This window comes from Pseudomonas viridiflava (assembly GCF_900602065.1).
Classification (GTDB): domain Bacteria; phylum Pseudomonadota; class Gammaproteobacteria; order Pseudomonadales; family Pseudomonadaceae; genus Aquipseudomonas.
The window spans coordinates 114417-345102 of sequence record NZ_UWFN01000285.1 but is presented as its reverse complement, the minus strand read 5'-3'; the positions used below and the strand labels follow the sequence as shown (position 1 = coordinate 345102).

Annotated in this window: 200 protein-coding genes, 8 tRNA genes, 3 pseudogenes and 1 riboswitch (2 of these 212 only partly in view); of the genes and pseudogenes, 135 read left to right on the top strand and 76 right to left on the bottom strand. The window is 56.4% G+C overall.

From position 1 onward, the window contains the following. Positions 1-116: the 5' portion of a hypothetical protein gene (locus EE949_RS19935; protein WP_122665857.1), read on the bottom strand. 109 nt of this gene lie to the left of the window's left edge; the window shows 116 of its 225 coding nt (coding positions 1-116); it begins with the start codon at positions 114-116; the stop codon falls past the left edge of the window. 919 nt (positions 117-1035) lie between these two features. Between EE949_RS19935 and EE949_RS19920 the strand changes: the two genes are divergently transcribed. From EE949_RS19920 to EE949_RS30050, 3 genes are all read left to right on the top strand, one after another. Continuing rightward, the gene (locus tag EE949_RS19920; protein WP_122665854.1) at positions 1036-1461 is read left to right on the top strand and encodes a tetratricopeptide repeat protein; all 426 of its coding nucleotides are present in this window, start codon (positions 1036-1038) and stop codon (positions 1459-1461) included. Positions 1462-1664: 203 nt separating this feature from the next. Then, positions 1665-3029: a DNA recombination protein RmuC gene (gene rmuC, locus EE949_RS19915; protein ID WP_162874743.1), complete on the top strand. Its 1365-nt coding sequence runs from the start codon at positions 1665-1667 to the stop codon at positions 3027-3029. Between the two features lie 286 nt (positions 3030-3315). Beyond that, entirely contained in the window at positions 3316-3444 is a 129-nt protein-coding gene (locus EE949_RS30050) for a PA1414 family protein (RefSeq protein WP_264760712.1), read from the top strand. 115 nt (positions 3445-3559) lie between these two features. On the opposite strand, the gene EE949_RS19910 is transcribed toward EE949_RS30050, so the two are convergent. Then, on the bottom strand, positions 3560-3814 hold the full coding sequence (locus EE949_RS19910) for a hypothetical protein (RefSeq protein WP_122665852.1): 255 nt from the start codon (positions 3812-3814) through the stop codon (positions 3560-3562). Positions 3815-4060: 246 nt separating this feature from the next. Further along, positions 4061-5011 carry an agmatinase gene (gene speB / locus EE949_RS19905; RefSeq protein ID WP_087272316.1) on the bottom strand — a complete coding sequence of 317 codons (951 nt, stop codon included), beginning with the start codon at positions 5009-5011 and terminating at the stop codon, positions 4061-4063. A gap of 273 nt (positions 5012-5284) precedes the next feature. Here speB and EE949_RS19900 point away from each other — a divergent pair, with 273 nt between their 5' ends. From EE949_RS19900 to EE949_RS19890, 3 genes are all read left to right on the top strand, one after another. After that, entirely contained in the window at positions 5285-6178 is an 894-nt protein-coding gene (locus tag EE949_RS19900; RefSeq protein WP_122665851.1) for a LysR family transcriptional regulator, read from the top strand. A 9-nt stretch (positions 6179-6187) separates the two neighbouring features. Continuing rightward, a complete protein-coding gene (locus EE949_RS19895; protein ID WP_122665850.1) occupies positions 6188-6799 on the top strand; it encodes a tRNA-uridine aminocarboxypropyltransferase in 612 nt (203 codons plus the stop codon). 96 nt (positions 6800-6895) lie between these two features. Continuing rightward, entirely contained in the window at positions 6896-7858 is a 963-nt protein-coding gene (locus EE949_RS19890; RefSeq protein WP_122665849.1) for a DMT family transporter, read from the top strand. On the opposite strand, the gene EE949_RS19885 is transcribed toward EE949_RS19890, so the two are convergent. Then, positions 7855-8469 (bottom strand): NAD(P)H-dependent oxidoreductase, encoded by a 615-nt coding sequence (locus EE949_RS19885; protein WP_122665848.1) that lies wholly within the window; start codon positions 8467-8469, stop codon positions 7855-7857. The two genes, EE949_RS19890 and EE949_RS19885, sit on opposite strands and share 4 nt — an antisense overlap. After that, positions 8462-9856, bottom strand: coding sequence for a class II fumarate hydratase (locus tag EE949_RS19880; protein WP_122665847.1), 1395 nt, complete (start codon positions 9854-9856; stop codon positions 8462-8464). The genes EE949_RS19885 and EE949_RS19880 overlap by 8 nt, the downstream gene beginning before the upstream one ends. Positions 9857-10026: 170 nt before the next feature. Between EE949_RS19880 and EE949_RS19875 the strand changes: the two genes are divergently transcribed. The 7 genes from EE949_RS19875 to EE949_RS19835 all read left to right on the top strand — a co-directional run bounded on the left by EE949_RS19875 (position 10027) and on the right by EE949_RS19835 (position 19158). Next, complete coding sequence (locus EE949_RS19875) at positions 10027-10554, top strand: DUF2059 domain-containing protein (RefSeq protein ID WP_087272298.1); 528 nt, start codon at positions 10027-10029, stop codon at positions 10552-10554. 15 nt (positions 10555-10569) lie between these two features. Beyond that, positions 10570-10863 carry a BolA family protein gene (locus tag EE949_RS19870; protein WP_122665846.1) on the top strand — a complete coding sequence of 98 codons (294 nt, stop codon included), beginning with the start codon at positions 10570-10572 and terminating at the stop codon, positions 10861-10863. Between the two features lie 1324 nt (positions 10864-12187). Further along, a complete protein-coding gene (locus tag EE949_RS19855) occupies positions 12188-13153 on the top strand; it encodes a rhodanese-related sulfurtransferase (protein WP_122665845.1) in 966 nt (321 codons plus the stop codon). Positions 13154-13189: 36 nt separating this feature from the next. Further along, complete coding sequence (locus EE949_RS19850) at positions 13190-13792, top strand: DsbA family protein (protein ID WP_162874741.1); 603 nt, start codon at positions 13190-13192, stop codon at positions 13790-13792. After that, on the top strand, positions 13785-15614 hold the full coding sequence (locus tag EE949_RS19845; protein ID WP_122666130.1) for an ABC transporter ATP-binding protein: 1830 nt from the start codon (positions 13785-13787) through the stop codon (positions 15612-15614). Before EE949_RS19850 ends, EE949_RS19845 begins: the two co-directional genes overlap by 8 nt. Positions 15615-15876: 262 nt before the next feature. Then, complete coding sequence (locus EE949_RS19840) at positions 15877-18342, top strand: EAL domain-containing protein (RefSeq protein ID WP_122665843.1); 2466 nt, start codon at positions 15877-15879, stop codon at positions 18340-18342. Positions 18343-18405: 63 nt separating this feature from the next. After that, positions 18406-19158 carry a TenA family transcriptional regulator gene (locus EE949_RS19835; protein ID WP_430735984.1) on the top strand — a complete coding sequence of 251 codons (753 nt, stop codon included), beginning with the start codon at positions 18406-18408 and terminating at the stop codon, positions 19156-19158. Between the two features lie 2 nt (positions 19159-19160). On the opposite strand, the gene EE949_RS19830 is transcribed toward EE949_RS19835, so the two are convergent. The 5 genes from EE949_RS19830 to EE949_RS19810 all read right to left on the bottom strand — a co-directional run bounded on the left by EE949_RS19830 (position 19161) and on the right by EE949_RS19810 (position 23979). After that, a complete protein-coding gene (locus EE949_RS19830; protein WP_122665841.1) occupies positions 19161-20093 on the bottom strand; it encodes a GGDEF domain-containing protein in 933 nt (310 codons plus the stop codon). Positions 20094-20306: 213 nt separating this feature from the next. Further along, a complete protein-coding gene (locus EE949_RS19825) occupies positions 20307-21047 on the bottom strand; it encodes a YciK family oxidoreductase (protein ID WP_122665840.1) in 741 nt (246 codons plus the stop codon). A gap of 164 nt (positions 21048-21211) precedes the next feature. Next, positions 21212-21883 (bottom strand): N-acetylmuramic acid 6-phosphate phosphatase MupP, encoded by a 672-nt coding sequence (gene mupP / locus EE949_RS19820; protein ID WP_122665839.1) that lies wholly within the window; start codon positions 21881-21883, stop codon positions 21212-21214. Between the two features lie 2 nt (positions 21884-21885). After that, the gene (gene ubiG, locus EE949_RS19815) at positions 21886-22584 is read right to left on the bottom strand and encodes a bifunctional 2-polyprenyl-6-hydroxyphenol methylase/3-demethylubiquinol 3-O-methyltransferase UbiG (RefSeq protein WP_122665838.1); all 699 of its coding nucleotides are present in this window, start codon (positions 22582-22584) and stop codon (positions 21886-21888) included. Positions 22585-22647: 63 nt separating this feature from the next. After that, positions 22648-23979 carry a TRZ/ATZ family hydrolase gene (locus EE949_RS19810; protein WP_122665837.1) on the bottom strand — a complete coding sequence of 444 codons (1332 nt, stop codon included), beginning with the start codon at positions 23977-23979 and terminating at the stop codon, positions 22648-22650. A 121-nt stretch (positions 23980-24100) separates the two neighbouring features. On the opposite strand from EE949_RS19810, the gene mtnA reads away from it, so the two are divergent. From mtnA to fabF, 38 genes are all read left to right on the top strand, one after another. Then, positions 24101-25177 carry an S-methyl-5-thioribose-1-phosphate isomerase gene (mtnA, locus tag EE949_RS19805; protein WP_122665836.1) on the top strand — a complete coding sequence of 359 codons (1077 nt, stop codon included), beginning with the start codon at positions 24101-24103 and terminating at the stop codon, positions 25175-25177. Positions 25178-25483: 306 nt separating this feature from the next. After that, the gene (gyrA, locus tag EE949_RS19800) at positions 25484-28276 is read left to right on the top strand and encodes a DNA gyrase subunit A (RefSeq protein WP_122665835.1); all 2793 of its coding nucleotides are present in this window, start codon (positions 25484-25486) and stop codon (positions 28274-28276) included. 260 nt (positions 28277-28536) lie between these two features. Next, entirely contained in the window at positions 28537-29622 is a 1086-nt protein-coding gene (gene serC, locus EE949_RS19795; RefSeq protein WP_122665834.1) for a 3-phosphoserine/phosphohydroxythreonine transaminase, read from the top strand. Then, on the top strand, positions 29622-30716 hold the full coding sequence (pheA, locus tag EE949_RS19790) for a prephenate dehydratase (protein WP_122665833.1): 1095 nt from the start codon (positions 29622-29624) through the stop codon (positions 30714-30716). Before serC ends, pheA begins: the two co-directional genes overlap by 1 nt. A gap of 323 nt (positions 30717-31039) precedes the next feature. Beyond that, positions 31040-32152 (top strand): histidinol-phosphate transaminase, encoded by a 1113-nt coding sequence (gene hisC / locus EE949_RS19785; RefSeq protein WP_122665832.1) that lies wholly within the window; start codon positions 31040-31042, stop codon positions 32150-32152. A gap of 28 nt (positions 32153-32180) precedes the next feature. Continuing rightward, complete coding sequence (locus tag EE949_RS19780) at positions 32181-34388, top strand: bifunctional prephenate dehydrogenase/3-phosphoshikimate 1-carboxyvinyltransferase (protein WP_162874740.1); 2208 nt, start codon at positions 32181-32183, stop codon at positions 34386-34388. Then, positions 34385-35074 (top strand): (d)CMP kinase, encoded by a 690-nt coding sequence (cmk, locus tag EE949_RS19775; protein ID WP_122665830.1) that lies wholly within the window; start codon positions 34385-34387, stop codon positions 35072-35074. The genes EE949_RS19780 and cmk overlap by 4 nt, the downstream gene beginning before the upstream one ends. Before the next feature lie 121 nt (positions 35075-35195). Next, entirely contained in the window at positions 35196-36887 is a 1692-nt protein-coding gene (rpsA, locus tag EE949_RS19770; protein ID WP_122665829.1) for a 30S ribosomal protein S1, read from the top strand. A gap of 511 nt (positions 36888-37398) precedes the next feature. Then, positions 37399-37707 (top strand): integration host factor subunit beta, encoded by a 309-nt coding sequence (ihfB, locus tag EE949_RS19765; protein WP_122665828.1) that lies wholly within the window; start codon positions 37399-37401, stop codon positions 37705-37707. A gap of 17 nt (positions 37708-37724) precedes the next feature. Then, positions 37725-37967 (top strand): lipopolysaccharide assembly protein LapA domain-containing protein, encoded by a 243-nt coding sequence (locus EE949_RS19760; RefSeq protein WP_122665827.1) that lies wholly within the window; start codon positions 37725-37727, stop codon positions 37965-37967. Positions 37968-38429: 462 nt separating this feature from the next. Then, positions 38430-39881 carry an MBL fold metallo-hydrolase RNA specificity domain-containing protein gene (locus EE949_RS19755; RefSeq protein ID WP_122665826.1) on the top strand — a complete coding sequence of 484 codons (1452 nt, stop codon included), beginning with the start codon at positions 38430-38432 and terminating at the stop codon, positions 39879-39881. Between the two features lie 54 nt (positions 39882-39935). After that, on the top strand, positions 39936-41186 hold the full coding sequence (locus tag EE949_RS19750; protein WP_122665825.1) for a hypothetical protein: 1251 nt from the start codon (positions 39936-39938) through the stop codon (positions 41184-41186). Positions 41187-41194: 8 nt separating this feature from the next. Continuing rightward, complete coding sequence (locus tag EE949_RS19745; RefSeq protein ID WP_122665824.1) at positions 41195-42436, top strand: oligosaccharide flippase family protein; 1242 nt, start codon at positions 41195-41197, stop codon at positions 42434-42436. A gap of 18 nt (positions 42437-42454) precedes the next feature. Continuing rightward, positions 42455-43249: a glycosyltransferase family 2 protein gene (locus EE949_RS19740; RefSeq protein WP_122665823.1), complete on the top strand. Its 795-nt coding sequence runs from the start codon at positions 42455-42457 to the stop codon at positions 43247-43249. Then, entirely contained in the window at positions 43237-44349 is a 1113-nt protein-coding gene (locus EE949_RS19735) for a glycosyltransferase (RefSeq protein WP_240350674.1), read from the top strand. Before EE949_RS19740 ends, EE949_RS19735 begins: the two co-directional genes overlap by 13 nt. A 71-nt stretch (positions 44350-44420) precedes the next feature. After that, positions 44421-45542 carry a glycosyltransferase family 4 protein gene (locus tag EE949_RS19730; RefSeq protein WP_122665822.1) on the top strand — a complete coding sequence of 374 codons (1122 nt, stop codon included), beginning with the start codon at positions 44421-44423 and terminating at the stop codon, positions 45540-45542. Positions 45543-45795: 253 nt separating this feature from the next. Then, complete coding sequence (locus EE949_RS19725; protein WP_122665821.1) at positions 45796-46899, top strand: glycosyltransferase; 1104 nt, start codon at positions 45796-45798, stop codon at positions 46897-46899. A 294-nt stretch (positions 46900-47193) separates the two neighbouring features. Further along, positions 47194-48474 carry a Vi polysaccharide biosynthesis UDP-N-acetylglucosamine C-6 dehydrogenase TviB gene (gene tviB, locus EE949_RS19720; RefSeq protein ID WP_122665820.1) on the top strand — a complete coding sequence of 427 codons (1281 nt, stop codon included), beginning with the start codon at positions 47194-47196 and terminating at the stop codon, positions 48472-48474. An 82-nt stretch (positions 48475-48556) separates the two neighbouring features. Then, positions 48557-49576 carry an NAD-dependent epimerase/dehydratase family protein gene (locus EE949_RS19715; protein ID WP_122665819.1) on the top strand — a complete coding sequence of 340 codons (1020 nt, stop codon included), beginning with the start codon at positions 48557-48559 and terminating at the stop codon, positions 49574-49576. Positions 49577-49623: 47 nt separating this feature from the next. Beyond that, positions 49624-51435: an ABC transporter ATP-binding protein gene (locus EE949_RS19710; RefSeq protein WP_122665818.1), complete on the top strand. Its 1812-nt coding sequence runs from the start codon at positions 49624-49626 to the stop codon at positions 51433-51435. 20 nt (positions 51436-51455) lie between these two features. Further along, on the top strand, positions 51456-52457 hold the full coding sequence (pseB, locus tag EE949_RS19705) for a UDP-N-acetylglucosamine 4,6-dehydratase (inverting) (RefSeq protein WP_122665817.1): 1002 nt from the start codon (positions 51456-51458) through the stop codon (positions 52455-52457). 2 nt (positions 52458-52459) lie between these two features. After that, a complete protein-coding gene (gene pseC / locus EE949_RS19700) occupies positions 52460-53620 on the top strand; it encodes a UDP-4-amino-4,6-dideoxy-N-acetyl-beta-L-altrosamine transaminase (RefSeq protein ID WP_122665816.1) in 1161 nt (386 codons plus the stop codon). Continuing rightward, the gene (gene pseF / locus EE949_RS19695) at positions 53617-54318 is read left to right on the top strand and encodes a pseudaminic acid cytidylyltransferase (protein WP_122665815.1); all 702 of its coding nucleotides are present in this window, start codon (positions 53617-53619) and stop codon (positions 54316-54318) included. The genes pseC and pseF overlap by 4 nt, the downstream gene beginning before the upstream one ends. A gap of 5 nt (positions 54319-54323) precedes the next feature. After that, a complete protein-coding gene (pseG, locus tag EE949_RS19690; protein WP_122666128.1) occupies positions 54324-55442 on the top strand; it encodes a UDP-2,4-diacetamido-2,4,6-trideoxy-beta-L-altropyranose hydrolase in 1119 nt (372 codons plus the stop codon). Beyond that, positions 55439-56086, top strand: a complete 648-nt coding sequence (locus tag EE949_RS19685) for a UDP-glucuronic acid dehydrogenase (RefSeq protein WP_122665814.1) — start codon at positions 55439-55441, stop codon at positions 56084-56086. The genes pseG and EE949_RS19685 overlap by 4 nt, the downstream gene beginning before the upstream one ends. Continuing rightward, positions 56079-57134, top strand: a complete 1056-nt coding sequence (gene pseI / locus EE949_RS19680; RefSeq protein WP_122665813.1) for a pseudaminic acid synthase — start codon at positions 56079-56081, stop codon at positions 57132-57134. Before EE949_RS19685 ends, pseI begins: the two co-directional genes overlap by 8 nt. Before the next feature lie 30 nt (positions 57135-57164). After that, entirely contained in the window at positions 57165-58112 is a 948-nt protein-coding gene (locus tag EE949_RS19675) for a hypothetical protein (protein WP_122665812.1), read from the top strand. Further along, positions 58109-59368 (top strand): TolB family protein, encoded by a 1260-nt coding sequence (locus EE949_RS19670; protein ID WP_122665811.1) that lies wholly within the window; start codon positions 58109-58111, stop codon positions 59366-59368. Before EE949_RS19675 ends, EE949_RS19670 begins: the two co-directional genes overlap by 4 nt. A gap of 58 nt (positions 59369-59426) precedes the next feature. Beyond that, complete coding sequence (locus EE949_RS29985) at positions 59427-60062, top strand: CatB-related O-acetyltransferase (protein WP_205505166.1); 636 nt, start codon at positions 59427-59429, stop codon at positions 60060-60062. A 167-nt stretch (positions 60063-60229) separates the two neighbouring features. Then, positions 60230-61408 (top strand): glycosyltransferase, encoded by a 1179-nt coding sequence (locus EE949_RS19660; protein ID WP_122665810.1) that lies wholly within the window; start codon positions 60230-60232, stop codon positions 61406-61408. Between the two features lie 3 nt (positions 61409-61411). After that, the gene (locus EE949_RS19655) at positions 61412-62227 is read left to right on the top strand and encodes a glycosyltransferase family 2 protein (protein WP_122665809.1); all 816 of its coding nucleotides are present in this window, start codon (positions 61412-61414) and stop codon (positions 62225-62227) included. Positions 62228-62264: 37 nt separating this feature from the next. Continuing rightward, positions 62265-63605, top strand: coding sequence for a UDP-glucose dehydrogenase family protein (locus EE949_RS19650; protein WP_122665808.1), 1341 nt, complete (start codon positions 62265-62267; stop codon positions 63603-63605). Positions 63606-63620: 15 nt separating this feature from the next. Then, entirely contained in the window at positions 63621-64628 is a 1008-nt protein-coding gene (locus tag EE949_RS19645) for an NAD-dependent epimerase (protein WP_122665807.1), read from the top strand. Then, a complete protein-coding gene (locus tag EE949_RS19640) occupies positions 64618-65586 on the top strand; it encodes an NAD-dependent epimerase/dehydratase family protein (RefSeq protein ID WP_346010057.1) in 969 nt (322 codons plus the stop codon). The genes EE949_RS19645 and EE949_RS19640 overlap by 11 nt, the downstream gene beginning before the upstream one ends. 48 nt (positions 65587-65634) lie before the next feature. After that, positions 65635-66642, top strand: coding sequence for an MraY family glycosyltransferase (locus EE949_RS19635; RefSeq protein ID WP_122666125.1), 1008 nt, complete (start codon positions 65635-65637; stop codon positions 66640-66642). A gap of 108 nt (positions 66643-66750) precedes the next feature. Next, the gene (locus tag EE949_RS19630; protein WP_122665806.1) at positions 66751-68745 is read left to right on the top strand and encodes a polysaccharide biosynthesis protein; all 1995 of its coding nucleotides are present in this window, start codon (positions 66751-66753) and stop codon (positions 68743-68745) included. Positions 68746-69203: 458 nt separating this feature from the next. Further along, a complete protein-coding gene (locus tag EE949_RS19625; protein WP_122665805.1) occupies positions 69204-69533 on the top strand; it encodes a ComEA family DNA-binding protein in 330 nt (109 codons plus the stop codon). A 256-nt stretch (positions 69534-69789) separates the two neighbouring features. Next, positions 69790-71064 carry a beta-ketoacyl-ACP synthase II gene (gene fabF / locus EE949_RS19620; protein ID WP_122665804.1) on the top strand — a complete coding sequence of 425 codons (1275 nt, stop codon included), beginning with the start codon at positions 69790-69792 and terminating at the stop codon, positions 71062-71064. On the opposite strand, the gene EE949_RS19615 is transcribed toward fabF, so the two are convergent. Further along, positions 71065-71628, bottom strand: coding sequence for a TetR/AcrR family transcriptional regulator (locus EE949_RS19615; protein ID WP_122665803.1), 564 nt, complete (start codon positions 71626-71628; stop codon positions 71065-71067). Positions 71629-71977: 349 nt separating this feature from the next. On the opposite strand from EE949_RS19615, the pseudogene EE949_RS19610 reads away from it, so the two are divergent. Continuing rightward, positions 71978-72562, top strand: a pseudogene (locus EE949_RS19610) (GNAT family N-acetyltransferase); the annotation flags it as partial. A gap of 95 nt (positions 72563-72657) precedes the next feature. Here EE949_RS19610 and EE949_RS19605 read toward each other — a convergent pair. Continuing rightward, entirely contained in the window at positions 72658-73203 is a 546-nt protein-coding gene (locus tag EE949_RS19605) for an RNA polymerase factor sigma-70 (RefSeq protein WP_122665801.1), read from the bottom strand. Positions 73204-73469: 266 nt separating this feature from the next. On the opposite strand from EE949_RS19605, the pseudogene EE949_RS30305 reads away from it, so the two are divergent. Next, positions 73470-73668, top strand: a pseudogene (locus tag EE949_RS30305) (AMP-binding protein); the annotation flags it as partial. A gap of 195 nt (positions 73669-73863) precedes the next feature. Here the strand turns inward: EE949_RS30305 and EE949_RS19595 are convergent. After that, positions 73864-77337, bottom strand: coding sequence for a PAS domain-containing hybrid sensor histidine kinase/response regulator (locus tag EE949_RS19595; protein ID WP_122666124.1), 3474 nt, complete (start codon positions 77335-77337; stop codon positions 73864-73866). A 437-nt stretch (positions 77338-77774) separates the two neighbouring features. Between EE949_RS19595 and EE949_RS19590 the strand changes: the two genes are divergently transcribed. Next, positions 77775-79649, top strand: coding sequence for an MFS transporter (locus EE949_RS19590; protein ID WP_122665799.1), 1875 nt, complete (start codon positions 77775-77777; stop codon positions 79647-79649). A gap of 310 nt (positions 79650-79959) precedes the next feature. After that, entirely contained in the window at positions 79960-81294 is a 1335-nt protein-coding gene (locus EE949_RS19585; RefSeq protein WP_122665798.1) for a lysine N(6)-hydroxylase/L-ornithine N(5)-oxygenase family protein, read from the top strand. Positions 81295-81439: 145 nt separating this feature from the next. Here EE949_RS19585 and dkgB read toward each other — a convergent pair whose 3' ends face one another. The 6 genes from dkgB to EE949_RS19555 all read right to left on the bottom strand — a co-directional run bounded on the left by dkgB (position 81440) and on the right by EE949_RS19555 (position 85266). Further along, positions 81440-82243, bottom strand: a complete 804-nt coding sequence (gene dkgB, locus EE949_RS19580; RefSeq protein ID WP_122665797.1) for a 2,5-didehydrogluconate reductase DkgB — start codon at positions 82241-82243, stop codon at positions 81440-81442. A gap of 330 nt (positions 82244-82573) precedes the next feature. Further along, positions 82574-83110 carry a PaaI family thioesterase gene (locus EE949_RS19575; protein ID WP_122665796.1) on the bottom strand — a complete coding sequence of 179 codons (537 nt, stop codon included), beginning with the start codon at positions 83108-83110 and terminating at the stop codon, positions 82574-82576. A gap of 182 nt (positions 83111-83292) precedes the next feature. Continuing rightward, complete coding sequence (locus EE949_RS19570; protein ID WP_122665795.1) at positions 83293-83838, bottom strand: DUF1003 domain-containing protein; 546 nt, start codon at positions 83836-83838, stop codon at positions 83293-83295. A 222-nt stretch (positions 83839-84060) separates the two neighbouring features. Next, on the bottom strand, positions 84061-84258 hold the full coding sequence (locus EE949_RS19565; RefSeq protein ID WP_122665794.1) for a hypothetical protein: 198 nt from the start codon (positions 84256-84258) through the stop codon (positions 84061-84063). A 123-nt stretch (positions 84259-84381) separates the two neighbouring features. Further along, positions 84382-84864, bottom strand: coding sequence for a GreA/GreB family elongation factor (locus EE949_RS19560; RefSeq protein ID WP_122665793.1), 483 nt, complete (start codon positions 84862-84864; stop codon positions 84382-84384). Between the two features lie 3 nt (positions 84865-84867). Then, entirely contained in the window at positions 84868-85266 is a 399-nt protein-coding gene (locus tag EE949_RS19555; protein WP_122665792.1) for a hypothetical protein, read from the bottom strand. 118 nt (positions 85267-85384) lie between these two features. Between EE949_RS19555 and earP the strand changes: the two genes are divergently transcribed. Both earP and EE949_RS19545 read left to right on the top strand, forming a co-directional pair. After that, on the top strand, positions 85385-86530 hold the full coding sequence (gene earP / locus EE949_RS19550; protein ID WP_122665791.1) for an elongation factor P maturation arginine rhamnosyltransferase EarP: 1146 nt from the start codon (positions 85385-85387) through the stop codon (positions 86528-86530). Positions 86531-86627: 97 nt separating this feature from the next. Next, a complete protein-coding gene (locus tag EE949_RS19545; protein ID WP_027900557.1) occupies positions 86628-87197 on the top strand; it encodes an elongation factor P in 570 nt (189 codons plus the stop codon). A gap of 163 nt (positions 87198-87360) precedes the next feature. Here EE949_RS19545 and EE949_RS19540 read toward each other — a convergent pair whose 3' ends face one another. From EE949_RS19540 to EE949_RS19530, 3 genes are all read right to left on the bottom strand, one after another. Beyond that, positions 87361-88374, bottom strand: coding sequence for an alpha/beta hydrolase (locus tag EE949_RS19540; protein WP_122665789.1), 1014 nt, complete (start codon positions 88372-88374; stop codon positions 87361-87363). A gap of 27 nt (positions 88375-88401) precedes the next feature. Beyond that, entirely contained in the window at positions 88402-88821 is a 420-nt protein-coding gene (locus EE949_RS19535; RefSeq protein ID WP_122665787.1) for an organic hydroperoxide resistance protein, read from the bottom strand. Positions 88822-89179: 358 nt separating this feature from the next. Continuing rightward, positions 89180-89647 (bottom strand): MarR family winged helix-turn-helix transcriptional regulator, encoded by a 468-nt coding sequence (locus EE949_RS19530; RefSeq protein WP_122665786.1) that lies wholly within the window; start codon positions 89645-89647, stop codon positions 89180-89182. Positions 89648-89852: 205 nt separating this feature from the next. Between EE949_RS19530 and EE949_RS19525 the strand changes: the two genes are divergently transcribed. After that, positions 89853-90599 (top strand): sulfite exporter TauE/SafE family protein, encoded by a 747-nt coding sequence (locus EE949_RS19525; RefSeq protein ID WP_162874717.1) that lies wholly within the window; start codon positions 89853-89855, stop codon positions 90597-90599. Positions 90600-90603: 4 nt separating this feature from the next. On the opposite strand, the gene EE949_RS19520 is transcribed toward EE949_RS19525, so the two are convergent. Then, positions 90604-91485, bottom strand: coding sequence for a LysR family transcriptional regulator (locus EE949_RS19520; RefSeq protein ID WP_430735981.1), 882 nt, complete (start codon positions 91483-91485; stop codon positions 90604-90606). Positions 91486-91552: 67 nt separating this feature from the next. On the opposite strand from EE949_RS19520, the gene EE949_RS19515 reads away from it, so the two are divergent. Together EE949_RS19515 and EE949_RS19510 are read left to right on the top strand one after the other, a co-directional pair. Then, complete coding sequence (locus tag EE949_RS19515) at positions 91553-91789, top strand: DUF1127 domain-containing protein (protein ID WP_205505165.1); 237 nt, start codon at positions 91553-91555, stop codon at positions 91787-91789. Between the two features lie 48 nt (positions 91790-91837). Beyond that, positions 91838-93070, top strand: coding sequence for a winged helix-turn-helix domain-containing protein (locus EE949_RS19510; protein ID WP_122665782.1), 1233 nt, complete (start codon positions 91838-91840; stop codon positions 93068-93070). Here the strand turns inward: EE949_RS19510 and EE949_RS19505 are convergent. Both EE949_RS19505 and EE949_RS19500 read right to left on the bottom strand, forming a co-directional pair. After that, entirely contained in the window at positions 93049-93609 is a 561-nt protein-coding gene (locus EE949_RS19505) for a hypothetical protein (RefSeq protein ID WP_122665780.1), read from the bottom strand. The genes EE949_RS19510 and EE949_RS19505 overlap by 22 nt on opposite strands. Positions 93610-94050: 441 nt before the next feature. After that, on the bottom strand, positions 94051-95397 hold the full coding sequence (locus EE949_RS19500) for a class II 3-deoxy-7-phosphoheptulonate synthase (protein WP_122665779.1): 1347 nt from the start codon (positions 95395-95397) through the stop codon (positions 94051-94053). Between the two features lie 207 nt (positions 95398-95604). On the opposite strand from EE949_RS19500, the gene EE949_RS19495 reads away from it, so the two are divergent. Then, positions 95605-96360: a spermidine synthase gene (locus EE949_RS19495; RefSeq protein WP_122665778.1), complete on the top strand. Its 756-nt coding sequence runs from the start codon at positions 95605-95607 to the stop codon at positions 96358-96360. A gap of 184 nt (positions 96361-96544) precedes the next feature. Here EE949_RS19495 and EE949_RS19490 read toward each other — a convergent pair whose 3' ends face one another. After that, positions 96545-97336, bottom strand: a complete 792-nt coding sequence (locus tag EE949_RS19490; RefSeq protein ID WP_122665776.1) for a crotonase/enoyl-CoA hydratase family protein — start codon at positions 97334-97336, stop codon at positions 96545-96547. A gap of 386 nt (positions 97337-97722) precedes the next feature. Here EE949_RS19490 and EE949_RS19480 point away from each other — a divergent pair, with 386 nt between their 5' ends. After that, positions 97723-99432: a DEAD/DEAH box helicase gene (locus tag EE949_RS19480; RefSeq protein WP_205505164.1), complete on the top strand. Its 1710-nt coding sequence runs from the start codon at positions 97723-97725 to the stop codon at positions 99430-99432. Between the two features lie 171 nt (positions 99433-99603). Here EE949_RS19480 and EE949_RS19475 read toward each other — a convergent pair whose 3' ends face one another. Continuing rightward, positions 99604-100371 carry a DODA-type extradiol aromatic ring-opening family dioxygenase gene (locus EE949_RS19475; protein ID WP_122665774.1) on the bottom strand — a complete coding sequence of 256 codons (768 nt, stop codon included), beginning with the start codon at positions 100369-100371 and terminating at the stop codon, positions 99604-99606. Between the two features lie 103 nt (positions 100372-100474). On the opposite strand from EE949_RS19475, the gene EE949_RS19470 reads away from it, so the two are divergent. Further along, on the top strand, positions 100475-101167 hold the full coding sequence (locus EE949_RS19470; RefSeq protein WP_122665773.1) for a thiopurine S-methyltransferase: 693 nt from the start codon (positions 100475-100477) through the stop codon (positions 101165-101167). Positions 101168-101290: 123 nt separating this feature from the next. On the opposite strand, the gene htpX is transcribed toward EE949_RS19470, so the two are convergent. Both htpX and EE949_RS19460 read right to left on the bottom strand, forming a co-directional pair. Continuing rightward, positions 101291-102178 carry a protease HtpX gene (htpX, locus tag EE949_RS19465; RefSeq protein WP_027902444.1) on the bottom strand — a complete coding sequence of 296 codons (888 nt, stop codon included), beginning with the start codon at positions 102176-102178 and terminating at the stop codon, positions 101291-101293. Positions 102179-102502: 324 nt separating this feature from the next. After that, positions 102503-103714 (bottom strand): pyridoxal phosphate-dependent aminotransferase, encoded by a 1212-nt coding sequence (locus EE949_RS19460; protein ID WP_122665772.1) that lies wholly within the window; start codon positions 103712-103714, stop codon positions 102503-102505. Between the two features lie 192 nt (positions 103715-103906). On the opposite strand from EE949_RS19460, the gene msrB reads away from it, so the two are divergent. Then, positions 103907-104305, top strand: coding sequence for a peptide-methionine (R)-S-oxide reductase MsrB (msrB, locus tag EE949_RS19455; protein ID WP_122665771.1), 399 nt, complete (start codon positions 103907-103909; stop codon positions 104303-104305). Positions 104306-104507: 202 nt separating this feature from the next. Then, positions 104508-104993: a glutathione peroxidase gene (locus EE949_RS19450; RefSeq protein WP_122665770.1), complete on the top strand. Its 486-nt coding sequence runs from the start codon at positions 104508-104510 to the stop codon at positions 104991-104993. Here the strand turns inward: EE949_RS19450 and EE949_RS19445 are convergent, their stop codons facing one another. Then, complete coding sequence (locus EE949_RS19445) at positions 104994-107336, bottom strand: hybrid sensor histidine kinase/response regulator (RefSeq protein ID WP_122665769.1); 2343 nt, start codon at positions 107334-107336, stop codon at positions 104994-104996. It abuts the gene before it with no gap. Between the two features lie 222 nt (positions 107337-107558). Between EE949_RS19445 and EE949_RS19440 the strand changes: the two genes are divergently transcribed. Next, entirely contained in the window at positions 107559-108449 is an 891-nt protein-coding gene (locus EE949_RS19440) for an ATP-binding protein (protein ID WP_122665768.1), read from the top strand. Further along, positions 108446-108928 (top strand): GAF domain-containing protein, encoded by a 483-nt coding sequence (locus EE949_RS19435; protein ID WP_122665767.1) that lies wholly within the window; start codon positions 108446-108448, stop codon positions 108926-108928. The genes EE949_RS19440 and EE949_RS19435 overlap by 4 nt, the downstream gene beginning before the upstream one ends. Before the next feature lie 48 nt (positions 108929-108976). On the opposite strand, the gene EE949_RS19430 is transcribed toward EE949_RS19435, so the two are convergent. Further along, positions 108977-109735: a hypothetical protein gene (locus tag EE949_RS19430; RefSeq protein WP_122665766.1), complete on the bottom strand. Its 759-nt coding sequence runs from the start codon at positions 109733-109735 to the stop codon at positions 108977-108979. A gap of 286 nt (positions 109736-110021) precedes the next feature. Between EE949_RS19430 and EE949_RS19425 the strand changes: the two genes are divergently transcribed. From EE949_RS19425 to EE949_RS19410, 4 genes are all read left to right on the top strand, one after another. Then, positions 110022-110097: transfer RNA gene (locus EE949_RS19425), tRNA-Glu, on the top strand. A 4-nt stretch (positions 110098-110101) separates the two neighbouring features. Continuing rightward, positions 110102-110177: transfer RNA gene (locus EE949_RS19420), tRNA-Gly, on the top strand. A gap of 103 nt (positions 110178-110280) precedes the next feature. Next, positions 110281-110356 (top strand) — tRNA-Glu (locus EE949_RS19415). Between the two features lie 2 nt (positions 110357-110358). Then, a tRNA-Gly gene (locus tag EE949_RS19410) sits at positions 110359-110434 on the top strand. Between the two features lie 523 nt (positions 110435-110957). On the opposite strand, the gene yegQ is transcribed toward EE949_RS19410, so the two are convergent. After that, positions 110958-112313, bottom strand: a complete 1356-nt coding sequence (gene yegQ / locus EE949_RS19405; protein WP_122665765.1) for a tRNA 5-hydroxyuridine modification protein YegQ — start codon at positions 112311-112313, stop codon at positions 110958-110960. A gap of 464 nt (positions 112314-112777) precedes the next feature. Here yegQ and nirB point away from each other — a divergent pair, with 464 nt between their 5' ends. From nirB to EE949_RS19385, 4 genes are all read left to right on the top strand, one after another. Continuing rightward, positions 112778-115339 carry a nitrite reductase large subunit NirB gene (nirB, locus tag EE949_RS19400; RefSeq protein ID WP_122665764.1) on the top strand — a complete coding sequence of 854 codons (2562 nt, stop codon included), beginning with the start codon at positions 112778-112780 and terminating at the stop codon, positions 115337-115339. Continuing rightward, the gene (gene nirD, locus EE949_RS19395) at positions 115339-115725 is read left to right on the top strand and encodes a nitrite reductase small subunit NirD (RefSeq protein WP_122665763.1); all 387 of its coding nucleotides are present in this window, start codon (positions 115339-115341) and stop codon (positions 115723-115725) included. Before nirB ends, nirD begins: the two co-directional genes overlap by 1 nt. Positions 115726-115780: 55 nt before the next feature. Beyond that, entirely contained in the window at positions 115781-117409 is a 1629-nt protein-coding gene (locus EE949_RS19390) for a methyl-accepting chemotaxis protein (RefSeq protein WP_122665762.1), read from the top strand. Positions 117410-117655: 246 nt separating this feature from the next. After that, positions 117656-119929: a molybdopterin guanine dinucleotide-containing S/N-oxide reductase gene (locus tag EE949_RS19385; RefSeq protein WP_122665761.1), complete on the top strand. Its 2274-nt coding sequence runs from the start codon at positions 117656-117658 to the stop codon at positions 119927-119929. Between the two features lie 139 nt (positions 119930-120068). Here the strand turns inward: EE949_RS19385 and EE949_RS19380 are convergent, their stop codons facing one another. Continuing rightward, complete coding sequence (locus EE949_RS19380) at positions 120069-120791, bottom strand: FadR/GntR family transcriptional regulator (protein WP_430735980.1); 723 nt, start codon at positions 120789-120791, stop codon at positions 120069-120071. A 98-nt stretch (positions 120792-120889) separates the two neighbouring features. On the opposite strand from EE949_RS19380, the gene EE949_RS19375 reads away from it, so the two are divergent. Then, positions 120890-121633 carry a FadR/GntR family transcriptional regulator gene (locus EE949_RS19375; RefSeq protein ID WP_122665760.1) on the top strand — a complete coding sequence of 248 codons (744 nt, stop codon included), beginning with the start codon at positions 120890-120892 and terminating at the stop codon, positions 121631-121633. Between the two features lie 21 nt (positions 121634-121654). Here EE949_RS19375 and EE949_RS19370 read toward each other — a convergent pair whose 3' ends face one another. The 12 genes from EE949_RS19370 to EE949_RS19315 all read right to left on the bottom strand — a co-directional run bounded on the left by EE949_RS19370 (position 121655) and on the right by EE949_RS19315 (position 135501). After that, positions 121655-122380 (bottom strand): oligogalacturonate-specific porin KdgM family protein, encoded by a 726-nt coding sequence (locus EE949_RS19370; RefSeq protein WP_122665759.1) that lies wholly within the window; start codon positions 122378-122380, stop codon positions 121655-121657. A 113-nt stretch (positions 122381-122493) separates the two neighbouring features. Next, positions 122494-123282, bottom strand: coding sequence for an ABC transporter ATP-binding protein (locus tag EE949_RS19365; protein ID WP_122665758.1), 789 nt, complete (start codon positions 123280-123282; stop codon positions 122494-122496). A gap of 10 nt (positions 123283-123292) precedes the next feature. After that, positions 123293-124147, bottom strand: coding sequence for an ABC transporter ATP-binding protein (locus tag EE949_RS19360; protein ID WP_122665757.1), 855 nt, complete (start codon positions 124145-124147; stop codon positions 123293-123295). A 160-nt stretch (positions 124148-124307) separates the two neighbouring features. Then, a complete protein-coding gene (locus tag EE949_RS19355) occupies positions 124308-125207 on the bottom strand; it encodes an ABC transporter permease (RefSeq protein ID WP_122665756.1) in 900 nt (299 codons plus the stop codon). Beyond that, positions 125207-126244: an ABC transporter permease gene (locus tag EE949_RS19350; RefSeq protein WP_122665755.1), complete on the bottom strand. Its 1038-nt coding sequence runs from the start codon at positions 126242-126244 to the stop codon at positions 125207-125209. The genes EE949_RS19355 and EE949_RS19350 overlap by 1 nt, the downstream gene beginning before the upstream one ends. A 38-nt stretch (positions 126245-126282) precedes the next feature. Next, positions 126283-127905, bottom strand: coding sequence for an ABC transporter substrate-binding protein (locus EE949_RS19345; RefSeq protein WP_122665754.1), 1623 nt, complete (start codon positions 127903-127905; stop codon positions 126283-126285). 75 nt (positions 127906-127980) lie between these two features. Further along, on the bottom strand, positions 127981-129135 hold the full coding sequence (locus EE949_RS19340; RefSeq protein WP_122665753.1) for a mandelate racemase family protein: 1155 nt from the start codon (positions 129133-129135) through the stop codon (positions 127981-127983). 388 nt (positions 129136-129523) lie between these two features. After that, complete coding sequence (locus EE949_RS19335) at positions 129524-130711, bottom strand: acyl-CoA dehydrogenase family protein (protein ID WP_122665752.1); 1188 nt, start codon at positions 130709-130711, stop codon at positions 129524-129526. Between the two features lie 129 nt (positions 130712-130840). Further along, positions 130841-132193, bottom strand: a complete 1353-nt coding sequence (locus EE949_RS19330) for an LLM class flavin-dependent oxidoreductase (protein ID WP_122665751.1) — start codon at positions 132191-132193, stop codon at positions 130841-130843. A 39-nt stretch (positions 132194-132232) separates the two neighbouring features. Beyond that, the gene (locus EE949_RS19325) at positions 132233-133213 is read right to left on the bottom strand and encodes an ABC transporter substrate-binding protein (RefSeq protein ID WP_122665750.1); all 981 of its coding nucleotides are present in this window, start codon (positions 133211-133213) and stop codon (positions 132233-132235) included. 84 nt (positions 133214-133297) lie between these two features. Beyond that, positions 133298-134881 (bottom strand): rhodanese homology domain-containing protein, encoded by a 1584-nt coding sequence (locus EE949_RS19320; RefSeq protein WP_122665749.1) that lies wholly within the window; start codon positions 134879-134881, stop codon positions 133298-133300. Beyond that, on the bottom strand, positions 134878-135501 hold the full coding sequence (locus EE949_RS19315) for a cysteine dioxygenase (protein WP_122665748.1): 624 nt from the start codon (positions 135499-135501) through the stop codon (positions 134878-134880). Before EE949_RS19315 ends, EE949_RS19320 begins: the two co-directional genes overlap by 4 nt. Before the next feature lie 327 nt (positions 135502-135828). Between EE949_RS19315 and EE949_RS19310 the strand changes: the two genes are divergently transcribed. Continuing rightward, entirely contained in the window at positions 135829-136734 is a 906-nt protein-coding gene (locus EE949_RS19310; RefSeq protein ID WP_122665747.1) for a LysR family transcriptional regulator, read from the top strand. 64 nt (positions 136735-136798) lie between these two features. Here the strand turns inward: EE949_RS19310 and EE949_RS19305 are convergent, their stop codons facing one another. After that, positions 136799-137209, bottom strand: coding sequence for a PA2817 family protein (locus EE949_RS19305; RefSeq protein ID WP_122665746.1), 411 nt, complete (start codon positions 137207-137209; stop codon positions 136799-136801). A gap of 98 nt (positions 137210-137307) precedes the next feature. Then, the gene (locus tag EE949_RS19300; protein ID WP_122665745.1) at positions 137308-139755 is read right to left on the bottom strand and encodes an acyl-CoA dehydrogenase; all 2448 of its coding nucleotides are present in this window, start codon (positions 139753-139755) and stop codon (positions 137308-137310) included. A gap of 344 nt (positions 139756-140099) precedes the next feature. Between EE949_RS19300 and EE949_RS19295 the strand changes: the two genes are divergently transcribed. From EE949_RS19295 to arfB, 4 genes are all read left to right on the top strand, one after another. Next, positions 140100-140723: a glutathione S-transferase family protein gene (locus EE949_RS19295; RefSeq protein WP_122665744.1), complete on the top strand. Its 624-nt coding sequence runs from the start codon at positions 140100-140102 to the stop codon at positions 140721-140723. Positions 140724-140878: 155 nt separating this feature from the next. Continuing rightward, the gene (locus EE949_RS19290; RefSeq protein WP_122666120.1) at positions 140879-141811 is read left to right on the top strand and encodes an ABC transporter ATP-binding protein; all 933 of its coding nucleotides are present in this window, start codon (positions 140879-140881) and stop codon (positions 141809-141811) included. Continuing rightward, positions 141808-142599: an ABC transporter permease gene (locus EE949_RS19285; RefSeq protein ID WP_122396616.1), complete on the top strand. Its 792-nt coding sequence runs from the start codon at positions 141808-141810 to the stop codon at positions 142597-142599. The genes EE949_RS19290 and EE949_RS19285 overlap by 4 nt, the downstream gene beginning before the upstream one ends. Positions 142600-142748: 149 nt before the next feature. Next, positions 142749-143162, top strand: coding sequence for an alternative ribosome rescue aminoacyl-tRNA hydrolase ArfB (gene arfB, locus EE949_RS19280; RefSeq protein ID WP_027898123.1), 414 nt, complete (start codon positions 142749-142751; stop codon positions 143160-143162). Here the strand turns inward: arfB and EE949_RS19275 are convergent, their stop codons facing one another. The 6 genes from EE949_RS19275 to phhA form a co-directional block, all read right to left on the bottom strand. Beyond that, positions 143163-144371 carry an MFS transporter gene (locus tag EE949_RS19275; protein WP_122665743.1) on the bottom strand — a complete coding sequence of 403 codons (1209 nt, stop codon included), beginning with the start codon at positions 144369-144371 and terminating at the stop codon, positions 143163-143165. A gap of 168 nt (positions 144372-144539) precedes the next feature. Then, a complete protein-coding gene (locus EE949_RS19270; protein ID WP_027898125.1) occupies positions 144540-144722 on the bottom strand; it encodes a hypothetical protein in 183 nt (60 codons plus the stop codon). 80 nt (positions 144723-144802) lie between these two features. Continuing rightward, entirely contained in the window at positions 144803-144943 is a 141-nt protein-coding gene (locus EE949_RS29515) for a hypothetical protein (RefSeq protein WP_162874715.1), read from the bottom strand. A 25-nt stretch (positions 144944-144968) separates the two neighbouring features. Beyond that, entirely contained in the window at positions 144969-145280 is a 312-nt protein-coding gene (locus tag EE949_RS29510) for a hypothetical protein (protein ID WP_164666803.1), read from the bottom strand. A 54-nt stretch (positions 145281-145334) separates the two neighbouring features. After that, on the bottom strand, positions 145335-145691 hold the full coding sequence (locus EE949_RS19265) for a 4a-hydroxytetrahydrobiopterin dehydratase (RefSeq protein WP_122665742.1): 357 nt from the start codon (positions 145689-145691) through the stop codon (positions 145335-145337). 14 nt (positions 145692-145705) lie between these two features. Continuing rightward, on the bottom strand, positions 145706-146509 hold the full coding sequence (gene phhA, locus EE949_RS19260; protein ID WP_122665741.1) for a phenylalanine 4-monooxygenase: 804 nt from the start codon (positions 146507-146509) through the stop codon (positions 145706-145708). A gap of 265 nt (positions 146510-146774) precedes the next feature. On the opposite strand from phhA, the gene EE949_RS19255 reads away from it, so the two are divergent. Further along, entirely contained in the window at positions 146775-148352 is a 1578-nt protein-coding gene (locus EE949_RS19255) for a sigma-54-dependent transcriptional regulator (protein ID WP_122665740.1), read from the top strand. Between the two features lie 105 nt (positions 148353-148457). Here EE949_RS19255 and EE949_RS19250 read toward each other — a convergent pair whose 3' ends face one another. Beyond that, positions 148458-148724: a DUF2790 domain-containing protein gene (locus EE949_RS19250; RefSeq protein WP_122665739.1), complete on the bottom strand. Its 267-nt coding sequence runs from the start codon at positions 148722-148724 to the stop codon at positions 148458-148460. Positions 148725-149097: 373 nt separating this feature from the next. Here EE949_RS19250 and acs point away from each other — a divergent pair, with 373 nt between their 5' ends. From acs to astE, 14 genes are all read left to right on the top strand, one after another. After that, complete coding sequence (acs, locus tag EE949_RS19240; protein ID WP_122665737.1) at positions 149098-151053, top strand: acetate--CoA ligase; 1956 nt, start codon at positions 149098-149100, stop codon at positions 151051-151053. Between the two features lie 641 nt (positions 151054-151694). Further along, a complete protein-coding gene (locus EE949_RS19235; protein ID WP_122665736.1) occupies positions 151695-152471 on the top strand; it encodes an ABC transporter substrate-binding protein in 777 nt (258 codons plus the stop codon). An 85-nt stretch (positions 152472-152556) separates the two neighbouring features. Continuing rightward, entirely contained in the window at positions 152557-153246 is a 690-nt protein-coding gene (locus EE949_RS19230; protein WP_122665735.1) for an ABC transporter permease, read from the top strand. Then, positions 153243-153941 (top strand): ABC transporter permease, encoded by a 699-nt coding sequence (locus tag EE949_RS19225; protein WP_122665734.1) that lies wholly within the window; start codon positions 153243-153245, stop codon positions 153939-153941. The genes EE949_RS19230 and EE949_RS19225 overlap by 4 nt, the downstream gene beginning before the upstream one ends. 1 nt (position 153942) lies before the next feature. Then, the gene (locus EE949_RS19220; RefSeq protein ID WP_122665733.1) at positions 153943-155055 is read left to right on the top strand and encodes a succinylglutamate desuccinylase/aspartoacylase family protein; all 1113 of its coding nucleotides are present in this window, start codon (positions 153943-153945) and stop codon (positions 155053-155055) included. A 22-nt stretch (positions 155056-155077) separates the two neighbouring features. Then, complete coding sequence (locus tag EE949_RS19215; RefSeq protein ID WP_122665732.1) at positions 155078-155842, top strand: ABC transporter ATP-binding protein; 765 nt, start codon at positions 155078-155080, stop codon at positions 155840-155842. Positions 155843-156005: 163 nt separating this feature from the next. Further along, on the top strand, positions 156006-156986 hold the full coding sequence (argR, locus tag EE949_RS19210) for a transcriptional regulator ArgR (RefSeq protein ID WP_122665731.1): 981 nt from the start codon (positions 156006-156008) through the stop codon (positions 156984-156986). A 509-nt stretch (positions 156987-157495) separates the two neighbouring features. Beyond that, entirely contained in the window at positions 157496-158716 is a 1221-nt protein-coding gene (locus tag EE949_RS19200; protein ID WP_122665730.1) for an aspartate aminotransferase family protein, read from the top strand. Between the two features lie 146 nt (positions 158717-158862). Beyond that, positions 158863-159894, top strand: coding sequence for an arginine/ornithine succinyltransferase subunit alpha (gene aruF / locus EE949_RS19195; RefSeq protein ID WP_122665729.1), 1032 nt, complete (start codon positions 158863-158865; stop codon positions 159892-159894). A 75-nt stretch (positions 159895-159969) separates the two neighbouring features. Further along, positions 159970-160995 (top strand): arginine N-succinyltransferase, encoded by a 1026-nt coding sequence (gene astA, locus EE949_RS19190; protein ID WP_122665728.1) that lies wholly within the window; start codon positions 159970-159972, stop codon positions 160993-160995. Then, on the top strand, positions 160992-162461 hold the full coding sequence (astD, locus tag EE949_RS19185) for a succinylglutamate-semialdehyde dehydrogenase (protein WP_205505170.1): 1470 nt from the start codon (positions 160992-160994) through the stop codon (positions 162459-162461). Before astA ends, astD begins: the two co-directional genes overlap by 4 nt. A 207-nt stretch (positions 162462-162668) precedes the next feature. Beyond that, a complete protein-coding gene (gene astB, locus EE949_RS19180; protein WP_122665726.1) occupies positions 162669-164015 on the top strand; it encodes an N-succinylarginine dihydrolase in 1347 nt (448 codons plus the stop codon). 62 nt (positions 164016-164077) lie between these two features. Beyond that, a complete protein-coding gene (locus tag EE949_RS19175; protein ID WP_027900080.1) occupies positions 164078-164362 on the top strand; it encodes a hypothetical protein in 285 nt (94 codons plus the stop codon). A 32-nt stretch (positions 164363-164394) separates the two neighbouring features. Next, positions 164395-165402: a succinylglutamate desuccinylase gene (gene astE / locus EE949_RS19170; protein ID WP_122665725.1), complete on the top strand. Its 1008-nt coding sequence runs from the start codon at positions 164395-164397 to the stop codon at positions 165400-165402. A gap of 155 nt (positions 165403-165557) precedes the next feature. Here astE and EE949_RS19165 read toward each other — a convergent pair whose 3' ends face one another. Further along, positions 165558-166067, bottom strand: a complete 510-nt coding sequence (locus tag EE949_RS19165) for a 6,7-dimethyl-8-ribityllumazine synthase (RefSeq protein ID WP_122665724.1) — start codon at positions 166065-166067, stop codon at positions 165558-165560. A 126-nt stretch (positions 166068-166193) separates the two neighbouring features. Next, positions 166194-166339: riboswitch (FMN riboswitch) on the bottom strand. 181 nt (positions 166340-166520) lie between these two features. On the opposite strand from EE949_RS19165, the gene ltaE reads away from it, so the two are divergent. The 7 genes from ltaE (at position 166521) to EE949_RS19130 (ending at position 172468) form a co-directional block, all read left to right on the top strand. Further along, positions 166521-167525, top strand: coding sequence for a low-specificity L-threonine aldolase (gene ltaE / locus EE949_RS19160; protein ID WP_122665723.1), 1005 nt, complete (start codon positions 166521-166523; stop codon positions 167523-167525). Positions 167526-167669: 144 nt separating this feature from the next. Continuing rightward, positions 167670-170294, top strand: coding sequence for an alanine--tRNA ligase (gene alaS / locus EE949_RS19155; RefSeq protein ID WP_122665722.1), 2625 nt, complete (start codon positions 167670-167672; stop codon positions 170292-170294). Positions 170295-170390: 96 nt separating this feature from the next. Beyond that, positions 170391-171623, top strand: a complete 1233-nt coding sequence (locus EE949_RS19150) for an aspartate kinase (protein WP_122665721.1) — start codon at positions 170391-170393, stop codon at positions 171621-171623. Between the two features lie 169 nt (positions 171624-171792). Then, positions 171793-171981: a carbon storage regulator CsrA gene (gene csrA, locus EE949_RS19145; protein WP_002554426.1), complete on the top strand. Its 189-nt coding sequence runs from the start codon at positions 171793-171795 to the stop codon at positions 171979-171981. A gap of 62 nt (positions 171982-172043) precedes the next feature. Next, positions 172044-172134: transfer RNA gene (locus EE949_RS19140), tRNA-Ser, on the top strand. 108 nt (positions 172135-172242) lie between these two features. Then, positions 172243-172319 (top strand) — tRNA-Arg (locus EE949_RS19135). 72 nt (positions 172320-172391) lie between these two features. Beyond that, positions 172392-172468, top strand: a tRNA-Arg gene (locus EE949_RS19130). Between the two features lie 43 nt (positions 172469-172511). On the opposite strand, the gene bamE is transcribed toward EE949_RS19130, so the two are convergent. Then, positions 172512-173015 carry an outer membrane protein assembly factor BamE domain-containing protein gene (gene bamE, locus EE949_RS19125; RefSeq protein ID WP_122665720.1) on the bottom strand — a complete coding sequence of 168 codons (504 nt, stop codon included), beginning with the start codon at positions 173013-173015 and terminating at the stop codon, positions 172512-172514. 319 nt (positions 173016-173334) lie between these two features. Here bamE and mgtE point away from each other — a divergent pair, with 319 nt between their 5' ends. Then, positions 173335-174777, top strand: coding sequence for a magnesium transporter (gene mgtE / locus EE949_RS19120; RefSeq protein WP_122665719.1), 1443 nt, complete (start codon positions 173335-173337; stop codon positions 174775-174777). Positions 174778-174932: 155 nt separating this feature from the next. Here mgtE and EE949_RS19115 read toward each other — a convergent pair whose 3' ends face one another. The 4 genes from EE949_RS19115 to EE949_RS29505 form a co-directional block, all read right to left on the bottom strand. Then, complete coding sequence (locus EE949_RS19115) at positions 174933-175262, bottom strand: Arc family DNA-binding protein (protein ID WP_027900088.1); 330 nt, start codon at positions 175260-175262, stop codon at positions 174933-174935. Positions 175263-175682: 420 nt separating this feature from the next. After that, entirely contained in the window at positions 175683-175868 is a 186-nt protein-coding gene (locus EE949_RS19110) for a PA3371 family protein (protein ID WP_122665718.1), read from the bottom strand. Positions 175869-175922: 54 nt separating this feature from the next. Then, on the bottom strand, positions 175923-176174 hold the full coding sequence (locus tag EE949_RS19105; protein WP_122666119.1) for a hypothetical protein: 252 nt from the start codon (positions 176172-176174) through the stop codon (positions 175923-175925). An 87-nt stretch (positions 176175-176261) separates the two neighbouring features. Beyond that, a complete protein-coding gene (locus tag EE949_RS29505) occupies positions 176262-176516 on the bottom strand; it encodes a hypothetical protein (RefSeq protein ID WP_162874713.1) in 255 nt (84 codons plus the stop codon). On the opposite strand from EE949_RS29505, the gene EE949_RS19100 reads away from it, so the two are divergent. Then, positions 176489-176565 (top strand) — tRNA-Arg (locus tag EE949_RS19100). The two genes, EE949_RS29505 and EE949_RS19100, sit on opposite strands and share 28 nt — an antisense overlap. Before the next feature lie 321 nt (positions 176566-176886). Further along, positions 176887-177071 (top strand): annotated as a pseudogene (locus EE949_RS29870) (transposase domain-containing protein); the annotation flags it as partial. Here the strand turns inward: EE949_RS29870 and EE949_RS19090 are convergent. Beyond that, on the bottom strand, positions 177049-177510 hold the full coding sequence (locus EE949_RS19090; protein WP_122665717.1) for a PACE efflux transporter: 462 nt from the start codon (positions 177508-177510) through the stop codon (positions 177049-177051). The pseudogene EE949_RS29870 and the gene EE949_RS19090 sit on opposite strands and share 23 nt — an antisense overlap. A 114-nt stretch (positions 177511-177624) precedes the next feature. Between EE949_RS19090 and EE949_RS19085 the strand changes: the two genes are divergently transcribed. Next, the gene (locus tag EE949_RS19085) at positions 177625-178515 is read left to right on the top strand and encodes a LysR substrate-binding domain-containing protein (protein ID WP_122665716.1); all 891 of its coding nucleotides are present in this window, start codon (positions 177625-177627) and stop codon (positions 178513-178515) included. A gap of 112 nt (positions 178516-178627) precedes the next feature. Here EE949_RS19085 and EE949_RS19080 read toward each other — a convergent pair whose 3' ends face one another. Next, the gene (locus tag EE949_RS19080) at positions 178628-179554 is read right to left on the bottom strand and encodes an alpha/beta hydrolase (protein ID WP_162874712.1); all 927 of its coding nucleotides are present in this window, start codon (positions 179552-179554) and stop codon (positions 178628-178630) included. A 119-nt stretch (positions 179555-179673) separates the two neighbouring features. Between EE949_RS19080 and EE949_RS19075 the strand changes: the two genes are divergently transcribed. Next, positions 179674-180624, top strand: coding sequence for a LysR family transcriptional regulator (locus tag EE949_RS19075; protein ID WP_122665715.1), 951 nt, complete (start codon positions 179674-179676; stop codon positions 180622-180624). Between the two features lie 118 nt (positions 180625-180742). Here EE949_RS19075 and EE949_RS19070 read toward each other — a convergent pair whose 3' ends face one another. From EE949_RS19070 to EE949_RS19050, 4 genes are all read right to left on the bottom strand, one after another. After that, on the bottom strand, positions 180743-181480 hold the full coding sequence (locus EE949_RS19070) for an NADPH-dependent F420 reductase (protein WP_122665714.1): 738 nt from the start codon (positions 181478-181480) through the stop codon (positions 180743-180745). A 265-nt stretch (positions 181481-181745) separates the two neighbouring features. Next, positions 181746-182150, bottom strand: coding sequence for a MarR family winged helix-turn-helix transcriptional regulator (locus EE949_RS19060; protein ID WP_240350673.1), 405 nt, complete (start codon positions 182148-182150; stop codon positions 181746-181748). 419 nt (positions 182151-182569) lie between these two features. Then, positions 182570-183649 (bottom strand): alkene reductase, encoded by a 1080-nt coding sequence (locus tag EE949_RS19055; RefSeq protein WP_122665713.1) that lies wholly within the window; start codon positions 183647-183649, stop codon positions 182570-182572. A 73-nt stretch (positions 183650-183722) separates the two neighbouring features. Next, positions 183723-184562 (bottom strand): pirin family protein, encoded by an 840-nt coding sequence (locus tag EE949_RS19050; protein WP_122665712.1) that lies wholly within the window; start codon positions 184560-184562, stop codon positions 183723-183725. Positions 184563-184810: 248 nt separating this feature from the next. Between EE949_RS19050 and EE949_RS19045 the strand changes: the two genes are divergently transcribed. Beyond that, entirely contained in the window at positions 184811-185728 is a 918-nt protein-coding gene (locus EE949_RS19045) for a LysR family transcriptional regulator (protein WP_122665711.1), read from the top strand. Positions 185729-185817: 89 nt separating this feature from the next. Here EE949_RS19045 and EE949_RS19040 read toward each other — a convergent pair whose 3' ends face one another. Then, the gene (locus tag EE949_RS19040; protein ID WP_122665710.1) at positions 185818-186984 is read right to left on the bottom strand and encodes an MFS transporter; all 1167 of its coding nucleotides are present in this window, start codon (positions 186982-186984) and stop codon (positions 185818-185820) included. 94 nt (positions 186985-187078) lie between these two features. Here EE949_RS19040 and EE949_RS19035 point away from each other — a divergent pair, with 94 nt between their 5' ends. Next, positions 187079-187972, top strand: a complete 894-nt coding sequence (locus tag EE949_RS19035) for a LysR family transcriptional regulator (protein ID WP_122665709.1) — start codon at positions 187079-187081, stop codon at positions 187970-187972. A gap of 66 nt (positions 187973-188038) precedes the next feature. Here the strand turns inward: EE949_RS19035 and EE949_RS19030 are convergent, their stop codons facing one another. Continuing rightward, the gene (locus EE949_RS19030; RefSeq protein WP_122665708.1) at positions 188039-190441 is read right to left on the bottom strand and encodes a TonB-dependent receptor; all 2403 of its coding nucleotides are present in this window, start codon (positions 190439-190441) and stop codon (positions 188039-188041) included. 432 nt (positions 190442-190873) lie between these two features. On the opposite strand from EE949_RS19030, the gene EE949_RS19025 reads away from it, so the two are divergent. The 7 genes from EE949_RS19025 to EE949_RS18995 all read left to right on the top strand — a co-directional run bounded on the left by EE949_RS19025 (position 190874) and on the right by EE949_RS18995 (position 197197). Continuing rightward, positions 190874-192478 (top strand): response regulator, encoded by a 1605-nt coding sequence (locus tag EE949_RS19025; RefSeq protein WP_122665707.1) that lies wholly within the window; start codon positions 190874-190876, stop codon positions 192476-192478. Further along, the gene (locus EE949_RS19020; RefSeq protein WP_122665706.1) at positions 192475-193167 is read left to right on the top strand and encodes a sensor histidine kinase; all 693 of its coding nucleotides are present in this window, start codon (positions 192475-192477) and stop codon (positions 193165-193167) included. Before EE949_RS19025 ends, EE949_RS19020 begins: the two co-directional genes overlap by 4 nt. 236 nt (positions 193168-193403) lie before the next feature. Next, complete coding sequence (locus tag EE949_RS19015) at positions 193404-193613, top strand: acyl carrier protein (RefSeq protein WP_122665705.1); 210 nt, start codon at positions 193404-193406, stop codon at positions 193611-193613. Positions 193614-193674: 61 nt separating this feature from the next. Beyond that, a complete protein-coding gene (locus EE949_RS19010; protein WP_122665704.1) occupies positions 193675-194766 on the top strand; it encodes a 3-oxoacyl-ACP synthase III family protein in 1092 nt (363 codons plus the stop codon). Then, the gene (locus tag EE949_RS19005; RefSeq protein ID WP_162874710.1) at positions 194767-195531 is read left to right on the top strand and encodes an SDR family NAD(P)-dependent oxidoreductase; all 765 of its coding nucleotides are present in this window, start codon (positions 194767-194769) and stop codon (positions 195529-195531) included. Further along, positions 195528-196169 (top strand): acetyltransferase, encoded by a 642-nt coding sequence (locus tag EE949_RS19000; protein ID WP_122665702.1) that lies wholly within the window; start codon positions 195528-195530, stop codon positions 196167-196169. Before EE949_RS19005 ends, EE949_RS19000 begins: the two co-directional genes overlap by 4 nt. A 5-nt stretch (positions 196170-196174) precedes the next feature. Then, complete coding sequence (locus EE949_RS18995; RefSeq protein ID WP_122665701.1) at positions 196175-197197, top strand: ketoacyl-ACP synthase III; 1023 nt, start codon at positions 196175-196177, stop codon at positions 197195-197197. 66 nt (positions 197198-197263) lie between these two features. Here the strand turns inward: EE949_RS18995 and EE949_RS18990 are convergent, their stop codons facing one another. From EE949_RS18990 to vioA, 3 genes are all read right to left on the bottom strand, one after another. Beyond that, positions 197264-200782: a glycosyltransferase gene (locus EE949_RS18990; protein WP_122665700.1), complete on the bottom strand. Its 3519-nt coding sequence runs from the start codon at positions 200780-200782 to the stop codon at positions 197264-197266. A gap of 78 nt (positions 200783-200860) precedes the next feature. After that, a complete protein-coding gene (locus EE949_RS18985) occupies positions 200861-201583 on the bottom strand; it encodes a class I SAM-dependent methyltransferase (protein WP_122665699.1) in 723 nt (240 codons plus the stop codon). After that, a complete protein-coding gene (gene vioA / locus EE949_RS18980; protein ID WP_122665698.1) occupies positions 201583-202701 on the bottom strand; it encodes a dTDP-4-amino-4,6-dideoxy-D-glucose aminotransferase VioA in 1119 nt (372 codons plus the stop codon). Before vioA ends, EE949_RS18985 begins: the two co-directional genes overlap by 1 nt. A 373-nt stretch (positions 202702-203074) precedes the next feature. Between vioA and EE949_RS18975 the strand changes: the two genes are divergently transcribed. Both EE949_RS18975 and EE949_RS18970 read left to right on the top strand, forming a co-directional pair. Next, the gene (locus tag EE949_RS18975; protein WP_162874738.1) at positions 203075-204316 is read left to right on the top strand and encodes a glutamine synthetase family protein; all 1242 of its coding nucleotides are present in this window, start codon (positions 203075-203077) and stop codon (positions 204314-204316) included. A gap of 54 nt (positions 204317-204370) precedes the next feature. Then, complete coding sequence (locus tag EE949_RS18970; protein WP_122665696.1) at positions 204371-205741, top strand: MFS transporter; 1371 nt, start codon at positions 204371-204373, stop codon at positions 205739-205741. 233 nt (positions 205742-205974) lie between these two features. Here EE949_RS18970 and EE949_RS18965 read toward each other — a convergent pair whose 3' ends face one another. The 4 genes from EE949_RS18965 to flgA all read right to left on the bottom strand — a co-directional run bounded on the left by EE949_RS18965 (position 205975) and on the right by flgA (position 208566). Then, positions 205975-206721, bottom strand: coding sequence for a flagellar brake protein (locus EE949_RS18965; protein ID WP_122666116.1), 747 nt, complete (start codon positions 206719-206721; stop codon positions 205975-205977). 82 nt (positions 206722-206803) lie between these two features. Continuing rightward, entirely contained in the window at positions 206804-207268 is a 465-nt protein-coding gene (locus EE949_RS18960) for a flagella synthesis protein FlgN (protein ID WP_122665695.1), read from the bottom strand. A gap of 49 nt (positions 207269-207317) precedes the next feature. After that, positions 207318-207635 carry a flagellar biosynthesis anti-sigma factor FlgM gene (flgM, locus tag EE949_RS18955; RefSeq protein ID WP_122665694.1) on the bottom strand — a complete coding sequence of 106 codons (318 nt, stop codon included), beginning with the start codon at positions 207633-207635 and terminating at the stop codon, positions 207318-207320. Positions 207636-207807: 172 nt separating this feature from the next. Then, a complete protein-coding gene (gene flgA / locus EE949_RS18950) occupies positions 207808-208566 on the bottom strand; it encodes a flagellar basal body P-ring formation chaperone FlgA (protein WP_122665693.1) in 759 nt (252 codons plus the stop codon). Between the two features lie 79 nt (positions 208567-208645). Between flgA and EE949_RS18945 the strand changes: the two genes are divergently transcribed. The 7 genes from EE949_RS18945 (at position 208646) to EE949_RS18915 (ending at position 215886) form a co-directional block, all read left to right on the top strand. Continuing rightward, a complete protein-coding gene (locus tag EE949_RS18945; protein ID WP_122665692.1) occupies positions 208646-209578 on the top strand; it encodes a chemotaxis protein CheV in 933 nt (310 codons plus the stop codon). Between the two features lie 44 nt (positions 209579-209622). After that, positions 209623-210450 carry a protein-glutamate O-methyltransferase CheR gene (gene cheR / locus EE949_RS18940; RefSeq protein WP_162874708.1) on the top strand — a complete coding sequence of 276 codons (828 nt, stop codon included), beginning with the start codon at positions 209623-209625 and terminating at the stop codon, positions 210448-210450. 556 nt (positions 210451-211006) lie between these two features. After that, positions 211007-211414 (top strand): flagellar basal body rod protein FlgB, encoded by a 408-nt coding sequence (flgB, locus tag EE949_RS18935; protein ID WP_122665691.1) that lies wholly within the window; start codon positions 211007-211009, stop codon positions 211412-211414. A gap of 3 nt (positions 211415-211417) precedes the next feature. Continuing rightward, positions 211418-211858: a flagellar basal body rod protein FlgC gene (gene flgC, locus EE949_RS18930; protein ID WP_087273143.1), complete on the top strand. Its 441-nt coding sequence runs from the start codon at positions 211418-211420 to the stop codon at positions 211856-211858. 15 nt (positions 211859-211873) lie between these two features. After that, the gene (locus tag EE949_RS18925; RefSeq protein WP_122665690.1) at positions 211874-212554 is read left to right on the top strand and encodes a flagellar hook assembly protein FlgD; all 681 of its coding nucleotides are present in this window, start codon (positions 211874-211876) and stop codon (positions 212552-212554) included. Between the two features lie 28 nt (positions 212555-212582). Next, complete coding sequence (gene flgE / locus EE949_RS18920) at positions 212583-213938, top strand: flagellar hook protein FlgE (protein ID WP_122665689.1); 1356 nt, start codon at positions 212583-212585, stop codon at positions 213936-213938. Between the two features lie 199 nt (positions 213939-214137). After that, positions 214138-215886, top strand: coding sequence for a flagellar hook-basal body complex protein (locus EE949_RS18915; RefSeq protein ID WP_122665688.1), 1749 nt, complete (start codon positions 214138-214140; stop codon positions 215884-215886). On the opposite strand, the gene EE949_RS18910 is transcribed toward EE949_RS18915, so the two are convergent. Further along, the gene (locus EE949_RS18910; protein WP_122665687.1) at positions 215887-216078 is read right to left on the bottom strand and encodes a hypothetical protein; all 192 of its coding nucleotides are present in this window, start codon (positions 216076-216078) and stop codon (positions 215887-215889) included. A 308-nt stretch (positions 216079-216386) separates the two neighbouring features. Between EE949_RS18910 and EE949_RS18905 the strand changes: the two genes are divergently transcribed. The 9 genes from EE949_RS18905 to EE949_RS18865 all read left to right on the top strand — a co-directional run. After that, positions 216387-217124, top strand: a complete 738-nt coding sequence (locus EE949_RS18905; protein ID WP_122665686.1) for a flagellar basal body rod protein FlgF — start codon at positions 216387-216389, stop codon at positions 217122-217124. Positions 217125-217171: 47 nt separating this feature from the next. Then, the gene (flgG, locus tag EE949_RS18900) at positions 217172-217960 is read left to right on the top strand and encodes a flagellar basal-body rod protein FlgG (RefSeq protein ID WP_122665685.1); all 789 of its coding nucleotides are present in this window, start codon (positions 217172-217174) and stop codon (positions 217958-217960) included. Between the two features lie 123 nt (positions 217961-218083). Beyond that, positions 218084-218767 (top strand): flagellar basal body L-ring protein FlgH, encoded by a 684-nt coding sequence (flgH, locus tag EE949_RS18895; RefSeq protein ID WP_205505169.1) that lies wholly within the window; start codon positions 218084-218086, stop codon positions 218765-218767. A 13-nt stretch (positions 218768-218780) separates the two neighbouring features. Beyond that, positions 218781-219890, top strand: coding sequence for a flagellar basal body P-ring protein FlgI (locus EE949_RS18890; RefSeq protein WP_122665683.1), 1110 nt, complete (start codon positions 218781-218783; stop codon positions 219888-219890). Positions 219891-219901: 11 nt separating this feature from the next. Further along, positions 219902-221116 (top strand): flagellar assembly peptidoglycan hydrolase FlgJ, encoded by a 1215-nt coding sequence (flgJ, locus tag EE949_RS18885; RefSeq protein ID WP_122665682.1) that lies wholly within the window; start codon positions 219902-219904, stop codon positions 221114-221116. A gap of 10 nt (positions 221117-221126) precedes the next feature. Next, entirely contained in the window at positions 221127-223190 is a 2064-nt protein-coding gene (gene flgK / locus EE949_RS18880; protein WP_122665681.1) for a flagellar hook-associated protein FlgK, read from the top strand. Between the two features lie 13 nt (positions 223191-223203). Continuing rightward, positions 223204-224796 carry a flagellar hook-associated protein 3 gene (locus tag EE949_RS18875; RefSeq protein WP_122665680.1) on the top strand — a complete coding sequence of 531 codons (1593 nt, stop codon included), beginning with the start codon at positions 223204-223206 and terminating at the stop codon, positions 224794-224796. An 86-nt stretch (positions 224797-224882) separates the two neighbouring features. Next, positions 224883-228470, top strand: a complete 3588-nt coding sequence (locus tag EE949_RS18870) for a glycosyltransferase (RefSeq protein ID WP_122665679.1) — start codon at positions 224883-224885, stop codon at positions 228468-228470. Positions 228471-228590: 120 nt separating this feature from the next. Then, positions 228591-230686: the 5' portion of a TIGR00180 family glycosyltransferase gene (locus tag EE949_RS18865; RefSeq protein ID WP_122665678.1), read on the top strand. Its footprint extends 793 nt past the window's final position; only the first 2096 of its 2889 coding nucleotides appear in the window; it begins with the start codon at positions 228591-228593; the stop codon falls past the right edge of the window.

Below are 230686 nucleotides of genomic sequence, written 5' to 3'. Positions count from 1 at the left end.
TTAACGATGGTGAAACTGAAGCAGCCTTTACGAGCGGCCATGATCAGGCAGTTCATTGGTGCAAAAGCGTTAGTCAGTGTATGGATTGCGTGCTGGGTCTGATGATGAGTAGTCATGATTATGGGTGTTTCCTAAAACGACACGGAACATTGCCGTGCAAAAATAAAACGTTCCAGTAAACGCGGGCGATCCTGATCTGCAGGATGCGGCTGGGCGAAGAACCTGTCTGGAACAAAAGCAGCCAGTTGAAGCGCGCTTTATCGTATGGCGCTTGGGCTGACCGGTAGGTACTTAGGAGGGCAGGCAACACAACAAGAGCAAAGGTTCGACGCTCTGGGTGCAGATCCTGATCAATTGCAGGCTGGTTCTGACAGGCCATGGAGATTTGCACTGCCACTCCCGTCTGCGGGTAGTCGGCATGCAGTCCATGTCTGGAAACCATCGAGGTGGTCGATCCCTTGTTGTCGGCAGGTTCCTCGTATCAGGAGGAGCAGTTACCGGGGGACTTTTTCGACCGTAAATTGACTTTCAGCTTGGTACTAACGGCGATGATGATAACGGAGTCGCTCACCCATTGGAAGCCCGCTGGTGAAAAAATGTACAGGGCGGACGCCCGTTCGTCGATGTTTGTACTTTTCCTGTGGCGCCGGTTGAGATCAGCTTTCAATTGCAAGCCCTTTATAGAGCGTTTTTTGAGCGCTGATCGAGGTCCGGAACTGACTTGTGCACATTGGCGCAACTTGCTGCCACATCACTGTCACATACGCGCCTAAGGGCTTGATTTACCGTGGTGAATTATTAAGTCAATGAAAAACATCAAATTTTTTTACTGGTGAAAAAATCGTCAGTTTGAGCGCAAGCCCCATTCTGTATGCGTTTGCGAGGCGTGAAGGGGGGTTGTCCACTGAGTTATCCACAGCTTCTGTGGATTGTCCCAAGCGCTTGCTCTATTACGCGGCTTTGACTGCTTGCCTCTTTACCTCAGCGAGAAAAAGTGTAGAGTTGCGCGCCTCCTGATTTGCCCCCGTTGTGTTTATGAAGTTTCGCCCTGAACAACCGCACGAATCTCAACACGCCGTTACCAGTGAACCTGTACGCCTGTCTTTGCGTGTGGCGTTATGGTTGCTCGATAACCCGCGCCTGAGCCAGAAGCCCAGCATCAAACATTTTGCCGGCAGGTTGCTCAAACAACCCGCTCGCAGTGGCGTGGTGGTTGCGCAAAGCCGGCTGGGCCAGATCCTCTGCAAGGATTGTGGCAACACGCGTGACCGCCGCATCGGGCACGAGCTTTTGCGGCAGGCCGCCCGTGCCGGTGACTGCAGCGCTCAATTCGAATACGGTCGACTGTGTGCCCAGGCACCGATCAACGAGCCGCAACAGGCGCGTCACTGGCTGGAGCTGGCTTCTGCCAAGGGGTCGCAGGATGCCCGGCACTTGCTTAGGCAACTCGACCGGCGTTAGTCCGCGAGCCGCACGCCCGTAATCTGCTGCCGACACCACCCCCGCATCGCGCATAATGCCGCAGCACGAATTCGGCATCTGGAGTCCCTATGGCATTGGATTTGAACAGCCTGCTCCTGGGCCTTGGCGCAGCAGCACTGCCGCTGTTGGCCCTGGCCTGGCAGTTGCAGCGCAAAATCACTCGGCAACAAGCCGACACCGCGTTGCTTGATGAGCGCCTGAGCACAGCCCAGATGGCTCAGGACGGATTGAATGCGCAGCTGGATGCCAGCCGTGATGAAATCAGTGATTTGAGTCAGGCCAATTCCGTCAAGCAAGCCGACCTGGCGGCAACCCGTCGCGAAGTTGAGCTCCTGCGCCGTGAGCGTGATAGCGCCCAGGTTGCTGCTCAGGACTGGAATCACGAACGTGCCGATAAAGAAGCAGAGTTGCGCCGCCTGGATGTGCAGTGCGCGGCGTTGAGCGCCGAGTTGCGTGAACAGCAGGAAAACCACCAGCAGCGCCTGAATGATCTGCAGAGCTCCCGGGATGAACTGCGTGCTCAGTTCGCGGAAATGGCCAGCAAGATTTTCGATGAGCGCGAGCAGCGCTTCGCCGAAACGAGCCAGCAGCAACTGGGCCAGTTACTCGATCCTCTTAAAGAGCGCATTCAATCCTTTGAAAAGCGCGTGGAGGAGAGTTATCAGGCTGAAGCCCGCGAGCGTTTTTCCCTGAGTAAAGAGTTGGAACGCCTGCAACAACTCAACCTGCGGCTCAGCGACGAAGCGACCAACCTTACACGCGCCCTTAAAGGACAGAAAACGCAGGGTAACTGGGGAGAACTGATTCTGGAGCGGGTTCTGGAGCACGCTGGCCTTGAAAAAGGCCGTGAATACCAGACTCAGGTCAGCCTGAAAGGGCCGGATGGGGAGCGTTTTCAGCCGGATGTGCTGATCATGTTGCCCGGTGACAAACAGGTGGTGGTCGATGCCAAGGTCAGTCTTACGGCTTATCAGCAGTACATCAGTGCCGATGACGATGTGATCGGTCAGGCCGCCCTGAAGCAGCACGTGCTCTCGTTGCGCAATCATGTCAAGGGTTTGTCCGGCAAGGACTACAAGCGTCTGGAGGGGCTGCACAGCCTTGATTTCGTTTTACTGTTTGTGCCGATCGAAGCCGCTTTTTCTGCGGCCTTGCAGGCAGAGCCCAATCTTTTTCAAGAAGCCTTTGATCGAAACATCGTAATTGTCAGCCCGACCACCTTGCTTGCCACGTTGCGGGTTATCGACAGCCTGTGGAAGCAAGAGCGGCAAAGCCAGAACGCCCGGGAAATTGCCGAGCGAGCGGGCTGGCTGTACGACAAATTCGTACTGTTCATTCAGGATCTGGATGAAGTTGGTAGCCGGTTGCAGCAACTGGACAAAGCCTACAGCGCCGCCCGCAACAAGCTGACGGATGGCCGAGGCAACCTTGTCAGCCGTAGCGAACAGCTCAAGCTGCTGGGTGCCCGGGCCAGCAAGAACCTGCCAGCCGACTTGCTGGAAAAGGCGATGACGGATGAAGAAGGGCTGCTGAGGTTGCCGGAATAGTTTGCCGTGGTGGGACCGGCTTCAGCCGGGAAGAGATCTGAGCATTTCACTGCATCTTATCGCTGGAAATACTGCCTTCCCGGCTAAAGCCGGTCCCACGACAGCAGAACCAACACCGTCTGTCGCATAACCACGCGAGAGCGACACAAGAAATGTCACATTGAACACATCGTGAAAGATGTTTTTCCGCAAGACTGCGTTCGCAGGCGTAAAGTGTGAGTTGGCACTATTATCTGTAACAAGCGGCTTGAAAATCAGTCGTCGAGTATTTCCCTAAGGGGGCTTTATGGACACTAAGTTGCAAGATTGGCTTCATGATCTCGGGGTTGCTTTAGGCTTGATCGAGCGCCCTAAATTACAACCTGTACCCGTGCGCACCGACGATAAGCGGCGTCGCCAACCTCAGCGTCGTTGATCGATAGACGCGCCATCCCTCCCGGGACGCTTTCGCGTCCCGCAGTAGTATCAGGCTTTGATCTCCTGTAGTCCCTCGTACCTGTCGAGTAGCGTTGGCCCCTCGGGAGCACCAGCTATTTGTGCTGACTGATGAATATGTGATCAATCAGCGCCATCACCGTGGTGGTTTCCGGGTGCTTCAAGGCTTCTTCTTTCTCCCGTTTCTTGAAATTGATCCCGGAGCTGTGGAGCTTTTTGAAGAGTTCGTCGATGTCTTCTTCATCAAGGACCAGGTCCTCAAGGGTCTGATTTTCCCGGATGACTGATTTGTCGACGAGAATCACCCCGAGCGCGTCCACAACGTGTTGTCGAATTTCATTACGATCCATGAAAGCACCCTGTTTTGTCGTTGGAGGATCAGCCCTAACTTCCATAAAACAGAGGGTGTTTCCGTTCGGTTATGCATCGGTGATATCAAGCATTACGGGGGTTGGCACTCTGTCGGCCCAAGCGCGTCCATGCTCCTGCACCAGTTAAGGCTAGCTCATAACTGCCACTATCTCGGTCATCTGTCGTGTTCGCCGACAAATAAAAAAAGGATGCCGAGGCATCCTTTATGAAGCAGTTGGTATTGCTCAGCGATGAGCCACGCCTGGCAAGACACAGAGCATCTCGTAAAGCAGATTTGCGCCCAGTAGAGATGTGTTACCTGTGGTGTCGTAGGGCGGCGAAACTTCCACCAGGTCGCAGCCAATCAGATCCAGACCCTGACAGCCACGAATAATCTCGATTGCCTGAATAGTCGTCAGCCCGCCGATTTCCGGAGTGCCAGTGCCCGGTGCCCAGGCAGGGTCAATGCCATCAATGTCGAAGCTGAGGTAAACCGGACCGTCGCCTACTTTCTCCCTGACTTCAGCCATCAACGGTGCGAGGGATTTGTGCCAGCACTCCTCAGCCTGAACGACACGGAAACCCTGTTTGCGGCTCCAGTTGAAGTCTTCAGCGGTGTAGCCCTGAGCGCGCAAACCAATCTGGACAACGCGATCGCAATCCAGCAGACCTTCTTCAACGGCACGGCGGAACGTGGTGCCGTGGGCAATCTTTTCGCCAAACATGTGGTCATTGACGTCTGCGTGGGCGTCGATATGGACCAAACCTACCTTGCCGTGTTTCTTGTGGATGGCACGCAGAATCGGCAGCGTGATGGTGTGATCGCCACCCAGTGTCAGTGGGATCACGTCGTGGCTGAGGATTTCGTCATAAGCCTCTTCGATGATGCGTACGGCGTCCAGCAGGTTGAAGGTGTTGATGGCCACGTCGCCAATGTCCGCGACTGACAGCGAATCGAACGGCGCAGCTCCTGTAGCCATGTTGTAAGGGCGAATCATCACCGACTCGGCGCGAATTTCGCGCGGACCAAAGCGGGTTCCTGCGCGCAGCGAAGTACCAATGTCCAGCGGTACCCCGACGAATGCCGCATCCAGACCCGCTGCAGTTTGCAGATGCGGCAGGCGCATCATGGTGGCGATACCGGCGAAGCGCGGCATTTCGTTGCCGCCCAGTGGCTGGTGAAAAATCTTGTCCACGAGATTGCCTCAGCGTTGATTTCAATGAGATGGATTTTGCGAAGCCCGTGCCGCAGGAACAATCGCTGAGGCAAAATACTTAGTTCAGGAATTTCAGAACTAAAGGGGTTTTGGGCTAAGATTCAAGACGTTCCGGGTGGTTGTTGGAGCGAGGCTTGCCCGCGAATTGGCGATCACATGCACCGAATTTCGGTGGTCAGCATGATTCATTCGCGGGCAAGCCTCGCTCCAACAGATCCGGTATCACCTCTAGATATATATTCCGGACCCTCCATGCCCAGCGCTCTACCTGACCTCAAACTCCTGCGGATTTTCGCCAGCGTGGTCCGTCATCAAGGCTTCGCCAGTGCCCAACAGGAACTGAATCTGTCGACGTCGGCGATCAGTACTTACATGAGCCAGCTCGAAGCTGCGCTGGGTATCGTCTTGTGTCATCGGGGGCGGGGTGGGTTCAGCCTGACCAGCAAAGGCGAGCTGTTTCATCAGGAAACCCTGCGCCTGCTCGGCGAACTGGAAGGGTTCGAACTCTATGCCGCAGCGCTCAAGGGTGAGCTGCGTGGCACCTTGAATCTCGGCGTGCTGGACTCGACCGTCAGTGACCGGGCTTTGCCGTTTGCCGAGGTGATTGGTGCATACAGTGCAGAACATCCCGCCGTGCATTTGCATTTGTCGGTGATGAGTCCCTACGAGTTGCAACTGGGTGTGCTGGATAACCGCCTGGATTTGGCCATAGGCTCGTTTTCCACGCGTATGAACGGCTTGCTGTATCAACCGCTGTATCGCGAACAACACTGGCTTTATTGCAGTAATCGCCACGCGTTGTTTACTGAGAGGCGGATTCCTGAGCCGGTCATCGCTCAACAGCGGATGGTCGGGCGGGGTTACTGGAGTCAGGCGGAGTTGGCCCGGCACGGTTTCAAACACAGTGCGGCAACCGTGGAAAGTATGGAGGCGCAGCTGATTCTGGTGCTCTCCGGCGCTTACATCGGCTATTTGCCCGAGCACTACGCCCAGTCCTGGGTTGATTCAGGTCACCTGCGGGTATTGTTGCCAGCGACCTTCGGTTATCAGGCGCCGTTCTCCATGATCGTGCGGCGCGGACGTAGCCGTGAGCCGTTGATCCAGACCTTCCGCGACTTGCTTAAAGCGCAACTGAATCCCGTCTGAGGAACCCTGATGTCCCGCCTTCGTTGCGAACGTTGTCTGCGCCCTGAAAGCCATTGTCTGTGCCCGTTGATCCCGCAACTGGATAGCCGCACCCGGGTGCTCATCCTGCAGCACCCCAGTGAGGCGAATCATGCGCTGAATACCGGGCGACTGGCCGCGCTGGGGCTGACCAATGCGCAGTTGGTCGTGGGCGAAGTGTTCGAGCAGCAGGCGTTGTTCAATCCGCCGGGTTATCGGGCCTGCCTGCTGTTTCCAGGGGAGGGCGCGCAGACGTTGGAGGCGCAATCAGTGGACAGTCTGCCACTGCTGTTGGTGGTTCCTGATGGCACTTGGCGCAAGGCGCGCAAACTGTTGCATCTCAATCCACAGCTCGCAGCGTTGCCCAGAGTGACGCTGGGCTCCGTCCCGTTATCTCGTTATCGCTTGCGTAAAGCGCCAGGTCCGGATGCATTATCAACTCTGGAAGCGATCACCCATGCTCTGCAGATCATTGAGGCGCCCCGTTCATTCGCACCTCTGCTGGTGCCGTTCGAATCGCTGATCGACGCGCAGATTGCAGCCATGGGCGAGGAAACCTATCACCGCAATCACGTTGAACCGCGTGACGCCGGGGCTGACTAAAAAACACTTGTCGGCTTTCTCGCTACCCAACTGTAACTGTGTCGTCGGGCTTGTAACGCCTAGACTGTCTTTTTGCTTTAGTCCGGGAAATTTTTCATGCATGTTTCTTCTGGTCGCTGGGTCTATGGCCTTTGTCTGGCGCTGCTGACAGCTTTTTTATGGGGCATTTTGCCGGTCAAGCTCAAGCAAGTGCTGCAGGTGATGGATCCGGTGACGGTGACCTGGTTCAGGCTGCTGGTCTCCGGGGCTTTACTGTTCATCTGGCTTGCAGCCAAGCGCCAGCTGCCCAGTTTTAAAGTGCTGGGTAACCGAGGCAAGGTGCTTGTAGGTCTGGCGGTGTTCGGTCTGGTCGGCAACTACATCCTTTACTTGCTGGGATTGCAGATTCTCAGCCCCGGCACTGCGCAGTTGATCATTCAGGTCGGCCCGATCCTGTTGTTGATTGGGAGCGTCTTCCTGTTCAAGGAGCGTTTTACGATCGCTCAGGGGTTTGGTCTGGCGGTGCTGCTGGTCGGCTTTGCGCTGTTCTTCAATCAGCGGCTCGAAGAGCTGCTGACCTCCATGAGCCAATACACCACGGGTGTATTGATTGCCTTCCTGGCCGCCACGGTCTGGACGTTCTACGGCCTCAGCCAGAAGCAATTGCTGACCGTGTGGAATTCGTTCCAGGTAATGATGGTGATCTACCTGTTCTGTGCCTTGGTGATCACCCCGTGGGCGCACCCGATGGAGGCGCTGCAACTGAGCCCGGTACAAGGCTGGATCTTGCTCGCGTGCTGCCTGAACACGCTGGTGGCCTATGGCGCGTTTGCTGAAGCGCTGGCCCATTGGGAGGCTTCCCGGGTCAGTGCAACACTGGCTTTGACGCCCTTGGTGACCTTCGCATCAGTGGCTGTCGCCGCATGGCTGTGGCCGGATTACGTCAAGAATGAAGAGATTAATGCGTTGGGGTACGGTGGGGCGGTACTGGTAGTCGCCGGGTCGGCCGTGGTTGCTTTGGGGCCTTCGTTGCTGGCTGGCCTGCGCGCGCGCAAAGCCAGGCTGGCCAGTCAGACTTAACGTTTGCCGAGCTCTTCGGCCTGCTTCAGCCATTGCTGGCGTTGCTCTTCACCGGATGTGTGCACGGGAGCAAACTCGGTGAGGCGTTTGGTTTTGATGCCGCAGAAGGCCAGGACAGTGCGGACCATTTGCCGATGCGCCGGAGCGCCATAAATCCAGCGAAAGTAGCGCGGCGGCGTGTCCATAGTGACCAGCAACTCTGCTGTACGGCCTTTGAGCAACTCATTGGCCGGGCTTTTGCGGCCGTGGCTCTTGAAAGCAAAACCCGGCATTAATACCCGATCCAGAAAACCGGTGAGCAAGCTCGGCAGGCCTCCCCACCAGACCGGGTAAACGAACACCAGATGCTCGGCCCAATGGATCTCCCGCTGGGCTTCAAGCAAGTCATGTTCGAGCACCTGGCTTTGCTGATAGCCGTTGTGCAGTACGGGGTCAAAATCCAGCTCGCTCAGTTTCAGCATGCGCACCACATGACCGCCGCTTCGCGCGCCCTGGGCATACGCTTCACCCAGCGCATGCCCGAAACTGGCAGCTTTCGGGGTGCCGAAAATCATCAGGATACGCTTGCCGTCCCCTTCCAGTCGGGTCGCCCCATGCCTGCCCTCAACCATTGCTGCCTGCCTCAAGCATGTTTTCCGGTCGTACCCACGCGTCGAACTGCTCGTCGGTGAGATAGCCCAACGCCAATGCCGCCTCGCGCAGCGTAAGGCCTTCGCTGTAGGCCTTTTTGGCAATTTGTGCGGATTTGTCGTAACCGATATGCGGATTCAGCGCCGTCACCAGCATCAGGCCACGTTCGAGGTGTTCCGCCATCTTCTCGGCATCAGGTTCCATGCCTGCGATACAGTGCTCATTGAAGTTGCGGCAACCATCGCCCAGCAGTCGGATCGACTGCAGCAGGTTGTGGATGATGACCGGTTTGAACACGTTCAGTTGCAGGTGGCCCTGACTCGCGGCGAAGCCAATAGTGACGTCGTTGCCCATCACCTGACACGCCAGCATCGACAGCGCTTCACATTGGGTCGGGTTGACCTTGCCGGGCATGATCGAGCTGCCAGGCTCGTTGGCTGGCAGTTTCACTTCAGCAAAGCCTGCTCGCGGTCCTGAACCCAGCAAGCGCAGATCGTTGGCGATTTTCATCAACGTCCCGGCCAGGGTTTTCAGCGCGCCAGACAAGGCCAGCAGCGGTTCGTGACCGGCCAGTGCGGCAAACTTGTTGGGTGCGGTGACGAATGGCAGGCCGGAAAGGGCAGCCAACTCAGCCGCCACGGCTTCAGCGAAACCGTGGGGTGAATTCAAACCGGTACCGACTGCGGTGCCCCCCTGCGCCAGTTCGCACACGGCGGGGAGGGTGGCACGGATGGCTTTCTCGGCGTAATCCAGTTGTGCCACGTAGGCCGACAGCTCCTGACCGAAGGTGATCGGCGTCGCGTCCATCATGTGCGTGCGCCCGGTTTTCACCAGTTTCATGTGGCGTGCAGACTGCTCGGCGAGGCCCGAGGACAGCTCCGCAATAGCGGGCAGAAGCTGTTCTTTGACGGCCTGTGCGGCGGCAATGTGCATGGCCGTCGGGAAGCAATCGTTTGAGCTTTGTGAGCGGTTGACGTGGTCGTTGGGATGAACTGGCGACTTGCCGCCGCGGCCCTGGCCAGCCAGCTCGTTGGCGCGCCCGGCAATGACTTCGTTGACGTTCATGTTGCTCTGGGTGCCGCTGCCGGTTTGCCAGACCACGAGAGGAAATTGAGTATCCAGATCGCCAGCGAGCACTTCATCGGCGGACTGTTCGATCAGTCGGGCAATGTCTGCGGGCAGGTCACCATTGCGATCATTGACGCGTGCAGCAGCTTTCTTGATCAGGGCCAGCGCATGCAGCACGGGCAGCGGCATGTGCTCATCGCCGATGGCGAAATTGATCAGTGAACGTTGAGTCTGAGCTCCCCAGTAAGCGTCATCCGGAACGTCGATCGGGCCAATGCTATCGGTTTCTGTGCGGCTCACTGGACTCACTCCTTAAGTATTGAATGCGCAGTTTAGGCCCTGTGATCCGATCTGGGTTCCCCCAATCGCGTTTTTAACCGCTCGGACAGTCAGGGGTTGAGCCAAAAGCAAACATGGGCGCAGAATGGTCGGCCTTGGGGTTCTGCCTCGCCTGCTAGAAAGGAAACTTGATGACCCGTCTTCGCGCCATCTGTACTGCGGCTGTTCTGGTATGTGCCAGCGGCCAGGTTCTTGCCGATACCGCCAGCCACAACGCCAGTGCTGAAACCTTCTTGAAGCTGGCCAACGCCGACAAGCTGGGCACCCCGGTGTACATGCAAGTGCAGCAGATGTTTGCTCAGCGTTTCGCCGAAACCAAAGCGCCAGAAGCCAAGAAGGCCGTGCTGGAAACCTACCAGGCCAAGGCCAACGCCGCGTTGGATCAAGCCATTGGCTGGAACAAGCTGAAGCCGGACATGGTCAAGCTTTACACCGCCAACTTCACCGAGAGCGAGCTCAAGGATCTGGTTGCGTTTTATCAGTCGCCACTGGGCAAGAAAGTGCTGACCAAGATGCCTGAGTTGACTCAGCAGTCTGCACAACTGACTCAGGGCAAGCTGGAAAGCGCTGTTCCGGTGGTTAACAAATTGCTGGCCGACATGACCACTGAACTGGAACCGGCCAAGAAGGCCGCTCCTGCTCCTGCCAAAAAGCCCTGATAAGCGAAGCCCGTCATGACTATGCAAACGCGAATCGAGTCAGCGCTGGCTGTGTTTCAACCACTGCATCTGCAGGTACTCGATGAGAGCCACATGCATAGCCGTGGCGAGCAGACTCATTACAAGGCTGTGATCGTCAGTGAGCAATTTGAAGGGCTTAACGCCGTCAAGCGGCACCAGAAGGTCTACGGCATTCTGGGCGGCTTGATGAGCGAGTTTCACGCCCTGGCTTTGCACACTTACACGCCGATCGAGTGGGCGAAAACTGGCGCTGCGCCGGTTTCGCCTGTTTGTGCGGGTGGGGAATGACGTTCTGACAGCGGTTTTGTGTACATATCCGATGTTGGGTAACGGCTGATATTGGTTGCGCTTTTACAGCGCGTCACTTTTGAAAAGCCGGAAGCCGGCCCAGCCAAAAGTAACCAAAAGGCTCTTGCCCCATCACTCGGCACCTCGCTGTCGCTCGGTGTACCCGCCCGCAGATCCTGAACCGTGGGCCGCCGCAACGGGCCATCCATGGCCCAATGCGGCTAACCCGGCGTCCTGCCGGGTTGCCCACGGTTCAGAATCCGCGTTCGGCCATCGTGATTTAACGGGGCGCCTCAGATCAAAATCAAAAGCGCGGCGGCCTGACAGCCGACCCGATTGTTTTCGCTCGCCGGGCTTCCGTAGGAGCTGCCGAAGGCTGCGAAGCGGTGTGTCGGGCATACCGCAATCTGCGTCGTCGTAACCTCAGACGACTCTTCAAACAGCACTTCATTATCTGAATCTACGCAGAACCTGTGGGACCGGATTTATCCGGGAAGGCTGCATTCCAGGCGACGATGAAGTAGCGGATGTGCTGGCCTCTTCCCGGATGAATCCGGTCCTACAGGTCCAATGTTTGCCACGAGGCAACGCGGTGCCATGGACACCGGTGCACAATCTGCGTCGTCGTAACCTCCGACGATTCTCCTAACAGCACTTCATTATCTGAATCTACGCAGAACCTGTGGGACCGGATTTATCCGGGAAGGCTGCATTCCAGGCGACGATGAAGTAGCCGATGTGCTGGCTTCTTCTCGGATGAATCCGGTCCTACAGGTCCAATGTTTGCCGCGAGACAGCGTGGAGCCATGGACATCGGGGCAGCGCTTACAGGGCCGAGGCAATCCTGAAATCGATTTTGATCCGCCTTTGATCTGCTTTTGATTTTGATCTTAGGCGCCCCGTTAAACCACGCTGGCCGAACGCAGATTCTGAACCGTGGGCAACCCGGCAGGACGCCGGGTTAGCCGCATTGGGCCATGGATGGCCCGTTGCGGCGGCCCACGGTTCAGGATCTGCGGGCGGGTACACCGAGCGACAGCGAGGTGCCGAGTGGCGGGGCAAGAGCCTTTTGCTTACTTTTGGCTGGGCCGGCTTCCGGAATCAAAAGTGAGGCGCCGTAAGGGCGCAACCAATATCAGCCGTTACCCAACTAACGGATATTCATACAAGTCCAAGCCGCTGCGCTGTTTGATTCACTCCCCCCAATCCCACCCATCCCCCCATCTTTGCTAGAATCCGCCCCGCGCTGCACACCCTGCGCGTTTTTATTGAATTAATTTCTATCCGGTAGGCCCTTTGCGAGGGTCGCCACCTGGAGATACACATGACCCAACAGCCGATGAATCAGCCGATCGTCGTAGCGGCGCTATACAAATTCGTCACCCTCAGCGACTACGTCGAACTGCGCGAGCCGCTGCTGCAGGCGATGGTCGACAACGGCATCAAAGGCACCTTGCTGATCGCCGAAGAAGGCATCAACGGCACCGTTTCCGGCAGCCGCGAAGGCATCGACGGGCTGCTCGCCTGGCTCAAGAACGACCCGCGCATGATCGACATCGATCACAAGGAATCGTACTGCGACGAACAGCCGTTCTACCGCACCAAAGTCAAACTGAAGAAAGAAATCGTCACCCTGGGCGTTGAAGGTGTAGACCCCAATAAAGCCGTCGGCACCTACGTCGAACCCAAAGACTGGAACGCCATCATCAGCGATCCGGAAGTGCTGGTCATCGACACCCGTAACGACTACGAAGTGTCCATCGGCACCTTCGAAGGGGCCATTGACCCCAAGACCACAACCTTTCGCGAGTTTCCCGAATACGTCAAAGAGCACTTCAACCCCGAGGTGCACAAAAAAGTCGCGATGTTCTGCACCGGCGGCATTCGATGCGAAAAAGCGTCCAGTTACATGCTTGGCGAAGGTTACGGCGAGGTGTTTCACCTCAAAGGCGGCATTCTCAAATACCTCGAAGAAGTCCCGCAGGATGAAAGCCTGTGGCGTGGCGAGTGTTTTGTGTTCGACAATCGCGTCACCGTCCGCCATGACCTGACCGAGGGCGACTACGATCAATGCCATGCGTGCCGCACGCCGATCAGCGCTGAAGACCGTGCAAGTGAACATTACTCGGCGGGCATCAGTTGCCCGTATTGCTGGGACAGCCTGAGCGAGAAAACCCGCCGCAGTGCCATCGACCGCCAGAAGCAGATCGAACTGGCCAAAGCACGTAATCAGCCGCACCCGATCGGTCGCAATTATCGTTTAGAAGACCGCCAGCCAGACGAGGCCTGATCCATGACCACCCGCCTGCTTTATGTGATGGACCCGATGTGCTCCTGGTGCTGGGGTTTTGCCCCTGTGGCGCAAGCGCTGGTTCAACAGGCGCAGGCGAGTGGTGTGACCTTGCATCTGGTGATGGGTGGTTTGCGCACCGGCAGCGGGGCGGCGCTCGATCCGACCACCCGCCGTTACATCCTTGAGCATTGGCAGGCGGTTGAGAAAAGCACCGGGCAAACGTTTCGTTTTGAAGACGCGCTGCCCGATGGCTTCGTCTATGACACCGAGCCCGCATGCCGGGCTATCGTCGCGGCGCGGCATCTTGAGCCGGAGTTTGCCTGGACGCTGGTCGGGTTGATCCAGAAGGCGTTCTACGTCGAAGGGCGTGACGTCACGCGAGCGGCGGTGCTGACTGAGCTTGCCGAACAGGCAGGCTTGCCGCGTATCGAGTTCGCCGCAGCGTTCGACAGCGCCGAGCAACTGGCTGCAACTCAGGCAGACTTCGCTTGGGTACAGGACTTGGGCATCGCCGGTTTCCCGACCTTGCTGGCTGAACGCAATGGCCAGTTGGCGTTGTTGACCAATGGCTATCAGCCGCTGGAGGTATTAGCCCCTTTGCTGGGTCGCTGGCTGGAGCGTGCTGCCAGTGCCTGAGTCTCTCAAGAGCAGCGCTGATCAGGACGACTCCTGTACAACGTTTAACCGTTTGAGCTGGGCGCAGATCCGTCGTCTGGCTTCGCGGCATAAAAAAGCGTTGTGGATTGCCAACGGCGTAGCGGTGCTGGCTACGTTGTGTACCGTGCCGATTCCGTTGCTGTTGCCCTTGCTGGTGGACGAAGTGTTGCTGGGCCACGGCGACAGCGCCTTGAAGTTCATGAATAACTTCCTGCCCGGCAGCCTGCAAAAACCTGTCGGTTACATTGGCTTGATGCTGCTGTTCACCTTCGGTCTGCGCATTGGCGCGTTGGTGTTCAACGTGGTGCAGGCGAAGCTGTTTGCCCGGCTTTCCAAAGATATTGTCTATCGCGTACGGGTTCGTCTGATCGAGCGCCTCAAGCGAATCTCTCTGGGGGAGTACGAAAGCCTGGGAGGCGGTACGGTCACCGCGCACCTGGTGACCGATCTGGATACGCTGGATAAATTCATCGGCGATACCCTGAGTCGGTTTTTGGTCGCGATGCTGACGCTGACCGGTACCGCGTCGATTCTGATGTGGATGCACTGGAAACTGGCCCTGCTGATCCTGCTGTTTAACCCATTGGTGATCTACGCCACGGTGCAGTTGGGCAAGCGGGTCAAGCACCTGAAAAAACAGGAAAACGACAGCACTTCGCGTTTCACTCAAGCGTTGACCGAAACTCTGGACTCGATTCAGGAAGTTCGTGCGGGTAATCGGCAAGGGTATTTCCTCGGCCGACTTGGCGTACGCGCTCGTGAAGTCCGTGATTATGCGACGTCTTCACAATGGAAAAGTGATGCGTCCAATCGCGCCAGTGGGCTGTTGTTCCAGTTCGGCATCGATGTGTTCCGCGCTGCGGCCATGCTGACGGTGCTGTTTTCCGATCTTTCGATTGGCCATATGTTGGCGGTGTTCAGCTACCTGTGGTTCATGATCGGCCCGGTGGAGCAGTTGCTGAACCTGCAATACGCTTATTACGCGGCGGGTGGGGCGCTGACCCGGATCAACGAACTGCTGGCACGTGCTGACGAGCCGCAGTATCCAGGCGGTATCGATCCGTTCGCGGGGCAGAAAACCGTGGGGATTGAAGTCCGTGGTTTGAGCTTCGGTTATGGCGAGGAGAACATTCTCGATCAATTGAACCTGACGATTGCCCCGGGGGAAAAAATTGCCATCGTTGGCGCCAGTGGCGGCGGCAAAAGTACGTTGGTGCAGTTATTGTTGGGGCTGTACACGCCTCAATCCGGGACGATCAGCTTCGGTGGTGCGAGCCAGCAGGAAATTGGTCTGGAGACTATTCGGGAGAACGTTGCGGTGGTGCTTCAGCACCCGGCGTTGTTCAACGATACCGTTCGCGCCAATCTGACCATGGGCCGCGAGCGCAGTGATGACGCGTGCTGGCGAGCGCTCGAAATCGCCCAGCTGGAACAAACCATTCGCGCGTTGCCGCAAGGGCTCGACAGTGTGGTGGGGCGTTCGGGTGTGCGTTTGTCGGGGGGGCAGCGCCAACGGCTGGCCATTGCTCGAATGGTCCTGGCTGATCCGCGGGTCGTTATTCTCGACGAAGCCACTTCGGCACTCGATGCGGCGACCGAGTACAACCTGCATCAGGCGCTGGCACGATTCCTTAGTGGGCGCACGACGTTGATTATTGCCCACCGTCTATCTGCGGTTAAGCAGGCAGACAGGGTGCTGGTGTTCGACGGCGGGCGTATAGCCGAGCAGGGCGATCACCAGCAATTGATCGCTGAAGGCGGGCTCTACGCAAAACTCTACGGGCACCTGCAGCACATTTAATGTTCATGGCCGCTTGCCAATAGCGCGTTTAGGGTCTTTCTTAATAGTAAGTTCTCACTGCAGTAACAGCGCTCGCTCATCTGATTCACACTCGCTTATCCATCTGTATGTGCACTGCCTCGCGATTTCACAATGCGGGGCGGTAGCGTGTTTCAAATTTGATAATTTGCATGACCGGTTTTTTGGATTTGGCCTAGGCTCTGCTCAGGACGAAATAAACGCAGCTTGTTGAGCATCTGGCACCGCTTATGAAAGGGAACCCATGAAGCAAACGCGGATCCTCGAAAAGCCCCGCCTGCTGGGCATCGTATGGCCATTTATCGCCGTTGCGCTGTTTCAGGCCCTGTTGGGCTGCGTCAGCCTTTACATGCTCTCGGCCGTACGCAGTTATGTCGGCGGCGAAAGCCTCTGGTCCAAGGGGCAGAAAGACGCCATCTATTATTTGAATCTCTATGCCAACGGGCACGACGAGATCAATTACCTGCGCTACGAACAGGCCATTTCCATCCCTAAAGGTGGACATACGCTGCGTATCGCGTTGGATAAACCCGTGCCGGATATCGAGACAGCGACAGACGGTATTCTGCAGGGCGGTAATCATCCTGACGATGTGACCGGGATTATCTGGCTGTACGTAAATTTTCGCGAATTTGGCTACATGAAAAAGGCTATCGACCAGTGGCGTCTGGGTGATGAGTACCTGATGCAGCTGGACGATGTCGCGCAGCGGATGCACGAGCAGATTTCATCGGGCGAAGCCACCGATGCCGACATCATTAACTGGCGGGGGCAGATCACTGCAATCAACGAGAGCGTCACGCCGGTAGCGCGTGCATTCAGTGATGCGCTGGGCGAAGGCTCCCGAGGCATTTTGCGGCTGTTGCTGGTGATCAACCTGGCGACGGCGGTGGTGCTGATTATTCTCGCCTTGCTCAGGACTCACAAATTGCTCGCTCAGCGCCATGCCTTTGCCGACGCTCTGCAGGTGGAGAGAGAGCGCGCTCAAGTGACGCTGGAATCCATCGGTGACGGGGTGATTACCACCGATGTTCAAGGTGCCATTGTTTACATGAACCCCGCTGCCGAAAATCTGACCCACTGGAAAAACTCGCAGGCCAGCGGGTTGCCACTCGCCGCGTTGTTCAATCTGCTGGACGAAAATGATCAGAAGGACAGCTCAACCCTCATTGAGCATATTCTGAGCGGCCAGCTCAGTGGTGGCAGTGAGCATTCCAAGTTGATCCAGCGTCTGGACGGTAGCACCGTGTCGGTGGCGCTCGTCGGCTCTCCGATTTTCACCGACGATAAAGTCAGCGGCACGGTGCTGGTGCTGCACGACATGACGCAGGAGCGGCAATACATTGCCAATCTGTCCTGGCAGGCGACACACGATGCGCTCACCGGGTTGGCCAATCGGCGAGAGTTCGAATATCGCCTGGAACAAGCGCTCAATGATCTGGCGCGGCAACCCAGTCAGCACTCTGTGATGTATCTGGATCTCGACCAATTCAAGCTGGTCAATGACACAAGCGGTCATGCGGCAGGTGATGAGTTGTTGCGGCACATCTGCACGATATTGCAACAGGGCTTGCGGGAAGGTGACACCTTGGCCCGGTTAGGTGGGGATGAGTTCGGGATTTTGCTGGAACATTGCCCTCCGGACACCGCGCAAGCCATCGCAGAAACCCTGCGTCAGACGGTTCAGAGCCTGAACTTTGTCTGGAAGGGCAGGCCATTTCAAAGCACCGTCAGCGTCGGGGTGGTGCATATTTCTCATGTTCCCACCACGCTTGAGGCATCGCTGCGCGCTGCAGACATGGCGTGTTATATGGCCAAGGAAAAAGGCCGTAACCGTGTGCAGGTCTACCACGCTGACGATTCTGAAGTGTCGCTGCGTTTTGGTGAGATGGCTTGGGTTCAGCGTTTGCACATGGCGCTGGAGGAGAACCGGTTTTGTCTGTTTTCGCAGCAGATTGCTGCCATTGGTCACCATGGCGCAAATGACAGCGGGCACATAGAAATTTTGCTGCGTTTGCGTGATGAGACAGGCCGCATGATCCTTCCAGAGAATTTCATTCCCGCAGCCGAGCGCTACGGCCTGATGACTTCGCTGGATCGCTGGGTTGTGCACAATGTCTTCAAAATCATTGCGCAATGTCAGGATGATGAAGGCTACAACGGCCCGATGGTGGTCACTGCGATCAATCTTTCAGGGGCGAGTATTGGCGATGAGGCCTTTCTCGGCTATCTGAAACAGCAATTCAAGACCTTCGGTATCTCTCCCTCGCTGATTTGCTTCGAGATCACCGAGACCATTGCGATTGCCAATCTGGGCAGTGCGATTCACTTCATCAACGAGCTCAAGGCTTTGGGCTGCCAGTTTTCCCTTGATGATTTCTGTGCAGGCATGTCTTCGTTTGCCTATCTCAAACATCTGCCGGTGGACTACCTGAAAATCGATGGCAGTTTCGTCAAGGACATGCTCGATAACCCTATCAACCGCGCGATGGTGGAGGTGATCAACCACATCGGGCATGTCATGGGCAAGCGCACGATCGCTGAATTTGTCGAGACACCACAGATCGAAATAGCACTACGTGAGATTGGCGTTGACTTCGCTCAGGGGTATCTGATTGAACGTCCTCAGCTGTTTACGTGTGAAAGCCTTCACGCTCGCCCTTCAAGGGCAGTCCCACTTTTGTTCAGCACGCCAGGAACATTCCGCTAAGCCATTAACTTACTAAAAAGGAGTAACACAGTGATCGATACGTTCAGCAGGACCGGTCCGCTCATGGAAGCCAGCAGTTATCCGGCATGGGCACAGCAGTTGATCAAAGATTGCAGTTTCGCCAAATCCAGAGTCGTCGAGCATGAGCTGTATCAGCGCATGCGAGACGGGCGGTTGAGTCCAAAAATCATGCGCCAGTACTTGATTGGCGGTTGGCCGGTGGTTGAGCAGTTCGCCATTTATATGGCCAATAATCTGGCTAAAACCCGTTTTGCCCGTCATCCGGGTGAAGACATGGCGCGGCGGTGGCTGATGCGCAATATTCGCGTAGAACTCAACCATGCCGACTACTGGGTTCATTGGGCGGAGGCGCACGGTGTCAGCCTTGATGATCTCAAGGCACAGCACGTGTCACCCGAATTGCATGCGCTGAGCCACTGGTGCTGGCACACCAGTTCGTCTGATTCACTGGTTGTAGGTATGGCGGCCACCAATTACGCCATTGAAGGAGCAACGGGTGAGTGGGCAGCGGTGGTTTGCTCGTCCGACGTGTACGCCGACGGCTTTCCTCAGGAGTCACGCAAGCGCGCAATGAAGTGGCTCAAGATGCACGCTCAGTACGACGACGCGCATCCGTGGGAAGCTCTGGAAATCATCTGCACCCTGGCGGGCAATAACCCCAGCGTGCAGCTTCAGACCGAGTTGCGGCAGGCCGTCACCAAGAGCTACGACTACATGTATCTGTTCCTTGAGCATTGCATGCAGCTGGAAAAAGCCAAATCGGTTCGCGCTCGCGTAGCTGAGCTGGAGACCTGATTTTACCCGGCCATTGCCAGGCGGTTGCGCCCTTGTCGTTTGGCGACATACAGCGCGATATCGGCACGCCGCATGAGGCTGTCCGCAGACTCTGCTGGCAACAGCGTCGAACAGCCAAGGCTGATGGTCAGCTCCAGCGAACTGTCCAGGCCTGGATGCCGCAGGCCGTGAGTCGATCGACGCAAGCGCTCACCCATCAAGCCCGCAGCGTCACGATCAGTGTTGGAAAGCACGATCAAAAACTCTTCGCCACCGTAGCGAAAAATCCGGTCGATGTTTCTCAGCTCGCTCTTGATCGCATGGGCGACGGATTTGAGGACGTCGTCGCCTGCTGCGTGACCGTAGGTATCGTTGACGCGTTTGAAGTGATCAATGTCGAGCATCAGTATCGATAGCGGGTGTGAGTGACGCCGGGCAAGCTCGATTTCACGTGTCAGCGTCTGATCCATCGCAATGCGGTTGCCGGTGTCTGTCAGCGGGTCGCGTAACGCACTTTGCATCGCGGCCCGGTAGAGCAGCGCGTTGCGCAGCGGGAACAGCATGCACGTCATGAGAGACTCCAGCGCTGCAAATTCCTGCTCGTTGAAGCGTTTACTCCGTTCGAAAGTAAACAGGCCTACCGACTCGCCTTCATTGCTCAGGTTGTAGCTGACGCTGTGTGGCGCATGTTCACCCAGCTGTAAGTGCAGGTCACTGTCAGCGTATTGGTAGGTCAAGCCATTGACGGGGATCAGGCGTTGAACACCCTGAAAGAACAGGGTCAGGATCCGTTCGGCTTCCAGGCTGGTCTGCAACTGCAGGTTCAGTTGCTGCATCAGCTGTTCCAGATCGACGGGCGGCTGAACGGTCTCCTGAACCTGTCGCTGGTACATGCCCAGGCGTTTCAATTTAGCAGCGTCAAAATCGATGGCGTTAGACGGGGTAGGAGAAATCATGGCTTCATTCCTCAGCGTGCAGTGCTGGATTAGCTGAGTCAGAGCGAAAGTCGTGCCAGTCCTGAAATTTAAATATTATCCTTTAGATTCAAAGGATTGGAGATTCTTGGCGGGGAGATCTGGACTCCTGGTGACATTACCTTGACTTATAGAACTCATTGGTCACCCATCAGCGACGGTTTTCTGTCGTGACGGGTGATGAGGCAGGTGGAATCACTGCGCGTTAAAGGCCTGGCCGTTGACGTCGCTGCTGTCCGGTCCCATCAGGTACAGATAGACGGGCATGATTTCTTCCGGAGTCGGATTGTTCAGCGGGTTCTCTGCAGGGTAAGCCTGTGCACGCATGCTGGTGCGCGTGCCGCCAGGGTTGATGCTGTTGGAGCGTACCGGAGCGACGGTGTCGAGTTCGTCGGCAAGGGTTTGCATCAGGCCTTCGGTTGCGAATTTCGAGATCCCGTAAGCACCCCAGTAAGCCCGGCCCTTACGGCCAACGCTGCTGGAGGTGAACACGACCGAGGCATCCTGAGACAGTTTGAGCAGCGGAAGCAGCGTACTGGTCAGCATGAACATCGCATTGACGTTGACGTGCATGACCCGCATGAAGTTTTCACCGGACAACTGCTCCAGTGGCGTGCGGGGGCCGATGATCGAGGCATTGTGCAGCAGGCCGTCAAGCCAGCCGAACTCGTTTTCGATCATGGCTGCCAGCTCGTCGTATTGATGGGGCAGGGCCGTTTCCAGATTGAAGGGGATAACGGCCGGCTTGGCATGACCAGCGGCTTCGATGTCGTCGTACACCTGAGTCAGGTTGGCTTCGGTTTTGCCCAGAAGCAGCACTGTCGCGCCATGTGCTGCGTAGGTTTTCGCAGCGGCAGCACCAATGCCGCGTCCTGCGCCGGTGACCAGAATGATGCGCCCGGTGAGCAGGTCTGGGCGGGGGGAGTAATCGAACATGGGTTACCTCTTGAAACCGGGTTGTCGGTTTGCGCAAATCCCTGTGGGAGTAGGGCTTGCCCGCGATAAGAGCGCCGCAGACATGAAGTCAATTGCGTCCAGCTTTTTCGCGGGCAAGCCCGGCTCCCACAGGTCCGCGCTTTGCATGCAGTTCTGAAGCGCCTTCAGCAGCTACAAAGCGCGTTATCCAGCACCTTGCGCAGTTCCAGCGGGTGATCCACTACCACGTCTGCGCCCCAATGATCGGGGTTGTCGTTGGGGTGAATGTAACCGTAGCGAACCGCCGCCGTTTTAGTGCCTGCGTCTCGGCCTGATTCGATGTCGCGCAGATCATCCCCTACAAACAGTACGCTTGCCGGATCCAGATCAAGCATCTTGCAGGCAAGGGTCAATGGTTCAGGGTCTGGTTTGCTTTTGGTGACATGATCAGGGCAGATCAGTAAGGCCGAGCGTTGCGAGAGCCCGAGCTGATCCATGATTGGCTGAGCAAAACGTACCGGTTTATTGGTGACGACGCCCCAGATCAGGTTGGCCTTTTCAATATCGGCCAACAGTTCTGCCATGCCGTCGAACAGTTTGCTGTGTACGGCGCAGTCGCGCTGATAGCGCTCCAGAAACTCCAGGCGCAACGCCTCGAACCCTTCAGCGTCAGGCGACATGGCGAATGTCGCGGCAACCATCGCTTTGGCACCGCCGGAAATCTCGTCCCGGATCAGTTTGTCTTCCACTGCCGGGAAACCGCGCTCCGCCAGCATCGCCTGGCAAATGGCGATGAAATCCGGGGCGGTGTCGAGCAGGGTGCCGTCCATGTCGAATAGAACTGCTCTCAAACGCATGTTTACGCCTCCCGGAGCGTCTGGATCATGTAGTTGACGTCTACGTCCGAAGCCAGTTTGTAGTGCTTGGTCAGCGGGTTGTAGGTCAGGCCGATGATGTCTTTGACTTGCAGGCCGGCGGCGCGGCTCCATGCGCCGAGCTCGGACGGGCGGATGAATTTCTTGAAGTCGTGGGTGCCGCGCGGTAGCAGGCCCATGATGTATTCGGCGCCGACGATGGCGAACAGATACGCCTTCGGATTGCGGTTGATGGTCGAGAAAAATACCTGGCCACCGGGTTTAACCATGCGATAGCAGGCGCGAATCACCGACGACGGATCTGGCACGTGCTCAAGCATTTCCAGGCACGTTACAACATCGAACTGCTCGGGCATCTCTTCGGCCAGGTCTTCAGCCGTGATCTGGCGGTACTCGACCTGAACCCCCGATTCCAACTGATGCAATTGGGCGACAGCCAGCGGCGCTTCGCCCATGTCGATGCCGGTTACTGTCGCGCCGCGCAGTGCCATGGCTTCACTGAGAATTCCGCCGCCGCAACCGACGTCCAGAACCTTCTTGCCCGCCAGATTGACGCGCTCGTCGATCCAGTTGACCCGCAACGGGTTGATATCGTGCAGCGGCTTGAATTCGCTGTTGCGGTCCCACCAGCGATGGGCCAGTGCCTCGAATTTGGCGATTTCTGCGTGATCGACGTTGCTCATGGAATGTCCTCTTGAACTCAAAATACGTGCAGCGGGCTGGCGATTGAAAGCGTCAGCCCGGTCTTATTCGGTGTGCCCGGAAATACGCTTGCCCCAGGCCTTGGCGGTGTCGCAGAGCGCCTGCTCATCCATACGTGTCAGGCGGCGATCATCGAGCAGTTGCTTGCCAGCGACCCACACATGGCTGACGCAGTCGCGACCGGTGGCATATATAAGCTGTGAAACCGGATCATAAATCGGTTGGCGAGCCAGGCCGGACAGGTCGAAGGCGACGATGTCGGCAGCCTTGCCGATCTCCAGCGAGCCCACTTCGTCCTGGATACCCAGCGCCCGAGCGCCATTGAGGGTTGCCATACGCAATGCGCGGTGGGCGTCCAGTGCGGCAGCCGAGCCTGCAACGGCTTTGGCCAGCAGTGCGGCGGTTCGGGTTTCTCCGAGCAGGTCCAGATCGTTGTTACTGGCTGCACCGTCAGTGCCTATCGCAACATTGACGCCTGCCTGCCACAGTCGTTCGACCGGGCAAAAGCCGCTGGCCAGTTTCAGGTTCGATTCCGGGCAATGAACGATGCTGGAGTTGCTTTCTACCAGCAACGCCAGGTCGTCATCGTTGATTTGCGTCATGTGGACCGCTTGAAAGCGCGGGCCGAGCATGCCCAGGCGGTTCAGGCGCGCCAAGGGGCGCTCGCCTGTCTGGGCTACAGCTTGCTCGACTTCAAAGGCAGTCTCGTGAACGTGCATCTGGATCATGGCGTCCAGTTCGTCGGCGATGACCCGGATCCTCTCCAGATTCTCGTCGCCGACGGTGTAGGGCGCATGAGGGCCGAACGCGATCTTGATCCGTGGATGGTGAGCCAGATCATTGAACAGTTGCACGCCGATGTGCAGCGCTTCTTCGGTATTGCGTGCGCCGGGAATCTGGAAATCCAGGACCGGCACCGTAATTTGCGCACGGATCCCGCTGTTGTGAACGCGATCAGCCGCCACAGAGGGGTAAAAGTACATGTCTGAAAAGCAGGTGATGCCGCCTTTCAATTGCTCGGCGATCGCCAGGTCGGTGCCATCGCGGATGAAGTCCTCGTCGACCCATTTGCTCTCGGCGGGCCAGATATGGTCCTGCAGCCAGGTCATGAGCGGCAAATCGTCGGCCAGACCACGGAACAAGGTCATTGCGGCATGGCCGTGAGCATTGATCAGCCCTGGGCTGAGCAGCATCTCGGGCAGCTCCAGGGTTTGCAGCGCCGGCTGTTTCAGTGCTTCGGCGCGAGGGCCGATGTACGCGATGCAACCGTCGCGGATGCCCAGCCCATGATCCTTCAGTACCACGCCAGCAGGTTCGACCGGCACCAGCCAGGCGGGCAGGAGCAAGAGGTCGAGCGGGGCAGCGGCGTTAGGCATGACTGGGCTTCCAGGGCTTATTATGGGGACGGAGCAGTATACCCGAGCGTCTTCGTCGACGGCTCGCTATAATCGGCCGCTTTTGATATCCGGCTTGGGTTTTTTGAGTATGGGGTGTGCTATGCGCGATCGATTGTTGGCTGCTGAAAAGGTGAAAGCCATCGATTGGCGGGATGACGCTCTGTATCTGCTGGATCAGCGTATCTTGCCGTTCGAAGAAACATGGCTCGCTTACGACAGCGCGGCCGGGGTTGCCGAGGCAATTCGTTCAATGGTTGTACGGGGTGCACCGGCGATCGGTATCAGCGCCGCTTACGGTGTGGTGCTGGGCGCTCGTGCCCGGATCGCCGCGGGAGGTGACTGGATCGCCACTCTGGAGGAGGATTTCCGGCTGCTGGCGGATTCGCGTCCGACGGCCGTCAACCTGTTCTGGGCGTTGAACCGGATGCGCGATCGGCTGCAGCGCCTCAAAGAGGGAGAGAATCCTCTGGCGACACTGGAAGCCGAAGCTGTCTCGATCCATCTCAGTGACCGTGAAGCCAATCTGACCATGGCTCAACTGGGTGCGGACATGATTCGCAAACATCAGGGCAACCTGCAGGCGGTGCTGACCCACTGCAATACCGGTGCATTGGCCACCGGCGGTTTCGGTACCGCGCTGGGCGTGATTCGCGCCGCGCATCTGGAAGGCATGATCGAGCGCGTCTACGCCGACGAGACCCGCCCCTGGCTGCAAGGCTCCCGTTTGACTGCCTGGGAACTGGCTAACGAAGGTATCCCGGTGACCCTTAATGCCGATTCGGCAGCTGCCCACTTGATGCGCACCAAAGGCATTACCTGGGTCATCGTGGGCGCCGACCGGATCACCGCCAATGGCGACGTTGCCAACAAGATCGGGACCTATCAGCTGGCCGTTGCCGCCATGCATCATGGTGTGCGTTTCATGGTTGTGGCGCCGAGTTCGACGATTGACATGGAGATGGCCAGTGGTGAAGACATTGTCATCGAAGAGCGTGATGGCCGTGAGTTGCTAGAAGTTGGCGGTCAGCGTGTCGGCGCCGATGTCGACGCATTCAACCCGGTGTTCGACGTTACGCCTGCTGACCTGATTGATGTAATCGTTACCGAGAAGGGCATTGTCGAGCGTCCGGACACTGCAAAAATGGCTCAATTGATGTGCCGCAAACGTCTGCATTAATCGTTCGGATGCCCCGTGGAAATTTCGTCGCAGGGGCGCTAAGCGGGCCTGTAAGCGTTTCTCAGCCGTCTTGCGACGGACAAGCTCTTTTTCAGGGCTTTCAAAGGATAGGTGCTTAGCGGCGATTGTGGTAACATCCGGCGGTTTCCAGGGACGCTTGCGGTAGTCGTCCCTACTGCGCAGATCCAGGGCATAACTCGTTGATTTGTCGTAAGTCGTTGCCAGGCAAACGTGCCGGTAACGGCGAGCTTCGTTCCTCCCGAATGGATGTACGAAGTTTCACCAGAAAAAGGAATCGAGCTTCTCATGGGCGAACTGGCCAAAGAAATCCTCCCGGTCAATATCGAAGACGAGCTGAAGCAGTCCTACCTCGACTACGCAATGAGCGTAATCGTCGGGCGGGCACTGCCCGATGCACGCGATGGCTTGAAGCCCGTGCACCGGCGTGTGCTGTTCGCGATGAGCGAACTGGGTAACGACTGGAACAAGCCGTACAAGAAATCCGCCCGTGTGGTCGGTGACGTTATCGGTAAGTATCACCCGCACGGCGACACTGCCGTCTACGACACTATCGTTCGTATGGCGCAGCCATTCTCGCTGCGCTATTTGCTGGTAGATGGTCAGGGTAACTTCGGTTCGGTGGACGGCGACAACGCTGCGGCCATGCGATACACCGAAGTGCGCATGACCAAGCTGGCTCACGAGCTGCTGGCTGACCTGCACAAAGAAACCGTGGACTGGGTGCCGAACTACGACGGCACTGAAATGATCCCTGCGGTCATGCCGACCCGTATTCCCAACCTGTTGGTCAACGGCTCCAGCGGTATCGCCGTGGGCATGGCGACCAACATTCCGCCGCACAACCTGGGTGAAGTCATCGACGGTTGTCTGGCGCTGATCGACAACCCGGAAATTTCCATCGATGAGTTGATGCAGTTCATCCCGGGCCCGGACTTCCCGACTGCCGCGATCATCAATGGTCGTGCCGGTATCGTCGAAGCCTATCGCACCGGTCGTGGCCGCATCTACATGCGTGCCCGCTCGATGGTTGAAGACATCGACAAGGTCGGTGGTCGTCAGCAGATCGTCATCACCGAGCTGCCTTATCAATTGAACAAGGCCCGTCTGATCGAAAAGATCGCCGAGCTGGTTAAAGAGAAGAAGCTCGAAGGTATTACAGAGCTGCGCGACGAGTCCGACAAGGACGGTATGCGCGTCGTGATCGAGCTGCGTCGTGGTGAAGTGCCTGAGGTCATCCTCAACAACCTTTATGCCCAGACCCAGCTGCAAAGCGTTTTCGGTATCAACATCGTTGCGCTGATCGATGGCCGTCCGCGAATCCTCAATCTCAAGGATCTGCTGGAAGCCTTCGTTCGTCACCGTCGCGAAGTGGTTACCCGCCGTACTGTTTTCGAGCTGCGTAAGGCCCGCGAGCGTGGTCATTTGCTCGAAGGTCAAGCGGTAGCCCTGTCGAACATCGATCCGGTTATCGCCCTTATCAAAGCCTCGCCGACACCTGCGGAAGCCAAGATCGGGTTGATTTCGACCCCTTGGGAGTCCAGCGCAGTCGTGGAAATGGTCGAGCGCGCTGGTGCGGATTCATGCCGTCCGGAAAACCTTGATCCACAGTACGGGCTGCGTGACGGCAAGTACTTCCTGTCGCCGGAACAGGCCCAGGCCATTCTCGAATTGCGTCTGCACCGCCTGACCGGTCTTGAGCATGAAAAACTGCTCACCGAGTATCAGGAAATCCTCAGCCAGATCGGGGAACTGTTGCGCATCCTCAACAGCGCCGTGCGTCTGATGGAAGTGATCCGCGAAGAGCTGGAACTGATCCGCGTCGAGTACGGCGATGTTCGTCGCACTGAGATTCTTGATGCGCGTCTGGACCTGACCCTGGGTGACATGATCCCGGAAGAAGAGCGCGTCGTTACGATTTCCCACGGCGGCTATGCCAAGACTCAGCCTCTGGCGGTCTATCAGGCGCAACGTCGCGGCGGTAAAGGCAAGTCGGCTACCGGCATCAAGGATGAGGACTACATTGCTCACCTGCTGGTTGCCAACAGCCACACCACGCTGTTGATGTTCTCCAGCAAGGGCAAGGTTTACTGGCTCAAGACCTACGAGATCCCGGAAGCGTCCCGCGCTGCCCGTGGCCGTCCGTTGGTCAACCTGTTGCCATTGAGCGACGGCGAGTACATCACCACCATGCTGCCGGTCGACCTGGAAGCCATGCGCAAGCGGGCTGACGAGGAGGAAGAGGCTGGCATCGAAGGTGAGCTCGACGACGCAGAGAACAGCAACGAGACCGAAGAAGAGCGTAAAGCACGCATCAAGGCTGCAGACAAGAAGAAGGCTCCATTCATCTTCATGTCTACTGCCAACGGTACCGTGAAGAAAACCCCGCTGGTGGCCTTCAGCCGTCAGCGTAGCGTGGGTCTGATCGCGCTTGAGCTGGACGAAGGCGACATCCTGATTTCGGCAGCCATCACCGATGGTGAGCAGGAAATCATGCTGTTCTCCGACGGCGGAAAGGTAACGCGCTTCAAGGAATCTGACGTTCGCGCCATGGGTCGTACTGCTCGCGGTGTTCGCGGCATGCGTCTGCCAGAAGGGCAGAAGCTGATTTCGATGTTGATCCCGGAAGAAGGCAGCCAGATCCTGACTGCTTCCGAGCGTGGTTACGGTAAGCGTACGGCGATCACCGAGTTCCCTGAGTACAAGCGTGGCGGTCAGGGCGTCATCGCCATGGTCAGCAACGAGCGTAACGGTCGACTGGTCGGCGCGGTGCAGGTGCTCGATGGTGAGGAGATCATGCTGATTTCCGATCAGGGCACACTGGTTCGTACTCGTGTCGATGAAGTTTCCAGTCTGGGTCGTAATACTCAGGGCGTCACGCTGATCAAGTTGGCCAGTGACGAAAAACTGGTCGGCCTGGAACGCGTACAAGAGCCATCGGAAATCGAAGGCGAAGAGCTGGTGATCGGTGAAGACGGTGAAATCATTGAAGGCGAAGCGTTGAGCATTGCTGACGAAGACGTATCTGCCGACGAGCTGCAAGCCGACGCTGCTCCGGACGAAGAAGAACCGCAGGAGTAACGCACAGTCTGCGGGAACGCCGTTTTTTCTGTAGGAGTGAGCTTGCTCGCGATAGCGTCAAGGTAGTCGATGAGTATTTACCGGAATGACGCTATCGCGAGCAAGCTCACTCCTACAGGGATCATGTACATCAAGCAACCTCGTGTTGTTTGACAGAAGTAGCCAAAGGCTGCGAACGGTTCTGAACTGTGTCGCGGCCTTTGCCATCTTCGACTCCAAATGACCAAGCCTGAGAAAATCAGAGCGTAGTGAGAGTGGATATGAGCAAGCGAGCCTTTAACTTCTGCGCAGGTCCTGCTGCGCTTCCTGAAGCTGTTCTGCTGCGTGCCCAGGCGGAACTACTGGACTGGCATGGCAAAGGCCTGTCCGTCATGGAAATGAGCCATCGCAGTGATGAGTTCACCTCCATCGCCAACAAGGCTGAGCAGGATCTGCGAGACCTGCTGACGATTCCCTCGAACTACAAAGTGCTGTTTCTGCAGGGTGGTGCGAGCCAGCAGTTCGCCCAGATTGCTTTGAATCTTCTGCCGGAAAACGGCTCTGCCGACTATATCGACACCGGTATCTGGTCGCAGAAGGCTATCGAAGAAGCTTCGCGTTACGGTCATGTGAATGTGGCTGCTAGCGCCAAGCCCTACGATTACTTCGCTATCCCGGGTCAGAACGAGTGGAAGCTGTCCAAGGATGCTGCCTACGTTCATTACGCCCCGAACGAAACCATCGGTGGCCTGGAATTCGACTGGATTCCAGAAACCGGTGATGTACCCCTCGTAGCTGACATGTCTTCGGACATTCTCTCTCGTCCGGTGGACGTTTCGCGCTTCGGCATGATCTACGCAGGTGCCCAGAAAAACATCGGGCCAAGCGGTATCGTCGTCGTGATCATTCGCGAAGACCTGTTGGGCCGCGCTCGTTCGCTATGCCCGACCATGCTTAATTACAAGGTCGCAGCCGATAACGGCTCGATGTACAACACGCCGCCGACCCTGGCCTGGTACCTCTCCGGTCTGGTCTTCGAATGGCTGAAAGAGCAGGGTGGCGTTGAGGCCATCGGCAAGCTCAACGAAGTCAAAAAGCGCACGCTTTACGATTTCATCGACGGCAGTGGTTTGTACAGCAACCCGATCAACAAGTCTGATCGCTCGTGGATGAACGTGCCGTTCCGTCTTGCTGATGATCGGCTGGACAAGCCGTTTTTGGCGGGCGCTGACGATCGCGGGCTGCTCAACCTCAAAGGTCACCGTTCGGTCGGTGGCATGCGTGCCTCTATCTATAATGCCGTGGACATCAACGCGATCAATGCGCTGGTGGCTTACATGGCAGAGTTCGAGAAGGAACACGGCTAATGTCCGAGCAAGAACTCAAGGCGCTGCGCGTCCGCATCGACAGCCTGGACGAAAAGGTCCTGGAGCTGATCAGTGAGCGCGCACGCTGCGCCCAGGAAGTGGCGCGGGTCAAAATGGCCAATCTGGCTGAAGGCGAAGTGCCGGTGTTTTACCGTCCTGAGCGTGAAGCCCAGGTGCTCAAACGTGTTATGGAGCGCAATCGCGGGCCGTTGAGCAACGAAGAAATGGCGCGCCTGTTTCGCGAAATAATGTCTTCGTGCCTGGCACTGGAGCAACCGCTGAAGGTTGCTTACCTTGGGCCTGAAGGCACTTTCACCCAGGCTGCCGCCATCAAGCATTTCGGCAACGCAGTCATCAGCCTGCCGATGGCCGCTATCGATGAAGTATTTCGCGAGGTTGCGGCGGGTGCGGTGAACTTTGGTGTCGTCCCGGTAGAAAACTCCACCGAAGGTGCGGTCAACCACACGCTGGACAGCTTCCTTGAGCATGACATGGTGATCTGTGGCGAAGTCGAGCTGCGCATCCACCATCATCTGCTGATCGGCGAAAACACCAAGACTGAAAGCATCAGCCGTATCTATTCCCACGCCCAGTCGTTGGCCCAGTGCCGCAAATGGCTGGATGCGCATTACCCGAATGTCGAGCGGATCGCGGTCGCCAGCAATGCCGAAGCTGCCAAGCGGGTCAAAAGTGAGTGGAACTCTGCGGCCATTGCCGGTGATATGAGCGCGAGCCTTTATGGCCTGACACGTATCGCAGAGAAAATTGAAGATCGTCCGGACAACTCTACCCGGTTCCTGATCATCGGCAGTCAGGAAGTCCCGCCGACGGGTGACGACAAAACTTCGATCATTGTCTCGATGAGCAACAAACCGGGCGCTCTGCACGAGCTGCTGGTGCCTTTCCATGAGAACGGCCTGGATCTGACGCGTATCGAGACCCGACCTTCGCGCAGTGGCAAGTGGACCTATGTGTTCTTCATCGACTTTGTGGGGCACCACCGGGATCCATTGGTCAAAGCGGTGCTGGAGCGGATCAGTCAGGAAGCGGTGGCGCTCAAGGTGCTGGGTTCCTACCCGAAAGCGGTTCTCTGAGGATTGAGCCGATACCTGCAGGAGCTCACGAGCAACGCGAGGCATCGATAGCGGTTCCCTCGGTGAGCTCCTACAGGGTTTGGGTCAACTCAGAAGATTGCATTTTGTTAACAGCAGCGGCCCTTTATCTCTGACATTGCGCTGTCGCGCGGCGAATAATGGACCTGTAGGAGCGACCGGGGTGGCGCTCCACCGAGCAACGCGAGTCTGCGATAGCGGTGTATCAGACAGGACGCCATCGCTGCCTCGCGGTGCTCGTGAGCTCCTACAGATAATTGTTCCAATTCAGTAGATTGCATTTGTTGATAAGAGGTTAGCGACACATGACTGGCGACTTCCTCGCACTGGCTCAGCCGGGTGTGCAAAAACTTTCGCCTTATGTTCCAGGCAAGCCTGTGAGCGAACTGGCACGCGAGTTGGGCATCGATCCGGCAAAGATCATCAAGCTGGCCAGTAACGAAAATCCATTGGGTCCCAGTCCGAAGGCGCTGGCTGCGATTCGTGACGAGTTGGCAGAACTGACCCGTTACCCGGACGGCAATGGCTTCGAGCTGAAAAAGCGCCTTGCAGAACGTTGTGGTGTGCAGATCGAGCAAGTGACATTGGGTAACGGCTCCAATGACATCCTTGAGTTGGTCGCTCGCGCATACCTGGCGCCGGGCCTGAATGCGGTATTCAGCGAATTCGCTTTCGCGGTTTATCCGATTGTCACCCAGGCCATTGGCGCGACGGCTCGCGTCACGCCAGCCAGGGATTGGGGGCATGATTTGCCCGCGATGCTGGCGGCTATCGATGCCGATACCCGCGTGGTATTCATTGCCAATCCGAACAACCCGACCGGTACCTGGTTTGGTTCGCAGGCATTGAGTGAGTTCCTAGCTGCCGTGCCGGAGCATGTGCTGGTGGTGCTGGACGAGGCTTACATCGAATATGCCCACGGTGCCGACTTGCCCGATGGTCTCGATTACCTGGCTGACTATCCGAATCTGCTGGTCTCTCGCACGTTTTCCAAAGCCTACGGGCTCGCCTCGTTGCGAGTCGGTTACGCCTTGTCGTCCCTGGTAGTCGCGGACGTGCTTAATCGGGTTCGACAACCGTTCAACGTCAACAGCTTTGCGCTGGCCGCAGCATGCGCTGCGCTGGACGACGTCGAGTACGTGACCAAGAGTCGCCAGTTGAACGAAGTCGGTATGGAGCAGATTGAGGGTGGCTTGCGTTTGCTCGGGTTGAACTGGATTCCATCCAAAGGCAATTTCATTGCCGTCGATCTTGGGCGTGAAAGCGCTCCGGTTTATCAGGGTCTGCTGCGCGAGGGGGTGATTGTTCGCCCGGTCGCCGGTTATGGCATGCCTAATCATTTGCGTGTGAGTATCGGTTTGTTGGAAGAAAACACTCGTTTCCTCGAGGCGCTGGCCAAGGTTCTGGCGCGTGATTGATGTCATCTCAGTGAAACCAAACCAGCCTATTATCCGGCGCTTGGTGGTCGTGGGGCTTGGCCTGATTGGCGGATCTTTTGCCAAGGGCATCCGTGAGAGTGGCCTGTGTGGCGAAGTGGTCGGGGTAGATCTCGATCCTCAGTCCCGCAAGTTAGCCGTGGAGTTGGGTGTCGTCGATCGTTGCGAAGACGATTTGGCCATTGCCTGCCATGGCGCTGACGTTATTCAGCTTGCTGTCCCTATTCTGGCGATGGAAAAAGTGCTGGCCTTGCTCTCGACCTTTGATCTGGGCGATGCGGTACTGACCGATGTCGGTAGCGCGAAGGGTAATGTGGTCAATGCTGCGCGTCTGGCCTTCGGTGGCATGCCGTCGCGGTTTGTACCGGGGCATCCGATTGCCGGCTCTGAGCAGAGTGGTGTCGAGGCTTCCAACGCTCAGTTGTTCAAGCGGCACAAGGTAATACTTACGCCACTGCCCGAGACTGATCCCGAAGCCTTGGCGGTGGTCGATCGACTCTGGTCTGAACTGGGTGCAGATGTGGAACACATGGAGGTCGAGCGTCACGATGAGGTGCTGGCAGCAACCAGTCATCTCCCTCATCTGTTGGCGTTCGGGCTGGTGGACTCATTAGCCAAGCGTAACGAAAACCTCGACATCTTCCGTTATGCGGCCGGTGGTTTTCGTGATTTCACGCGCATTGCCGGCAGTGATCCCGTGATGTGGCATGACATCTTCCTGGCTAACCGTGAGGCGGTTCTGCGCACACTCGATACCTTTCGAACCGACCTGGACGCGCTGCGCGATGCAATGGTCGCGGGCGACGGTCGTCAGTTGCTCGGAGTGTTTACTCGGGCAAGGGTAGCTCGCGAACATTTCGGCAAAATCCTTGCCCGGCGAGCATACGTAGAGCCAGCGGCGACGGAGGATATGGTGTTTCTGGCCAGCCCTGGCGGTAGCGTTTCAGGACGGCTGCGCGTGCCGGGTGACAAGTCCATCTCTCATCGCTCGATCATGCTGGGTTCGCTGGCCGAAGGCGTTACGGAAGTTGAAGGCTTTCTTGAGGGCGAGGATGCACTGGCGACGCTGCAGGCGTTTCGAGATATGGGCGTGGTTATTGAAGGTCCGCACCATGGTCGCCTGACGATTCACGGTGTCGGTTTGCATGGGCTCAAGTCTGCACCCGGTCCTATCTATTTAGGCAACTCCGGTACGTCGATGCGCTTGCTGGCGGGGCTACTGGCTGCGCAAAGTTTCGACAGTACCCTGACCGGTGACGCTTCGCTGTCACGGCGTCCGATGGGGCGGGTAGCTGAGCCATTGCGGGCTATGGGCGCAGTGATTGAAACCGCCGCAGAAGGGCGTCCGCCTTTGAAGATCAAGGGCGGGCAAACCCTCAACGGTCTGACCTACGACATGCCAATCGCCAGCGCTCAGGTCAAATCTTCACTGCTGTTGGCGGGGCTTTATGCCCACGGTACAACTACAGTGACCGAGCCAGCCCCGACGCGTGATCATACTGAGCGTATGCTGCGTGGCTTCGGTCATCCGGTGGACGTTGACGGGCCGAAAGTCTCGTTGTCTTCAGGCTCCGGATTGACGGCTGCGCGTATTGAAGTGCCTGCCGATATTTCCTCCGCCGCGTTCTTTATGGTGGCAGCTTCCATTGCCGAGGGCTCCGACCTTCTGCTTGAGCATGTCGGTATCAACCCGACACGCACCGGTGTTATCGAGATTTTGCGTCTGATGGGCGCTGATATTACGCTGCAAAATCAGCGTGAGGCGGGGGGCGAACCGGTGGCTGATGTGCGTGTACGGTCTGCGCCGCTCAAGGGTATCGAGATTCCCGAGGCGTTGGTGCCGTTGGCGATTGATGAGTTTCCGGTGCTCTTTGTGGCGGCTGCCTGTGCCCAGGGGCGCACAGTGCTGCGTGGTGCGCAGGAGCTGAGAGTCAAGGAGTCAGATCGTATTCAGGCCATGGCCGACGGTCTGCTGGCGCTCGGCGTCAGTGTCGAGCCCACGCCGGACGGTATTATTATTGATGGCGGTGAAATCGCAGGTGGTGTCGTACACGCCCATGGCGATCACCGTATTGCGATGGCATTCAGTGTTGCGGCGTTGCGTGCCAGCGCGCCGATTCAGATCCATGATTGTGCGAACGTCGCTACGTCGTTCCCAAATTTTCTCGCGCTTAGCGCTCAAGTCGGCATGCGTGTAGCGCAAGAGGGGCAGTTGTGAAAACTCAAGCACCGGTTATTACCATTGATGGACCTAGCGGTTCGGGGAAGGGCACAGTTGCAGGGTTGCTGGCAAAGCGCCTTGGCTGGTGTCTGCTCGATTCCGGCGCGCTGTATCGTTTGCTGGCGTTTGCTGCCCGTAACCACGGCGTGGACCTGACGAATGAAGAAGCCTTGAAGCTGCTGGCTGCGCATCTGGATGTGCAGTTCGAAACCGGCACCGAAGGCCAGGAGCAGCGGATCATTCTCGAGGGTGAGGATGTTACTCACTCGATTCGTAACGAGCAGATTGGCAGCGGCGCTTCTCAGGTTGCTTCATTGCCTGCTGTGCGTGACGCATTACTGCAGCGTCAGCGTGCTTTTCAGGAGGAGCCGGGCCTTGTCGCAGACGGTCGCGACATGGGAACCGTGGTTTTTCCGGATGCTCCGCTGAAGATATTCCTGACCGCCAGCGCCGAAGAACGTGCCCGTCGACGTTACTTGCAGTTGAAGGCCAAGGGTGATGATGTTAGTCTGTCGAGTCTGCTAGATGAGATAAGTGCCCGCGACGAGCGTGACACCCAGCGAGCGGTAGCCCCGCTCAAGCCAGCGCAAGACGCTATTCAGCTGGATTCAACCGAATTATCCATCGAGCAGGTGCTTGAACGCATTCTGAGTGAAATCGCGCTTCGCGATATCACCGGGTGACAAAGAAGCGTGTGGGAGACCAGAAATAGTCCCGCAGGCTTTCTTTTACTTGAACGAAACCCACGTTGTCTGGAGCGTGGCAGATGGGCGTATCCTTCGCCCTTGATCAACAGGAATTAAAATGAGCGAAAGCTTTGCAGAACTTTTTGAAGAAAGCCTAAAGACCCTCAACCTTCAGGCCGGTTCGATCATCACCGCTATCATCGTTGATATCGATTACCAGGCAGGCTGGGTGACGGTTCACGCCGGTCTGAAATCTGAAGGCCTGATCCCGCTGGAACAGTTCCACAACGACGCTGGCGATCTGACCATCAAGATCGGCGACGAAGTTCACGTTGCTCTGGACGCGGTAGAAGACGGCTTTGGCGAAACCAAGCTGTCCCGCGAAAAAGCCAAGCGTGCCGAGTGCTGGATTGTTCTGGAAGCGGCTTTCGCAGCTGAAGAAGTGGTCAAGGGCGTTATCAACGGTAAGGTTAAAGGCGGCTTCACTGTCGACGTTAACGGCATCCGTGCGTTCCTGCCTGGTTCTTTGGTCGACGTCCGCCCTGTGCGCGACACGACTCACCTGGAAGGCAAAGAGCTCGAGTTCAAGGTCATCAAGCTGGACCAGAAGCGCAACAACGTTGTTGTTTCGCGTCGCAGCGTGCTGGAAGCCGAGAACAGTGCCGAGCGCGAAGCTCTGCTCGAGTCCCTGCAGGAAGGTCAGCAAGTCAAAGGTATCGTCAAGAACCTCACCGATTACGGCGCATTCGTCGATCTGGGTGGCGTCGATGGCCTGCTGCACATCACCGACATGGCCTGGAAGCGCATCAAGCATCCATCGGAAATCGTCAATGTTGGCGATGAGATCGATGTAAAAGTGCTGAAGTACGATCGCGAGCGCAATCGTGTTTCCCTGGGTCTGAAGCAACTGGGCGAAGACCCATGGGTTGCTATCAAGGCTCGTTACCCAGAAAGCACTCGCGTAACTGCGCGTGTTACCAACCTGACCGACTACGGCTGCTTCGCAGAGCTGGAAGAAGGCGTGGAAGGCTTGGTACACGTTTCCGAAATGGACTGGACCAACAAAAACATCCATCCTTCGAAAGTCGTACAAGTCGGCGACGAAGTGGAAGTTATGGTTCTGGACATCGACGAAGAGCGTCGTCGTATCTCCCTCGGCATCAAGCAGTGCAAATCTAACCCATGGGAAGATTTCTCTGGCCAGTTCAACAAGGGCGATAAAATCTCCGGCACCATCAAGTCGATCACCGATTTCGGTATCTTCATTGGTCTGGATGGCGGCATCGACGGTCTGGTTCATCTGTCCGACATCTCCTGGAACGAAGTAGGCGAAGAAGCCGTACGTCGCTTCAAGAAGGGCGACGAGCTCGACACCGTGATCCTGTCTGTTGATCCAGAGCGTGAGCGTATCTCGCTGGGCATCAAGCAGCTGGAAAGCGATCCGTTCTCCGAGTACGTCACTGTCAATGACAAAGGCGCAATCGTTCGCGGTATCGTTAAAGAAGTTGACGCCAAAGGCGCCATCATCACTCTGGCCGACGACATCGAAGCTTCCCTGAAAGCCTCCGAAATCAGCCGTGACCGCGTTGAAGACGCGCGTAACGTTCTGAAAGAAGGCGAAGAGATCGAAGCCAAGATCATCAGCGTTGACCGCAAGAGCCGCGTGATCAGCTTGTCCATCAAGTCGAAAGACGTTGAAGACGAGAAAGAAGCGATCCAGAGCCTGCGTAGCAAGCCAGAAGCCGCTGAAAACACTGGTCCTACCACTCTTGGTGACCTGTTGCGTGCACAAATGGAAAAGCAGAACTAAGTTCTGACTGACCATTAGAAAAAGGGCGACTTCGGTCGCCCTTTTTTGTGGGCGCGATTTGACAGGGAGGCTCCCCATCTTGGTTTGCGTGGTCTATGTTGGCTCGCAAATTCATTCCTGGTGGGAGCGAATTCATACGCGAAGAGGCAGGTAGATCCGCAACTGATGTATTGCTGGAATACCGCCTTCCCGATAAATTTGGTCCCACTGGGGCTCGGTGAGCTTAAGGTCATGACCAGCCCTGTGGTAGCGAGTGGGCGGCATTCCGACTTGTCCGCGATGGCTGCGCATCGGTTTCAGGACGTGCTGTAATTCGGGTTACGGCGACCACACAAAGCTCGAAGGCAAATCCGGGCCGTATCACTTGTATTTCGCGGCCTGGCGCTCGCTGGCTAATATCCCTCGTTTGTGACCAACTCACATAAGTCAATACTTGGGCTGTTCAAATTCATCTGGTCATGCTAAAACCTTCGGAGCGCTTATCTAGCTGCTTGAAAAAGAAGGGAAAAATATGACGAAGTCGGAGTTGATCGAACGAATTGTCACCCATCAAGGGCTGCTCTCATCCAAGGATGTCGAGCTGGCCATCAAGACCATGCTTGAGCAAATGTCCCAGTGCTTGGCGACTGGCGATCGCATTGAGATTCGTGGGTTTGGCAGTTTCTCTCTGCATTACCGCGCTCCACGGGTTGGCCGTAATCCCAAGACCGGCCAATCAGTTAGCCTTGACGGCAAGTTTGTACCGCACTTCAAGCCGGGTAAGGAGTTGCGGGATCGTGTGAACGAAGAGGAAGAAGAGGCTCTTCAGGCCTCCCGATAGGAGTATAGGAGTAAAGCATGCGCATATTCACACGAGTAATCGCGACCGTGGTTGCGCTGGCGCTTATCGTGCTAACGATCGTCTTCATCCTTGAGAATCGGCAGAAGGTATCGCTGGTTTTCCTTGGGAAATCTTCGCCGGAAACGTTCCTGGCCATTCCGGTCATCGCCGCGTTGTTGATAGGGATGCTTATAGGTCCTTTTCTGGGGTGGGCTGCCGGTTTGCGAAAAAAGCGCAGGCTCGTTAACCGTTCTGTCTGAGTTTGCCGCCCCTCTCCGTCACTTCCTTGTCACTCCTCTCCAAAATTCACTTTAGCGCGATTCGCCTAAAGTGATTTTTTTTATGTTCAGTTCTAGTGTTTAGTTACATATTTTTCCCGAACAATAATTGCTGGAGTTTGCAATCTTCAGTCTTTCCTTGTTGGGTGTCAGATGTTTCATGTAATGATGTAGGAGAAGGCTACAAGTATTGTGAGATTAGTAATAAAGCATTGTAGTTCGAAGGTTTAAATGTTTTCCATAACCGGAAATATATCAATCATTACAGGGGGTTGCTGTCTCAAGCTGTTTCGTTAATATTATTTGGTGGTATTTGTCAATGCTTGCGAATTATTTTGTTGGGCTCAGAATACGCCGGTGTAGTTAAGTCTATCAAAGGTATGCTCGCTTCAATAGTTCATCCTTTGGAAGGGTTTTAGTAATAATCCGGCGAGAGAGTATTCATTGAATTATCCAGAAATTATCCATCATGGTGGCGTCAGCAGTATTACCGGCTCATGTCACCAACTACTCGCCGATGAATACAGCAGTGTGCTTATAGATTGCGGGTTACGTCTGGACGGCGAAGCGGAGGGAGACGATTCAGAGAGTTTGACTGATTTCAGTCTGAAAAGCATAAAGGCTCTTATTCTTACTCATGTCCACGTTGACCACGTGGGACGTATTCCTGATCTTTTGGCGGCTGGCTACATCGGGCCCATCATCTGTAGCGAACCTTCAGCCCAAATGTTGCCAATCACGCTTGAGGACGTCTGCAAACATCAGTTCGGCCACGACACAAAGCGGATTGAGCGCTGTCTTGCCCAAGTCAAAGCGCAGACAATAGGCGTACCTTTTGATGCTTGGTATTCGCTCGTCGATACGCCACTGCTTGTTGTCAGGATTCAGTTAAGGCGCGCAGGCCACATTCTCGGCTCTGCCTATGTAGAGTGCGATATCCAATATCCGACTCAACAGCGCGAAAAGCGGATCGTTTTTTCCGGCGATCTAGGCTCCAGCCACAACCCGCTTCTTCGTAAACCAGAATCGCCAACACGAGCCGATGTACTGGTGCTTGAGAGCACCTATGGTGATCGCATTCACGAAAACCGCGAGAGTCGTCAGGCTCGCCTGGAGCAGGTCATCGACAGGGCGTTGGCCGATCATGGGACTATTCTGATCCCGGCTTTCAGCATCGGTCGTACTCAGGAACTGCTGTTTGAAATCGAAGATATTCTGCGCCGCAAAGCACTTGTCGAAGACCATAACAGTGAGTTGGCAAGCGATGCCGCTAGCGGTCTGCCCATCAATTGGCCGCAGTTGCCGATAGTCCTCGACTCTCCGTTGGCAAGTCGCTTCACCGCGGTGTATCAGCAGTTCGCCGACTATTGGAACAGCGAGGCTCAGGAGCGTTTGAGTCAGGGTAGAAGGCCGTTGGGTTTCGGGCAGCTCATCACGGTAGACAGCCACGACAAGCACTTGCAAGTGGTCAATTATCTCTCCAGCACGGGGCGCCCGGCGATCGTTATTGCTGGCAGTGGTATGTGCTCTGGTGGCCGAATAGTCAATTACCTCAAGGCCATGCTAGGCGATCCGCGTCATAACGTTGTGTTTGTCGGGTATCAGGCCAAAGACACCCCTGGCGCCGCGATCCAGAAATATGGCCCTGTCGGCGGTTATGTCGAGCTTGATAAGGATCGCTTCGAGATAAAGGCAGGCATTACAACGGTGGGAGGTTATTCGGCTCACGCGGACCAGCAGGAGCTATTGGGCTTCGTGACAGGCATGGCCGCCTGGCCAGCAGAGATCAGGCTGGTGCACGGTGAGCGGCGCGCCAAAGACGTCTTGGCAACCCTGTTGAAGCGTAAGTATTCGCTGGAAAACAAATCTCTAAAACTGGACATCCCCAAACGCTGAAACTTCGCAGTTATCGGTTTCATATTGGTTTATCAGTTTAGAGGTGTCGGAGGAATGTGGGCTTTAAAAGAATCATGGGCAACGCGAGAATGGTCTGCATCGTTTTTTATCTTTCTTGCAGCCTGTATTTTGATTGCCCTCGGCAGCCTGCGCGAAGTGGTCAGCGCAACGGGCTATTGGTTGTTGTGGGCAGGTGTCGGTTTTTCAGGTGTGATTAATATTGTGCAAAGAAAATGCACGATCAAGCGAGATAAACGATTGCTCTTGTGTTGCGGTGCATTCGTGATAACTCTGTCGGGTTTTGCTCTCGCTGCGGCGGTAAATGCGCACGGGTATACCTTGTATCAAGGTTTTAAGTTGCTGGTGATCTTTTTTATTTTTGGTGTGCTGTATCTCAATGCCGACAAGCTATCCGCCCAGCATCTCTTTGATATAAGCAGAATCGTCATAGTTCTGGGGTTTACGATCTTCATACTGTGTAAATACCTGTTGACCGAATACTACGTGTCCTTCGGGGGACGGCAGGGTAGCCAGTTTGCGTATCCCGGAGTCATGTGGAAAACGGCAAGCTTTTTTTCAGGAATAGTGCTCGTAAAAATTTTGTATGTCCCTCGGAAGAATCTGTTCGATTTTGCAGTGCTAGCGATGGCTGCATACCTGCTGTTGGTTGATGCAAGCAGGACAGGGCTGTTGCTGGAGGCACTTGTTTATGCGTGTTTGCTTTTTTCGAGGTTCCGACTGGTTGCGTTAAAAGCTCTAATTATTGTGATACTGGTGATGGCTGCGTGTTACGTGCTGCTACTCGTCAATGATGGCATCGGCATCGGCAACGGCTTGAATGGTAAATATCCCTTCGTGTTCGATCGCCTGCTAATCGTCGATAAAACCCGCTATCGGCTCTTGTCTGCCGGGCTGGAGCATGCGAGCGAGTGTTATCTCCTTGGCTGCGGATTCGGGAGTGCTGTTGCGGTTAAGGCGGGCGTATCACTCGTCGTTCACAACGCCTATTTGTCTGCTATTGGCGAGTTAGGAGTTGTTGGTTGCGTTGGTTTCACATTGCTTATGTTGATGCCTGTCATATTTTTGTTTGGTCGCCGAGACGCAAGGGTCAGCGATAACGCTCTTCGGGAGGGCTTGGGATTGGCCGCGGCAGTTGGTGGGTTGGCTTATGCGCTTTCAATGATGCTTCATCCCATGAGCTCAGAACTATCAGAGTGGGGTATCTGGATAATCATGATTGCCTGGCAATCAGCAGCGTATTCGTCGAGTGACGCAGAAGTTACTTCTTTTAAGGGCATACGTTGAAGAAGGTAATGAATAACGTAACTTTGCTGTTTGTCGCGCAAGCAGTGGGTTACCTCATTCCTGTGTTTGAAATACCTGTTTTAGCTCGTGCTCTGGGTCCTGAGTCGTATGGGAAGCTAGTATTAGTGCAGGCTTTGGCGCTTCTGGCTTCGCTCTGCGTAGAGTATGGATTTGGTATTAGTGCTGCCAGGCAGGTGGCTTTGGTTTCTGATAACAAAAGCAAAATCTCCACCATTTTTGGAGACGTGCTATCCGCGAAGCTTATGGTATCCGGAGTGGTTGCGTTATTCGTTCTGCCGTGGCTGATGCTAAGTGAGCACGCATGGCTGGAGCCCAATTTAATCGCGTTTGGCGTCCTGTACTTTTTGGCTTTTGGCCTGAGTCCGGTCTGGCTGTTTCAGGGGCTGGAGCGCTTGCGGCTGATCACCTTGGCTGATGTGGTGCTCAGGTGCATTGGGCTGTTATTGCTATTGGGGTTTGTTCGAGACCAGGGTGATTATCATCTGGCGTTAACCTTGTTGGCATCAGTGAGTGTCCTGAACACCCTGGCAGGCTATTGTTTGTGTGCTAAATGGGTGAGCGGTGTTTCCCTTACGTTCAGCGGTGGATTTGAGCAAGTCAAAGCTGGGTTTCATGTCTTTGTGTACAAGGGGGCGGGCAATGTATTAACGAACGCAGGTGCGCCTCTGGTTTCATTGTTCTCAGGTTTACAGGTTCTGGGTTACTACGCCCCGGTCGAGAAAGTTGTAAGGAGCTTCGCTGGGTTAGCAACACCCATTCTGACAGGGATGTTTCCACACCTGAGCAGGCTCGGGATGCATAACGAACGGTCTGCGGTTTGGTCATGCCTGGTAACGACTGGAGCTTTTTTCATCGCCGGACTACTGCTGGCTTTGATGGTCGTTGTCTTTGGTCGTGAAGGTCTGGCTCTGTTGCTGGGTGGAGAGTTTCAGGGCGCGGCTGAACTCTTGGTCATCTTTATCTGGATAGTGCGTTTCAGGCTGGCAAACCAGGCTATGGGGGTGGCGGGATTGATTGTCATGGGCAGGCAAAAGCTACTGGCCCGGCTTACCTTGATAAGTTCGGTCTGTGCGGTCGTCTGCTCGGCCCTGCTGGCCAGTAAGTTCGCTGCGACCGGCGTGATTATTGGATTTATCGGCGCAGAAGTGGTGCTGTTCATTGGTTTGATGGCTGTCTTTTTTAAACTATGGTCCCAGCAGTCTGAAGTGAATAATTGTTCGCGTTGTTAATGGTTAACGGGCTTTTATATGATAACTGTGCTGACATGCACCTATAATCGCGCTCATACATTGGGGCGTTTGTTTGATAGCTTGTGCGCTCAACATAATCAGCATTTTGAATGGGTGGTTGTGGATGACGGCAGCAGCGACGGCACGGAGCAATTATTATGCGACTTCGCCAAGAGTGCCGTCATTGAAGTGGTTGTAGTGAAGCAGCCTAATACCGGGAAGCAATCTGCAATTAATGCTGGCGTACGCGCAGCGTCAGGTAATTGGATATTAATCGTCGACAGTGATGACTTGTTAACGCCCCGAGCCATATGCAAAACCTATGACAGTCTGGACAAGGCACAAGATAAAGCCTTGTTGGGGATGTGTTTTCGCAGGGGGCGTCTCGATGGTCGATTGATTGGTGTGGAGGTAGCTGAGGATGAACCTGGGTTTTGCTATATGCACGCTACTGCCGCGGCGCGTTATTATCAGGGCGATCTTGCTTATGTATTCAAAAAGCAAGCGTTGCTGGACCATCCGTTTCCCGTATTTAAGGGCGAAAAATTCGTCCCTGAGCTGTTGATATGGAATGAAATAGCGGACGCTGGAAAGATAGCCTGTTTCCATCGAGACATCATTTATCTCGGTGAATATCTTGAGGACGGCTATACGAAAAACTTTAAATTTCATCTCAAGCGAAATCCTCAAGGATTCGGGATGTTTTATAAACGGCAGTTTTTTCGCGAACACACTGTGATTCGTAGGTTAAAAAATGGCGTGCGGTTTTTACAGTGCATCTATTACTCAAGGACGCGGGCATGGAACGATTGAAAGTCTTGTACGTAATTACAAGCCTTGGTGTTGGCGGGGCCGAGCGTCAGGTCATGGATATTGCCCGGCACATGACGCTGAGCCATGAGGTGTGCATATGCTTTCTAACCGGTGATCAAGCGCTTTCCGCGGATGGCTTATCGATCCGCGTGGTAGGCCTCGGTATGCGTAAAGGCGTAAGGGGTTTTATCAATGGCTATTCAAAACTGCGTTCACTGGTTTGCGAGTTCAAACCGGACGTGGTCCATAGCCACATGGTGCACGCTAATATTCTTTCTCGTCTGCTACGCCTTGCGGTGCGTTTCCCTGTTCTTGTCTGCAGTGCTCACAATACCTACGAAGGTGGCTGGCTCAGGATGTTGGCCTATCGCCTCACTAACGGCTTGGCTGATCTCACGACCAATGTCAGCCATGAGGCTGTTGAGGCCTTTGAAGTCAAAGGCGCTGTACGCAAGGGGGAAATGCGCGTGGTGCCAAACGGTATCGATACCGATTTATTCAGGCCCGATCCAGAGGCGCGTATACAGATCAGGCAAGCCAACAGTATCGCTGATAGTGATACTGTGATTCTAGCAGTAGGTCGACTGGTCGAAGCCAAAGACTATCCAACACTGCTGCGCGCGTATGCTCAACTGAAAAATGACGGGGCTACCGCCAGATTATGGGTGGTCGGGGAGGGGAGCGAACAGCATAGTTTAGAAAAACTGACGAACATGCTTGGCCTGCATGATGATGTGTTGTTCATGGGTGTAAGGCATGATGTTGCTTCACTTTACAATGCTGCGGATATATATGTTCTGTCTTCCGCATGGGAAGGTTTTGGTCTGGTCGTTGCGGAAGCAATGGCAACCGAACGAGTGGTAGTTGCGACAGATTGTGGTGGCATTAAAGAAGTTGTTGGCTCGAATGGCTTTCTTGTGCAGCCGGGGTCCCCGATATTATTGGCACAGGTTATACACAAGGCGCTTGAACTGTCAGACGCCGATAAAGCTGACTTGGGCGCAAGGGCGCGAGCCAGAATCAAGGAACGCTTTTCTCTGAGTAGCACGGTACTCATGTGGCAGGGCATCTACGCTACGTTGCTCGGCAGGCGTTTGTGAGTGAGTAATTAACAGGCCGTTGTTATCAAAGTCTTTTTCACTGCCTCAGCAGAAAAGACCAGGAAGTTTCTATGAAAGTTGCAATGATCGGCACCTCCGCCGCTTATGTTTTAAATTTCCGTTCCTCACTTATTACGGATCTAGTGGCTGAAAATCATGCCGTTTATGTATTTGCGGTTGATTACTGCACCCGCACGCGAGAGGAAGTGTCACGCTTGGGTGGCGTGCCAATAGATTATTCCTTCAGTCGATCGGGTTTGAATCCCTTATCCGATTTCGTAAATACGCTAAAGCTGTCAGGGCAAATAAAAAAAATCGCCCCGGATGTCGTATTTGCCTACTGCACCAAACCTGTCATATTCGGCGCATTTGCTGCCACCTTGGCTGGTGTAAAAAAACGCATAGGGATGCTTGAGGGGCTCGGGTATGCCTTCACGTATGATCCCCGGGGCAGGGGGCTCAGGAAGGCACTGGTGCGGCAAACCCAGCTGCTGCTCTATCGGCTGTCACTTCCGCTACTGGGCCGTGTCGTATTTCTCAACGCAGATGACCCGAAGGATCTTCTGCAGAAGCACAACTTGAGGGTTAGAAATCTTTCCGTTCTGGGCGCTATCGGCCTGGATCTGAAAGCGTACGGCTACTCAAAACCACCAACCGAGCCGGTTGGCTTTATCTTCATTGGCCGCCTTCTTGCGGAAAAGGGTGTACATGAATATGTAGAAGCCGCGCGTCTGGTCAAGCTGCGATATCCGCTTGCCAATTTCGTCATGTTGGGAGGGCTGGACGAAGGTAATCCGAGTGGGCTTTCTGCCGAAAGACTCGCCGATTTAGTGGCCAAGGGGGTGGTCGTTTATCCAGGCCATGTTGAAAACGTAAGTGAGTGGCTTGGTCGGTCAAGCGTGTTCGTCTTGCCTTCCTACAGAGAAGGTTTCCCGAGGAGCACCCAAGAAGCGATGGCCATAGGACGTCCCGTGATCACCACGGATACACCTGGGTGTAGAGAGACGGTGGTAGAAGGCAAGAACGGTTTCTTGATCCCGCCTTGGTGCGCGTCAGTCCTGGCGGAGAAAATGATCTACTTCATCGAGCACCCCGAACAGATCGAGGTCATGGGGCTGGAGAGCTACGCAATGGCTCGGGAAAGATTCGATATGCATAAGGTGAATGGGAGGTTGATTGAATATTTGGTTTGAGCTCAGCCAGGACCGTTTGCAATCTTCTCAGCAGCTCGCGGCAGTCGTTAGGCGCCAAGTGGAGGTGTCAGTCTAATCGTGCTGTAGGGGTTAATCCGAACGACCTATGCCCAAACAAGGCTTTGGATCTGGTCATCTGTAATCAGTTATCATAGTGAATCGATTTTTTAACCTTGCTTTGATTGAATCCTGAGCCAGGCCTGCAAGTGGATCTAGCGATAGATTCTCTCAATATTTTGCTCTGAGCAGCCGTATGCGCCTTTCCTACCTATCCAACAGCCCCTTGTCTGCATCAGTCGCCAATGCTGTTCACGTCATGAATATCTGCGCTTGTTTTGCTGAGAGCGGGCACGAGGTGGTCTTGCATGCCAAATGCGAGCCTGAGAAGGTTGCCGACCTTTATCAGCAGTATGGGGTGCCAGCAACGTTCCGAATTAGCGGTGTCCCCCCATCCCGGTTCCGGCGTTTGGGCGTTATTGCTTATGGTGCCAAGCAAGCGCTGCATGCTCGGTTTGTTGTTAAACCTGATATTGCTTACGCGCGCTGTCTCCTGTCAGCGGCTTTCGCTGTCGCGCTGCAGATGGAAGTGATTCTAGAGTTACATGAAATTCCCCAAGGGCGGTTATTGTCAGCCCTCTTGCGACGACTACTGGCTAGCCGCCGTGTCCGGCGGGTAGTTGTGATTTCCGGTGGATTGATGGAAGACCTAAAAGCGGCTTTTCCCGAATCACTTGGAAAGGACTGTCTGGTAGCTCACGACGGTGCGAGCGTTCCATCTACTTTCGTGTCAAAAGAACTCCCCCCTACCGATGGATGCCACATCGGATATGCAGGCGGGCTAAGATCGGGTAATGGGGTGGAGCTCATACTGGAGCTGGCCAGCCGCTTTACAGAACACTCTTTCCACATCGTCGGGGGAAGTGATGATGAAATAGGGCTTTGGAAGCAGCGTCAGAGTAGTCCAAATGTGTACTGGCATGGAAGGCTGCCACCCGCCCACGTTCACGGTTTTCTTACAGCTTGCGACATCTTGTTGGCGCCTTATCAGCATGGCCCGAAAACTGCGAGCGGGCGAGATACCAGTCGCTGGATGTCACCCTTGAAAATTTTCGAATATATGGCCTCCGGCGTGCCGATGCTTGTATCGGACTTCCCGGTTCTCAGAGAGGTCCTTGACCAGAAAACAGCGATGCTTTTATCGCCTGAAGATACTTCAGCCTGGGAGCAGGGGATTGCTCAGCTTGCTCAGTCTCCCCAGCGTCGAGCGCAAATGGGGGCGGCGGCCTTCGGGGTCTATCAGGAAAACTATACTTGGCTTGCCAGGTCGCGTTTGGTGTTGCAAGGACTTCAGGTTTGATGTGTTGACGGTGCTTCTTTAGAGGAAGTAGCTCGCAAGCCGGAGGTGGGCGGGTTGGTTGATGTCAAATAGTATCTGTTAGTAGTCAGTCCAGATACGTTGAGTTTAAAATGACCGCCCAGTCGTAGGCTCTACTGTGTAGAGCCTGTCTCGCGTCGGGATCTGACGATCTCGTCGTATTGGTGTACCCTTGCTCCCCCTTGCTTATGTGTCTTCGCGATGACACCGCACCTGTGACAGACAGTGCGTGTTCAGGGCATGTTTTTATCGCTGATATGGAATTTCGACCTGCTCATGACGTTCAATTTGAATGAAGTTCGCCTTGGTATAATCGGCCTTGGCTATGTCGGGCTGCCTTTGGCGGTCGAGTTCGGCAAACAGTTTCCGGTGATCGGCTTCGATATCAGCCAAGCCCGAATCCAGGCTCTTCGGGCTGGACACGACAGTACTCTTGAAGTTGAAGATGTCGAGTTGGAGCAGGCGCATCAGTTGAGCTTTAGCAGCGATACGCAGGCTCTAAGGGCTTGTAATGTATACGTCGTGACCGTCCCCACGCCTATTGACGATCACAAGAAGCCAGACCTGACTCCATTGATTCGTGCCTCCGAAACCATTGGCAAGGTTCTGAAGCAGGGTGATGTCGTCATTTACGAATCGACGGTCTACCCCGGGGCTACCGAGGAAGATTGCGTGCCTGTTCTGGAGCGGATATCGGGCCTGAAATTCAATGTGGATTTCTATGCAGGCTACAGCCCCGAGCGGATTAACCCGGGCGATAAAGAGCATCGTCTTCCTACGATCAAAAAGGTGACCTCTGGCTCTACCGCAGAAGTCGCGGAGTTCGTCGATTCACTTTATCGACGCATCATCACCGCAGGCACGCACAAGGCCTCTAGCATTCGCGTCGCCGAAGCTGCCAAAGTGATTGAGAATACCCAGCGTGATCTCAATATTGCGCTGATCAATGAACTGGCGCTAATTTTCAACAAGCTGGGTATCGACACGCAGGCAGTACTCGAAGCCGCAGGAACAAAATGGAATTTCCTGCCGTTCCGTCCCGGGTTGGTAGGTGGGCATTGCATAGGTGTTGATCCCTATTACCTGACTCATAAAGCCCAGTCTATCGGCTACCACCCAGAGGTCATCCTTGCGGGTCGTCGTCTGAACGACAGTATGGGGGCTTACGTTGTATCGCAGTTGGTCAAGGCTATGCTCAAGCGCCGGTTGCACGTCGAGGGTTCTCGCGTACTGGTGATGGGTTTGACCTTCAAGGAAAACTGCCCTGACCTGCGTAACACTCGGGTCATAGATATCATCCGTGAATTGGCTGAATACAACGTGTCTGTTGACGTCTACGACCCTTGGGTTGAAAGCGCCGCAGCGGAGCACGAGTACGGCGTTTCAACCATCGAAACGCCCCAGAACGGAGTTTATGACGGCATCATCCTGGCGGTGGCGCATGATCAGTTCAAGGCGATGGGTGTTGAGCATCTTCGCTCGCTCGGCAAGCCAAGTCATGTGCTGTACGATCTTAAATATCTTCTTCCGGCTGACCAGACTGATCTGCGCCTTTAGCCCCTTCCATCAATTGATAACTACTCGACCAGGTCAATCGTTTTGCTTCAGGCCGGGATGCGGGTAGTAGCTCAGGTATTTCATGACTAGATTTGAACGCTTGCGTACGGAGCTGGAGCTGGCTCCACGCAGTTGGCTAATCACCGGCGTAGCCGGCTTCATAGGCTCTAATCTGCTTGAGACGCTCCTCAAGCTCGGTCAGAAAGTCGTAGGGCTGGATAATTTTGCTACTGGGCACCAGCGCAATCTGGACGAAGTCAAAGCTCTGGTTGCTCCTGAGCAGTGGGCAGCTTTCCAGTTTCAGGAAGGCGATATTCGCAAGCTTGACGACTGCAAGCGTGCCTGTGAAAGCGTAGATTATGTGCTGCATCAGGCTGCCTTGGGGTCTGTTCCGCGCTCTATAGATGATCCTGTGACAACCAATGCGACCAACATTGACGGGTTCCTGAATATGCTGGTTGCTGCTCGTGATGCGAAGGTGAAAAGCTTTACCTACGCAGCATCCAGTTCGACGTATGGCGACCATCCAGGCCTTCCGAAAGTTGAAGACCTTATCGGCAAGCCTCTGTCGCCCTATGCGGTTACTAAATACGTTAACGAGCTTTATGCCGACGTGTTTGCCCGCACTTATGGTTTCAACACCATTGGGCTCCGTTATTTCAATGTATTTGGTGAGCGGCAGGATCCCGCAGGCGCCTACGCCGCAGTTATTCCTAAGTGGGCGGCGGCGCTTATCAAAGGCGAGGATGTGTTTATCAATGGCGGTGGCGATACAAGCCGCGACTTCTGCTTTGTTGACAACGCAGTGCAAGCCAATTTGTTGGCCGCGACGGCGGACCATGAAGCACGCAATCAGGTCTATAACGTTGCGTTGGGCGATCGAACCGATCTCAATGAGTTATTTCAAGCGCTAAAAATAGCGCTGGCGGAGAATGGCGTAAATTATCAGCGAGAACCCGTTTACCGTGATTATCGCACCGGAGATGTTCGCCATTCCCAAGCCGATATCAGCAAAGCTGCCAGTCTGCTGGGCTACGCCCCGCAATTCAAAATTCAGGCAGGTATTGCTAGGGCAATGCCTTGGTATATCCGTAATGTTTAGGGGCAAGCGGCTTAATAGCCTTCTTGGCCTCCAGGCTGGTTGACGTAATGTTCAAGTTGATCAAAGAACTGATTTCACTGTTGACTCCTCAGCAGCGACGCAGACTGCTGCGGCTGCAGTTTCTGGTGGTGATCATGTCGTTTGCCGAGATTGCAGGCATCGCTTCGATCGCGCCGTTCATGGCCATCGTCAGCGACATGTCACGCCTGGAAGGAACCGGTAAGCTAGCTCAGATCTATGCTGCCAGCGGCTTCAGCACCCCTGCAGATTTCCTGTTCTGGCTTGGTTTGGCGGTGCTGCTTGTGCTCGTGTGTGGCGGCGTTTTTTCGATGTTGACCACATGGCGGTTACTGGTCTACGGGCAGGCGGTGGGTGAGCAAATAAGCAGTCGACTCTTTCGATACTATTTGGGGCAGCCTTGGCTATTCCACGCTACAAATTCGAGTAGTTTGCTTAACAAGCAGATCACTCAGGAAGCATCGCGGGTAACTTTGGGCATTATTCAACCGCTCATGCAGCTGAATGCGAAGATGGTCCTCGCATCGCTCATGAGTTTGGCGATCTTTGTCTATAACCCGATTATCGCTATTGCCGGGTTGTTGATATTTGGGCTCGCTTATGCAGCGCTGTATCGATTTGTACGTCTAAGGCTGGTGCGTAACGGTAAAGAGATATCGGTAGTTCAATCCGAGCGCTTCAAGCTTATCGGGGAGGGATTCGGGGGGATCAAAGACGTGTTGCTGCTCGGTCGGCAAGCCCTTTATCAGGATCGATTCGAGAAAGCGAACCGACGCTACACACGAAGCATGGCCGGTAATCAGGCGATGAGTCAGGTCCCACGTTATGCGATGGAGCTTGTCGCCTTCGGTTCAGTAATCATGCTTGTGCTGTATCTGCTAAAGGTTAATGCCGGTAATTTCGCAGATGTCGTGCCAGTATTGGCGGTTTATGCTCTGGCAGGCATGAAGTTACTTCCGGCTTTTCAGCAGATGTACAGTAGCCTTTCGCAAATCAAAGGCAGCATGGCCTCATTTGAATCGATCAAAAAACCGCTGCGAGAAAGCTATGCCCAAGCTGCCGCAGCAGAATCCGGGCAAGTGACTGAGGTTCATTCGTCGAGGCTGATCCTGAAGGATGGTATTCGGATTCAGGATGTGACTTTCAGCTATCCCGAGAAGTCTTCGCCGGCGCTTAACCAACTGCGTATGGAAATTCCAGCTCGCAAAGTCATAGGATTGGTCGGTTCCTCCGGGTCCGGAAAATCCACTGCCATTGATCTAATTCTGGGTTTGATCGCACCGGATCAAGGTGCCCTTGTCGTAGACGGTATCGAGATCGGTTCAGCAAACCTGCGTACCTGGCAAAACAGTGTGGGCTTTGTGCCGCAAAGTATTTTCCTGACAGACAGCAGTATTCGGGAGAATATCGCTTTTGGCCTCGCTCCTGAGCAGATCGATGAAAGCAAGGTGCAGCGCGCTGTGAGTCTCGCGCACCTGGAAGAGCTTATAGCAAGCCTTCCTGAAGGGTTGTCGACGTGTGTTGGTGAGCGTGGTGTCCAGCTGTCTGGCGGCCAACGTCAGCGTATTGGTATCGCCCGTGCATTGTACGAGGACGCCGATATACTAGTTCTCGACGAGGCAACCAGCGCTTTGGATGGTATAACCGAGAAACTGATAATGGATGCGATCCATGATTTCTCCGGACAGAAAACCATTATCATGATTGCGCACCGACTGACAACGGTAAGGCAATGTGATGTGATCTATTTCATGTCTGAAGGGAAGGTGTCCGATCAGGGTACCTACGACGATTTGATCGAGCGTAACGAAGCCTTCAGACGTATGGCCGTACATGCATGACTTCTTCTCAGGATTTACAGATGTTTAACGATAAAACTATTCTCATTACCGGCGGCACGGGCTCGTTTGGTAAAAAATATGTTCAGACTATTTTGAGCCGTTACACGCCAAAGAAGTTGATCATCTTTTCCCGCGATGAGCTTAAGCAGTACGAAATGCAGCAAACGTTCAATGCCCCGTGCATGCGCTATTTCATCGGGGACGTGCGTGATAAGGAACGTATGGTGCAGGCGATGCGTGGCGTTGATTTCGTCATTCATGCCGCAGCCCTGAAGCAGGTACCTGCTGCAGAATATAACCCGATGGAATGCATCAAGACCAACATTCATGGGGCCGAAAACGTAATATACGCTGCGTTGGAAAACAACGTTGAGCGCGTAATTGCGCTGTCTACCGATAAGGCCGCTAATCCGATCAATCTCTACGGCGCAACCAAACTAGCCTCCGACAAGCTGTTTGTGGCAGCCAACAATATTTCCGGTGGGCATAGCTGCCAGTTCTCCGTGGTCCGCTATGGCAATGTGGTCGGTTCGCGGGGTTCAGTTGTGCCGTTCTTCGAGAAGCTCATTGCTTCCGGCGCTGACTCCTTGCCGATCACTGATGACCGCATGACGCGCTTCTGGATCACCTTGCAGCAGGGTGTGGATTTCGTCCTGAAGAACTTCGAGCGCATGTACGGCGGTGAGATTTTCGTACCCAAGATCCCGTCGGTACGGATCACTGATCTGGCTGAAGCCATGGCGCCGGGTATGCCACAGAAGATCATCGGCATCCGTCCAGGAGAAAAGCTCCACGAAATCATGTGCCCTTCCGACGATTCGCACCTGACTCTCGAGTTCGAAGATCATTACGTGTTACGTCCGACAATTACCTTCAACAGCCGCACGAATGATTTCACCGTGAATAAACTGGGTGAAAAAGGCGTGCCTGTGGAGCAGGGTTTCGAATACAACTCCGGGACTAATCCGCAGTTTCTGGATGTCGCTCAGGTCGCTGAATTCAACAAGTTCGCCGAGGCCTGAACATGATCCCGTATGGTCGTCAGGATATTACCCAAGCCGATATCGACGCAGTCGTTGGTGTTCTGCAGTCAGACTTCCTGACCCAGGGGCCTATGGTCCCACGGTTCGAATCGCTGATCGCTGATTACTGTCGTGTAGAGCATGCGCTCGCAGTCAATAGCGCCACCTCTGCGCTGCATATTGCCTGCCTGGCGTTAGGCCTTGGGGCTGGCGACCTGTTGTGGACTACGCCCGTTACATTCGTGGCGTCAGCCAACTGTGGATTGTACTGCGGGGCGCAGGTTGATTTTGTTGATATCGATCCGCGCACTTATAACCTGGATATGGCGGCGCTTGAGCAAAAGCTATTGGCGGCCGAACGTCTAGGTAAGTTGCCCAAGGTGTTGGTTGCGGTGCATCTATGCGGCCAACCCTGTGACATGGCGCGCATCTATGCTTTGTCTCAGCGCTACGGTTTCAGAGTCATCGAAGACGCATCTCATGCTATCGGTGGCAAGTACCAAGACAAGCCCATCGGTAATTGCGAATACAGCGACATCACGGTTTTCAGCTTTCACCCAGTGAAGATCATTACCACCGCTGAAGGGGGTATGGTTACCACTAACGACTCGCAGCTCGCGCAAAAATTGGGGTTGCTGCGCAGTCACGGGATCACTCGTGACCCGGCACTGATGACCCACGAGACCGATGGTCCCTGGTACTACCAGCAGATTGATCTCGGTTTCAATTATCGGATGACCGAGTTACAAGCGGCGTTGGGTGTAAGTCAGATGGACCGCCTGGACGACTATGTTGCCCGGCGGCATCAGCTGGCAGCACGTTATTGTGAGTTGCTGGGTCACTTGCCAGTCACCCTTCCATGGCAGGCCTCGGAAGGCTATTCAGGCTTGCACCTGTTTGTCATCCGCTTGCAGCTCGACAAGCTGACCGTCACTCATCGTCAAGTCTTTGAATCGTTGCGTGCTCAGGGTATTGGCGTAAACCTTCACTACATTCCGGTGCATACCCAGCCGTACTTCGCGCAGATGGGCTTTGCTCCTGAGGCTTTCCCGGAAAGTCAGAAGTACTATCGTGAAGCTATCAGCATTCCGATGTTCCAGACCATGACCTTTGAACAGCAGGACGAGGTAGTTGCAGCGCTGGGCCGGGCGCTTCAGCGATGAAACTGGCCGTGATCCCCGCCCGCGGTGGCAGTAAGCGTATTGCCCGCAAGAACATCAAAATGTTCTGCGGCAAGCCGATGATTGCCTGGTCCATCGAGGCAGCACTTCAGAGTGGCTGTTTTGACCGCGTGGTAGTTTCCACTGATGACGCAGAGATCGCCGAGGTAGCACGAAAGTACGGAGCTACTACGCCGTTCGTTCGCCCAGCCGCGTTATCGGATGACTATACGGGTACCATTCCGGTCATTGCCCATGCCGTACAGTGGCACTTGGATGTTGGCATGACGGTGACACATGTGTGCTGCGTCTATGCGACCGCACCTTTCGTGAGGGCTGAGGATCTGCTGGCCGGTCTGAGCGTGCTGGACCAAGTAGGCAGTGATTACGCGTTTTCGGTCACTAGTTATCCTTTTCCCATTCAGCGAGCAATACGCCTGAATGAAGCTAGTCGGGTGAGCATGTTCAACCCGGAGCATTTCAATACACGGTCTCAAGATTTGGAAGAGGCTTTCCATGATGCAGGTCAGTTCTATTGGGGCAAGGCGAGTGCCTGGCTACAAGGCAAAATCATTTTCAGTCAGGACTCGGCGGCCGTAAAGCTGGCTCGTCACCGCGTACAGGATATCGATACCCTTGAGGATTGGGTGCGAGCGGAATGGATGTTCAATGCGATGAATGCTGAGGATGCGGCTAAGTGAAGACTATGACTATCGCATTCCGGGTTGATGCTTCCCTTCAAATGGGGAGCGGTCACGTGATGAGGTGTCTAACACTTGCTATCGCATTGCGCCAAGAGGGTGCGGTTTGTTACTTTCTATGCCGGGACTTTTCTGGGAGCCTAATAGATCATGTCGAGCAAAATGGATTTCGAGTTTTTGTGGTCGGCCCTCCCATTTCTCAGAGTGGAGAGCTGAATGAGGCTCCAGGCCCCATTCTTGATCACGCTGATTGGCTCGGCGGTAGTCAAATGTCTGATGCAGAGACCTGTCGAATCATTCTCAAGAATCTAAATTGTGATTGGTTGGTGGTTGATCACTATGCATTGGATTTTCGTTGGGAAGGAAGGCTTCGTCGGGAATGTAAGCGTTTATTCGTGATTGATGATCTTGCAGACCGTCAACATCTATGCGACGTGCTCCTTGACCAAAATCTAGGTACAAGTGATTCTGACTATTCGAGCCTCACTGAACCTGGTACGACTTTATTAATTGGTCCTCATTATTCCTTGTTAAGACCTGACTTCTTTTCCTTCCGAGAGTTGAGTCTGACGAGGCGCGCGATTGGGCAGGTGAAGCCAAAACACATCGTAGTCAGCATGGGCGGTGTAGATGTCCATAACGCAACAGGTCGTATTCTTGAAGGAGTAGGGCAGCTCCGGTTTGATCCGAGACTAAAATTCACAGTGATCCTAGGGCGTTTGTCTCCATGGATTGATCAGGTTCGCGTGGCCGCCGAGTTATGTCCTTCGCTCATTGAGGTCGCTGTAGGCGTGGCGAATATGGCAGAACTCCTGTCGAGCGCTGATTTTGTTATAGGCGCAGCTGGTAGTTCCTCTTGGGAACGTTGTTGTCTTGGGGTCCCTACACTGCTAGTCATCTTGGCTGAAAACCAGCGGCCCATTGCTGAGGCATTAGATGCGGCTGGCGTGGCGCTGAGTCTAGGCAGTCCGGATGACGAGGGTTTCGTTGGGAAGATGACAGCGGCTTTAGAGGAGTGGCTCTCGGACCCAAGACTACTAGATGGATTTAGTCAATCTGCTTCAAGGATAACCGATGGGTCGGGCACAAATAGAGTGGTAAGTGAGCTGATGGTGGATGTATGAAAATTTCTATTCTTTGCAGTTCAAAAAACCATCCAGTTAACGATATGTTGGACCGTTGGAGTGCGAAGCACAGCGCAACGCACACGATCGAGTCAGTGTCGAATCTGAGCGAGTTATCAGGGGGGGATATTCTTTTTTTGATCTCTTGTTCAGAAATTGTTGGCTCTGCGGATCGATGCCGCTATGGAAAGGTTTTGGTTATCCACGCTAGTGATCTACCTCGGGGTCGTGGATGGAGTCCGCACGTGTGGGAGATAATTGGAGGGGCTGATGCTCTAACCATAAGTTTGCTTGAGGCAGAAGACATTGTAGACTCTGGTGCGGTGTGGGCTCGTAAGGTTTTGAACGTTCCAAAACATGCGCTTTACGATGAGATAAATGCCGCGTTGTTTTTAGCCGAAAGCGAGTTGATGGATTTTGCAGTCGAACAGTTTAAGGTTGTAGAAGCCCTGCCCCAAGATCCTAATCTTCCTTCAACTTATTATCGCCGGCGTACGCCGGAAGATAGTGAGATTGATCCTGAAAAAACTTTAGCGAGTCAATTTGATCTAATCCGGGTGTCGGATGCGGATCGATTCCCTGCGTTCTTCAAACTACATGGCCATACTTATAAGCTGACGCTTGAGAAAATGAATCATGACTAGTCCTTTTTCCATTGCCGGGCGTCTAATAGGTCCTGACTATCCTCCATATATCATTGCCGAAATGTCTGCGAATCATAATGGCAGCATTGAGACAGCCTTCCGTATTCTCGACGAGGCTAAAAAAAATGGAGCAGACGCCCTAAAAATTCAGACATATCGCCCTGATACTATTACGCTCGACTCTAATCTCCCTGATTTTCAAATTCACGGTGGTTTGTGGAATGGTAAAACCTTGTATGAGCTCTATGAGTGGGCCCATACTCCATGGGAGTGGCATCGACCTATTTTCGATCACGGAAGGAAATTAGGTATTACGGTATTCAGTTCGCCATTCGACAATACCGCCGTAGACCTGCTTGAGGATCTCAACGCACCGGCTTACAAAATTGCCTCGTTCGAAGCTATCGATCATGCCCTGATCAAATATGTCGCAAGCACAGGTAAACCCATGATCATCTCGACCGGCATGGCTGATGAGCAGGAGATTGCCGAAGCTGTCGACGCGGCGCGTACCGGTGGCTGTAAAGAACTCGCTATTCTACACTGTGTCAGTGGTTATCCTGCTCCCGCAGAAGATTACAATCTACGCACCATTCCGGACATGATGAAGCGCCACGGTCTTGTAACTGGGCTGTCTGATCATACCCTCGACAATACTACCGCTATTACCAGCGTAGCTCTGGGCGCTTCAATCATCGAGAAGCATTTCACGCTTGATCGCAGCGGTGGCGGCCCGGATGATAGTTTTTCACTGGAACCCCAAGAGTTGTCAGCTCTATGCCGAGATAGCAAAACTGCTTGGGCTGCGTTAGGACGTGTGGATTATGGTCGTAAATCTAGTGAGCAAGGGAACGTCAAGTTTCGTCGGTCGCTGTATTTCGTGAAAGATATCAAGGCTGGCGAGGTAATTGGGGCAGACGCTGTGCGCAGTATCAGACCTGGCTTTGGTATGCCACCGAAACATTTGGAGCGGGTAATAGGTTCTGTCGCAGCAATTGATGCTGCGATGAATACTCCTGTGCGCCCTGAGAGTGTCAAATTCAAATAGTGTGTTACTTCTTTTGTTTGGAACCACCGAATGAGCATTGCAGAGCTGGATCATCTCGCTGTAGATAAACACGGGCTTTCAAAAGGAGGCGAGCGTGCTCCGTTATCCCGATTTGATAAAGCTATGCGGCTACTGTTTGGTGCGGAAATCACAAATTATGGATTTGACCGGTTGGTGAAACAGCACCTTTCGTGGCCGACATGGTTACCTTTAGCCGTGGAGATCCACCATGGCTGGTATCTCAGAAATGCGCCACGCCCTGGCGACCTCAAGAAAAACGTACCAGCGATATTGGTATTCAACGCCCGACAGGCAGATGCCTGGAAAACTCAGAGTAGTAAGCCGGTACATATTCTCGGCGCTCCCTTTATCCACTATCGTCGGGCGATGGGCTTGGAAGTGAGTGAAACTGCTCGGGGAACGGTGGTTTTTCCAGTTCACTCGGGAACTGTGGTCGAGGCACAATTCGATATCCTGGCCTACTGTGCTGAGCTAAAAAACCTCCCAGCCGACCGTCATCCGATCAGCATCTGCCTTCACGAGGATGATATAAAAAAAGGAAGGCAGAATGCTTATCTTGAGCAGGGCTTCAACGTCTACTGTTCGGGTGCGCGCCGAGGTGAAGACTTTGCTCAAAACTTCTACGAAATACTCCGCCGCCACAAGTATTCAAGCTCTAATGGGTTGGGGTCATACGTACTCTATAGCGTCGAAATGGGGATTCCGTTTTCCTTGCTAGGGCCGGAAGCCACATTTAATAGTGTTGATTTTGACCACTACGCGAAGGAGCCTGTGGTTTTGAGAGCTAACGAGCTTTTTCAGGAATTCAGTCCGACGATCTCTCAAGAACAACGCGATTTTGTAATCGCCGAGGCCGGGATAGATACTTGCGTACCACCACCTATTCTGAAAAAAAATATTTTGATGTCTGTCTGTTTTAATCCGATGGGTCGCTTGATGCGTAAGGTCCTTAAATGATGCTGTCCCGGCTTAAACTCAAGCTCAAGCGGTATGCTAAACAGGCTTTGTATGTGTGCGGAATTCTGTATGAGCGTGCACTGCACATCGTCAGTCCAAGAGACGCTAAAGATGTCATCCTTGGCGTCGCGGGATATCATGTTTTTTTTGGGTATTATGACGTCACTCCGTTTTCCAAGGATGGCAAAACAGTGCTGGCCTGCAGAACTGATTTAGAATTGATCAGCCCTGGCTCAAATCGTGAAATTGAGTTTGGTTATTACGATCTTGCCAACGGAGGTGGCGAGATTTTCCATTGTTTTGCTAAAAGCGTCGCATGGTGCTGGCAGCAGGGTGCTCGGCTGCAATGGATGCCGGGGCACGATGAAAGACTAGTTTTTTTCAATAGCCGATCTGATAGTGGGCAATACGAGGGAGTGATTTTCGACATTGCTCGGAAACAGACCGTCACGACTCTTATTCGTCCGCTATATGATATTTCTAAAGACGGGAGGTGGGGCTTGTCTCTCGATTTTTCCCGTCTACAGCGCCTACGCCCGGGCTATGGCTATGATGCCTCTGCCGACGTTACGAGCAATAACCCTGTTCCTCCGGGCGCTTGTTTGGAATTGGTTGATATCAAGGAAAATCAAATCGTTTTCAGCTTGGCATACGAAGAGCTTCTTGCCTTCGAGCCTGTAGCAGATATGCAGGGCGCCGAGCATTACATCAATCACCTGAGTTTCAGCCCGTCGGGTAATCGCTTCATTTTTTTTCACATGTGGGTATCAAACGCCAAACGTTCAAGCCGACTTCTTCTGGTCGAGCGGTCATCAGGCTCTGTCACTCTTTTGAACAACTCAGGAAAATGTTCTCACTATGCCTGGAATAGTGATCAAGCGTTGCTTGTTTACTGCGCACCCACGCGCGGAGAGCCGATAGGCTACAACCTTTACGATCTGGACCATCCGACTCAATCTCCGACAAGAGTCGGTCAGGGTGTTCTGATGGAGGATGGGCATCCTTCATTTTTGCCTGAGGGGCGAAGGTTTCTGACGGATACCTATCCAAACCGCTTTGGCCGGCAGACGTTAATGCTTTTTGATATGCCTTCAAGTCAATTGATATGGACCCGATCACTTTTTCGTAGCCGTAAATACAATGGGGAGGTCCGATGTGATCTTCACCCCCGGCTGGATTACACCGCAAAGCAGGTGTGTGTGGATGACGAATACAAAGGTGAAAGAGTGATGAGGATTATCAAGATTGACGTGTGAGTTATGTTGACGTTTCAGCCCGCTTATTAATTGAATTTTAAAGTTTATGGGAGTGCCTATGGTTCAGCAGGCTTACGCGAAATTCTCATGGAGGAGCAGCCTGCGTCGCCTTCTAGCGCCAATTCTCTCTGAACGCGCTATCTACCAGGCAGCCCGCCGAAATATTCGTATTGAACCGGGCGTAATTTGCCCGGATTTCAAGCGAATAGGACCTTTTACGTTTCTCGGGCGGGACGTGACGGTCGGTCCTAATGTTCAGTCTATGGGAGCCTTTTGCTCGGTGGGCGAGGGTGCGTTGATCGGGCCCAATATTCACCCACTTGATAAGCTTACGACGTCGGCGGCTTTCATCGGTGGGGCGTACCGCAGCCAGCTAAAGACGCAACTCAATAATAGGCCCGTACGCGTTGGCAACGATGTATGGATCGGAGCGCACGCCATTATCCTTCCTGGCGTCACGATTGGCGATGGATCAATCATAGGTGCTGGTAGCGTTCTAACAAAAGATGCTCCCCCTTACTCGATATGGGTCGGCAATCCTGCCAGGTTGCTAAGGTACCGGCTCGCGGATGCTACCATCGCTCGTATCCAACAGATGGATATCTACGCAGCGCCTGCCGATGTGCTTTTTACCTGGTTCGAGAAGTCATACGGCCTGGACATCGACGAAGCACTGGATCTGTTCCCCCGTTGAGGCTTCTTTTTGAAAATCAGTTTTTTAGTTTTGTCATTGATTTCCCTTTTTGCCGGGAATGGTATTTTGAGTAAAAGCTCTGAGCTGTCTGGCAGTGGTAAGGTGATACGGAGACGGCGTATTGGTTTTAATCTTCCTGAGCGTAGAGCGCGTATGGCTTTGAGCTCATGATTACCTCTCCCACCGATAGCAAACTTACCATCAGCATGGTTTTGATGACCTATCCGGTCGCTTCTGAAACCTTTGCTGTGCGTGATGTCACCGCGTTGCAGCGTGCAGGTCACGTTGTGGATATCCATCAGCTCTACGCGAGAGGCGAACGCTCGTCACGCCTGAGTTCGCTAATCAAGACACTCAAGGCGTTCGCTAACTTTCCTGCGAAGGCGAACATCATCGCGCTAGTGGCGAAGGTCTTGTTCAGGGGCTCGTGGGGTCTGGCCGATCGCGTTAAATGTCTGCTGTTACTCGGGGCTGCGGTACGAATTGCCGAAAAATTAATTCAGAGAAAACCGGATGTCGTTCACTTGTTCTGGGGGCATTACCCCTCATTAGTGTTGCCTTTACTCGCAGGTCAACTTCCGCATACCCGGCGATCGATGTTTCTGGGGGCCTACGACCTCGAGAAAAAACTACCTCTGTCGCGATGGGCTTACGCTGAGGCTGATGTGTTATTCACTCATGCCAGGGCGAATGTTGAGGATATTCGAGGCTTTCTGGGGCACAACACAACGCCCGTAGTTGTCCATCGTGGTATCGACTTGCAAGCCTATCCGGTCGTTGAGGTTTCTGCGTTTGTAGCCCGTCCGCTACGAATATTTACAGCAGGACGCTTGATTGCCGATAAAGGCTTCGATCGCGTGATTCGGGCCTTTGCTTTGGTGCGCCAATCATCCGCGCAGGCGACTCTCGCTATAGCGGGTTCAGGGCCTGAGTTAGGGGCGTTGCAACGGTTGGCCGAGGGGTTGGGTGTGGCTAATGCCGTAGATTTTGTCGGGTGGTTGAGCGAGGATCAGGTTCGCGAGCAGCTATTCAAAACGCGGGTATTCTTGCTGTTGTCTACCAAGGCTGGCGAACGCCTGCCTAACGCAGTTAAAGAGGGGATGGCCGCAGGTTGTGTTTGTATCAGCAGTCGCTCGCCCGGGATTGAAGAGCTGCTTGATCATGGAAGCAGCGGCTATATTTTTGATGCCGATGATGAGAGCGAGGTCGTTCGTGCCGTACTCTGTGGGCTGAGTGATGACTCTGCTTCCATGGGCTGTCTGGCGGCTGCGACGGTCAGGGAAAATTTTGACGTAAACGTTTCTGCCCGTAGATATGTGCAGCAATGGTGTGCCGAGGGCGTTTGAGTAATGAGTAATCCAGCAGTATCGATTGTCATGCCGTCCTATAACGCGGCGGGGTTTATCCTGCCTTCTATTGCGAGCGTGATCGCCCAGTCTTACTCAGACTGGGAGTTGCTGATCGTGGACGATGCCTCCCACGATGATACCGTCGCCTGCGTGAACGCCCATTATGGCACCGAGCCCCGCGTACGTATTATTACCCTGCCTACTAACCAAGGAGCAGCGGTTGCTCGTAATACCGCCATTGATGCAGCTCGTGGACGGTATATCGCGTTTCTTGACTGCGACGATCAATGGTTGCCACACAAGCTTGAGTATCAGCTGCAATTTATGGCCCGTGAAGGCTGCGCGTTCAGCTTTACAGCCTATGAAAAAGTAAAGGGCAACAACGAAGTTGTTTCTGCTGTGGGAGTGCCAGCTCGCACTACATACCATTCCATGCTCAAGACTTCAGTAGTTGGATGCTCGACCGCGATGTACGATACCCAACACTTTGGCAAGGTGCTGATGCCCTTGGTTAGAATGCGCCAGGATTTTGGCCTGTGGCTTGCGTTGCTGAAACGCGTTCCCCACGGTTGCGGAATCCAGGAAGTGTTGGTGCGCTATAACGTGCGCTCGGACTCTATTTCTTCCAATAAGCGTAGAGCGGCGCTATACACGTGGCGGGTTTATCGCCAGGTCGAAAAGCTTCCGCTGCCTACCGCCTTGTGGTGTTTCGGCAATTACGCCTTTCGGGGTTTTCTTCGCCATCGCTACCCCCGGGTAGCTCAAGCACTGGGCTTCATGCACCTGCCGCACAATTATCGAAGCTCACCTCGATAAGGCTGACTCTTTTCCGTTTTGCTCCAAGGATTCGTAGATGAAAATTACCGTTTTTGGCACGGGCTATGTTGGCCTCGTGACAGGTGCCTGTCTTGCTGACGTCGGTCATCAGGTGATGTGTGTCGATGTCGACCACGCCAAAATCGAAGGGCTCAAGCAGGGCGTTATGCCGATTTTCGAATCTGGCCTTGAAGCGCTGGTCAAACAGAATTACGCCAATGGCACATTGCAGTTCACCACCGATGCGGTTGAGGGCGTCACGTTTGGCGAGTTGCAGTTCATTGCGGTAGGCACTCCGCCGGATGAGGACGGCTCCGCTGACCTTCGATATGTGCTTGCCGTGGCTAAGACGATTGCGACGCACATGACTGATCGCAAAATTGTCGTCGACAAGTCCACCGTGCCCGTGGGTACTGCAGATAAAGTGCATGCCACAATTGCTGGCGTGCTGGCTGAACGAGGTATGGAGCTGCCGTTCGATGTGTGTTCCAACCCTGAGTTTCTCAAAGAAGGCGCCGCTATCGAGGATTTCACAAAGGGCGCGCGTATTGTCGTAGGCACCGATTCTGCTCATGTTCGTGAGCGACTGGCTGAGTGTTATGGGCCGTATACCCGTAACCACGACAAGATGATTTTTATGGATGTACGTTCGGCTGAGCTGACCAAATACGCCGCCAACGCGATTCTTGCGACCAAGATCAGCTTTATGAACGAAATTTCCCACATAGCAGAGCGGCTAGGAGCTGACATCGAACAGGTCCGTCTTGGTATAGGATCCGACCCCCGTATCGGTTTCCACTTTATTTACCCAGGGTGCGGCTATGGCGGTTCCTGCTTTCCGAAGGATGTCCAGGCGTTGGCTCATACGGCAGCACAATTTGGTTATGACGCTGAATTGTTAAAGGCCGTTGAGTCAGTGAACAACCGCCAGAAAGACGTGCTCTTCGACAAGCTGGAGCGAGCTTTTGATGGTCAGTTGGCAGGTAAAACCATTGCTGTGTGGGGGCTGGCGTTTAAACCCAATACCGACGATATGCGTGCTGCGCCTAGTCGTACGTTGATGGAGGCTCTGTGGCGTTCAGGTGCCAAAGTACAGGCGTTTGACCCAGAGGCTCAAGAGGAAACCAGGCGTATCTACGGTGAACGTGCAGATCTGGTACTGGGCGATAGCCGCGAGGATGTGCTGCAGGGAGCAGATGCGTTAGTGATTTGCACGGAGTGGAAGCAATTCCGAACCGTGGATTTCGACTGGCTGAGAGAGAAACTGGCCAGCCCTGTGGTCGTCGATGGTCGCAATATGTATAACCCCAAAGCTGTTAAGGCCGCGGGCTTGATGTACTACGCAGTCGGCCGTGCCGACTCGATCCAGACGGTATAACGGATTTAGCATTTTATGAAAGTGTTGGTGACGGGCAGCGCGGGTTTTATCGGATTTCATGTGTGCCGCCATCTATTGGCGCGCGGTGATGAGGTCGTGGGTGTTGATAACCTGAATGACTACTACGATGTTTCGCTGAAACAGGCGCGGCTCGACCAACTGCTGGGCCATGAGCGATTTGTGTTCCATAAACAGGACATCGCGGACCGTGATGCCATGAAGGCATTGTTCGAGAGCGGTGGATTCAATCGTGTAGTCCATCTCGCCGCGCAGGCAGGGGTCCGGTACTCTCTGGAAAACCCGCACGCCTACGTTGACAGCAATCTTGTAGGCTTTGTGAATGTGCTTGAAGGTTGTCGCCAGCAGAAGATCGAGCACTTGGTGTATGCGTCCTCGAGTTCTGTCTATGGCGCAAACGAAACCATACCTTTCAAAGAGTGCGATAACGTCGACCATCCGGTCTCGCTCTATGCCGCCACAAAAAAAGCCAATGAATTGATGGCACACACTTACAGCCATCTGTATTCGCTACCGACGACCGGACTGCGGTTTTTCACCGTATATGGACCATGGGGCAGGCCAGATATGTCGCCTATCCTGTTCACCAAGGCGATTCTGGCGGGCGAGCCGCTCAAGATTTTCAACCACGGCAAACATCGTAGGGATTTCACCTACATCGACGATATCGTTGAAGGCGTGGTTCGGGTTCTGGACCACGTCTCGATTGGCAATCCCGATTGGTCAGGTTTGTCTCCTGACCCAGCCACTAGCCGTGCTCCCTGGAAGCTATACAACATCGGTAACAGTCAGCCGGTAGAGCTGCTGGATTACGTCGAGCTTATTGAGCAGGCACTTGGCAAGAAGACCGTCAAAGAGTTGTTGCCTCTGCAACCGGGCGACGTAGAGCATACTTATGCGGACGTCAGTGGCCTAAAGGCTGATATTGGCTACCAGCCTTCGGTTTCAGTACAGGAAGGTATACTGCGGTTCGTTAAGTGGTACCGGGATTATTATGACGTCTGATGAAGCGATGGGCCGGTGCCTGATAACAGGTGCATCGGGTTTCATTGGTCGAGCCTTGTTTGATCGCTTGACAGATCAAGGGGTGGCCGTTCGTGGCACCTCTCGTAATCCCTCGCTGGTATCGGGCGATTGGGTCCAGGTGGGTGAGATGCATCGTGCCACTGACTGGTCTGAAGCGTTACGAGGCTGTGATGTCGTTGTCCATGCCGCAGGCAGGGCACATGTGTTACATGAGCAAGGAGCTGACCCCCTTACCGCGTTTCGCCAGGTCAACGTCGATGGAACTCTTGCGCTGGCCCGTCAAGCACTCGAAATGGGGGTCCGGCGTTTTGTGCTCATCAGTTCGATAGGTGCCAATGGCGCTGAAACGATATCAGGACAACCCTTTAGCGAACTCTCCACGCCGCAACCGCAGCAGGCTTATGCACGCTCGAAACTAGAAGCGGAGCAGGGCTTGCGTGAGTTGCTGGCCGGGCAGCCTATGGAGTGGGTCGTCGTCAGGCCTCCTTTGGTGTACGCCGGTGATGCGCCGGGTAACTTCGGCCGTCTTCTAGGTTTGGTATCAAGGCGAGTGCCGTTGCCGCTCGGCAGAGTCAACAATGTGAGAAGCATGATTGCTCTACAGAATCTGGTGAGTTTTCTGGAGCTGTGTATGAGGCACCCTGCGGCTGCCAATGAAACTTTTGTTATCGCCGATGGCGAAGACGTTTCCACCGCGCAGTTGGTTGGGCTGTTGGCGCAAGGCATGGATCATAAAGCGAGGCTTTTGCCTGTGCCTGCAAAAGCGTTGCGCTGGTTGCTGAGTGCTCTGGGCAGAGACGCTTTGGGTCAGCAACTCGTTGGCTCGCTTCAGGTTGACGCTGGGAAGGCCCGTGCGTTGCTTGGCTGGCAGCCTGAGGTCTCAACCAGAGAAGCATTGCGTGACAGTGCTCGACAGTGGCTCAGCAATCGTTCCTGAACAAGGAACCTTACGAATGGCTTCAAAAGGTATTTAGGCTTGATGGATATGAACGTGTGGTGGGTACCTGCCATTTTGGTGTTGGCATTTGTGCTCACCTGGGTGCTGCGTCGTTATGCGCTGGCGCGCAGTCTAATGGACATTCCCAACGCCCGCAGCTCGCATAGCTTGCCAACCCCGAGGGGAGGCGGCGTGGCCATCGTACTCAGTTTCTTGTTTGCGCTGGCAATAGTCGCAGTTGATAACCCGCAGCTCGGGTCAGTGTTTCTTGCGTTAGGGGGGGCGGGGCTGGTCGTTGCGATTCTAGGTTTTCTTGATGACCACGGACATATTGCCGCACGTTGGCGTTTGCTCGGTCACTTCGGCGCGGCAATCTGGGGTTTGTATTGGCTGGGCGGGTTGCCGCCATTCGTATTGTTCGGCGGCACGTTCGATCCAGGCTGGGCAGTACAGATTCTCACCCTTTTTTATCTGGTCTGGATGCTCAACCTCTACAACTTCATGGACGGTATCGACGGTATTGCCAGTGTAGAAGCGATCAGCGTGTGCCTCGGCGCATGCCTGGTTTATTTGCTCTCTGGCCACACCGGGTTGATCGCTCTGCCGTTGCTGCTGGCGGCAGCGGTCGCAGGATTTCTGGTCTGGAATTTTCCGCCTGCGCGTATTTTCATGGGCGATGCAGGCAGCGGTTTTCTGGGAGTCATTCTGGCTTTGCTTTCATTGGTAGCCGCCTGGACAGACCCTTCACTGCTTTGGAGTTGGCTGATTCTGCTGGGTGTGTTTATTGTCGATGCTACCGTCACGTTGATGCGTCGATTGATCCGTCGTGAAAAGGTCTATGAGGCACATCGTTCCCACGCGTATCAATTTGCCTCCCGTCGCTTCGGTCGCCACTTGCCAGTCACCCGTGCCGTCGGGTTAATCAACCTGTTGTGGCTACTGCCTTTGGCATTGGTTGCAGGTGTGTGGAAGCTCGACGGAGCAACTGTGTTGATCATCGCCTATGCCCCACTGGTTATCCTGGCATTCAAGTACAAGGCGGGCACTGCCGAATAATTCAACTCGCAGTTGTAACAAAATTGCGAGACAGGTCGTTTTTCAAACAAGCTTAGCGCCATGAAGTCCGTACAATGCGACATGGAGTCAGATGGGAAGTAGAAGGAAATGATGAATTTACGATCGCTGATGCTGGGGCTGTCACGCAAGAACAAGCGAATAGTGCAAGTCGGTGCGGACATCGTACTGATCTGGCTCGCGCTGGCGTTGGCTTTCGTTGTCAGGCTTGGCTTCGATGCTGCTTATAAGCCCATTACTACGCATTTGTGGCTGTTCGCGACTGCACCCATACTGACGATTCCGATCTTCATCCGTTTCGGCATGTACCGCGCCGTCATGCGCTTCTTCGGCAATGATGCACTCATCGCTATCGGCAAAGCTGTCAGCCTTTCAGCGCTCTTGTTGGCATTGGTGGTGTACTGGTACAGCAACCACAAGGTTGTTGTTCCTCGCTCCATTGTTTTCAATTATTGGTGGCTGTGCATGGTCATGATTGGTGGCCTGCGGCTGCTCATGCGCCAATACTTTCTGGGGGATTGGTTTACGGCTTCCCAGCATGTGCCCTTCACTTCGCGCAGTGACGGGTTGCCTAAAGTTGCGATTTACGGCGCGGGCTCCGCGGGCAATCAACTGGTTGCGGCCCTGCGACTTGGTCGCTTGATGCGGCCGGTTGCTTTTATAGATGACGATGACACCATCAACAAGCGCACAATTGCAGGCCTGCAGGTATACAAGCCTAAGCATATCCAGCAAATGATCGATGTCACTGGCGCGGAAGAAATACTCTTGGCTGTGCCCTCGGCAACTCGTGCGCGTCGTCGGGAAATTCTTGAGTATCTTGAAGGTTATCCACTGCACGTGCGCAGCGTGCCAGGGTTCATGGACCTTGCGAGCGGTCGCGTCAAAGTCGATGACATTCAGGAGGTCGACATCGCCGACTTGCTCGGGCGAGACTCGGTTCCCGCACAGGACGATTTACTGGAGCGCTGCATTACCGGTAAAACGGTTATGGTTACAGGGGCCGGCGGTTCAATCGGTTCCGAATTGTGTCGGCAGATCCTGCTGCTTAAACCTGCAAGGCTGCTGTTGTTTGAGCACAGTGAATTCAACCTCTACAACATACTTGGTGAACTCGAGCAGCAAATCCAGCACAGTTCATTAAAAGTTCAGTTGCTTCCGATACTGGGCTCGGTGCGCTATTTCGAAAAAATGGTCGATGTGATGCGAACCTGGAACGTCGATACGGTGTACCACGCTGCCGCTTATAAACATGTGCCGATGGTTGAGCACAACAGCGCAGAAGGCGTCCTTAACAATGTAATGGGTACTTTGCACACTGCACAGGCAGCCCTGCAGGTGGGTGTCGCTAACTTTGTCCTGATTTCGACGGACAAGGCTGTTCGCCCTACCAATATCATGGGGAGCACCAAGCGCCTGGCCGAGATGGTTCTGCAAGCCTTGAGCCGTGAAGTGGCCCCTGTATTGTTTAGGGGCAGCAGCAATGTCTCTCAGGTAAACAAAACCCGATTCACGATGGTCCGCTTTGGCAATGTGCTGGGTTCGTCGGGCTCCGTTATCCCTTTGTTTCACAAACAGATCAAGAGTGGCGGCCCACTAACCGTGACTCACCCCAATATCACCCGTTACTTCATGACCATCCCTGAAGCTGCCCAGCTGGTTATTCAGGCGGGTTCAATGGGGCAAGGCGGCGATGTTTTTGTTCTTGATATGGGCGCTCCGGTAAAGATCATTGAACTGGCAGAGCGGATGATCAATTTGTCCGGCCTGAGTATCCGCTCCGAGCGCAATCCTCAGGGAGACATTGCTATCGAGTTCACCGGATTGCGTCCCGGTGAAAAGTTATATGAGGAGTTGCTGATAGGCGACAACGTGGTTCCCACCCGTCATCCGATGATCATGAGCGCCCACGAGGATTACCTGTCCTGGGACAGCCTGAAGAACAAGCTCGAGGCTCTGCTGGATGCCGTCGGCGACGACGATTACCACCGTGTGCGGCAAGTGCTGACGGATTTGGTGGTCGGCTATACGCCAGAGGGTGAAATCGTTGACTGGATTCATTTGGAGAAAATGGCCGATCAGTGAGTGGATGCGTTGCTGGCTAGATAAATGCTGGCATGAATGGCAGCGGATAGTTGTTGGCCAATGGCATTAAAAGCCAAGCTCCACTGTCATTCTTTGTGACGCTATAATGCCGAGCATTGTCCTTGATAGTTGTTGCAATTACCTGATTTCTGCGAGCTCGTTAACCAGGGTTACCTTGATTCGCAGAGTTTTAACCTGCCAAAGATGGATTCGTAGAGTTTGTCGGTAATAAAAGCGCTTATTGTGGGGTGAGAAGTTTCAGAAGGATTGTTAACGGTACTCTGTTTGTCGTATAAATTTGAAATAATTATCTTCGCTCGGAAGATGTTGTGATCGCTCGCTCCGTTAAAGTAATAGCAAGATACGCTTAAGCTGTTTGACAGCTCTTCACTCTGAACTAAGTTTTAATGGTGACACACGGAATGTCGCATTCAATCAAACGTTACGGAGTATTCCAGATGCGCAAAACTTTACTTTCCTCACTGCTGTTTGGTTTGTTAGCAAGTACTTCGGTTGCTGTAATTGCTGCCCCTGTCACGCCCGCCGCCAATGCCCCAGTGGGGGCGGTGGTTATGCAGGAGCAGATGACGAATAAGGTCAACATCAACACCGCCGATGTCGATACTTTGCAGAAACAGCTGAATGGAATAGGAAAAGGTAAGGCGGAGGCAATTGTTGCTTATCGAGAAGCCAGTGGCGAGTTCACCTCGGTGGATGAGTTGATTGAAGTCAAAGGGATTGGCAAAGCCCTCTTGGATAAAAACCGGGACAGACTCGCAGTCGAGTAACGTTCGCTAATCCCTCCTGATCAGGCCGGTCCATGACCGGCCTTTCTTTTTCTGCGATTTCAACCTCTTCCCCTTGCGTTCCTGCTGCAGCTAGCCCAAAGCCCATCACGCTTGACATTTAGAATGTCGACCGACATACAATGATTTAAATTATGGCTGTAATATACGATCATCGGCCTTGATAACGGCAGCGCAGCTGCCTTGCGGGCCTGGATTTCTGCACATTGATCAGCATCAAGACAGAGGCACAAAACCTATGAGTGGTCCACGAATCGTCGTGACGGGAATGGGGCTGGTGACGCCCTTGGGTACTGGCGTCGAAGCGGTCTGGAAGCGTTTGCTGGCCGGGCGCTCGGGTATTGTCCGGTTGGGCGAGGATACGGTCGCTGACTTGCCCGGCAAAGTGGGCGGTCGGGTGCCGTTGTTGGTTGATGATTCCGAGGCGGGCTTTGATGCCGACAGTGCAGTGCCCGCGAAGGAGCAAAAGAAGATGGACCGCTTCATCCTGTTCGCGCTTGCTGCTGCGAAAGAAGCGATTGAACAGGCAGGTTGGGTAGCCAAGAGTGAAGAGGCCCAGGAGCGTACCGCGACGATTATTGGTTCGGGTATCGGTGGCTTCGGGGCGATTGCCGATGCGGTACGCACCACTGACAGCCGTGGACCACGGCGGTTGTCGCCATTCACGATTCCTTCGTTTCTGGTCAACCTGGCGGCCGGGCATGTGTCTATCCAGCATGGCTTCAAGGGGCCGCTGGGCGCACCGGTGACGGCCTGCGCTGCTGGTGTGCAAGCGATTGGCGATGCTGCAAGGCTGATTCGTTGTGGTGAGGCGGACATTGCCATCTGCGGTGGCGCGGAGGCGGCTATCGACCGGGTCAGCCTGGGAGGCTTTGCGGCGGCACGGGCTTTGTCCAGTGGCTTCAATGAAACGCCCGAGCGAGCTTCTCGGCCCTTCGACCGGGATCGCGACGGTTTTGTGATGGGCGAGGGCGCTGGAATACTGGTGATTGAGTCTCTGGACCATGCATTGGCTCGGGGAGCGAAGCCGATTGTCGAGCTCGTCGGGTATGGCACCAGCGCGGATGCGTATCACCTGACGGCAGGGCCCGAGGACGGTAGCGGGGCTCAGCGAGCCATGGGCGCGGCGATTCGCCAGGCAGGCATTGAGCCTGGGCAAATCCAGCACCTTAACGCCCATGCCACTTCCACACCGGTCGGTGACAAAGGGGAGATGGCTGCGATCAAGGCGCTGTTTGGTGATCAAAAATCCATCGCGGTGACGTCGACCAAATCGGCGACCGGGCATTTGTTGGGGGCTGCGGGCGGGATAGAGGCCATCTTCACCGCTTTGGCTATTCGCGATCAGATGGCCCCGGCGACCCTCAACTTCGACAATCCCGATGACGCGGCTGCGGGTATTGATATTGTCCATGGCGCAGCGCGCGCCATGAATATCGAGTATGCCTTGTCGAACGGCTTTGGCTTCGGCGGAGTCAACGCCAGTGTAGTGTTCAGACGCTGGCAGGACTGATCAGGATTCGCTCGCCTGCCGCGTTAGCCAGTCTCGGGTAGTGTGCAGGATCCGCTGCGATAGCGCCGGATCCTGTGTGCTGCGTGACAGCATCAGCGCACCGACCAAGGTCGACAGCATCACCACGCTTTGCGCGTCGGCATCCGGTCCGCCCAGAAAGCTTTGCAAGGACGCCAGGCGCGACTCGATCAGCTCATCGGTGATCGGACTGGCTTCCCCGCGCTGGCCCAGCTCTGAGCTCATGGTCGGGATCGGGCAGCCTTTTTCGGGAGCATTGCGATGCGTTTCCGAGAGGTACATTTTGATGAAGGCAGCCAGGCCGTTATCTTCTGCAAATGCCTTGCTGGTGTGGTCGTTGGCTTCGTCTGCCGCGCAGCGCAGCGCCTTTTCCACCAAATCATCCTTGGATTTGAAGTGCGCATAAAAGCCGCCATGGGTCAGGCCCAGGGCTTTCATCAGTGGCTGCAGACCTGTCGCGCCGATGCCGTCACGTCGAAAGCGTGCCGATGCTTCATGAAGGATGCGTTCGTGGGTCTGGGCCTTGTGATCTTGCGCGTACCGCATGCAACTCTCCTCACGCTGTGACCTTTAAATGTTGGTCGACATTTTCACATGGATGAAGGCAAGGCGGAGCGTAAATTTCCTCGGCGGTCGCGCGGCAAACACAGTGCGTGGGATCGGCTTCAGCCGGGAAGGCGGCATTTCAGGCGAGAAAGATGTAGCGAATGTACCGGCCTCTTGCCGGATAAATCCGGTCTCACAAGTCAGGGGTGAACTCGGATGGTTGCGCGTTGCTTGATTGAACCCCGCCTTAAATTTTCCCGCCCTGAGCACGTTTTCTCATTGAATCAGCCCTTTTTCGTGAGCCCAAAACATGCCTCAGTCATTACCCGCGACGGCTATGCCGTTGATTCGCCCGGCCAAGCCATCAGGCGAAGTCTATCGACGTTTCGATGCCCGCCTCGGCGCCTCGATTTCCCTGCGCGCGCTGAATGTTGATCAGGACCTTGAGCGTTTCAATCGTTGGCAAAACAATCCACGTGTTCTGCAGTTTTGGCAGGAGGGCGGAACACTGGAACAACATCGAGAGTATCTGCAGAAGCAGGCCACCGATCCCCATACGCTGACGTTGATCGGGTCCTTCGATGACGAGCCATTTGCCTACTTTGAGGCCTATTGGGCGCTCGAAGACCGGATTGCACCGTTCTGCAATCCAGGAGATTACGACCGTGGCATCCACATGTTGGTGGGCGAAGAACAGCACCGTGGTCCGCACAAGGTCGCCAGCTGGTTATCAGCGCTGGTGCATTACCTTTTTCTCGATGATGAGCGCACTCAACGGCTGGTTTCAGAGCCGCGCGCCGACAACGCGAAGATGATTGCTTACATGCAAAAACAGGGCTTTGAGAAAGAAAAGGAATTCGATTTTCCGCACAAGCGGGCGGCGTTGATGACCCTGGACCGACAGGTTTTTTTTGAACGGTGCGAGTGGCTTTAACAGGCAGGATTCTGTAGGAGCTGCCGAAGGCTGCGATTGGGGCAAAAAAGCTTCGCAGCCTTCGGCAGCTCCTACAGGCGCAGTGTCGATCACGTTCAGCGACGTACGGCGCGCGCTTCCTGGAGAGAGACCTTGCGGCAATGCACCAAGGCATCGCGAATCATGAAGTTCACCAGTGTCGGCGAGACACCTAGCTCCTTGGCAATGTCTTTCTGCGGGACGCCGTGCAGGCGATACATTTCGAATGCGTAGCGCGTGCGGCTAGGCAATTCGGTCAGGGCATCGGCGATGGTTTCCAGCGTCGTGAAATTGATGTGCGAGGTTTCAGGGGACGCGCCGTGGACAACCACATTGAGTCCCTCTTCCTCAGTGCCCGAGTACTTCTGCTCAAGCGCCTGTTTGCGGTAGTGATCGATCGCCAGGTTGCGCACGATCTGGAACAGGTAACTGAGCTGGGCTTTGATTGACGACGTAATTTGTGGCGCGGACTGCAATCGAAAAAAAGCGTCCTGTACGACATCTTCGGCCCGTGATCGGCAACCGGTGATTCGGGCTGCAATCTTGACCAGAATCAGGCGGTTCTCGACGAACGCCTGAAGAAGCGGTGAATCGCACGTACTTGTGGATAGTTGTTCCGGCATGGAAATCACCTTGCAGCAGTTGGGCAGATGAAGCTTTCGTAGGGAAGCCCCCTACACACCGGGCAACAAATTAGGCTTGATGATAATGATTGTCAAATGAGAAGTATATCTGTCGGTATGCTTTTCTCAGCAGTCGGCGTCGCAGGTCTTGTCCTGCCTGACGATCAGCGTCCCTCGTGTTACAAATTATTTTTCACGCCCATCCGTTCTCATTGATGACAGTCCCGGCTACCGGCCAGGCACCCATGCAGCGGGAGGATGACATAGTCGATCTGGCCTTTGAGCGTTCTCACGAAATGGTCATCGGTTTGCAGGCGATTCTCAAGGCGGGCGGCGCTTATGTGGCGCTGGATCCGGAGTATCCGCAGGACCGTTTGCATTACATGATCGAAGACAGCGGCATCTGCTTGCTGCTGGCTGATGCGCATTTGTTTGAAGCGTTGGGTGAGTTGCCGGAGGGAGTCGTGAACTTCACCCTGACCAGTAGGAGCGAATTTATTCGCGAAGAGGCCAGTGCACCCACCGAATCTCTGTCGTCATGAATATCGTCTTCGCGAATGAATTGGCTACAGGTCGCTCGTTTGCTGCGCTACAGCGCTGTGTCAGTGACACTGGACGCCCACCAATATTGGAGGTCGCCTCGCTTCAGCAAACGCCTGTTTAGCCCAACATTACATGCCGACTCAACAGTGCCCGCAACGCCGCGGGCTTGACGGGTTTGGGCAGGTAGTCCAGCCCGGCTGCGTGCACTTGAGCAATCAGTTCCGGGCGGCCGTCGGCGCTGATCACGACACCCGGGACCGGCTTGCCGAGACGGGTGCGCAGCCAGGCCATCAGCTCGGTGCCGGTTTCGCCGTCATCCAGGTGGTAATCCACCAACGCCAGTTGCGGGCGTACGCCTTCATCCAGCAGCGCCTGACATTCCTCGCGGCTGCGAGCGGTCCATACCTGGCAACCCCAACGAGTCAGCAGGCTGTTCATGCCGATCAGAATGCTGTCTTCATTGTCGATACACAGCACCTGCGTACCGGTCAGCGCCGTGCGGTTAGCGTCCGCAGCCACGCTGACGGGGACCGTCTGATGCTGGGCCAATGGCACGCAGACACTGAACACGCTGCCTTTGCCTGCCCATGAACGTACTTGCAAGGTGTGGCCCAGCACACGACACAACCCGTCAGCGATGGCGAGGCCCAGACCCAGACCTTTTTCGGCGCGGGTCTGGTGGCTGTCCAGGCGTTTGAATTCCTCGAAAATCACCCGCTGTTTATCTTCAGGAATACCGGGGCCACGGTCCCATACTTCAAGGCTAAGATAGGTGCCCCGGCGGCGCACCCCCAGTAATACCGGGCCCTTGCCATACCGGAAAGCATTGGTCAGGAAGTTCTGCAGGATGCGCCGCAGCAACTTGGCATCGCTGTCGACCCGCAGTGCGGTGCCGCGTACCCGAAACGTCAGGCCTTGTTCTTGCGCCAGTGCCTTGAACTCCGCGCCCAGGGTGTCGAACAGCGTATTGAGGGCGAACGGTTGGCGATCCGGCGTGATCTTGCCGTTTTCCAGGCGGGAAATATCCAGCAGGTCGCTGATCAAGTCTTCGGCCGAACGTAGCGAACTGTCCAGGTGTTGCACCAGTTGCCGAGCGTCAGCCGACATGCCGTCGTCTTGATGTGAAAGCGCTGCAGAAAACAATCGTGCGGCATTCAGCGGCTGCATCAAGTCATGGCTGACCGCTGCAAGGAAGCGGGTTTTCGACTGGTTGGCGGTTTCTGCGGTGCCCTTGGCTTCGGTCAGTGCCAGGTTTAATTGCGACAGTTCGTGGGTCCGCTCGGCAACCCGCTGCTCAAGGCTTTCGTTGGCACCCTTGAGCGCATATTCGGCATCGCGGAAGGCGGTAATGTCAGTGAAGCTCATGACAAAGCCGCCACCTGGCATCGGGTTGCCGATCAGCTCGATGACCCGGCCATTGGGGAACATGCGCTCTGAGGTGTGGGCGCGGCCTTGACGCATCCAGTGCAGGCGTCGGGCCACGTGGACTTCCGCCTCACCGGGGCCAAGCAAGCCACGTTCAGCGTTGTAGCGAATGATGTCGGCAATCGGCCGGCCAATGCTGATCAGCCCCTCGGGGTAGTTGAACAGCTCCAGATAGCGGTGGTTCCACGCCACCAGTTTCAGAGACTGGTCGACCACGCTGATGCCTTGCGTGATGTTCTCGATGGCGCCTTGCAACAGAGCACGGTTGAACTGCAGTACTTCGGAGGCTTCGTCGGCGATGCGCACCACGTCTTCGAGCTGCATGTCGCGGCCTTCGATGGCTGCTTTCACCACGGCCCGGGTCGATGACGCGCCCAGCACACCGGCCAGCAAGCGTTCGGTATGGGCAATCCAGTCGCCATTGGCGTTCTGGTTGGGGTTGAAGCCTTTGCCTTGTCGGTAGGCAAAGCGAATGAAGCTCTGGCGGGCGCGTTCCTCACCGACAAACCGGGCGGAGAGGTTCAGCAAGTCTTCGACCTGTACAGCCAGCAGCGGCCGGTTGCCGCTGCTGACGCTGGCGTCCTGACCGATGAAGCGGCCAGCCTGCCAGTGCTCCGAAACCCGTGTTTTTGAGATCACCGAGACCCAGCCGAACAGAATGAAGTTACCCGCCAGCGAGAGCACCACGCCTTGAGTCAGGGGCGTAATCGGCAGCCCCAACGGATTGCCGTGCAGCCAGGCCAGCAGCGGGAAGCTTTCCAGCGACCAGCCGAGGCTTTCAGCGGAGATCGGCAAGACCAGTGTGTAGAACCAAAGGAAAATCCCTGCGCCCAGCCCGGCGAAAACCCCGCGGCGGTTGGCTTGTTTCCACCACAGTGCGCCGAACATGGCGGGCGAAAGCTGAGTAATGGCTGCGAAGGCTATCTGGCCAATAGTCGCCAGACTGGCTGTCGAGCCGAGCAGCCGATAGCAGACATACGCCAGTAACAGAATGACCACGATGCTGACCCGGCGTACCGACAGCATCCAGTGGCGGAAGGCTTCGAATGGACGCTCGGCGGTTTTGCGGCTCAGCAGCCAAGGCAGCAACATGTCGTTGGAGATCATCGTCGACAGCGCCACGCTGGCGACAATCACCATGCCGGTGGCCGCCGAGGCGCCGCCGATAAAGGCCAGCAAGGCCAGCGACGGATGTGTGGTCGCCAATGGCAGGCTGATCACGAATGAGTCAGGCAGTACCGAGTCAGGCAGGAGCATTTGCCCGGCGAGTGCGATTGGCACCACGAACAACGCTGCCAGCACCAGATAGGCCGGGAACACCCACTTGGCCAGACGCAAATCCTGCGGGTCGATATTTTCCACGACAGTGACGTGAAACTGTCGCGGCAGGCAGACAATCGCCATCATCGCCACGCCGGTCTGAACCACCATGGACGGCCAGTTGATGGTTTCTTTCCAGTATTCTTCAAGCCGTGGCGCAATCAGGGCTTGATTGAACAGATCATCGAAGCCGTCGTACAGGCCGTACGTCACGAACGCGCCCACCGCCATGAACGCGAACAGTTTGACCAGCGCCTCAAAGGCTATGGCCATGACCATGCCGCGGTGGTGCTCGGTGACGTCCAGATTACGCGTGCCAAAGACGATCGTGAACAGCGCGAGCACCAGCGATACGATCAGTGCGGTGTCCTGCGCGCGGGTGCCGGTGGCATCGGCAACTGCGCCAATCAGGATGTTCACGCCGAGCACAATGCCTTTGAGCTGCAAGGCGATATAGGGCAGCACGCCAACCAGGCAGATCAGCGCAACGACCACCGCCAGGGACTGCGACTTTCCGTAGCGGGCGGCGATGAAGTCGGCAATAGAAGTAATGTTCTCCTGCTTGCTGATCAGGACCATCTTCTGCAACACCCAGGGTGCCAGCAGCATCAGCACCACAGGGCCGAGGTAGATCGGCAGGAACGACCACAACTGCTCTGCGGCCTGGCCTACCGCACCAAAGAACGTCCAGCTGGTGCAGTAAACCGCCAGCGACAGGCTGTACACCCACGCCCGCAACCGGGGAGGCAGCGAGGTGCTGCGCCGGTCGCCGTAAAAGGCGATGGCAAACATGATGGCCATATAAGCCAGGGCGACGGCTGCAATCAGCCCGCTGGACAGCGACATAGACATTCAGAGCCTCAATGACAAGCTGACTAGTCTCGCATGAAGGTTCGGGGGAGTAGGAGCGACTTTAGTCGTGAAGCGGCATAGGGTCGCAGCCTCTGGAGGAACCAGCGCGCAACTACCTGGATTGAAATGGAATTCCATGTGGGAGCGAATTCATTCGCGAAGGGCCAAACCTGAAAAATATCGGTGTCTGGCACACCGCTTTCGCGAATAAATTCGCTCCCACAGGATTTAAGCAATCGGTAGGGCTGGCGTTAGCCGGGAAGAGGCCGGGACACTCGCTAAATATCCTTCGCCACACATACTGCCCTCCCGGCTAAAGCCGGTCCTACCGGCTTCTGTGCGCACCAAATCCCTTACATTCGGAAACGTCCTATCGACATTCCGTCATCTAACGTCTTCAATGTGGCCCAAGTCATTCAGGATCGCGGACGATGAGCCATCAGTCACAATTCTCCCTGCTTGGAAAGCGCCGTTTCCTGCCGTTTTTCATCACCCAGTCCCTCGGGGCGTTCAACGACAACATCCTCAAGCAATCGCTGATTCTGGCCATTCTTTACAAGTTGAACATCGACGGTGACCGTTCGATCTGGGTCAACCTGTGCGCCTTGCTGTTTATCCTGCCGTTCTTTCTGTTCTCGGCGCTGGCCGGTCAGTTTGGTGAAAAGTACGCCAAGGACGCCCTGATTCGCCTGATCAAGCTGGCCGAGATCGGCATCATGCTCGTCGGAGCGGTGGGGTTTCTGTTCGGGCACCTGTGGCTGATGTTACTGGCGTTGTTTGCCATGGGCACGCACTCGGCACTGTTCGGGCCGGTGAAGTATTCGATCCTGCCGCAACACCTGCGCGAAGAGGAGTTGGTGGGTGGCAACGGACTGGTGGAAATGGGCACTTTTCTGGCGATTCTGGCCGGGACCATTTGCGCCGGTGTGATGATGTCCACCGCCCATTACGAGATGATCGTCGCCAGCGTCATGGTCCTGACCGCGTGTCTGGGGTACCTCGCCAGCCACGGCATCCCTCGGGCTGCCGCCGTTGCGCCACAGATGAAGCTGGAATGGAACATCTTCACTCAGACCTGGGCCACGTTACGCCTGGGGCTCGGGCAAACACCGGCGGTGTCACGCTCCATCGTTGGTAACTCGTGGTTTTGGTTTGTCGGCGCGATCTACCTCACGCAGATCCCGTCCTACGCCAAAGAGTGGCTCTACGGTGACGAAACCGTTGTCACCCTGATTCTCACCGTCTTCTCGATCGGTATCGCGCTGGGGTCGATGCTCTGCGAGCGCCTCTCCGGACGTAAGGTGGAGATTGGCCTCGTGCCCTTCGGCTCAATGGGGCTGACCGTGTTTGGTCTTTTGTTGTGGTGGCACTCCGGAGAGATGCCGCAGAACGTCATGGCCAATGACTGGTTAGGCGTGCTCGGTTTCAGTCAGGCGTGGTGGGTGCTGCTGGATATTCTCGGGATCGGGATTTTCGGCGGTTTCTACATCGTGCCGCTGTACGCGCTGATTCAGTCGCGCACCCTGGAAAGCGAGCGTTCGCGGGTCATTGCCGCTAATAACATCCTCAATGCGCTGTTCATGGTGGTATCGGCCATCGTCTCGATCCTGCTACTCAGCGTCGCGAAGTTGTCGATTCCGGAGTTGTTCCTCGTCATCTCGTTGATGAACATTGCCGTCAATGTGTACATCTTCAAGGTGGTGCCTGAGTTCACCATGCGCTTCATGATCTGGCTGCTGAGCCATTCCATGTACCGGGTCAAACACCAGAACCTTGAATCGATTCCGGATGACGGACCGGCATTGTTGATCTGCAACCACGTGTCATTTGTAGATGCATTGCTGATCGGCGGAGCGGTTCGTCGGCCGATTCGTTTTGTCATGTACTACAAGATCTACAACCTGCCGGTGCTCAACTTCATCTTCCGCACCGCCGGGACCATTCCCATTGCCGGGCGCAACGAGGACCTGCAGATCTACGATCAGGCTTTCAAAAAGGTTGCCCAGTACCTGAGCGAAGGCGAGCTGGTGTGCATCTTCCCGGAGGGCAAGTTGACCAGCGACGGCGAAGTCGACGAGTTCAAAAGCGGCATGACGCGCATTCTTGAGCAGACGGCCGTGCCGGTGATACCGCTGGCGCTGCAAGGCCTGTGGGGCAGCTTTTTCAGCCGCGCTCCGGGCAAAGGCTTGTTCCGGCGGCTATGGTCGCGGGTCACCGTTGTCGCCGGTCCAGCGCTGAGCGGTGATGCATCGGCCCCGGCAGCCGCTCGCGAGCAGGTGGTGTTGTTGCGTGGGGAGCTGCGTTAACCCGCGGCTTATCAAATACCGCGCGATCCTTGATTTGGAACGTACCCCCTGTAGGAGCTGCCGAAGGCTGCGATGCATCAGACCTGACACACCGCGATCGCAGCCTGCGGCAGCTCCTACAGATATTCCTTAGCGGTGTCGCACCCCTCGTAGACCACATAACCGTCGCGTCGGCTGTTCCGCCCCCGGCGTCGATGCCAGTTCTCGGCCATTCGTTAAATTTTGTTTCCTTGCCCTCGTTTCCTACTCAACAGGCCACCTTGCTGGCCATTCGATTGACGAGTACGAAACATCCCCCGAGGACACTGGAATGACACAGGCTCTTGTATCTGCCGTGGTTCACGATTTGATCGGGATCGGTTTTGGTCCATCCAATCTGGCACTGGCGATTGCCCTGCAGGAGCGGGGCGAGCGGGAGGGTGCGCTGGATGCGTTGTTCCTCGACAAACAGGCCGATTATCGCTGGCACGGCAATACGCTGGTTACGCAGAGTGAGTTGCAGATTTCTTTCCTGAAGGATCTGGTTACCTTGCGCAATCCCACCAGCCCGTTTTCTTTCGTCAACTACTTGAAGCAGCACGGTCGTCTGGTGGACTTCATCAACCTGGGCACTTTTTACCCGTGCCGGATGGAGTACAACGACTACCTGCGCTGGGTGGCTGCGCAGTTCAACGACCAAAGCCGTTATGGCGAAGAGGTCACCGCAATCGAACCTGTGCTGCACAAACAGCAAGTCGAAGCATTGCGGGTGATTTCCCGTGATACCCAGGGGCAAAGTCACGTGCGGACCACCCGTTCGGTGGTCGTCAGCCCTGGCGGCACCCCGCGTATTCCCGAGGCCTTCTCAAGCCTGAAAAACGACGCGCGGGTGTTCCACCATTCCAGGTATCTGCAGTCCATGGCCCAGCAAACCTGCGCCAATGGCAAGCCAATGCGCATTGCGATCATCGGCGGGGGGCAGAGCGCGGCAGAGGCGTTCATTGACCTCAACGACAGCTATCCGTCTGTTCAGGTCGACTTGATCTTGCGCGGGTCGGCACTGAAACCAGCCGATGACAGCCCTTTCGTCAACGAAGTGTTTTCGCCGGAGTTCACTGACCTGATGTTCAGCCAGAACGGTGCCCAGCGCGAACAGATGATTCGCGAGTATCACAGCACTAACTATTCGGTGGTCGACATCGATCTGATCGAGCGCATTTACGGTGTGTTCTATCGCCAGAAAGTATCCGGCATCGCCCGCCACACGTTCCGCAGCCTGACCTCGGTGCAGAACGCGACGGCCACCGCCAACGGCATTGAGGTGGCGCTGGGTAACCTGGCCAATGGCGAAAGCAGCGTGCAAACCTATGACGCAGTGGTGCTGGCCACCGGTTACGAGCGCCAGTTGCACCGGCACCTGCTGGAACCGCTGAGTGAGTATGTAGGGGATTTCGAAGTAGACCGCGATTACCGGATCAAGACCGACAGCCGCTGCAAGGCTTCGATCTACATGCAGGGTTTCTGCGAGTCCAGCCATGGCCTGAGCGACACGTTGTTGTCGGTGTTGCCGATCCGTGCCGATGAAATTGCCGAATCGCTGTACGCCAACGTTGTGCACACGGGCCGTGATCAATCGGTGCTGGAGCGGTTGTTGGCGGTGGGGTAAATACATCTCAATGAAGTGAAATGGAATCTCTTGTGGGAGCCGGGCTTGCCCGCGATAAGGTCGACGCGATCTAACAGAGATTCGCGGTGTCCTTATCGCGGGCAAGCCCGGCTCCCACAGGTATCGCATTTCAATCAGACGCTGATCAATCCCACTGCGGCGCAAGGCTCGCAGGGCTGGTCAGTCGGTGACCACGATCCAGTGCGGCGATCTGTGCCATGTCCTCGTCGCTCAACTTAAGCTCGCAAGCCTTGAGGTTGCTTTCCAGATTGCTGCGCTTGGTCGAGGACGGGATCACGGCGTAGCCCAGTTGCATCGCCCACGCCAGAGTGACCTGCGCGGTTGAAGCATTCTGGCGTTTGGCGATCTGCTCGATGACCGGGTCCTTGAGTACTTCGCCATAGGCCAGGGTCATGTATGACGTTATCTGGATACCGTGTTGTTTGGCGAAGTCAGCGACCTTGCGGTTTTGCAGGTACGGATGCAGCTCAATCTGGTTGGTCGCGATGTTCTCGGCGCCGACTACATCGATGGCTTCCTTCATCAGGGCAATGGTGAAGTTGGAAATGCCGATCTGTTTGGTCAGCCCCTGCTTTTTGGCCTCCAGCAACGCAGTCATGAATTCTTTGACCGAGACTTTGCCTTCAGGCGAAGGCCAGTGGATCAGGGTCAGATCAACGTGATCGGTCTGCAGTTTCGCCAGGCTTTCCTTCAGGCTCGGAATCAGCTTGTCGGCGGCAAAATTGTCGGTCCAGATTTTGGTAGTAATGAACAACTCATCGCGAGGCACGCTGCTGGCGGCGATGGCTTTGCCAACCTCTGCTTCGTTGCCGTAGATCTGCGCGGTATCAATCACCCGATAGCCGACTTCAAGGCCGTTGGTCACCGAGTCAATGACAACCTGATCCTTGAGGCGAAATGTGCCGAGGCCGAATGCTGGAACGGTCATGTGCGGTGCTCCTTCAATTGATTCAATAAACAAGACGTGAGCGCAGTATCCCGGCTCGAACCGCAGAGAAAAACAGTGGAACGGGTAAGGGATATTTGCCTGTGCGTCACGAATGGGCTTGTGAGGTTGGTCAGTACCAGGCGCGCAGGGTTCAAGATTTAGCTCATCTACCCGCGCATCTCTGTCGCGCAGTACACCCTTGAACTGTAGGAGCTGCCGAAGGCTGCGATCGCTGTGAGTCAGGATAAACGCTTCGCAGCCTGCGGCAGCTCCTACAGGAAATGCTCTTCAACTCGGTAGTTTTTTATGTTTTTGATAAATGCTACGGGGTTAGTCCAGGTTGAGAATCATGCAGGTCGTACTGCCAATGGCGTAGAGCCGGTCGTCCACGTCATACAGCCGGCCTTCAGCCAATGCAGTCGAGCGGCCGACGTGAATTACCTTGCCCTCGGCGCGTACGGGGCCTACGGCAAGGTTCAGTGCCCGGACGTAGCTGATGCGCAGGTCCAGGGTGGTGTAGCCCTGGCCTTTCTTGAGTCGGGTATGAATCGCGCAACCCATGCATGAGTCCAGCAACGTTGCCGCATAGCCGCCGTGGACGCTGCCCAAGGGGTTGTAGTGCCGCTCATCTGGCGTGCCCTGAAAAACAAACTCGCCGGGCGACCAGTGCAGTGGCACGAAATCCATCAGTTCACCAATGGGTGGGCAGGGTAGCTCGCCACGGCCGATACCTTCGAAGAATTCATAGGGCTCAAGTGCGGCCACGTCGGCCATACGCAGGGTGCCCGTTGCGCCCAGGCGATCACGGACGGCTTGTTCTTCTTGCAACCAGAAACTTAGTTTTTCTTCGCGAGACAAGGTTGGCATGGCACGCACTCCACGAGGCTGTTGCGATTTGGATTATGGTCATAATCCTGTGGTTTTATGATGAGCGCAATATGAAGAGGCAACTGCTCGTGAAGGTGTTTGCCGCCAGAGACGGCTCAGGCCATGGTTCGCCGGGCCTCTAAACTGGGGCAGGGGGTGTAGCGCTGTATAAACGCGGCCAATCAGCCCGGCTTTTTGTCGCAATCAGCGGGCTCGCGTTTTACGAAATGCTTGTGCATGTCAGAGGTGAGCGTCTCGATACGCTCGGTCAGCGACTTGGTCAGTTCGGTGAGGCGGGTGTTCTGCTCCAGCAGTGAGAGCATTTGCGCTGCCAAGTCTTCGCGGTGTTGGGCGTCGGCGTCGGCATTGGCTTTGTCCCGCGCTGACTGGCGGGTCTGAGCCAGCAGGATCAGCGGCGCTGCGTAGGCCGACTGGAGGCTGAAGGCAAGATTCAGCAAGATAAACGGGTATAGATCAAACTGAGTCAGGCCGGTGACATTGCACACGACCCAAAGCAGGACGATGACAGTCTGGGCTCCGAGGAAGGCCGGTGTACCAAAGAAGCGGGCAAAGGCCTCGGCCTTGAGTGCAAACCCGTCGTTGCCGAAAGTACTGGCAAGGTGTGCGTGGTGCTTGTGGAAACGCAGATGATCGACAATGTTCTTGCCGCTCGATTCTGATGTTGTGCGCTGTTCAGAGAGGTCGTGTTCAGATCCTGCGGGGTTCATGACGGATACCAGATTGCCGGGGCGTGCGGCCACTATAGGCGCTTGTACCCGCATGCGGAGTCATGAGCTGAACATGAGCTGAATAGGCAGCGCAAATCGGTAGGAGCGAATTTATTCGCGAAGGCGGCCTTGCATGCGCTAGACAGGTATCGACTGTACCAGCCTCTTCGCGAATAAATTCGCTCCCACAGGATTCTCATCAAATTTAGAGACCGTGAGTACTCAATCCGGATGTAACGGCTTGGACAGATGCATGATGCTCGCGTAGTCATAGACGTACTGGCGTCCTGCATGGCTGGTCAGACGTAACTGGTCGATCAGCAGTCGCTCTTTCTTGTTCAGGTATCTCAGCCCAGGGTGGTCACTTGACTTGAGGCGATCACGTTCATGGGCGTCAGGGAAAGCAATGACGTTCGTCATGAAATATCTCCTACTTTTGTGAGTCCTTGCTTCCGGTTATGTAGTCCCGGTCACTTTTTGTGGCGACAAAGCCACCTTACCCAGAAAAAGTTGGAGCGATCAACCCTGCAAATGGATAGCCGGTCACACTATCTGCGTGACCTCGAAGCTTTGTCGGCTGCCGTTGACGTTGATTTCAACTTCATCGCCAGGCTGTTTGCCCAGTAACATCTGGCCCAACGGGGCGCGTGACGTAATAACGGTGAGTGTCTGTTCGCCGTATTGAATCTTCAGACCAGCGGCATCCGGCCCCAGAAACAAGTGCTGTTCAGCGCCAAGGTGGTTTTCCAGCGTGATCAGGTCCCCGGACTGAATGCCCCTGGCCTCGCTGAATGGCAACAGGCTCAGCTTCTGATAGAGGCCTAGTGACAGGCGAATTTCCTCTACACGCCGTGCCTGGCCGGCTGCGAGGTACGAAGCCTCCAGCCCGAGCGTGTCGTATTTGTTTTCAGCAATGTTTTCTTCGTGGGTTGCGGTTTCATAGGCCGTCTGGGCGGCGCGCTGGGCAATATTCAGATCAACCTGCAATTTATCGATGATCAGTTGCAACACGTCTTGCTTGTTCATGATTTATCCGCAGAACTGGAGAACATTGGCACGGCTTTTCTCGCTGGGCGCAGTGCGGTCCTGTTGCAGCCAGAAGTTGCATTTGGGGGCGCTGAAGTTTTTCTGCTGCTGTTCCTGCGCTTGCTCCCATGCCTGGCGAGCCTCACTTTCGCGAATGCTTTGCTCATATTTTTCGAACATGGTTTTTTCCGCAGCGGGCGCAGGGTTGGCGACGGGCGGTGCGCTCAATTGCGCGGCGGCGTTATTGATCACTTGGGTCTCAGCCGCAGGCAGGGCCTTGTAGAACAGCATGCCGGTCAATACCACCGCGATAAAACCGAGCCAGATACCGATGGCGATACAGGCGATCAGTTTCAGTGGTTGAACAGACACATTCAGCTCGCGGCGATTGTGAGTAGGCATGGCAAGTTCTCGGCGTGGACTGCAGATGCTGTGATTGTGCCATGAGCAGAGGCTGGTGAATGCCGGTTGTCTGAAGGACAATCGACGTTTTTTATCATCCAGCCTCAGGGAGCCGGAAATGAAAGCCTCTTGGGATATTTTTTGCAGCGTCGTCGACAACTACGGCGACATTGGCGTGACCTGGCGTCTGGCCCGGCAGCTAGTGGCTGAGCACGGCCTGGAAGTGAGGCTATGGGTCGATGATTTGAGCGCCTTCGTGCGCGTGTGCCCCGGCGCCCAAGCCTCGGCTACGCAACAGTGGCGTGAAGGCGTTAGCGTCCATCAATGGCCGAAAGAGTGGCAAGCCACTGAAATCCCGGATGTGGTTGTCGAGGCATTCGCGTGCCGTCTGCCACCCGCTTATGAAGAGGCCATTGTCCAGTGTTCACCAAGGCCGGTGTGGATCAATCTGGAATACCTCAGCGCTGAAGAGTGGGTGAGCGGTTGCCATGGTCTGCCTTCGGTGCAATCGAACGGGCTGCGTAAATCCTTCTTCTTTCCAGGCTTTCTCCCGACCACCGGTGGTCTGTTGCGTGAGCGCGATTTGATCGCCACACGGCAGGGGTTCCAGCAAAACATGCAGGAGCGCTCGCGATTCTTGCAAGCACTGGGCGTGACGCCTGAAGACGATGCACGATTGATCTCGGTATTTGCCTATGAGAACCCTGGCATCGGGGCCTGGCTGGACGCGTTGGCAGACGATAGCTGGGCGACCCGTCTGCTGGTGCCGGAGGGGCGCATTCTCGGTGATCTGCAGGGCTGGCTGGGTGTTGAACCGCTTCGGGCTGGAATGCAGGAAACGCGCGGAGCACTGACGGTGCAGGTACTGCCGTTCGTCAGGCAGGAAGATTACGACCGCCTGTTGTGGTGCTGTGATTTCAACGTGGTGCGCGGCGAAGACTCATTTGTCAGGGCGCAATGGGCAGGGCAGCCCTTGCTCTGGCACATCTACGAACAGGACGATGATGCCCATTGGGTCAAGCTCGATGCGTTTCTGGAACACTACCTTGCAGGGCTCTCGCCCGATGCTGGCAGGGCATTGACCGGTTTCTGGCACACCTGGAACGCCGGGACGGCCGGCGCTGAAAGCTGGCATGCGCTGCTTGAACACTGGCCCGAGATCACCAACCATGCCGAGCGCTGGTGTCTGCAGCAAGCTTCCCATGTTGATCTTGCGACGGCGCTGGTACTGTTTTGTGGAGTTTCGTATGATACGCGGCCTTGAGATTAGGCTCTGTACGAAAAAGACCTTCGTGTGACACGCGCGAAGCGGTTTCTCGTACAGAGCCTCGGCAAATTCCATCCAAATTCGGATATACGCAATGAAAACTGGTAAAGAACTCAAACCCGGTACCGTGATTCGTCTCGAAAACGACCCTTGGCTGGTTCAGAAAGCTGAATTCACCAAGTCCGGTCGTAACAGCGCCATCATGAAAACCAAGCTGAAAAACCTGCTGACCGGTTACAAGACCGAGATCGTTTACAGCGCTGACGACAAACTGGACGACGTGATCCTTGACCGCAAAGAAGCGACTCTGTCCTTCATCAGCGGCGACACTTACACGTTCATGGACACCACTGACTACACCATGTACGAGCTGAACGCTGAAGACATCGAAGCCGTTCTGCCATTCGTGGAAGAAGGCATGACCGACGTTTGCGAAGCGATCTTCTTCGAAGAGCGTCTGGTTTCGGTTGAACTGCCGACCACTATCGTTCGCGTAGTTGACTACACCGAAGGCTCGGCTCGTGGCGACACTTCCGGCAAGGTGATGAAGCCTGCCAAGCTGGCCAACGGTACCGAACTGCAAGTGGCTGATTTCATCGAAATCGGCGACCGCATCGAGATCGATACTCGCGAAGGCGGTTCCTACAAAGGCCGTGCTAAATAAGCACAGCTTTACCGCAGTCACAAAAAAGCCCGCAGCGATGCGGGCTTTTTTGTGGGCGCTGAATTTATCCTGATACCTCAAAACCTGTGGGAGCCAACTTGTTGGCGAAGCGGCATATCTGACACCGTCTCGCCAACAAGTTGGCTCCTGCAAGAGATTGCGATTACTTCAGATGCACCTTCAGCTCTTGGGACGCCTGCGACAGCGCCGACTGTACTGCCGGAACCTGGCTCACGACGTTGAGCAAACCGTAGTCGTGAATCATGCCGTTGTAGCGTACGGACGTGACGGGTACACCGGCTTGATCCAGCTTGCGAGCGTACGCTTCGCCTTCGTCACGCAACACATCGTTCTCGGCGGTCTGCACCAATGCTGGCGGCAGGCCCTTGAGCTGCTCTGTAGTCGCGCGCAGTGGCGACGCATAAATCTCGTTACGCTGTTTGGCGTCAGTGGTGTAGTTATCCCAGAACCACTTCATCATGTTTCGCGTCAGGAAGTGACCTTCGGCGAACTGGTTATACGAACCGGTATCGAAATTCGCGTCAGTCACCGGCCACAACAGCACCTGGTATTTGATTGCCGGAGTGCCTTTGTCTTTGGCCATCAGGGCAACGACTGCCGCCATGTTGCCGCCGACGCTGTTACCCGCAACAGCCAGACGCTTGCCGTCGACATTGATTTCCTTGCCATGCTCAGCGACCCACTTGGTCGCTGCATAGGCCTGATTGATCGCTGTCGGGTAGTGCGCTTCCGGCGACGGCGTGTAGTTGACGAACACCGCCACTGCACCTGAACCCGCTACCAGATCACGCACCAGACGTTCGTGAGTCGGGAAATCTCCCAGTACCCAACCGCCACCGTGGAAGAACATGAAAACCGGGAGCGTGCCCTTGACGCCAGCCGGGCGCACGATAGTCAGGCTGATGTCCTGGCCGTCGGCCTTGATGGTTTTCTCGCTCACATCTGCTTTCGGCAAGGTCAGTTTGACCCCGGCCTGAGCACCCGTCAGCACTGCACGGGCATCCTTGGGCGACAACTGCTCAAGAGGCTTGCCGCCGCCGGAGTTCAGCGCATCGAGAAATGCCTGAGTGTTGTGTTCCACGGTGCCTGCTGCAAATGCACTGTTGATGGACAGGGCGAGAAGAGCGCCGGTCAAGACTTTGTTCACGGTTTTCATGTTCGAATCCTGAGTATGGGCGGGTGGTTACACAGTTACGTGCAGACGCACATCAACGTTGCCACGGGTGGCGTTCGAGTACGGGCACACCTGGTGAGCGGCTTCAACCAGTTGCTCAGCGTCAGCTTGTTCCAGACCTGGCAGGTTGATGTTCAGGTCGATGTCCAGACCGAAACCGCCAGGGATCTGGCCGATGCCGACATGGGCAGTGATCGATGCGTCAGCCGGGATAGTGCGTTTGCTTTGACCAGCAACGAATTTCAGCGCGCCGATGAAGCAGGCTGAGTAGCCGGCAGCGAACAGTTGCTCAGGGTTGGTGGCTGCACCGCCAGCACCGCCGAGTTCTTTTGGTGTCGCGAGTTTCACGTCGAGGATGTTGTCGCTGGAAACAGCACGACCGTCACGGCCGCCGGTTGCAGTTGCGATTGCGGTGTAAAGAGTATCCATGGTGTCACCTCATTTATGGTCGAAAGATCGTAGTGATCGGAGTGGTCTAAAAGTTGTCTGTTTGCGCTAAATGTTTGCGCGCTAACTGAGTGCGAATTAAATGTATCGCGCAAATATATTGCGCGCAAGCTAATTTTTTAAAATGTTGTGTTTGAGTGCTTCGTGACGCGAGGAGGGGGCGAGAAATTTGGCGGCGGTCATGGTCCTGTGGGAGCGAATTCATTCGCGAAGACGGTATTCCTGTCTATCAATCTATGTCGGAGGTGCCGGCCTCTTCGCGAATGAATTCGCTCCCACGAGATTGCATTTCAGTCCTGCTTTATCAATAGCAGCTCCTGGTTGACGAGAAAAAGCCCCCTCAAGCACTGCCCTGCAAATTCCCGCGCAGCTTGAGCAGTTCGCCTTGCAATGCTTGCAGTTGCTCAATCTTCAGGCCACTGGCTGTCAGAATGCAGCCGGGCACGGTCAGGGCTTTTTGTTGCAGGGCGCGGCCTTGCTCGGTGAGGCGTAGCAGCACAACCCGTTCATCTTCCTTGCTGCGTGTACGGCTGATCAGCCCTTCGCCTTCCAGGCGCTTTAGCAGCGGAGTCAAAGACCCCGGGTCAGTCAGCAGGCGAGTGCTCACTTCACCAACGGTAAGACCGTCCTGTTCCCAGAGCACCATCATCGCCAGGTACTGTGGATACGTCAGGCCCAAGGCCTGGAGCAGTGGTTTGTAGACCTTGGTCATCATCAGTGAAGTTGAATACAGGGCGAAACACAGTTGGTTGTCGAGCTGCAACGCTTGGCAGTTACTGTCGGCAGTGGGGCTGGCGTCAGCGCTCATGGGGTGGTCCTCTCTAGGGTGTGTCATGGCGACAATTTAGTGCTGTGATCTTTATTGCGCCAGATAAATTCCATCCGGTGCTTGCAGGTTGCTGGTTGTGGGCGCCGGATACACGCATGAAACCTGCGCAATTGCGCACATCGGTTATTTGCCTGAGCAGTCAGACTGCGTAGCATGCGCGCATCGTTTGAGTGGGGATCGTGGCGTGATTGAAGTGCTGATGTTTGTAGTGTTGGGTGCCGCGATGGGCACGCTGGGCGGGTTGTTCGGCATTGGTGGTGGCCTGGTTGCGATTCCTGCTTTAGGTGTGCTTTTCGGGCTTGATCAGCAACTGGCGCAAGGCACTGCTTTGCTGATGGTGTTGCCTAACGTGTTGTTGGCGCTGTGGCGCTATAACCAGCGCAATCGTATTTCCCCGCGTAACGCCATGATGCTGATCATCCCCAGTTTCTGCTTCGCATGGCTGACCTCGCTGTGGGCGGTGCGCCTGGATCCGCAACACATGCGTCTGGCCTTCGTCGTATTTCTGATTCTGCTGACGGCTTTCAATCTGGCACAGATGTTCTGGCGCAAAGGTCAGGCCAGTACGGAGTTGCGCCATGTCGACCGCCTCTGGATGTTGGGGATTGGCTCGGGTGTTACCGGTGGTTTGTTCGGTGTGGGCGGTGGCGTCATTGCAACCCCCATTCTGACCAGCTTTTTCGGTGCGACTCAGGTGGTTGCGCAAGGCCTCGCACTGGCATTGGCCGCACCCAGCACGGCAATCACGCTGTTCACTTATGCGCTGCACGACCACGTCAATTGGAGCATGGGCATTCCACTGGCTGTCGGCGGGCTGGCCAGCATCAGTTGGGGCGTGAAGCTGGCGTTTTCGATGCCTGAGCGTCTGCTGCGTTCGTTGTTCTGCGGCTTTCTGGTGATCTGCGCGGTAATTCTGGCGTTTAAGGCCTGAACGCTCAGAGCTTGAAACCTTCGGCGATGTGTTCGGCCAGGCATTCAGTGATGGGCGACACGCTTTTCGGGTTTCGTAGCAGGACGATGCTCGCTGATGGCAGGGGGGGTAACCCTTCGGCTTCACCTAGAATACGCAAGTCCGGTGTCATCAGGCTTTGCATCTGCGCCGTGACCGCCAGCCCTGCGCTGACCACCGCCATCAGTGCTGACAAGCTGGCGCTGGTGTAAGCGACGCGGTAGTCACGCTGCGCCGCGTCCAGTGCGGTGCATGCCCATTCACGGCAGAAGCAGTCACTGTTGAACATCGCAATGGGCATCGGGGTTTGTTCGTGTGGACAGAAACCCACAGCCTCAGCCCAGACAAAATGTTCCTGACGCAGAATCTGTCCGGTTTCCGTGCCAGGGCGACAGGTGACAATACTCAGGTCCATGTCCTGACGTTGCAGCAGCGCCGACGAGGATTCGCAGTGTACTTCAATCTGAATCAGCGGATACGCCTGCGCGAAACGCGACAGAATGCCGGGTAGAAAGCGCATGACGTAATCGTCAGGCGTGCCGATTTTCACCCGGCCCACCATGTGCGGTTCACGCAGGGTATTGAAGACTTCGCTGTGCAATTTCAGGATGCGCCGTGCATAACCGAGCAACACCTGACCTTCTGCGGTAAAGCTGACAGTCCGGCCATCGCGCTGGAACAGCGAGCGCTGCAGGATGTCATCCTCCAGTCGCTTCATCTGCATGCTGACTGCGGATTGCGTGCGGTTGACCGCTTCGCCTGCGCGGGTAAACCCGCCGTGATCGGCGATGGCTACAAAGGTCCGCAAAAGCTCCGTATCAATACTCGGGTAGTTGGCCAATACATCAATCTCCCAGATGCAGCCCATAAGAAACATTCGTTGGATTGATCTTAGCGCTGGCGCGAGACTCTAGCCATCCCACATGGAGGACTAGATGATGAAAGGTCAAAAAGGTTATGTGCTGGTACTGAAAACCTTGTCTCAGGATTCATGGATCGAGCGTTTGCTCAAATCTGTCAAAAAACACGCTTCCCGCTGGTACGAACTGCATCGCCAGCGTCGGCAGTTGGCGGCCTTGAGCGACGCTGCATTGAAAGACCTGGGGTTGAGCCGTGCCGATGCTTATCAGGAAGCCGAGCAGCATTTCTGGAACGACCCGATGAAACGCTGACATCAGCGTGCTGTATCGGTTAGCGTTGGGGCTCTTCAGGAGCCCCTTATGCTTTTAGAATTGTCGCTCAAGCAAGCACGTCGATTGGCACTGGCTGCCCAAGGTTTCAACGGGCGACAGCCGTCTGTCACGATCAAGGCAGCACATGTCACACAGTTGGTCGAGCGGCTCGGTTTGCTGCAGATCGACTCAGTGAATGCGCTGGTGAGGTCTCACTACCTGCCGCTGTTTTCCCGACTCGGTAACTACTCCCGGACATTGCTGGATCAGGCCGCGTGGAGTCAGGGGCGGCAGCGTAAATTGTTTGAGTACTGGGGGCATGAGGCCTCGCTATTGCCTGTGAGCCTCTATCCGCTGATGCGCTGGCGCATGCGTCGCGCCGCTCAAGGAGAGGGTATCTACCGCCAACTGGCGACATTTGGTCGAGAGCAACAGCCGACTGTCGCTCGTGTCCTGCAGGCTGTGCGTGAGCAAGGTGCGCTGGGGGCGGGAAGCTTGAGTACCCGTCAGGAGCGCGCCGGTCCATGGTGGGACTGGAGTGCTGAAAAGCTGGCGCTGGAATGGTTATTTGCGGCTGGAGAACTGACAGTCGCAGGGCGTCGTGGTTTTGAACGGCTCTATGACTTACCAGAGCGAGTGCTGCCTGGTGCCGTACTTGATCACCCCGAGATCAGCGAGGATCAGGCTCAGCGTGCCCTGTTGCTGCATGCAACGACCGCGTTGGGAGTCGGCACGGAAAAGGACCTGCGTGATTACTTCCGGCAGGATCCGCTGCCGAGCCGACGTGCTCTGGCAGAACTGGTGGAAGCGGGTGATCTACAGGCGGTTCGGGTTCAAGACTGGCGGCAACCCGCATTCTGTCTCCCGGACAGCAAAGCACCGCGCAAGGTGTCCGCCAGTGCGCTGCTGTCGCCGTTCGATTCATTGATCTGGGAGCGTGCCCGTACTCAACGGCTGTTCGATTTCCGCTATCGGCTGGAGATCTACACACCACAGGCCAAAAGGGTTTACGGCTACTACGTGCTGCCGTTTCTGCATAACGAGCGCATTGCTGCGCGAGTCGATCTGCGCGCCGAACGTGCAGCGGGGCGCCTCGCTGTACACGCGGTGCACGAAGAACAGCCGGGTCTGGACGAAGAGGGCATGCAGGCGCTGGCGCGGAATCTGCGGCAGATGGCCGATTGGTTGGGGTTGGCTGAGGTGCAGGTTAATTGTGCACGGGCGAGTGGCGTGAGGTTGAGGGGCGAGATCGATAGCAATCAGCGGCTTTTGACTTTGTAGTGTCTTTGGGTGAGATACGTTACTAGTACGACAAGGACCAAATATAAAATACCGCCCAAGGCTCTACGGGTGTTCATGTCGAGCGATGTTTCCAAGGGTATCTGGATCAAAAGGTAGCCAATCATGACAGTGTAAACTGCAGAGGTTATCAAAATGATCAATCCCCATTTCGTCCAGAAAAGAACCCGGTCCATGTACAGATCGAATAAATAAATGCTACGCAGGTCAGTCGTACTCAATGCATCTGTTTTTCCGTAAGTCCCGGGGCTCAACGCTGCGTTGCTACGCAGGTGAAAAATTGAAAATACGAGGCCCAGGAATACAATGTATGAACTATCAAGAGTACCCAGGAAAAGAAACTCTCCTTTCATGAAGAAATTTACCTGCGCCAGCGCCATTCCGCAGTTGTAAACAAACCCCACTTTGAATGCCGGCCTGCGGTGCCCTGGTTTAGACAGGTGCTGACCCAGTAAGGCTGACGGCACAAGTAATATTACGCTAAGGCATACATAGCTGATGTGCTGAAGAACTGGATTCATTTTTCTTTTCGCCACTCATCTAGCAGGCTTTTAGTGGTGACTGTGCCTCATGGCTAACGTGCAAGCATGATTGTTCAGCGCAACAGCGGCCTGTTTAAGTCGCTTGCTCTCTGGTGTATCCGCCGCTGTCTTCGGATCGCGCATCAGAACTGGCCCCAGTGGCTATAGCCACTGACGTCGGTTGCACGGTGGGGTCTGCTGATTTCCCCGTGACGAGTTCTGAGTTCTACCGAGAGGTTGAGATGCGCCACAGGTGATCGTCCTGAAATAAGTGGGCGATCAGTTTAGGGAGGGGAGTTCTGGGGTTATGTAGGGCGTTTCTGCGATTGCTGAAGGGCGTTACGCTATTATCACGCCGTGATTTTATTTAGGCGCAGCCGAAGGATGCTATGTACTTGCGTTGTGAAGTCCATTCGCAGCCTTCGGCAGCTCCTGTAAAAACTATCGTCTGACCTGCTTCAACGTCTCGGCAATCAGAAACGCCAGTTCCAGCGACTGGTCCGCGTTCATCCGTGGGTCGCAGTGGGTGTGATAGCGATCTGACAAGCCATCTTCAGTGATCGGTCGGGCACCACCAATACATTCAGTGACGTTCTGGCCGGTCATTTCGATATGGATGCCGCCCGCATACGTGCCTTCCGCCTGATGCACCTGGAAGAACTGCTTCACCTCGCCGAGGATCTGCGCGAAGTCGCGGGTCTTGTAGCCGCTGCTGGCTTTGATTGTGTTGCCGTGCATCGGGTCGGAACTCCACAACACCTTGCGGCCCTCCCGCTCAACTGCGCGAATCAGCTGTGGCAAGTGGTCGCCGACCTTGTTTGCGCCCATGCGGGCGATCAGGTTGAGGCGGCCCGGATCGTTATCCGGATTAAGGATGTCGATCAGTCTGATCAGGTCATCGGTGTTCATGCTGGGCCCGACTTTGACGCCGATCGGGTTGTTCACCCCGCGCAGGAACTCTACATGAGCGCCATCCAGTTGCCGGGTGCGATCGCCGATCCAGAGCATGTGCGCGGAGCAATCGTAGTAATCGTTGGTCAGGCTGTCGCGGCGTACAAACGCTTCTTCATAGTTCAGCAGCAGGGCTTCGTGGGCGGTGAAGAAGCTGGTTTCGCGCAATTGCGGCGAGCTGTCCATGCCACAGGCGCGCATGAACGCCAGGGTTTCATCAATGCGGTCAGCCAGTTGGCTGTACTTTTCGGCCAAAGCCGAGTTAGCGATGAAGTCCAGGTTCCACTTGTGCACTTGATGCAGGTCGGCAAAGCCGCCTTGGGCGAAAGCGCGCAACAGGTTCAGGGTCGCAGTGGACTGGTTGTAAGCCTGAATCAACCGGTCCGGATCGGGAACGCGGCTTTTCTCATCGAAACCGATGGCATTGACGATGTCGCCGCGATACGCCGGGAAGGTCACGCCGTCGATGGTTTCATCGTTGGCCGAGCGCGGCTTGGCGAATTGGCCAGCCATGCGACCGACTTTGACCACCGGGCAGCCAGCGGCGAAGGTCATGACGATTGCCATCTGCAACAGCACTTTGAAGGTGTCGCGGATCTTGGCGGCGGAAAACTCGACGAAGCTTTCCGCGCAGTCTCCACCCTGTAGCAGGAAGGCGCGACCCTGAGTCACCTCGGCGAACTGTCGACGCAACTCTCTGGCCTCACCCGCGAACACCAGAGGCGGATAGCTTGCCAACGTCTGCTCGACCTTTAACAAGTGCGCAGCATCGGGGTATTGAGGTTGCTGCTGAATGGGCAGTGCCCGCCAGCTGTCGGGGCTCCAGGGTTGGCTCATCATGAACTCAAGGTCAGTGCGATCGGACCGGCATGTTAGCAGTTCGCCGAGCCGTCGCCAGTGAACAAGGGATGATCGGAGCCCCGGTGCGGCAATTAAAGAGAAAGAGCGTGACCTTGTTGCTGTGCTTGATCGACAATTCGCTTTTTTGCGCGGTCCGGTGACCGCCTCAACAGGCCAGACTTGGGCTCGCCGTTAGGAGAAGCAATGACTGAGGAGCGGGTGGAGCGGATTCTGGCCGAGGTACACGACGATTTCGGCATGATTCGCGTACTGGAAGTCGACGACTACCGCTTTCTGGAATTCGGCGATGCCATTGAGCAAAGCTGCACCTTCACGGCCGATCCCAGTTGGCTTGAGTACGACTACACCCGGGCGATGCTGATTGGCGCGTTGTGCCACGAAGCCCCTGAGAGCGCGCTGTTTCTGGGCCTTGGGGCAGGGACTCTGACTCAGGCGTGCCTCAAGTTCCTGCCGCTGGAAGATGTCGAAGCCATCGAATTGCGCCCTGACGTGCCGCGTCTGGCTATTGAGTTCATGGGCCTGGATGATGATCCGCGGTTGTACATTCGCATCGGGGATGCGCTGGAACTGCTGGAAACCGCTGAGCCTGCGGACCTGATTTTCGTCGACCTCTATACTGATGTCGGTCCTGGCGTCGGGCATCTGGCCTGGAAATTCCTCGAGAACTGTCAAAAGCGTCTGAATTCAGGCGGCTGGCTGGTGATCAATCAATGGGCAGCGGATGACGGCAAGCCCTTGGGCGCGGCGCTGTTACGTGGCCTCTATCACCGGCACTACTGGGAGCTGCCAGTGAAGGAGGGCAACGTTATCCTGATCGTTCCTGCCGATCTTGATCAGGAGCTGGACATAGCGGCGCTCAACGCCCGTGCTGAAGAACTGGCGCCACGCCTCGGTTACTCGCTGGCGTCATTGATCAAGGATGTTCGTCCGGCAACCTGAAGACAGAGCCTTCAGGCGTTGCCCATGTCCGGACACGGCGAACGACCTTTGGGGCGCATTTCTGTAGGAGCTGCCGAAGGCTGCGATGCTTTTATCCTGACACACCGCCATCACAGCCTCCGGCAGCTCAGGTCCAATGCCTGCTGCGCGACAGTGCTGTGTCACGGATACTGTGGGACTCAGATCACACGCCTTTAAAGACACCAGGCCTGCGCTCCTGCATGGAAAGCAGGCCTTCTTTGGCGTCTTCGGTGTGCATTATCTGGTTGACCATGCCCGGCAGCGCCTGAGCTGCGGCTGTTTCACCTTCGAGCACAGCCTGACGGGCAGACGCAATCGTTGCGCGAATCGCCAAGGGTGCCTGCTCGGCGATGCGCCCGGCCAGAAGCAATGCATAAGGAAGCAGGTCTTCAGGCGCGGTTACTTCCTGAACCAGTCCCATGCGGCAGGCTTCCTGAGCATCGAACTCATCTCCGGTCAGCAGCCAGCGCATGGCGTTGCCCCATCCGGCGATCTGATGCAGGCGCAGCGTGGCACCACCAAACGCAAAAATCCCGCGATGGACTTCCAATTGTGCAAAGCGCGTGGTGCTTGCACACAGGTTGATATCCGACGCGAGCATCAACTCGATGCCCAGCGTCAGGCAATAGCCTTGCGCGGCGACGATGACCGGCTTGGTGACCCTTGGGCCTGCGAACACCCCCCACGGATCACAGCCACCCTCGGGGACTTGCCAGCCGTTGATCAGGGCCGGACCCGCCTCGGCCAGATCCAGCCCGGCAGTAAAGTGTTCGCCGTGAGCAAATACCACCAGTACCCGGGCCTGATCGTCTCGTTCGTATTCTCCGTAAGCCAGGCTTAACTGGTTGAGAAGCTCCAGGTCGAATGCGTTTCGCTTGGCAACACGGTCCAGGCCAATGAGCATGACGTGGTCGTGTAGTTCACGGCTGACGCGGCCTTTCGTAGAGGAAGTCATGTAGGAAGTCCCTGCGCGTGGAGTAGGATCGGAGGCGGACTGTCTGACTGATCGGGTGAACCGTTTAAGCAGGTTCTCCCGTAATACCGGGCCTGTTGCAAAATAGACACTGTTGCTGGTTTGCGCAAAGCCTGTAGGTCTTGGACATCAGCCATGATTAGTGGTGAAAAAAATCCTCCTTTTTTTGCGTAATTCCGGTATAGTGCGCGCCGGTCTTTAACAGGACCCTCGTCAAGGTATTGCAATTCCCCGAAGCCAGCTTCGGCTGCTTGTTCGCTCTGCGGACTATCCTAGGCGATCCATTCATCAAACGTTTTCGCAAATCCCCGCCGACAAAGCAGCCAGGGTGACTTTAGGGTCGTACACGGCACGCGCAGCTTTGGAGCATGGGTCTTTGCGGATGCACTAGAGGCAGACCCATGACCCAGGAAATCGGCGGCTTCGCCGCTCTTGAACTTCACCCTAATATTGTTGCAGCAGTCGTCGCGACTGGCTACGAAGAGCCTTCGGCCATTCAGCAGCAATCGATCCCTATTATTCTTGCCGGCCACGACATGATCGGTCAGGCGCAAACCGGTACCGGTAAAACCGCCGCGTTCGCACTGCCTATCCTGCACCGTATCGACCCGAGCAAGCGCGAGCCGCAAGCACTGATCCTGGCGCCGACCCGCGAACTGGCCCTGCAAGTGGCCACCGCTTTCGAAACCTACGCCAAGCAAATGCCGGGCGTTACCGTTGTGGCTGTCTACGGCGGTGCGCCGATGGGCCCGCAACTGAAAGCAATCCGCAATGGCGCGCAAATCGTTGTCGCTACCCCGGGCCGTCTGTGCGATCACCTGCGTCGTGACGAGAAAGTTCTCGCCACCGTGAACCACCTGGTTCTCGACGAAGCAGACGAAATGCTCAAACTGGGCTTCATGGACGACCTGGAAGTTATCTTCAAGGCCATGCCGGAAACCCGTCAGACCGTTTTGTTCTCGGCTACCCTGCCGCAGTCGATCCGTGCCATCGCCGAGCGCCATCTGCGCGATCCGAAGCACGTGAAGATCCAGACCAAGACCCAGACTGTTACCGCGATCGAACAGGCTCACCTGTTGGTTCACGCTGACCAGAAAACTTCTGCTGTTCTGAGCCTGCTGGAAGTCGAAGATTTCGACGCCCTGATCATGTTCGTACGCACCAAGCAGGCAACTCTGGATCTGGCCAGCGCCCTTGAAGCCAAAGGCTACAAGGCTGCTGCACTGAACGGCGACATCGCACAGAACCAGCGTGAGCGCGTTATCGACTCCCTCAAGGATGGCCGACTGGACATCGTGGTAGCGACTGACGTTGCTGCTCGTGGTCTGGACGTTCCGCGCATCACTCACGTTTTCAACGTTGACATGCCGTACGACCCAGAGTCCTACGTTCACCGTATCGGTCGTACCGGCCGTGCCGGTCGCGAAGGTCGTGCGCTGTTGCTGGTGACTCCGCGTGAGCGCCGCATGTTGCAAGTGATCGAGCGTGTAACCGGTCAGAAAGTCGCGGAAGTGCGCCTGCCGGATGCTCAGGCTGTTCTGGATGCCCGCATCAAGAAACTGACCAACAGCCTGTCGCCGCTGGTTGGCGATGCCGAGTCGACTCACGGCGAACTGCTTGATCGTCTGACTGCTGACATCGGTTGCAGCCCGCGTGCCCTGGCCGCAGCTCTGCTGCGCAAAGCTACCAACGGTCAGGCTCTGACCCTGGCAGCCATCGAGCGCGAGCGCCCACTGGTGCCGAACAACGCACCGCGTGAGCGTAGCGATCGTTCCTCGAGTGACCGTCCAGAGCGCAGTGGTGATCGTGAGCGTCGTGCTCCGGTTCCATTGGCCGAAGGTCGTGCTCGTTGCCGTACCGCGCTGGGTGCGCGTGATGGTATCGCTGCCAAGAACCTGCTGGGTGCAATCCTCAACGAAGGCGGCCTGGCCCGCGAAGCAATCGGCCGCATCCAGGTGCGCGACAGCTTCAGCCTGGTTGAATTGCCGGAAGATGGCCTTGAGCGTCTGCTGACCAAACTCAAGGACACCCGCGTTGCAGGCAAGCAGTTGAAGCTGCGTCGCTATCGCGAAGATTGATCAGCGCTTGAGTTGATCGTCTGAATAAAAAATCCCCGACTGGTTCGGGGATTTTTTTTGTCTGGATTTCCTGTTTCTGTAGGAGCTGCCGAAGGCTGCGATGGCGGTGCATCAGGAATATTGTCTCGCAGCCTTCGGCAGCTCCTACAGATTGACGTCAGGTCTGTGGCCTCACCCAAACCTGTAAATATCCATCCCCAGCGCCCCCATCGTGAAGCCCTTGTGCGCCACGCTGAACTCACCACCGGCACCCCGTGCGAAGTACAGCGGCAGTAAATGCTCGTCACTCGGATGGTTGCGCACCGCATTTGGCGCCTGCGCACGGTAGTCATGCAAGGCGACCTCGTCATTGCTGGCCAGCTTCTCGATCATCCAGTCACGAAACGCCTTGGCCCATGGCTCCACGCTTTCCGGCCCGGCATGCCAGTCCAGTTCACGCAAATTGTGGGTGATGCTACCCGAGCCGATGATCAATACACCCTGATCACGCAGGCTTGCCAGCGCCTGGCCAACCCTTGTTTGCAGGGCAGGACCTTCACGGCTGGGCAGGGAGACCTGGACGACCGGGATATCAGCGTTTGGGTACATCAACGAAAGTGGCACCCATACACCATGATCAAAAGGGCGTTGGCTGTTAGCCCTCGCTGGCAGCCCGGCGGCATTCAGCAGCGCGACGACTTCAATACTCAGCTCTGGAAGACCTGACGCCGGGTACTGAACCGCAAACAGGGCGGCAGGGAAACCGCCGAAGTCATGCCAGGTTTCCGGCTGAGGGTTGGCGTTGACCAGCAACTCCTGACTTTCCCAGTGAGCTGAAACAATAACAATAGCCCTGGGCCTGGGCATCTCTGCTGCAAGACGTGCCAGGGCCGGACCGCTTTCGCCGGGTTCCAGCGCAAGCATCGGCGAGCCGTGAGAGATAAACAGGCTAGGGAACATGTCGAGTGTCCTGAAGGTTAAAGTGGCACCATATTCAGTCAGATCATTGATCTAAATCTAATATAAGTTCTTGGGCATTTTGATCGAACAATCGGGAGTGTGTATGCAGGCCGAATTTTGGCACCAGCGTTGGGCTGCGAACCAGATTGGTTTTCACCAGCGGCAAGCCAATCCCTATCTCAAGACGTTCTGGCCTGATCTGGCTGTCGGGCAGGGCGCTAGCGTCCTGGTGCCGTTGTGCGGCAAGAGCCTGGATCTGCTCTGGCTCGCCGAGCAGGGGCATCGGGTGCTGGGCGTCGAACTGTCGGAAAAAGCGGTTCAGGAGTTTTTCAGCGAACAGCAGTTGGAGCCCGTCATCAGTCAGCGCGGTGCTTTCAGGGTCTATAGCGGCAGAGGAGTTGAGCTGTGGTGCGGTGATTTCTTTGCATTGCGCGCCGACGATGTCGCTGATTGCAGCGCACTTTACGATCGCGCCGCATTGATTGCTTTGCCGCCTGAGATGCGTGAGCGATATGCCGCGCACCTTGCTTTGGTGTTGCCCGCCGAATGCCGAGGGCTGCTAATCACGCTGGATTACGATCAGGCAAAGATTGACGGGCCTCCATTCTCTGTTCCGGACCAGGAGGTGCAGCGATTGCTGGCCGAGGGCTGGGAGCTGGACATATTGCAGACCAGTGATGTCCTCAAGGGCAGCGTGAAATTTGAACAGCGCGGTGTGGAGCGTTTGGAGGAGCAGGCTTATAGGTTAGTTCGACGCTCAAAAAACGCTGATGCGCGGCAAACGATTGACCTGTAGAACTGCCGAAGGCTGCGATGGCGATGTGTCAGGATAAATGCTTCGCAGCCTTCGGCAGGCCCTACAGATTATGTACTCGTATAAAAAACCCGGCACCAAGGCCGGGTTTTTTGTACGTATGGATCAACCGCGGCGGCGCAGCGCCTCGATACGATCTTCCAGAGCCGGGTGGCTCATGAAAAGCGCAGCCAGGCCGCTCTTCAGGCCACCGTTGATGCCGAAAGCTGTCAGGCTGTCAGGCATCTGCACCGGCACGCCCTGTTCGGAGCGCAGGCGTTGCAGAGCGCCGATCATGGCGCTGGTGCCAGCCAGGCGGGCACCGGCTTCGTCAGCACGGTATTCACGTTTGCGCGAGAACCACATGACGATGGCGCTGGCCAGGAAGCCCAGGACCAGTTCGGCAAAGATCGTGGTCACGTAGTAGGCGATGCCCTGACCGTTTTCGGTCTTGAAGATCACCTTGTCGACGAAGTTGCCGATGATCCGGGCGAAGAACATCACAAAGGTGTTCACTACGCCCTGCACCAGCGCCAGGGTCACCATGTCGCCGTTGGCAACGTGGCCGATTTCGTGTGCAAGGACCGCTTTTACCTCATCAGGTGAGAAGCGCTCCAGCAGGCCCTGGCTAACGGCAACCAGTGCGTCGTTCTTGTTCCAGCCGGTAGCGAAGGCGTTGGCTTCGTAGGCAGGGAAGATCCCGACTTCCGGCATCTTGATGCCAGCGTCGCGGGACAGTTGCTCAACGGTTTGCACCAGCCATTGTTCATGACGGGTACGCGGCTGGGTGATGATCTGGGTGCCGGTGCTCATTTTCGCCATCCACTTGGAGATGAACAGCGAGAACAGCGAGCCAGCGAAACCAAAAACAGCGCAGAAGATCAGCAGCTGATTGAGGTTCAGATCAACCCCATTGGCCGCCATGAACCCGTTGAAGCCAAAAAGGCTCAGGGTGATGCTGGCAATCAGCACGACCGCCAGGTTAGTGGCCAAAAACAGCAAAATGCGCATCATGGTTTGGATGTTCTCCTCGTGACGAATATGTAACGCGTTGCGGGGTATATAAGGTGATGTCAGCGCCTATTCAACCCGGCGACTATTTCAAACTGTGTCGCTTTGTGCGAACCAGTAGCATTCGCTTTGGGCAAACAGGTCCCGCCCCAGAGCGGCTGGCCTCTGTCGGGTTTTGCGCGGTTTGATTTTTTTGTGTCACAGCACAGGTGCTGCCGACCAATAGCGATCCCTTTACCCGGCTATCGCTATGACCGCAGAGAGAGAGGGGGGAGTTGCGCCGGGCGTCGTTTTCAGAATCGACGCCTCAGCGCAAACCTCTCAATGTTATTGGCGATACGTCTTGAGGAAGTTACCGATGCGTCCGATGGCCTGATCGAGGTCGTCAAGTCGGGGCAGGGTGACCACTCGGAAGTGGTCTGGCCATGGCCAGTTGAAGGCGGTGCCTTGAACGATCAGCAGCTTTTCCGAGAGTAGCAGGTCGAGGGCGAACTTCTCGTCGTTGTGAATCGGGCAGATCTTGGGATCTATGCGCGGGAACGCATACAGCGCGCCCATCGGCTTCACGCAACTGACGCCGGGGATATCGTTAAGCAATTCCCAGGTGCGGTTGCGCTGCTCCAGCAGGCGGCCGGCAGGCAGCACCAGATCGTTGATGCTCTGGTAGCCGCCCAACGCCGTTTGAATGGCGTGCTGGCTGGGCACGTTGGCACACAGGCGCATGTTGGCCAGGATGTCGATGCCTTCGATGTAGCTCTGCGCGTTGTGTTTGGGACCCGAGATGGCCACCCAGCCGGAGCGGAAACCCGCAACACGATAGGATTTGGACAGGCCGTTGAACGTCAGGCAAAGCACGTCAGGCGCCAGGGAGGCGGTACAGATGTGCACGGCGTCGTCGTACAGGATCTTGTCGTAGATTTCGTCGGAGAAGACCACGAGATTATGCTGACGCGCCAGTTCCAGCATGCCTTCCAGTACTTCTTTGGAGTACACGGCACCGGTAGGGTTGTTCGGGTTGATGATCACCATGGCTTTGGTGTTCGGGGTGATCTTGGCCTTGATGTCGGCCAGATCCGGCCACCAGTTGGCTTGCTCGTCGCACAGGTAATGCACCGGGTTACCGCCAGCCAGGCTGACGGCAGCGGTCCATAGCGGATAGTCCGGGGCGGGGATCAGTACTTCATCGCCATTATTGAGCAGGGCCTGCATCGACATCACGATCAGCTCGGATACGCCGTTGCCCAGATAGATGTCTTCGATGCCGACACCTTCGACCTGCTTCTGCTGGTAATACTGCATGACGGCCTTGCGTGCGCTGAACAGGCCTTTGGAGTCACTGTAACCCTGAGCCGTTGGCAAATTGCGAATCACGTCCTGCAGGATTTCGTCCGGCGCTTCGAAACCAAATGGCGCAGGGTTGCCGATGTTCAGCTTGAGGATGCGATGACCTTCCTCTTCCAGGCGTTTGGCGTGCTTGAGCACTGGGCCGCGAATGTCGTAGCAGACGTTGGCGAGCTTGTTCGATTTGCTGAACTGCATGGTGATTGATCCCGAAAATGGACGAGCCGTAGCGAGTTGTAAACCTGGTTCGCCGGGTATGACGCCGTAAAAATGAGTTTGTATGGGAGAAACGTGAGTGACAGACTGGCGCCTAACGAGGCGCAATGATACGTGCCACCTGATCTGTGGAGAAGATACAGATCAGGCTTTTTCGACTGCGGAGGTGTACCTGTGGAAAAGTTGGATAAAACGCTGGAGGAATGGCGGGCCATGCTTGACCCGGAGCAGTACAACGTTTGCCGTCTCAAAGGCACCGAACGTCCGTTCTCCGGTAAATACAACAGCACCAAAACCGATGGCGTCTACCATTGCATCTGTTGCAATGAGCCGCTGTTCGATTCCACCACCAAGTTTGATTCCGGCTGCGGCTGGCCAAGCTTCTATGCGCCTCTTGAGGGCAGCGCGGTGGTTGAGGTACGAGATGTCAGCCACGGCATGATTCGCACTGAAGTGGTCTGTGCCAAATGTGACGCGCATCTGGGCCATGTATTCCCGGACGGCCCGCCGCCCACTGGCCTGCGCTACTGCATCAACTCGGTGTGCCTGGACCTGGTGCCGCGGGAAGCTTAAAAGGATGTGCCACCCTGCATGCTTAACTTGTGGGAGCCGAGCAAGCTCAGCTCCCACATTGGTTTGCAGTTCAAATCGCGGTCGCATAAGCAGTGCCGCAGCCCAGAACCGCTTATAAGCCCCTATCACTCCCGGAAATTGAGATGCGCGCCAGACAACGGCGCGCTAATTTCATGACCCGCTTTCAACAAGGATCACTGCCATGAGCGCCAATTTGCTGAGCATTCCGGTTACGACGATCAAGGGCGAATCGAAAACCCTGGCGGATTTCTCCGGCAAGGCTGTGCTGGTGGTCAACACGGCCAGTAAGTGTGGTTTCACCCCGCAGTACAAAGGGCTTGAGAAGCTTTGGCAGGATTACAAGGATCAGGGGCTGGTCGTATTGGGCTTCCCCTGCAACCAGTTCGGCAAGCAGGAGCCCGGTAACGAAGGCGCGATTTCCGAGTTCTGCGAGATGAATTTCGGGGTGAGTTTCCCGCTGTTCAAGAAAATCGACGTCAATGGCAGCGATGCACATCCGTTGTTCGTTGAATTGAAAAAGCAGGCGCCTGGTCTGCTGGGTTCAGAGCGCATCAAGTGGAATTTCACCAAATTCCTGATTGGCAAGGACGGGCAACTGATCAAGCGTTTCGCACCGCTGACCAAGCCTGAGGACCTCACCCGCGAAATTGAAGCGCTGCTCAAGTAATCAGTCTGCGGGTAACCATTGGTCCAGCAGGCTGATCAGCTCGGCGCGGCGAAACGGTTTGGCCAGATAGTCACTCATGCCGGCAGCCCGGCATCGTTCACGCTCTTCGGGCATGGCGTTGGCGGTCAGTGCAATGATGGGCAGTTGTGGCCAGCGTCCGCTGTGGCGGATCTGGCGACTGGCTTCGTAGCCATCCATGACGGGCATGTTGCAGTCCATCAGGATCAGGTCAAAGGTGTTGTTCTCAAGTTGATCCAGCGCTTCGCCTCCGTGGCTGCTGACCGTCACCTCGCAGCCCAGTTTGCTTAACATGCCTTTGGCCACCAGTTGGTTCACCGGGTTGTCTTCCACCAGAAGAATTTTGGCCGGGCGCAAACCCTTGCTGTCGGTCGCCTCTGTATTCATGTCTGGCGCCTGGTCCGGCTGCAGGGCCCTGGTCAGGCTTTGATAGAGCACATTGCGCGCCAGTGGTCGGGCATGCTGCTGCAAGGGCGCCAGGGCGCTCACCTGATCGCTGGGCATGAAGTTGCCGTAGGCGGTGACCAGAAGGATAGGGACATCAATAGCCGGGCGCATGCCGAACAGGCACTCCGGGCAATCGGTGATGACCAGATCGGGCCGGGTCTCGGCGCTCATGTCCAGCATCTGCTCATCCATGTTCCAGCGCCGGAAGTCGATGCCCCATTCGGGAAGCAGATTGCCCAGCAGTTCCAGCAGGCCGCTGCTGGCCTTGCTGACGACCACGACGTGGCCCTTGAGCGGCGGCGGGATGACCGCCGCATGATGGATGGGCAAGGGCAGGTCGGCGCAGAACTGGCTGCCGAAACCGGACTGCGACTGAATGCTCAGCCGTCCGGACATGGCCTCACACAGATTATGAGTCAGGGCCAGGCCCAGCCCTGTGCCCCCGAACTGTCGGGTAATTGCCGCTTCAGCTTGAGTAAAGGGCTGGAAGATCCTCGCCTGTGCTTCCTGAGCGATACCGATGCCGGTATCACTGATTTCAATGCGAACACTGTTTTCCTGGGTGTCGGGGTCCAGGTCATTGCTTAATCGCACATCTACACGGCCAAAGCGGGTGAACTTCAGTGCGTTGGAGAGCAGATTGCTGACGATCTGCCGGACACGGGTGGGATCACCCAGAACCAGCGACGGGAATTGCGTATCGATGAAACACGTCAGCTCGACGCCGGGTGCGGCGTTCTGGGACAACAGGTTTGCCGTGTCTTCGACCAGCATGCCCAGATCGAAGGGGATGCGCTCCATCTGCAATTGGCCTGCGTTGAATTTGGACATGTCGAGAATGTCGTTGAGCAGTTCGACCAACACCTTGCCGGAGTCATGGGCAATCGACAGTTGCTGGCGCTGCTCGGCATTCAGCGAACTGTCCAGCGCCAGAGCGAGCATCCCCAGCAGGCCGTTGAGCGGCGTGCGGATTTCATGGCTCATGTTGGCCAGGAACGCGGTGCGGGCCTGAGCCATCTCCAGTGCGGTACTGCGGGCTATCTTCAGCTCTTCATTGGACTTGCTAAGTCGCGCGTTACTGGCCTTCAGCTCAGTGGTGCGGGCAGAGACGATGTCTTCCAGTTCATTGCGATGCGCCGTCAGACGGTCTTCGGCTTCTACTCGTCGCGCCAGTTCCGAGGCGATGCTGGCGAACTGGCGGTTGGCGACATCTACCAGCACGCCGATTTCATCGTTTTCGTGTTTCGGCGGGCAATGTAGCGGGGTAGGTGTCGGGTTGCTTGAGTCTCGCTTGGCCAGGGCGCGGATCACGCCCACCAAGGGTTTGGTCAGCGTCATGTAGAAGAGCAGGGTTAACACACCCGCCAGTATCAGGCTGCGCATGAAACCATTGAGCAGCGTGATGCCGGAGCGCTGCAGGAAGTGGTTGCCGAAGGCAAAGGTGTCGACGTTCAGGCGCAGGGTGCCAATCGATTCATTGGGTAAATGGGCCAGATTCAAGGTGTCTTCGAACTGGCGGCTTTCGCCGAACAGGAAGTCACTGACGATCCGGTAGCGACTCTGCGAGAACGGGCGCTCTACACTGGAAAGCACCACATTGTTGTTATCGGTCAGTCTGGCACCGACTACCGCAGGTGATTGCAGCAGACCCAGCGTCAGTTCCTGAGCCAGTTCGGCGTCGATGTTGTAGGCAATACGCGAAGCGGTGTTGTGGCTGATTTCCAGCAGAGAGCGAATTTCACGATCGATGGAGGCATCTTCGCTGGCATAATCGATGGCAATTTGAAACACGCTTAGCAGCGTTCCCAGAATGAAGCCGAGCAGCACTGTCAGGCGAGCCTGTTTATACGAGAGCCGGTTAGTAAACGCTATGTCCATAAGGGTATTGCCACTTCTCGTTTCCTTCGCGGGGGCAAGCATAGCCGATCGGGGCTGGCTCTCATCAAGCAACTTATAGTTAACTGAATTGAAATGAATGTGGGACCGGCTTTAGCCGGGAAGGCGTCGGCACATTTTTATTTGTACGTGTGACCCGAACTGCTTTCCTTATTTGGCTCCAGCCGTTCTTGCCGTTTACTGCGTGTTAATCAAGGAGCCATTGTGGATTCTCGTTTGAATGCTTTTCTCGAACGCGCCGACGCCGTTTTGGCGCGGCTGGAGCCCTTGCTACCTGCGCCCCGTGAAGCGGTCGACTGGTCCCACGCCATGGCGGCACGTTGGGTTCGCGAAGGCCGTAGCGGTTATCTGTTGCCGCTTGAGGTCAGCCTCGACATGCGCTTGTCTGATTTGATCGGGGTGGATCTTCAGCGTGAGCAGTTGGGGCGCAATACGCGTCAGTTCATTGATGGCCTGCCCGCTAACCACGCGCTGCTCTGGGGTTCGCGCGGGACGGGTAAATCATCGCTGATTCGCGCGCTGCTCGCCGAGTATGCGCAGGCAGGCTTGCGGCTGATCGAGATTGAACGCGACCACTTGGGTGACTTGCCGCGTGTTGTCGAGCAACTGCAAAAGCTGCCGCAGCGTTTTGTGCTGTTCTGCGATGACCTGTCCTTTGAGGCAGGGGAGAGCGACTACCGGGTTCTGAAAAGTGTGCTTGATGGTTCTCTGGAGCAGGCTCCGGATAACGTGCTGCTCTACGCCACCTCCAACCGTCGTCATCTGGTACCGGAAAAGGAGAGTGACAATCTTAACTGGCAGCAGGTTGATGGTGAGCTGCACCCTAGCGAGGCAGTAGAAGACAAGATTGCCCTGTCGGACCGTTTTGGTCTGTGGCTGTCGTTCTATCCCTTCACTCAGGAGCATTACCTGAATGTGGTCGAGCACTGGATCACGCAACTCGCTCTGGCTGCCGGTCTTGCCTGGCAGCGCGATGAGGAGCTGGACAAACACGCGATCCGCTGGGCGACCGGGCGGGGCAACCGTAATGGCCGGTGTGCCTATCAATTCGCACGTTACTGGGTAGGTTTGAAATTGTTGGAGCAACAACCATGATTGATTTGCAAAGTGCTGGCACCGGGCTGGACGGTTACAGCCTGTTGGCCGCTCAACTGGAGTCCCTGCTGGCGGACGAGAAAGACTTCATCGCGAATGCTGCGCAGTTCTCGGCCTTTTTGTACAGCCAGATCGATGACCTGAACTGGGCGGGCTTTTACCTGAATCGTAATGAAGAACTGGTGCTGGGGCCGTTTCAGGGCCAGATCGCCTGTGTCCGTATCCCGTTCGGGCGTGGTGTGTGCGGCGCCGCTGCGCAGAGTCGGCAAACCCAGCGCGTAGAGGATGTGCACGAGTTCCCGGGCCATATCGCCTGCGACAGCGCATCGAACAGCGAGCTGGTCGTGCCGTTGGTGAAAGACGGGCGTCTGATTGGGGTGTTGGATCTGGACAGTCCGAAGGTAGGCCGCTTCTCGGAGCTGGATCAGGCAGGCATTGAGCAGTTGGCAGCGATATTTCTGAAAGCAACTGATTGCTGAAGCCTGATTGGCGCATCGCCTTGGGCGTATGCGCCAATCAACGTTGTATCAGTCGTAGATGACCTTTTTCTTCCATTCCGATTCGGTGTCGTCAGCCTTCAGGCCTTCGGTCAGGGCGTTGTCGTCGTCTGCGGTCGGTGCGATGTTGGTCAGTACCATGGAGTTGGCTCGAGCCAGTTGTTTCTCCATCGCCAGCAAGGCGGCCTGATACGTTACAGGATCAGGCTGGTTTTTCAGGTACTGTACGCCGCGCTCGAAGGCCAGGCGCGCCTGGCCGGGCTGGTCCTGTTGCAGTGCAGCCTGGCCCAGGTTGTTGAAGAACTCGATATGCAGCATCACCAGAATGTTGCGGATCTCGCGAATCCAGTGTTTGGCTTCGCTGGTCTGCAGGAAACCGTCGTGAGCGGCGCGAGTGACCTGACCATGCAGCGCTTCTAATAGAAAGCGTACGTCTTTGGCCTTGGCTTCAGTCAGGATCGGGCTCGCAGGATTGGTCACTGCAATGGCATCGCCCTGGCCGACCAGTGTGTTCAGTTCATCAATGCGGGTTTTGAGCTGTGCGTTGGTCTTGTCCAGTGCCAGCATGCGTTGCGTGACATTGAGCTCAAGGCGGGTCATCAACAGCTTCAAAGCAGGGGTGACCAACTGGCCCGGGAACGTTTCGGAAATTTCAGTGCAGCGACGCAGGCGGTCGCTGAGCTCGATCTTCGTTCGCGCTTTATCCAGCTTGGAGTTTTCTGCCACATGGTTGAGATAGCCGATCGCGATCAGGAGCGCAATGCCGGCTACTACCATCAGGGTAATCATCAGTGGAGTCACCGCGCGAACCTCTATATAGCTGTAGTCGAAAAATTGAAGTGAGTGTAGTGGCTAAGCACTATTGCGCATAGATGCACTGCTTGTAGTTTGTCGGCCAATCCATAAATAGCTGAAGCATACGGCGCCAAGCGGTCGGTTAAAGAAGGCGAAGTCATTGATTTAGATAAATTTTCACATTGGGGTTGACGACCCCTCAATCCATCCATAGAATGCGCGCCACTTACAGCGTAAAGCACCTAGCCAAGCGCAAGTTAAGCAGTGAAGTTGTACGTGTGTCCCCTTCGTCTAGTGGCCTAGGACACCGCCCTTTCACGGCGGTAACAGGGGTTCGAGTCCCCTAGGGGACGCCATATTGCGGGAATAGCTCAGTTGGTAGAGCACGACCTTGCCAAGGTCGGGGTCGCGAGTTCGAGTCTCGTTTCCCGCTCCAGTTTATGCAGTCTTGCTTTAGGGCGAGGCTGAGTGAAACCAGAACCCGGTCTTCGGACTTGGATTTGGGCACTGAAATACACACCATGTGTTTCAGTTAGCGTGTCCCCTTCGTCTAGTGGCCTAGGACACCGCCCTTTCACGGCGGTAACAGGGGTTCGAGTCCCCTAGGGGACGCCATTGCGGGAATAGCTCAGTTGGTAGAGCACGACCTTGCCAAGGTCGGGGTCGCGAGTTCGAGTCTCGTTTCCCGCTCCATATTTAACGAAAACGCCGCTCAATAGAGCGGCGTTTTTGTTTGTGCGTTTTTTGATCTTTGGTTTTCGGCTTATTGGAAGTGCATTTCTGTAGCGCGCTTGCTCGCGATCAACGATAACGCGGTCTGCCTGAATAACCGCAGCGCCTGAATCGTCGGAATGCCGCCCAGACCAGGCCCGGCTTCCACAGATGTCGGTGATCCCTGTAGGAGCCGAGCTTGCTCGCGATCAACGATAACGCGGTCTGTCTGAATAACCTCAGCGCCTGAATCGTCGGAATGCCGCCCAGACCAGGCCCGGCTCCCACAGATGTCGGTGATCCCTGTAGGAGCCGAGCTTGCTCGCGATGAACGATAACGCGGTCTGCCTGAATAACCGCAGCGCCTGAATCGTCGGAATGCCGCCCAGACCAGGCCCGGCTCCCACAGATGTCGGTGATCCCTGTAGCTGCCGAAGGTCACCTATTTGCTGTTGTGAGCTTCATAGGGTTCTTTTTAAGGCGCAGAGGGCATCACCAATACGTCTCACCCCTCCCGCACATCCCGCATCAACAACCCAAACCTCAAATCCACCCCCTCAGGCATCGGTATGTAAACCGTATGGCCATCCCCCGGTGCAACACCGATCGCTTCGCCTGCGACGTTCTGCAAGTACTCCAGATCGAAGTGGATGTTGCCACCGGGCGTCATCAGTTCAAGGTTGTCGTCCAGATTGAAGCGGTTTTTGACCCGGACTTCGGCCAGCCCGTTACGTCGTTCGCCGGTCATTTCGCCGACGAACTGCTGCTTCTCCGAAACCGAGTTACCGTTCTGGTAGTTCTGATATTCATCATGCACATGCCTGCGCAGGAAGCCTTCGGTGTAGCCGCGCTGGGCCAGGGATTCCAGATCGCCCATCAGGCTGCGGTCGAATTCACGACCGGCTACCGCGTCGTCGATGGCGCGGCGGTAAACCTGCGTGGTGCGTGCGCAATAGAAGTGGGATTTGGTTCGGCCTTCGATTTTCAGTGAGTGCACGCCCATCTGCGTCAAACGCTCGACATGCTGTACGGCGCGCAGGTCCTTGGAGTTCATGATGTAGGTGCCGTGCTCGTCTTCGAAGGCGGGCATCAATTCGCCCGGGCGGTTGGCTTCCTGCAGCACAAACACTTGATCAGTCGGCATGCCTTCGCCCAGCGTCGGTTCGGGCTGAAAGGTCTGTACGATCTCGCCGAGCTGATTTTCCGTCGCTGGCTGAGCTGAATATTTCCAGCGGCAGGCATTGGTGCAACTGCCCTGATTGGCGTCGCGTTTGTTGATGTAGCCCGACAACAGGCAGCGGCCGGAGTAGGCCATGCACAGTGCGCCGTGGACAAAAACCTCCAGCTCCATGCTCGGCACTTGCTCGCGGATTTCGTCGATCTCTTCCAGCGACAGTTCACGGGACAGGATGATTCGGCTCACGCCCTGAAGTTGCCAGAATTCGACGCTGGCCCAGTTCACGGTATTGGCCTGTACCGACAAGTGAATCGGCATCTGTGGGAAATGACGGCGGACCAGCATGATCAAGCCGGGGTCGGACATGATCAACGCGTCGGGTCCCATGGCGATCACCGGCTCCAGGTCTTTAAGGAAGGTCTTCAGCTTGGCGTTGTGTGGCGCGATGTTCACCACGACATAAAAGCGTTTGCCCTGCGTATGCGCCTCATGGATGCCGATCGCCAACGTGGCGTGATCGAATTCGTTATTGCGCACTCGCAGGCTGTAGCGCGGCTGACCGGCGTAAACCGCATCGGCACCGTAGGCGAAGGCGTAGCGCATGTTTTTCAAGGTGCCGGCCGGGGCCAGCAGTTCGGGGGCGGGGCTGGGAGCTAAGGAGGTCGAAGCAGCAAGGTTTGGCATGAGTGGGCGTCGGTCGCGAAATCGCGAGGGTAGTCGACTTGCCCGGCTTTTTTATTGATCTGGATCCATGTCTGAACGTCGCTGTAGAGAAATTTCTGCACTTATATAAAGCCGCAAATGCCTTGTTTGCACCATGGGGATGCGCCGGGTGACGAATCGCATCGCATTGAGCAGCCGGTATATCCGTATCTGGAGTCGGGCTTTACAAAGGTTTTTCGGTTTAGGCGCTGGCTGGCACAAACGCTGCATTATCTCCAGTCAGGTCCACCGCGAACGTAGTCGAGTGGACAGCCCCGTCGGTCAACGAAGATCGATCAGCCAACAAGGCCAGGGCACTATGGGTGGATCAGGCATAGAGGCCGGGTTAACCACCAAACGAACAGGCAAAGGCGCCTGAAACCGCAAGGTTTCAGGCGCTTTTTTTTGCTTTTTATTCCGTGATTGGCTTTGGTCGGATGCTATCCATGAACACCAATATTGATTCTTCGAACTCGCTGCAAACCCTGATCGTGATCGGCAATGGCATGGTCGGCCACCACTGTGTCGAGCAATTGATCGCTGGTGGCGCGTTGCAGCACTACCAACTTCATGTCTTCGGCGAAGAGCAGATGCGCGCATATGACCGCGTGCACTTGTCCGAGTATTTCACCGGCCGTGACGCGGAGTCGTTGGCGCTTTCCGATGCCGCGCTATACCAGACGCCCGGCGTCACGCTGCACTTGGGCACTCAAGTGCTGGAAATTGACCGCGAGGGTCACACGATCATCACTGCCACTGGCAGCGTGCATTACGACAAGCTGGTGCTGGCCACCGGTTCTTACCCGTTTGTACCGCCGATTGAAGGTGCTCACGGTGACTCGCGTCTGGTTTATCGCACCCTGGAAGACCTGGACGCGATCCGCACTGCGGCCACTAATGCCATTCGCGGTGTAGTGGTCGGTGGTGGGTTACTGGGGCTGGAAGCGGCGAATGCCTTGAAAAGCCTTGGCCTGGAAGCACACGTCGTGGAGTTCGCGCCGCGCTTGATGCCGGTGCAGCTGGACGAGCAGGGTGGTATTGCCCTCAAGGATCGTATCGAGCAACTCGGGGTTGGCGTGCATCTGGCCCGTGGTACGCAGTCGATCACGGCGGGGGAGGAATATCGCTACCGGATGAACTTCGGCAATGACGAATTCCTCGAAACCGACCTCATCGTGTTCTCCGCAGGTATTCGTGCGCAGGATGCGCTGGCCCGCCAGTGCGGTCTGGACATCGGTCCGCGTGGCGGCGTCAGCATTGATGGCCAGTGCCTGAGCAGCGATCCGGATATCTACGCTATTGGTGAGTGCGCAGCATGGAACGGCAGCATCTTTGGCCTGGTTGCGCCGGGTTATCAGATGGCACGCGCCGTAGCGACGACCTTGTGCGGTGGCGAAGCTGATCCGTTCATGGGCGCAGATATGTCCACCAAACTGAAACTGCTGGGGGTCGACGTAGGCTCCATTGGTGATGCCCACGGCCACACGCCAGGCTCGCGCAGCTATCAATTCATCGATCAGACCACCGCAAGCTATCGCCGTCTGGTGGTCGATGCGTCGGGCAAGCATGTGATCGGCGCGGTGCTGGTGGGCGACAACAGTTACTACGACACCCTGCTGCAATACATGCAGAACGCAATCACGCTGCCGGCCGAACCGGCCAGTCTGATCCTGCCGAGTTCTTCTGGCGCACCCACTCTGGGTCCGGCGTCCTTGCCGGAAACCGCGACCATTTGTTCGTGCCACAACGTCACCAAAGGCGCGATCTGCTCGGCCATTGATGGCGGTTGTACCGATCTGGGTGTGCTCAAGTCTTCGACCAAGGCCTGCACCGGTTGCGGCGGTTGCGCCGCTTTGTTGAAAACGGTGTTTGAACACGAACTGATTGCCCGCGGCGTCAGCGTCGATAAAAGCCTGTGCGAACACTTTGCCTACACCCGTCAGGAGTTGTACGCGCTGGTTCGCGTCGAGGGTGTGCAGACGTTTGAAGAACTGCTTGCCAAGCATGGTCGTGGACATACCGGTTGCGATATCTGCAAACCGGCCGTGGGTTCGATTCTGGCGTCGTGCTGGAACCAGCCGATCATGGACGCCTCGCTGGTGCCTTTGCAGGACACCAACGACACCTTCATGGCCAACATGCAGAAGAACGGCACTTACTCGGTCGTACCGCGTATTGCGGGCGGCGAAATCACCGCAGACAAACTCATCGCCATTGGCGTCGTGGCCAAGAAATACGACCTGTACACCAAGATCACTGGCGGTCAGCGTATCGACCTGTTCGGCGCGCAACTGCATGAGTTGCCGGACATCTGGTCGGAGCTGATCGAAGCCGGCTTCGAGACCGGCCATGCCTATGGCAAATCGACGCGTACGGTGAAGTCCTGCGTCGGCAGTACCTGGTGCCGTTACGGCGTGCAGGACAGCGTGCAAATGGCCCTGACCATCGAGGATCGCTACAAAGGTTTGCGCTCGCCGCACAAGCTCAAGTTCGCGGTCTCCGGCTGCACCCGTGAGTGTGCGGAAGCGCAGAGCAAAGACGTCGGCGTGATTGCCACCGAAAAGGGCTGGAACCTCTACATATCCGGGAACGGCGGCATGCGTCCGCGCCATGCCGAGCTGTTCGCCACCGACCTGGATGACGATACGCTGATCCGCTACATCGACCGTTTCCTGATGTTCTACATCCGCACTGCGGACAAGTTGCAACGTACCTCGGTGTGGCGTGAAAGCCTGGAGGGCGGCCTGGATTACCTCAAGGACGTGATCATCAACGACAGCCTGGGGTTGGGCGCAGAGCTGGAAGCGCAGATGCAGCTGGTGGTCGACCGCTACGAATGTGAATGGGCCAACACCCTCAAGAGTCCGGAAAAGCTCAAGCGCTTCCGCACCTTCGTCAACGACAAGCGTGCTGATCCGGACATTCATTTTGTCGAGGAGCGCGGCCAGCGTCGGCCAGCCACTGCGGCAGAACTGAACCTTATTCCCGTCGTCGAGGAGGCACTCTGATGAGCCTGGCAACTATCCAGCGTAGCGAATCTACCTTTGCACACGACCTGAATGCCGCGTGGCATACGGTTTGCAGCCGAGAAGATCTGGTGACCAACTCAGGCGTGGTGGTCTGGCTGGACGGCGCGCAGGTCGCGCTGTTCTACCTGCCGGACGCCGAGGACGGTCAGCTTTACGCCGTCGACAATCGCGATCCGCAATCCGGGGTCAACGTTATTGGGCGTGGTTTGATCGGCAGTATCAAGGGCGATCTGGTGATTGCCTCGCCGCTGTACAAGCAGCACTTTCGTTTAAAGGATGGCAGCTGTCTGGAATATCCGGAGCAGCGCTTGCGGGTCTGGCCCGTGCGTTTTGACGGCCAGGACGTACAGCTCGCAGTGGAGTGAGTGGTCTGCCCGACGGTTTGGCCGTCGGGCAGTTGTCTGAACATGGAGCAGTAAAATGGCCAAACTGAGTACCGCTAAACGGATTGTCATCGGCTTCGCAATTGCTCCTTTGGCCCTGGCTGGCATGGTTCTCTATGCCTTGCAGGACATGGCGACACTCAAGGATCAGGCGGTGGTTATCGTCAAGGAAGACTGGCCGAAAATCGCACCCATGATGGTCATTGCCACCGGGGTGCGTGATAACGGCAAGAACACCCGTGACCTGCTGCTTAATAAAGACAACCAGCAAACGCACGACGCCATCGATGCCACTAAAAAGCGCATCAGTCAGGCGTTCGAGACCCTTGAGCCTTTGCTCTACACACCTGAAGGCAAAAGCGGTTATCAGGCCCTGAAGAAAAATCGCGAGGCGTACGTGGCCGCTTTTGTTCAAGTGCAAACCCTGATCAAACAGGGCGCAGCCGATGCCGCCATGACTCAATTACAGCAAAAAGTTATCCCTGCCGAGCAGGAAGTCTATAAAAGCCTGGATGAATTGATGGCGTTGCAGGGGCGGGTTTTCGCAGAGCGCGAGCAAGTCGCGCAACGCCTGTACAGCGACGCGCAACGTAATTTGCTGGCCCTGTTGTTGGCGTGTATCACGCTGGTGGTGGCTGCTGCGGTGATCGTGACGCGTAGCGTCATTCGTCCGTTGGGCGGTGAGCCAGATGAGGCCGCGCGGATCCTGAGCCGGATTGCCCAGGGTGACCTGACTATTGCGGTGCCGCTGCTCGCTGGTGACAGCGGCAGCCTGATGATGAACATGCGTGACATGCAGCAGAACCTCAATGAAATGGTCCGCGGCATTGCCAGCTCAGTAGATCGCGTGGCCAGTTCCTCCGAACAACTGAGTGCGGTCAGTAACCAGACCAGTGGCAGCCTGCAGGCCCAGGGGCTGGAAATCGAGCAGGCAGCGGCGGCGGTCAATCAGATGACAGCGGCCGTTGATGAAGTGGCGCGCAACGCGGTCAGTACCAGTGAAGCGTCCCGCGAGTCGGAACAAACGGCCCAGCGTGGCCGGCAACAGGTTCAGGAAACCGTTGCATCGATCAGTACGCTGGCGGACGGTGTCACCGACACCTCCGGGCGTATTCAGCAACTGGCCGGGCGGGTGCAGGACATCAGCAGCGTGCTGGATGTGATCCGCAGCATTGCCGAGCAGACCAATCTGTTGGCGCTCAACGCGGCGATTGAGGCTGCACGTGCCGGTGATGCCGGCCGTGGCTTTGCAGTGGTGGCCGATGAAGTGCGGGCGCTGGCCCATCGTACTCAGGTTTCGACGCAGGAAATCGAACAGATGATTGGCAACATCCGTCTCGATACCGGTCAGGCCGTATCGGCCATGCAAAGCAGCAGCGAGCTGGTGCAGGCCACGCTGTTGATTGCCAGGCGTTCGGGCGATGCCCTTGAGGAAATCACTCGATCCATCTCGCAGATCAATGAGCGCAACATGATGATTGCCAGTGCTACCGAAGAGCAGGCATTGGTGGCGCGAGAGGTGGATCGTAATCTGGTGGGCATTCGCAGCCTGTCCGATCAAGTCTTGCAGGGGGCGCAACACACCAATACGGCAGGGCACGAACTGGCGCAAATGGCCGGCACGCTGCATCAGACCGTAGCGCGGTTCAAGATTCAGGCGGGGTGATGCAGGGCGTGATCCCCTGAATTTAATGCGGGTCTGTTGGAGCGAGGCTTGCCCGCGAACCAGTTGCCTCGGTGTATCAGATGCCACCGCGTTAACGTCCTTCGCGGGCAAGCCTCGCTCCAACAAAAAACCAGGTTCGTTTTATTTGCATATAAACCCATTCTAAAAATGAATTTAGTGAATAAAGAGCTGGGTGTTATGGTTTAGCCCGTTTCAGCGCGGGTTTCGCCACAGGGGTACTGCTTCATGAGTTTCACTTCACTGCATTGGGGGGCTTATCGTCCGCAGGTTGTCGACGGCGAACTGCGCGCGTTGGTGCCGGTGGAGTGGGACAGCGATCCATCGCCTATCGGTGATTCGGTTGCAGCAGCGCTGACATCGCCTACGCGTATCCGACGGCCTGCGGTGCGGCGCAGTTTTCTCCAGGGGCAGGGTGGCAGCCCCGATTTGCGCGGGCAGGAACCCTTCGTCGAAGTCTCCTGGGACGTAGCGCTGGCGCTGGTTGCCAAAGAACTGAAACGGGTCAAATCCGAACACGGCAACCAAGCGATTTTCGGCGGTAGTTACGGCTGGGGCAGTGCCGGCCGCTTCCACCATGCACAAAGCCAGCTGCACCGCTTCCTCAATGGCTTTGGCGGGTATGTGGCCAGCGTCGACAGCTACAGCCTTGGTGCTGGACGTGTATTGATGCCGCACATCGTCGGCAATATGGACTGGCTGTTGGCGGCGCACACCTCATGGAAAAACCTGGCGCAACATTGTGAACTGTTCGTCGCGTTCGGCGGCTTGCCTGCCAAAAATGCCCAGACCAGCCCCGGTGGTGCCAGCGATCACCTGCTGACCAAAGCCCTGCAAGACATGTCGGCGGCTGGCGTGGAATTCGTCAACTTCAGCCCGCTGCGGGATGATCTTGTGGGCCCGGCGCGCAACGAATGGTTGCCGGTGCGACCCGGCAGCGACACCGCTTTAATGATGGCTTTGGCTTACGTGTTGGTCAGCGAAGGCCTGCACAACGAAGATTTTGTGCAGCGTTACACGGTGGGCTATGAGCGCTTCCGGGATTACCTGCTGGGCCGCACAGATGGTCAGCCCAAAGACCCTGAATGGGCGCAGACCCTGACCGATATTCCGGCTGCGCAGATTGCCGATCTGGCTCGACGCATGGCCAGCAAGCGCACCATGATTAATGTCGCCTATTCCTTGCAGCGTTCGGTGCATGGCGAGCAACCGTTCTGGATGACCGTGACGTTGGCCGCGCTATTAGGCCAAATCGGATTACCCGGCGGTGGTTTCGGGCTTGGCTATGGCTGCATGAACAACACCGGCAGTGGCCGCAAGGCGTTTTCCGGGCCGCGTTTTTCTCAGGGGCAGAATCCTGTCAAAGACTTTATTCCGGTGGCGCGGATCGTGGATATGCTGCTTAACCCCGGTGCTGCTTTCGATTACAACGGCCAGCAACGGCATTACCCGGACATCCGTCTGGTGTACTGGGCGGGCGGCAATATCTTTCACCACCATCAGGACCTCAATCGTCTGCTGCACGCCTGGCAGCGTCCTGAAACCATCATCGTCCATGAGCAGTTCTGGACCGCGCAGGCTAAATACGCCGACATTGTGCTGCCCGCCACGACGGCGCTGGAGCGTAACGATATCGGCAGTTCGGCCTCGGATCGCTTCATGATCGCCATGCAACAGGCGATTGAGCCAGTGGGCGAATCCCGCGACGATTACGCGATTCTGGCCGAGCTTTCGGGACGGTTGGGCTTTGCCGAAGGCTTCACTGAAGGCCGCGATGCGACGGGCTGGTTGCGGCACATTTATGAAGAGTCACGGGGCAGGGCGGGGGAGTTCGGCATTCAATTGCCCGACTACGATCAGTTCTGGCGCGACGGTTTATTCGAAGTCGAGTATCCGCAGCTGGATACGGTGTTGCTGCAAGCTTTCCGCAAGGACCCGGACGCTCATCCGTTGCCAACCCCGTCGGGTCGCATAGAAATTTTCTCCGAGCGTATCGCCGGGTTCGGTTATGCCGACTGCCCCGGGCACCCGGTCTGGCTGGACAAACCGGGCGCAGACTACCCGCTGCATCTGCTGTCGAACCAGCCGAAAACCCGCCTGCATAGCCAATACGATCACGGTAGCTACAGTCGTGCGTCGAAGATCCAGCAACGCGAACCGCTGACCCTCAATACCGAAGATGCACGGGCACGGGGCATTAGCGACGGCGATGTGGTCAAGGTTTTCAATGATCGTGGGGCTTTTCTGGCGGGAGTGATTGTCTCGGACAATATTCGTCCTGGCGTGGTCCAGATTGCCACGGGTGCGTGGTTCGACCCGCTGGTGCATGGCGAACCGGGCAGCCTGGAAAAACATGGCAATCCAAACGTGGTTACTGAGGATGTCGGCTCATCAAGCTTGTCCCAGGGCTGTTCGGCGCAAACGGCGACGGTTGAAATTGTGAAGTGGGAAGGGGTGTTGCCGGGCGTCACAGCGTTTGAACCGCCGGTGATGATGCGGTAAGGATGCCAGGAATACAGACCCTGTGGGAGCGGTGCTTGCCCGCGATAAGGCTGGATGTGATCTGAAGTGAACCGCGCCCAGCCTTATCGCGGGCAAGCACCGCTCCCACATGGGGCCTGCATTCCAATTCAATCAAGTATTAATTCTGATACCGACTTTGCCGCAGACGTTCCAGGCTATTGCTCAGATGCAAGCGCATGGCAGCCCGCGCCGCATCGCGGTCCTGATAGGCGATGGCGGCAAATATCTGCTCGTGTTCGCGGCGCAGAACTTCCACATAATCCGGTGAGTGGGCGTTGCTGAGCTGCATCCGCGAGCGGGGGATGATGCTGCTGCCCAGTTGCTCCATCACGTCGGTGAAGAAGCTGTTGGCGGTACACAGCGATATCTGGTGATGAAACTCGAAATCGGCAAACGCGGTGTCGCTGCCTGGCGGGCAGGCATTGAGGGTGTCGAGTGCCTGACGGATTGCCTGCAGTTGCTCTGGCGTGCGTCGCTCGGCGGCCAGCGCGGCGGATTCCACTTCAAGGCTCTGACGCAGTTCAATGATCGCAATGGCGTCGCGCAACGTGCCGCTGATGCGCTCGTCGACCTGGAAATCATTGGGGCGGCTGGCATCCACTACAAAGGTGCCAATGCCGTGCCGGGTCTCCACCAGCCCTTCGGCTTGCAGCCTGGACATGGCCTCACGCACCACCGTGCGGCTGACGCCTTTCTCCTGAATGATCACCTGCTCGGTCGGCAGCTTTTCCCCGGCCTTGATCTCGCCCTCACGGATTCTGCGCGAGAAGTCATTGACCAATTGCTGGGCCAGGCTGGTACGCCGATCCGGGGTTGCAGGAGGGATTTCCATGTCACTCATTCAAGGTTTCCATTGGGCCGCAGAGTATAACCTCAGCCAGCTGCCACGCTGGCGCCAGCTGGCACTATAATGCTGGTTCTTCGAAAACGAGTCAGCCCATGTCGGACCCAGACCTTTCGTCCCAGAAAAAACACAGACGTTTAGCCGAGACCCTGGTTGACCGCTTTGCTCAGCGCATGCGCGATGGCGTGCTCAAGCGCGGTGAGAAACTGCCCCCCGAGTTGCACATCATGGAAACCGAAGGCGTAAGCCGTACGGTGGTCCGTGATGCGCTATCGCGTATGCAGGCAGCCGGGCTGGTGGAAACCCGCCATGGGGTCGGCACCTTTGTTCTGGACATGCCTGCGCCTGCCGGTTTCGTGATTGGGCCGGCAACCATCGCGACCTTGCCGGACGTGCTTAATCTACTGGAGTTTCGTTTGAGCCTGGAAGTCGAAGCAGCGGGCATGGCTGCACAACGGCGTACGCCTGAAGCATTGCTGGAGATCAAGCAGGCGCTGGATGCTCTGCTGGAAGGCCCGCAGAAGTCCGGGACCACGATCAATGCCGATTTCCAGTTTCACCTGAAAATCGCCAAAGCTTCGGGCAATACCTACCTGATCGATATCATGAAGCACTTGGGTACCAAGCTGATTCCGCGTACCCGGATGAACTCGGCTTACACCGGGCAGAGTGACCGCACGGCGTATCTGGCCGGGATCAATGCCGAGCACCGACAGATTTATCTGGCAATTGCCGCCGGGAATGTGGATGCGGCGCGTTCGGCCATGTACTTGCACCTGAACAGCAGCCGCATCCGTTTGCATCAAACCCAGGCAAGCCAGGAGTTGTACAGCAACTAGCGTTTAGCGAGAACCGGGCAATTACAAGAAGTTGTATTGCACGCCGACGCGCAGACGTAACTGGCGCTTGTCATCTTCGCTGTCGACTTTTATATCGCCGACTTCGAAGAACGGCACCCAGCGTTTATCGATCTTGTATTTGAATACGGCGTTCTGTTCATAGTCAGTCTTGCCGTTGTCGTAGCGAATATAGTCGGCATCAAAGTAGGTGAATTGATATTCATAAGCCCATTTACTGCTTTGCGGTGCGTAGTTAAGCCAGACGTCGTAACGGTTGATGCTCTGGTTGTCCATCGCGTTGTCGGGCATGGCTTCATTGACCTTGTCCCGGTCCAGCTTGATGGAGTCATACCGGTAACGCGCCGAGGCATTCAGGGTGTCGCTGATGCGGTAGGTGGCTTTCAGACCGACTTTGTAGGCAGTGGATTTCTCGATGCTTTCCAGGGCAATAGAAGGTGTCAGCATCCAGTCTGCATTGAGTTTGTACTGATAGGTCATGCCCAGTTCGTGACCGTTGCCCACGGTGTTGTCAAAGGCCACGTCCTGGCGATCGCCAGCAGTTTTATATTTAAGTTCACCTTCAAACCCCAGGCCATTATCAAGCCGTGTACCGAACTTGACCCGGTCGGAGTGCATCCGCGTACTTTCTGCGTATTGATGTCGATAGTTGACATAGCCACTGTCGGCCATGGCGATAGTGGAGGTCAGCAGCGCAGCAAACGTCATCATTGTTTTGGTGGTTTTCATATTTTTTATTCTTGTTAAATGAAAGAGAAGGTTTTATTCACAGCAGATTTCAGGCAGCCGGGTTCCTCGGCAGAAACTGCCGAAGTACGCGACGGGTTAAAACTCCAGTGGTCTTACAGCGCCAGGCAGGCGACCGGTTGTTCGGTGTTATGGGTGTTCATGTCACGACTCGCCTGAACAAGCAGGCGGGTGTATGCGTGTTGCGCCTCATGCCGGGCCAGTTCGCCCGTGTCGAGGACTTCCACGATTTGGCCTCCCTGCATCACCGCCACCTGCTCGCACAGATGAGCAACGACCGCCAGATCATGGGTCACCATCAGGTACGTCAGGCCCTGCTCGCGGCGCAGGTCAGCGAGCAGGTTGAGGATTTCCGCCTGCACCGAAACATCCAGCGCAGAGGTTGGCTCATCCAGCAGCAGAACCCGGGGTTCAAGAATCAACGCACGGGCAATCGCCACCCGTTGCCGTTGCCCGCCGGACAATTGATGCGGGTAACGAAAACGAAAGCTGTCGTTGAGGCCGACCTTGCGCAGAATCGCGCTGACCCGATCATCGCGGTCGCCGATGCGGTGTATCGCCAGCGGCTCCTTGAGTGCCGAGTCGATGGTGTGGCGCGGATGCAGCGAGGCGTAGGGGTCCTGAAAGACCATCTGTACGGTGCGATAGTGCTGCGCATCGAGCCTGCGTTGCACCTGTTGGCCGTTGACCTGCAGGGCGCCGGTCCAGTGCTGATATTGCCCGGCAAGGCAGCGCAGCACGGTAGTTTTACCTGAGCCCGACTCGCCCACCAGACCAAACGCCTGACCTTCTTCGACGCGCAGGTTGACGTCATGCAGCACCTGATTGAGCGCCGGGCCAGTGCCGAAACTGAGGTTGAGTGACTGGACTTCGATCATTGCCATGGGAGGTACCTCAATGAGTCAGCCAAAGGGGATCGCGCTGGAGCACCGGCAGGCTGCTGCGCGGATGGTCCAGGCTCGGCAACGCGGCAAGCAGCCCGCGCGTATAGGGATGCTCCGCCCTGGCAAGGTCGGCAGCCTCCAGCGACTCCATGACCCGCCCGGCGTACATCACCAGCACCCGGTCGCAGAAGTGTTGAACCAAGTTCAGGTCGTGGCTGATGAACAGCAGGCCCAGATCCCGTTCACTCACCAGTTCTTCGAGAATGTTCAGCACCTGGCGGCGTACGGAGACGTCCAGCGCGGAAGTAGGCTCGTCGGCGATGATCACCTGCGGATCCGTAATGACCATCATCGCGATCATGATCCGTTGGCCCATGCCGCCTGAGACTTCATGCGGGTAAAGCTGATAGACGCGCTGCGGGTCGCGGATATGCACCTTGGCGAGCATGTCCAGCGCACGCTCTTTGGCTTCCTGATGCGACACGTTGTGATGGGCCAGATAAGCCTCGGCGATCTGTTCGCCGACCTTCACCACCGGGTTCAGCGAGTACTTCGGGTCTTGCATGATCATCGACATGCGACGGCCACGAACGCCCTGCATTTGTTTCTCGCTGGCGCTGAGCAGGTCGATGTCGTCAAAACGCAGAGTCTTGGCGGTGATCCGTGCGGTGGCCGGATGCAGGCGCAATAAGGCGCGCCCGACGGTGGATTTGCCTGAGCCAGACTCGCCGACAATCGCCAGCTTTTCCCGGCCCAGATTGAACGACACGCCTTGAACGGCCAGAGTGGTCTTGCCTGCGCTGCTGAACTCGACGCGTAAATCGTCGACGGCGAGCTTGCTCTGTGATGCGGATAACTGAGACATGGCTGTTACCTCTTATTAAATTCGCAATCCTTTGAGTGGAATGCATGTCCCCTGTAGGAGCGGGCTTGCCCGCGATGGCGTCTGCACAGGCAACAAATGTGTTGGTTCCAAAATCGCATCGCGGGCAAGCGCGCTCCTACAGGTGGCACGGTACCGAGATTTATTCATTACGCGGATCAAGCACATCGCGCAGGCCGTCACCGAGCAGGTTGAACGCCAGGCTGACCAGCATGATCGTCGCGCCGGGTGCTGCGACCAGCCACCAGCTTTCCAGCATGTAACGTCGACCGCTGGAGATCATTGCGCCCCATTCAGGCAGCGGTGCCTGGGCGCCCAGACCGAGAAAACCCAGCGCCGCAGCGGTCAGAATGATGCTGGCCATGTTCATGGTCAGGCGGATGATCACCGACGACAGGCACATCGGGATGATGTGGCGACCGATAATGCGCAGCGGCGAGCCACCTTGCAGTTTCACCGCCACCACGAAGTCGGCGTTACGCAGCGACAGGGTTTCAGCTCGTGCCAGGCGGGCAATTGGAGGCCAGGCGGTGAGCGCAATCGCGATCACCGCATGCTCCAGGCCGGGACCGAGCGCAGCAATAAAGGCCAACGCCAGCACCAGGCTCGGGAACGAGATGAAGATGTCGGTGATACGCATGAACAGGCTGTCGACCCAGCCACCGAAGTAGCCGGACACCGTGCCGATCAGCAGGCCGATAGGACCCACGATTACCGTTACCAACAGCACGATGTACAGGGTGATGCGCGAGCCATACACCAGTCGACTGAACACATCGCGGCCGTATTCATCTGTGCCGAACCAATGCGCTGCACCGGGAGACTGCAAGGCTCGTGTCAGATCTTGTTGAAGCGGGTCATGGCTGGCGATCCAGGGTGCGAACAGCGCGACGATCATCAGCACTGAAATCACCAGCAATCCGGCCAGCGTCATCGGGTTGCGCAGCAGAAAACGCATCATGCGCGCCGCGCTGCCGGTCAGCGCCGACAGATTCGAAGCGGGTACCGCAGCAGCCATAGGGGTCACTTGAGAAGTCGTCATCAGCGGGTTCTCGGGTCGAAGACTTTATAAAGGGCGTCGCTGATCTGGTTCAGGGCGACAAAGATCAGCCCGATCAACAGCACGCACGCCATCACCGCATTCATGTCACCCAGCAGCAGGCTGCTGGTCAGGTACTGGCCGAAGCCGGGCCAGGCAAATACCGTCTCAATCAGTACCGCGCCTTCGAGCAATCCGCCGTAGGCGAGGGCGACGATGGTCAGCAGTTGCACACGGATATTGCGGAACGCGTGGCCCCAGACAATCCGCCGCTGGGACAGGCCCTTGACCCGCGCCGTAATGATGTACTCCTGAGACAGTTGCTCAAGCATGAAGCTGCGGGTCATGCGGCTGATGTACGCCACCGAGTTGAAGCTGAGAATGACCGCAGGCAACAGGATATGCCGCAGGGCGCTGCGAAATGCCTCCCAGTCGCCGGACAGTGCCGTGTCAATCAGCAGCAGCCCGGTGCGCGTCGGGATCAAACCGTCGTAAGCCAGACCAATCCGTCCCACGCCACCAGCCCAACCCAGCCAGGCGTAGAACACCAGGAAGGCCATCATGCCCAGCCAGAAGATCGGCGTTGAGTAACCGAACAGGGTGAACAACCGGGCGATGTGGTCACCGGCCCGACCCTGATGAGTTGCGGCATAAACACCCAGTGGCAGCCCGGCCAGAACACCGAAAACGATGGCCAGCGTGGCCAGCTCCAGCGTGGCGGGAAACACCCGGGCAATGTCTTCGATGACCAGGTGGCCGGTTAGCAGCGCGTTGCCAAAGTTGCCGTGCAGCAAGTCGTTGAGGTAGCCACCAAATTGCACCCAAAGCGGCTTGTCGAGACCCAGCTCTTTGTAAGCCTGAGCGTAGGTCGAGGCGTCAGCGTCCGGGCCGACGATGGCCAGCACCGGGTCCAGCGGCATGACCCGACCGATGAAGAACGTGAGCAGCAGCAGGCCGAACAGCGTCGCCAGCACCGAACCGCTGCGCCGGGTCGTGCCCGCCATGCGGCTACCCCACAATGAAACAGATGCACTCGTCATAAGAATTCCTGCCTTGCGAAAGCGACTGAGAGTCCGGATCAACGTTGTTTGTAGACGTCGTGCAGGCGTGTCGTGGCGGCACTGTGACCGATGTAATCACGCACATCGGCGTGCACGACAACCTCGTCGGTCATCTGCGAAACCGGCATGATCGCGCCGACTTGCTGGTCATACAGGGTCTGAATGCGTTGATAGAGCGCCAGTTGGCGTTGCGCATCACGCTCCTGTTCGGCCTGCTCGATCAGTTGATTGAGTTCGGCGCTGTAGAACGAAGTGCGCCAGCCCTGAAAGTTGCTCAGCTTTGCCGCTTCGCGGTTATCCGGGTTGTAGACCAGTGCTCGCAGGCTTGAGTGAGGATGGCGTTCGGCACCGCCACCGCCGCGACCGACCAGGATGTCGAACTTGCGATCACGCATGGCTCCGTAAATCTGGTTGCCGGTGCCGGTAATGATCGTGGCGCGAATGCCGGCTTGAGCCAGGGTCGATTGCAGGCTGGTAGCGATGTTGATAAAAGGCGAGTCGGTCAGTGAGCGCAGGGTAATCGTGAAGCCTTTTTCATGCCCTGCTTCAGCCAGCAGACGTTTGGCTTCCTGCACGTTGAGGCGATAACCGGGGTCATCCAGGCGTGCCGCCAGACCCAGTTGCAGCGGGCGCTGGTTGGCGACGCCGTAGTGGGGCATGACCACGTCGTTGATGCCCTGATAGTCGATCAGCAGGCGTATCGCTTTACGCACCCGGACGTCCTGAAACAGCGGTTGCTCCATGCTCAGCGCGACGTAGTAAATAGTGCCGCGAGCGATGGTCTGCACGTTGACTTCAGGGGAGCGGGTCAGGGCTTTGATGTCGGTGGCGGCCATGCCTCTGGCCACGTCGAGATCACCACGTTCGACCATCAGCCGCAGGGCCTGGGATTCGGTCATGTTGCGCATAATCACCCTGCGCATTTTCGCCGGGCCGCGCCAGTAGTTGTCGAAACGCGTCATCAGGATCACGTCATTGGCGCGCCAGATGTCCAGTTTGAAAGCGCCGGAGCCTGCGGTGTGCGTAGTCAGCCACGCCGCGCCCTGATCTTCGCCCTGGGCGTGTTGCAGGGCGGTATGACGATCAATGATGAAAGCGCTTGGCGAGGTTGCGAGAGTATTGAGCACCAGCAGCGGGTCGGTGGGGCGGGGCAGGTCGAGGACGAACGTTAGCGGGTCTTCGGCACGCATCAGCTGTGCGACGTTCTGCGCGGTGTAGCCGTAGGCCTTCCAGGTCGATGCCAGCGCGCGATTGAGGGTCACCACCCGTTGCAGCGACCAGGCAACGTCCTGAGCGGTCAGTGGCTGGCCTGAATGAAAGGTCACGCCGGGGCGCAGGTGAAAGGTGATACGCATGCGGTCGGCGCTGACTTCCCAGCGTTGCGCGAGGGCCGGGATTAGCGTGTCAGGTGCGCTGGCATCTTGCTCAAGCAGCATGTCGTAGACATTGGAATTGACCTCGGCCACTTCAAGACCGGTGGCTGCGGCAGGGTCAAGGGACAGCAGGTTGATCATGCTCATGCCAACCACCAGTTGATCAACCGGTGTTTCACCGCGCGCCATGCCGGGCGAGGTGTGCAGAAGCGTCGCGGTCAGCGCCACGCATAGTAACTGGCGCAGGCGCGAAGGCCAGAGTTTCATAGGGCAGTCCTTTCTTATATTTATTAAGACTCTTGTGCCAGAGGCGCTCATGTCGCCTCTGTGCGGTGCCGCCTGTCAGTAACGCTGGTGCGTGTTGGCCTCGATGTAGTGGAAGTTGATGTCTTCACCCAGACCGGGGCGGTCCGACAGGTGCACGTAGCCTTCGTCATCCATAGGGTCGACCAGCGTATTGAGATAGGCCGGAACCTGCTCGTAATCCAGGAACGGATGCAGCAGGCCGCGCTCATACCAACGGCAGTTGCTGATGGCACCGATCACTTGCAGGTTGGCTGCGCCGTTACCGTGAACCTCGCAATCCATGCCAAACGCCTCGGCCATGTGCGCGACTTTCAGGCATGGGCCAATACCGCCGACACCGGCAACCCCGGCGCGCAGAATATCGCAGGATTTGGACGTCACCCAACTCGCACGGCTGTGATATTTGCCGTCGATGCTTTCCGGGCCCAGTACCGGGATGTCCAGGTTGGCGGCTAGCCAGGCGTAAGACTCGGCGGAGTCTTCGATCATCGGTTCTTCGAACCAGGCGAAGTCGAGCTTCTGCAGTTCGCGGCCGATGTACAGCGCATCGACGCGGCTGTACCAGTGATAACCATCGAGCATCAGCGCGATGTCCGGGCCGACCGCTTCTCGGACCGCGGCGCAGGCCTTTACGTCCATGCGCGGGTTTGGCGCGAAGGAAATCGGTGGCATCCAGGTGTGCAACTTGATGGCTTTGTAGCCGCGTGCGACCAGCTTTTCGGCGAACTGGCCGTATTCGTCCGGGGTAGACAGGCCACCAGGCAAGTCGTCGCCACACATGGTTGAGCCATAGGCCAGCACCTTGTCGCGATATCCACCCAGCAGTTTGTAGACCGGTTGTTTCAGCACTCGCCCGGCCAGATCCCAAAGCGCTTGCTCGACCAGCGCCAGCGCGCGGTCAGTCAGTTGGCTGGCACTACCGCGTTGCCAGTGAGCGAGTTCCTGCCAGATTTTTTCGCGGTTCATCGGGTTCTGCCCGATCAGCACTTTCTTTACGAAGGATTCGATGATGTGCGGACGAATCAGCTCCGGGGCACCGAAGGAATAGCCTTCGCTGCCGTCGTCACACGCGATGCGCAGCATGGCCAGATTGACCGGTTTTTCTTCGCCGGGGTGAGCATGACCGGCGCTGTCGACGGCGCGGCGCGATGGATGGGAAAAGACCTCGACACTGATACGGGTGATTTTCATAGAGAGCTTGCCTTGAATATTGTGATTATTAGCTGGCTTTGCTGTATGTCGTCATACAACGATGGGGCGATTATTTTCCCGGCTGGTTGGGTATGTCAATGGCTATTTGCAGTTTTTATGGGGTGTATGGGTGTTTTGGAGGGGGAGGGGTGGTTCTTTTTAGCGGGAGGAGGTATCTAAAGTCGTCATACTTCGTGGGGGCAGCAGGGCTTGAATTGAAATGCAATTCTTTGTGGGAGCGGTGCTTGCCCGCGATAAGGCTGGACGCGATTTCACTTTAGATCGCGTCCAGCCTTATCGCGGGTAAGCACCGCTCCCACATGGGATCGAGTTTGCTGCGCTACAGCGCTGTGTCAGAAACACTGGGCGACCTCTTACAGGTCATTCATCAGCCCGCAGCTTTCTCCCGCTGCGCAAACGCTGCTTTGCCTACGCCTACCAGTGTCACGTCATTCTGCGGGGTGTGAATGCGTGCACAGAGCACGTTGCGCAGATGCCGTTGCAGTGGGTTACTGCGTGACAGGCCGGGGTTGCCGGACGCTTCGATTGCCAGTTCCACCGCGCGAATCGCGTTGGTCGTCACCAGGTATTTGATCTGCGCGGCATGAGCCGGTGGGGTCAGGCCGGTGGCCGCCGATTGCAACAGGCTGTGGTTGTTGAACAGCAGTGTGTCGATCTCGCCAACCACTTCCTGAAAACGCGGCAACGTCGATAGCGCAGCACCGAGGTTGGACGGTTTGCGCTCTTCGAGCCATTGCACGAACCAGTTGCGGGCCGATTGGGCAACGCCGTCGTAAACCGAGGACAGCAAGACCGACATCCACATGAAACCTGCCGGGTCGAGTTCCGCTTGCGGTGCGCTCCAGGGGCTGACGCTGACGGCGTTTTCCAGTGGCACCAAGACGTCTTCGAAGATCACTTCATGGCTGCATGTGGCGCGCATGCCCAAGTGATCCCAGTCTTCAATGATGCGAATGCCCGGTGTGTTCTTGTGCACGAGCCAGCCGCCCACCAATGGATCGGCATCGTCGCTGCGGGCCCAGACGTTGTACCAGGTCAGGCCGTGGCTACCGGTAGAGTAGATCTTGCTGCCGCTGATGCGCCAGCCTTCGGCGGTACGTCGTGCGGTGGTTGCAGGCAGGCCGCCGCGAGCAGGCGTGCCCAGGTCCGGTTCGACCCGCAACGAGTTGATCAGTGCACCATCACGGACCGCTTCCTTCGCCACTTGCAGGCGTAAATGTTCCGGCCAGCTTTTGCTCTGCTGCAGGCGGGCATGCTGGATGTATTGCATGACCAGAATCAACGCCGTGGATGGTTCGCCCTGAGCGACGGCGCTGATGGTTTGCAGCGCCTGTGGCAGGTCGGCACCGCCGCCACCCAGTTCGGAGGGGACGGTCAGCCCAAGCAAGCCGTGCTCGTGCAGCAAGCGGAAGTTCTCGTGGGGAAACTCGCCGCTGTCGTCATAGCGCTGGGCTGTTGCGCCCAAGGCAGCGGTGATCGATGCCAGCCGGGCAGTGAAGGCCTCGGCGGACTCGATGTCGCTGACGGCAACGGGGCGAAGGGGGAGTGCGCTCATTGATGGGTTTCCTTTATGTACTTGTTGGAGCGAGGCTTGCCCGCGAAGCTGTCACCGCGGTGCGTCAGATATCTCGCGTACCGTTCTTCGTCCGGATGCGGCCCAGACCAAGCCTCGCTCCAACAGGAGTCAGGCCAGCTCCGCAGCTTCTTCCTGCTGCGCATAGCGGTTTTGCGGCACTTGCAGATTGAAGTGCTCGCGCAATGTAGAACCACTGTATTCGCTGCGGAACAAACCACGCTCTTGCAAGACCGGGACCACCAGTTCAGCGAAGTACTGCAAACCATCCGGCAGCAGCGAGTTGATGATGAAGCCATCGGCTGCTTCATGTTCGAACCAGGTCTGGATCGTGTCGGCAACCTGCTCGGCAGTGCCAACGAATTCGCGGCGTGGTCGGGAGAAGAACAGCGCCACTTCACGCAGGGTCAGACCTTCATCCTTCGCCAGTTGTTTGATTCGGTCCGAGCCGCCTTTCTGGCTGTTGGAACCCAAGTCACCCAGTTCCGGGAACGGCGCGTCCAGCGGGTATTGGCTGAAGTCGTGATCATTGAAGGGACGACCCAGCGCAACAATGGCGTCTTCAATGCTGACCAGCTCAACGGCCTGTTGATAGCGGCTTTCAACTTCGGCTTCATCGCGGCCGACAATCGGGCGAATGCCTGGCAGGATCGACAAATCCAGTGCGTTGCGACCAAACCCAACCGCGCGCTTTTTCAGATCGCGGTAGTAAGCCTGTGCCTCTTCCAGCGACTCCGCATGGACGAAAATGGCGTCTGAATATTCTGCGGCGAAGTTGCGTCCATCCTCGGAAGTCCCGGCCTGGAAAATCAGTGGGTGACCCTGCTTTGAACGGGCGATGTTCAACGGCCCTTTGACCGAGAAGAACTCGCCTTTGTGATTCAGCGCATGCAGCTTGCCGGGGATGAAAAACTCGCCGGTCTTTTTGTTGCGGGCAAAGGCGTCGTCTTCCCAGGAATCCCACAGGCCTTTGACCACAGAGACGTGTTCCTTGGCGATGCGGTAGCGCACAGAATGCGGCGGATGCTCACCCTTACTGAAGTTATCGGCGGTGCCGCTGAGCCACGACGTCACGACGTTCCATCCAGCCCGGCCTCCGCTGATGTGGTCCAGCGAAGAGATTTGCCGCGCCACCTGAAACGGCTCGGTGTAGCTCACCGTGACGGTCGCCACCAAACCGATGTTTTCCGTGGTCGCTGCCAGTGCCGACAGGATGGTCAGCGGCTCGAAACGGTTGAGGTAATGCGGGCTGGATTTCTCGTGGATGTGCAGGCTGTCGGCGATGAACACGAAATCAAATTTGGCTGCTTCTGCCAGTTTCGCCTGCTGCTTGTAATAGCCGAAGTTAACACTGGCATCTGCCTGGGCGTTCGGGTGACGCCATTCGCCCCAGCCGTGACCGACACCGTGGACCATGGCGCCTAGCTTCAATTGACGTGGTTCTTTTTGACGAGGCTTGCTCATGAGCGTGCTCCTGAATCGGAAAATAGGGTTGTGTGAGGGTTAATGAGCGGCTGTTTGCACAACCTGAGCACGCGAAGCGTTGAAGCTTTTGTCGAAGCCTTTTGAGACGTCGATCGATTTGGTCAGGATGCCTTCCTGTTGGTAAATATCAGCGGTGACTTGCAGGCCCTTGATCACGTTGTCGTCGATCTCTACCCGGTTCATTTTGGTGGCGTTGGCGATTTCCAGATGAACCTCGATCGGCAGGCCGGTGATCGCCGCCTGAGCCTTGGCGTATTCAGCAGGGTGGGCGTTGCTCCACAGATAGGCGCGTTCAACCCGCGCCACAAAGTCATCGAGTTGCACGCGTTTGTCGGCGATGGCTTTGCTGGTCGCGGCCAGGTACAGGTGGTTGCTCAACAGCTCGCTGCCGCTGATCAGCACCCGGTCATGACTCTGCGTGGTGGCGACTGTGGTGTACGGGTCCCATGTGGCCCATGCGTCTGCGCCGCCGCTGGACAAGAGAATGCGCGATTCACCCGGCAGCAGATTGATGAAGGTGACATCGCTGGATTGCAGGCCTGCCTGACGCAAAGCTCTGATCGCCAGGTAGTGGCCGATGGAGCCGCGCCCGGTGACGATGCGCTTGCCCTTGAGGTCGGCGACTGTTTTGACCGGAGAGTCTTTGGGCACCAGCAACGCGGTGGTGAAGCGGCCTTCGGCGTGGGTAATACTGACGACTTTGAGCGGCGCGCCAGCACCCAGAGCAAACACGTAAGGCGCATCGCCCAAAGCACCGATATCCACGGCGCCGGCGTTCAACGCTTCACCCAGTGGCGCGGCAGAAGGGAATTCGGAAAACTTGATTTCGTAGGGCACGTTTTTCAGTTCGCCCGAGACTTGCAGCAGTGCCTTGATCGTGGATTTCTGATTGGCGACCAGCAAAGGTTCAAGGTCGGCCGCTATTGCCTGTTGGCCGAGGGTTACGCTCAGCAGCGCGCCCAGCAACAGTTTTTTGAAATTAAAGGTGTTCGACAACATGGGTGTATCTCCAGGCTAATAGAGTGCTGGCAAGGACCTCCGCCTGGAGGGGTCGGTCCTGTACTTGAGAGTATCTGGATCGTTTTAAATGACCTGGAACCCATGGGTACCATCACGGGCGAGCTGCTCCACCAGACCGAACTCCCAGTCCAGATAGGCCTGCATGGCTTCACGTGGCGCATCGGTGCCTTCATACGGGCGCCGATAGCGATCGATGCGCGGTGAGGCGAGTTGGCTTTCGCCGGTTTCCAGTGGCAGCCCGGCCTTGATCCAGCTGGCGGTGCCATCCTTGAGCAGGAACACCTGCTTGCCGGTCAGGGCTTCAACTTCGGGCACTGCAAGGCGCGCCAGTCTGCTGCTGCCGCAGGTCAACACGTAGCGCTCGGCTTTAGGGATTTTTTGCAGCGCATCGTGCAACTGAGCGCGCAACGTCCACCATGCGCCGGGAATATGCTGCTTGACGTAGTTGGCGCTGGCAGTGAAATCCAGCACTGCAACGTCGCCATGCTGCTGCCATTCGGCAAGGGTGTGCGGGCTGATTTCTTCCACTTGTGCGGGCGCAGGAATCGGCGCGCTCCATTCGCCTTGTTCGCTGAAGTCGCTGGCTTGCAGGCCATCAATCACAAAAACTTCCCAGCCCAGTTGGGCCAGCCAGGAGGCGGACATGTTGGCGCGCACGCCGTCGTCGTCCACCAGTGCCAGACGCGCACCGCGCACGCTGGCGTAGTGATCGGTTTCCTGTACCAGTTGCCCGCCCGGTGTTGAGCGTGCGTTTGGCAAATGGCCTTTTGCAAATTCTTCCGGGGTGCGCACATCCAGCAGGTAAGTGGTGCGCGATGGGTCGGCTTGCCAGCTGCTCAGTTCACTGGGGCTTGCACGGCGCACGCCTGCCTTGTCGGCAACACGACGAGCGTCGGCTTCTGCAATTTCGCGGGTTTCTTCACTGACCGCAGCAAAGCGACGCGCCTGACCGTGGTCCAGTGTCTGCCCCGCCAGCAGCCAGCCAATCGTGCCGTTGCGCAAGGCGCTCACCTGATTGGGAATGCCAGCGTTGACCAGTGATTGGGTGCCAATGATGCTGCGCGTACGCCCCGCGCAGTTAACGATGATGCGGGTGCTCGGGTCCGGTGCCAGTTCGCGGGCACGCAGTACCAGTTCAGCCCCCGGCACACTGATGCCGCTGGGGATGCTCATGGTCTGGTATTCGTCGTAACGACGTGCGTCGAGCACCACCACGTCGGCTTTGGAGTCGAGCAATTGCAAGACTTCTTCAGCCGCCAGCGAAGGTGTGTGGCGATGATGTTCAACCAGCTCGCCGAAGGCTTTGCTGGGCACGTTGACGTCGATGAACAGTTCACCGCCAGCCTCGCGCCAGCCCTGCAGGCCACCTTCGAGCAGTTTCACATCGCTGTAACCCAATGCCTGCAAACGCTCAAGGGCGCGCTGGGCCAGACCTTCGCCGTTGTCATAGACGGTCACGGCAGTGTCCAGGCGCGGGATGCGCGACAACACTTCCAGCTCAAGCTTGGACAGCGGGATATTGGCGGCAAACAACGGGTGGGCTTCAGCGAACGGTGCTTCCTCACGAACGTCGACCAGGGCGAGTTCTTCATGAGCCAGCAGCGCTTGGCGAATATCGGCGAAGGAGCGGGTGGTCAACTGAGTCATTGTGCGTGGTTCTCTTTTGCAGGGCTCTCTTTGGACAGATCCCAGATGTTGGGCAGAAAGGCGTTGGAATAGCCGGAGATAAATAGTTTTTCAGTGCCGTCGGGTTGATACACCGCCCGCCGCACCGCACCGATGTTGGCGCCATAAACGTGGATGCTGATCGAGACCTGATCGCTGAAAGCATTGCTGACCTGATGCACGTCATTGCTGCGTGGCGACAGGGCTTCGACATGGCCGGGTTCGAGACGAATCGCCGGACCCTCACGTTCCAGTCGGCCGTCCGGGCTGCGGGCGAAGCCTTGGGAATATTCAGCGCCGCGCAACATGCCGATCAGGCCCCACACGCGGTGGTCGTGGATAGGGGTGGTTTGGCCTGGACCCCAGACGAAACTGACAATCGAAAAGCGCTGCCGGGAGTCGGCGTGCAGCAGGAATTGCTGATAGCGCTCGGGGCTTGGGATGGCGTATTCGTCAGGTAGCCAGTCGTCGTAGCTGACCAGTTGACCCAGCAGCTTACCGCCGCGATGCAGCAGATCGCCCTCGCGAGGGTTGCTGTCGATCAGCTCGGCCAGCGCGCCAATGAATTCTCTGAGTCGTTCAGGGTGTCGGGTCTGCGTCATGTCTATACCAGCGCCAGGTTAATGCGTGGCTTAATATAAACATAATGGCTTAGTCTAATATGCGATTATTTTATGATTAGGTTATAACCAAAGGTGCTGAGAAAGAGCTAGCGATATGAAGCTTTAGGATTTGAGTGCTCAATATAGCTATCGCGAGCAAGCTCACTCCTACAGCTGAAACGCGGTCCTCTGTAGGAGTGAGCTGCTCGCGATGGCGTCGGTGGGCCAACGCAGCTGCAATCGTCGAGTTACTCCAGCTATCCACAAACAGCAAATGCCACTATGCTTTTCGCCTATCTCTTATCTGACTCTTTATGTGCGGTCCGAATGAAAATTGATGATATCGATGCCTTTGTGGCGGTGATTCGTTGCCAGTCGATCAGCCATGCGGCGCAATCGCTGGATCTAACTCAGCCGGCGATTACCCGGCGGGTGCAGAATTTCGAGCAGGCGTTGGGCGTCGAGCTGTTCGACCGCAACACCAAACCGCTCAAGCCAACGCAGATGGGCAACCAGGTTTATCAGCGCTGCCTGTCGATCCTGCGCGAGATGGATGCCTTGCGCGAGCTGGTGGCCAGCGATACACCGCCCAGTGGTCTATTGCGATTAGGGGTTCCTCAAACTATCGGCGACGTAGTGCTGCTCGACGCGTTAAAACAAATGCGCAGCGAGTTTCCTGATCTGCGCGCGCAAGTGTCCACAGGCTGGGGCAGTCATCTGGTCAACAAGATCGAGAACGGCGAACTGGACGCGGCCGCGGCGTTGTTCCCGGCGGGCAAGATTTTCCCGGAAAACATCATTGGCGAGTCCATCGGCAAGATGGAATTGGTGGTGGTTTGCGCTCGTTCTGCTTTGCCCAAAGGCTCGGTAAAACTGGCCGATTGTTATCAGCAGGGTTGGGTGCTAAACCCTGATGGCTGTGGTTTCCGCGCTGGCTTGCAACGTACCTTGTCGGATCAGGGGCTGAGCTTGAAGGTCAACCTGGAAACCTTCGGTACTGAATTGCAGTTGGGTCTCGTAGCCGACGGCATGGGGTTGGGGCTGGTGCCACGGCCCTTGCTTGAACGCAGCATCCATCGGGAGCAACTGGCGGTATTGCCGGTCAAGGACTTCAAACCGGTGATGGATCTGTGGCTGATCTACCCGCGCTTCCTGGGCAACCTGCAAGGGCCGGTCAGCTCGTTTGGTGAGCTGGTGGCGCGCTCGTTGAAGCAGGTTAAAGACGCTGCTTGATTGAACGCAAACGCCCCTGAATGTCAGGGGCGTGGTTTTACGGTCGCAGATCTGGTTACGCAGATCAGTGCTTATTGGCCTGAGCAGGCGTGGCCAGCAGTTGCTTTTCCATGTTCCAGTCAAACGGTTCGTCGTTCTGCTCGGCTTCGTAGCGACGCTCTTCCAGCGACTGGTACAGCTCGATTTCTTCGTCAGGCATGAAGTGCAGGCAGTCACCAGCGAAGAACCACAGCAGGTCGCGTGGCACCAGATGGGCGATTTGCGGGTAACGCTGGATCACCTGACACAGAATGTCCTGGCCCAGGTACTGGCTTTCGATAGGGTCTTGCGGCAGCAGGGTCAGCAGCTCGTCGAAGCGCTCCATGAACAGGGCATGGCTTTCCTCGGGAACCTGCTCGGCCTCGCCCAGTGCGACCAGGATGCTGCGCAGGTGTGCCAGCAGGTTCAGTTGGTGGTCGAGATTGGCGTCGGCCATGGGGCAATCCTCAAAGACAAAAAAACAGGCGCGAGAGTATAAAGCTCTGCGCGCCTGCTGTGGTGATGGACTGACCAGTTCCGTCAATCCGTCAGCCCTTAGCGAATTTTGCCTTCGCTCAGGGTCAGCTCTTCCTTGGCAAAATCGTCGACATCAATGACTTTGCGTCGCGCCGCCTCGGCTGCCCGCAGCGTTTCGGCCTCGGCCGGTTGCAGCACACTGGCATTGAGCGCTGCGTCGATGACGTGCTCGCCTGCCACCGGCTTGAACTGCCCGCCCTTGAGGGCCACGTGCAGCTTTTTGTGCAACGGTTGCGCAGCGTTCAACAGGTCGCTGGCGTGTTGCAGTGCGCCGACCGCGTCGTCGGGCGATTGCGGGCGGTAGCAGCCGGCCAGCAACTCTTCCAGGGTAGGATCGCCTTTGGCGCGGCCCAGCACAGCGGCAACCTGTGCATCCAGTTTGTCCGATGGACCTTTGTGACGACGTCCGAAAGGGAACACCACCACGCGTAACAAAACGCCCAGTACGCGGTTCGGGAAGTTGCTCAACAGCTCATCCAGAGCGCGTTCCGACTCACCCAGCGCTTCTTCCATTGCCCACTCAAAGACGGGTTGCAGATGCTCGGGGTAGCCCAGGTCGTGATAGCGCTTGAGGGCCGCCGACGCCAGATACAGATGGCTCAATACATCGCCCAGTCGCGCTGATAGACGCTCACGACGTTTCAGTTCGCCGCCGAGCAACATCATGCTCAGGTCGGCAAGCATGGCGAAGGCCGCGGCCTGGCGATTCAATGCGCGATAGTAGCTCTGGCTCAGGTCATCGCCCGGCGCTTTTTCGAAGCGACCAAAGCCCAGATTGAGAATGAACGTACTGGCTGCGTTACTCACGGCAAAGCCGATGTGTTTGAGCAGCAAACTGTCGAACTCAAGCAATGCCTGATCATGGTCTTCGCGACCGGCCAGAGCCATTTCCTTGAGCACGAACGGGTGGCAGCGAATGGCGCCCTGACCGAAGATCATCAGGTTACGCGACAGAATGTTCGCGCCTTCAACCGTGATGAAGATCGGCGCTCCTTGCCAATTGCGGCCCAGATAATTGTTCGGGCCCATGATGATGCCCTTGCCGCCGTGCACGTCCATGGCGTGGGTAATGCACTCGCGACCACGTTCGGTCAGGTGGTACTTGAGGATCGCCGACAGCACTGACGGTTTCTCGCCAAGGTCTACCGCGTTGGCGGTGAGCATCCGGGCGCTGTCCATCAGCCAGGCGTTGCCGCCGATCCGCGCCAGGGATTCTTGAATACCTTCGAAGGCCGACAGCGGTACGTTGAACTGCTCACGTACCTTAGCGTACTGGCCGGTGACCAGACTGGTGAACTTGGCTGCACCGGTGCCGACGGCTGGCAGGGAGATGGAGCGACCTACCGACAGGCAGTTCATCAACATCATCCAGCCTTTGCCGAGCATTTCCTGACCACCGATCAGGTACTCGAGCGGGATAAATACGTCTTTGCCTGAGTTAGGGCCGTTCATGAACGCAGCGCCCAACGGCAAGTGACGACGACCGATTTCAACGCCCGGCGTTTCCGTCGGGATCAATGCGAGGCTGATGCCCAGATCGACTTCGTCGCCCAGCAAGTGCTCCGGGTCGTAGGCTTTGAATGCCAGACCGAGGAGGGTGGCGACGGGGCCGAGGGTGATGTAGCGCTTTTCCCAGTTGAGGCGCAGGCCGATCACTTCTTCGCCCTGCCACTGACCTTTGCAGATGATGCCTGTGTCGGGCATGGCGCCGGCGTCGGAGCCTGCCAGCGGCCCGGTCAGGGCGAAACACGGAATGTCATCGCCGCGAGCCAGACGCGGCAGGTAGTGGTTGCGTTGCTCGTCGGTGCCGTAATGCAGCAACAGTTCCGCAGGGCCGAGTGAGTTGGGGACCATGACCGTCGAGGCCAGGTCGCCACTGCGGGTAGCCAGCTTCATGGCCACTTGCGAGTGGGCATAGGCCGAGAAACCTTTGCCGCCGAACTCTTTAGGGATGATCAGGGCGAAGAAGCCATGTTGTTTGATGTGTTCCCAAGCGCGTGGCGGCAGGTCCATGGCCTGACCGATTTCCCAATCGGTGACCATTGCGCACAGCTCTTCGGTTGGGCCGTCGATGAAGGCTTGTTCTTCTTCAGTCAGTTGGACCTTTGGATAGCTGAGCAGCAGGTCCCAATCGGGGCGGCCGCTGAACAGTTCGCCATCCCACCAGACGGTGCCCGCGTCGATCGCATCGCGCTCGGTTTCAGACATGGGTGGCAACACTTTCTTGAACCAGCTGAACATCGGCGCAGTGAAATGTTTGCGCCGCAGGTCCGGCAGCGCCAGCGGCAAGGCGACGGCCAGCAGCAGAATCCAGAAGATCGCCATCAACCAGGTCGGCGCATGGCTGATGATGCCCATTGCCAGCAAGTAAACAGCGACTACGCCCAGCGCAGGCATGGGGGCGACGCGGCGGTGCGCGAGCCAGGCGATGCCAATGACCAGAACCACAATCCACAACAACAGCATAAGTAATCCTCCGTGATGACAGCAGCGAGCAGCCACTATCAAGAGCCCGGGCGTGTTCCGTCAAGGACGGTCCCCGAGCGAGTCATGGATAGTGACCCTGGTGGGGGGAGGGAGTTTCACTGCCTAATCCGTTCACCATCTGGAATGCATTCTTGTGGGAGCGGTGCTTGCCCGCGATAAGGCTGGACGCAATTCACTTTAGATTGCATCGACCCTATCGCGGGCAAGCACCGCTCCCACAAGAACAGCATTCCAGCAAGTCAACATAGAGATATCCACACGAAGCACCGCCCACAGGACTGTATTTCAGGTCTATCCTGTCGCCCATCTTCAAGGAGAAAGCAATGCTGAAAATCTGGGGTCGGAAAAACTCGTCCAATGTGCGCAAGGCGTTGTGGATCGCCGAAGAACTGAACTTGCCCTACGAGGCCCTCGATGCAGGCGGGGCATTTGGCTTGGTGGACGGCGCCGAATATCGGGCGAAAAACCCCAACGGTCGTATCCCGATGATCGAAGACGGTGATTTTGTGCTCTGGGAGTCCAACGCCATCGTGCGTTATCTCGCGGCCCGCCATGCACCTGATTCGGCTCTGTATCCCGCCAACCCGCAGCAACGTGCAGTTGCAGACAAATGGATGGACTGGACCACGTCAACCTTCGCCGGCCCTTTTCGCGATGTGTTCTGGGGCGTGCTGCGAACGCCAACCGAGCAGCAGGACTGGGTGCAGATCAATGGCGCGATCAAAACCTTGCAGAGCCTGTTGGTGGTTGTCGATGAGGCCCTGACGAAACAGCCTTACCTGTCCGGCGCCGAATTTGGCATGGGCGACATCCCGCTGGGCAGCTTCATTTACGCCTGGTTCGAAATGCCGATTGAACGACCTGCCATGCCGCACCTCGAAAGCTGGTATGAGCGGCTTAAAGCCCGGCCTGCTTATCAGGCGGCGGTCATGACCGCGCTCACTTGATCGAGTTAGATGAGCCGCGTCGATAGGTACTATCAATAGATCGCGCTGTACTTGAACGGTCCGGCCAAGCACCATTGCGGTGCTGGCTGGAGTTGTAATCATGTGTGTCAGCCCTCATCTATATCCCCTATTTCTTCACTGGTAATTTTTCCGACATGAGTTCTGCTCTATCCATCCGGCAGCTAACCAAAACCTACGGCAACGGTTTCCAGGCCCTGAGTGGTATCGATCTGGACGTCGCTGAAGGTGACTTTTTTGCTTTGCTTGGCCCTAACGGCGCGGGCAAATCCACCACCATTGGCATCATCTCGACGCTGGTTAATAAAACCAGCGGCACGGTGAATATCTTTGGCCATGATCTTGACCGCGAGCCCGCGGCGCTCAAGCGCTGCATCGGCGTGGTGCCCCAGGAATTCAATTTCAATCAGTTCGAGAAAGCCTTCGACATCGTCGTGACCCAGGCCGGTTATTACGGCATTCCGATGAAGATCGCCAAGGAGCGCGCCGAGCAATACCTGACCCAGCTGGGATTGTGGGACAAGCGCGACGTGCCTTCGCGCTCGCTGTCCGGCGGCATGAAGCGACGTCTGATGATTGCCCGGGCGCTGATTCACCAGCCACGTCTGCTGATCCTCGATGAGCCGACTGCGGGTGTCGATATCGAGTTGCGGCGTTCGATGTGGTCGTTCCTCACCGAGCTGAACGAGCAGGGCACTACCATCATTCTGACCACGCACTACCTGGAAGAGGCCGAGCAGTTGTGTCGCAACATCGGCATCATCGACCACGGGGTGATCGTGGAAAACACGGGCATGAAGCAATTGCTCAACAAGATGACCGTGGAAACCTTCCTGCTGGATCTCAAGCACGAGCACAAGGTCGCGCCACAGCTGATGGGCTATCCATGCACGCTGATCGACAGCCATACCCTGGAAGTCCAGGTCGACAAGAACGTTGGCATCACCGCACTGTTCAGCCAGTTGGCGGCGCAGAATATTGAAGTGCTGAGCCTGCGCAACAAAACCAATCGCCTTGAGGAGTTGTTCGTGTCACTGGTGGAAAAAAATCTGGCGAAGGTGGCGGTATGAGCAACGAGACGACTTCCGAGCTGCGCCCCAATCTGGTTGCCCTGAACACTATTGTCTACCGCGAAATACGTCGTTTCATGCGCATCTGGCCGCAAACCTTGCTGCCGCCAGCGATCACCATGGTTTTGTATTTCGTGATCTTCGGCAACCTGATCGGCCGTCAGATTGGCGACATGGGCGGCTTCACCTACATGCAATACATCGTGCCGGGTTTGATCATGATGTCGGTGATCACCAACTCGTATGGCAACGTGGTGTCGAGTTTCTTTGGTGCCAAGTTCCAGCGCTCGGTGGAAGAGCTGATGGTTTCCCCGGTTTCGCCCCACACCATCCTGATCGGCTACGTGCTGGGTGGTGTGCTGCGTGGTCTGGCGGTGGGCGTCATCGTGACGATTCTGTCGATGTTCTTCACTGATCTGCAGGTTCACCATTTGGGTGTGACCATTGTGGTGGTGTTGCTGACGGCGACGATCTTCTCGCTATTGGGCTTCATCAACGCCGTATTTGCGCGCAACTTCGACGATATCTCGATTATCCCGACCTTCGTGCTGACGCCCCTGACGTATCTGGGCGGCGTGTTCTATTCGATCAGCCTGCTGCCGCCGTTCTGGCAGACGGTGTCGCTGGCCAACCCGGTCTTGCACATGGTCAACGCGTTCCGCTACGGCATTCTGGGTGTGTCTGATATCCGCATCAGCATCGCCATGGCGTTCATGGTGATCGCGACCATCGTGTTGTATATCGGCTGCGCGCGGTTGCTGGTCAGCGGGCGCGGGATGCGCTCTTAATAGACTCTGGATTGAAGCATTTTTTTGTGGGAGCAGAGCTTGCTCGCGATAAGGCTGGATGCGATCTAAAGTGAACCGCGTCCAGCCTTATCGCGAGCAAGCTCTGCTCCCACAGGGTATGCACTGTTCCAAGGCAATGTGAAAACACCATGCTGGTAATCTCCAACAACGTGCACCTTCCCGATGCCGAAATCGAATTGACTGCCATCCGTGCCCAGGGCGCGGGTGGCCAGAACGTCAATAAGGTTTCCAGTGCGGTGCACCTGCGTTTCGACATCAACGCGTCATCGCTGCCGCCTTTCTACAAAGAGCGGTTGCTGGCGTTGCGCGACAGCCGGATCACCAGCGAAGGCGTGCTTGTGCTCAAGGCCCAGCAATACCGCACTCAGGAACAGAACCGCGCCGATGCGCTGGAGCGGTTGACCGAACTGATTGTCAACGCGGCCAAGGTCGAGAAGAAACGTCGGCCGACCAAGCCGACGCTGGGTTCAAAGACCCGCCGTCTGGAATCCAAGACCAAGCGTGGCTCGATCAAGGCGGGTCGCGGCAAAGTGGATTTCTGATCAGGCGCTTTGTTGGCGCGCTGCTTTCGCCTGCTTGTACAGCCAGACGCTCAGGGCCAGACCGCTGAGAGAGGCAAGCGCTGCAAACAGGAAGATCGAGGCAAAGCCAAAGCCTGCCGCCACCGCTCCGGCCACAGGGCCGGTGATCCCCAGCGACAAGTCGATGAACAGCGAATAAGCGCCTACCGCTGCGCCACGGCTGGAGGCGGGCACCAAATTTACGGCTTCTACACCCAAGGCCGGGAACACCAGCGAGAAACCAAATCCGGTCAACGCCGCGCCTGCCAATGCCAGCTCCGGCGACGGCGCCATCCACAACAGCAGCAAGCCGAGGCTTTCTACGCTCAGGCAGCCGATCGCCACCTTGAAACCGCCAATACGGTTGATCATGTTGCCGAACAACAGCCGCGCACCGATAAACGACGCGCCGAACAGACTCAGGCATAACACGGCGTTCGGCCAGTTATGGCTGTTGTAGTACAGGGTGATGAATGTAGCGATGGTGCCGAAACCGATGGAGCCCAGTGCCAGGCCCATGCCATGGGGAAAGACTTTACCCAGCACATGGATAAACGGCATGCGCTCGCCATGGACGATAGGCACGGCTTCTTTATTCCAGGCCAGTTTCAATCCGAGCAGGGCAAGCAGGATGATGCTCACGCCCATGCTCCATAGCCCCAACGTGCTCACCAGCAGCACCCCCAGTGGCGCGCCGATGGCCAGCGCGCCGTAACTGGCGATGCCATTCCAGGAAATGACTTTCGCGGTGTTCTGCGAGCCGACGCGGCCGATGCCCCAGCCAATGGACCCGGAACCCACCAGACTTTCGGCACTGCCCAGTACCAGTCGGCCGAAGAACAGGCTGATCAGGCTGACCACAGGCCATGCCTGCAGCCAGCTCGACAGCAGCATGAACACGCCACTCAATCCACATCCGGCAAGCCCGAACAGCACAGCTTTCTTGGGCCCGAGGTTATCGATGATCCGCCCGGCGTACGGGCGACTGAGCAAGGTTGCCAGGTACTGCACACTGATTACCAACCCTGCCGTCACCGCGCCGAACCCCAGATCGGTGTGGACATAACCCGGCAGTACCGCCAACGGGATACCGACATTCAGGTAACCGATGAACGTGAACATGACGATGGAGACGACTTGCAGAGTGACGGCCATGGGGCGTTGCGAATCACTGCGTGGTGTATCAGGCATGAGTAAGCGGTCCACGATAACGGCGGGAAAATCAAACGGGTGCTGCGGATCGAATCGAACCTTAGCAAGCTAACCAAGTGCTCAATGATAGCGGCGAACGAGCGCTGGGCTTGAGGTCTGCTTAAAAAAATTTAGGGCGAAGGTATTCGATCAGGGAGGGATAACGACTTATTGAGGCTGTTCGGGCGCGACCAGTTGGGTCGTCACCAGCGCGGCGAGGGCGTTTTCCTGATTACCAAAGCGGTCGAGCAGGGCTTGCTTCTTTTCCGGGCTCAACTGCGCCCAGATTTTGATCATGAGTTCGGCTGTGCCGATCAGGGTATTGGCTTGTGCTTCGTTGAAATCTTTCATCTGCAGCCTGTGGTCATCGGCATTTCAGACGTATGAAAACACAGCGAGGCTGGTTTCCGATACGTCTGAAAAAATCACCCTCAGTCTTCGCTGGAGGCTTGCTGGCTTTGTTCGGCCTGTACGCCGGCTTTCATTTCAGCCGGTTGACCGAGTTCCAGTTGAGCCAGTGTCGATTGCTCAGGCTCTTTCTGGCCAGGGGGGAAGTTTGGGATTTCATGCATTTTCAATGCTCCTTGCACAAGTTTTTTAGTTGCTGGGCAGAACCAGTGCTTCTAAAAAGCTTGAGCAGGATACAGCAGGAAAAATGACAAACAGACTTTTATCTCGACCGTTGGTCATGTGCGGAAACAAAAACCGGATTTTATTGTCCTGCGTCATGGCGAGTATTTCAGGCCGACAGGTCAGCAACTCGCCGACTTGATTTGTAATGCAATCTTGTGGGAGATCGCCCGGTGTCCCTGACCCAGCACTGTCGCGAAGCAAAAGGGGACCTGTAGGAGCGCGCTTGCCCGCGATGCGGTGGGTCAGCGAAAGATGTGTTGCCTGACCAGATGCCATCGCGGGCAAGCCTTGCTCCCACAGGTTAGTGTCAGCCTTTAAATATCACTAACCTTACTTACGCCCCTCAGCGCTTTTGGCCACCTCATCCGTGCGCGCCGCCATGATGAAGTCATTGCGGTGCAGGCCTTTGATGGAGTGGCTCCACCAGGTCACGGTGACTTTGCCCCACTCGGTCAGCAGACCCGGATGATGACCTTCAGCTTCGGCTATCTCACCCACAGCATTGGTGAACGCCAAGGCAAACTTGAAATTCTTGAACAGATAGATTTTCTCCAGCTGCATTACGCCGTCGCGGATCTCAATGTTCCAGTCTGGAATCTGCTTCAACAGATCGGGCAGTTCGGCTTCGCTGACTTGCGGGGCGTTCGCGCTGCAGGCTTCGCAACTGGCTTGGGAAAGATTGGTCATGAAGGGTTTCCTGTTCAGGCCGCTTGAGTGTTGGATGAAGGGCGGGGCGGGAATTTTGGTGCATGTAGACCCAGCTGCATGGCGTGCTCGACCATCCCCATGATGTCTTCCTGAGCCAGATCGAATAACCGCTTCAGGTCGGGCAAGACAAAATACAAGGGTTGCAGGATATCGATACGGTAAGGCGTACGCATCGCTTCCAGAGGATCGAACGCCTGATGTTCCGGTGCATTCGAAAGGCTGTAGACCGCTTCTTTGGGCGAAGAAAGAATCCCGCCGCCGTAGATTTTCCGGCCTTGGGCAGTATCCACAAGCCCGAACTCAATGGTCATCCAGTACAGGCGCGCCAGATACACGCGTTGCTCTTTGCTGGCGCTGAGGCCGAGCTTGCCGTAGGTGTGAGTGAATTCGGCGAACCACGGGTTGGTCAGCAGCGGGCAATGGCCAAAGATTTCGTGAAAGATGTCCGGCTCTTGCAGGTAGTCCAGTTCTTCCCGGGTGCGAATGAAGGTCGCCACCGGAAACTGCTTGTTGGCCAGCAGCTCGAAAAAAGTCTGGAAGGGAATCAACGCCGGGACTCGCGCCACTTGCCATCCAGTGGTCGCGCCTAAAACGCTGTTGATTTCCGCCAATTGCGGAATGCGTTCACGGGGCAGGGCAAGTTGCTCGATACCGTCCAGGTACTCCTGACAGGCGCGCGCCTCGATCACCTTCATCTGCCGGGTGATCAATGTGTTCCAGACTGCGTGCTCGTCGCTTGTGTAATTAATGAACCCGTGAGCATCGGGTTCACGTGCCACGTATTTCGTATGGCTCATGCTGCTCTCCCTGGGGTTCTTTTTATTGGGTTTGTTACGAACGCCCAGCTTCATCAATAGCGCGTTTCCGGCGCTCGGGATGCCGGCGCCCGGGTGTCACAGGTACTGATGCAGGTGCGCTGTCGTAAAGAAAACTTTACGGAGCAGGCCAATCCCTGATTATCTTGCCGGTGAGCGAGTTTTCCAGGGTTAGCGCTGTAACGAATTCTTGACGATAAACTTCGGCTCATCACAAAAATAACAACAGCCACAGGATTCATCCGTCATGCGCATCAAAGTCCACTGTCAGAACCGCATTGGTATGACCCGCGATATTCTTGACCTGCTGGCCTCTTATGGCGTCAACGTCGCCCGGGGCGAGGTAGGGGGTGAGCACGGCGACGCCATCTATTTGCATTGCCCGAACCTGATCAACCTGCAATTTCAATCACTGCGCCCTCGCTTCGAAGCCCTTGCCGGTGTCTTCGGCGTCAAGCGCGTGGGGCTGATGCCCAGTGAGCGGCGGCATATGGAGCTGGATGCCTTGCTCGGCGCGCTGGAGTTTCCGGTGTTGTCCATCGACATGGGCGGCTCGATTGTGGCAGCCAACCGGGCAGCGGCGCAGTTGTTGGGTGTGCGGGTGGATGAAGTGCCGGGGATTGCGTTGTCGCGTTACGCCGAAGACTTGGACATACCGGCACTCATCCGCCGCAACAAATCGCGGATCAACGGCTTGCGGGTAACGATTCGTGGCGATGTATTTCTCGCTGACATTGCACCCTTGCAGTCGCTTCATGACGACAGCGAAGCGATGGCGGGGGCCGTATTGACCCTGCACCGCGCAGACCGGGTTGGCGAGCAGATCTATCAGGTGCGCAAGGAGGAGCTGCGCGGTTTCGACAGTATCTTCCAGAGCTCCAGGGTCATGGCGGCGGTCGTGCGTGAGGCCCGGCGTATGGCGCCGCTGGATGCACCACTGTTGATTGAAGGTGAGACAGGCACCGGCAAGGAGCTGCTGGCCCGTGCCTGCCATCTCGCCAGCCCTCGTGGTCAGTCTCCGTTAATGGCCATGAACTGTTCAGGTCTGTCTGATGCCATGGCTGAGACCGAACTGTTCGGTTATGGCCCTGGCGCGTTCGACGGGGCGCGGGCTGAGGGCAAGCTGGGTTTGTTGGAGCTGACGGCTGGCGGCACGTTGTTTCTCGACAGTGTGGGGGAGCTCAGTCTGCGCATGCAGGCCAGGCTGCTGCGTTTTCTACAGGACGGTTGCTTCCGGCGCGTCGGCAGTGACGAGGATGTTTTTCTGGATGTGCGGATCATGTGTTCCACCCAGACGGATCTGTCTGAGCTCTGCGCAAAGGGTGAGTTTCGCCAGGATCTTTACCATCGCCTCAACGTCTTGACCCTGCACATCCCGCCATTACGCGAATGCCTGGATGGACTCGGACCGCTGGTGGAGCATTTTCTGGATCAGGCCAGTCGCCAGATAGGTTGCCCGCTGCCAAAGCTGGCGCCTGCCGCCATGGAGCGTTTGAGCCATTACCAGTGGCCAGGCAACGTTCGACAGTTGGAGAACGTACTGTTCCAGGCGGTTTCGTTGTGCGAGGGCGGGACGGTAAAAGCCGAACACATCCGCTTGCCGGATTACGGCGTGCGCGATCCGTTGGCGGCGTTCTCGATGGAGGGTGGGCTGGAAGAGATAGTCGGTCGTTTTGAAAAGGCGTTATTGCAGCGTTTATATGCGGAATATCCCAGCAGTCGACAACTCGGGAAACGGTTGGGTGTTTCCCATACAACGGTGGCTAACAAGTTACGGGATTATGGGTTAAGTAGCTCCAGCAAGCGGGATGATAATTATCGGTAGGAGCGAACTTGTTCGCGAGATGTTGGCATGTCAGCAAATATTTACCTGACACACCGTCTCGCCAACAAGTTGCCTCCTACCCATAGTTGCCTGACGGGATATCACTCAACTATTGCTGCAGCCGTTACCCATCACTTGATAGCCCATCACGTGCTGCTGGCCTTTGGAGTCTTCATAGGTCATGCGCATCGGCACGACTTTGCAGACATCCGGGATGGTGGTGATCGAGATGACTTTGGCAATGTCAGGGTGGCTGCCATACGTGTATTGCTCGACGCGGGCTTGTTGGGCAGCAACTTTTGCTCCGGATTCTTCAGCCATTGCAAATGTACTAAAACCACAGAGCGCCAGAACCAACAGTGAGACTTTCATTTCCTTTTACCTTCTTGAGTTCGAAAGGGGGCACATCGCCTTTGTCGGGCAATGTGTGAAGCGTTTATCAGGGGGTGATTAATAAGTCGTGGGGGACTGTCAGGTATTAATCATGTGCCGTGTGTGGCGAAGTTGATTCTATGCTTGTCACCGAACTTCATATAGGAACACTTTTGATAAAGACTGTTGAGCGAATGGATAACAATCCCTGCGAGGGCCGGGCCAGGGCCCTGCAAGTGTTCGGGGTCAGGGTCGCCAACGCGATGATTGCAGGCTCGGAAGCGCTCGGTAAGACCATCGTCGAATGGTCCCGACGCCGACAGGCGGATACAACAGGGGCATAAAACAACAACTATCCACCGAGGTAACCAAGATGAGTGCAGCTTCCCTGTACCCCGTCCGCCCAGAAGTCGCAGCGAGCACGCTGACCGATGAGGCGACTTACAAGGCCATGTACCAGCAGTCGGTGGTCAACCCCGACGGTTTCTGGCGTGAGCAAGCTCAGCGTCTTGACTGGATCAAACCTTTTACCTCGGTCAAACAGACCTCTTTCGATGACCACCGTGTCGACATCAAATGGTTTGCCGACGGCACCCTGAACGTTGCCTATAACTGCCTCGATCGTCATCTGGAGGAGCGTGGCGACACGATTGCCATTATCTGGGAAGGTGACGATCCTTCTGAAAGCCGCAACATTACCTATCGTGAGTTGCACGCTGAAGTATGCAAGTTCGCCAACGCCCTGCGCGGTCAGGACGTGCATCGCGGCGACGTTGTGACTATTTATATGCCGATGATCCCCGAGGCTGTGGTTGCCATGCTGGCGTGTGCCCGTATCGGTGCGATCCACTCGGTGGTATTCGGCGGCTTCTCGCCTGAGGCACTGGCGGGTCGGATCATCGACTGCAAATCCAAAGTGGTCATCACTGCGGACGAAGGCCTGCGTGGCGGCAAGAAAACCGCCATGAAAGCCAACGTTGACCGGGCGCTGACCAACCCGGAAACCGCCAGCGTGCAGAAAGTGATTGTCTGCAAGCGCACCGGCGGCGACATCGAATGGAACCGCCACCGTGACATCTGGTACCACTCCTTGCTGGAAGTGGCTTCCGAGACCTGCGCACCGAAAGAAATGGGTGCCGAAGAATCGCTGTTTATCCTTTACACCTCGGGTTCCACCGGCAAACCCAAAGGCGTGCTGCACACCACTGGCGGTTATCTGCTGTACGCCGCGCTGACTCACGAGCGCGTATTCGATTACAAGCCGGGCGAAATTTACTGGTGCACCGCTGACGTGGGTTGGGTTACCGGGCACAGCTACATTGTCTACGGGCCGCTGGCCAATGGCGCGACCACGCTGTTGTTCGAAGGTGTGCCTAATTATCCAGACATCACTCGCCTGTCGAAGATCGTCGACAAGCACAAGGTCAACATCCTCTACACGGCGCCGACTGCCATCCGCGCGATGATGGCTGAAGGCACCAAGTCTGTTGAAGGCGCCGACGGTTCGAGCCTGCGTCTGTTGGGTTCTGTGGGTGAGCCGATCAACCCTGAAGCGTGGAACTGGTACTACAACACTGTCGGCAAGAAGAACTGCCCGATTGTCGATACCTGGTGGCAAACCGAGACCGGCGGCATCCTGATCAGCCCGCTGCCGGGCGCCACGGCCCTCAAGCCTGGTTCGGCAACGCGTCCGTTCTTCGGCGTGATTCCGGCGTTGGTGGATAACCTTGGCAACCTGATTGAAGGTGCAGCCGAAGGTAATCTGGTGATTCTTGACTCGTGGCCGGGTCAGTCGCGCTCGCTGTACGGCGATCATGACCGGTTCGTCGACACCTACTTCAAGACGTTCCGCGGCATGTATTTCACCGGTGACGGCGCGCGCCGTGATGAAGATGGCTATTACTGGATCACCGGCCGTGTGGATGACGTGCTGAACGTGTCCGGGCACCGTATGGGCACTGCGGAAATCGAAAGCGCCATGGTTGCGCATCCGAAGGTTGCCGAAGCTGCGGTGGTGGGTGTGCCTCACGATTTGAAGGGGCAGGGCATCTATGTCTACGTGACGCTGAACGGCGGCGAAGTGCCGGATGAGGCGCTGCGTATCGAATTGCGCAACTGGGTCCGCAAGGAGATCGGTCCGATTGCTTCGCCTGATGTGATTCAGTGGGCGCCAGGCCTGCCAAAAACCCGCTCCGGGAAAATCATGCGGCGCATCCTGCGCAAGATCGCCACGGGCGAATATGACTCGCTGGGTGATATCTCGACGCTGGCAGATCCAAGCGTGGTGCAGCATTTGATCGACACGCACAAGACCATGAGCGTGGCCTGATAGTCAGCGCTTGAAAGAGCCCCATTCGGTGTGAGCCGGGTGGGGTTTTTGTTTTTTCATATCGGAGACTGCAGCGACCCAATCGCGGGCAAGCACCGCTCCCACATAAGATCGCGTTTTACGTGTGGGAGCGGTGCTTGCCCGCGATTGGGGCAGTAAAAGGCATAGGTCTGTAACTACAATCGGACCAATAAGGATATATATCGACCTGTTACCCCTCCCAAAGCTCAGGTAACGCCATTCCCGCTTATGGGGAAAAGCATCCCATTTCTGTAGGAATCGGCTACCCAAGCGGGCTGCCAGATACACATACGGCAACGCCACCCTTGCCGTATTACAAGGCTTTGCCAATAATGGGCGCGCATTTTGCTGCAATCACGGGTTATCCCTCTTTTCGCCTTTGCATAACCGTTTTTGGTTGTCAATGCGCATGCCGTGATTTTCAGTGCATTTGTAACTAGTTGTCGCATTGAAGAAATATCGACTTCGAGCGTCCCGTTAAAATGCCGCTCACTCGCCGCAGGCTTGCAGGTCCGGATACCGGTCCCAGTCGCCTGGCGTCTATCTCCAATAGTCCTCTTCGCATCCTGGGCTCTTGCTCACGTTGCCATTTGTCGTGTTTTACCGACGGAGTCCTGACAATGAAAAAGCTCATGCTGCTTGGCGCAATGGCGCTGACCGTTCTGGCGCAGCCAGTGTTCGCAGACGAAAAGCCTCTGAAAATCGGTATTGAAGCAGCGTACCCTCCGTTTGCCTCCAAAGCGCCGGACGGCAGCATCGTCGGTTTCGACTACGATATCGGCAACGCGCTGTGCGCTGAGATGAAGGTCAAGTGCACATGGGTCGAGCAAGAGTTCGACGGTCTGATCCCGGCGCTGAAAGTGCGCAAGATCGACGCGATCCTGTCCTCGATGTCCATCACCGACGACCGCAAGAAGTCCGTGGACTTCACTGATCGCTACTACAGCACTCAGGCTCGTCTGGTCATGAAGGAAGGCACCACGGTCAGCGACAGCCTTGATGAACTCAAAGGCAAAAAGATCGGCGTGCAACGTGGAACGATCCACGACACTTTCGCCAAAAAGGTATTTGAGCCCAAGGGCGCCGAGATCAAGTCCTACAGCTCGCAGAACGAAATCTACCTGGACATCAAGGCCGGTCGTCTGGACGGCACGGTAGCGGACGCGACTCTGCTGCAGGATGGTTTCCTGAAAACCGATTCGGGCAAGGGCTATGCTTTTGCCGGCCCTGCGTTCACCGACCCGGCTTACTTCGGTGACGGCATTGGTATTGCTGTTCGCAAGGGCGACAAGGCCAACGTTGAGCGCATCAACGCTGCCATCGCAGCGATCCGCGCCAACGGCGAGTACAAGAAGATTCAGGACAAGTACTTCGACTTCGACGTTTACGGCAAGTAAACCTGTCGTCACGGATGGCGCAGCCAGAAGCCATTTTCGGTGTTTTGGCTAGCGCCATTTTTTACACCCATGAGGGCTGCAGAACATGTTGAAAGGCTACGGGGCTGTCATCCTCGAGGGCGCAGGGCTGACGCTGCAACTGGCCCTGTCGTCGATGGCGCTGGCAATCGTCCTGGGTCTGATTGGCGTGTCGTTGCGTTTGTCGCCGGTGCGCTGGCTGGCCTGGCTGGGTGACCTGTATTCCACCGTCATCCGCGGGATTCCCGATCTGGTCCTGATCCTGCTGATTTTCTACGGCGGCCAGGGCGCGCTCAACACCCTTGCTCCGATGCTCGGTCACGATGATTACATTGACCTTAGCCCGCTGGTTGCGGGTATTGGCACGTTGGGGTTCATTTTCGGCGCTTATCTGTCGGAAACCTTTCGCGGTGCATTCATGGCCATTCCAAAAGGGCAGGCCGAAGCGGGCCTTGCTTACGGGATGAGTCACTCCAAAGTGTTTTTCAGAATTCTGGTGCCGCAGATGGTTCGCCTGGCGATCCCCGGCTTCACCAACAACTGGCTGGTACTGACCAAGGCGACCGCGCTGATTTCGCTGGTGGGTCTGCAGGACATGATGTTTCTCGCCAAGCAGGCGGGTGACGCGACCAGCGAGCCTTTTACCTTCTTCCTGGCAGTGGCCGCGATTTACCTGCTGATTACCAGCGTTTCGCTGCTGGCCCTGCGTCTTGTCGAAAAACGTTACTCCGTGGGAGTAAGGGCGGCTGACCTGTGATTTTCGACTACAACGTCATCTGGGACAGCCTGCCGCTGTACTTCGCCGGGTTGGTGACCACGCTGGAGCTGCTTGCCATCGCCCTGGGTTTTGGTCTGCTGGCGGCATTGCCACTGGGCCTGATGCGGGTGTCGAAAAAGCCCTGGGTAAATCTGCCCGCCTGGCTCTACACCTATGTGATCCGTGGCACGCCCATGCTGGTGCAGCTGTATCTTATCTACTACGGGCTCGCACAATTCGCGGTCGTCCGCGAAAGCTTTATGTGGCCTTGGCTGTCCAGTGCGACCTTCTGTGCGTGCCTGGCGTTCGCGATCAATACCAGTGCCTACACGGCGGAAATCATTGCCGGCAGCCTGAAAGCTACGCCTGCGGGCGAAATTGAAGCGGCACGTGCCATGGGCATGTCGAAAAGCAAAATGTACCGCCGCATCCTGCTGCCTTCGGCCTTGCGTCGGGCGCTGCCGCAATACAGCAACGAAGTGATCATGATGCTGCAGACCACCAGTCTTGCGTCCAGCGTCACGCTGGTCGACATCACCGGTGCTGCGCGGGCGGTCAACTCCGAAAGCTTCTTGCCCTTCGAGGCGTTTATCACCGCAGGCGTGTTCTACCTGTGCCTGACATTCATTCTGGTGCGACTGTTCAAGCTGGCTGAGCGCCGCTGGCTGGGCTACCTCGCACCCCGGAAGGCCTGACATGCAAAGAACCGATCATGTATTGCCGTGGAGCACTCTCGGCACCGAGCGCCACTTGAGTGTGTTTCGTTTCGGCAGTGGCGAGCGAAAAGCCTATATCCAGGCCAGCTTGCACGCCGATGAATTACCCGGCATGCGCACGGCCTGGGAGCTAAAAAAGCGTCTGGCCGAACTCGAAGAGCAGGGCGCGCTCAAGGGTGTTATCGAACTGGTCCCGGTCGCCAACCCCATTGGGTTGGGGCAATTGCTGCAAGGCGCTCATCAAGGGCGCTTCGAGTTTGGCAGCGGCAAGAACTTCAACCGTGATTTCTCCGAGCTGAGCGAGCCAGTGGCCGAGCTGCTTGAAGGTCAGCTCGGCGATGATCCGCACAGCAATGTGCAGCTGATTCGCCAGGCGATGGCCACGGTGCTGGCGAACCTGCCAGCAGCAGAAAGCGAATTGCGCGGCATGCAGCGGATTCTCCTGAGTCACGCGTGCGTGGCCGATGTGGTACTCGATCTGCATTGCGACGCCGACGCTGCATTGCACATGTACGCCTTGCCGCAACACTGGCCGCAATGGCGCTCGTTGACGGCGCATCTGAATGTGCAAGTGGCCTTGCTGGCGGAAGACTCCGGCGGCAGCTCGTTCGATGAGGCCTGTTCGTTGCCGTGGTTGCGTCTGTCGCGAATTTTCCCGGATGCGCAGATCCCGCTGGCATGTCTGGCAACAACCATTGAGCTGGGTGGTCAGGCGGATACCGGTAAACCTCAGGCCGAAGCGCATGCTGAAGGCATTCTGGCGTTCCTTGCCGAGCAGGGTTTCATTAGCGGTGAATGGCCGCAGGCTGCTCATGAAGCCTGTGAAGGCATGCCATTTGAAGGTACTGAATTGCTGTTTGCCCCGCATCCGGGTGTGGTGAGTTTCCTGCGTGAAGCGGGTGCCTGGGTTGAAGTCGGCGACCCTCTGTTTGAAGTCATTGATCCGCTCTCTGACCGGGTCAGCACGGTCTGCTCGAATACTGCCGGGGTGTTGTTTGCCATCGAGCGGTTGCGTTACGCCCAGCCGGGTTTCTGGCTGGCCAAAGTAGCCGGACGGACTGCCCGGCGTCAGGGTCGACTGCTCAATGACTGACCCATTTGTGAGAACTGAAAGCATGAACAAACTGGAAGTCCAGGACCTGCATAAACGCTATGGCAGCCATGAAGTGCTCAAGGGTGTTTCCCTGACCGCCAAGGCAGGTGATGTGATCAGCATCATTGGCTCCAGTGGCTCGGGGAAAAGTACCTTTCTGCGTTGCATCAATCTGTTGGAGCAGCCTCACGCAGGCAAGATTCTGCTCAACAACGAAGAGCTCAAACTGGTTGCCAACAAAGACGGCAGCATGAGAGCCGAGGACCCAAAGCAGCTGCAACGGATGCGTTCGCGACTGTCGATGGTGTTCCAGCATTTCAATCTCTGGTCGCACATGACAGCGCTGGAAAACATTATTGAAGCGCCTGTGCACGTATTGGGCGTGTCGAAAAAGGAAGCGCTGGAAAAGGCCGAGCATTATCTGGCCAAGGTCGGCGTCGCGCATCGCAAGGATGCTTATCCTGGGCACATGTCCGGTGGCGAGCAGCAGCGGGTGGCGATTGCCCGGGCTTTGGCGATGGAGCCTGAGGTGATGCTGTTCGACGAGCCAACCTCTGCGCTGGACCCCGAGCTGGTCGGCGATGTGCTCAAGGTCATGCAGGCCCTGGCTCAGGAAGGCCGGACCATGGTCGTGGTGACGCATGAAATGGGCTTTGCCCGTGAGGTTTCCAATCAGTTGATCTTTCTCCACAAAGGCGTGGTCGAAGAGCGCGGTAATCCTCGTGAAGTGCTGGTCAATCCGCAGTCTGAGCGCTTGCAGCAATTTCTGTCGGGTAGTCTCAAGTAACAAAATGCTTCGTTTTGTCGATGTCTTTCAGGAAGTAACAGTTCATGCTGCGCCGCAAGCAGCATGAACGGATAGCGGTAGATTCAGCCTGGGCGTTGCGATGCCCGCCCCATAAGCTGTGTACACAGTTTTAACAACAGCGACACGTTTCGGATTGCACGCCATGACCGCTCAACGAATTGGTTTTCTTATCTGGCCCAGCACCAAAGCCCTGACTCTGGCGCTGGCCGAGGAAGCCCTGCGTGTTGCTCAGCGCGTTCACCCGGAGGTGCTTTACGAGTTGTCGTTTCTCCAGGCCGAAGTGCCCGCCGAGGGTGCATGGCAATTGCCCGGCGAGCCATGGTCCGGGCGTCTGGAAGGTTGTCAGAAGCTATTCCTGTTGGCGGACGAGCCACCTGCGTCGATAAACCCTGCATTGACGTCTGCGCTCAAGCAACTGGTGCGTTCCGGCTGTGTGATCGGCGGGCTTTCAGCCGGGGTTTATCCGCTGGCGCAACTCGGGCTGCTCGATGGCTATCGTGCTGCGGTGCACTGGCGCTGGCAGGATGATTTCACCGAGCGATTCCCGAAGGTCATCGCCACCAGTCATCTGTTCGACTGGGACCGTGATCGCCTGACCGCTTGCGGTGGTATGTCGGTGCTGGATCTGTTGCTGGCAGTCCTGGCCCGGGATCACGGCGCTGAGCTGGCGGGTGCGGTGTCCGAAGAGCTGGTGGTTGAGCGTATCCGCGAAGGCGGCGAGCGTCAGCGTATTCCGTTGCAGAATCGCTTGGGTTCCAGCCATCCGAAGTTGACTCAGGCTGTGCTGCTGATGGAAGCCAACATCGAAGAGCCCCTGACCACGGATGAAATTGCTCAGCACGTGTGTGTCTCGCGTCGGCAACTGGAGCGGATCTTCAAGCAGTACCTCAATCGCGTGCCGAGCCAGTATTACCTTGAGCTGCGCCTCAACAAGGCACGGCAGATGCTGATGCAGACCAGCAAATCCATCATCCAGATCGGCCTGTCCTGCGGCTTCTCGTCCGGCCCGCATTTTTCCAGCGCCTACCGTAACTTCTTCGGCGCGACCCCGCGTGAAGACCGTAATCAGCGCCGCAGCAGCAGCCCGTTTGAATTGTCGTCGGTGCCCGCAGAGCGGGGTTGAGCCTGCAGGTTTTGCGATCTTCCCCTCTGGGAGATTCTATGTCTGCCTGCAAGGCCTCTGAAAGCCTGGATGAACCCTGGGCTGATCTCGGACCTGTGGGAGCGAATTTATTCGCGAAGGCAATCAAGACTCATAAAGATGCGTCGGATGTACTGGCCTCTTCGCGAATGAATTCGCTCCCACAGGGTTTGGTGGTCTGTCTGTGATTGCTTGCCCGCGGCAAGGTTGAATGCGGTTCACTTTAGATCGCGGTGTCGTTATCGCGGGCAAGCCTCGCTCCAACGGGACCCCGTTCCAAATGATTACTCATCTGTATCTGCAACTCTGCGCCCGCAACGTTTAAACTGCGCCTTTGCGATGGTTAATGTCGCATTGCCGAAAGTCAGCAGAAATCCCGGGTTTGCGCTGTAACAAGTTGTCGCTTGGCGGCAAGGCCGGAGTGAAACCAGTCCTTACAATCTTTCCATCGCTCGCCAGTTTCAGGCAGGCGTTCCTCTCAGGAGACTCCGATGTCCGTTGAGCAAGCTGCGGTGCAACGCGCCGATTTCGACCAGGTAATGGTCCCCAATTACGCTCCAGCCGGGTTTATTCCTGTGCGCGGTGCGGGTTCCCGAGTGTGGGATCAGGCGGGTCGTGAGCTGGTTGATCTCTCCGGCGGGATTGCCGTCAACGTACTGGGCCACTGCCATCCGGCGCTGGTGGGTGCCTTGACCGAGCAGGCCAACAATCTCTGGCACGTTTCCAACGTTTTCACCAACGAGCCAGCGCTGCGTCTGGCGAAGAAGCTGGTAGACGCCACGTTTGCCGAGCGCGTGTTCTTCTGTAACTCGGGCGCCGAAGCCAACGAAGCCGCTTTCAAGCTGGCGCGTCGGGTTTCCCACGATCTATATGGTCCGGACAAGTACGAAATCATTGCTGCACTGAACAGCTTCCACGGCCGTACGCTGTTTACCGTGACCGTGGGCGGTCAGTCCAAGTATTCCGACGGCTTCGGTCCGAAGATTACCGGCATCACTCACGTGCCGTTCAACGATCTGGAAGCCCTCAAGGCAGCAATCTCCGACAAGACCTGCGCGGTCGTGCTGGAGCCCATTCAGGGTGAAGGCGGCGTATTGCCTGCCGAACTCGAATACCTGCAAGGCGCACGCGCACTGTGTGACGAGCATAAAGCACTGCTGATTTTTGACGAAGTGCAAAGCGGCATGGGCCGTAGCGGTCGTCTGTTTGCCTACATGAATTACGGCGTCACGCCAGACATCCTGTCCAGCGCCAAGAGCATTGGCGGCGGTTTCCCGATGGCGGCCATGCTGACCACCGAAAAGCTGGCCAAGCACTTTGCAGTCGGCGTTCACGGTACAACCTACGGCGGCAACGCCTTGGCATGCGCGGTGGGTAACGCAGTAATGGACGTGGTCCACACCCAGGAAGTCCGCGACGGCGTGACAGCCAAACACGCGAAGTTCAAGGCGCGCCTGGAGCAGATCGGCCAGCAATATGGCGTGTTCTCGCAGATCCGTGGCATGGGCCTGTTGATCGGCTGTGTGCTGACTGATGCCTGGAAGGGCAAGGCCAAAGATTTCTTCAATGCCGCCGAGCATGAAGGCGTGATGATTTTGCAGGCCGGTCCTGACGTGGTGCGTTTTGCCCCAAGTCTGGTGATCGAAGACGCAGACATCGATGAAGGTCTCGATCGTTTCGAGCGTGCTGTCGCCAAGCTGACTCAGGCTTGATAGCGGGCTGATTCAACGCAATACCTCCGATGTTTGCCAGCGCGGCAAACGTCGGACACTTTTCTGTGCCATGTGGCTGTGTTCCAGGTGGCGCTTTTTTTCTGTGCCGGGTTTGCCCGGTCTGTGTTCTGGTAAGGAGTGGCACCATGCTCGTGATGCGCCCCGCGCAAATGGCTGACCTGGCCGAGGTTCAACGCCTCGCTGCCGACAGCCCGATCGGTGTCACGTCCCTGCCTGACGATGCTGGCCGTCTGGGCGACAAAATCGCTGCTTCGGAAGCCTCGTTTGCTGCGGAAGTGAGCTTTAACGGTGAAGAGACCTACTTCTTCGTACTGGAAGACAGCGAGAGCGGACGTCTGGTGGGTTGCTCGGGGATTGTCGCCTCGGCGGGCTATTCCGAACCCTTTTATAGCTTCCGTAACGAGACTTTCGTTCACGCTTCCCGCGAGCTGAAGATCCACAACAAGATTCACGTGCTGTCCCAGTGCCACGATTTGACCGGTAACAGCTTGCTGACCAGCTTCTATGTGGTGCCAGAGCTGGTGGGCAGCGCCTGGTCGGAACTCAACTCTCGTGGTCGCCTGCTGTTTGTCGCCAGTCATCCGGAGCGCTTCGCCGATTCTGTGGTGACCGAGATCGTCGGTTACAGCGATGAAAATGGCGACTCGCCGTTCTGGGACGCCATCGGGCGCAACTTCTTCGATCTGAACTATGCCGCCGCCGAGCGCCTGTGCGGGCTGAAAAGCCGGACATTCCTCGCCGAGCTGATGCCGCATTACCCGATCTATGTGCCGCTATTGCCGGACGCTGCGCAGGAAGCCATGGGCCAGGTGCATCCAAGGGCGCAAATCACCTTCGACATCCTGATGCGCGAGGGTTTCGAGACTGATCACTACATCGACATTTTCGACGGTGGTCCGACCTTGCATGCTCGGGTTTCCGGGATTCGCTCCATCGCTCAGAGCCGTCTGGTGCCGGTAAAAATCGATGCTCAACGATCAACTGACACCGGCTCCGGCGGGCGTTTGTATCTGGTTACCAATGGCTTGTTGCAGGATTATCGGGCGATATTGCTGGAGCTGGACTGGGCGCCAGGCAAGCCGGTCGCCCTGAGCCTGGTGGCAGCCGAAGCGCTGGGTGTTGGTGAAGATGCCAGCGTGCGGGTCGTGGCGGTCTGATACGCCCTTTGAATGTGGATTGCTGGTTTAGCGAGTTTCGCCGTTTCCCGAGGGGAACGGCATTGAGGAGATAGCATGATCGTTCGTCCCGTAAGCAGCAGTGACCTGCCAGCGCTGATCGAGTTGGCGCGCAGCACAGGCGCTGGCCTGACGACCTTGCCCGCCAATGAAGAGCGTCTGGCGCACCGGGTCGGCTGGGCAGAAAAGACCTTTCGTGGCGAGGCCGGGCGCGGTGATGCGGATTACCTTTTTGTGCTCGAAGACGATGACGGTCGCGTGGTGGGTATTTCCGCGATCGCCGGTGCGGTTGGCCTGCGCGAGCCCTGGTACAACTACCGGGTGGGTTTGACGGTCAGCGCTTCTCAAGAGTTGAACATCTATCGGGAAATCCCGACGTTGTTCCTCGCCAATGACCTGACGGGTAATTCCGAGCTGTGCTCGCTGTTCCTGCGCAGCGATTCCCGTAACGGTTTGAACGGGCGACTGCTGGCCAAGGCGCGAATGCTGTTCATCGCTGAGTTCCCGCAGTTGTTCGGCAACAAGATCATTGCCGAGATGCGCGGTATGTCCGATGAGAACGGTCGTTCGCCGTTCTGGGAAAGTCTGGGGCGGCACTTCTTCAAGATGGAGTTCAGTCAGGCGGATTACCTGACCGGTGTGGGCAACAAGGCGTTCATTGCTGAACTGATGCCCAAGTTCCCGCTGTACAGCTGCTTCCTCTCTGAAGACGCCCGTAACGTGATCGGTCGGGTGCACGCCGACACTGAGCCAGCGCTGACCATGCTCAAGGCCGAAGGCTTCAGTTATCAGGGTTACGTGGATATCTTCGACGCTGGTCCGGCTATTGAGTGCGAGACCGCGAAGATCCGTGCGGTGCGCGACAGTGCAACCTTGGTACTGGCCATCGGTACTCCGGGTGACGACGCCACGCAATTTCTGATTCATAACCGTAAGCGCGAAGACTGCCGAATCACCGTGGGCGCGGCGCGTTTCGCGGCGGGGACGTTGGTGGTTGCTCCGGCGACTGCCAAACGCCTGCGTCTGAGCGCTGGCGATAATGTTCGGGCGGTTCCGCTGTCCCCAGCGCGGGAGGCTGTCTGATGAGCACCTTGTATATCGCAGGCAATTGGCAGTCCGGGCAGGGCGAAGCGTTCGAATCGCTCAATCCGGTCACTCAACAGGTTTTGTGGTCCGGGCAAGGTGCAACGGCCGGTCAGGTAGACGTTGCCGTGCAGGCGGCGCGTCGGGCATTTCCCGCGTGGGCCAGCCGTACTCTGGAAGATCGCATCGCGGTACTGGAAGCTTTCGCCGCCAGCCTGAAAAACCAGGCAGACGCTTTGGCGCAGTGCATTGGCGAAGAAACCGGCAAGCCACTCTGGGAATCGGCGACTGAAGTGACCAGCATGGTCAACAAGATCGCGATCTCCGTGCAGAGCTACCGGGAGCGTACTGGCGAGAAGAGCGGCCCGCTGGGCGACGCGAACGCGGTGCTGCGCCACAAGCCCCATGGTGTGGTCGCGGTGTTCGGACCGTACAACTTTCCTGGTCATCTGCCTAATGGCCATATCGTCCCGGCTTTGCTGGCGGGTAATAGCGTGGTGTTCAAACCCAGCGAGCTGACCCCGAAAGTCGCCGAGCTGACGGTCAAGTGCTGGATCGAGGCCGGATTGCCTGCGGGTGTGTTGAACCTGCTGCAGGGCGGTCGTGACACCGGCATCGCTCTGGCAGCGAACCCTGGAATCGACGGGCTGTTTTTCACCGGATCAAGCCGCACCGGCAATGCTCTGCATCAGCAGTTTGCCGGTCGTCCGGACAAGATTCTTGCGTTGGAAATGGGTGGCAATAACCCACTGCTGGTCGATCAGGTCGCCGATGTAGAAGCCGCGGTTTATACGGTTATTCAGTCTGCGTTTATTTCTGCCGGGCAGCGTTGTACATGTGCGCGACGTTTGCTGGTGCCGCAAGGTCTGTGGGGCGACGCTTTTCTTGAGCGCCTGGTGGATGTCACCCGCAACATTGAAGTGGGGGCGTTCGATCAGCAGCCTGCGCCGTTCATGGGTTCTGTAATTTCGCTGCATGCGGCCAGTGCCTTGCTGGCGGCGCAGGAGCAATTGCTTGCCAATGGCGCTTCTGTGTTATTGGAAATGACTCAGCCACAGGTTTCGGCAGCGCTGCTCACCCCAGGCATCATTGACGTTTCCGAGGTCAGTGATCCCCTCGACGAAGAGCTGTTCGGGCCGCTGTTGCAGGTGCTGCGTTATACGGATTTTGACAACGCCATTGCCTTGGCCAATGACACTCAGTACGGCTTGGCTGCCGGTCTGCTGTCGGATTCCGAAGCGCGTTACAAACAGTTCTGGCTGGAGAGTCGGGCAGGGATCGTCAACTGGAACAAACAGCTGACTGGCGCGGCGAGCAGCGCCCCGTTTGGCGGGGTAGGGGCTTCCGGTAATCACCGGGCGAGTGCGTATTACGCGGCGGATTATTGCGCGTATCCGGTGGCCTCGCTGGAGAGCAGCAGCCTGACCTTGCCTGCGACCCTGACGCCGGGTGTGCGATTGTCCTGACTGTCGTGCGGTAAACATTAAACCTGTAGGAGCTGCCGAAGGCTGCGATGGCGGAGTGTCAGGATGAATGCTTCGCAGCCTTCGGCAGCTCCTACAGAAAATCCATGTCAGTTCAGTAAGTTATATGTTGTTTGATAGAGCTGCCCAAGGCTGCGAAGCGATGATTGAACCTAACGCTTATAAGAAAAGATCCACGGAGCCGAGCCGATGAAATCATACGAAGTCAATTTTGACGGCCTGGTCGGGCCGACGCATAACTACGGCGGGCTGTCCTACGGTAACGTCGCCTCGCAAAGCAACTGCCAGCAGTCCTCCAACCCTCGCGAAGCCGCGTTGCAGGGCCTGGCAAAAATGAAAGCGCTGATGGATATGGGCTTCACTCAGGGTGTACTTGCCCCTCAGGAACGTCCCGATGTCGCCGGTTTGCGTCGCCTGGGTTTCGCTGGCAGTGATGCGCAGGTGATCCAGCAGGCTGCGAAGCAGGCCATGCCCCTGTTGGCTGCCAGTTGCTCGGCGTCGAGCATGTGGGTGGCCAACGCCGCAACGGTCAGCCCGAGCGCCGACACTGCCGATGGTCGCGTGCATTTCACCGCCGCCAACCTGGCCTGCAAGTACCACCGCAGTATTGAACATCCGACCACCAGCCGCGTGCTGGCCGCGATGTTTGCCAATTCGCAACACTTTGCCCACCACGCTGCGTTGCCTTCTGTTGCCCAGTTTGGTGATGAGGGCGCCGCCAACCACACGCGTCTATGCCGTGACTATGGCGAGGCGGGGGTGGAGTTTTTCGTGTTCGGGCGCAGCGCTTTTGATTCGCGATTTCCTGAGCCGCAGAAGTATCCGGCGCGTCAGACTCTGGAAGCATCCCAGGCCGTTGCCCGTTTGCATGGCTTGAGCGACAGCGCTGTGGTTTACGGCCAGCAGAACCCGGCGGTGATCGATCAGGGTGTTTTTCACAACGACGTGATCGCAGTGGGTAATGGTGAGGTGTTGTTTTATCACGAGGACGCGTTTCTCCACACCGAACGCATGCTGGCGGAGCTGCAGGACAAACTGACCCGTTGCGGCGCGCAGCTCAAGGCAATCTGCGTGCCCCGTGCCGAAGTCTCGGTCGAAGACGCGGTGCGTTCGTACCTGTTCAACAGCCAGCTGTTGTCGCGCCCCGACGGCACTATGTTGCTGGTTGTGCCTGAAGAGTGTCGCGGTAACGAGCGCGTCTGGCGTTACCTGCAAGGGCTGATTGCGGGAGCGGGGCCGGTCAAGGAAGTCAAAGTCTTCGACCTCAAGCAGAGCATGCAGAATGGCGGCGGTCCGGCTTGCTTGCGTCTGCGGGTCGCGCTCAATGAATCCGAGCTGGCGGCGGTCAACCCTGGGGTTATCATGACCGCGCCGCTGTACGATACGCTGACGCAATGGGTCGACAGGCATTATCGTGACCGCATGAGCGAAGAAGATCTGGCTGATCCGCAATTGCTGATCGAATGCCGTGCGGCACTGGATGAATTGACGCAAATCCTTAAACTGGGCGCGGTTTATCCTTTTCAGCTGGCCTGAATTCTGGCGGATGGTGCCTGACACGATCCGCCGTCCTTTCCTCTCTATAGAGAACTCCGAATATGAGCGACACCCTGCAGTTGATCCTTGAAGACACCGATGGCACCCAGCTGGAAACCTCCTGCACCCGCGTTGCCGTTGTCTGGCAGGGCAAGGAAATCTGGATTCAGCACGATGGCCGTGGTCAGTTGCTGATTGGTGTGGATGTCGAAGAAGGCGATGCTGAATACGCCAACTTGCTGCTGCGTCCACTGGCGACCAACCTGGTCAGCCTGCAACTGGAAATGGAACCTGCCGACGTCGGTGAAGACGAAGAGCATGTGCACGGTCCTGACTGCAATCACTAAGTCTCACTGCCACCCATAAGGGAACAGCGCCTATGCTCGCCCTCGGTAAACTGCTTGACCTGACCCTGGCCGGACGTGAACCGGCGGAAAAGACTCAAGTGACAGTCGCCGGCGTGCGACTGCGATGGCTGAGCGAAGGCGCGCTGGAAGTGCGTCCTGCTCAGGATCGGGATAACGGCACGGACTTGCTGTTATCCGCCGGTATCCACGGCAATGAGACTGCACCTATCGAGCTGCTGGACGAATTGATCCGCAGCATTGCCCGCAGTGAATTACAGCCGCGGGCACGTATTCTTTTCCTGTTCGGCAACCCCGACGCCATGCGTCGTGGCGAGCGTTATGTCGAACAGGACGTCAACCGGCTGTTCAATGGTCGGCACGAGCACAGTGAAGGCGCCGAGGCGTTACGCGCCTGCGAGCTGGAGCGGCTGGCGGCGACGTTTTTCAGTGTCCCGGACCGCTACCGTTTGCACTACGACCTGCACACCGCGATTCGAGGCTCGAAAATCGAGCAGTTCGCGTTGTATCCCTGGAAAGAGGGGCGTCAGCATTCGCGTCGGGAGCTTGCGCGGCTGCAAGCGGCAGGCATGACCGCCGTGCTGTTGCAGAACAAGCCCTCCATCGTGTTCAGCGCGTACACCTACGATAAGCTGGGGGCCGAGTCCTTTACGCTGGAACTGGGCAAAGCGCGGCCATTCGGACACAACCAGGAGGTTGACCTCACTCGTCTGCGCTTGCTGCTGGAGCAAATGATCGAAGGCACCGAGCCTGCGGTGCAAGAGAGTCTGGAGGGTTTGCAACTGTTCAGCGTTGCCCGGGAAATCATCAAGCACAGCGATGGCTTCAGGCTGCACCTGCCCCTGGACGTGGAAAACTTTTCACCGCTGGATAAAGGCTATGTTCTGGCTGACGACCTGAACCATTCGCGCTGGATCGTGGAAGAAGAGGGCGCGAGGATCATTTTCCCGAATCCCAAGGTCAAGAACGGCTTGCGCGCGGGCATATTGATTGTGCCGGCTACAGAGGATGGACTGGTTTGAGCCTGACGCGATAATTGCGCCGATATCGGGATTGCAGAGCACCTGTGGGAGCGAATTTATTCGCGAATAGGGCAGTACATTCGATAGATACTTGTCGGTTGTAATGCCGCTTTCGCGAATGAATTCGCTCCCACAGGGTTTGTCGTCAGTCGCAGTTAACCGACTTTCTTCTGCCCTTCGCTGCGACGAATCAAGCGCACTTTGGCGACGGTGTCAGCGCAGGTTTTCGCCGCTTCCTGACCTTTGTGCAGGAAGTGCTCGAAGAAGAATTTCAGATGTTCTTCACCCGCATGGAAATGGTGAGGGGTGAGGACGACCGAGAACACTGGCACTTCAGTTTCCAGCTGGACTTGCATCAACGCGCTGACCACCGACTGGGCGACGAACTCGTGGCGATAGATTCCGCCGTCGACCACCAGCGCTGCGCCGACGATGCCAGCGTAACGGCCGCTATTGGCCAGCAGTTTGGCGTGCAGAGGGATTTCAAAGGCGCCGCCGACTTCGAAGAAGTCGATGTCAGCTTCGGTGTAACCGTGGTTGGCCATTTCAGCGATGAAACCGATTTTGCTTTGATCGACAATATCCTTGTGCCAGCAGGCCTGGATAAAAGCGATTCGCTCGTTTGCGTGATTCTTGGTCTTGCTATCGATTGCGGTGGGTTGCATCTGTTCTGTCTCCTGTCTATAAAAAAACAGGGCGCTTTGGATCGAATGGGAAGGTCAGGCTAAGCCCGGCAGTCATACGAACGAAATCCGCTCGTGACGATGCGCGATGCGTTGCGGTGGTGCCAATCCCGTTCTCTCTTCATCCGGACTATGACCGTCGGCCCTGGAATCACACCAGGTCTGCTGACCTCGCTTTCGCGAGCGCTCGCGGGCTAAACGCATTGCGCGTCATTACCGCCGGTGGGGAATCGCACCCCGCCCTGAGAACGTTGCCACCGAAACATTTCGGCAGCGGGCATTTTTTAACACAGTTTCTCTGAATGTGCTTGGACGTATTCCTACAGTTGCCCTGACTTTTTCTTATAAGTAAGCCTTGGAATTGCACATCAACGCCTTGATTATTCTCATTCCACACCTCACAACTGAGGTTTGTCCTTATCAGGGAGCTTTATCGTGACGGCTATCGACTTGCGCAGTGACACAGTGACTCAGCCAACGCCCGGCATGCGTGCCGCCATGGCGCTGGCGCCGCTGGGTGACGACGTTTACGGCGAGGACCCGACGGTCAATCGTCTTGAAGCCTGGATGGCTGAGCGGCTAGGGTTTGCCGCTGCGCTGTTTGTCCCGACCGGCACGATGAGTAACCTGTTGGGCTTGATGGCTCACTGTGAGCGCGGCGACGAGTACATCGTCGGCCAGCAGGCCCATACCTATAAATATGAAGGTGGCGGAGCCGCGGTGCTGGGTTCCATTCAGCCGCAGCCGCTGGAAAACCAGGCAGATGGCTCGCTGGATCTGGATCAGGTGCTGGCAACCATCAAACCGGACGATTTCCATTTTGCCCGCACCCGTTTGCTGGCTTTGGAAAACACCATGCAAGGTAAAGTGCTGCCGTTGAGCTATCTGGCGGCCGCCCGCAAATTTACTCGCAAGCATGGTCTGGCGCTGCATCTGGATGGCGCCCGGTTATACAACGCGGCAGTCAAACTGGGTGTTGAGGCGCGGGAGATTACTCAGCACTTCGATTCCGTATCGGTGTGCCTGTCCAAAGGGCTGGGCGCGCCGGTGGGATCGGTGTTGTGCGGTTCTCAGGTGTTCATCGACAAGGCTCGTCGCTTGCGCAAAATGGTCGGCGGTGGCATGCGTCAGGCCGGCATGCTTGCAGCGGCGGGGCTGTATGCTCTGGAGCATCATGTTGAACGCCTGGCGGATGACCATGCGAATGCGGCGTTTCTCGGTGCTGCCCTGGCAGAACTGGGCTATTCGGTCGAGCCGGTGCAGACCAATATGGTTTACGTGCAGATCGGTGATCGTGCTCAGGCGCTCAAGACGTTCTGTGCCAAGCGAGGGATTTTGCTCAGCGCGGCACCCCGTTTGCGGATGATCACCCACCTGGATGTTTCCCGCGAACAACTCGAGACGGTAATCACAGCATTTGCTGACTTTTCGCGCACCTGAGGCGCCGATAGTCCAGTAGCTTTGTTCTATCGTACAAACACACTGTACCGTTGACGCAACGCCTATATAATGCGGCCCTTTGCCGTCGCTACGTCACATGACGTTTTGCACTTGCCTCTGGCCGCAGTCTCCGTGGAAGAACCTATGAAAAGCGCAGAAATCCGTGAAGCCTTCCTTGGCTTCTTCGAAGAGCAAGGCCACACCCGTGTAGCCTCAAGCTCCTTGATTCCGGGCAACGACCCGACCCTGCTGTTTACCAACGCAGGTATGAACCAGTTCAAGGACTGCTTCCTGGGCCAGGAAAAGCGAGCCTATACCCGTGCAGTGACCAGCCAGAAGTGCGTGCGCGCCGGTGGTAAGCACAACGACCTGGAAAACGTCGGTTACACCGCGCGTCACCACACATTCTTCGAAATGCTGGGCAACTTCAGCTTCGGTGATTACTTCAAGCGTGATGCGATCACTTACGCCTGGACCTTCCTGACCTCGGAAAAATGGCTGAACCTGCCCAAGGACAAACTCTGGGTAACGGTCTACGCCAGCGACGATGAGGCCTACGATATCTGGACCAAAGACATCGGCGTACCTGCTGAGCGTATGGTTCGTATCGGTGACAACAAAGGCGCGCCGTACGCGTCCGACAACTTCTGGACCATGGGCGATACGGGGCCATGCGGTCCTTGCACCGAGATTTTCTTCGATCACGGTCCTGAGATCTGGGGTGGCCCACCAGGCTCGCCGGAAGAAGACGGCGACCGTTACATCGAAATCTGGAACAACGTATTCATGCAGTTCAACCGCACCGCTGACGGCGTGCTGCACCCGCTGCCTGCACCGTCGGTAGACACCGGTATGGGCCTGGAGCGTGTCAGTGCTGTTCTGCAGCACGTGAACTCCAACTACGAAATCGACCTGTTCCAGAGCTTGCTGGCCGCGGCTGCAAAAGCCATTGGTTGCAGCAACGACAATCAGGCATCGCTGAAAGTCGTGGCTGACCACATTCGTTCTTGCGGCTTCCTGATCGCTGATGGCGTGCTGCCGTCCAATGAAGGCCGCGGTTATGTGCTGCGTCGCATCATTCGTCGTGCCTGCCGTCACGGTAACAAGCTGGGCGCCAAGGGCAGCTTCTTCTATCAGATCGTTGCGGCGCTGGTTGCCGAGATGGGTACTGCGTTCCCTGAGCTGGTCCAGCAACAGGCGCACATCGAGCGCGTACTCAAGGCCGAAGAAGAGCAGTTCGCCAAGACTCTGGAGCAGGGCCTGAAGATCCTTGAGCAGGATCTGGCTGAACTCAAAGGCAACGTCGTACCGGGTGACGTAGTGTTCAAACTCTACGACACCTACGGTTTCCCGATGGACCTGACCGGTGACATCGCTCGTGAGCGCAACCTGACCCTTGATGAGGAAGGTTTCGAGCGCGAGATGGACGCCCAGCGTGTTCGCGCGCGCTCTGCCAGTTCGTTCGGCATGGACTACAACAGCCTCGTCAAAGTCGACGTGGCCACCGAGTTCACCGGCTACAAAGCAACTCGCGGCGAAGCGAAGGTCGTGGCCCTCTATAAAGACGGCCAGAAAGTCGAGCAATTGAACGAAGGCGAAGAGGGCGTTGTGGTGCTGGACACCACGCCGTTCTATGCCGAGTCCGGTGGCCAGATTGGCGACGGCGGCTACATCAGCGCTGATGCGGTTCGTTTCGATGTCCGTGACACCACGAAAACCGGTGGCGCCTTCCTGCATCACGGCGTTGTCGCTTCCGGCACATTGACTGTCGGCGCGTCGGTCAACACCGAAGTGGCTGCCGAGGTTCGCAACGCTACTGCACTGAACCACTCCGCGACTCACTTGTTGCACGCAGCCTTGCGTCAGGTGCTGGGCGAGCACGTCCAGCAGAAAGGCTCGTTGGTGGACAGTCAGCGCCTGCGCTTTGACTTCAGCCATTTTGAAGCCATCAAGCCTGAGCAACTGAAAGCGCTGGAAGACATCGTCAACGCTGAAATCCGCAAGAACACCGCAGTCGAGACGGTCGAAACCGATATCGAAACGGCAAAGGCGCGTGGCGCCATGGCACTGTTCGGCGAGAAGTACGGCGACAGCGTGCGCGTGCTGAGCATGGGCGGTGATTTCTCCGTCGAGCTGTGCGGTGGCATTCACGCCAACCGTACCGGCGACATCGCGGTATTCAAGATTGTCAGCGAAGGCGGCGTGGCCGCTGGCGTTCGACGCATCGAGGCAGTCACCGGCGCAGCGGCGCTGGGTTACCTCAATGCCGCAGAAGATCAGCTCAAGGAAGCCGCGACACTGGTCAAAGGCAACCGCGAGAACCTGTTGGACAAGCTGACGGCTGTGCTTGAGCGCAACCGTCTGCTGGAAAAACAACTGGAGCAATTGCAGGCCAAGGCGGCCAGCGCAGCGGGCGACGATCTGTCTTCCTCTGCACTGGATGTCAAAGGCGTGAAAGTGCTGGCCGTGCGCCTGGACGGTCAGGATGGCAAAGCGCTGCTGGCGCTTGTCGATCAGTTGAAGAACAAACTCGGTCGCGCAGTGATCCTGCTCGGCAGTGTGCATGAGGACAAGGTTGTACTGGTTGCGGGCGTAACCAAAGACCTGACTGGCCAACTCAAAGCCGGTGATTTGATGAAACAGGCTGCTGCAGCCGTAGGTGGTAAAGGCGGCGGTCGTCCTGACATGGCGCAAGGTGGCGGTGTGGATGCAGGTGCGCTGGATGCAGCGCTGGCGTTGACCGTGCCTTTCGTCGAGCAGGGTATTTAAGTCGACCTTCCGGAGCTGCCGCCTAGCGATGCGGCAGTCCGGCGCTTGGATTTAACGTTTAATGGGCGCCCTTAATCGGGCAGAGGCGGCTTTGAGATGGCTTTGATCGTACAGAAATTTGGAGGCACCTCGGTGGGCTCTGTAGAGCGCATCGAGCAGGTTGCCGACAAGGTTAAGAAATTCCGTGAGCAGGGCGACGACCTGGTGGTTGTGCTTTCTGCCATGAGTGGTGAAACCAATCGTCTGATCGACCTTGCCAGGCAGATCAGCGATCAACCGGTTCCTCGCGAACTGGACGTGATCGTCTCCACGGGTGAGCAGGTGACGATTGCCCTGTTGGCCATGGCGCTGATGAAGCGTGGTGTGCCAGCAGTGTCATATACCGGTAATCAGGTTCGTATTCTGACGGACAGCGCGCATAACAAGGCGCGTATTCTGCAGATTGATGACCAGAAGATTCGTGCCGACCTGAAAGCCGGCCGCGTAGTTGTGGTCGCCGGTTTCCAGGGTGTGGACGAGAACGGCAATATCACGACCCTGGGTCGTGGTGGTTCGGACACCACCGGCGTGGCGTTGGCCGCGGCGCTGAAGGCCGATGAATGCCAGATCTATACGGATGTTGACGGTGTTTACACCACCGACCCGCGCGTGGTTTCCCAGGCACAGCGCCTGGACAAGATTACCTTCGAAGAGATGCTGGAAATGGCCAGCCTCGGTTCCAAGGTATTGCAGATCCGTGCGGTGGAATTTGCCGGCAAGTACAACGTCCCGCTGCGCGTATTGCACAGCTTCAAGGAGGGTCCAGGGACCCTCATTACCATTGATGAAGAGGAATCCATGGAACAGCCGATCATTTCCGGCATCGCTTTCAACCGCGATGAAGCCAAGCTGACCATCCGTGGCGTGCCAGACACCCCGGGTGTGGCGTTCAAGATTCTCGGCCCAATCAGCGCCGCGAATATCGAAGTCGACATGATCGTGCAGAACGTTGCGCACGATAACACCACCGACTTCACCTTCACCGTACACCGCAATGACTACCAGGCTGCCTTGCAGGTGCTGGAAACGACTGCGCGTGAAATCAGTGCTCGTGAAGTGATTGGCGATACCAAGATCGCCAAGGTGTCGATCGTGGGCGTCGGCATGCGTTCTCACGCAGGTGTAGCCAGCCGCATGTTCGAATCGCTGGCCAAGGAAAGTATCAATATCCAGATGATCTCGACGTCGGAAATCAAGGTTTCCGTGGTCATCGAGGAGAAGTACCTGGAGCTGGCAGTGCGTGCGCTGCATACGGCCTTTGAGCTGGATGCCCCTCGACAGGGTGAGTGATGTATCGGCCAAGGGCGCAGTCTGACTGCGCCCTTTGTGTTTTTACCGGGCGCAAAACTGTTCTTTTGCGTTCGCCGGTCGATACGCTGGTTACAACCGCGATGAATCGCGGGCGTCGCCTTCGGTTTGCAGACTGTTGTCCCTGAATGTATTGCTTGAGGAGAAAGGTATGCTGATTCTGACTCGTCGGTGCGCAGAGAGCCTGATCATTGGTGATGGAGAAATCACCGTGACCGTGCTCGGCGTCAAAGGTAATCAGGTGCGTATCGGTGTCAACGCACCCAAGGAAGTCGCTGTTCACCGTGAAGAGATTTACCTGCGCATCAAGAAAGAGAAGGACGAAGAACCAAGCCATTAATTTTTATTGAATTTTTGGTTTGCAAACGGGGAAAAGGGTGGTTATTATACGCCCCGTGTTGCGGAGAGCTGGCCGAGTGGCCGAAGGCGCTCCCCTGCTAAGGGAGTACACCTCACAAGGGTGTCGGGGGTTCGAATCCCCCGTTCTCCGCCATTATTTGCGTAGTACGTTGTATCTGGCTTTAATCGGTAAGTTGTTGAATTTACTAGAAAAAAGTTCTTGACCAAAAGATTCGACGGCCTATAATGCGCGGCAACAAATGCACTCGTAGCTCAGCTGGATAGAGTACTCGGCTACGAACCGAGCGGTCACAGGTTCGAATCCTGTCGAGTGCACCATTTAAGAGTTGTTTGCAGTAATGCAGGTAGCTTTGTTGTAACCAGCGGTGATCTGGTTTATCAAGCGCTAATGCACTCGTAGCTCAGCTGGATAGAGTACTCGGCTACGAACCGAGCGGTCACAGGTTCGAATCCTGTCGAGTGCACCAAACACCAAAAAGCCCGTATCGTCTGATACGGGCTTTTTGCTTTCTAGCGTTTGCCCTTCACGCAATCATGTTCGTCAAAGGTCACCTGGCTGCTGCGGCCTTTCTTCTCGTGATAGACATATCGCGTCTCGCCATTTCTGCTCACCACTTTGTCGGGCCTGCCCAGTAAGCTTTCAACATCCTTGCGTGTCATGCCAGGTGGCGTCTGTTGATTGATGATCGCTCTTCGGCGCTGCTCGGCATTCAGGCGGTTGCCGCACCCGTCGTCGCGTTGACCAACGACCACCAGTTCTTTCTCCCGCGCACCCTGTGCTGGCTTGCGGTTGATGGTGTCGGGTTGTCCGGCCCCTGGAAGCAGAGGGACGACAGTGCCGGGCGGGGCGTTGTATGCCTTTTGCAATTGCACGTTGTGATCGCTTGGGCAGCCCAGGGACGTGAAGGTAATGTTGCCATCTGCGTCTTCGCAGCGCTGAACGCTGGATGCCTGGAGAAGCGCGGATGAGCAGAGCAGGGCGAATCCCCAAAGGGCGGCGGGCTTGTAGCGCATTCCGGTGTCTTCCTTGACGGGTTTGGGGGAAGCCTAGCCGGGTCATTTCACTTGAGGAGGTGTTTTCTTGGCGGGATGTGTCGTCCCAGCTCTATTGCCGCATCAATGATTGACTTTGTGTTGCAACCGCTTGTTCTAGCCAGAATTTTGTAGCGTGCAATGTGGCCAAGCGGTGTATGATTGCGCCCGTCAGCCCCGCCGGGGCTTATGGAATACCTCCATGGACTTACCCAGTAGTTACTCAACAGTTTCTTTCAGCAATCATGCATTAACTGATTGATCTCCCGGCGTGCTCCGCTGCTGGGAGTGGAGTTCGCCTATGTCCGAAATCGAAGTAAAAAAAACGCAGGATAGTTTGCAGGATCGTCTGGCTCAGGTTATCGAGCTCCTGCAGCGCCAGCGTGTTGTTGAAGATCTGACCCACCGTCAGGAAGGTCAGAATCAAGACCGCGTAGAAAATCTGGTTCACCGGCAGAACCTTGTCGAGTTGCAACGCAAGCTCGACGACCTTCACTCCGCCGACGTCGCCTACATCCTGGAAGCATTGCCTCTCGAAGATCGTCTGACGGTCTGGCAGTTGGTCAAGGCTGAGCGCGACGGCGACATCCTTCTGGAAGTATCCGACTCCGTTCGGGAAACGCTGATCGCCGACATGGACGATCACGAGCTGCTGGCGGCTGCCAAGGAAATGGACGCCGACGAACTGGCCGACCTTGCACCCGAGCTGCCGCGCGATGTTGTCCATGAGCTGATGGAGGCTCTGGATACACAGCAGCGCGAGCGTGTCCGTTCTGCTCTCTCGTATGAAGAAGAGCAAGTCGGCGCCCTGATGGACTTCGAGATGGTCACCATCCGTGAAGACGTCAGCCTGGAAGTCGTACTGCGTTACCTGCGCCGTTTGAAAGAGTTGCCGGGGCATACCGACAAGTTGTTCGTGGTTGACTACGATGGCGTGCTGAAGGGTGTGCTGCCCATCAAGCGCTTGCTGGTCAATGACCCTGATAAACAGGTTTCGGAAATCATGGCCAATGATCCGGTGAGTTTTCACCCGGATGGCGATGCCTATGAAGCTGCGCAGGCGTTCGAGCGATATGACCTTATTTCCTCGCCGGTGGTGGACAAGAACGGCAAGCTGATCGGCCGTCTGACCATCGACGAAATGGTTGACCTCATTCGTGAGGAGAGCGAAACCGAAGTCCTCAACATGGCGGGTTTGCGCGAAGAGGAAGATATTTTCGCCTCCGTCTGGCGTTCGCTTCGCAACCGTTGGGCGTGGCTGGCAATCAACCTGATCACCGCCTTTCTGGCTTCGCGTGTCATTGGTTTGTTCGAGGGTTCGATCGAGAAGCTCGTGGCGCTGGCTGCCCTGATGCCGATCGTTGCCGGTATTGGCGGTAACTCGGGCAATCAGACGATTACGATGATTGTGCGCGCCATGGCACTCGATCAGGTCAATACCGGTAACACCAAGCGACTGCTGCGCAAGGAGTTGGGTGTGGGCCTTGTGAACGGCCTGGTGTGGGGTGGGGTAATTGGTGTGGTGGCCTATTTGCTCTACGGCAGCTGGTCTTTAGGCGTGGTCATGACCGCTGCAATGACACTCAACCTGCTGCTTGCTGCGTTGATGGGGGTGACCATACCGATGGCGCTTTCCAAATTCGGGCGCGATCCGGCGATGGGTGCAAGCGTCATGATTACTGCGGTGACCGACAGTGGTGGCTTCTTCATTTTCCTCGGGCTCGCAACAATCTTCCTGCTTTAGTTGCTTTTGCTGCATAAAAAAACCGCCCCTTGAGGCGGTTTTTTTATGATTCGCGGAAATGTCTTACAGCAAAGCACTACAAATAAAAAAGCAAATAAAAAGCCGCGAATAAAAAAGCCAGCAATTATGCTGGCTTGAAAACTTCGATCTAGTGATCAGTCTTCGTTGTCAGCAGCCAGCTCGGTGTCGTGTGCAATCAGTGACACCAATGCGTTCTGTTGACGGTGCGACAGCTGACGAAAACGCTGCAGCAATTCACGCTCATGCAGTGACAGCTCAGGGCTATCAAGGCGCAGGCTAGGTTCGTCGCCCAGAGCACCTTCCTGAATCAAGCTTTGTTCGAGGCGAGCAATGATTTCTGAGTTCATGCTGCGATGGTGGTTTTTAGCTACCTCTTGCACACGATTACGCATGCCATCTGGTAGACGTACAACGAACTTGTCAGCCGTGCGGCTGGAATAAGTAGCCTGTTTCATAGGGCTCATATATTTAACCGGTTAGTTCAGGGGAGCGGTTCTTGCAAGTCGCCGCATGGATGTCAATCTGTGACAGCCGTTTTAACGAAATGTTCAACCGTATTCTCAAAGAGGCCAGCATCATGCCCCAATCTGCCGGATCCTTGGCGTCAATTCTGTGACAAATATTGACCCAGATAAAGGCGATTAGCCAGCACCAATTATCAGAATTGCGAGCTAATTTGCAAAGTGCTTATCTGCCCGCTCATCTAGAAGGTTCGAATTCGTGCAGATCCTACCTGGATGCAAACTGCCATGATGGCTATTTGTCAGCGTAGAAGGTTATTGGCGGAATACGAATGCGGGCCGACGGACGTGACCGTTAGCTGCCAGGGCTGGGTTTCAGGTATCGCGGAGATGCGGATCGGGGACCCGCCAGAAGGAGGCAGATCAGCGCAAAACGGGATCAAACTTGAAGCGGCGTCCGAGGATCAGTGCTACGACGAACAGTACGGTAAAGATCCCGGCTGCAATTTTTGCCGCGCTGCTCAAGCCTTCAGCAGTGGCCGGCAACTGGTAATCGACCACGATAGCCAGCAGGGCCAGGATGATGAACGATAAGGCTGACTTGGACATGGCGATTCTCTTTCCGTGGTTTCGTTGGGTCTACAGAGGTTCAGATACGTCTTTTCAGAAGACCCAGCGAGGCTCGGCTCTCACGTTGGCAGAATTCGAAGCGGGTGCCTCGCTGTCGTTGGCGAGGGTGACCGCTTGGGGATGACTGCTGCGATCCGTCATGATCGCCAGTTGCGGAGCCTGACGCAGAAGATGGTGTGGCTGAGCTTGCAGTGCGGTCTGTTCCGTTTTGCCGTCGTCTTGAAAATGAAAAGCCACCAGTGCAACCAGAGCCGCAGCATTCAACACTGAAAGGGCGATGTTCATTTTCATTTACCTCCGACGGAACTTTCTTTAAGAAGGGTCTCTACCGCATGAGGTATTGCAGTCTGCATGCCAACTCCTATTCTTAATTTAATCCTTATAAATCAATGACTTAAAATTGTTTGAGTGGTCGTATAGCATGCGTTTTGCAATGGTGGCTATGTGGTGCATTGCAAAATGCATGGTCATGTCGATTCCCGGCAAAATAAACGGATATGGACCACAGCCGTGTAAGCCAAAGACGACATGACAAAGTGTCCACGTGCCGTTAACATGCACGCCGTCCTCGCTGGCACCAATCGGTGTGCTGGCCCGTTGTCTCAGTAGCTCAATTGGATAGAGCATCCCCCTCCTAAGGGGAAGGTTGGCAGTTCGAACCTGCCCTGGGACACCATATTTAACTTTGGCTACCTGATTGCTCGCCTACCTTGGGTAGCAAATTAGTCACCACTTCTTTTTTGTCTCTTCTTTACTCTGCAAACGTTCTATTCCGTCCCCCGAGCATCGTCACTTCGCCATCATTCACAACAGGTTTTGTCCACAGGGATTGGCTAATTCGTAGCGTGTCTCGCGAAAGACGTCAGGTCTGAGGTCGCTAAACTTCGTTTTGCGGCTTGCGATACCCCCTGTGTCGATGCTGATCGGCTCACCCGTAAGCGCTACAGGAAATCGATTGGTTATGAGTACACCGATCATTCTGCAGGCATGGTAAATAGCGCGTCAGCTTGAAACCGGAAAACGGGCGGCACCGATGAGGAGTTTGATCCAGTCAGCCCGACCTAGTGGGCACGATCCGTATGCCTTAAGGGGCTTACTCACGCGCCTGCCGACGCAGCTAGCACATGGTATCTATCCGTGCTGCCACACAAGTTGCGGCCTACTTACCGACGGAAGACGTGATGCCCGGACGTATAACTTCATCCCGCGCGGATACTGGTACGTCGAACAATTTATCAAAAAGCCATTGGAAGCCTAGGGCGTAAAAGAAGAAAAACACGAACAGTCCCAGATCTGTGATTAATGCAGCCCACCAGGAAATTTCCAGCCACCACGCCACAAGCGGCACCAACAGCAGCACCAGCCCGCCCTCGAAACCCAGGGAGTGGAGCAAGCGTCTGCCAAATGTGCGAGCACGCTGTGGCTGGCGTGCTTCCCAGCATTCAAAAATGTAGTTATAGAACACGTTCCACATCAGTGCGCTTGCAGACAACATCAATGACAGCGCGCCAGCATGGGCCAGACCTTGGTCGTATATCAGCGAGATGCTGGGTGAGAGCACCAGAACTGCGATGGACTCGTAGAGGATGGCCTGGACAATCTTTCGGGTAGAGCCTTGCATGGTGTTCTCCGAAGCGCTGTTAGATCGAATATCTGTGAAGATAGGGTCCCTTACGCGCTACGAAAAATGAGATAAATTGACTGGGCATCAATTCAACTTGTCGAGGAGCTGTGCGTGTTTTCAACCCTTCCACTTAACGCACTGCGCACTTTTGAGGCTGCCGCACGGTTAGGCGGCTTTAAAGCGGCAGCTCAGGAACTTTCAGTCACCCCGGCGGCCATTTCCTATCAAGTCAGAACGTTGGAGACTTCGCTTGGAGCCATGCTGTTCGAGCGATCTGGACAAGGGGTAGTGTTAACCGACAGAGGTGAGCTGCTCTATCGACAGGCCCATGGCGCGTTGTTGGATATTCGGCAGAGCCTGGAAGTTTTCTATCCAGGCTCTGCCAAGCAATCTCTGACCATTTCCACTACGCCCAGCCTGGCTCTGACTTGGCTGATCCCCAGGCTAGGTAGCTTCTATCGCACCTTTGAGCAGTTTAACGTTCGTGTCGATACACGAAACGAATTGGTGGATTTGCTGCGTGACTCCAGCATTGACGTTGCGATTCGGGCTGTGGGTCGTGATGACCCGAAGCTTTTTTGTCAGGAATTGATGGTCGAGCAGTTTTCGGTTTACGGCGCTCCGGGCCTTCTCAGCTCACTGAACGTAAATCGGATCGAATTGATCAATCTGCACTGGCAGATTCCAGGAGGACATTCAGTCAACTGGCGAAGTTGGTGCGAAGCGGCAGGGTGCCAAGCCTGGCTTGAAACCGCTCAAATTCGGGAGTTCGATGACGAGCATTACGCTTTGAATGCTGCGGTCGCGGGTCAGGGGCTGGTGCTGGCAAGCAATGTTCTGGTGGCCGATAGCCTCAAGCGAGCAGAGCTTGTTGCATACAGACCCGACGTGACTCTTCCTGGCCCGCGTTACTTTGCGATGTGCGTGCCAGGGCGAGAGCGGCAGGAGAAAGTAAGTGCTTGTCTAAAGTGGCTGGCAGAGATGGCCGATGCCACTTTGTAGAGCGAACCAAATCCTGATTATTCAGATCTTGGGCGCTATTTCGCACACGTACCTGATATTCCGCAAGAATGTATCCTCAAGGCAGTGGCGCGACCGAAATCTCGCTGCCTGCTTAGCGGGTTGCGTTGGCCAGACCGGTCTCGATGAATCGCACAGAGCTCTCCATGGCGTGCAGACCTTCCGGCAGCATGGAGGAGTAGAAGTGCCAAGCGTGGAACATGGCAGGCCACACTTCAAGATTGACTCGGACGCGGTTGTCAGCCAGATGAGTCGCCAGACGCATCGCGTCACTGAGCATCAGCTCATTTTCACCAATCTGTACCAGAATGGGTGGGAGTCCAGTGACGTCCGCGAATACTGGCGATGCCAGAGGATGGTTAGCAAGCGTGTCTCCCAGGAAAGCTCTCGCGAGGATGTCCAGCACCGGCTTGGAGTTCAAAGGGTCCAGCCCCTCACGATTGCTCATGGACGCACCGGTGTGTTCCAGGTTTGCCCAAGGCGAAATCGAAGAGCCCACCGCAGGTAGCGGAAGCCCTTTGGATTTGGCCGCCACCATCACACTGACGACCATCGCGCCGCCTGCCGACTCGCCTGAAAATGCGATCTTGTTGGCCGGGATTTTCTGCTCAAGCAACCATTCGTAGGCGTGCAGTGTGTCGTCGATGGATGCTGGAAACTTATGCTCCGGTGCGAGGCGGTAATCAGGCATGTAGACACGAGCGCCGAGCATTTTCGCGTAGTTGCCGCCTATCCCGTGGTAGCCGTCTGGACGGCCAACTATGTACGCGCCGCCATGGATGTACATGACAACTGCATCGGTCTTGATTTCATCGGGTGTCACGAGGGTGCCCGGCACTCCACCCATATCGACTGCTTCGAACTTGACGCCTGTGGGCGCTGGATTTTGCGCGAGCATTTTCGCGTAGCTGTCGCGGATGTCGCTCATTTTTGTAGTGGTATCAATTCCCTGCAGTACGGGTACCAAATCGCTCAAACTGTTGGCCCAGGTTTGTACGGCTGCTTCTACTTTTGTATTCATAGTGATCTCAATTGGCGTGGGTCGCTGATTTGCTAATTGAGATATTATTCCTTCAATTGGGGAATAGGGTTCCCCATACAAGGTGCCACGGCGCCCCGGCCTGGAGCGATTGAAACTGTATGGAAATCCACAACCTGAACGACATTGCCGCTTTCGTAAGCTCGGTGAATGCCGGGAGCTTTACCGCTGCGGCCAGGCAACTAGGTCTTACCCGTTCGGCAGTCGGTAAATCGGTGGTCAGGCTGGAGGCTCGATTGCAGGTGCGGTTGCTCAACCGTACAACCCGTAGTCTGAGCCTGACGGATGACGGTCAGGTTCTGTACGAGCGCTGTGTCGGCATCCTTGATGATCTGGACGATGTTGAGGACGCACTGGCTTTTCGACGCTCGACACCTAGTGGCCGATTGCGCATGAGTCTGCCAGTTGCGCTCGGCAGGCTTCACGTTCTCCCTCACATTGAGTATTGCTTGAGGGAGTGGCCTTCGCTGAGTGCCGACGTTACGTTTTCCGACCGACTGGTGGATCTCATTGATGAGGGCTTTGACCTGGCCATGCGTATTGGCCCACCCAAGGAGGATTCTCGATTACTGACCCGCACTGTGGCGTATCAGCAGATGATCACCTGTGCGTCACCGGACTATCTCGCTGAGCATCCAGAGCCTGAAACACCCGAGGGGTTATCCACCCACGAGTGTCTGCATTTTGTTAGTGGAGGAAGACTGCTTCCGTGGAATTTTCGGGTGAACGGGCAGACGCTGACTTTCACTCAGGGTGGACGGCTGCAGATGGACAGTGCTGAGGCGCTGCATCAGTCCGCGATGGCGGGTTTGGGCATTACGACACTTCCTTCGTACGTGGTTAGCCAGGAACTACGCACTGGCAAGCTTGTTCAAGTACTCGCGAAGTACGCCGAGGCAGCAGAGCCTATCCGGATCATCTATCCCAGTAAGCGACATCTTTCTCCCAAGATCCGTCTGTTCATCGACAAGCTGGTCGATGCGTGGTCACCCTGTCCACCATGGGAGCAGCCTCAGGATCAGGCAAATGGCCGCAAGATGGGAAATGCTTAAACTGAGACAGTCGTGGATTTCGCCATCCGTTTGCACGGTAAATGTTCTGTGTAAAAAGCTGGCTTTGGCGATTTGATTACGAAAGCGGGAGTCTGGTTATGGATCCCGCCTGAAGAAGTCATCGGGCAGTCATATCGCGATTCAGGGTGACAATTTGCTCATGGGTGAAGTGACTGCCGGCAGCCATGAACCTGGCCATCAGTGCGTCACGGTTTTGAGGTGCCCGTGCTTTATCTGCAGCCTGCAGCGCCAACTTCAGCTCCGACAATGTCAGTTCGGTACAGTAAGCCGGCGTGCCCGGTTGCTGGCACCACGAATTTTCAAGACTGCCAGAAGCCAGCGCGGTAAAGCCGGTGTCCTCCACAAGATCCTGTGCGATGGCCTCGGCGGTTGTGTCTCCTCCCGCTACAGGCAGGGCGATGCGCGTTGAGGATCCGGCTAGTTGACCTTTGTCGGCAAGGGTCGCTGCGAGGGCGGCGTTCCATGCCTTAACCACCGGACGGCCAATCTGCTCACTTACCCAGACGCTTTCGGGCTTGCCATCATCAACGTCCTTGATCGCCCCATCACGGCCTGGATAGTAGTTGGATGTATCAATGACAACGGTTTTCCTGCTCACACCACTCAACGTTTGCTTTAGATCCGGATAGTTTGCGAAGGGGATGGAAAGAATCACGACGTCTACTCCGCACACTGCCTCTTCCTTGGTCACTGCGTGTGCGCCGATTTCATTGGCAAGGCTTTGAATGCTCTGCGGGCCTTTCGAGTTTGCCCATTTCACTTCGTGGCCGCATGCCGCGAGCTTGCGGGCCAGGGTCGTCCCGATATTGCCTGCGCCGATAATTCCGATTTTCATTTAAATAACCTCCTGACTTGCGGCCAATGCTGACGTGACAGCCTCGCTGGATGTGCAAATGAACTAGCGTGTCGCGCAGACGCTCGGGTGTGTACGCCTGTCGCCTCTGACTCGGTCGGGTACAGGCGTGTCTAGAAAGCCACGAAAAGACCGCCGCGTGCGGACTGTTTTCTGAAATTGCAGGGTATCGTCCATCGCTGTATCAGCATCGAATCTCGCCATTGAAATGGTCATGAATTCCTCTTTGTTCAAGTGTGAGAAATGCTCAGTCGGTTGCCGGATGGCCGAGCGCATCGAGCGTGTGCCGAAGCTCGTCGATACCCCGTTCATCAAGCTGGCAGGCTGACTTGATTTTGCTGGTGATTCCCCGAATGTCAGCTTCCAGCCTGTGGCTATCAGGCGCCAGATCGATCATCACGCGGCGCTCGTCGGCGGGATCCCGTGTGCGAGTGACGAGTCCGGCAGCTTCAAGCCGCTTCAGCAATGGCGTTATGGTTCCAGCGTCCATCGCCAGGCGGGTTCCAAGAGCTCCCACAGAAAGTGGAGAGCCGTTTAGAAGCTCCAGAATGACCAAGTACTGCGGGAAGGTCAGGCCCAGCGGTTCCAGGTAGGGTTTGTGCAAGCGCACCATCCGATTTGCTGCCGCATAGAGCGCAAACGAGAGCTGCATACCCACATGTTTCCGATTTGAGTCCATTGAATAGCTCACTATTGTATAGTGCGCTATATATTTGGGAAGCGGACTCTGGCTGTCAACCGTCGCTGTCTGTGCGCGACGAATGGCCTGACGGGCTAAGTCCCCTTTGGCTGACCGCCCTGAGGGGATGACGGTGTTACAAGCAGGCGAAGACCGCCTGCCTGGACGCACAAAGCACTCCCCCCAAACCAGTGTCACGCTGCCGGTGGCTTTATCCGCCAGCATTTTCAACAACTCATCAGGTGAGCCGCTCGCCTCAGCAAATCGTAATGGCGCAAGCTCGATAACTTCGACTGAGGGGCCTCTAGTTTGAGTGAATGAACTGCTGCTTTGGCTGCGCTATAGGTTGGCGTGTCTGTGCCTATTTGCCTATTTGTCGATTTATGTATTGCTTATCCGAGTTCAGCCAACGTCGGATAATCCGTGTACCCGCGCTCCTCACCCTGATAGAAGGTGGTCGGGTCTGCGTTATTCAGTACCGCACCTTGTTTGAATCGCTCCACCAGATCCGGGTTGGCGAGGAACGCTGTGCCGAACGACACCAGGTCAGCATTTCCTTCGCGGAGCGAGGTTTCTGCGCGTTCTGCGTCATAGCCCCCGTTGGCGATGTAGGTGCCGCCGAAACGACGTTTCAGCTCCCTGAAATCGAATGACCCTGCACCGAGTTCAACGACGTGGAGATACGCCAGGCCATAGTGGCTGAGCATTTTCGCTGTGTAGTTGAAAATCGCCTGGGGATTGCTGTCGCTCATGGAGAAGTAATTGAAGATTGGCGACAGACGAACGCCCACGCGGCTGGCCCCGAATACTTCGATGACCGACTCCACGACTTCCCTGAGGAACCGGGCACGATTTTCTACAGCGCCGCCGTAAGAGTCGGTTCGGGAGTTGGTGCCATCGCGCAGGAACTGATCGATCAAGTAACCGTTTGCCGCGTGGATTTCCACACCGTCGAATCCCGCACGTTTCGCGTTTTCAGCACCTTGGCGGAAGTCAGCGATTACCCCGGATATTTCATCTACGGTCAGGGCCCGTGGTACTTCATAAGGCTTAAGTCCTTCTGGCGTGTAGATCTCGCCATCAGTCTTGATCGCCGAAGGTGCTACCGGAAGCTGATTGTCGAGCTGTACCAGGGAGTGGGACAGGCGCCCGACGTGCCAGAGTTGGAGAAATATCCGTCCACCTTCTGCGTGCACGGCGTCGGTGACATGTTTCCAGCCGGCGACTTGCTCAGAGGTGAAGATCCCGGGTGTTCTCATGTAGCCCTTGCCTTGAGCGCAGACCTGAGAACCTTCAGTAATGATGAGACCAGCACCGGCACGTTGACGGTAATACTCGACGGCCGCGGACGTCGGGACATCGCCATCCCCGGCACGGCTTCGCGTTAGCGGCGCCATAACCATGTGATTTTTCAGGGGGAGGGCTGCGATCTGCGTGGGAGACAAAAGAAGGTCGAGATTGCTCGTAGTCATGACGTGTCTCTGTATGAGTAGGAATATTGATGAGTGGTTGTCGAAACGGTTATCGCGCTAAGGTCAAAAGCTGCTATTTGAGCCGTCCCTGCTGTCGCAAGCGCGCGCCAATCTGCTGTATTCCTTGTTCACCCTGCGCCAGAGCTGCTTTGCTCGTGTGAACCGAGTAGTGTCCCGTTATCAGGTCATACGGATGCTTTACCGCCGAGCCCATCACGAAGGTGCAATCGCCTTTCGCGATGAAGTTGATGGGGTGCTCCGATTCTTCAAACACGGCGAGTTCGCCGGTATCTATCACTGCACCTGCGTCCACACTTCCTGAACTGACAGCCAGCCAGGCAATGGTGTGACCGGACGGTGGTGTGTAGCGCCAGTGCTCACCGTCTTTCAAATTCACGGCGAGATAGTTCATGTCACTCGGGGCTTCGATCAAGCTTTGAGCATCCCCATAACGGCCCAGAAGCACACGGGCCGGGCCTGCCTGAGGAACTTGGGAGGGTGCGAGATAGACGCTCACGGCAGGCGCGTTTTCCAGCGATGGAGGCAATGCGACCCAGAGTTGGAATCCCTGGATTGGGGAATCGCTCGCTAGCGTAGCGTCGTGCCACACCCCGCTGCCGGCCTGCATCCACTCAACACCCCCGGCCAGCAATAAGCCTGTCGCCCCGGTGGTGTCTTCATAAACTACATCGCCTTGGGTCATGAAGGTAACGGTTGCGATCCCTGAGTGCGGATGCATGCCGAAACTCGACTTACCGCCCCCGGCGTTCAGGCTGAAAATATCCAGGAAAATAAATGGCTTCAAAAGCTCGCCCAGATCACCAGGGCTGACAAGTCGCGTGATGGGGCCATGTGTTCTGCCTTCGGTACGATGGACAATGCTGCGTGGTCGAACTGCGGTGGTGGCGGTCATATGTTTTCTCTCTGAATATCGAGCACCATTGCCCGCAAGGTAACGTCGTCAAGCAGAGCTTCGTTTGCCTGGGGCAGATGCGTTTAATGAGTGAAATGCTCTCGTTGTTGCCGGACTGGGGTTAACTCAGGGATCCGGTAGTTGGAGGTCAATCTCAGCAATGGCTCAAGGATATGTGTCCTTTGATTGCTTTATTAGATGGCATAATTGGATTGAACTGATCCATTTTTTAGCGGAGTGGCGATCACGTGATTGACCTGAATGACGTCGCGCTATTTGTACAAGTAGTACGCAGTGGCAGCTTCGCTGAAGCAGCTCGACAGCTTGGAATGCCCTCCAACACCTTAAGCCGACGCATCCAGCAGCTTGAGGCTCAACTCGGCACGAGGCTTCTGCAGCGCTCCACGCGCAAGCTCACGCTTACCCACTCAGGCGAGGCTTTTCACGAGCAATGCCGTGGGGCAGTGGAAGGTTTGATTAACGCTGGGCAGCAGTTGATGACGGGAAGTCAGGAACCGAGTGGCACCGTTCGTATTGCGGCCATGGCTGATTTCTTCGACTTCTTCCCCATGGAATGGGTGGCCGATTTTCTCGACACGTATCCACGGGTACATCTCGACTTCGTACTGAGCGATGCGCGCGCCGATTTGATTGCCGACCGGATCGACATCGCGTTTCGCGGTGGCGCGTTGCAGGACTCAGGCTATGTCGGTCGTCAACTTCTTGAATCGGGCAACGAGGGGCTGGTTGCCAGCCCCGGTTACTTGAGGAAAAGAGGCGTGCCAGCCACCCTGGAAGACCTCGTCGATCACGACTGTGTGAGTTTTGCTCACCCGAGCGGCGTCACCACCTGGCTTCTTCATGGGCCAGGCGGTGCAGAGGAAGAGGTGCGAATCACTAGCCGCTTCAATGGCAACACCGCCCAGGCCTTGCGTAAAGCAACCCTGGCCGGACTTGGCCTTGCCTTGCTGCCGTCCGCCATGACTAAAGTTGATCTCCAGCAAGGTCGCCTCGTCTCAGTGCTTCCCCAATACCACCGCACCGGGTACGGCCTGCATGTGCTTTATCCCAGTCGGCAGCATTTGCCGTTAGCGGTATCCGCATTCATCGGGTTGGTGATGGAGAAGCTGGAAGAGCAGAAATTTCCCGCGGCGGTTTTTAGTTAACGAACTTTGATCAGGCATCCAAAGAGTGTCTGCCGCTGGGAGTCCTTGATCGGCTGTTGGTCGCCACTCATCAAAGCCCCCACACATCGTCACACTACCGCAGTTGCGATCGCTCTCGAACGCCAGGCAAAAGCCAATACCATGAGCAGTCCAAGGCCTGCCATTGCCGCTCCAGCCAGGGAAATCGCCGGATAACCCAGCCCGGCATTGATCACCGCTCCGCCCAGAGCCGCACCAATGGCGTTGCCGAAGTTGAAGGCACCGATGTTCACCGCCGAGGCCAGGTTGGGCGCGTCCTTCGCCGCTTCCATGACACGCATCTGTAGTGGCGGCACCAGAGCGAAGCTGGCGATACCCCATATCAGGATGGCAACGGCGGCAGGCAGCGGCCAACGCATCAAAACGGTGAAGGCCAGCAGGACGACAATCAGCACGCTAAGCGAAACGATCAGGGTGCGATCTATCGAGCGGTCGGCGGCCTTGCCGCCCCACATATTGCCCAGCGTCAACCCCACACCGAACAGCACCAGCATGGCGGTGATGTACGCGGTAGAGGCGTGAGTCTCGCTGCTGAGGATTGGCGCGATGTAGGTGAAGACGGTAAACATTGCACCCGAGCCGACTACGGTCAGGGCCAAGGCACCCAGCACGCGGCCGCGGCCCAGTACCCTGATTTCGTCCATCACACTGACGCTTTGCGGTGCTGGCAGGTTGGGCAGGGCAAACCACAATGCGGCCATGGCCGCTACGCCGAGGCCGGTAATGCCCCAGAACGCGGTGCGCCAGCCGAACAGTTCGCCAAACCATGCGGCAAGTGGCACGCCGCCGATGGTCGCCAGGGTCAGGCCCATGAACATTGCCGCAACCGCACCGGCACGTTTTTCCGGGGCGACGACGCTGGCGGCGACGATGGAGCCAACGCCAAAGAACGCGCCGTGGTTCAGTGAAGTCACCACCCTGGCGACCATGAGGCTGTAGTAATCGGTAGCCAAAGCAGACATCAGATTACCCAGAGTAAAAATCGCCATGAGTCCGATCAGCAGATAGCGTCTTGGAATCTTGCCGGTGGTCAGGGTCATCAGTGGCGCACCGAGCAGCACGCCCAAGGCGTAAGCACTGACCAACAAACCGGCGGCAGGAATGGATACGCCGAGATCGGCAGCGATGCCCGGCAACATGCCCATGGGGGCGAACTCTGTAACGCCGATGCCGAAGGCACCAATGGCGAGTGCAACAAGGGGTGGGTTTATACGCATGAAAGGCTCCTTATCTATGCCGCCAATGCTACGATCTTGAGTTTTCACGCGGTAGATAGTGTTTTTGGCAATCACCTTTGCGTAGGAAGCACAAATGGATTATCACGGCAGGTCAGGTGAGATGGGCATATTCACCATGGTGGCGCAGGAGGGCAGCCTATCGGCCGCAGCGCGTGCGTTGGGGCTGACACCCTCGGCGGTCAGTCGGATCATCGCGCGTACCGAACAACGTCTCGGCACCCGTCTGTTGTTGCGCACCACTCGGGCGATTACCTTCACTGCCGAGGGTGAGGCTTTTCTGCGTGGTGCCCGGCGTATCCTGGCCGACATGGCCGAGGTCGAAGAGGCCATTGCTGATCAGGGCGTGCCACGGGGGCGATTGCGGGTCAGCGCCGCTCTTGGTCATGGACGTCAGGCCATCGTCCCGTTGGTGGCAGCATTTAGCGCCCGCTACCCGAATATCGTTGTCGACCTCACTCTTGGAGATGAAGTGGTCGATATTCTCGGCGGGCAGGCCGACGTGGCGGTACGCTTTGGCCATCTGCCCGACAGCCCGCTGACTGCGCGAAGAGTCGGCGATACCGGCCAGATAGTGGTGGCATCGCCCGAATATCTGCAGCGCCATGGCATTCCACAGGAACCGGAAGATTTGCTAAGGCACAACTGCCTGCGCTTCAACTTTCGGCGTGCCGAACCCAACTGGCCGTTCCTCCGCAACGGACGGGAGTTTTCCTTGAAAGTCAGCGGCAACATTGAATGCAGCAGTGGTGAAGCGCTGGCGCAATTCGCGCGAGTAGGTGCCGGCATCGCGCGTATCGGTGAGTTCAGCGTGAGGGAGGATCTGCAGCGCGGCGATCTGATACCGCTGTTGGAAGCCTGGAATCCCGGCGATCTGGAACCGATTCATGCGGTTTTCGTCGGTGGCTCGGCAATGCCGGCGCGGGTGCGTTTGTTCGTGGATTTTTTACTGGAACATCACCGGATGTGAGGTGGCTTCTCAAGAGTTGCGCCGCTGCCGGGTGCCCATCCCTGGGCAGCCCATAACGTTAGCTGCTTAAAATCCGATCGTCGCCGAAACCAGATATGTCCTCGGCGTGGACAGCGTCAAGCCTGGTTCGCTGTCATCCGACGCACCTGCTGAACTCCAGAAGCGTTTATCCATGACGTTTTCGATGTTAGCGCGCAGCGTCACGTCCTTGTCGTCAACCCTGAACGCATAGCGGGCGCCTACGTCGAAGCGCTCCCACGAATCGATTTCCTTGGTGTTGGCCTGGTTCAGGTACTGAGAACTGGAGTAAATGCCGCGGCCGGTCAGGGTCAGGCCCTGAACATTCGGCACGTCCCACTCGGCCCCCAGGTTGACGTTATATTCAGGTGTAGCGGGCGCGCGTTTACCGTCGAATGCACCGTTGACTGTGCCAGTCAGTTCGCTGTCGATGTACATCACGCCGCCGAGCAGGCGAAAGCCCTTGAGGGGTTCGCCGAACATGGTCAGCTCAACGCCGGTGTTTTCACGCTTGCCGTTTGGACCAAAGCGGGTGGAGATCTCGTTCCTTTCGTAAGCCGGCTGTTTGATTCTGAAGACGCTGGCGGTGAAAGCGAAGGTGCCCAGGTCGTATTTGGTGCCCACCTCAACCTGACGGCTGAGGAAGGGCGGAAAGATGTCGTCTGCGTTACTTGCGGTAGAAGGAGCAATCTTGCCCTGGCTCAGACCTTCCATGTAATTGGCATATACCGAGAGTTGATCGGTCACTTTGTAGAGGATGCCGCCCGAGGGTGAGATCTTCTCTTCGTTGTAGCCCGTATCACCTTTGACGTTATCGCTCCAGTCATCGACCTCAACTCGTTGCCAGCGGGCACCCAGTGTCAGCAGCAGGCGGTCATCGAAAAAGCCCAGGGTGTCGGACAAGGCCACGCTGTTGTAGCGACTCTCTGTGTAAACCTTTGGGTCTTGTCGTGTGGGATTGCCGGGTGTAGGCGTCGCTACCGGATCGAACAGGTTGCTCGGGGACGCGGCATAGCGAGCGCCGCCATTTTCGAAGTCCATGTAGAAGTAACTGGCGGCCAGATTGACCTCATGACTCACAGGACCGGTCTGGAACCAGTTACGCACACCCGTGGTGGCCGTGCGGACATTTTCGTCACGGGTGAAGTCGCGAGGCTGGACGCTGAAGTCGCCCGCGTCATTGAGGATTGAAACCGCATGGCGGAGAAAGTCGTGGTTACTTTTACGCGCGCCGACGCCGCCATAGACCATGACCGAATCGCTGACGTCATACTCGGCGTTTACTGCGCCGAAGGTATCTTTGGTGCGCGCCTGGCTCCAGGCTTGCGCGTAGTTGCGACGCACGTCGTTGGCGTTGGGCACTTTTGCCGCGGCAGATATTTGCACGCGCTCCTGAGGGGCGTCGGTTTCACGTTCGGTATGCCCAATGTCCGTTGAAAGCCGCAGGCGTTCGCCACGGAAATCCAGACCCAGCACCGCCATCTCCCGGTCGACGCTTTGGTGGTCCCATTCGGTGTCGCCTGATTGCTTGACGCCGTTGAAGCGGATGCCGAACTTGCCTTCGTCACCAAACCGGCGGCCGACGTCGATGGCGGTTCCCAGCTGGTTATTGGAGGCGTAGCTGCCGGTGAGCTCGGTGATGGGCTTATCCGTGGCGCGCTTGGGCACCACGTTGATGCCGCCACCCACGCTGCCTCGCGGTGATATGCCGTTGACCAGTTGACTCGGGCCTTTGAGGATGTCGACCCGGTCAGCCATTTCCATGTCGATGGTGTAGGTCGGCAAAATGCCGTACAGACCGTTATAGGACACGTCGCTGTTGAACAGGCTCAGGCCGCGGATGGTGAACTGTTCGTAACGCCCGCCTGCGGGGTTGGTCGCGCGTACCGAAGGATCGCTGGCGACCAGGTCGCCCAGGGTTCTGGCCTGTTGATCCTTGACCGTCTTGCTGGTGTAGGTGGTCATGCTGAACGGCGTGTCCATGAAGTCCCGCGAGCCGAGCAGTCCTTGCGAGCCTCTGCGGGCTACCTGGCCTCCGGCATAAGCCTGACCATCTGTAGAACCTGCGGCACCCAGAATCGAGGTGGGCGCCAGTTGCAGGCTGCTGCCTTCCGGAGCCGGGATCAAGGTATAGGCATGATCCGCCACTGGCACCAGCTGCAGGCCGGACCCCTGCAGCAAACGTGAGAAACCTTCCTCTACCGCATAGTCGCCCGATAAACCGGCGCTGGTACGACCGCTTAACAGAGCGGGATCGACCGACAGGTTAACGCCAGCCAGACCTGCAAAGCGGGTCAGCGCAGCACCCAGGCTGCTGGCTGGCACCTCGTAAGTGCGACGATCTTCGTCTTGTGCCCAGCTGGAAGAGGCGAAGAACGGACTAGAGCTCAATGTCAGCAACAGGCTGAAATGCAGCAAGGGGCGCAAACGATAAGGCGACGCTGGGGGCATGGAAGTAAGCTCTCGTATTTTGTTCACTTACCCGGGATGACCAGTGAGATGAAAAAAAGGGACAGGGGTTATGCAAGTTTTTACAGAAAGCATTTTTGAACGTTACCCCCTGCGGATTTTCGGGGCTTCGCAGGGCGCTAACCCAAACATGTTCACCAGACATAATTCTGGCTCCAGAAAATTGACAGGGTGCCGATAAACCTTGTGTCGGTGAAACCCATTGAGTCCCCTGCGATGTTGAAACGTAGAGGACGGGTTGGGCTCTCAACCCGCCGATCAGAGCCATGGAGCAGGGCTTTGGTGTAGAATTTGCTTAATGGCGTAGTGCTATTAACTGGTTTTTGCGCGCCAAAAAAAAATGGGCAGCGAAGCTGGACCCGTCTATATGTTTGCCTTTGGGCTCATCTTCTTTCTTCCCTGACAGGACCCCTGATGCTGGCGTACAACCAAAAGAGTTTTCTGATTGTCGATGACTTCTCCGACTTCCGCAGCTCGGTGCGCTCTATGTTGCGCGAGTTGGGGGTGAGGGATGTGGACACCGCCGACACCGGAGAGCAGGCGCTGAAGATGTGTTCGCAGAAGCGCTACGATTTTGTCCTGCATGACTTCAACCTCGGTGACGGCAAGAAAAACGGCCAGCACGTACTTGAAGACCTGATGGTCGACCGCTTGCTGAGCCACGAGAGCGTGTTCGTTATGGTCACGGCTGAAAACAGCCAGGCGATGGTGATGAGCGCGCTGGAGTGGGAGCCGGATGCCTATCTGACCAAGCCGTTCAACCGCGCAGGTCTGGCCCAGCGTCTTGAAAAGCTGGTGCAGCGTAAAGGCTTGCTCAAGCCAATTCTGCAGGCACTGGACCGCGGCAAACCTGCTGAAGTGCTGGCCGCCTGTGTGGCGCTGACCCAGCAGGACCCGCGTTACGCGCCGTTATGTCTGCGTTACAAGGCCGATGCGCTGCGTGACCTTAAACAATATGAACCCCTTGAAGCGTTGCTCAAATCCATTCTTGCCGATCGCCCGGCGCCTTGGGCGTATGCCGCACTCGGCAATTTAATGCTCAAGCGCAACAAGCACGCCGATGCCCAAGCGGTCTTCGATGCTGCGGTGAAAGCGTTTCCCGGCATGCCGATCCTGTACGACGGCCTGGCCGAAGCGCTGGTTGCGCGTGGCGATGTCGTCCGTGCGCAAAAGGTGCTGGAAGACGCCGTGAAGATTTCGCCGCTGGCGGTGCGTCGACAGACGCTGCTCGGCAAGCTGGCGCTGGACAACAATGACTTCGAGGGCGCTTCCAAGGCCTATCGTCAAGCGGTCAATCAGGGCCAGTTTTCGCGCTTCAAAAACCCTGAAACCAACCTCGGTTTTGCCCAGGCATTGATTTCCCGTGGCGGCGATCAGGGGCTTGATGCGCGCGCACGTGTGGAGATCAATCAGACGCTCAGTGAGGTCGCCAAGGAAAACGGCACTGATCAGGGGCTTCAGGTCCGCACGCGGCTGATGAAGGCCGCCAGCGTGAAGCATTCGGATCCGGAGATGGCGGCCAAGCTGACCGCGGATGCCGTCGGCCGGTTGCAGGATATGGAGCAGTTCCTCAGTGCTGACGCAGCACTGGCTGTCGCCTCACAGCTGCAGAACCTGGGTCAGACCGAGGCGGGTGCCAGCGTGCTGAAGAGTTGCGCCGAGATCTATGGTGATGATCCTCTGGTGATGAAGAACATCGCCAAACAAACGGATGATCCGACGATTCTTGGGGCCAACAAGGCTGCCATCGAGCTCAATATTCAGGGCGTTCGCACGTACAAGGCTGGCAATCTGGACGAGGCGCAGGACCTGTTCCGTCGCGCATTGGCGCTGCAGGCCCAGAACATCAGTATCGCCTTGAACCTGGCGCAGGCATTGCTCCACTCCATGGCTTCGGCACCCAGCGCGGCGAAGCTGGAGGAGTGTCGCGGTTGCCTGAAAATGGTCGGCAAGATGCCCGAGAGCGATCCGCGTTTCGAGCGCTATCAAAAACTGCAGAGCAAGGCGTTTGGAGCATGAGCGAAAACGAAGCGAGTATGGATTTCTCCATGGTTATTGCCTCGACTGTGCATGACATGAAGAACTCCCTGTCGACATTGAGCCAGTCCCACAATCGGTGGCTCGAACAGTTGACCGATGCGCAGCGCGATACACCCGAGCACGGTGTTATCGAGTATGAGTTTGCCAGGCTCAACGGCATGCTCGTACAACTGCTGGGTCTCTATAAGCTGGACGTCAATCAGTTGCCGCTGCGTCCTGATTATCATGAAATGGACGATTTCATCGAAGGCCAGCTGGCGCATCATCAGGAAGTGCTGAACAGTCGCGGTATCGTCGCCACCTGTGAAGTGGATGCGCTCATCCCGCTGGGTTTCTTTGACCGTGAATTGATCGGCACGGTGGTGGGCAATATCACCGTTAACGCCATACGTTATGCGCGCAAGACCATTGCCATTACGGTCAGCGAGGAAGAAGGGCAACTGTGCATCGTCATCAATGACGATGGCGCGGGCTACCCGGCCAGCATGATTGAGAAACAGGCCGACTATGCACTGGGCATCAACCAGGTCAGTGGCAGCACGGGGCTGGGCCTTTATTTCGCCGCACGGATCGCCGAGCAGCATCAGCGCAACGGCGTGCATGGGCGGATTGAGCTGGCTAATGGTGGTCCGTTGGGTGGGGGCGTGTTTAGTATTTTCTTGCCTTGATCCTTCCGCTGATTTTTTGACACCTCATTATCGGTTGTCCTGCTCAGAGGCGTCGCAATCGTCGTTTTATTGTCTTCGTCTCTCTCTCTGCCCCGTTACTCCCGGCGCCTTTATCATGCTGCGGTGGGTGCACAGGCCTCCACCGCTGTTTGGTTCGATTATTGCTTCTACCCTTAAACGCGCTGGCATTAGGCTGGCGCGAACCTATTCTGCGGTTCGTTTCGGGAGTTGAGACGATGGAAGACAAAGTAATCAAGTTGATCGAAGAGGCTATGGAAGCTGACGAAGGGACTGTGGCGCGAGGTCAACCACTGGATTGGGATTCTATTGCGGTCGTGGCGTTCATGGCGTTGGCGGATGAGCACTTGGGCATCACTCTGTCCGCATCCAGATTGAGTAACTGCGCGACTGTGGATGATGTCGTTGCACTGGTCATTTCGCAGTAAACCTCTGCTCCCTGAGCTTCGAAGTTGCTCAGGCCCGTTGAAGTAAGCAAGAGGGCGTTCCATGAGTAACATGTCGCCAACTGGCGAAAACTATCCTGTACGCACGATTTCGCAGGTCATAGTCAGTGGCATCGCATGTGCGCTGCCTCCTTCTGTGGCGAAAGTCGCTGACCTGGCCGAAAGGTTCGGCGCAGATGCTATCGGCAAAATCATGAGCAGTACCGGTATCGAGTCTCGTCATGTAGTTGATACTGAGTGCGCATCCGATCTTTGTCTGGTTGCTGCTGAACGTTTGATAAACGATCTGGCGATAGACAGGTCCACCATCGATACATTGATTTTCATCTCTCAGACACGTGATCACGTTCTTCCGGCTACTGCCTGCTCATTGCAGCAACGTCTGGGATTGAATATTTCCACGGCTGCGTTTGATGTCGGCTTGGGCTGTTCAGGTTACGTATACGGTCTATGGCTGGCTTCGTCTCTACTGGCTTCAGGCGCGAGCCAGCGCGTTCTGCTGCTCGTCGGCGATACGATCAGCAAGTTAGTAGGCGAAGACGATCGTACTGTCGCCGCATTGTTTGGCGACGCAGGTTCCGCGACGCTCCTTGATCATGATCCGCAAGCCGATGCCATTCCATTCGTGCTTGGCAGTGATGGACGCGGCGAGAAAAACCTGATTGTTCCAGGCGGCGCTTTTCGAGATCCTGCGGGCAACGACAGGTCAACCTCGGAAGAGGGCGTGCGGGGGCCATTCGATTTGTATATGAACGGTGCCGAAATATTCGCCTTTACGCTGGCGCGAATCCCCGGGATGGTCAAGGCGCTGCACGAAGCCGTTGAGAGCGGCAGTGACGGTGTTGATAAATATGTATTCCATCAAGCCAACAAGTTCATGTTGGAGCATTTGGCGAAAAAAATCGCCATCGCGCACGAGAAGGTCGTGTTGAACATGAAGACGGTCGGCAATACCAGCGGAGTGTCTATTCCGCTGGCGCTCTGCATGAGCAGTGATTCAGGGCCTTATTTAAATGGCCGATATATGCTTGCTGGTTTTGGCGTCGGCTATTCATGGGCCGGCTGTGTTTTATCGCTTGTCGATACCTGGATAAGCCCGGTTGTAATTATGGAACAGCAAGGGAGCGTCAACTGATTGGACGTTAATCCTTTCTCCTTGGGCCGGAAATCGATAATGGTAACGGGGGCCTCATCAGGGATTGGCCGGCAAGTGGCTATCTGGCTCAGTAAACAAGGCGCGAAAATCACTTTGGTCGCCCGCAATCAAGAGCGATTGCAAGAGACCCTCGGTCAGCTTTACGGTGAGGGTCACTGCATTGCTCCCTTTGATTTCCTTAGTGGTGAAGATGTCCCTCTCTGGATGAAAAATCTGGTCAAGTCCAGTTCCACCCCGTTCGATGGTTTGGTTCACGCATCGGGAGTATTGATGCCTATGCCGATAAGGGCACTCAGTCTTGACCACTGGGACACCCTTATGGCCACTAACGTGACCTCAAGTTTTCTGCTAATCAAGGCTTTTCGGCAAAAGGGAGTTTGCAACAGGGGCTCTAGCATTGTTCTGATTTCCTCTGTGATGGCCCGTGTCGCCGAACCAGCGCTGCTCGCTTATTGCGCAAGTAAAGGCGCGATGGATTCTATGGTGCGGGTTGCAGCGTTGGAGCTTGCACGGGAGGAAATCAGGGTTAATTCCGTTGCCCCTGGGGTTGTTAATAGTGAGATGACCCAGAGCCTTGACCAGCTTGTGGGGGAAAATGCGATGTCCGATATTGCCCAGAAACATGCTCTGGGTATTGGCGAGGCTCTCGACGTCGCGTACGCAGTCAATTATCTGCTTTCTCCGGCTGCCAGGTGGGTGACCGGCACTTCACTGGTTGTCGACGGGGGGTACCTTGCGCAATGAATAGTCAAAAGCTGCTGATTGTTGGCGCGGGCGGTTTCGGGCGTGAGGTACACGCGTGGCTTACTGACTGGGTACACGTTAATCCTGGCTGGAGTATCGTCGGATTCATCAACGATGGTGAAGGTTCGTTGAACCGGTTCAATCATTATCCCGACATCATTTCGACCGTGGATGCTTATGTTCCTCAGCCTGACGAGCATCTTGTATGTGCAATCGCCAACCCGGCAGATAAGCGCAAGGTTGTCGAAAAGTTGCTCGCGAAAGGGGCGGTATTTTTTAGCCTTGTCCACCCTTCTGCTGTTATTGGAGCTAATGTCACCATTGGTCAAGGGACAGTCGTATGTCCTTTTTCCTTACTTTCGGTTGATCTAACCGTTGGCGCATTCGTCACGATCAATGTTTCTTGCACCATAGGTCATGACGCTTCTATCGGTGATTTCAGCACCTTGAGCGGACAATGTGATGTAACCGGTGGAGTGGTTCTTGAAGACGAGGTCTTCATGGGCACGCACGCAAGTGTTCTGCCGAAGGTCAAGGTAGGCCGCCAGGCGGTAATCGGTGCCGGAAGTGTGGCGATACGCAATGTCGCTCCCGGCACTACAGTCTTCGGCGTTCCTGCCAAACGTATCTCAGGGTGATACAGATGACCTACCATGCCCGAATCCGGAATATCGAATACGAGTTGCCCTCACACTCGCTGGATAACGAAACGCTCAGCAGGGAGTTTCCAGAATGGGACGTCGACAAGATATTCGCCAAGACCGGTATCGGTGAGCGGCGGATTATCGACCCGTCGGAAACCGCCTCTGACCTTGCCTTTCGGGCATGCGAGAAGCTGTTCCTCAACAGCGACGTTCAGCGCAGCGAGATCGACGCGCTGATTTATTGCACTCAAAGTCCAGATTATCTGTTGCCCGCCACTGCGTGTGTCTTGCAGCACCGTCTGCAATTGCCTACAACCTGTGCAGCGTTTGACTTCAATCAGGGCTGTTCCGGTTATGTGTATGGCTTGGGCATAGCCAAAGGCATGATCGAGTCAGGCCAGTGCAAGAAGGTCTTGCTGGTCACTGCCGAGACTTACAGCCGTTACATCAATCCCCAGGACAAAAGCGTCCGTACATTGTTTGGTGACGCAGCCGCCGTTACCTTGATCGTTGCCGATGAAGGCGAGGGCGGACCTTATCTGGAGCGCTTCCGTTATGGCAGCGACGGAGCCGGTTCGGAGAATCTGATTGTTCCGATTGGCGGAGCCCGTCGCCCGACTGCATCCAATCTGGAACCCGCCGAGCATCGCGACGACAGCGGCAATGTGCGAACTGATGCCGATTTGTATATGAATGGCCCAGCTATTTTCGAGTTCTCGATGACGCGTGTCCCGCAGTTGTTTGCGTCGCTGTTTGATGAAGAGCTGGCTGCCACAGACATGGACCTGTTTGTGTTTCATCAGGCCAACCAGTTCATGCTTGAGTCGTTGCGGCGTCGTTTGAAGTTGCCGGTGGAGAAGTTCGTCACTGAGTTCGAACATAGCGGCAATACGGTATCCTGCACTATCCCGATTGCGCTGAAAGAGTCGCTGAGCAAAGGCGTCATCAAGCCGGGCACGATCATGGCCGCTGTCGGGTTCGGCGTGGGCTACTCGTGGGGGGCGTGCGTAATTCGCTGGTGATCATTCATTGGCAGGCAGTCGCATAAAAAACAGGACCCTTTCGGGCCCTGTTCAGTAACTGCTGATTCAGCGGGTCCAGGCTTCCTGCCAGGTCTGCAGATAGTCAGCATCCATCATCCAGTTCTGCTCAACTTCACGTTTGAGTTCGTCGCCCAGCCGCGCGCAGGTGTCCAATTGCTCGATGTGGGCTTCTATGGCGGTGATCCAGGCCTGAGGTTCATTCCTGACGCGTGTGACAGGAAGGCTGCCCTGATAGCACAGAATGTCGCTGCAGATGACTGGATAGCCGCACGCGCCGTATTCGAGCAGGCTTATCGGACTTTTGCCTTGATTAATCAGATGGTCCTGAGCCGGCGCCAGTGCCAGGTCAAGGTTGAGGCTGGCGAGGCTGCCAGGTAGCAACGAGTCTTGTACAGGGCTGCGTAACTCATGGATGAAAGGGCGCAGGCGCGCGGGGCAAGGACCCATGATGACCCACTCGACCTTATCGGCGAGTTTACGAATCACACTTTCGATCAGTAGCAGGTCTGCGCCTTGATCGGCTGTGCCGACCCAGCCAACACGAGGTTTGTCCCGGGTTCTGCGGATGCTTCTCAGACCTTGCCAAACGACCGGCGAGAGTCTGGTTTCTATGACGCGGATGTCCTCATGCAACCCGGACAAGATTTCAGCAAGGGCGAAGGTCGGTACCGTCACCCGGTCTACCTGCTCAAAGCCCAACTGCAGCGAAGCTTGTATCGCGGCAAACGGGGCCGCTTTTTTGTCCAGCGGACTGAATGACGGAAATTGGTTCAGGTCGTAAACGACGAATGCGTTGATGTGGGTTCTGATTGCGTAGAGGGACAAGATCTCGGTGTCGCTTAGTGGTCGCTGAACGACAATGGTGTCAGCACTCAGGCGAGCAATTTCCGGGATGTTCAGCGATGAATGACACATCACACCATCGATGGCTCGCGTATCTCGCAACAAATTCAGCGGTCCGCTGATGCGACGTCCGCTTTCGGACTGGTCGGCAGGCTGTACTAACACAACCGGTAACGGTCGGTGAATCAGAGGGCGCCACGCCAGCTCGGGGTCGGGCTGAGCCGTAAAGCTCGGTGCTTGCAACGAGAAGTTCAGATTGTACGCAGGGTCCCAAGCCAGATAGTGCAGCCACGTGTCATACAGCGCGCGGGTTTGATCGTCGTATGCCGCATCTGCGGTAGATGGGGTTGTCCCCCCGCGAACCAGGCTTGCGTGAGGTGTCCACAGCACGAGATGGCCACTGTTGCGGATCTTCAGACACAGGTCGACGTCGCTGTAACGTGTCGCAAACAGATGCTCGTCAAGGCCTTCCAGACTGTCGTACAACGCTTTGCGGACCAACAGACAATCACCGCTGACCGCACTGTAACTCTGGTCGCTGATCAGACGCTGCATATAGCCTGCGCCAGTGCTTTCGCTTGCATTGACCGGCGAAGCCGTGCCGCTGAGTCCCAGAATCAGCCCCGCATGTTCGATGCTGCCGTCGGGCGCAACCAGTTTTGCCCCGACCGCACCAACTTCCGGTCGCAATGCGTGGTTGAGGAGATTCTCCAGCCAGTCCGCCTGCACAACAAACAAGTCATTTGCGAGCATTAGCACGTACTCGCCCAGCGCGTGCTGGACTGCCGAGTTTCTGATGGCCGACGCACTCAGGGTTTTGTCATGACGCAGTACGCGTATTTTGCCCGACTGCATCGAGTCAATGCTGAGCAGCCACTGCACTGTTTCTGAACTCTGACTATTGTTGTCGCTGATGATGATTTCGTAATGCGGATAAGTGGTCGTTTGCAGGATGCTTTCTATGCAGGGCAGGAGGGTACCGAGTTGATCCTGCGCTGAAACAATGATAGAGACCAGCGGCAGGCTGGTGTGTCCGTATTTCACGCGGTAGTGGCCGGGAATGATGCCGTGCACCTGACCATTGTCGTAACCGCGCGCGTGCAGGTGGCGCTGCAGCGCCGCGGCCATATCCGGATTGTCACGTTGAGCCGATTGAGCCGCAATCAGTAACGGTTCCGAGGCGTGAGCGAAGGAGCCGAACTGCTCGTGTTCGATCAGGCGCAGGATCAGGTCGAATTCCATTGCGTGGGCATAAACCGGGTTAAAGCCACCGACATTCAATGCCGCCTGTCTGTTGAACAGCCAATGGCGGCTCGTGGCGGCGGGACAACTCAGCAAATAGTCCAGATTGAAGTCGGGTCGGAAAGCGAGAGTGGCAGCCCCTTGATTGTCGAGCGACACTTCATCGCCGAACACCGCATCGCAACCCGGTGAGTCCAGTGCTTTCATGACCGCGCACAACAGGCCGCTGTTGGTGAAGGTGACGCCGGCATCGACCATGACCCACCAGTCATGGTTGTTTTCCTGCATCAGGTTATTGATGACCTCAGGGCGGCTTTCCAGAGTTGCCGACAACCACGGCAATTGGGCTTGCAAGGCACTCTGCGCCTGGCTGTCGTAATCTGCGAGGATAAATACCTTGAGTCGGTCCAGCAGTGGATTTTCTGAGGCGAGGCTTTGCAGGGTCGTCAGTACGTGCTCGGGCTGGTTGCCAAAATCGGAAATCACAATGGCTATCGCCGGGCCGCCGTCTTGAATTGCCAGATAGTCACGGAGCAACTGTTGCTGCGCAGCAGAGGGTTTGTGTTGGTCGAGGCGAGCAATGATCTGTTTATTGTTGACCGCTGCCGCCGGGCGGCGGTCGAAGTAGCTGAGCAACTGCATCTCTTGAACATCGTCACGTTTGGACAACGGCGCGATTTTCACAGTGGTGTTTGAGTCAACAGGACGCATCCAGCCCAGCTCACGAGTGATGCGGTGGAAGCTGGCGTGGCCTTCGCGTGCGAGTGTCGGGTCAGTGACGAACGCCTGGGTACTCTGGTTCCCCGTGACGCGGAAATACGACAACGGGCGCGCGAGCATGGCCAGGTTGCCCTGGCGGAGGAGCTTCACATACAGCGCAACGTCGCCAAACGACCAGATAGGCGTTCCTTCCAGCGACATGAGGTCTGGACCGAAGGGCAGCACATCACTGCGGCGGCACAAGACCGAGCTGGGCTCTCCGATGAAATTTACAGGGGTCTGACAGAGAAACGAAACCAGTTCCGGGCCATTCAACACGACGTTTTGGCCGAAAGGGTAAAGAGTTGAAAGGTTATCAGGCAGGAAGTTGCCTTCGCCATCGATGCGTTTACGTGCAGACGCTACCAGCTTGATATCGGGGCTATCGTGTAGCACGTCGTACAACAGCCGGACAGAGTCCGGGACCAGAATATCGTCGTCGTACAGAAACTTGATGAACTCACCGCGGGCTTCGCGGATGCCTCGTGCCACGTTGGCAGCTTCGCGCAGTGCTACTTCATTTTTGAAGTAACGAATGGGCCAGCGGCTGTTCACTCCGAGTTTTTCGACAATTACCTGGATCGCGTCAGTGGGGCAGTCGTCGCAAACGACGATTTCGACATCATCGTGATTCTGGCGAAGGGCACTCAGTAGCGCCGCTTCAAAGAAATCGGGTTTGTAGGCCGGGATAACAATACTGACCAGGCTTGGATAGTTCATCTGAATACCAGGTAGGAATAGGGTAGAAACGGCAAGCCTTTCAGGCGCACATGCAAACGATCATGCAAACCAAGTGCGTCACTTTCGGCCTATGTACAGAACGGACTGTTCAGTAATGCCGTGCTTCTTGAAGGTGCCGCTGCCAAAGGATTCGGTGCCCAGCTCATCAACCTGAAAGCCACCTTTTTTCAGGCGGGTAATGAAGTCCTGCTTGGCATACAGGCGTACGTGATCGTCTTGGCCAAAGCGTGCCCAGCGCTCATCCACACTCTGTTCGGTCGGATCCTCATCGGTTTCGGTGATGGTCAGCAGCAGCGGTACCATCAGGATGGCGGCGCCACCTCTAGCCAGTACTCGGTGTAACTCTGCTATCGCCAGAGAATCGTCGGAGACGTGCTCCAGCACATGGGAGCAAACGATGAAGTCAAAAGACTCATCGGCATAAATATTCATGTCCATGATATCGACGATATCGTCGGCCAACGGGGAGAACAGGTCGGCGGAGCGATACACGGCATTCGGCAGATTGCGCAGGAATTGCGACAGCACGGGAGCCGGTGCGATATCGAGAATTCTCAGTGGCTTGCCGTCTGGATGTTTCAGTAGATATGAGGCAAAAAGCGCGTACAGGCGATCACGGTCCGAGGCCGTGCATTCAGGGCAACTGTATTGCCCGAGATTGAGGGTTTCGAAATCGTCTGCCGAATAAAATACATTCAGACGATGAAGTATCTTCAGTTGCTGTGGCGAAAACGGGTAGAAGTTGGGGAAGCGGTTTGAGCAGACCGGGCAAGTTCGCATTATTTCTTCTCATTACTGGCAGAGACGAGCACGGCAATGATGCTTTCGAAGGCGTCATCAGTGAGGCTGTCATAAATGGGCAAACACAAAATCTGGCTGGAGATACTGCTCGCGATGGGCAGTCGCCCGGGCTTGGCGGATTCAAGACCGCGATACATCGGGAATTCGGAGATGAGCGGATAGAAGTAGCGACGAACTAAAATCTCCTGATCACGGAACCGCTGGTACAGCGCATCACGCGTTAACGGGAAGCCGGGCTTCACCAAGACCGGGAAATAGGAATAGTTATGCTGATCCTGGGTCTCCCAGATTACCTCTACGTGAGGAATTGCCTGGAGTGCTTCCCGATACAGGGTGTCGATGCGTTTGCGTTTGGCCAGAGCGTCATCAATGTACTTGAGTTGCAGCAAGCCAAATGCGGCGTTCACTTCGCTCATTTTGCCGTTGATGCCTGGTGCGACGACGGTGACCTCGTCTGCGAAGCCAAAGTTTTTCAGGTAGTCGATCCGCTGCTTGGTTTTTGCATCGTGGGAAACGATGGCGCCACCTTCAAAGGTATTGAACACCTTGGTCGCGTGGAAACTGAGGATGGACAGATCGCCATGGCTCAGCAGGCTCCGGCCTTGATGACGTACGCCAAAAGCGTGAGCTGCGTCGTAGATGACTTTTAGGCCATAGCGATCGGCGATCTGCTGAATACGCTCTACATCGCAAGGGATGCCGTAGCAATGAACCGGCATGATCGCGGTAGTGGCCGGGGTGATGGCCTCCTCGATGCGATCAGGGTTCAGGTTATAGGTGTTGGGGTCGATATCAACGAACACCGGTTTCAGGTCGTTCCACAATAGCGAGTGCGCAGTGGCCACGAACGAATAGGGCGTGGTGATGACTTCTCCCGTGATGCGCAGAGCCTGCAGGGCGGTGAGCAACGCCAGGGTGCCATTGGAAAACAATGACAGGTGTTCGACACCCAGATAGTCGGCCAGCTCATGCTCGAGTTGCTGATGAAACGGGCCGCAGTTAGTAAGCTGATTGCTGTCCCAGATTTGCTGCAGATAGGGTACGAACTCCTCCAGAGGGGGAAGCAGAGGACGGGTGACAGGAATCGCTTTACTCATGGGCAAATCTCTAATTATGTGGACCTGGCGGTCTCGGCAGCGCGGCAAGTGGATATGCCGGTCCTGCTCTTTGACATAAAAATGGCAGCCAAAGAATCTAAGCAGAGCAAAGCAAAAAATCGGCCAATGTTGATATGAGCCAAGAGGTGCTGCATGCACTGGGAGCGATGGTGGTAGCCGGGTAGTTTTTTTATCGAATGCTTGAAACTCAGAACACCCGGTGCGTATTTTGTGCAGGTCGCCCTCTGCGACCTGATTGATCAAGGACTGAATGATGACTGGCTACGACGCCCATCTCGCGCAACAGCTGACGGGCATAGATGAAATCGAGTGCGTCACACCCGATTTGAATGGCGTACCTCGCGGCAAGGTAATGACCGCAGCAGGCTTCCTCGAAGGACGCCGTTTGCAGATGGCGCGTGGGGTTTTGCTGCAATGCATCATGGGCGGTTACCCGCCGTCGCGTTTTTACGGAAGCGATGACGGTGACGTGGCAATGGTTCCTGACGCCCAACAGATCCACCGTTTGCCATGGAGTACGGAGCCTCGTGCGTTGGCGATCTGCGATGCCGAGGAGCTTGGTGGCGGGTTTTGTAATCTATCGACCCGTAGCCAGCTCAAGGCGGTGATTGCCAGGTATACCGAGCGCGGTCTGGCGCCTGTTGTGGCGACCGAGCTGGAGTTCTTTGTCTTTGCTCCGAATCCAGATCCAGCCAAGCCGTTTCTGCCGCCTTGCGGGATTGATGGCCGTCGCGAAGAAGGTCACTCTGCGTTCAGTGTCAGCTCCAACAACGGCTTGCGACCGTTCTTCAGCGAGATCTATAAATGCATGGCGGCGCTGGGTTTGCCCCGTGACACCTTCATGCATGAAATGGGTGTGAGTCAGTTCGAGATCAATTTGCTGCATGGCGATCCGCTGCTGCTGGCCGACCAGACGTTTCTGTTCAAGCACCTGCTCAAGGAAGTTGCGCTCAAGCACGGTTTGATCGTGGTGTGCATGGCCAAGCCGCTGGCGCAAACGGCGGGCAGCTCAATGCATATCCATCAGAGTGTGGTCGACTCGGTTACCGGTTCGAACGTATTCAGTGACGAGCAGGGCGAACCTACCGCGTTGTTCCGGCATTTTATTGCCGGTCAGCAAGCCTGCATGGCTGATTTCACCGCGCTGTTCGCGCCGAATGTGAACTCGTATCAGCGCCTGTGCCATCCCTTTGCGTCGCCGAACAACGCCTGCTGGTCCCATGACAATCGTTCAGCAGGATTACGTATCCCGGCCAGCGGCCCATCGGCCAGACGGGTCGAGAACCGCTTGCCGGGCGCCGATGCCAATCCCTATCTGGCGATAGCCGCCAGCCTGGCCGCGGGGCTTCATGGCATTGATCATCAGTTGGAGCCGACGCCGCCGATACAGGGGGACATCCATGTGCCGGATGAATTGTCGTTGCCATGTACCTTGCACGCCGCTCTGGAGCGTCTGAAACGCAGTCAGTTGGCCAAGGAACTGTTTGGCGTTGAGTTCATCGAAGGCTACATCGCATCGAAGACCCTGGAGCTGACCAGTTTCTTCGATGAAATCACCCCCTGGGAAAGGCGCATTCTGGCTGCCCAGGCTTAAGAGTCGTGTTATCGGAGCCGTCCATTCTGACGACTCCTTATTTTTGGAAAGTCGATGCGCCAAATCTGGAAGTCTTTTCAGGGTCTGTATTTCGCCTCCCTGATGATGTTGACCGGCTCCGGTCTTCTGAGTACGTACCTTGCCTTGCGATTGTCCGCTGATCAGGTCGATGGTCTGTGGATCGGTGCGCTGATGGCCGCCAACTATGTGGGGTTGGTACTGGGTGGCAAAGTAGGGCATCGGCTGATCGGGCGTGTCGGGCATATTCGTGCCTACGCGACCTGTGCGGGTATTGTCGGCGCAGCCGTGCTGGGTCTTGGGCTGATTGACTGGCTGCCCGTGTGGCTGTTCCTGCGGATGATCGTGGGCCTGGGCATGATGTGCCAATACATGGTGATCGAGAGCTGGTTGAACGAACAGGCAGCTCCCAAGCAGCGTGGCATGGTCTTCAGCGGTTATATGATCGCGTCCTACATGGGGCTGGTGCTGGGGCAGATGATCCTGGTGGTCCACCCCGGGTTGGGGCCAGAGCTGCTGATGCTGGTAGCGATGTGTTTTGCCTTGTGTCTGGTCCCTGTGGCCATGACCCGTAGTATTCACCCGGCACCCTTGCATCCCGCGCCTCTGGAGCCACGGTTCTTCATCAGTCGGGTGCCTCAGTCGCTGACGACCGTATTGGGGGCAGGGCTGATCGTCGGTGCTTTCTATGGTCTGGCTCCCCTGTACGCAGCGCAACAGGGGCTGTCGACCGAGCATGTCGGTATGTTCATGGCGTGCTGTATTCTGGCCGGCCTGATGGTTCAGTGGCCATTGGGGCTTCTTTCTGACCGTTATGATCGTGCTCAGTTGATGCGAGCCTTTGCCGCCGTGTTGACGGTCGTGGCGTTGCCGTTGGCAGTGCTGCCCAGCATGCCTCTGGAAGTTTTGTTTCTGGTGGGGTTTGTGGTTTCGCTGGTTCAGTTCAGTCTTTATCCTCTGGCCGTCGCTTTCGCCAATGACCACGTTGAAGGCGAGCGTAGGGTATCGCTGACGGCAATGTTGCTGATGACCTTTGGTATCGGCGCCAGTATCGGTCCGCTGGCGGCCGGTGCGCTGATGAAGGCGCTGGGCAGCAATATGCTTTATGCCTTCGTCTGTCTGACGTCACTGTCGCTGGTGTTCCTGATCCGCCCTAAAGCTGTCACTCACTTGCACCAGGTGGACGACGCGCCACTGCATCACGTCGCAATGCCAGACAGCATGTCCAGTTCGCCACTGGTGGTTGCGCTTGACCCGCGGGTTGATGAGCAAGTGGTCCAGGATCAGATGCAGACCACGGTCGAGCCAGCGGCTGAACCCGAGGCTGAAGTTGAACAGCCGGTTGAGCCTAAGGCGCAAGACGAGGCTGTGGTGGATGTGAAAGATGAAGAGATTAATCGGCCTTAGATCGTGGAACCGGCTTTAGCCGGGATTGGGCTGGCACAGCCAACGCATATATGTTGCCAGCAAGGCAGCCTTCCCGGCTGAAGCCGGTCCCACGTCAGCGCGCGATTATAAAAAAGGTCAGGACAAGGTTCGGTTTTTGGGGAAGTCAGTTCAGATTGAGATCTGTGGTCAAACCACAAAAAAGGCGATTACGCTCACCGCGTAATCGCCTTTTTAACAGCTTGAAACCGCTGTCAGAAGTCGTCGTCCTTGTCGAAGCGACGCGCTTCTCGCTGCAGTTGGTACACGAAACGCTCAACCTGACGTTGCACCAGCCCGCTCATGTTGTGAAAGCGAATCCCGGCAAACGTCGTGTTGACCCTTTCTTCGAAGTGCAGATAGCGCAATTCAACCGGAGCAGTCATGGTGCCAAACGGCAACTGAGCCACAAAACGCTCGTACACCTGGCCCAATTGCATGCGCTCGGAAACGTCACCTTCAAAGCGAAGCTTGCAGCCGGTCGCCGAAATATCCAGCAGTTTGCCGCTTAGCGGAAACTTGAGCCGGTCGCCGCCCATCTCGACGCTGACCAACTGGGCGAGCTTCAATGCCGCGCGGAACGCGTTGCGACGTTGATGGTAAATGACTTCCGCAGGCATAGGGCCGCGGTAGAAACGCTCACCGTCGGCCTCATGAATGGTCATCTGCGCGCTGCTTTCCCACGCGATACGTACACCATCATGGAAGCCTTCGACCCGGTAAGCTTCGCCATTGGCCAGGAATTTTTCGCCGTCACGAGGGATCATTTCGTCGAGGGCAATGACATCGCTTTCGCGGTTGACCTCGATCAGATAGCTCTGAAAGCGCTGGGTACGCTCATGAAAAGTAATGATCAGAGGATCATGACTTTCAAGTAGCAGCCGCAAGTTGGCGGCAATTTCCAAAGGCGTATCGAGTACCTTCGGGGGCTGCGGAGCATCTTCCGCACTTGAGCCATTCACTTTTTTCCATCTCCAGGCAAAATACGACAGCAACGCAATGACAGGCATTTTGCCAGCATGCAAAGCGCCTTGATACAGAAAACTACGCTTGGCTTAACGGACGTGGCTTTGCACGTCCCGATGTCGATCCCCGGCTGTCATACAGCGTGGGCATATCGCCGGTCAGTATCCGTAATTGATGCGCAGTAGAGGCCTGCTGCATCTGGATAGAACTGCCGTTTTGAGTGTTGAGTTGCTGGCACTGATTAATCAATGCGCTCAACTCGTCTCCGGCCTTCATCAATTGCTCGCCTACTGACGAGTTGTCGGCGAGTGTGCTGAGGCCCTGACGATCCTGACTCAATCCCAATCCGCTGAGAATCTGGCTGCGCTTGCGGCCATGTTGCTCAAGCAAAATCACCAGTGCCTGCTTTTTGGCAAGCACATGCTCCATTTCGACCATGTCGCGGCCGTGGAGGGCGAGAGATTCGGCCTGCAGAATTTCCAGCAACTGCTGGGCAGGGACCATATCGTCGATCATCAGTTGGAGCAAAGTAGTGTCTTGCATCGCATGCTCTGGTTTTTAAGCGTCCAGAAGATCCAGCGCGAGCGTTGGGCTAGCGCTGAGCTTCGAAATTAAGCAGCTTGCTGGCTACACGGTTGCTGTCCACTTGATAGCTGCCATTGGCGATTGCCAGTTTCAACTCTGCCACACGGGCGCTGTTGACGGTCGGCAGGTCGCCCAACTTATCAGTGATCTTTTGCAACTGTTGAGCCTCACTGCTCAGCTTTACGGATTCACCGGTGCTGCTGGTTTTTTCTGATGCTGCGGTCGCAACCGTTGCATCTGCCTTGCCTGCTTCTTTGGCGCTACCTGTACGGGATGTGCCGCTTACTGCGTTACCACTATTGAGTCGGTTGAAGTCGATTACCATGATAGAAACTCCTCTGGTGTTTGGACGCTTGCCATGGTTTCGACCAAATGCAGAAAAACTTTAGCCTGCTAAGTGAAATCCATTTGCGATATGCGCAGAAATGGACCTCAAACCGCAGACATTGTTTCGCAGTCTAGGAAAAACAAGCGTTTGACGCCAGCGTTCTCTCAGGTCACATAGGTGCCTCCACCTGTCCCGGGCCGGTAATGTTGGCCTTTATGATTCGTTTGGAATTGAGGTTGCGCACCCGTATCTGCTCGTTGAAAGTCCCGTCGGAGAGTGCTTCGCCGGGCATTCGTACAGCAATGGAGCCGCTTCGCGCAGTAATCACCACCTGGTCGCCTTTGCGCACCATCTGCGGCTGCTCCAGAAAATTGGGCGCAATGATTTGATCGATGACCATTGGTCGGAGGATTTTCTGCCCCACGGCCTGATCTTCGGCAGACAGAAAGCCTTGGCCCAGCAGGCCGATGTCTCGCTCGCGCATTGCAATGTCCTGCTCTGTCACGATCGCGTCGCGCTTGAGCGGTCTGACGGCGGTGACGACGTTGCGGAACAGGCGCACTTGAGCGGGTACGAATACGGTCCATGGCGACGAGCCTTCGCAGCGTACGCGCGTTGTGACGCGGCCCACAGGTCGCGGGCTTTCGAGGCTGGCTGTCAATTCCTTGTCACAGAGCGGCATGCGCAGACGCGGGTCCAGTTGCCGTACTTCAATTTCAAAGCGACCTTCGATCTGACTGGTCGCCAAATAGTCTTCAACTGTGAATTCAAGAAACCCCTGAGTGACGCCGATAAGCTGTTCAGGCATTGTAAAACTGTCGGCCCGGCTGTAATTCGCCAAGGTTGTCAGGCACAGCAGGGCCAACGAACAAAGCAGGCTGCGGTTCTTGAAAATCGTGTGTCGGGAAATTGTCGTTTTTGCATTCATGACGTATAAAAAGCAAGGCCCGTGCCGCTTACCTGATCAGGTGCTGTGGCGATGGTTACTTTGATAGGGGAGTCGCAGCATGGCCGGTGTAATGGATTCAGTTAACCAGCGTACGCAGCTGGTTGGGCAGAATCGCCTTGAGCTGTTGTTGTTCCGTCTCAACGGCAAACAGCTTTACGGGATTAACGTTTTCAAGGTGAAGGAGGTGCTGCAATGCCCCAAGCTCACCGTGATGCCTAAATCCAGTCGAATCGTTCGGGGCGTGGCAAATATTCGTGGCGGCACGATCCCTATTCTCGACCTGGCCATGGCGACCGGTTTGCCAGGGCAGATGTCGATTGATAACGCGTTCGTGATCATCACTGAGTACAACACCAAGGTTCAGGGTTTTCTGGTGGACTCGGTTGAGCGCATCGTGAACATGAACTGGGAAGAGATCCATCCGCCACCCAAGGGCACCGGCCGCGATCACTACCTGACGGCTGTAACGCGGGTCGATAACCAGTTGGTGGAAATCATCGACGTCGAGAAAATTCTCGCCGAAGTCGCGCCAATGTCGGAATCCGTTTCCGTTGGCGTGATCGATGAAGAGACCCACCACAAGGCTATTTCTCTGCGGGTGCTGACCGTGGATGACTCCTCAGTGGCACGCAAACAGGTGAGCCGCTGCCTGCAGACTGTGGGTGTGGAAGTGGTCGCGCTCAACGATGGTCGTCAGGCTTTGGAGTATCTGAAGCAGATCGTCGCTGAGGGCAAGAAGCCGGAAGAAGAGTTTTTGATGATGATTTCCGACATTGAGATGCCGGAAATGGACGGTTACACGCTTACCTCCGAGATTCGTAACGATCCCCGGATGCAAAAATTGCACATCGTTTTGCACACTTCCCTGTCGGGTGTGTTCAATCAGGCTATGGTGAAGAAGGTCGGTGCGGATGACTTCCTCGCCAAATTCCGGCCTGATGATCTGGCGGCGCGGGTTGTTGACAGAATCAAGGCAGCGGACATCAGCTAGGGGCGTCGCTCCTGGTGGTTTTACATGATTTGAGAGGCGGCATTTTGGCTACGGGTAATTTGGATTTCGAGCAGTTCCGGGTATTTTTGGAAAAAGCCTGTGGCATCCTTTTGGGTGAAAACAAGCAGTACCTGGTTTCCAGTCGCCTCAACAAGTTGATGGAACAAAACGGCATCAAGACGCTTGGTGAGTTGATTCAACGTATCCAGACACAGCCACGCAGCGGTTTGCGTGAGCAAGTGGTGGATGCGATGACGACTAACGAGACCTTGTGGTTTCGCGATACCTATCCGTTTGAGGTCATGAAGAACAAGGTTCTGCCGGAGGCGATCAAGGCTGCCCCCGGTCAGCGTCTGCGCATTTGGTCGGCAGCCTGTTCTTCGGGGCAGGAACCGTACTCGCTGTCGATGACCATCGACGAGTTCGAGCGCAGTAATCCTGGCCAGCTTAAATCTGGCGCGCAGATTGTTGCCACCGATCTATCGGGTCTGATGCTCACCAACTGCAAGTCAGGCGAATACGACAGCCTGGCGATCGGGCGAGGCTTGTCTCCAGATCGGCTTCAGCGCTATTTCGACGTCAAGTCGCCGGGGCGTTGGGTTGTGAAGGCGCCGATCAAGAGTCGGGTCGAGTTCCGCGCCTTCAACCTGCTCGACAGCTATGCGAGTCTGGGCAAGTTCGATATCGTCTTTTGCCGCAACGTGCTGATCTATTTTTCGGCCGAGGTGAAGAAAGACATCCTGCTGCGCATTCACGGCACGCTCAAGCCGGGTGGCTATCTGTTCCTGGGTGCTTCCGAGGCGTTGAACGGTTTGCCGGATCACTACCAGATGGTGCAGTGCAGCCCGGGGATTATTTACCAGGCTAAATAAGCATCTGTGCTGTTTAAAGAAGAGACCTTCGGGTCTCTTTTTTGTTGGGCGCTGCCCCTGTGTCCATGGCAGCACGCTGCCTTGCGGCAAACATGTGGCCTGTAGGAGCTGCCGAAGGCTGCGATCGCGGTGTGTCAGGATAAATGCTTCGCAGCCTTCGGCAGCTCCTACAGAAAAAGCATTTCAATCCAGTAATTTGCATGTTGTTTGATTAGAGGCGGCAATTTGCTGTTTTGACGCTGCCCACAGTCCAACCGGCATATCGCATCATCGTTTTTCGCGAGCAAGTTCGGCTCCGGCGGGCAGCGCTAAGCCTGTGGGAGCCGAGCTTGCTCGCGAAAAACGATGATGCGGTCTGTCTGAACGGAAACTGGCAACTTTACGGCGTTCACCTTGCCGCTTATGCCACTTCCAGCGGAAATGACTTGCCGCTTTTCTGGCATTGCCACTGCCTGCCATCCCGGCAACCCCTTGAAACACGGCGTTTCTCAGGTTGGCACGCTGATTGCTATGTCTCTATCAAGAAAATCTGGTCAACCGGTAAAGGTTTCCCGAAATGAGCATCAGCTTCGATAAAGCGCTAGGCATTCACGAAAAGGCACTGAGCTTTCGCGCTCAGCGTGCCGAAGTGCTTGCCAACAACATCACCAACGCCGATACGCCTAACTACAAGGCCCGCGATCTGGACTTCTCGTCCGTGCTGGCCGCAGAAAGCGACAAGGCAAAAAACGGCAAGTTTGGCCTGAACATGACCAATAACCGTCATATCGAAGCTGAAGGCCTGGGCAACACAGACGGTACCTTGATGTACCGCACACCGTCTGCTCCGTCGCTGGATCAGAACACCGTAGACGCTCAGGTTGAAGGCGCCAACTACGCGGAGAACTCCGTGGGTTTCCAGGCCAGCTTTACCCTGCTCAACAGTAAATTCAAAGGGCTGGTTGCAGCCCTTCGCGGAGAGTAATTCATGTCTCTAGCCAACGTCTTCAATATTGCCGGTAGCGGCATGAGTGCTCAAACCACTCGTTTGAATACCACCGCCAGTAACATCGCCAACGCCGAAACCGTGTCTTCGAGCATGGATCAAACCTATCGCGCCCGTCACCCGGTGTTCGCGACGGTTTTCCAGCAAAGCCAGCAAGGCGGCGGTTCGCTGTTTCAAGAGCAGGGCGAAGCCGGGCAGGGCGTTCAGGTAAACGGCATTATTGAAGATGCCTCCAACCTGGAAGCACGCTACGAGCCCAACCACCCGTCTGCCGATGGCAATGGCTACGTGTACTACCCGAACGTGAACGTCGTTGAAGAAATGGCCGATATGATTTCTGCCAGTCGTTCGTTCCAGACCAACGCGGAAATCATGAATACCGCCAAATCAATGATGCAGAAGGTCCTGACCCTCGGTCAGTGATAAAAGGCGAACAACATGGCCATTGAAAACGATGTATCAACGAATTTTGTAAATAAATTGCAAAACCCTGCCGCATCTTCTTCGTCGAAGAATGACGCGCTGGGCAAAGATGCTTTCCTGCAGTTGCTGGTTACCCAGATGAAAAACCAGAACCCGCTGGAGCCACAAGACAACGGTGAGTTCGTTGCCCAGTTGGCGCAGTTCAGCAGCCTGGAAAGCATGCAGAACCTGACGACGACAGTTGACAGCATTGCTGGCCTGTATCAATCGTCGCAAGCACTGCAGGCGTCTTCGCTGGTTGGGCGTTCGGTCATCGTCAATGCCGGTTCGACCACCGTCGATACCACCAAAGGCATGACCGGTTCGGTCGTTGTGCCGTCGGCGAGTTCGGTCACAACTGTGAAGATTTATGACCCGCAGTTGAACCTGGTCAAGACCATTGACATGGGCACCCAGTCTGCCGGTAACGCAAGTTTCACCTGGGACGGCACTAATGAAGCCGGTGAAAAAGTGGCTGCAGGCAACTACAGCTTCGTGGCTAACGGTTCTCTGGAAGGCAAGTCGACTTCGTTGGCGACTTACCTCCCTGCAACGGTCAATAGCGTAACGACCGGGGTTAACGGTGCAGAAATGGTACTCAATCTGGCCGGCGGCCAAAGTATCGGTCTGTCCCAAGTAAAAACTATCGGAATTTAGAGCCGACTCGACGGCGAAGGAGTGTTACATGTCATTCAATACCGGTCTTAGTGGGCTCTATGCGGCGAACAAAAGCCTCGACGTGGCGGGCAACAACATTGCCAACGTGGCGACCACCGGTTTCAAAGCTTCCCGTGTGGAGTTTGCCGACCAGTACGCGCAATCCATCCGCGGTACTTCCGGCAACACCAACGTCGGCAGCGGCGTAAGAACAGCAGCGGTGTCCCAGCAGTTCACTCAGGGCACCCTGACCACCGGCACCGCGAACAGCCTTGACCTGGCGATCAACGGTAACGGCTTCTTCATGCTCAGCAACAATGGCGAAAGTCTGTATACCCGTGCCGGTGCATTCCATACCGACAAAGAAGGCTTTATCGTCAACAGCTCGGGCATGAACCTGCAGGGTTACAACGTTGATGCCAACGGCAATGTGGTAACAGGTGTTTTGTCGAACCTGCGCGTCGACTCCTCCAACCTGGCACCTAGCCCTACCAACAATGTAACGATTGCGTCGAACCTGAACTCCACTGAAGTGGCGCCGACCGTCAGTCCTTTCAGCCCGTCCAATACCAAGTCTTACAACAGCACGTTCAGCACGCCGGTGTATGACTCTCAGGGTAATGAGCACTCGCTGAACCAGTATTTCGTGAAGACTGGCACCAACACCTGGGATATGTATACCCTGATTGACGGTCGTACCATCGACAGCCCGGAAACGACCAGCCCGGACGTGGTAACTCCGGATGTAACTACATTGACCTTCGACTCTGCCGGTAAACTTACCAGCTCGGCAGTGAAGTCGCCGATACCTGTCCCGCCAGCACTGGCCAACGTTTCGGTCAATACTGACGGTACTCTCCAGATCAACAACTGGAAGCCAGCCCTCAACACCGGTACCGCAACGGTTCCGAACTGGGTTGGGAATGGTGCCGTTGCTGCAACGGGTGGTATTGAGCTGGACATGTTGGCCACCACTCAAACCGCTTCGGTGTCGGGTGCAATCACCAAGAGCCAGAATGGCTATGCAACAGGCCAGATCAGCTCGATGAACGTCGACTCCACTGGCAACATGTTCGCGACCTACACTAACGGTCAGTCGAAAGTGATTGGTCAGGTTTCCCTGACCAACTTCGCTAACGTTCAGGGTTTGTCTCCTGCGGGCGGTACTAACTGGCGCGAAACCTTTTCCTCGGGTGTAGCGGTCACTGGCGCTCCTCAGTCGGGTACTCTGGGCGACATCACCGGACAGGCGCTGGAAGATTCCAACGTGGACCTGACGATGGAACTGGTTAACCTGATCAAGGCGCAAAGTAACTATCAGGCGAACGCGAAGACAATTTCTACCCAGAGCACCATCATGCAGACTACCATTCAGATGACGTAATAAACGTCGCTGTATAAGCTGCTCAGAAGCCCCTTTTCGAAGGGGCTTTTTTATGGGGCTTTAAATAATAAACTCGGTCCTACAGTCAGTAGAAAATTCCGGATGCGTCACTCAATGACCTTGGAAATTTCCCACGCACGATGATGTGAGAATAAAACTTCCTCAATAAAAAACCGATCACGGTAAAAAGGGAGTTTTCATGTCGTTCAATGTTTCTATTGGTGGGATAAAAGCAGCAAATAAAAGACTCGAAGTCACGGGCAATAATATCGCCAACGTCGGCACTGTCGGATTCAAATCATCACGGGCGCAGTTTTCTGCGTTGTATTCATCCTCGTATCTTGGGAGCGGGCAGAACTCGGTGGGTGATGGGGTGCGGCTGGCCTCCGTCAGGCAGAACTTCAATCAGGGCGAGAGCATGACCACTTCAGGGAGTCCGCTTGATATGCGGATTCAGGGCAACGGTTTTTTTGTGGTCAGTGATCGTGGCTCTCTTGCTTACACCCGTGCGGGCGCCTTCCTCAAGGATGCGCAGGATTATGTCGTCGATGACGAGGGAGGGCGTCTGCAGGGGTATGCCGCCAATGACAGCGGCGAAATCATGACAGGGGTGCGTGCTGACCTGAAAATTGACACGTCGAATATCGCACCCAAAGCGACTACGCGGATTGCCGGAAATATCAACCTGGACGCTTCACTGGCTTCGATGGCGCAGGTGCCGGTATTTGACCCGGGAAATCCGGCGACCTATACGCGCATGACCAGCCGGACGATCATGGATGAAGGTGCCGATCCATTGCCGCCCGAGGCGCACGAGCTCAAGCAATACTTCGTCAAGACTGAAGATAATCAGTGGTCAATGCACGTGCTGATTGATGGGCGTAACCCAGTGAATCCGGGCAGTATCAGCCCGCAGCAAGTGACGCTGAACCAGGCTGCGGACGGCACCTTGCGCTTTTCTGGCAATACCCAGCACATCAAAAAAATATCGGATACCGAGTTTTCATTGCAGGGCTGGCGGCCGGCGAAGCAAGTCGGCGGGGCCTGGGTGGCCAATGGTTTTGCCAGTGGCGGGGCGGTGTCATTGCCTTTAAGTGACGGTCCGATGAGCGCCCTTGATGCTGGCGATCCAGTGATTGAGAGACCGGTACCGGTGTTCAAGGCAGCTGACGTAAAAACCTATAACCGGGTGTTCTCCAGCGTGATTTTTGACAGTCAGGGGAAGCAACATGAGCTGAACCAGTACTTCGTCAAAGACGGGACGAACAGTTGGCAGATGCATGTGCTGGTCAACGACCGCAACCCTTTGAACCCGGAGTCTAAAGAGCCGCTGACGGCCAATGCGGTATTCAATGCTGATGGTTCGTTGCGGTCATTGACCGGCTCGCCGGGTTTGATGAATGGCGGCGCCAATAGCTTGCAACTTGAGGGGTGGGTGCCCGCGATGGCTCGCGATCCCAGGACGAGTCGCGAACGCTGGATCTCCAATGGCGCTGCAGCTGCCGATGGCGGCATTGCCATCGATTTGACCACTCTGCGTCAGCACAATGCGCCGAGCAGTCGTTCGTCACAGCAGGTTGATGGTCACCCGGCAGGGCAGTTGAACGCGTTGATCATTGGTCGCGACGGGATTCTACGTGGCGGATTCAGTAACGGCCTGACCCGCAATATCGGTCAGGTGATGCTGGCCAATTTCGCTAATCTGCAAGGATTGCAGCCTCAAAGTGATACGCGCTGGACCGAGACCGTTGCCTCGGGACCGGCAGATTACGACGCGCCGGGCGCGGGTGGTCTGGGCGGGATTATCGGAGGGGCGCTGGAAGGCTCCAACGTCACCCTGGCTGACGAGTTGATCGCGTTGATTCAGGCGCAGACAGCCTATCAGGCTAACTCGAAAGCGATTTCCACCGAAGTGACGTTGATGCAGACGTTGATTCAGTCAACTTGATCAAATCGAGCAGTCTGACTTTATAAAGGAGCCGTTAAGTCGTTTCCAGCCCTTGCCGGGGCTGGTTTGCGCGCAGACGACCCGGTCTGCGCCTTGCCATTTGTAATAGCGGGCGTTTTTGGCCTGGCTGGCGGGCGTGATCATCATCAGGGTTATGGCGATGATCAGGGCGTAACCTGCATGAGTTTTCATGTCAGTGTTCGGGCGCTCTATGGGTTGCGTTGAAGCAAAGCCTATCACTGCGCGGGTTTGATTCGGAGTCATTTTCTGGCGCAGGTTTAATCTTTGCGTAGTTTTTTTGGCGGCTCAAACCGCTTCACTCTCGAAATGTGGCAATCCTCCGCCACATTCCGGCCATGGACTTCAGTCAGCGCCGCTAGCGTGTCCGTTTTTGCTGAACAATCAGTGCTTTGTATCGCGCCTGACAAGTTGGTCCGGATATTGCTATCTCCCTGTTAGAACAGCTACAGGCGGCAAGCGTCTGTCAGAGGAGGATGACTGTGGACAAGTTGCTTTACGTCGCGATGAGCGGTGCATCTGAAAACGCCGTTGCGCAAAAGGCTCATGCCAACAACCTGGCAAACGTATCGACCAATGGCTTCATGCGTGACCTGGAACAGGCGCGTTCGATGCCGGTATTTGGCGAGGTTCAGCCTTCGCGTGCCTATGCCATGAGCGAACGTCCCGGTACTGACTTCAGTGGCGGAGCATTGATCGAAACCGGTCGCGAACTGGATATCGCGGTCAAGGGTGATGGCTGGATCGCCGTTCAGACTCCTGATGGTGGTGAGGCTTATACCCGTAGCGCAGGCATGAATATTGACGCCGTGGGTGTGCTTCGTGCTGGCAACGGTTTGCCGGTCATGGGCAATGGCGGTCCTATTGCCGTGCCGCCTCAGCAACAAATTGAAATCGGCGCCGACGGCACCATCAGCGTTCGTTCGCTGGGTGAAAGCGCTCAGGTGATGGCCCAGGTAGACCGCATCAAGCTGGTCAGACCTGACGTGTCCACCATGGAAAAAGGTCCTGATGGTTTGATCCACCTCAAGAGCGGTGCCGCTGCTCCGGCAGATGCCAACGTTCAGGTCGAGTCGGGCTTCCTGCAGGCCAGCAACGTTAATGCCGTGGAAGAAATGACCGCCGTGCTGGCGCTGTCCCGCCAGTTTGAATTGCACGTCAAGATGATGAAAACCGCCGAGACCAATGACGAGTCCGCGACTCGCATCTTGCAAGGCTAACGATTGATAGCTTGCGTCGATGATCCGACGCTCGAGGAGATTCAAGAATGCTTCCAGCACTGTATGTAGCCAAAACCGGTCTCGCCGCTCAGGACATGAACCTGACGACCATTTCAAACAACCTGGCCAACGTGTCGACCACAGGCTTTAAAAGTGATCGCGCTGAATTCCAGGACCTGCTTTATCAGATCAAGCGCCAGCCGGGTGCTCAGTCGACTCAGGACAGCGAATTGCCGTCCGGTCTGCAGCTGGGTACTGGTGTGCGCATTGTCGGCACGCAGAAGAACTTCACTGCCGGTAGCCTGGAAACCACCGACAACCCGCTGGATCTCGCGGTCAACGGTCGTGGTTTCCTGCAGATCATGCAGCCGGACGGCACTATCGCCTACACCCGTGACGGTACTTTCCACCTGGACGGCAACGGCCAGATCGTGACCGCCAATGGTTACGCGCTGGAGCCTGCCATTGTGGTTCCGCAAAACGCCCAGACCTTCACGGTCGGTCAGGACGGCACCGTGTCGATCACCCTGGCGGGTGCGGCTGCAACGCCACAGATCATCGGCAACATCCAGACTGCTGACTTCATCAACCCGGCCGGTTTGCAGGCTCAGGGCGGCAACCTGTTCCTGGAAACTGCCTCCAGCGGTGCACCGCAAGTCGGCACGCCTGGCTTGAACGGTCTGGGTACTACATTGCAGAACACCCTGGAAGCTTCCAACGTCAGCACCGTTGAAGAACTGGTGAACATGATCACCACTCAGCGCGCTTATGAGATGAACTCCAAGGTTATCTCCACCGCTGACCAGATGCTGCAGAACCTGACGCAGAATCTGTAACACCTTGATGCACCTGTTTGACCTGTTGCTGTACCCGCTCAATTCGACGAGGCGTCTGCCTGACGCCTGCTACACCGCGAGGTTTTAAGTGTCATGAAACGGCTATCTGTTCTGCGGTTTTCAATGTTGGTGGTGCCTTTCTGTGGAATCGCTCTGCTGGCAGGCTGCGTTGCGCCCAATGCCAAACCTAATGACCCTTATTACGCGCCGGTGATGCCGCGTACACCGCTGCCCGCAGCCGCGAACAACGGTTCGATTTATCAGGCAGGTTTTGAGCAGAACATCTACGGCGATCGCAAGGCTTTCCGCGTGGGCGACATCATCACCATTACCCTGTCGGAGCGGATGGCAGCGAGCAAGGCAGCCAGCTCGGCCATCACCAAGGACAGCACCGCCAACATCGGTCTGACCTCTTTGTTCGGTTCCAGTCTGGTCACCAACAACCCGATTGGTCGTAACGATTTGAGCCTGAGTGCAGGCTACAACGGTGCGCGCTCCACTGAAGGTGATGGTCGGGCTGCGCAGAGCAACAGCCTGACCGGTTCAGTCACGGTCACCGTGGCTGATGTAATGCCCAATGGCATTCTCGCGGTTCGTGGCGAGAAGTGGATGACCCTGAACACCGGTGATGAGCTGGTGCGCATTGCAGGTCTGGTTCGCGCTGACGACATCGCCACTGATAACACCGTTTCGTCCACTCGCGTGGCCGATGCGCGCATTACGTATTCAGGTACTGGTGCATTTGCCGATTCGAGCCAGCCAGGCTGGTTTGACCGGTTCTTCCTCAGCCCGTTGTTCCCTTTCTGATAGCGGGATAAACATGATCAATCTCAAGCAACTGCTCGCGGCCGCACTGTTGTTGTCCACCGCGTTCGGCGCTCATGCCGAGCGCCTGAAGGACATCGCCAGTATTTCCGGCGTACGGGCCAACCAGTTGATCGGTTATGGCCTGGTAGTGGGGCTCAATGGTACGGGTGACCAGACCACACAGACCCCGTTTACCTTGCAGACCTTCAACAACATGCTGGCTCAGTTCGGCATCAAGGTGCCAGCCGGTTCCGGTACCGTGCAGTTGAAGAACGTTGCGGCGGTGGCGGTGTACGCCGATCTGCCTGCATTCGCCAAGCCGGGGCAGACTGTAGACATCACCGTTTCGTCGATTGGTAACTCGAAAAGCCTGCGTGGCGGTGCGCTGTTGATGACCCCCATGAAAGGTGTCGACGGCAACGTCTATGCGATCGCTCAGGGCAACCTGGTCGTGGGCGGTTTTGATGCCGAAGGCCGAGACGGTTCGAAGATCACCGTCAACGTTCCGTCGTCCGGTCGTATCCCGGGCGGCGCCTCGGTAGAGCGGGCTGTACCAAGCGGTTTCAACCAGGGCAATACCCTGACGCTGAACCTGAACCGTTCGGACTTCACCACCGCCAAGCGCGTGGTGGACAAGATCAATGATCTGCTCGGCCCGGGTGTTGCCCAGGCGCTGGACGGCGGTTCGGTGCGTGTGACTGCGCCGCTGGATCCGGGTCAGCGTGTCGACTATCTGTCGGTGCTGGAAAACCTCGAAATCGATCCGGGTCAGACCTCAGCCAAAGTCATCATCAATTCGCGTACCGGTACCATCGTGATCGGTCAGAACGTCAAGGTTTCGCCTGCGGCTGTGACGCACGGCAGTCTGACAGTGACCATTACCGAAGACCCGATTGTCAGCCAGCCAGGACCGCTGTCCGGTGGTCAGACGGCTGTGGTGCCGCGCTCCAAGCTGAATGCGCAACAAGAGCTGCACCCGATGTTCAAGTTCGGTCCTGGAACCACCCTGGACGAGATCGTCCGTGCGGTTAACCAGGTGGGCGCTGCGCCCGGCGACTTGATGGCAATCCTTGAAGCCTTGAAGCAGGCCGGCGCGTTGCAAGCCGACCTGATCGTGATCTGAGGACGTTGTCGATGGATATGCCCAAGGGCCCGATTTCTTCAGCAGTCGATTCAGGTGCCTACACCGACCTCAATCGCCTGAACTCGTTGAAAACCGGTGATGTGAACAGCGATGCCAACCTGAAAAAGGTTGCGCAGGAGTTCGAGTCGCTGTTCGTCAGTCAGATGCTCAAGGCGATGCGTTCTGCCAACGAAGTGCTGGCCAAGGACAACCCGATGAATACTGCCGCAACCCGGCAGTATCAGGACATGTATGACCAGCAGCTCTCTGTGACGTTATCCGGTCGCGGTAACGGTATCGGGCTGCAGGATGTGCTGATGCGTCAGTTGTCCAAGACTCGCAACATGCACACGGCTGCAACTGCTGATGCGGCAAAGGGCGATGCTTCGACTGCTGCGAACGGTCTGGCTGCCAGCGTTCAGCAGCGGCCGTTGTGGGCAACCCGTTCGGCGGCGAGTGACAAGTCCGCCGTTGTCGCCGAAGGGCGCAACGATATGGCTGCACTCAATTCCCGGCGTCTGGCGTTGCCGAGCAAGCTCACTGATCGGCTGCTGGCGGGCATCGTGCCATCTGGCGCTACCGAGTTGTCGCCTGTTGCCCGCCCTAATGTGGCGAGCAAAAGCAGCGGCAACGGCGACTGGACAATGGACCCGAACCTGGCTCCAGCGACACCGCAATACGTGCGCAGCATGGCTCAACCGCCACTGGCTCCGGCCAAGCGCGCGTTCGGTAATTCTGACGAGTTCATGGCGACCATGTTGCCACTGGCCAAGGACGCTGCTGCGCGCATCGGCGTGGATCCGGCGATATTGGTGGCGCAGGCTGCGCTGGAAACCGGCTGGGGCAAATCGATCATGCGTCAGCAAGACGGTAGCAGTAGCCACAACCTGTTTGGCATCAAAGCCACGGGTAGCTGGAACGGTGCGCAAGCCCGGGCAATTACCAGTGAGTTCCGTGACGGCAAGATGGTCAAGGAGACGGCGGACTTCCGTTCCTACGACTCCTTCGCAGACAGCTTCCATGACCTGGTAAGCCTGTTGCAGAACAACAATCGCTATAAAGAAGTGGTTAATTCTGCCGATAACCCGGAACAGTTTGTAAAAGAGTTGCAGAAGGCTGGATACGCTACGGATCCAGACTATGCCAGCAAGATTTCGCAGATTGCGAAACAGATGAAGAGTTACCAGAACTACGCCGCCGCTACGGGCTCTTCCACGACTTTATAAGGTTTTAATCATGTCGCTGCTTTCAATTGGGTTGTCCGGGATTAACGCGAGCAGTGCCGCGATCAATACCATCGGTAACAACACGGCTAACGTGGATACCGCGGGTTATTCGCGTCAGCAGGTGATGACCACTGCATCGGCACAGCGCAATATCGGTATCGGTGTTGGCTTTATCGGCACAGGCACGACCCTGTCCGATGTACGCCGCATCTACAACAGCTACCTTGATGCCCAATTGCAATCCAGTACTGCACTCAGCGCGGACGCGGTCGCCTATTCCGGGCAGGCCAGCAAGACCGATACTTTGTTGTCTGACAGCACGACTGGCGTGGCGGCGCAGTTGTCGAAGTTCTTCACTGACCTGCAAAGTGTCGGGACATACCCTACGCAGTCAGCGGAGCGTTCTTCGTTTCTGACTCAGGCCAATGCGCTGTCGGCGCGCTTCAACTCAGTGGCTGCGCAGCTGTCTTCGCAGAACGAAAACGTCAACGCGCAACTGAATACGTTCACGACTCAGGTCAACGAGTTGACCACGACCATTGCCAGCCTGAACAAACAGATTACCCAGGCGTCTGGCGGCAACACTTCGCCAAACAGTCTGCTCGACTCGCGCAATGAAGCGGTACGCCAACTCAGTGGCCTGGTGGGCGTTAAAGTCATTGAAACCAATGGCAACTACGACGTTTACACCGGTACCGGACAATCGCTGGTCAGCGGCTCGTCGGCCTACAAGATGTCGGCTACACCGAGTAAAGAAGACCCGCTGCAATACAACGTGCAGATTACCTATGGCAATACTGATACCGATGTCACGTCGGTGATCTCGGGCGGCTCGATCGGTGGTTTGCTGCGTTACCGTTCTGAAGTACTGACGCCTGCGACCAACGAGCTGGGCCGCGTCGCTATTGTCTTGTCCGATCAGATCAACAAGCAGTTGATGCAAGGCATCGACAGCAAAGGCAACTTCGGTACTGCGTTGTTCAACAGCATCAATGATGCTGCCCTGATCACCCAGCGCAGCACCGGTGCAACGACTAACAGCGCGGGTTCAGGCAACCTGAACGTGACGATTGGTAATGCCAGTGCGTTGACCGCTGACGATTACGAAGTGACCTTCACCGGTCCTACTGACAACGACTACCTGGTGCGCCGTTTGCCTACGGGTGAGTCTGTCGGTACGGGTTCGCTGACCGACAATCCTCCCAAGCAGTTCGAAGGCTTCAGCCTGAGCCTTAATGGCGCAGGGATGAAGCCGGGCGATGTGTTCAAAGTGACGCCTACGCGCAATGGCGCTTCGGGCCTGGCTGTGGCGCTGACCGATCCGAAAGACATCGCTGCTGCTGCGCCGCTGACGGCGACTGCGGGTGCGAGCAACTCCGGTACCGGTGGCTTCACTCAGCCTTCGATCACCAGCCCGGTTGATATCTACAATACGACGAAAATGACCGACTGGAAAAACGCCGTCCAGAGCAATACGCCGATGCGTCTTGTGATGGGTACGGTCACCAGTGGCGTTCAGAGTTACTCGTTGGTCAACGCTCAGGGCGCTCCTGTGCTGGATCAGAACGGTACGGCCATTACCGGCACGATCATCCCTGGCCAAAGCAACAACCTCAAGCTCAACGTGGGCTATACAGACAACAGCACCACTCCGGTTTCGCAGGCCGCACTGACCATTGAAATGTCGGTGTCCGGTACGCCGCAGCCCAATGACACTTTCAGCATTGCCATGACGGGCGGGGGCTCTTCGGATAACCGCAACGCTACGGCCGCAGTGGCCTTGCAGACCGCCAAAACGGTGGGTGTGAACAATGGCAACGTGGGCACCAGCCTGTCCGGTGCTTACGGTGATCTGGTGGCCACGGTGGGTACCCGGTCAAGTCAGGGTAAAAGTGATGTCACCGCTACCGCTGCCGTTCTGACCCAGGCCAAGTCCGCACGTGACTCTGTTTCGGGTGTGTCTCTGGACGAAGAAGCGGCCAACCTGATCAAGTATCAGCAGTACTACACCGCGTCGTCGCAAATCATCAAAGCAGCGCAATCCATTTTCACCACACTGCTCAACAGCCTTTAAGGAATCGTAAATCATGCGTATTTCTACTACTCAGTTTTACGAAGTCTCGACTCAGAACTATCAGCGTAACTATGCGAACGTTCTCAAGACTGGCGAAGAAGTCTCCAGCGGTGTGAAGCTCAATACCGCAAGCGATGACCCGGTGGGTGCTGCTCGCGTCCTGCAATTGTCCCAGCAGAACTCGATGCTGACGCAGTACAAGTCGAACATTAACGTTATCAACACAAATATCGACAACTCTGAAACGGCGCTGAGCAGCATCGGGTTGGCTATCCAGTCTGCTCGTGAGCTGATCATCAAGGCTGGCAACGGTTCGTACACTGACTCGGACCGTGTTTCCACCGCGGGTGAACTCAAGCAAATCCAAAGTCAGATTCTGGGCTTGATGAACACCCAGGACTCCAACGGTCAGTACATTTTCTCCGGCACCAAGTCGTCGACTCCGCCTTATTCGATGAACTCGGACGGGACGTATACCTACAACGGTGATCAGACGACCATCGACCTTGCTGTGGGTGATGGCCTCAAGCTGCCCAGTAATGTCACTGGCTTTGAGGCCTTCGAAAAGGCCGTCAACACCACCCGTGTGTCGTCTACCGTCAGTGCCGGTGCCAATGACGGCAAAGTAGGCCTGACCAGTGGCCTGGTGAAGTCGACCTCGGCTTACAACGACAGCTTCCAGGGCGGCGAGCCTTACACCTTGACGTTCACCAGTGCCAACACGTTCCAGATATTTGACAGCACCGGGAACGACAGAACCAGCGAAGTATCGACGACGGGTAACTTCGACTACAGCACGTTCGAGAACCAGACCTTCACGTTCCGCGGCGTGGAATTGAATCTGAACGTCAACCTGTCGGCTGCCGAAAAGGCCTCTGCGGGCGCTGCCGGTGGGGTGTTGACCGGTCGCAGTTTTGAGGTAGCGTCAACCCCGGACAGCGTGACTTCTATCCGCAACCCGGGCAATACATCGAGTACTGCCATCACCAAGTCAGTGGTGGGTTCGAGCGCTGCGGACAAGGCTGCTTTCAACACGTCATTCCCAAGCAGCGGCGCAACGCTGCGTTACTCCACTGCCAACGGCTATGAGCTGTACGCTTCGCCTTATGAGGCCGGCAAGACTCCGGTTGCAACTGGCGTGGTGACGGGCTCTACTGTCAAGGTGGCCGGTGTTGACTTCACTATTGCGGGTGGCCCGCCAAACGACGGTGATATTTTCATCATCGAGTCCGGTACGCACCAAACCGAGAACGTACTTAACACGTTGACCGCTGCTATCAACGCGATCAGCACGCCGTCCGACGGTAATCTGGTGGCGACCCAGGCACTGAATTCGGCATTGACCTCGGCGCTCGGCAACATCAGCAGCAGCGCTGAACAGGTAAGTACTGCAATCTCCGCTGGGGGCGCGCGCCAGAACGCTGCGATTGCACAAGGCACGACCAACGATATGCTGCTGGGTAACAATGAGGTCGAGTCAGGCAAAATCGTCAATACCGACACGGTCGAGGCGACTACCCGTCTGACCTTGCAGAAGACCATGCTGGAAGCATCGCAGATGGTGTTCACCCAGCTGTCCAAGTTGAACCTGTTCAGCCAGATCTAAACGCTGGCTACGAGCAATGACCGTTTTATTTTAGCGGTGAGGGAGCCAGGTGATAGCCTGACTCCCACCGCTCGTGAGTCTGCACAGTGAATTCAAATCCCCTCGTAAGTCTTGTTATTCCCGCCTTTAATCCCCGCTATTTCCGTGCAGCGTTGCAGAGTGCCCTGGCTCAGGTTTACGAGCCTCTGGAGATAATCGTCTGCGACGATTGTGCTTCAGACGAAATCAAAGGTATCTACGACGAACTGACAGAGTCCTCAGTCATCGCAACGCGCTACCTGAAAAACCCCCAACGGTTGGGTTTTCAGGGCAACTTGCTCAGGTGCCTGGACGAGGCAAGCGGCGAATACATCAAGTTCCTCTGTGATGATGATCGTCTGGACATCAATTGCATTGCGCGTCAGGCGCCTATGCTTGACCGCCTTGAAGATGTGCAACTGGTCGTGAGCCGTCGCCATCTGGTTGATGCTGAAGATTATATTTTGCCAGCGCGGATGGAGAACGTGGGCCTGGTGCCGTATGACGCTCTGTTCAAGGGCGAGGACATGCTGGCGATCCATGAAAAGACGCCACGCAATTATCTGGGTGGTTTCAGCGGCGCTTTGATGCGCACGGCAGATGTTCGTCAGTATTTACCTTCTCTGGCACAGCCGGGTCAGGGCTTTGTGGGGCTGCTTGATTTTGCCCTGTTCAACTGCCTGCTGCGGCGCGGCAATCTGGTCGCGCTGAACAGCACTGACAGTGTGGAGCGATTGCACCCCAAACGTATCAGTCAGCAACCGGAGTTGGTGAGCATCACCACAACCGAGTGGGGCTGGCTTAATGAAATGCTCAAGGTACGCAGCGGGGAACAGGCCCCTGCGTCGGGCTGGGTGCGCTTTGCTTCCCTGAAAAATGTCCTTGCTGACGCAGATTGGGAGTGGGATGAGGTTGGCCTCTACGGGCTGATGGCCTCTCGGCAAGGGATCATGAACAGCCGGGCGGGCAGCGATACTGATAGCTACGCTGAATTTTACGCGGCCTGGCTAGCCTGCCGAGTGTTCACGCCCTGGCAGAAAAAGTACCTCCCGCGCCGGGTTGCCAGTTGGGCATGGCAGCCAAGAATCGTACCGGTGATCATCGATCCGCATGGGGATTCGGATGCGCTGGACCTGACACTCAAAAGTATTGCCGACCAAGCGTATCGTGCTGAGTCCGTTGTCGTATTCACCGACGTTGTCAGTGCAATGGATACCCAGGTCTTGCGTTTGCCATTGCAGGCCAGTCTCGGCCAGCAACTCAATGATGTCTTGCCGTTACTGGAAAATGCTGACTGGATCTATCTGTTGCGCGCCGGAGACCGGCTGACAGAAGCTGCCCTGATGGTACTGGCTGAACGCATTGCGCAGAAACCGGGCCTGTTGTGTGTGTATAGCGATGAAGGCGCGTTGCATGAAGGTGACGAGTCTCAAGTACCGGTTTTCAAGCCCGACTTCAATCTGGACCTGATGCGTGGCTACCCCTATGTCGGGCGTACTCTGGCATTCGAACGACGTGCCTTGATGGATATGGCGGGTTTCGACGCTGTGCACGGCGAACTGGCACCCCATGACGTGATCTGGCGTATGGTGGAGAAGACAGGGCCTCAGACCATTGAGCACATTGCCGAGATTCAGGTTGAGTCGCGGCTGGCGCTGACTGACTGGCTGTCACTGCCTGAAGTCATTGAGCGCAGTGAACCGCTGGTAGCGGCGCATTTGCAGCGTTTGGGCATCAAGCACGCCATTCATCATGATCAGATGCCGCTGCTTAATCGCATTGAGTATGTGCACGACTTCAGTCCGCTTGTCTCGATCATTATCAGCACCAAGGACCAATTGGCCGCGTTAGAACGCTGCGTCGACAGTTTGCTCAGCAAGACCGCTTACGTAAATTATGAAGTCCTGATTGTCGACAAGGCCAGCGAAAGCCAGGAAGCCTGTGCCTGGTTTGCAGCCATGGGGGCGCTAGGGAGCGACAAACTGCGGATATTGCAGGCGCCCGATCCCGAGAACGATGCCGCCACGCTGAATTTTGCTGCGCGGCAGTCGCGCGGAGATTATCTGCTGTTGCTGAGCCCACACGCGGTGATCTTTGATGCTCACTGGCTGGACGGCTTGCTTAACCACGCGCAACGACCAGAAGTGGGTATCGCCGGGAGTCGTGTGCTCGACCCGCAAGGCGCGATCATTTACGCAGGTATGGTTCTGGGTATGAACGGGCTTGCGGGCAGGCCTTCGGTCGGTCAGCCCGCCATGTCTACCGGGTACATGCAGCGTTTGCAGCTTGCACAGAACTGGAGTGCCCTCAGCGGAAACTGTCTGATGGTACGAAAGGAAGTGTTCGACGCTGTCGGAGCGATGGATGAGTCGGTTTTCACTCAGGGCCTCAACGATCTCGATCTGTGCATGCGCGTCGGCCGTGATGGATACCTGATCGTCTGGACCCCGGCCTCTTCAGTCATGCTCATCGAGCCCGCCGCGTTGCCGCGTACGGAGTCATCGAGCGCACGATTGAAGCTGGAGCAACAGGAGTTCTACCTCCGTTGGCTGCCACGCATCGCTCGTGACCCTGCTTACAATCCAAATCTATGCTTGAACGAATCGTTGTCATTCAGTATCGAGCAGGGCTTGCGTGCTGGATGGAACCCATTCATCACGCGCAATTTGCCGTCCATTCTGGGCATGGCCGTCAACTCTTCGGCGGTAGGGCATTACCGGGTTAGTCATCCCCTGCAGGAGCTTCAAGCGGCAGGACGGGTGATAGGGCGAATGAGCTACGAGTCGCCGTCGATCATTGAAATCGAGCGCCAGTCGCCGGACGTTATCGTCTTCCAGGGGCGCTACACCGAGGCCAAGGTTCCAGATATCTACCAGGTCAAAACGTACTCCAGCGCAATGCGTATCTTCGAGCTGGATGATTACATTGCCGACGTTCCGGAAAAGAATGAACACCGGCGCAATATGCCGGACAACATTGGCGCCATGTTGCGCAAAGGGATCGCAGGGTGTGATCGGGTAGTGGTGTCGACTCATCCGTTGGCACAGGCATTGTCCAGCATGCACTCGGACATCCGCGTGGTTCCCAATATGCTGGCTACTCAGCTGTGGAGCACGCTTAAGAAGAGCCAGCGCCGCACCTCTGCGAAGCCTCGCGTCGGTTGGGGAGGAGGCACTAGTCACCGTGGGGATCTGGAGCTGATTGCCGACGTCGTTCGTGAACTGGCCGATGAAGTGGATTGGGTCTTCTTCGGTATGTGTCCGGACTTGCTCAGGCCTTATATCCACGAGTTTCATTCGGCGGTTGCTCTCAGCAATTATCCGGCGAAGCTAGCCAGCCTCAACCTTGATCTGGCCTTGGCACCGCTGGAATTTCACATCTTCAATGACTGTAAAAGTAACCTGCGGCTACTGGAATACGGCGCCTGCGGTTATCCGGTGATTTGCTCTGATACCGAAGCGTATCGCGGCCATTTGCCTGCGACCCGTATCACCACCAACAGCGCCCAGGAGTGGCTGCAAGCCATTCGCATGCACCTGTCTGATCCCGATGCCAGCTATCGTATGGGTGATGAATTGCAGGAGACAGTACTGCGCGACTTCATGTTGCGCGGGGATAACCTTCAATATTGGGCCAATGGCTGGCTGCCGGATTAACACCCACTATCGACTGGCCACGGCACCTTGGGTGCCGCAGCTACTATGTTTTCGCTTCAGCTTCGGCGCGGGATGAGAAGTCCCGGTTGAAGGTGCCATTGGTTCGCTATAGGAACGGCTATGCAAAGCAAAATCGGGAAGGAAGCTGCACCTTTGAACGCTCGTCTGACAGTGGTGTTGCTGGCTGAGGATCAGCCGGACTTCCTGCGTCGCGCGTTGAAGTACTACAGCAGTTTTGATTGCGCGGTGATCGTTCTGGACGCCTCACCTCACGCTGCGGCCGCTCATGACCAGGGGCACTCTTTTGAGTATGTCCACATCGCTGGTCTGGGTGGGGAGAGCTTGAGTAGCAAGATTGCCCAAGGCGTTAAAAGAGTCCGCACGCCGTTCATGGCATTTGCTCCCGTCGACAGTTTCCTGATCAGGGATGGGCTTGATTCGGCGGTGAGTTTTCTTGAGGCCAATGATGGATACAGCGCTTGTCAGGGCTATAGCCTGAGTTATCAGGCGCATGCGACCCACGTGGATTATTTCCGCCGGGACCGCAAAGTCGACGAGGATTACCCGTCCACGCTCGCTGGAGAGCGGGTGCAAGATTTTCTGGCGCAAAGCCTGTCGCTATTCAACGCGGTGACCCGTACTGACCTGGCGTTGAAGTGGTTTTGCGCGGTTCCTGCGAATACCCCAATGCATTGGCAGGAAGTGGGCCACATGAGCTATCTGGCGGCCGCAGCCAAGGTGCGTATCCTGCCGATACCCTACGCGTTGCATAGGGCTCAGGACAGGCAGCACCAGTTGAACTTCAGCAGTGCGTTGCAGGGGGCGCTTAGCCATGTTGACCCCAAGGCCCGTGCAGAGCGTGAGGCCTTCACTGATGTATTGTCGGGAATTGTCGGTGAAACCTCGGGTCTTTCGCGCGAGCTGATCCTCGATGCTTTCAAAGCGATGGCCGATACCTTGGCCCGTCGACCGTTTCAGGCTGCAGATAAAATTGTGAGCTCTGCGTGGGGCGTTGCTGCCGAGGCTCCTGATCCTCAGTTCGAGCCTCGACAGTTCATTGAAATGCCTTTTTATAATCAGTCGTTTTTTGACGAACTGGCTCGAATCGAGTTCCTGATCCACGCAATCCCGGCTGGCAACATCCAGCTAAAAGAGCTGGAAGGTTTACTGCTGAAGCAGGCGGAATTGACCAGCGTCCAGAACAACCCGGACGCTCAGCCGTTGCTAAGTCGCCTCTGGCAGGCTTACGGTCTATATGCTTTTAACTATGGAGTGCTTCAGCGCTTGCTTGATGCGTTGATCAAAGCGGCTGGTGAGGAAGAGGAAATTGAGGTGCTCACCAGCTGGGCTCAGAGACTGCAGGCATTGTCGTCTCAGGATAACGGCGAGCTGCTGCACGGAATGGAGTCTGGTCGTCTGCTGCGCTGGCTGGAGTCGCGCAGTCCAAAAGAGCCTGAGTTGAAAAAAATCAGCGCCAAACTCGCGAAAAATCCGAAAGGGTCGCAGATTTGCCTGCTGTTGCTTGATATGGACGCGGATGTCTTCAAGCTGCAAGCCACCTTCGACAGTTTGATCAATGGTCACTACCGATCTTTCAAAGTCGTGGTGTTCACCACGGGCGAATTGCCTTCGGTAACCACTGTCCAGAACACGCTGCATTTTGTGCGTGTCACTGAAAATAACTACGTCGACAAGATCAATCAGGTGGTCAAGCAATCAACGAGTGACTGGGTCATGCTGGCGCGAGCAGGGGAGCAGTTCACCACTGCCGGCCTGCTTCAGGCCAGTGTCGAGCTGGTAGACGCAGAGCAGTGTCGCGCAGTGGCCGTGGACGAAATTCATCGTCAGGCAGACGGGACTCTGGCTCATGCGCTGCGTCCGGGCTTCAACCTGGATTTGTTGCAAAGCGTGCCTGCGCTCATGGCTCGTCACTGGTTGGTGCGTCGTGAGCTTGTTGAGCAGATCGGCTACTCGCGTGAATTCTCCGAGGCTTTGGAGTTTGACCTGTTGCTGCGTCTGATAGAGGAGGGCGGCATGAGCGGGTTGGCGCACTTGAGCGAGCCAGTGCTGATCTGCGACGCCCCCGAGCTTAAAACCAATGACGATGAGCATAAGGCGCTGACTCGCCACCTTGGCAAACGTGGTTATCAGGCCGAGGTCAGTTCGGCACTGCCTGGCACTTACAAGATCGACTACCGTCACCAGCAGCGGCCGAT

Bases quoted from the DNA above. Each gene is read 5' to 3' on its own strand.
- EE949_RS19920 (WP_122665854.1), top strand. From the start codon at position 1,036: ATGAAGTTTCGCCCTGAACAACCGCACGAATCTCAACACGCCGTTACC.
- EE949_RS30050 (WP_264760712.1), top strand. From the start codon at position 3,316: ATGGACACTAAGTTGCAAGATTGGCTTCATGATCTCGGGGTTGCTTTA.
- EE949_RS19910 (WP_122665852.1), bottom strand. From the start codon at position 3,814: ATGGATCGTAATGAAATTCGACAACACGTTGTGGACGCGCTCGGGGTG.
- EE949_RS19900 (WP_122665851.1), top strand. From the start codon at position 5,285: ATGCCCAGCGCTCTACCTGACCTCAAACTCCTGCGGATTTTCGCCAGC.
- EE949_RS19895 (WP_122665850.1), top strand. From the start codon at position 6,188: ATGTCCCGCCTTCGTTGCGAACGTTGTCTGCGCCCTGAAAGCCATTGT.
- EE949_RS19890 (WP_122665849.1), top strand. From the start codon at position 6,896: ATGCATGTTTCTTCTGGTCGCTGGGTCTATGGCCTTTGTCTGGCGCTG.
- EE949_RS19885 (WP_122665848.1), bottom strand. From the start codon at position 8,469: ATGGTTGAGGGCAGGCATGGGGCGACCCGACTGGAAGGGGACGGCAAG.
- EE949_RS19875 (WP_087272298.1), top strand. From the start codon at position 10,027: ATGACCCGTCTTCGCGCCATCTGTACTGCGGCTGTTCTGGTATGTGCC.
- EE949_RS19870 (WP_122665846.1), top strand. From the start codon at position 10,570: ATGACTATGCAAACGCGAATCGAGTCAGCGCTGGCTGTGTTTCAACCA.
- EE949_RS19855 (WP_122665845.1), top strand. From the start codon at position 12,188: ATGACCCAACAGCCGATGAATCAGCCGATCGTCGTAGCGGCGCTATAC.
- EE949_RS19850 (WP_162874741.1), top strand. From the start codon at position 13,190: ATGTGCTCCTGGTGCTGGGGTTTTGCCCCTGTGGCGCAAGCGCTGGTT.
- EE949_RS19840 (WP_122665843.1), top strand. From the start codon at position 15,877: ATGAAGCAAACGCGGATCCTCGAAAAGCCCCGCCTGCTGGGCATCGTA.
- EE949_RS19835 (WP_430735984.1), top strand. From the start codon at position 18,406: ATGGAAGCCAGCAGTTATCCGGCATGGGCACAGCAGTTGATCAAAGAT.
- EE949_RS19830 (WP_122665841.1), bottom strand. From the start codon at position 20,093: ATGATTTCTCCTACCCCGTCTAACGCCATCGATTTTGACGCTGCTAAA.
- EE949_RS19825 (WP_122665840.1), bottom strand. From the start codon at position 21,047: ATGTTCGATTACTCCCCCCGCCCAGACCTGCTCACCGGGCGCATCATT.
- mupP (WP_122665839.1), bottom strand. From the start codon at position 21,883: ATGCGTTTGAGAGCAGTTCTATTCGACATGGACGGCACCCTGCTCGAC.
- ubiG (WP_122665838.1), bottom strand. From the start codon at position 22,584: ATGAGCAACGTCGATCACGCAGAAATCGCCAAATTCGAGGCACTGGCC.
- EE949_RS19810 (WP_122665837.1), bottom strand. From the start codon at position 23,979: ATGCCTAACGCCGCTGCCCCGCTCGACCTCTTGCTCCTGCCCGCCTGG.
- mtnA (WP_122665836.1), top strand. From the start codon at position 24,101: ATGCGCGATCGATTGTTGGCTGCTGAAAAGGTGAAAGCCATCGATTGG.
- gyrA (WP_122665835.1), top strand. From the start codon at position 25,484: ATGGGCGAACTGGCCAAAGAAATCCTCCCGGTCAATATCGAAGACGAG.
- serC (WP_122665834.1), top strand. From the start codon at position 28,537: ATGAGCAAGCGAGCCTTTAACTTCTGCGCAGGTCCTGCTGCGCTTCCT.
- pheA (WP_122665833.1), top strand. From the start codon at position 29,622: ATGTCCGAGCAAGAACTCAAGGCGCTGCGCGTCCGCATCGACAGCCTG.
- hisC (WP_122665832.1), top strand. From the start codon at position 31,040: ATGACTGGCGACTTCCTCGCACTGGCTCAGCCGGGTGTGCAAAAACTT.
- rpsA (WP_122665829.1), top strand. From the start codon at position 35,196: ATGAGCGAAAGCTTTGCAGAACTTTTTGAAGAAAGCCTAAAGACCCTC.
- ihfB (WP_122665828.1), top strand. From the start codon at position 37,399: ATGACGAAGTCGGAGTTGATCGAACGAATTGTCACCCATCAAGGGCTG.
- EE949_RS19760 (WP_122665827.1), top strand. From the start codon at position 37,725: ATGCGCATATTCACACGAGTAATCGCGACCGTGGTTGCGCTGGCGCTT.
- EE949_RS19750 (WP_122665825.1), top strand. From the start codon at position 39,936: ATGTGGGCTTTAAAAGAATCATGGGCAACGCGAGAATGGTCTGCATCG.
- EE949_RS19745 (WP_122665824.1), top strand. From the start codon at position 41,195: ATGAATAACGTAACTTTGCTGTTTGTCGCGCAAGCAGTGGGTTACCTC.
- EE949_RS19740 (WP_122665823.1), top strand. From the start codon at position 42,455: ATGATAACTGTGCTGACATGCACCTATAATCGCGCTCATACATTGGGG.
- EE949_RS19735 (WP_240350674.1), top strand. From the start codon at position 43,237: ATGGAACGATTGAAAGTCTTGTACGTAATTACAAGCCTTGGTGTTGGC.
- EE949_RS19730 (WP_122665822.1), top strand. From the start codon at position 44,421: ATGAAAGTTGCAATGATCGGCACCTCCGCCGCTTATGTTTTAAATTTC.
- EE949_RS19725 (WP_122665821.1), top strand. From the start codon at position 45,796: ATGCGCCTTTCCTACCTATCCAACAGCCCCTTGTCTGCATCAGTCGCC.
- tviB (WP_122665820.1), top strand. From the start codon at position 47,194: ATGACGTTCAATTTGAATGAAGTTCGCCTTGGTATAATCGGCCTTGGC.
- EE949_RS19715 (WP_122665819.1), top strand. From the start codon at position 48,557: ATGACTAGATTTGAACGCTTGCGTACGGAGCTGGAGCTGGCTCCACGC.
- EE949_RS19710 (WP_122665818.1), top strand. From the start codon at position 49,624: ATGTTCAAGTTGATCAAAGAACTGATTTCACTGTTGACTCCTCAGCAG.
- pseB (WP_122665817.1), top strand. From the start codon at position 51,456: ATGTTTAACGATAAAACTATTCTCATTACCGGCGGCACGGGCTCGTTT.
- pseC (WP_122665816.1), top strand. From the start codon at position 52,460: ATGATCCCGTATGGTCGTCAGGATATTACCCAAGCCGATATCGACGCA.
- pseF (WP_122665815.1), top strand. From the start codon at position 53,617: ATGAAACTGGCCGTGATCCCCGCCCGCGGTGGCAGTAAGCGTATTGCC.
- pseG (WP_122666128.1), top strand. From the start codon at position 54,324: ATGACTATCGCATTCCGGGTTGATGCTTCCCTTCAAATGGGGAGCGGT.
- EE949_RS19685 (WP_122665814.1), top strand. From the start codon at position 55,439: ATGAAAATTTCTATTCTTTGCAGTTCAAAAAACCATCCAGTTAACGAT.
- pseI (WP_122665813.1), top strand. From the start codon at position 56,079: ATGACTAGTCCTTTTTCCATTGCCGGGCGTCTAATAGGTCCTGACTAT.
- EE949_RS19675 (WP_122665812.1), top strand. From the start codon at position 57,165: ATGAGCATTGCAGAGCTGGATCATCTCGCTGTAGATAAACACGGGCTT.
- EE949_RS19670 (WP_122665811.1), top strand. From the start codon at position 58,109: ATGATGCTGTCCCGGCTTAAACTCAAGCTCAAGCGGTATGCTAAACAG.
- EE949_RS29985 (WP_205505166.1), top strand. From the start codon at position 59,427: ATGGTTCAGCAGGCTTACGCGAAATTCTCATGGAGGAGCAGCCTGCGT.
- EE949_RS19660 (WP_122665810.1), top strand. From the start codon at position 60,230: ATGATTACCTCTCCCACCGATAGCAAACTTACCATCAGCATGGTTTTG.
- EE949_RS19655 (WP_122665809.1), top strand. From the start codon at position 61,412: ATGAGTAATCCAGCAGTATCGATTGTCATGCCGTCCTATAACGCGGCG.
- EE949_RS19650 (WP_122665808.1), top strand. From the start codon at position 62,265: ATGAAAATTACCGTTTTTGGCACGGGCTATGTTGGCCTCGTGACAGGT.
- EE949_RS19645 (WP_122665807.1), top strand. From the start codon at position 63,621: ATGAAAGTGTTGGTGACGGGCAGCGCGGGTTTTATCGGATTTCATGTG.
- EE949_RS19640 (WP_346010057.1), top strand. From the start codon at position 64,618: ATGACGTCTGATGAAGCGATGGGCCGGTGCCTGATAACAGGTGCATCG.
- EE949_RS19635 (WP_122666125.1), top strand. From the start codon at position 65,635: ATGAACGTGTGGTGGGTACCTGCCATTTTGGTGTTGGCATTTGTGCTC.
- EE949_RS19630 (WP_122665806.1), top strand. From the start codon at position 66,751: ATGATGAATTTACGATCGCTGATGCTGGGGCTGTCACGCAAGAACAAG.
- EE949_RS19625 (WP_122665805.1), top strand. From the start codon at position 69,204: ATGCGCAAAACTTTACTTTCCTCACTGCTGTTTGGTTTGTTAGCAAGT.
- fabF (WP_122665804.1), top strand. From the start codon at position 69,790: ATGAGTGGTCCACGAATCGTCGTGACGGGAATGGGGCTGGTGACGCCC.
- EE949_RS19615 (WP_122665803.1), bottom strand. From the start codon at position 71,628: ATGCGGTACGCGCAAGATCACAAGGCCCAGACCCACGAACGCATCCTT.
- EE949_RS19605 (WP_122665801.1), bottom strand. From the start codon at position 73,203: ATGCCGGAACAACTATCCACAAGTACGTGCGATTCACCGCTTCTTCAG.
- EE949_RS19595 (WP_122666124.1), bottom strand. From the start codon at position 77,337: ATGTCGCTGTCCAGCGGGCTGATTGCAGCCGTCGCCCTGGCTTATATG.
- EE949_RS19590 (WP_122665799.1), top strand. From the start codon at position 77,775: ATGAGCCATCAGTCACAATTCTCCCTGCTTGGAAAGCGCCGTTTCCTG.
- EE949_RS19585 (WP_122665798.1), top strand. From the start codon at position 79,960: ATGACACAGGCTCTTGTATCTGCCGTGGTTCACGATTTGATCGGGATC.
- dkgB (WP_122665797.1), bottom strand. From the start codon at position 82,243: ATGACCGTTCCAGCATTCGGCCTCGGCACATTTCGCCTCAAGGATCAG.
- EE949_RS19575 (WP_122665796.1), bottom strand. From the start codon at position 83,110: ATGCCAACCTTGTCTCGCGAAGAAAAACTAAGTTTCTGGTTGCAAGAA.
- EE949_RS19570 (WP_122665795.1), bottom strand. From the start codon at position 83,838: ATGAACCCCGCAGGATCTGAACACGACCTCTCTGAACAGCGCACAACA.
- EE949_RS19565 (WP_122665794.1), bottom strand. From the start codon at position 84,258: ATGACGAACGTCATTGCTTTCCCTGACGCCCATGAACGTGATCGCCTC.
- EE949_RS19560 (WP_122665793.1), bottom strand. From the start codon at position 84,864: ATGAACAAGCAAGACGTGTTGCAACTGATCATCGATAAATTGCAGGTT.
- EE949_RS19555 (WP_122665792.1), bottom strand. From the start codon at position 85,266: ATGCCTACTCACAATCGCCGCGAGCTGAATGTGTCTGTTCAACCACTG.
- earP (WP_122665791.1), top strand. From the start codon at position 85,385: ATGAAAGCCTCTTGGGATATTTTTTGCAGCGTCGTCGACAACTACGGC.
- EE949_RS19545 (WP_027900557.1), top strand. From the start codon at position 86,628: ATGAAAACTGGTAAAGAACTCAAACCCGGTACCGTGATTCGTCTCGAA.
- EE949_RS19540 (WP_122665789.1), bottom strand. From the start codon at position 88,374: ATGAAAACCGTGAACAAAGTCTTGACCGGCGCTCTTCTCGCCCTGTCC.
- EE949_RS19535 (WP_122665787.1), bottom strand. From the start codon at position 88,821: ATGGATACTCTTTACACCGCAATCGCAACTGCAACCGGCGGCCGTGAC.
- EE949_RS19530 (WP_122665786.1), bottom strand. From the start codon at position 89,647: ATGAGCGCTGACGCCAGCCCCACTGCCGACAGTAACTGCCAAGCGTTG.
- EE949_RS19520 (WP_430735981.1), bottom strand. From the start codon at position 91,485: ATGGGCTGCATCTGGGAGATTGATGTATTGGCCAACTACCCGAGTATT.
- EE949_RS19515 (WP_205505165.1), top strand. From the start codon at position 91,553: ATGATGAAAGGTCAAAAAGGTTATGTGCTGGTACTGAAAACCTTGTCT.
- EE949_RS19510 (WP_122665782.1), top strand. From the start codon at position 91,838: ATGCTTTTAGAATTGTCGCTCAAGCAAGCACGTCGATTGGCACTGGCT.
- EE949_RS19505 (WP_122665780.1), bottom strand. From the start codon at position 93,609: ATGAATCCAGTTCTTCAGCACATCAGCTATGTATGCCTTAGCGTAATA.
- EE949_RS19500 (WP_122665779.1), bottom strand. From the start codon at position 95,397: ATGAGCCAACCCTGGAGCCCCGACAGCTGGCGGGCACTGCCCATTCAG.
- EE949_RS19495 (WP_122665778.1), top strand. From the start codon at position 95,605: ATGACTGAGGAGCGGGTGGAGCGGATTCTGGCCGAGGTACACGACGAT.
- EE949_RS19490 (WP_122665776.1), bottom strand. From the start codon at position 97,336: ATGACTTCCTCTACGAAAGGCCGCGTCAGCCGTGAACTACACGACCAC.
- EE949_RS19480 (WP_205505164.1), top strand. From the start codon at position 97,723: ATGGGTCTTTGCGGATGCACTAGAGGCAGACCCATGACCCAGGAAATC.
- EE949_RS19475 (WP_122665774.1), bottom strand. From the start codon at position 100,371: ATGTTCCCTAGCCTGTTTATCTCTCACGGCTCGCCGATGCTTGCGCTG.
- EE949_RS19470 (WP_122665773.1), top strand. From the start codon at position 100,475: ATGCAGGCCGAATTTTGGCACCAGCGTTGGGCTGCGAACCAGATTGGT.
- htpX (WP_027902444.1), bottom strand. From the start codon at position 102,178: ATGATGCGCATTTTGCTGTTTTTGGCCACTAACCTGGCGGTCGTGCTG.
- EE949_RS19460 (WP_122665772.1), bottom strand. From the start codon at position 103,714: ATGCAGTTCAGCAAATCGAACAAGCTCGCCAACGTCTGCTACGACATT.
- EE949_RS19450 (WP_122665770.1), top strand. From the start codon at position 104,508: ATGAGCGCCAATTTGCTGAGCATTCCGGTTACGACGATCAAGGGCGAA.
- EE949_RS19445 (WP_122665769.1), bottom strand. From the start codon at position 107,336: ATGGACATAGCGTTTACTAACCGGCTCTCGTATAAACAGGCTCGCCTG.
- EE949_RS19435 (WP_122665767.1), top strand. From the start codon at position 108,446: ATGATTGATTTGCAAAGTGCTGGCACCGGGCTGGACGGTTACAGCCTG.
- EE949_RS19430 (WP_122665766.1), bottom strand. From the start codon at position 109,735: ATGATTACCCTGATGGTAGTAGCCGGCATTGCGCTCCTGATCGCGATC.
- yegQ (WP_122665765.1), bottom strand. From the start codon at position 112,313: ATGCCAAACCTTGCTGCTTCGACCTCCTTAGCTCCCAGCCCCGCCCCC.
- nirB (WP_122665764.1), top strand. From the start codon at position 112,778: ATGAACACCAATATTGATTCTTCGAACTCGCTGCAAACCCTGATCGTG.
- nirD (WP_122665763.1), top strand. From the start codon at position 115,339: ATGAGCCTGGCAACTATCCAGCGTAGCGAATCTACCTTTGCACACGAC.
- EE949_RS19390 (WP_122665762.1), top strand. From the start codon at position 115,781: ATGGCCAAACTGAGTACCGCTAAACGGATTGTCATCGGCTTCGCAATT.
- EE949_RS19385 (WP_122665761.1), top strand. From the start codon at position 117,656: ATGAGTTTCACTTCACTGCATTGGGGGGCTTATCGTCCGCAGGTTGTC.
- EE949_RS19380 (WP_430735980.1), bottom strand. From the start codon at position 120,791: ATGAGTGACATGGAAATCCCTCCTGCAACCCCGGATCGGCGTACCAGC.
- EE949_RS19375 (WP_122665760.1), top strand. From the start codon at position 120,890: ATGTCGGACCCAGACCTTTCGTCCCAGAAAAAACACAGACGTTTAGCC.
- EE949_RS19370 (WP_122665759.1), bottom strand. From the start codon at position 122,380: ATGAAAACCACCAAAACAATGATGACGTTTGCTGCGCTGCTGACCTCC.
- EE949_RS19365 (WP_122665758.1), bottom strand. From the start codon at position 123,282: ATGGCAATGATCGAAGTCCAGTCACTCAACCTCAGTTTCGGCACTGGC.
- EE949_RS19360 (WP_122665757.1), bottom strand. From the start codon at position 124,147: ATGTCTCAGTTATCCGCATCACAGAGCAAGCTCGCCGTCGACGATTTA.
- EE949_RS19355 (WP_122665756.1), bottom strand. From the start codon at position 125,207: ATGACGACTTCTCAAGTGACCCCTATGGCTGCTGCGGTACCCGCTTCG.
- EE949_RS19350 (WP_122665755.1), bottom strand. From the start codon at position 126,244: ATGACGAGTGCATCTGTTTCATTGTGGGGTAGCCGCATGGCGGGCACG.
- EE949_RS19345 (WP_122665754.1), bottom strand. From the start codon at position 127,905: ATGAAACTCTGGCCTTCGCGCCTGCGCCAGTTACTATGCGTGGCGCTG.
- EE949_RS19340 (WP_122665753.1), bottom strand. From the start codon at position 129,135: ATGAAAATCACCCGTATCAGTGTCGAGGTCTTTTCCCATCCATCGCGC.
- EE949_RS19335 (WP_122665752.1), bottom strand. From the start codon at position 130,711: ATGAGCGCACTCCCCCTTCGCCCCGTTGCCGTCAGCGACATCGAGTCC.
- EE949_RS19330 (WP_122665751.1), bottom strand. From the start codon at position 132,193: ATGAGCAAGCCTCGTCAAAAAGAACCACGTCAATTGAAGCTAGGCGCC.
- EE949_RS19325 (WP_122665750.1), bottom strand. From the start codon at position 133,213: ATGTTGTCGAACACCTTTAATTTCAAAAAACTGTTGCTGGGCGCGCTG.
- EE949_RS19320 (WP_122665749.1), bottom strand. From the start codon at position 134,881: ATGACTCAGTTGACCACCCGCTCCTTCGCCGATATTCGCCAAGCGCTG.
- EE949_RS19315 (WP_122665748.1), bottom strand. From the start codon at position 135,501: ATGACGCAGACCCGACACCCTGAACGACTCAGAGAATTCATTGGCGCG.
- EE949_RS19310 (WP_122665747.1), top strand. From the start codon at position 135,829: ATGAAAATTGATGATATCGATGCCTTTGTGGCGGTGATTCGTTGCCAG.
- EE949_RS19305 (WP_122665746.1), bottom strand. From the start codon at position 137,209: ATGGCCGACGCCAATCTCGACCACCAACTGAACCTGCTGGCACACCTG.
- EE949_RS19300 (WP_122665745.1), bottom strand. From the start codon at position 139,755: ATGCTGTTGTTGTGGATTGTGGTTCTGGTCATTGGCATCGCCTGGCTC.
- EE949_RS19295 (WP_122665744.1), top strand. From the start codon at position 140,100: ATGCTGAAAATCTGGGGTCGGAAAAACTCGTCCAATGTGCGCAAGGCG.
- EE949_RS19290 (WP_122666120.1), top strand. From the start codon at position 140,879: ATGAGTTCTGCTCTATCCATCCGGCAGCTAACCAAAACCTACGGCAAC.
- EE949_RS19285 (WP_122396616.1), top strand. From the start codon at position 141,808: ATGAGCAACGAGACGACTTCCGAGCTGCGCCCCAATCTGGTTGCCCTG.
- arfB (WP_027898123.1), top strand. From the start codon at position 142,749: ATGCTGGTAATCTCCAACAACGTGCACCTTCCCGATGCCGAAATCGAA.
- EE949_RS19275 (WP_122665743.1), bottom strand. From the start codon at position 144,371: ATGCCTGATACACCACGCAGTGATTCGCAACGCCCCATGGCCGTCACT.
- EE949_RS19270 (WP_027898125.1), bottom strand. From the start codon at position 144,722: ATGAAAGATTTCAACGAAGCACAAGCCAATACCCTGATCGGCACAGCC.
- EE949_RS29515 (WP_162874715.1), bottom strand. From the start codon at position 144,943: ATGCATGAAATCCCAAACTTCCCCCCTGGCCAGAAAGAGCCTGAGCAA.
- EE949_RS29510 (WP_164666803.1), bottom strand. From the start codon at position 145,280: ATGGCATCTGGTCAGGCAACACATCTTTCGCTGACCCACCGCATCGCG.
- EE949_RS19265 (WP_122665742.1), bottom strand. From the start codon at position 145,691: ATGACCAATCTTTCCCAAGCCAGTTGCGAAGCCTGCAGCGCGAACGCC.
- phhA (WP_122665741.1), bottom strand. From the start codon at position 146,509: ATGAGCCATACGAAATACGTGGCACGTGAACCCGATGCTCACGGGTTC.
- EE949_RS19255 (WP_122665740.1), top strand. From the start codon at position 146,775: ATGCGCATCAAAGTCCACTGTCAGAACCGCATTGGTATGACCCGCGAT.
- EE949_RS19250 (WP_122665739.1), bottom strand. From the start codon at position 148,724: ATGAAAGTCTCACTGTTGGTTCTGGCGCTCTGTGGTTTTAGTACATTT.
- acs (WP_122665737.1), top strand. From the start codon at position 149,098: ATGAGTGCAGCTTCCCTGTACCCCGTCCGCCCAGAAGTCGCAGCGAGC.
- EE949_RS19235 (WP_122665736.1), top strand. From the start codon at position 151,695: ATGAAAAAGCTCATGCTGCTTGGCGCAATGGCGCTGACCGTTCTGGCG.
- EE949_RS19230 (WP_122665735.1), top strand. From the start codon at position 152,557: ATGTTGAAAGGCTACGGGGCTGTCATCCTCGAGGGCGCAGGGCTGACG.
- EE949_RS19220 (WP_122665733.1), top strand. From the start codon at position 153,943: ATGCAAAGAACCGATCATGTATTGCCGTGGAGCACTCTCGGCACCGAG.
- EE949_RS19215 (WP_122665732.1), top strand. From the start codon at position 155,078: ATGAACAAACTGGAAGTCCAGGACCTGCATAAACGCTATGGCAGCCAT.
- argR (WP_122665731.1), top strand. From the start codon at position 156,006: ATGACCGCTCAACGAATTGGTTTTCTTATCTGGCCCAGCACCAAAGCC.
- EE949_RS19200 (WP_122665730.1), top strand. From the start codon at position 157,496: ATGTCCGTTGAGCAAGCTGCGGTGCAACGCGCCGATTTCGACCAGGTA.
- aruF (WP_122665729.1), top strand. From the start codon at position 158,863: ATGCTCGTGATGCGCCCCGCGCAAATGGCTGACCTGGCCGAGGTTCAA.
- astA (WP_122665728.1), top strand. From the start codon at position 159,970: ATGATCGTTCGTCCCGTAAGCAGCAGTGACCTGCCAGCGCTGATCGAG.
- astB (WP_122665726.1), top strand. From the start codon at position 162,669: ATGAAATCATACGAAGTCAATTTTGACGGCCTGGTCGGGCCGACGCAT.
- EE949_RS19175 (WP_027900080.1), top strand. From the start codon at position 164,078: ATGAGCGACACCCTGCAGTTGATCCTTGAAGACACCGATGGCACCCAG.
- astE (WP_122665725.1), top strand. From the start codon at position 164,395: ATGCTCGCCCTCGGTAAACTGCTTGACCTGACCCTGGCCGGACGTGAA.
- EE949_RS19165 (WP_122665724.1), bottom strand. From the start codon at position 166,067: ATGCAACCCACCGCAATCGATAGCAAGACCAAGAATCACGCAAACGAG.
- alaS (WP_122665722.1), top strand. From the start codon at position 167,670: ATGAAAAGCGCAGAAATCCGTGAAGCCTTCCTTGGCTTCTTCGAAGAG.
- EE949_RS19150 (WP_122665721.1), top strand. From the start codon at position 170,391: ATGGCTTTGATCGTACAGAAATTTGGAGGCACCTCGGTGGGCTCTGTA.
- csrA (WP_002554426.1), top strand. From the start codon at position 171,793: ATGCTGATTCTGACTCGTCGGTGCGCAGAGAGCCTGATCATTGGTGAT.
- bamE (WP_122665720.1), bottom strand. From the start codon at position 173,015: ATGCGCTACAAGCCCGCCGCCCTTTGGGGATTCGCCCTGCTCTGCTCA.
- mgtE (WP_122665719.1), top strand. From the start codon at position 173,335: ATGTCCGAAATCGAAGTAAAAAAAACGCAGGATAGTTTGCAGGATCGT.
- EE949_RS19115 (WP_027900088.1), bottom strand. From the start codon at position 175,262: ATGAGCCCTATGAAACAGGCTACTTATTCCAGCCGCACGGCTGACAAG.
- EE949_RS19110 (WP_122665718.1), bottom strand. From the start codon at position 175,868: ATGTCCAAGTCAGCCTTATCGTTCATCATCCTGGCCCTGCTGGCTATC.
- EE949_RS19105 (WP_122666119.1), bottom strand. From the start codon at position 176,174: ATGAACATCGCCCTTTCAGTGTTGAATGCTGCGGCTCTGGTTGCACTG.
- EE949_RS29505 (WP_162874713.1), bottom strand. From the start codon at position 176,516: ATGCTCTATCCAATTGAGCTACTGAGACAACGGGCCAGCACACCGATT.
- EE949_RS19090 (WP_122665717.1), bottom strand. From the start codon at position 177,510: ATGCAAGGCTCTACCCGAAAGATTGTCCAGGCCATCCTCTACGAGTCC.
- EE949_RS19080 (WP_162874712.1), bottom strand. From the start codon at position 179,554: ATGAATACAAAAGTAGAAGCAGCCGTACAAACCTGGGCCAACAGTTTG.
- EE949_RS19075 (WP_122665715.1), top strand. From the start codon at position 179,674: ATGGAAATCCACAACCTGAACGACATTGCCGCTTTCGTAAGCTCGGTG.
- EE949_RS19070 (WP_122665714.1), bottom strand. From the start codon at position 181,480: ATGAAAATCGGAATTATCGGCGCAGGCAATATCGGGACGACCCTGGCC.
- EE949_RS19060 (WP_240350673.1), bottom strand. From the start codon at position 182,150: ATGCAGCTCTCGTTTGCGCTCTATGCGGCAGCAAATCGGATGGTGCGC.
- EE949_RS19055 (WP_122665713.1), bottom strand. From the start codon at position 183,649: ATGACTACGAGCAATCTCGACCTTCTTTTGTCTCCCACGCAGATCGCA.
- EE949_RS19050 (WP_122665712.1), bottom strand. From the start codon at position 184,562: ATGACCGCCACCACCGCAGTTCGACCACGCAGCATTGTCCATCGTACC.
- EE949_RS19040 (WP_122665710.1), bottom strand. From the start codon at position 186,984: ATGCGTATAAACCCACCCCTTGTTGCACTCGCCATTGGTGCCTTCGGC.
- EE949_RS19035 (WP_122665709.1), top strand. From the start codon at position 187,079: ATGGATTATCACGGCAGGTCAGGTGAGATGGGCATATTCACCATGGTG.
- EE949_RS19030 (WP_122665708.1), bottom strand. From the start codon at position 190,441: ATGCCCCCAGCGTCGCCTTATCGTTTGCGCCCCTTGCTGCATTTCAGC.
- EE949_RS19025 (WP_122665707.1), top strand. From the start codon at position 190,874: ATGCTGGCGTACAACCAAAAGAGTTTTCTGATTGTCGATGACTTCTCC.
- EE949_RS19020 (WP_122665706.1), top strand. From the start codon at position 192,475: ATGAGCGAAAACGAAGCGAGTATGGATTTCTCCATGGTTATTGCCTCG.
- EE949_RS19015 (WP_122665705.1), top strand. From the start codon at position 193,404: ATGGAAGACAAAGTAATCAAGTTGATCGAAGAGGCTATGGAAGCTGAC.
- EE949_RS19010 (WP_122665704.1), top strand. From the start codon at position 193,675: ATGAGTAACATGTCGCCAACTGGCGAAAACTATCCTGTACGCACGATT.
- EE949_RS19000 (WP_122665702.1), top strand. From the start codon at position 195,528: ATGAATAGTCAAAAGCTGCTGATTGTTGGCGCGGGCGGTTTCGGGCGT.
- EE949_RS18995 (WP_122665701.1), top strand. From the start codon at position 196,175: ATGACCTACCATGCCCGAATCCGGAATATCGAATACGAGTTGCCCTCA.
- EE949_RS18990 (WP_122665700.1), bottom strand. From the start codon at position 200,782: ATGAACTATCCAAGCCTGGTCAGTATTGTTATCCCGGCCTACAAACCC.
- EE949_RS18985 (WP_122665699.1), bottom strand. From the start codon at position 201,583: ATGCGAACTTGCCCGGTCTGCTCAAACCGCTTCCCCAACTTCTACCCG.
- vioA (WP_122665698.1), bottom strand. From the start codon at position 202,701: ATGAGTAAAGCGATTCCTGTCACCCGTCCTCTGCTTCCCCCTCTGGAG.
- EE949_RS18975 (WP_162874738.1), top strand. From the start codon at position 203,075: ATGACCGCAGCAGGCTTCCTCGAAGGACGCCGTTTGCAGATGGCGCGT.
- EE949_RS18970 (WP_122665696.1), top strand. From the start codon at position 204,371: ATGCGCCAAATCTGGAAGTCTTTTCAGGGTCTGTATTTCGCCTCCCTG.
- EE949_RS18960 (WP_122665695.1), bottom strand. From the start codon at position 207,268: ATGCAAGACACTACTTTGCTCCAACTGATGATCGACGATATGGTCCCT.
- flgM (WP_122665694.1), bottom strand. From the start codon at position 207,635: ATGGTAATCGACTTCAACCGACTCAATAGTGGTAACGCAGTAAGCGGC.
- flgA (WP_122665693.1), bottom strand. From the start codon at position 208,566: ATGAATGCAAAAACGACAATTTCCCGACACACGATTTTCAAGAACCGC.
- EE949_RS18945 (WP_122665692.1), top strand. From the start codon at position 208,646: ATGGCCGGTGTAATGGATTCAGTTAACCAGCGTACGCAGCTGGTTGGG.
- flgB (WP_122665691.1), top strand. From the start codon at position 211,007: ATGAGCATCAGCTTCGATAAAGCGCTAGGCATTCACGAAAAGGCACTG.
- flgC (WP_087273143.1), top strand. From the start codon at position 211,418: ATGTCTCTAGCCAACGTCTTCAATATTGCCGGTAGCGGCATGAGTGCT.
- EE949_RS18925 (WP_122665690.1), top strand. From the start codon at position 211,874: ATGGCCATTGAAAACGATGTATCAACGAATTTTGTAAATAAATTGCAA.
- flgE (WP_122665689.1), top strand. From the start codon at position 212,583: ATGTCATTCAATACCGGTCTTAGTGGGCTCTATGCGGCGAACAAAAGC.
- EE949_RS18915 (WP_122665688.1), top strand. From the start codon at position 214,138: ATGTCGTTCAATGTTTCTATTGGTGGGATAAAAGCAGCAAATAAAAGA.
- EE949_RS18910 (WP_122665687.1), bottom strand. From the start codon at position 216,078: ATGAAAACTCATGCAGGTTACGCCCTGATCATCGCCATAACCCTGATG.
- flgG (WP_122665685.1), top strand. From the start codon at position 217,172: ATGCTTCCAGCACTGTATGTAGCCAAAACCGGTCTCGCCGCTCAGGAC.
- flgH (WP_205505169.1), top strand. From the start codon at position 218,084: ATGTTGGTGGTGCCTTTCTGTGGAATCGCTCTGCTGGCAGGCTGCGTT.
- EE949_RS18890 (WP_122665683.1), top strand. From the start codon at position 218,781: ATGATCAATCTCAAGCAACTGCTCGCGGCCGCACTGTTGTTGTCCACC.
- flgJ (WP_122665682.1), top strand. From the start codon at position 219,902: ATGGATATGCCCAAGGGCCCGATTTCTTCAGCAGTCGATTCAGGTGCC.
- flgK (WP_122665681.1), top strand. From the start codon at position 221,127: ATGTCGCTGCTTTCAATTGGGTTGTCCGGGATTAACGCGAGCAGTGCC.
- EE949_RS18875 (WP_122665680.1), top strand. From the start codon at position 223,204: ATGCGTATTTCTACTACTCAGTTTTACGAAGTCTCGACTCAGAACTAT.